This is a genomic window from Corallococcus macrosporus, assembly GCF_017302985.1.
Classification (GTDB): domain Bacteria; phylum Myxococcota; class Myxococcia; order Myxococcales; family Myxococcaceae; genus Corallococcus; species Corallococcus macrosporus_A.
The window spans coordinates 167,701-398,386 of the sequence record NZ_JAFIMU010000007.1; the positions used below are offsets into that span (position 1 = coordinate 167,701).

At 71.2% G+C, this 230,686-nt stretch carries 175 protein-coding genes (2 of these 175 running past the window's edge); 86 read left to right on the top strand and 89 right to left on the bottom strand.

Annotated features, from left to right (window positions below; all coding sequences use genetic code 11):
* Both JYK02_RS12985 and JYK02_RS12990 read left to right on the top strand, forming a co-directional pair.
* Nucleotides 1–362: the end of a M3 family metallopeptidase gene (locus JYK02_RS12985; protein WP_242588726.1), read on the top strand. Its footprint begins 1,753 nt before the window's first position; the window shows 362 of its 2,115 coding nt (coding positions 1,754–2,115); its start codon lies beyond the left edge, outside the window; the stop codon is at nucleotides 360–362.
* A gap of 5 nt (nucleotides 363–367) precedes the next feature.
* Nucleotides 368–760 carry a VOC family protein gene (locus JYK02_RS12990; RefSeq protein WP_207051247.1) on the top strand — a complete coding sequence of 131 codons (393 nt, stop codon included), beginning with the start codon at nucleotides 368–370 and terminating at the stop codon, nucleotides 758–760.
* A gap of 8 nt (nucleotides 761–768) precedes the next feature.
* Here JYK02_RS12990 and JYK02_RS12995 read toward each other — a convergent pair whose 3' ends face one another.
* On the bottom strand, nucleotides 769–1,611 hold the full coding sequence (locus tag JYK02_RS12995) for a helix-turn-helix domain-containing protein (RefSeq protein ID WP_207051248.1): 843 nt from the start codon (nucleotides 1,609–1,611) through the stop codon (nucleotides 769–771).
* 130 nt (nucleotides 1,612–1,741) lie between these two features.
* On the opposite strand from JYK02_RS12995, the gene JYK02_RS13000 reads away from it, so the two are divergent.
* Nucleotides 1,742–2,479 carry an SDR family oxidoreductase gene (locus JYK02_RS13000; protein ID WP_207051249.1) on the top strand — a complete coding sequence of 246 codons (738 nt, stop codon included), beginning with the start codon at nucleotides 1,742–1,744 and terminating at the stop codon, nucleotides 2,477–2,479.
* Nucleotides 2,480–2,495: 16 nt separating this feature from the next.
* Here the strand turns inward: JYK02_RS13000 and JYK02_RS13005 are convergent, their stop codons facing one another.
* From JYK02_RS13005 to gcvA, 3 genes are all read right to left on the bottom strand, one after another.
* Nucleotides 2,496–3,422: a serine/threonine protein kinase gene (locus tag JYK02_RS13005; protein WP_207051250.1), complete on the bottom strand. Its 927-nt coding sequence runs from the start codon at nucleotides 3,420–3,422 to the stop codon at nucleotides 2,496–2,498.
* Between the two features lie 33 nt (nucleotides 3,423–3,455).
* A complete protein-coding gene (locus JYK02_RS13010; protein ID WP_207051251.1) occupies nucleotides 3,456–4,364 on the bottom strand; it encodes an alpha/beta hydrolase-fold protein in 909 nt (302 codons plus the stop codon).
* Between the two features lie 104 nt (nucleotides 4,365–4,468).
* Nucleotides 4,469–5,338 (bottom strand): transcriptional regulator GcvA, encoded by an 870-nt coding sequence (gene gcvA, locus JYK02_RS13015; protein ID WP_207051252.1) that lies wholly within the window; start codon nucleotides 5,336–5,338, stop codon nucleotides 4,469–4,471.
* A gap of 121 nt (nucleotides 5,339–5,459) precedes the next feature.
* Between gcvA and JYK02_RS13020 the strand changes: the two genes are divergently transcribed.
* From JYK02_RS13020 to JYK02_RS13035, 4 genes are all read left to right on the top strand, one after another.
* Complete coding sequence (locus tag JYK02_RS13020) at nucleotides 5,460–6,065, top strand: LysE family translocator (RefSeq protein ID WP_207051253.1); 606 nt, start codon at nucleotides 5,460–5,462, stop codon at nucleotides 6,063–6,065.
* Between the two features lie 83 nt (nucleotides 6,066–6,148).
* Nucleotides 6,149–7,177, top strand: a complete 1,029-nt coding sequence (locus JYK02_RS13025) for an SDR family oxidoreductase (protein WP_207051254.1) — start codon at nucleotides 6,149–6,151, stop codon at nucleotides 7,175–7,177.
* A 180-nt stretch (nucleotides 7,178–7,357) separates the two neighbouring features.
* Nucleotides 7,358–8,293: a lytic transglycosylase domain-containing protein gene (locus tag JYK02_RS13030; RefSeq protein ID WP_207051255.1), complete on the top strand. Its 936-nt coding sequence runs from the start codon at nucleotides 7,358–7,360 to the stop codon at nucleotides 8,291–8,293.
* A gap of 83 nt (nucleotides 8,294–8,376) precedes the next feature.
* Nucleotides 8,377–8,901 carry a hypothetical protein gene (locus tag JYK02_RS13035; RefSeq protein ID WP_207051256.1) on the top strand — a complete coding sequence of 175 codons (525 nt, stop codon included), beginning with the start codon at nucleotides 8,377–8,379 and terminating at the stop codon, nucleotides 8,899–8,901.
* Between the two features lie 4 nt (nucleotides 8,902–8,905).
* Here JYK02_RS13035 and JYK02_RS13040 read toward each other — a convergent pair whose 3' ends face one another.
* From JYK02_RS13040 to JYK02_RS13065, 6 genes are all read right to left on the bottom strand, one after another.
* Nucleotides 8,906–10,018 carry a hybrid sensor histidine kinase/response regulator gene (locus tag JYK02_RS13040; RefSeq protein WP_347402479.1) on the bottom strand — a complete coding sequence of 371 codons (1,113 nt, stop codon included), beginning with the start codon at nucleotides 10,016–10,018 and terminating at the stop codon, nucleotides 8,906–8,908.
* Entirely contained in the window at nucleotides 10,015–10,716 is a 702-nt protein-coding gene (locus tag JYK02_RS13045; protein WP_207051257.1) for a response regulator, read from the bottom strand. The genes JYK02_RS13040 and JYK02_RS13045 overlap by 4 nt, the downstream gene beginning before the upstream one ends.
* Nucleotides 10,716–11,918 carry a sensor histidine kinase gene (locus tag JYK02_RS13050; RefSeq protein WP_207051258.1) on the bottom strand — a complete coding sequence of 401 codons (1,203 nt, stop codon included), beginning with the start codon at nucleotides 11,916–11,918 and terminating at the stop codon, nucleotides 10,716–10,718. The genes JYK02_RS13045 and JYK02_RS13050 overlap by 1 nt, the downstream gene beginning before the upstream one ends.
* Nucleotides 11,894–13,297, bottom strand: coding sequence for a sigma-54-dependent transcriptional regulator (locus JYK02_RS13055; RefSeq protein ID WP_207051259.1), 1,404 nt, complete (start codon nucleotides 13,295–13,297; stop codon nucleotides 11,894–11,896). The genes JYK02_RS13050 and JYK02_RS13055 overlap by 25 nt, the downstream gene beginning before the upstream one ends.
* 62 nt (nucleotides 13,298–13,359) lie before the next feature.
* Entirely contained in the window at nucleotides 13,360–13,674 is a 315-nt protein-coding gene (locus JYK02_RS13060; RefSeq protein WP_347402480.1) for a TraR/DksA family transcriptional regulator, read from the bottom strand.
* An 82-nt stretch (nucleotides 13,675–13,756) separates the two neighbouring features.
* A complete protein-coding gene (locus tag JYK02_RS13065) occupies nucleotides 13,757–14,833 on the bottom strand; it encodes a hypothetical protein (RefSeq protein WP_207051260.1) in 1,077 nt (358 codons plus the stop codon).
* Nucleotides 14,834–15,154: 321 nt separating this feature from the next.
* Here JYK02_RS13065 and JYK02_RS13070 point away from each other — a divergent pair, with 321 nt between their 5' ends.
* Nucleotides 15,155–16,171, top strand: coding sequence for a 2-hydroxyacid dehydrogenase (locus JYK02_RS13070; RefSeq protein WP_207051261.1), 1,017 nt, complete (start codon nucleotides 15,155–15,157; stop codon nucleotides 16,169–16,171).
* A gap of 12 nt (nucleotides 16,172–16,183) precedes the next feature.
* Here JYK02_RS13070 and JYK02_RS13075 read toward each other — a convergent pair whose 3' ends face one another.
* Both JYK02_RS13075 and JYK02_RS13080 read right to left on the bottom strand, forming a co-directional pair.
* Entirely contained in the window at nucleotides 16,184–17,608 is a 1,425-nt protein-coding gene (locus JYK02_RS13075; RefSeq protein WP_207051262.1) for an MBL fold metallo-hydrolase RNA specificity domain-containing protein, read from the bottom strand.
* A complete protein-coding gene (locus JYK02_RS13080; RefSeq protein WP_207051263.1) occupies nucleotides 17,605–20,067 on the bottom strand; it encodes an HAD-IC family P-type ATPase in 2,463 nt (820 codons plus the stop codon). Before JYK02_RS13080 ends, JYK02_RS13075 begins: the two co-directional genes overlap by 4 nt.
* Before the next feature lie 325 nt (nucleotides 20,068–20,392).
* Between JYK02_RS13080 and JYK02_RS13085 the strand changes: the two genes are divergently transcribed.
* Nucleotides 20,393–21,682 carry a universal stress protein gene (locus JYK02_RS13085; RefSeq protein ID WP_207051264.1) on the top strand — a complete coding sequence of 430 codons (1,290 nt, stop codon included), beginning with the start codon at nucleotides 20,393–20,395 and terminating at the stop codon, nucleotides 21,680–21,682.
* 32 nt (nucleotides 21,683–21,714) lie between these two features.
* Here the strand turns inward: JYK02_RS13085 and JYK02_RS13090 are convergent, their stop codons facing one another.
* Both JYK02_RS13090 and JYK02_RS13095 read right to left on the bottom strand, forming a co-directional pair.
* Nucleotides 21,715–22,473, bottom strand: coding sequence for a hypothetical protein (locus JYK02_RS13090; protein WP_207051265.1), 759 nt, complete (start codon nucleotides 22,471–22,473; stop codon nucleotides 21,715–21,717).
* Between the two features lie 35 nt (nucleotides 22,474–22,508).
* Nucleotides 22,509–22,775: a hypothetical protein gene (locus tag JYK02_RS13095; RefSeq protein WP_207051266.1), complete on the bottom strand. Its 267-nt coding sequence runs from the start codon at nucleotides 22,773–22,775 to the stop codon at nucleotides 22,509–22,511.
* A gap of 207 nt (nucleotides 22,776–22,982) precedes the next feature.
* Here JYK02_RS13095 and JYK02_RS13100 point away from each other — a divergent pair, with 207 nt between their 5' ends.
* The 4 genes from JYK02_RS13100 (at nucleotide 22,983) to JYK02_RS13115 (ending at nucleotide 29,239) form a co-directional block, all read left to right on the top strand.
* A complete protein-coding gene (locus tag JYK02_RS13100; protein WP_207051267.1) occupies nucleotides 22,983–23,843 on the top strand; it encodes a hypothetical protein in 861 nt (286 codons plus the stop codon).
* Between the two features lie 166 nt (nucleotides 23,844–24,009).
* On the top strand, nucleotides 24,010–27,663 hold the full coding sequence (locus tag JYK02_RS13105; RefSeq protein ID WP_207051268.1) for an annexin: 3,654 nt from the start codon (nucleotides 24,010–24,012) through the stop codon (nucleotides 27,661–27,663).
* Between the two features lie 13 nt (nucleotides 27,664–27,676).
* Nucleotides 27,677–28,306, top strand: a complete 630-nt coding sequence (locus JYK02_RS13110; RefSeq protein WP_207051269.1) for a hypothetical protein — start codon at nucleotides 27,677–27,679, stop codon at nucleotides 28,304–28,306.
* Nucleotides 28,307–28,318: 12 nt separating this feature from the next.
* On the top strand, nucleotides 28,319–29,239 hold the full coding sequence (locus JYK02_RS13115) for a hypothetical protein (RefSeq protein WP_207051270.1): 921 nt from the start codon (nucleotides 28,319–28,321) through the stop codon (nucleotides 29,237–29,239).
* Nucleotides 29,240–29,248: 9 nt separating this feature from the next.
* On the opposite strand, the gene JYK02_RS13120 is transcribed toward JYK02_RS13115, so the two are convergent.
* A complete protein-coding gene (locus tag JYK02_RS13120; protein WP_207051271.1) occupies nucleotides 29,249–30,121 on the bottom strand; it encodes an NAD-dependent epimerase/dehydratase family protein in 873 nt (290 codons plus the stop codon).
* Nucleotides 30,122–30,235: 114 nt separating this feature from the next.
* On the opposite strand from JYK02_RS13120, the gene JYK02_RS13125 reads away from it, so the two are divergent.
* On the top strand, nucleotides 30,236–30,721 hold the full coding sequence (locus JYK02_RS13125) for an Mpo1-like protein (RefSeq protein ID WP_207051272.1): 486 nt from the start codon (nucleotides 30,236–30,238) through the stop codon (nucleotides 30,719–30,721).
* A gap of 13 nt (nucleotides 30,722–30,734) precedes the next feature.
* On the opposite strand, the gene JYK02_RS13130 is transcribed toward JYK02_RS13125, so the two are convergent.
* The 7 genes from JYK02_RS13130 to JYK02_RS13160 form a co-directional block, all read right to left on the bottom strand.
* On the bottom strand, nucleotides 30,735–31,640 hold the full coding sequence (locus JYK02_RS13130) for a DMT family transporter (RefSeq protein WP_207051273.1): 906 nt from the start codon (nucleotides 31,638–31,640) through the stop codon (nucleotides 30,735–30,737).
* Nucleotides 31,641–31,653: 13 nt separating this feature from the next.
* Entirely contained in the window at nucleotides 31,654–32,487 is an 834-nt protein-coding gene (locus JYK02_RS13135; protein ID WP_207051274.1) for a hypothetical protein, read from the bottom strand.
* Nucleotides 32,488–32,526: 39 nt separating this feature from the next.
* Nucleotides 32,527–33,456 carry a hypothetical protein gene (locus JYK02_RS13140; protein WP_207051275.1) on the bottom strand — a complete coding sequence of 310 codons (930 nt, stop codon included), beginning with the start codon at nucleotides 33,454–33,456 and terminating at the stop codon, nucleotides 32,527–32,529.
* A 51-nt stretch (nucleotides 33,457–33,507) separates the two neighbouring features.
* The gene (locus tag JYK02_RS13145; RefSeq protein WP_207051276.1) at nucleotides 33,508–34,137 is read right to left on the bottom strand and encodes a YceI family protein; all 630 of its coding nucleotides are present in this window, start codon (nucleotides 34,135–34,137) and stop codon (nucleotides 33,508–33,510) included.
* Between the two features lie 39 nt (nucleotides 34,138–34,176).
* Nucleotides 34,177–35,367 (bottom strand): hydroxymethylglutaryl-CoA synthase, encoded by a 1,191-nt coding sequence (locus JYK02_RS13150; protein WP_242588727.1) that lies wholly within the window; start codon nucleotides 35,365–35,367, stop codon nucleotides 34,177–34,179.
* 142 nt (nucleotides 35,368–35,509) lie between these two features.
* Nucleotides 35,510–36,385, bottom strand: a complete 876-nt coding sequence (locus JYK02_RS13155) for an NAD-dependent epimerase/dehydratase family protein (protein ID WP_207051277.1) — start codon at nucleotides 36,383–36,385, stop codon at nucleotides 35,510–35,512.
* A gap of 29 nt (nucleotides 36,386–36,414) precedes the next feature.
* Nucleotides 36,415–37,038 carry a luciferase family protein gene (locus tag JYK02_RS13160; RefSeq protein ID WP_207051278.1) on the bottom strand — a complete coding sequence of 208 codons (624 nt, stop codon included), beginning with the start codon at nucleotides 37,036–37,038 and terminating at the stop codon, nucleotides 36,415–36,417.
* 68 nt (nucleotides 37,039–37,106) lie between these two features.
* Between JYK02_RS13160 and JYK02_RS13165 the strand changes: the two genes are divergently transcribed.
* Nucleotides 37,107–38,048 carry a LysR family transcriptional regulator gene (locus JYK02_RS13165; RefSeq protein WP_347402481.1) on the top strand — a complete coding sequence of 314 codons (942 nt, stop codon included), beginning with the start codon at nucleotides 37,107–37,109 and terminating at the stop codon, nucleotides 38,046–38,048.
* A gap of 2 nt (nucleotides 38,049–38,050) precedes the next feature.
* Here the strand turns inward: JYK02_RS13165 and JYK02_RS13170 are convergent, their stop codons facing one another.
* Genes JYK02_RS13170 through asnB form a run of 4 tightly spaced genes read right to left on the bottom strand, consistent with a single transcriptional unit; the run spans nucleotide 38,051 to nucleotide 42,680 of the window.
* A complete protein-coding gene (locus JYK02_RS13170) occupies nucleotides 38,051–38,524 on the bottom strand; it encodes a hotdog domain-containing protein (protein ID WP_207051279.1) in 474 nt (157 codons plus the stop codon).
* Nucleotides 38,521–39,606, bottom strand: coding sequence for an acyl-CoA dehydrogenase family protein (locus JYK02_RS13175; protein WP_207051280.1), 1,086 nt, complete (start codon nucleotides 39,604–39,606; stop codon nucleotides 38,521–38,523). The genes JYK02_RS13170 and JYK02_RS13175 overlap by 4 nt, the downstream gene beginning before the upstream one ends.
* The gene (locus tag JYK02_RS13180) at nucleotides 39,607–40,731 is read right to left on the bottom strand and encodes an FAD-dependent monooxygenase (RefSeq protein ID WP_207051281.1); all 1,125 of its coding nucleotides are present in this window, start codon (nucleotides 40,729–40,731) and stop codon (nucleotides 39,607–39,609) included.
* A complete protein-coding gene (gene asnB / locus JYK02_RS13185) occupies nucleotides 40,728–42,680 on the bottom strand; it encodes an asparagine synthase (glutamine-hydrolyzing) (RefSeq protein WP_207051282.1) in 1,953 nt (650 codons plus the stop codon). The genes JYK02_RS13180 and asnB overlap by 4 nt, the downstream gene beginning before the upstream one ends.
* 440 nt (nucleotides 42,681–43,120) lie before the next feature.
* On the opposite strand from asnB, the gene JYK02_RS13190 reads away from it, so the two are divergent.
* A complete protein-coding gene (locus tag JYK02_RS13190) occupies nucleotides 43,121–44,236 on the top strand; it encodes a hypothetical protein (RefSeq protein WP_207051283.1) in 1,116 nt (371 codons plus the stop codon).
* A 5-nt stretch (nucleotides 44,237–44,241) separates the two neighbouring features.
* On the opposite strand, the gene JYK02_RS13195 is transcribed toward JYK02_RS13190, so the two are convergent.
* Together JYK02_RS13195 and JYK02_RS13200 are read right to left on the bottom strand one after the other, a co-directional pair.
* Entirely contained in the window at nucleotides 44,242–46,323 is a 2,082-nt protein-coding gene (locus tag JYK02_RS13195; protein ID WP_207051284.1) for a WD40 repeat domain-containing protein, read from the bottom strand.
* An 82-nt stretch (nucleotides 46,324–46,405) separates the two neighbouring features.
* Complete coding sequence (locus tag JYK02_RS13200; protein ID WP_207051285.1) at nucleotides 46,406–47,749, bottom strand: erythromycin esterase family protein; 1,344 nt, start codon at nucleotides 47,747–47,749, stop codon at nucleotides 46,406–46,408.
* 168 nt (nucleotides 47,750–47,917) lie between these two features.
* On the opposite strand from JYK02_RS13200, the gene JYK02_RS13205 reads away from it, so the two are divergent.
* From JYK02_RS13205 to JYK02_RS13220, 4 genes are all read left to right on the top strand, one after another.
* A complete protein-coding gene (locus tag JYK02_RS13205; protein ID WP_207051286.1) occupies nucleotides 47,918–48,526 on the top strand; it encodes a hypothetical protein in 609 nt (202 codons plus the stop codon).
* Between the two features lie 28 nt (nucleotides 48,527–48,554).
* Nucleotides 48,555–49,493 carry an ATP-grasp domain-containing protein gene (locus tag JYK02_RS13210; RefSeq protein ID WP_207051287.1) on the top strand — a complete coding sequence of 313 codons (939 nt, stop codon included), beginning with the start codon at nucleotides 48,555–48,557 and terminating at the stop codon, nucleotides 49,491–49,493.
* Nucleotides 49,494–49,662: 169 nt separating this feature from the next.
* A complete protein-coding gene (locus tag JYK02_RS13215; protein ID WP_347402482.1) occupies nucleotides 49,663–50,196 on the top strand; it encodes a 2OG-Fe(II) oxygenase in 534 nt (177 codons plus the stop codon).
* Between the two features lie 24 nt (nucleotides 50,197–50,220).
* Nucleotides 50,221–51,435, top strand: a complete 1,215-nt coding sequence (locus tag JYK02_RS13220; protein WP_207051289.1) for a serine hydrolase domain-containing protein — start codon at nucleotides 50,221–50,223, stop codon at nucleotides 51,433–51,435.
* Between the two features lie 10 nt (nucleotides 51,436–51,445).
* On the opposite strand, the gene JYK02_RS13225 is transcribed toward JYK02_RS13220, so the two are convergent.
* A complete protein-coding gene (locus JYK02_RS13225; RefSeq protein WP_207051290.1) occupies nucleotides 51,446–52,030 on the bottom strand; it encodes an SRPBCC family protein in 585 nt (194 codons plus the stop codon).
* Between the two features lie 139 nt (nucleotides 52,031–52,169).
* Nucleotides 52,170–53,396 carry an acetamidase/formamidase family protein gene (locus JYK02_RS13230; protein WP_347402483.1) on the bottom strand — a complete coding sequence of 409 codons (1,227 nt, stop codon included), beginning with the start codon at nucleotides 53,394–53,396 and terminating at the stop codon, nucleotides 52,170–52,172.
* A 579-nt stretch (nucleotides 53,397–53,975) separates the two neighbouring features.
* Between JYK02_RS13230 and JYK02_RS13235 the strand changes: the two genes are divergently transcribed.
* A complete protein-coding gene (locus JYK02_RS13235) occupies nucleotides 53,976–55,049 on the top strand; it encodes a FadR/GntR family transcriptional regulator (RefSeq protein WP_207051292.1) in 1,074 nt (357 codons plus the stop codon).
* A 75-nt stretch (nucleotides 55,050–55,124) separates the two neighbouring features.
* On the opposite strand, the gene JYK02_RS13240 is transcribed toward JYK02_RS13235, so the two are convergent.
* The gene (locus JYK02_RS13240; protein WP_207051293.1) at nucleotides 55,125–58,196 is read right to left on the bottom strand and encodes an aminotransferase class I/II-fold pyridoxal phosphate-dependent enzyme; all 3,072 of its coding nucleotides are present in this window, start codon (nucleotides 58,194–58,196) and stop codon (nucleotides 55,125–55,127) included.
* A gap of 180 nt (nucleotides 58,197–58,376) precedes the next feature.
* Here JYK02_RS13240 and JYK02_RS13245 point away from each other — a divergent pair, with 180 nt between their 5' ends.
* The 4 genes from JYK02_RS13245 to JYK02_RS13260 all read left to right on the top strand — a co-directional run bounded on the left by JYK02_RS13245 (nucleotide 58,377) and on the right by JYK02_RS13260 (nucleotide 66,444).
* Nucleotides 58,377–62,732: a carbohydrate binding domain-containing protein gene (locus tag JYK02_RS13245; protein WP_207051294.1), complete on the top strand. Its 4,356-nt coding sequence runs from the start codon at nucleotides 58,377–58,379 to the stop codon at nucleotides 62,730–62,732.
* Between the two features lie 55 nt (nucleotides 62,733–62,787).
* Complete coding sequence (locus JYK02_RS13250) at nucleotides 62,788–63,573, top strand: hypothetical protein (protein WP_207051295.1); 786 nt, start codon at nucleotides 62,788–62,790, stop codon at nucleotides 63,571–63,573.
* Nucleotides 63,574–63,733: 160 nt separating this feature from the next.
* Nucleotides 63,734–64,780, top strand: a complete 1,047-nt coding sequence (locus JYK02_RS13255; RefSeq protein ID WP_347402484.1) for a hypothetical protein — start codon at nucleotides 63,734–63,736, stop codon at nucleotides 64,778–64,780.
* A gap of 152 nt (nucleotides 64,781–64,932) precedes the next feature.
* On the top strand, nucleotides 64,933–66,444 hold the full coding sequence (locus JYK02_RS13260) for an ABC transporter substrate-binding protein (RefSeq protein WP_207051296.1): 1,512 nt from the start codon (nucleotides 64,933–64,935) through the stop codon (nucleotides 66,442–66,444).
* A 132-nt stretch (nucleotides 66,445–66,576) separates the two neighbouring features.
* Here JYK02_RS13260 and JYK02_RS13265 read toward each other — a convergent pair whose 3' ends face one another.
* The 4 genes from JYK02_RS13265 to JYK02_RS13280 form a co-directional block, all read right to left on the bottom strand.
* On the bottom strand, nucleotides 66,577–67,029 hold the full coding sequence (locus JYK02_RS13265; RefSeq protein ID WP_207051297.1) for an RrF2 family transcriptional regulator: 453 nt from the start codon (nucleotides 67,027–67,029) through the stop codon (nucleotides 66,577–66,579).
* Between the two features lie 2 nt (nucleotides 67,030–67,031).
* Nucleotides 67,032–68,027, bottom strand: a complete 996-nt coding sequence (locus JYK02_RS13270; protein WP_207051298.1) for a 2Fe-2S iron-sulfur cluster-binding protein — start codon at nucleotides 68,025–68,027, stop codon at nucleotides 67,032–67,034.
* Nucleotides 68,028–68,047: 20 nt separating this feature from the next.
* The gene (locus JYK02_RS13275; protein ID WP_207051299.1) at nucleotides 68,048–68,413 is read right to left on the bottom strand and encodes a group I truncated hemoglobin; all 366 of its coding nucleotides are present in this window, start codon (nucleotides 68,411–68,413) and stop codon (nucleotides 68,048–68,050) included.
* 130 nt (nucleotides 68,414–68,543) lie between these two features.
* The gene (locus tag JYK02_RS13280; protein WP_207051300.1) at nucleotides 68,544–69,416 is read right to left on the bottom strand and encodes a JmjC domain-containing protein; all 873 of its coding nucleotides are present in this window, start codon (nucleotides 69,414–69,416) and stop codon (nucleotides 68,544–68,546) included.
* Nucleotides 69,417–69,645: 229 nt separating this feature from the next.
* On the opposite strand from JYK02_RS13280, the gene JYK02_RS13285 reads away from it, so the two are divergent.
* From JYK02_RS13285 to JYK02_RS13295, 3 genes are all read left to right on the top strand, one after another.
* Nucleotides 69,646–69,915: a GlsB/YeaQ/YmgE family stress response membrane protein gene (locus tag JYK02_RS13285; protein WP_207051301.1), complete on the top strand. Its 270-nt coding sequence runs from the start codon at nucleotides 69,646–69,648 to the stop codon at nucleotides 69,913–69,915.
* 272 nt (nucleotides 69,916–70,187) lie between these two features.
* Complete coding sequence (locus JYK02_RS13290; protein WP_207051302.1) at nucleotides 70,188–71,168, top strand: hypothetical protein; 981 nt, start codon at nucleotides 70,188–70,190, stop codon at nucleotides 71,166–71,168.
* A gap of 25 nt (nucleotides 71,169–71,193) precedes the next feature.
* Complete coding sequence (locus JYK02_RS13295; protein WP_207051303.1) at nucleotides 71,194–72,459, top strand: hypothetical protein; 1,266 nt, start codon at nucleotides 71,194–71,196, stop codon at nucleotides 72,457–72,459.
* A gap of 7 nt (nucleotides 72,460–72,466) precedes the next feature.
* On the opposite strand, the gene JYK02_RS13300 is transcribed toward JYK02_RS13295, so the two are convergent.
* From JYK02_RS13300 to JYK02_RS13310, 3 genes are all read right to left on the bottom strand, one after another.
* Complete coding sequence (locus tag JYK02_RS13300; protein ID WP_207051304.1) at nucleotides 72,467–73,399, bottom strand: hypothetical protein; 933 nt, start codon at nucleotides 73,397–73,399, stop codon at nucleotides 72,467–72,469.
* Nucleotides 73,400–73,456: 57 nt separating this feature from the next.
* The gene (locus JYK02_RS13305; RefSeq protein WP_242588936.1) at nucleotides 73,457–74,719 is read right to left on the bottom strand and encodes a sigma 54-interacting transcriptional regulator; all 1,263 of its coding nucleotides are present in this window, start codon (nucleotides 74,717–74,719) and stop codon (nucleotides 73,457–73,459) included.
* 135 nt (nucleotides 74,720–74,854) lie between these two features.
* Nucleotides 74,855–77,656, bottom strand: a complete 2,802-nt coding sequence (locus tag JYK02_RS13310) for a serine/threonine-protein kinase (RefSeq protein WP_207051305.1) — start codon at nucleotides 77,654–77,656, stop codon at nucleotides 74,855–74,857.
* Between the two features lie 258 nt (nucleotides 77,657–77,914).
* On the opposite strand from JYK02_RS13310, the gene JYK02_RS13315 reads away from it, so the two are divergent.
* The 5 genes from JYK02_RS13315 (at nucleotide 77,915) to JYK02_RS13335 (ending at nucleotide 85,261) form a co-directional block, all read left to right on the top strand.
* Entirely contained in the window at nucleotides 77,915–80,455 is a 2,541-nt protein-coding gene (locus JYK02_RS13315; protein ID WP_207051306.1) for a hypothetical protein, read from the top strand.
* Nucleotides 80,456–80,565: 110 nt separating this feature from the next.
* Complete coding sequence (locus JYK02_RS13320; protein WP_207051307.1) at nucleotides 80,566–80,895, top strand: hypothetical protein; 330 nt, start codon at nucleotides 80,566–80,568, stop codon at nucleotides 80,893–80,895.
* 3 nt (nucleotides 80,896–80,898) lie between these two features.
* Nucleotides 80,899–81,270 carry a hypothetical protein gene (locus JYK02_RS13325; RefSeq protein ID WP_207051308.1) on the top strand — a complete coding sequence of 124 codons (372 nt, stop codon included), beginning with the start codon at nucleotides 80,899–80,901 and terminating at the stop codon, nucleotides 81,268–81,270.
* Nucleotides 81,271–81,509: 239 nt separating this feature from the next.
* Nucleotides 81,510–83,801 (top strand): thioredoxin domain-containing protein, encoded by a 2,292-nt coding sequence (locus tag JYK02_RS13330; protein WP_347402486.1) that lies wholly within the window; start codon nucleotides 81,510–81,512, stop codon nucleotides 83,799–83,801.
* 2 nt (nucleotides 83,802–83,803) lie between these two features.
* Nucleotides 83,804–85,261 (top strand): FHA domain-containing protein, encoded by a 1,458-nt coding sequence (locus JYK02_RS13335; protein ID WP_207051310.1) that lies wholly within the window; start codon nucleotides 83,804–83,806, stop codon nucleotides 85,259–85,261.
* 5 nt (nucleotides 85,262–85,266) lie between these two features.
* Here the strand turns inward: JYK02_RS13335 and JYK02_RS13340 are convergent, their stop codons facing one another.
* From JYK02_RS13340 to JYK02_RS13350, 3 genes are all read right to left on the bottom strand, one after another.
* Nucleotides 85,267–86,616 (bottom strand): MFS transporter, encoded by a 1,350-nt coding sequence (locus tag JYK02_RS13340; RefSeq protein WP_347402487.1) that lies wholly within the window; start codon nucleotides 86,614–86,616, stop codon nucleotides 85,267–85,269.
* Nucleotides 86,617–86,767: 151 nt separating this feature from the next.
* Complete coding sequence (locus JYK02_RS13345; RefSeq protein ID WP_207051311.1) at nucleotides 86,768–86,914, bottom strand: hypothetical protein; 147 nt, start codon at nucleotides 86,912–86,914, stop codon at nucleotides 86,768–86,770.
* Between the two features lie 79 nt (nucleotides 86,915–86,993).
* A complete protein-coding gene (locus JYK02_RS13350; protein ID WP_207051312.1) occupies nucleotides 86,994–87,143 on the bottom strand; it encodes a hypothetical protein in 150 nt (49 codons plus the stop codon).
* A gap of 137 nt (nucleotides 87,144–87,280) precedes the next feature.
* Between JYK02_RS13350 and JYK02_RS13355 the strand changes: the two genes are divergently transcribed.
* The 4 genes from JYK02_RS13355 (at nucleotide 87,281) to JYK02_RS13370 (ending at nucleotide 93,654) form a co-directional block, all read left to right on the top strand.
* The gene (locus JYK02_RS13355) at nucleotides 87,281–88,558 is read left to right on the top strand and encodes a lanthionine synthetase C family protein (protein ID WP_207051313.1); all 1,278 of its coding nucleotides are present in this window, start codon (nucleotides 87,281–87,283) and stop codon (nucleotides 88,556–88,558) included.
* Nucleotides 88,555–91,773: a lantibiotic dehydratase gene (locus JYK02_RS13360; RefSeq protein WP_207051314.1), complete on the top strand. Its 3,219-nt coding sequence runs from the start codon at nucleotides 88,555–88,557 to the stop codon at nucleotides 91,771–91,773. The genes JYK02_RS13355 and JYK02_RS13360 overlap by 4 nt, the downstream gene beginning before the upstream one ends.
* 56 nt (nucleotides 91,774–91,829) lie before the next feature.
* Nucleotides 91,830–92,279 (top strand): OsmC family protein, encoded by a 450-nt coding sequence (locus tag JYK02_RS13365; protein WP_242588728.1) that lies wholly within the window; start codon nucleotides 91,830–91,832, stop codon nucleotides 92,277–92,279.
* Nucleotides 92,280–92,418: 139 nt separating this feature from the next.
* A complete protein-coding gene (locus JYK02_RS13370; protein ID WP_207051315.1) occupies nucleotides 92,419–93,654 on the top strand; it encodes an acetyl-CoA C-acetyltransferase in 1,236 nt (411 codons plus the stop codon).
* Nucleotides 93,655–93,716: 62 nt separating this feature from the next.
* On the opposite strand, the gene JYK02_RS13375 is transcribed toward JYK02_RS13370, so the two are convergent.
* Nucleotides 93,717–95,981, bottom strand: a complete 2,265-nt coding sequence (locus JYK02_RS13375; RefSeq protein ID WP_242588729.1) for an RCC1 domain-containing protein — start codon at nucleotides 95,979–95,981, stop codon at nucleotides 93,717–93,719.
* Between the two features lie 98 nt (nucleotides 95,982–96,079).
* On the bottom strand, nucleotides 96,080–98,653 hold the full coding sequence (locus JYK02_RS13380) for a LamG domain-containing protein (protein WP_207051316.1): 2,574 nt from the start codon (nucleotides 98,651–98,653) through the stop codon (nucleotides 96,080–96,082).
* A gap of 90 nt (nucleotides 98,654–98,743) precedes the next feature.
* On the opposite strand from JYK02_RS13380, the gene JYK02_RS13385 reads away from it, so the two are divergent.
* The 7 genes from JYK02_RS13385 (at nucleotide 98,744) to JYK02_RS13415 (ending at nucleotide 106,926) form a co-directional block, all read left to right on the top strand.
* Nucleotides 98,744–100,063, top strand: a complete 1,320-nt coding sequence (locus JYK02_RS13385; RefSeq protein WP_242588730.1) for a family 16 glycosylhydrolase — start codon at nucleotides 98,744–98,746, stop codon at nucleotides 100,061–100,063.
* Between the two features lie 10 nt (nucleotides 100,064–100,073).
* The gene (locus JYK02_RS13390) at nucleotides 100,074–100,820 is read left to right on the top strand and encodes a Type 1 glutamine amidotransferase-like domain-containing protein (protein WP_207051317.1); all 747 of its coding nucleotides are present in this window, start codon (nucleotides 100,074–100,076) and stop codon (nucleotides 100,818–100,820) included.
* A 25-nt stretch (nucleotides 100,821–100,845) separates the two neighbouring features.
* Nucleotides 100,846–101,697 (top strand): glycoside hydrolase family 16 protein, encoded by an 852-nt coding sequence (locus JYK02_RS13395; protein WP_207051318.1) that lies wholly within the window; start codon nucleotides 100,846–100,848, stop codon nucleotides 101,695–101,697.
* A 74-nt stretch (nucleotides 101,698–101,771) separates the two neighbouring features.
* Nucleotides 101,772–103,214 (top strand): AAA family ATPase, encoded by a 1,443-nt coding sequence (locus tag JYK02_RS13400; RefSeq protein WP_207051319.1) that lies wholly within the window; start codon nucleotides 101,772–101,774, stop codon nucleotides 103,212–103,214.
* A gap of 84 nt (nucleotides 103,215–103,298) precedes the next feature.
* Nucleotides 103,299–104,726: a hypothetical protein gene (locus JYK02_RS13405; RefSeq protein WP_207051320.1), complete on the top strand. Its 1,428-nt coding sequence runs from the start codon at nucleotides 103,299–103,301 to the stop codon at nucleotides 104,724–104,726.
* On the top strand, nucleotides 104,716–105,375 hold the full coding sequence (locus JYK02_RS13410; RefSeq protein ID WP_347402488.1) for a hypothetical protein: 660 nt from the start codon (nucleotides 104,716–104,718) through the stop codon (nucleotides 105,373–105,375). Before JYK02_RS13405 ends, JYK02_RS13410 begins: the two co-directional genes overlap by 11 nt.
* A gap of 12 nt (nucleotides 105,376–105,387) precedes the next feature.
* Nucleotides 105,388–106,926 carry a hypothetical protein gene (locus JYK02_RS13415; protein ID WP_207051321.1) on the top strand — a complete coding sequence of 513 codons (1,539 nt, stop codon included), beginning with the start codon at nucleotides 105,388–105,390 and terminating at the stop codon, nucleotides 106,924–106,926.
* Nucleotides 106,927–107,258: 332 nt separating this feature from the next.
* On the opposite strand, the gene JYK02_RS13420 is transcribed toward JYK02_RS13415, so the two are convergent.
* Together JYK02_RS13420 and JYK02_RS13425 are read right to left on the bottom strand one after the other, a co-directional pair.
* A complete protein-coding gene (locus tag JYK02_RS13420; RefSeq protein WP_207051322.1) occupies nucleotides 107,259–107,543 on the bottom strand; it encodes a hypothetical protein in 285 nt (94 codons plus the stop codon).
* A 41-nt stretch (nucleotides 107,544–107,584) separates the two neighbouring features.
* Complete coding sequence (locus tag JYK02_RS13425) at nucleotides 107,585–108,382, bottom strand: class I SAM-dependent methyltransferase (protein ID WP_347402489.1); 798 nt, start codon at nucleotides 108,380–108,382, stop codon at nucleotides 107,585–107,587.
* Between the two features lie 233 nt (nucleotides 108,383–108,615).
* On the opposite strand from JYK02_RS13425, the gene JYK02_RS13430 reads away from it, so the two are divergent.
* On the top strand, nucleotides 108,616–110,121 hold the full coding sequence (locus JYK02_RS13430) for an FG-GAP-like repeat-containing protein (protein ID WP_207051324.1): 1,506 nt from the start codon (nucleotides 108,616–108,618) through the stop codon (nucleotides 110,119–110,121).
* A 21-nt stretch (nucleotides 110,122–110,142) separates the two neighbouring features.
* On the opposite strand, the gene JYK02_RS13435 is transcribed toward JYK02_RS13430, so the two are convergent.
* Nucleotides 110,143–110,478: a hypothetical protein gene (locus JYK02_RS13435; RefSeq protein ID WP_207051325.1), complete on the bottom strand. Its 336-nt coding sequence runs from the start codon at nucleotides 110,476–110,478 to the stop codon at nucleotides 110,143–110,145.
* A gap of 191 nt (nucleotides 110,479–110,669) precedes the next feature.
* On the opposite strand from JYK02_RS13435, the gene JYK02_RS13440 reads away from it, so the two are divergent.
* A complete protein-coding gene (locus tag JYK02_RS13440; protein WP_207051326.1) occupies nucleotides 110,670–111,851 on the top strand; it encodes a bifunctional methionine sulfoxide reductase B/A protein in 1,182 nt (393 codons plus the stop codon).
* 7 nt (nucleotides 111,852–111,858) lie between these two features.
* On the opposite strand, the gene JYK02_RS13445 is transcribed toward JYK02_RS13440, so the two are convergent.
* The 13 genes from JYK02_RS13445 to JYK02_RS13505 all read right to left on the bottom strand — a co-directional run bounded on the left by JYK02_RS13445 (nucleotide 111,859) and on the right by JYK02_RS13505 (nucleotide 127,526).
* Nucleotides 111,859–113,121, bottom strand: coding sequence for a saccharopine dehydrogenase family protein (locus JYK02_RS13445; protein WP_207051327.1), 1,263 nt, complete (start codon nucleotides 113,119–113,121; stop codon nucleotides 111,859–111,861).
* 91 nt (nucleotides 113,122–113,212) lie between these two features.
* Entirely contained in the window at nucleotides 113,213–113,587 is a 375-nt protein-coding gene (locus JYK02_RS13450; RefSeq protein WP_207051328.1) for a DUF2256 and DUF3253 domain-containing protein, read from the bottom strand.
* 34 nt (nucleotides 113,588–113,621) lie between these two features.
* Nucleotides 113,622–114,920 (bottom strand): UDP-glucose dehydrogenase family protein, encoded by a 1,299-nt coding sequence (locus tag JYK02_RS13455; RefSeq protein ID WP_207051329.1) that lies wholly within the window; start codon nucleotides 114,918–114,920, stop codon nucleotides 113,622–113,624.
* Nucleotides 114,921–114,958: 38 nt separating this feature from the next.
* On the bottom strand, nucleotides 114,959–116,050 hold the full coding sequence (locus JYK02_RS13460; protein WP_347402490.1) for a CgeB family protein: 1,092 nt from the start codon (nucleotides 116,048–116,050) through the stop codon (nucleotides 114,959–114,961).
* A complete protein-coding gene (locus tag JYK02_RS13465; protein WP_207051330.1) occupies nucleotides 116,047–117,147 on the bottom strand; it encodes a CgeB family protein in 1,101 nt (366 codons plus the stop codon). The genes JYK02_RS13460 and JYK02_RS13465 overlap by 4 nt, the downstream gene beginning before the upstream one ends.
* Nucleotides 117,144–118,283 carry a CgeB family protein gene (locus JYK02_RS13470; protein ID WP_207051331.1) on the bottom strand — a complete coding sequence of 380 codons (1,140 nt, stop codon included), beginning with the start codon at nucleotides 118,281–118,283 and terminating at the stop codon, nucleotides 117,144–117,146. Before JYK02_RS13470 ends, JYK02_RS13465 begins: the two co-directional genes overlap by 4 nt.
* Before the next feature lie 23 nt (nucleotides 118,284–118,306).
* Entirely contained in the window at nucleotides 118,307–119,467 is a 1,161-nt protein-coding gene (locus JYK02_RS13475; RefSeq protein ID WP_347402491.1) for a glycosyltransferase family 4 protein, read from the bottom strand.
* Complete coding sequence (locus JYK02_RS13480; protein WP_207051332.1) at nucleotides 119,442–120,542, bottom strand: NAD-dependent epimerase/dehydratase family protein; 1,101 nt, start codon at nucleotides 120,540–120,542, stop codon at nucleotides 119,442–119,444. Before JYK02_RS13480 ends, JYK02_RS13475 begins: the two co-directional genes overlap by 26 nt.
* Entirely contained in the window at nucleotides 120,539–121,660 is a 1,122-nt protein-coding gene (locus JYK02_RS13485) for an NAD-dependent epimerase/dehydratase family protein (protein ID WP_207051333.1), read from the bottom strand. The genes JYK02_RS13480 and JYK02_RS13485 overlap by 4 nt, the downstream gene beginning before the upstream one ends.
* Before the next feature lie 168 nt (nucleotides 121,661–121,828).
* Entirely contained in the window at nucleotides 121,829–123,628 is a 1,800-nt protein-coding gene (locus JYK02_RS13490; RefSeq protein ID WP_242588731.1) for an ABC transporter ATP-binding protein, read from the bottom strand.
* Between the two features lie 52 nt (nucleotides 123,629–123,680).
* Nucleotides 123,681–124,682 (bottom strand): Gfo/Idh/MocA family protein, encoded by a 1,002-nt coding sequence (locus tag JYK02_RS13495; protein ID WP_207051334.1) that lies wholly within the window; start codon nucleotides 124,680–124,682, stop codon nucleotides 123,681–123,683.
* Nucleotides 124,679–125,653 (bottom strand): MDR/zinc-dependent alcohol dehydrogenase-like family protein, encoded by a 975-nt coding sequence (locus JYK02_RS13500; RefSeq protein WP_207051335.1) that lies wholly within the window; start codon nucleotides 125,651–125,653, stop codon nucleotides 124,679–124,681. The genes JYK02_RS13495 and JYK02_RS13500 overlap by 4 nt, the downstream gene beginning before the upstream one ends.
* A 190-nt stretch (nucleotides 125,654–125,843) precedes the next feature.
* On the bottom strand, nucleotides 125,844–127,526 hold the full coding sequence (locus JYK02_RS13505; RefSeq protein ID WP_207051336.1) for a DUF5060 domain-containing protein: 1,683 nt from the start codon (nucleotides 127,524–127,526) through the stop codon (nucleotides 125,844–125,846).
* Here JYK02_RS13505 and JYK02_RS13510 point away from each other — a divergent pair.
* The 3 genes from JYK02_RS13510 (at nucleotide 127,525) to JYK02_RS13520 (ending at nucleotide 131,462) form a co-directional block, all read left to right on the top strand.
* Nucleotides 127,525–128,208, top strand: coding sequence for a protein-tyrosine phosphatase family protein (locus JYK02_RS13510; RefSeq protein WP_242588732.1), 684 nt, complete (start codon nucleotides 127,525–127,527; stop codon nucleotides 128,206–128,208). The two genes, JYK02_RS13505 and JYK02_RS13510, sit on opposite strands and share 2 nt — an antisense overlap.
* A gap of 4 nt (nucleotides 128,209–128,212) precedes the next feature.
* Nucleotides 128,213–130,069, top strand: a complete 1,857-nt coding sequence (locus JYK02_RS13515; protein ID WP_207051337.1) for a hypothetical protein — start codon at nucleotides 128,213–128,215, stop codon at nucleotides 130,067–130,069.
* 340 nt (nucleotides 130,070–130,409) lie between these two features.
* Nucleotides 130,410–131,462 (top strand): FadR/GntR family transcriptional regulator, encoded by a 1,053-nt coding sequence (locus JYK02_RS13520; protein ID WP_242588733.1) that lies wholly within the window; start codon nucleotides 130,410–130,412, stop codon nucleotides 131,460–131,462.
* Nucleotides 131,463–131,485: 23 nt separating this feature from the next.
* On the opposite strand, the gene JYK02_RS13525 is transcribed toward JYK02_RS13520, so the two are convergent.
* The gene (locus JYK02_RS13525; RefSeq protein WP_207055110.1) at nucleotides 131,486–132,373 is read right to left on the bottom strand and encodes a beta-xylosidase; all 888 of its coding nucleotides are present in this window, start codon (nucleotides 132,371–132,373) and stop codon (nucleotides 131,486–131,488) included.
* A 193-nt stretch (nucleotides 132,374–132,566) separates the two neighbouring features.
* Here JYK02_RS13525 and JYK02_RS13530 point away from each other — a divergent pair, with 193 nt between their 5' ends.
* From JYK02_RS13530 to JYK02_RS13550, 5 genes are all read left to right on the top strand, one after another.
* Nucleotides 132,567–132,953, top strand: coding sequence for a BlaI/MecI/CopY family transcriptional regulator (locus tag JYK02_RS13530; protein ID WP_171437675.1), 387 nt, complete (start codon nucleotides 132,567–132,569; stop codon nucleotides 132,951–132,953).
* Nucleotides 132,950–134,983: a M56 family metallopeptidase gene (locus tag JYK02_RS13535; protein ID WP_207051338.1), complete on the top strand. Its 2,034-nt coding sequence runs from the start codon at nucleotides 132,950–132,952 to the stop codon at nucleotides 134,981–134,983. The genes JYK02_RS13530 and JYK02_RS13535 overlap by 4 nt, the downstream gene beginning before the upstream one ends.
* 92 nt (nucleotides 134,984–135,075) lie before the next feature.
* Nucleotides 135,076–135,951, top strand: a complete 876-nt coding sequence (locus JYK02_RS13540) for a 4-hydroxy-3-methylbut-2-enyl diphosphate reductase (RefSeq protein ID WP_207051339.1) — start codon at nucleotides 135,076–135,078, stop codon at nucleotides 135,949–135,951.
* Between the two features lie 90 nt (nucleotides 135,952–136,041).
* A complete protein-coding gene (locus JYK02_RS13545) occupies nucleotides 136,042–136,395 on the top strand; it encodes a hypothetical protein (protein ID WP_207051340.1) in 354 nt (117 codons plus the stop codon).
* Between the two features lie 119 nt (nucleotides 136,396–136,514).
* Nucleotides 136,515–138,230, top strand: a complete 1,716-nt coding sequence (locus JYK02_RS13550) for a PA14 domain-containing protein (protein WP_207051341.1) — start codon at nucleotides 136,515–136,517, stop codon at nucleotides 138,228–138,230.
* A gap of 25 nt (nucleotides 138,231–138,255) precedes the next feature.
* Here the strand turns inward: JYK02_RS13550 and JYK02_RS13555 are convergent, their stop codons facing one another.
* The 3 genes from JYK02_RS13555 to JYK02_RS13565 form a co-directional block, all read right to left on the bottom strand.
* Nucleotides 138,256–139,377 (bottom strand): catalase family protein, encoded by a 1,122-nt coding sequence (locus tag JYK02_RS13555; RefSeq protein ID WP_207051342.1) that lies wholly within the window; start codon nucleotides 139,375–139,377, stop codon nucleotides 138,256–138,258.
* A 272-nt stretch (nucleotides 139,378–139,649) separates the two neighbouring features.
* Nucleotides 139,650–141,113, bottom strand: a complete 1,464-nt coding sequence (locus tag JYK02_RS13560; protein WP_207051343.1) for an ATP-binding protein — start codon at nucleotides 141,111–141,113, stop codon at nucleotides 139,650–139,652.
* Nucleotides 141,113–141,841, bottom strand: coding sequence for a hypothetical protein (locus JYK02_RS13565; protein ID WP_207051344.1), 729 nt, complete (start codon nucleotides 141,839–141,841; stop codon nucleotides 141,113–141,115). Before JYK02_RS13565 ends, JYK02_RS13560 begins: the two co-directional genes overlap by 1 nt.
* 633 nt (nucleotides 141,842–142,474) lie before the next feature.
* Here JYK02_RS13565 and JYK02_RS13570 point away from each other — a divergent pair.
* The gene (locus JYK02_RS13570) at nucleotides 142,475–142,864 is read left to right on the top strand and encodes a VOC family protein (RefSeq protein ID WP_207051345.1); all 390 of its coding nucleotides are present in this window, start codon (nucleotides 142,475–142,477) and stop codon (nucleotides 142,862–142,864) included.
* A gap of 10 nt (nucleotides 142,865–142,874) precedes the next feature.
* Here the strand turns inward: JYK02_RS13570 and JYK02_RS13575 are convergent, their stop codons facing one another.
* A complete protein-coding gene (locus tag JYK02_RS13575) occupies nucleotides 142,875–143,498 on the bottom strand; it encodes a hypothetical protein (RefSeq protein WP_207051346.1) in 624 nt (207 codons plus the stop codon).
* Between the two features lie 103 nt (nucleotides 143,499–143,601).
* Between JYK02_RS13575 and JYK02_RS13580 the strand changes: the two genes are divergently transcribed.
* From JYK02_RS13580 to JYK02_RS13635, 12 genes are all read left to right on the top strand, one after another.
* The gene (locus JYK02_RS13580) at nucleotides 143,602–144,429 is read left to right on the top strand and encodes a lysophospholipid acyltransferase family protein (protein ID WP_431603478.1); all 828 of its coding nucleotides are present in this window, start codon (nucleotides 143,602–143,604) and stop codon (nucleotides 144,427–144,429) included.
* Nucleotides 144,426–145,367 carry an SDR family oxidoreductase gene (locus JYK02_RS13585; RefSeq protein WP_207051348.1) on the top strand — a complete coding sequence of 314 codons (942 nt, stop codon included), beginning with the start codon at nucleotides 144,426–144,428 and terminating at the stop codon, nucleotides 145,365–145,367. Before JYK02_RS13580 ends, JYK02_RS13585 begins: the two co-directional genes overlap by 4 nt.
* Nucleotides 145,357–146,586: an MFS transporter gene (locus JYK02_RS13590; protein WP_207051349.1), complete on the top strand. Its 1,230-nt coding sequence runs from the start codon at nucleotides 145,357–145,359 to the stop codon at nucleotides 146,584–146,586. Before JYK02_RS13585 ends, JYK02_RS13590 begins: the two co-directional genes overlap by 11 nt.
* A gap of 138 nt (nucleotides 146,587–146,724) precedes the next feature.
* Nucleotides 146,725–147,921: a DUF559 domain-containing protein gene (locus JYK02_RS13595; protein ID WP_207051350.1), complete on the top strand. Its 1,197-nt coding sequence runs from the start codon at nucleotides 146,725–146,727 to the stop codon at nucleotides 147,919–147,921.
* A gap of 1 nt (nucleotide 147,922) precedes the next feature.
* Complete coding sequence (locus JYK02_RS13600; protein ID WP_207051351.1) at nucleotides 147,923–148,939, top strand: hypothetical protein; 1,017 nt, start codon at nucleotides 147,923–147,925, stop codon at nucleotides 148,937–148,939.
* A 21-nt stretch (nucleotides 148,940–148,960) separates the two neighbouring features.
* Nucleotides 148,961–152,308 (top strand): ATP-binding protein, encoded by a 3,348-nt coding sequence (locus tag JYK02_RS13605; RefSeq protein ID WP_207051352.1) that lies wholly within the window; start codon nucleotides 148,961–148,963, stop codon nucleotides 152,306–152,308.
* 179 nt (nucleotides 152,309–152,487) lie between these two features.
* On the top strand, nucleotides 152,488–154,914 hold the full coding sequence (locus JYK02_RS13610; RefSeq protein WP_207051353.1) for a PAS domain-containing sensor histidine kinase: 2,427 nt from the start codon (nucleotides 152,488–152,490) through the stop codon (nucleotides 154,912–154,914).
* A gap of 42 nt (nucleotides 154,915–154,956) precedes the next feature.
* Nucleotides 154,957–155,799, top strand: a complete 843-nt coding sequence (locus tag JYK02_RS13615; RefSeq protein ID WP_207051354.1) for an aminotransferase class IV — start codon at nucleotides 154,957–154,959, stop codon at nucleotides 155,797–155,799.
* 34 nt (nucleotides 155,800–155,833) lie between these two features.
* Nucleotides 155,834–156,409, top strand: coding sequence for an RBBP9/YdeN family alpha/beta hydrolase (locus tag JYK02_RS13620; protein ID WP_207051355.1), 576 nt, complete (start codon nucleotides 155,834–155,836; stop codon nucleotides 156,407–156,409).
* Between the two features lie 98 nt (nucleotides 156,410–156,507).
* Nucleotides 156,508–156,681, top strand: a complete 174-nt coding sequence (locus JYK02_RS13625) for a hypothetical protein (protein ID WP_207051356.1) — start codon at nucleotides 156,508–156,510, stop codon at nucleotides 156,679–156,681.
* Between the two features lie 78 nt (nucleotides 156,682–156,759).
* Nucleotides 156,760–157,227, top strand: coding sequence for a carbonic anhydrase (locus JYK02_RS13630; protein WP_207051357.1), 468 nt, complete (start codon nucleotides 156,760–156,762; stop codon nucleotides 157,225–157,227).
* 43 nt (nucleotides 157,228–157,270) lie between these two features.
* Entirely contained in the window at nucleotides 157,271–158,455 is a 1,185-nt protein-coding gene (locus JYK02_RS13635) for an MFS transporter (protein ID WP_207051358.1), read from the top strand.
* Between the two features lie 163 nt (nucleotides 158,456–158,618).
* Here JYK02_RS13635 and JYK02_RS13640 read toward each other — a convergent pair whose 3' ends face one another.
* Nucleotides 158,619–159,356: a tetratricopeptide repeat protein gene (locus tag JYK02_RS13640; protein WP_207051359.1), complete on the bottom strand. Its 738-nt coding sequence runs from the start codon at nucleotides 159,354–159,356 to the stop codon at nucleotides 158,619–158,621.
* A gap of 95 nt (nucleotides 159,357–159,451) precedes the next feature.
* Here JYK02_RS13640 and JYK02_RS13645 point away from each other — a divergent pair, with 95 nt between their 5' ends.
* Complete coding sequence (locus JYK02_RS13645) at nucleotides 159,452–160,165, top strand: hypothetical protein (RefSeq protein ID WP_207051360.1); 714 nt, start codon at nucleotides 159,452–159,454, stop codon at nucleotides 160,163–160,165.
* 32 nt (nucleotides 160,166–160,197) lie between these two features.
* Nucleotides 160,198–161,025, top strand: coding sequence for an alpha/beta hydrolase (locus JYK02_RS13650; RefSeq protein ID WP_207051361.1), 828 nt, complete (start codon nucleotides 160,198–160,200; stop codon nucleotides 161,023–161,025).
* Between the two features lie 111 nt (nucleotides 161,026–161,136).
* Here JYK02_RS13650 and JYK02_RS13655 read toward each other — a convergent pair whose 3' ends face one another.
* Nucleotides 161,137–162,300: a FadR/GntR family transcriptional regulator gene (locus tag JYK02_RS13655; RefSeq protein ID WP_207055112.1), complete on the bottom strand. Its 1,164-nt coding sequence runs from the start codon at nucleotides 162,298–162,300 to the stop codon at nucleotides 161,137–161,139.
* Nucleotides 162,301–162,837: 537 nt separating this feature from the next.
* Entirely contained in the window at nucleotides 162,838–163,626 is a 789-nt protein-coding gene (locus JYK02_RS13660) for an SDR family NAD(P)-dependent oxidoreductase (protein ID WP_347402492.1), read from the bottom strand.
* Between the two features lie 166 nt (nucleotides 163,627–163,792).
* Here JYK02_RS13660 and JYK02_RS13665 point away from each other — a divergent pair, with 166 nt between their 5' ends.
* Nucleotides 163,793–164,464 (top strand): TetR/AcrR family transcriptional regulator, encoded by a 672-nt coding sequence (locus tag JYK02_RS13665; RefSeq protein ID WP_207051363.1) that lies wholly within the window; start codon nucleotides 163,793–163,795, stop codon nucleotides 164,462–164,464.
* A 97-nt stretch (nucleotides 164,465–164,561) separates the two neighbouring features.
* Here JYK02_RS13665 and JYK02_RS13670 read toward each other — a convergent pair whose 3' ends face one another.
* The 11 genes from JYK02_RS13670 to JYK02_RS13720 all read right to left on the bottom strand — a co-directional run bounded on the left by JYK02_RS13670 (nucleotide 164,562) and on the right by JYK02_RS13720 (nucleotide 175,486).
* Nucleotides 164,562–165,365, bottom strand: coding sequence for a heme ABC transporter ATP-binding protein (locus tag JYK02_RS13670; RefSeq protein WP_207051364.1), 804 nt, complete (start codon nucleotides 165,363–165,365; stop codon nucleotides 164,562–164,564).
* Nucleotides 165,362–166,447, bottom strand: coding sequence for a FecCD family ABC transporter permease (locus JYK02_RS13675; protein WP_207051365.1), 1,086 nt, complete (start codon nucleotides 166,445–166,447; stop codon nucleotides 165,362–165,364). Before JYK02_RS13675 ends, JYK02_RS13670 begins: the two co-directional genes overlap by 4 nt.
* Nucleotides 166,444–167,310 (bottom strand): heme/hemin ABC transporter substrate-binding protein, encoded by an 867-nt coding sequence (locus JYK02_RS13680; RefSeq protein WP_207051366.1) that lies wholly within the window; start codon nucleotides 167,308–167,310, stop codon nucleotides 166,444–166,446. Before JYK02_RS13680 ends, JYK02_RS13675 begins: the two co-directional genes overlap by 4 nt.
* Nucleotides 167,307–168,389, bottom strand: a complete 1,083-nt coding sequence (locus JYK02_RS13685) for a hemin-degrading factor (protein WP_207051367.1) — start codon at nucleotides 168,387–168,389, stop codon at nucleotides 167,307–167,309. Before JYK02_RS13685 ends, JYK02_RS13680 begins: the two co-directional genes overlap by 4 nt.
* Nucleotides 168,389–169,045, bottom strand: a complete 657-nt coding sequence (locus tag JYK02_RS13690) for an HmuY family protein (RefSeq protein ID WP_207051368.1) — start codon at nucleotides 169,043–169,045, stop codon at nucleotides 168,389–168,391. Before JYK02_RS13690 ends, JYK02_RS13685 begins: the two co-directional genes overlap by 1 nt.
* A gap of 29 nt (nucleotides 169,046–169,074) precedes the next feature.
* Nucleotides 169,075–171,006, bottom strand: a complete 1,932-nt coding sequence (locus JYK02_RS13695; RefSeq protein WP_207051369.1) for a TonB-dependent receptor plug domain-containing protein — start codon at nucleotides 171,004–171,006, stop codon at nucleotides 169,075–169,077.
* Between the two features lie 136 nt (nucleotides 171,007–171,142).
* Nucleotides 171,143–171,286, bottom strand: coding sequence for a hypothetical protein (locus JYK02_RS13700; RefSeq protein WP_242588734.1), 144 nt, complete (start codon nucleotides 171,284–171,286; stop codon nucleotides 171,143–171,145).
* Between the two features lie 151 nt (nucleotides 171,287–171,437).
* Complete coding sequence (locus tag JYK02_RS13705) at nucleotides 171,438–172,409, bottom strand: metallophosphoesterase (protein WP_207051371.1); 972 nt, start codon at nucleotides 172,407–172,409, stop codon at nucleotides 171,438–171,440.
* A 60-nt stretch (nucleotides 172,410–172,469) separates the two neighbouring features.
* Nucleotides 172,470–172,820, bottom strand: a complete 351-nt coding sequence (locus tag JYK02_RS13710; protein WP_207051372.1) for a hypothetical protein — start codon at nucleotides 172,818–172,820, stop codon at nucleotides 172,470–172,472.
* A gap of 125 nt (nucleotides 172,821–172,945) precedes the next feature.
* Nucleotides 172,946–174,325, bottom strand: coding sequence for a hypothetical protein (locus JYK02_RS13715; protein ID WP_207051373.1), 1,380 nt, complete (start codon nucleotides 174,323–174,325; stop codon nucleotides 172,946–172,948).
* 27 nt (nucleotides 174,326–174,352) lie between these two features.
* Nucleotides 174,353–175,486, bottom strand: coding sequence for a UTP--glucose-1-phosphate uridylyltransferase (locus JYK02_RS13720; RefSeq protein WP_207051374.1), 1,134 nt, complete (start codon nucleotides 175,484–175,486; stop codon nucleotides 174,353–174,355).
* A gap of 223 nt (nucleotides 175,487–175,709) precedes the next feature.
* Here JYK02_RS13720 and JYK02_RS13725 point away from each other — a divergent pair, with 223 nt between their 5' ends.
* Together JYK02_RS13725 and JYK02_RS13730 are read left to right on the top strand one after the other, a co-directional pair.
* A complete protein-coding gene (locus tag JYK02_RS13725; RefSeq protein WP_207051375.1) occupies nucleotides 175,710–176,624 on the top strand; it encodes a DUF6310 domain-containing protein in 915 nt (304 codons plus the stop codon).
* Complete coding sequence (locus JYK02_RS13730; RefSeq protein WP_207051376.1) at nucleotides 176,621–177,376, top strand: DUF5953 family protein; 756 nt, start codon at nucleotides 176,621–176,623, stop codon at nucleotides 177,374–177,376. The genes JYK02_RS13725 and JYK02_RS13730 overlap by 4 nt, the downstream gene beginning before the upstream one ends.
* A 163-nt stretch (nucleotides 177,377–177,539) precedes the next feature.
* On the opposite strand, the gene JYK02_RS13735 is transcribed toward JYK02_RS13730, so the two are convergent.
* Nucleotides 177,540–178,706, bottom strand: a complete 1,167-nt coding sequence (locus JYK02_RS13735; protein ID WP_207051377.1) for an FAD-dependent oxidoreductase — start codon at nucleotides 178,704–178,706, stop codon at nucleotides 177,540–177,542.
* A 282-nt stretch (nucleotides 178,707–178,988) separates the two neighbouring features.
* Between JYK02_RS13735 and JYK02_RS13740 the strand changes: the two genes are divergently transcribed.
* Nucleotides 178,989–179,447, top strand: coding sequence for a YaiI/YqxD family protein (locus JYK02_RS13740; protein WP_207051378.1), 459 nt, complete (start codon nucleotides 178,989–178,991; stop codon nucleotides 179,445–179,447).
* Nucleotides 179,448–179,452: 5 nt separating this feature from the next.
* Here the strand turns inward: JYK02_RS13740 and JYK02_RS13745 are convergent, their stop codons facing one another.
* Both JYK02_RS13745 and JYK02_RS13750 read right to left on the bottom strand, forming a co-directional pair.
* The gene (locus tag JYK02_RS13745; RefSeq protein WP_207051379.1) at nucleotides 179,453–179,938 is read right to left on the bottom strand and encodes a hypothetical protein; all 486 of its coding nucleotides are present in this window, start codon (nucleotides 179,936–179,938) and stop codon (nucleotides 179,453–179,455) included.
* 111 nt (nucleotides 179,939–180,049) lie between these two features.
* Nucleotides 180,050–181,384, bottom strand: a complete 1,335-nt coding sequence (locus JYK02_RS13750; RefSeq protein WP_207051380.1) for an amidohydrolase — start codon at nucleotides 181,382–181,384, stop codon at nucleotides 180,050–180,052.
* Nucleotides 181,385–181,630: 246 nt separating this feature from the next.
* Between JYK02_RS13750 and JYK02_RS13755 the strand changes: the two genes are divergently transcribed.
* From JYK02_RS13755 to JYK02_RS13765, 3 genes are all read left to right on the top strand, one after another.
* Complete coding sequence (locus JYK02_RS13755; RefSeq protein ID WP_207051381.1) at nucleotides 181,631–182,248, top strand: outer membrane beta-barrel protein; 618 nt, start codon at nucleotides 181,631–181,633, stop codon at nucleotides 182,246–182,248.
* 104 nt (nucleotides 182,249–182,352) lie between these two features.
* Nucleotides 182,353–211,575: a non-ribosomal peptide synthase/polyketide synthase gene (locus JYK02_RS13760; protein ID WP_207051382.1), complete on the top strand. Its 29,223-nt coding sequence runs from the start codon at nucleotides 182,353–182,355 to the stop codon at nucleotides 211,573–211,575.
* Between the two features lie 7 nt (nucleotides 211,576–211,582).
* On the top strand, nucleotides 211,583–212,365 hold the full coding sequence (locus JYK02_RS13765) for a hypothetical protein (RefSeq protein ID WP_207051383.1): 783 nt from the start codon (nucleotides 211,583–211,585) through the stop codon (nucleotides 212,363–212,365).
* A 19-nt stretch (nucleotides 212,366–212,384) separates the two neighbouring features.
* On the opposite strand, the gene JYK02_RS13770 is transcribed toward JYK02_RS13765, so the two are convergent.
* The gene (locus tag JYK02_RS13770) at nucleotides 212,385–212,975 is read right to left on the bottom strand and encodes a hypothetical protein (protein WP_207051384.1); all 591 of its coding nucleotides are present in this window, start codon (nucleotides 212,973–212,975) and stop codon (nucleotides 212,385–212,387) included.
* A gap of 291 nt (nucleotides 212,976–213,266) precedes the next feature.
* Here JYK02_RS13770 and JYK02_RS13775 point away from each other — a divergent pair, with 291 nt between their 5' ends.
* The 4 genes from JYK02_RS13775 to JYK02_RS13790 all read left to right on the top strand — a co-directional run bounded on the left by JYK02_RS13775 (nucleotide 213,267) and on the right by JYK02_RS13790 (nucleotide 216,709).
* On the top strand, nucleotides 213,267–214,376 hold the full coding sequence (locus tag JYK02_RS13775) for an acyltransferase family protein (RefSeq protein WP_207055115.1): 1,110 nt from the start codon (nucleotides 213,267–213,269) through the stop codon (nucleotides 214,374–214,376).
* A gap of 84 nt (nucleotides 214,377–214,460) precedes the next feature.
* Entirely contained in the window at nucleotides 214,461–215,201 is a 741-nt protein-coding gene (locus JYK02_RS13780) for a YqjF family protein (protein WP_207051385.1), read from the top strand.
* Between the two features lie 41 nt (nucleotides 215,202–215,242).
* Nucleotides 215,243–215,674: a DUF2089 domain-containing protein gene (locus JYK02_RS13785; protein ID WP_207051386.1), complete on the top strand. Its 432-nt coding sequence runs from the start codon at nucleotides 215,243–215,245 to the stop codon at nucleotides 215,672–215,674.
* Nucleotides 215,675–215,680: 6 nt separating this feature from the next.
* Complete coding sequence (locus JYK02_RS13790) at nucleotides 215,681–216,709, top strand: SHOCT-like domain-containing protein (RefSeq protein WP_207051387.1); 1,029 nt, start codon at nucleotides 215,681–215,683, stop codon at nucleotides 216,707–216,709.
* Between the two features lie 7 nt (nucleotides 216,710–216,716).
* Here the strand turns inward: JYK02_RS13790 and JYK02_RS13795 are convergent, their stop codons facing one another.
* Complete coding sequence (locus JYK02_RS13795; RefSeq protein WP_207051388.1) at nucleotides 216,717–217,367, bottom strand: hypothetical protein; 651 nt, start codon at nucleotides 217,365–217,367, stop codon at nucleotides 216,717–216,719.
* A gap of 10 nt (nucleotides 217,368–217,377) precedes the next feature.
* Nucleotides 217,378–218,199: an endonuclease I family protein gene (locus JYK02_RS13800; RefSeq protein ID WP_207051389.1), complete on the bottom strand. Its 822-nt coding sequence runs from the start codon at nucleotides 218,197–218,199 to the stop codon at nucleotides 217,378–217,380.
* A 236-nt stretch (nucleotides 218,200–218,435) separates the two neighbouring features.
* On the opposite strand from JYK02_RS13800, the gene JYK02_RS13805 reads away from it, so the two are divergent.
* Both JYK02_RS13805 and JYK02_RS13810 read left to right on the top strand, forming a co-directional pair.
* The gene (locus JYK02_RS13805; RefSeq protein ID WP_207051390.1) at nucleotides 218,436–219,398 is read left to right on the top strand and encodes a TIGR01777 family oxidoreductase; all 963 of its coding nucleotides are present in this window, start codon (nucleotides 218,436–218,438) and stop codon (nucleotides 219,396–219,398) included.
* Between the two features lie 2 nt (nucleotides 219,399–219,400).
* Nucleotides 219,401–220,282, top strand: coding sequence for an alpha/beta fold hydrolase (locus JYK02_RS13810; protein ID WP_207051391.1), 882 nt, complete (start codon nucleotides 219,401–219,403; stop codon nucleotides 220,280–220,282).
* Here the strand turns inward: JYK02_RS13810 and JYK02_RS13815 are convergent.
* Nucleotides 220,277–221,353 carry a helix-turn-helix transcriptional regulator gene (locus tag JYK02_RS13815; RefSeq protein ID WP_207051392.1) on the bottom strand — a complete coding sequence of 359 codons (1,077 nt, stop codon included), beginning with the start codon at nucleotides 221,351–221,353 and terminating at the stop codon, nucleotides 220,277–220,279. The two genes, JYK02_RS13810 and JYK02_RS13815, sit on opposite strands and share 6 nt — an antisense overlap.
* A gap of 157 nt (nucleotides 221,354–221,510) precedes the next feature.
* On the opposite strand from JYK02_RS13815, the gene JYK02_RS13820 reads away from it, so the two are divergent.
* Nucleotides 221,511–221,849, top strand: a complete 339-nt coding sequence (locus tag JYK02_RS13820; RefSeq protein WP_207051393.1) for a TerB family tellurite resistance protein — start codon at nucleotides 221,511–221,513, stop codon at nucleotides 221,847–221,849.
* A gap of 4 nt (nucleotides 221,850–221,853) precedes the next feature.
* On the opposite strand, the gene JYK02_RS13825 is transcribed toward JYK02_RS13820, so the two are convergent.
* From JYK02_RS13825 to JYK02_RS13840, 4 genes are read right to left on the bottom strand one after another with little or no spacing between them, the layout of a single operon-like run.
* Nucleotides 221,854–223,602, bottom strand: a complete 1,749-nt coding sequence (locus tag JYK02_RS13825) for an ABC transporter transmembrane domain-containing protein (protein WP_207051394.1) — start codon at nucleotides 223,600–223,602, stop codon at nucleotides 221,854–221,856.
* Nucleotides 223,599–225,194: an MBL fold metallo-hydrolase gene (locus JYK02_RS13830; RefSeq protein WP_207051395.1), complete on the bottom strand. Its 1,596-nt coding sequence runs from the start codon at nucleotides 225,192–225,194 to the stop codon at nucleotides 223,599–223,601. The genes JYK02_RS13825 and JYK02_RS13830 overlap by 4 nt, the downstream gene beginning before the upstream one ends.
* Nucleotides 225,195–225,215: 21 nt before the next feature.
* Nucleotides 225,216–226,232, bottom strand: a complete 1,017-nt coding sequence (locus JYK02_RS13835; RefSeq protein ID WP_207051396.1) for a nucleotidyltransferase domain-containing protein — start codon at nucleotides 226,230–226,232, stop codon at nucleotides 225,216–225,218.
* Nucleotides 226,229–227,599: a TAXI family TRAP transporter solute-binding subunit gene (locus tag JYK02_RS13840; protein WP_207051397.1), complete on the bottom strand. Its 1,371-nt coding sequence runs from the start codon at nucleotides 227,597–227,599 to the stop codon at nucleotides 226,229–226,231. Before JYK02_RS13840 ends, JYK02_RS13835 begins: the two co-directional genes overlap by 4 nt.
* Nucleotides 227,600–227,749: 150 nt before the next feature.
* Here JYK02_RS13840 and JYK02_RS13845 point away from each other — a divergent pair, with 150 nt between their 5' ends.
* From JYK02_RS13845 to JYK02_RS13855, 3 genes are all read left to right on the top strand, one after another.
* Entirely contained in the window at nucleotides 227,750–229,294 is a 1,545-nt protein-coding gene (locus JYK02_RS13845) for an ELWxxDGT repeat protein (protein WP_207051398.1), read from the top strand.
* A 112-nt stretch (nucleotides 229,295–229,406) separates the two neighbouring features.
* Entirely contained in the window at nucleotides 229,407–230,477 is a 1,071-nt protein-coding gene (locus JYK02_RS13850; protein ID WP_207051399.1) for an MBL fold metallo-hydrolase, read from the top strand.
* 24 nt (nucleotides 230,478–230,501) lie between these two features.
* Nucleotides 230,502–230,686, top strand: partial view of a glycoside hydrolase family protein gene (locus JYK02_RS13855; protein ID WP_207051400.1) — the beginning only. Its footprint extends 709 nt past the window's final position; the window shows 185 of its 894 coding nt (coding positions 1–185); the start codon lies at nucleotides 230,502–230,504; its stop codon lies off the right edge, out of view.

Consider the following 230,686-nt stretch of genomic DNA (forward strand, 5'->3'; position numbering starts at 1 on the left):
TGGCCGGAGCCCGGCGCATCGACCCCGACGCCTTCGAGCGCGACGTGCTCCGGCAGCTTGGAGCGCCCGCGGAGGTCGGCATGCGCTTCCGCATGCCGCACTTCGGACACGTCTTCAGCAGCAACGCGTACGCGGCCGGCTACTACCGCTACCTCTGGGCGGACATGCTGGCGGCGGATGCCTTCGCGGCCTTCCAGGAAGGCGGCGGCGCCTACGACGCGAAGGTGGCCGCGCGGCTGCGCGAGCACGTCCTGTCGGTGGGCAACACCGTGGATCCGTTCGAGGGCTACCGGAAGTTCCGGGGAAGGGACGCGAACCTCGACGCGCTGATGCGCGAGCGCGGCTTCATGCCCGTAGACTGAGGTCCATGCTCGACCACACAGGCATCGGAGTCGCCGACGTCGCCCGTTCGGCACGCTTCTACGACGCGGCACTGGGGGCGCTCGGCCTCCGCCGCGCCATGCAGCTCCCCGAGGACACCGGCGCGGATGGCATTGGCTACGGCCGGGAGTACCCCATCTTCTGGATCGACCGCTTCCATCCGCACAGCGTGAAGCAGCACACGGCCTTCGCGGCCACGAGCCGCGCCCAGGTCGACGCCTTCCACGTGGCGGCGGTGGCGGCGGGGGGAACGGACAACGGCGCTCCCGGACTGCGCCCCACTGGCGCGGGATACCCCCAGGGCTATTACGCGGCCTTCGTGCTCGACCCGGACGGCAACAACATCGAAGCGGTCTTCCGGCAGCCTTCCGGGACCTGAGCGCGGCCTCACTGCACGGCGCGCGCGAACTGTCCCGGGGTGATGCCGACGATGCGCTTGAAGTGCCGGTTGAGCAGGCTCTGATCATAGAGCCCGACCTGGAGCGCGACCTCCGAGGGCGCCAGCCCCTGGGACAGCAGCCGCTGGGCTCGCGCGACGCGCAGGTGCGTGAGGTACGCGTGGGGCGGCATGCCCAGCTCCTCGCGGAAGGCGCGGCACAGGTGGAAGCGGTTCCAGCCCACCTGACGGGCCAGCGCCTCCAGCGTGATGCCCTCTGGAATGGCTTCGTGCAGGGCCTCCACCACGCGCTGGAGGGGCCAGCGGTGGCGCCGCTCCCGTTCGCCTGAAGGCTCCAGGCATCCGACCAGTGAGGAGAGGGCTTCCGCCATGGCCGTCTGGAGCGCGAGGGCGCAGGAGCGTCCCTCCAGGCCCGCATCCAGCACGGCGTGGAGGCGCACGAAGGCGGCCGCCGCCGGCTGCGATGTTTCGAGTTGGAGCTGTCGAAGCCGGGCGGAGGCCGGCGCGTCCAGCGCCTCGCGGGCCTCGGAGACGAGCGACGCGTCGAAGGCGATGACCTGGAACCGGGCGGGTCCGTCGCGGCGCAGGTCCCGGTGCACCTCGCCGGGCTGCTTGAGGTCGACCGTTCGGGGCGAGGAGGCATGGACCCTGCCCCGCCCCCACCACTCCGAGTGCCCTCGCTGCGTCAGCATCACGCAGAAACGCTCCTTCACGGAGCGCAGCAGCCGCCCGTCGGTCCGGTAGCGCACGAGCCGCAAGCCCGGCAGTTCCGGGAACAGGGAGGTCCGGATGGACAGGGGGCCGTCCACGACAGCGTGATGGAGAGCGGGCACGGGTGGATTCTAGGAACGAGCGTCCTCCGTCGCTTGGACGTTGTTGACCTGCCCCGCATGGCAACAACGTCCAAGCCCGCCATGACTCCGACCGGGTACGCCTGCGGTTGGAAATCCCAAGGAGGACGTCATGTCAGGCATCCAGGACAAGGTCATTGCCATCACCGGAGCCAGCACCGGCATTGGCGAAGCGGCGGCGCTGCTGCTCGCCGGGCGAGGAGCGAAGGTCGTCCTCGGCGCGCGCCGTCTGGAACGGCTGGAGCCGGCGGTGGAGCGCATCGTGAAGGCAGGAGGAGCAGCCCTCGCCGCACGAACCGACGTGAGGCGGCGCGAGGACGTCGACGGGCTCGTCCGCCTGGCCCGCGAGCGGTTCGGCAGGCTGGACGTGCTCATCAACAATGCAGGCAGCCTGGCGACCTCTCCGCTGGACGACCTGCGCGTCGATGACTGGGAGGAGCTGATCGACACCAACATCAAGGGGGTGCTGTATGGCATCGCAGCCGCGCTGCCGCTCTTCCGCGAGCAGGGCTTCGGGCACTTCATCAACACCGCGTCGACCTCGGCGCACCGGATCGTCCCCGGCCAGGCGGTCTACGCCGGGACGAAGTTCGCCGTGCGAGCCATCTCCGAAGGCCTGCGCCAGGAGGCGGGCCCCAGCCTGCGGGTCACGGTCATCTCGCCGGGGATGACCCGGACGAACTTCCTCGAGCACGTGAAGAACCCCGAACTTCGGGCCCGGTTCGAGGAGGTCCGGGACAGGCTCGCCATCCCACCGGATGCGATTGCCCGGGCCATGGCCTTCGCCATCGAGCAGCCCGCCGAAGTGGACGTGGGCGAGGTGATTGTCCGGCCCACGGCGCAGGACTGACCGGGGTCTCCGCCCATCACCTGGATGTCGCGGCCGGGTGGAACGAGGACATCCACTGCTTCCGCTCCTCTGTGCTGAACGTGGGAGCGTGGGTCTTCAGCCAATCCGCCAGCGCCTGGCCCATCGCTTCGGCGGACGGGTAGCGGTCGTCCGCGGACCTCGCCAGCGCGCGGTCGAGGATCCGCACGAGGTCCGCGTCCAGTGAGGGATTGCGCTTCCAGGCAGGAACCAGCCGTCCCTCCAGGACCTCCTTGACGTCCTGCATCTCGGAGTCACCGCTCATGGGGAGCTCTCCGCACAGCAGCCAGTAGAGCAACATGCCCAGGACATAGATGTCTGAGCGGACATCCACGGGCTCGCGCAGCAACTGCTCGGGCGCGAAGTACCGGAGCTTGCTCCCCATCACGCCAGCCCTCGACCACGCCTCGGGCGACAGCATCCAGCGGTTGAAGCCGAACTCGTAGACCTTCACCGCTCCGTCGAAACCCACCAGCACGTTCGAGGGCGAGAGGTCTCCATGCAGCAGGCCCACGCGAGTGTGCGCGGGGTGCAACCCGTGGCAGATGTCGATGGCGATGCTCACCGCGAGAGGCGCGGACACCAGCGCCATGCCCCGTCTCCGTGACAGGGTCTGCACGGCGCCCAGGTCCCGCCCCTCCACCCACTCCCGGACCAGGAAGGGCTCTCCCTCGACCTCTCCGAAGTCCAGGACGCGCGCGACGTTGTCGTGCTGGACGCAGGCCGAAAGGGAGGCGAGGTCGAGGAACTTCTCGACGATCTTCCGGTCCTCCAGGAGCGATGGCAGCAGCCGCTTGAGGACCACGGGACCGCTGCCAGCGGGCGCCGCCGTGTCGAGCGCCCGATGCAGCAGGGTCAGGCCGCTGATCCATATCCGCTCCAGCAGCTCGAACCTGCCAAACCGTTCCGTCCGGGGAGGGCCCATGCGCAGGAACGCTATCAGCCCGGGCCGGAACGGCTAGCGGTGCTGGGCGAGGAGCCAATCCCAGAACGCGTCGTTGTCGTACTGCTGCGTCCAGCAGTCATGCGCGGAGCCGGGCAGCACGGTGAGGCGCGCGATGTCGCTCCCGGTGGCCACCACGCCGGGCTGTGACGTCCACGTGGGGCTGCTGGCTCCCGGGAACAGGTACGTCACCGTCTGGGCCGGCGCCGGCACCGCGACCAACTGGAACTGACCGTAGTTCTTCGTCACGCCCTGCAGCCAGGAACGCTCGGCCGAAAGGGAGGTGCCGTCCGCGAAGGAATGCACCGCCCATACCGGCACGTTCTTGAGCTGGGTGATGGTGGGCCCCGGCGCGCCGATGTTCGTGGCCATGGGCGCCAGCGCGGCCAGCCGGCCCCCGTACGTGTACGCGTACTGCCAGGCGCCATAGCCCCCGAAGCTGATCCCCGTCAGGTAGATGCGCGTCGTGTCCACCCGGTAGTTCGCCACGAGGAAGCTGACGAACGCGTCGATTGCAGCCGGCTCCCACTTCGTCGCCGCTTGCGGCGTGAAGACCATCACCTGGTGCTGCCCGAAGTACGCCTTGCCCTGGCTCGTGAAGCGGATCTTCTTCAGCGCCCCGTGGCGGGTCACCACCTCCAGCAGCCCCGCCTCCGTCGTCGACGTGCCGAACTCACCGCGCCCGTTCAGGTGGATGATGACCGGATAGGACCCGGTGGACGTCAGGTAGCCCGGAGGCAGGTACTCCCCGTACCCGTACCCCGCCCCCGTGCTCGCGGGCAGCCGGGCCACGACCTGGTCCTCGGTGGTGATGGTGAGCCCCGCCTCGTGCGTTCCCCACGCCTCGGGCGCCTCCTGCTCGAAGCTCCCGCCGCAGGCAACGGCCCCCACCGCGATGGCCAGTGCAATCCATTGCATCCGCATGGTGCTCTCCAGGTCCGGGTTCGAGACACCTGGAGTCTGCATTCCCAGACATAAATAGGAAAGACGCCACTTCCCGGAAAGATCCAATCACATGCGACGCGGTGTCAGCGCCGGGCCTCCTCCAGCACCCAGGCCTTGAAGGCCGCCACGTCCCTCCGGCCCGTCAGGGGACGCGGGTGCACGAGCCAATAACTGAAGTCATTGGGCAGGACGGCCTTGAACGGCTGCACCAACCGGCCTGCCTTCAGGTCGTCGGCCGCGAGCATCAGCCGCCCCAGCGCCACGCCATCCCCCAGCCGCGCGGCCTGGAGCGCGAGCCCGGCGTCGTTGAACACGGGGCCCCGGTCCGCGTCCACGCCCGTCACTCCCGCGGCATCCAGCCAGCGGCGCCAGGCGTCCTTGGGTGTGTCGTGGATCAACCGGACCCGGCCCAGGTCCTGGGGCGTCCGGAGCCGCTTCGCCAGCGCCGGAGTGCACACGGGCGCGAGCCGCTCCGTCGCTAGCTGCTCCGCCTTGAGCCCCGTCCACCGGCCCAGCCCGGAGCGGATGCCCACGTCGAAGCGGTCATCGAGGAAGTCCCAGAGCGACTCGGAGCTGTTCACGTGCAGCTCGATGTCCGGGTGCTGCTTCCGGAAGCGCTCCAGCCGAGGCAGCAGCCAGCACGCGGCGAAGGACGGCAGCACGGTGAGGCGCAGCGGGCCCTGCTCGTGCGCGTACAGCCGTGTGGTCGCTTCGGACATGCGCTCGAACACGGGCGTCAGCTCGCGCAGGTACGCGGCGCCGCGCGCCGTCAGCGTCAGCGCATGGCCCCGGCGGTCGAACAGCGAGACGCCCAGCCAGTCCTCCAGTTGCCGCACCTGATGGCTGATGGCCGCCTGGGTCACGCGCAGCTCCGTGGCGGCGCGGGTGAAGCTCAGGTGCCGCGCTCCCGCCTCGAAGGCTCGGAGGGCACCCAGCGGTGGAATGCGGCGCATGCTCGATGAGCCCCTTTTATCGAGCACGCGAGGATAGCTCGCTGGGTCCGCGCGCGGAATTGGAGTCTGTCCTGCGCTGCGAGAAGGCGCGATGGACGCGCCGCGCGCGAGGTGCCCCGTCATGATCTCCGCCGAGGTGTGGATGTTGTTCCTGGGCTACACGGTGCCCATGGTCGTGAGCCCCGGGCCGGGCAACACGGTGCTCGCCACCGCCGGAGGGCGCTTCGGCGTCCGGGGCACGCTGCCGTTCTGGATGGGCTTCGAGGTGGCCAACGTCGCGCTGTGCCTCCTCTACGGCATCGGCCTGGGACGCGTGCTCCAGGGGCTTCCAGCGCTGCACCAGGTCCTGCGCTGGGGCAGCGTCGTGTACCTGCTCTACCTCGCGTGGGGCTTCTTCCGCGCCTCGGCCGCTTCCGGTGAGGCGACCGACGCGCCCGCGCGCCTCGGGTTCGTGGAGGGGCTGCTCGCGGTGGCGCTCAACCCGAAGATCCACTCGATGGTGCTGGTGATGTTCTCCCAGTTCCTGGACCCTTCGCGCGGGATGCTCTCGCAGACGGCGCAGCTCACCGTGGCGTTCCTCGCCGTCTGCGTGGCGTGCCACTTCCCGTGGATCTACGGCGGCAAGCTCATCCTGGGACGCTTCCGCTCCGAGCGCGCCATGCGCATCCAGGGCTGGACCTTCGGCGCCTGCATGGTCGCCGTCGCGGCCTACGTGGCCTTCGCCTGACACCCAGCTTGCCGAATCCGGCCGTTCCTTCGCGCCCGGCTCGCGGACAAACTCCACCGCATGAACATGAAGACGAGGCGGCGATGAGCACGGTCCTGGTCACCGGCGGGTCTGGCTTCATTGGCAGTCATTGCATCGTGCAGCTGCTGGAGGCGGGCCATCAGGTGCGCACCACGGTGCGGAGCCTGAAGCGCGAGGGCGAGGTGCGCGCCATGCTCAAGGAGGGCGGCGTGGATCCGGGCTCCCGCCTGTCCTTCGCCGCGGCGGACCTGGAGCAGGACGCGGGCTGGGCGGAGGCGGTAGCGGGCTGCGACTTCGTGCTGCACGTGGCGTCCCCCTTCCCTCCCGGTGTCCCCAGGCACGAGGACGAGCTGATCATCCCCGCGCGGGATGGAGCGCTCCGCGTGCTGCGTGCCTCGCGCGACGCGGGCGTCAAGCGCGTGGTGCTCACGTCCTCGTTCGCGGCCATCGGCTACGGACATCCGCAAGACAAGACGCAGTTCACCGAGGCAGATTGGACGGATCCGCGAGGGCCCGGCGTCGCCGCGTATCAGAAGTCGAAGACGCTGGCGGAGCGCGCGGCCTGGGACTTCATCGCCCGTGAAGGCGGGGCGCTGGAGCTGTCCGCCATCAACCCGGTGGGCGTGTTCGGTCCCGTCCTCGGGCCGGACTACTCCAGCTCCATCATGCTGCTGAAGCGGCTGCTGGACGGCGCCATGCCCGCCGTTCCCCGGCTCTACTTCGGCGTCGTCGGCGTGCGCGACGTCGCGGACCTGCACCTGCGCGCGATGACGCACCCGGCGGCCCGGGGAGAGCGCTTCCTCGCCGTCGCGGGCGACTTCCTGGCGCTCATCGACATGGCGCGGATCCTCCGCGCTCAACTGGGGGACGTGGCCCGGAAGGTCCCGGCGCGGCAGCTTCCGGACTGGGTGGTGCGGCTCGCGGCGCTGTGGACGCCGGTGGCGCGGCAGACCCTTCCGGAGCTGGGCAAGGTGAAGAACGGCTCCAACGAGAAGGCGCGGCGCGTGCTCGGCTGGGCGCCTCGGTCCAACGCGGAGTGCCTGGTCGCCACCGTGGAGAGCCTTCAGCGGCTGGGCTTGCTGAAGGGCTGATGACGGCGGGCATCGGAGCGGTGACGGCAGTCACCAGGGCCGGCCGCCGTGGCCCCTGTCGTTGCCCGTGAAATCCGGGGGTTGCCCGCGTCCGCGCGGCCCGGAGGGGCTGGCACACGCGCTGCTATGGGGTCCCGTGTCGCTTCAACGGAAACCCAATCCCCTTCGAGGTCCCCCGCCATGGCCATCTCGCCCCTCCGCAGCGCCTCCACCCCCGTCTCCTACATGCCGGTGCAGGACGCCGGCAGCGCCCGCGTCCAGGGCAGTGGCATGGAGGGGCGCTCCAGCCAGGCCACGAGCCCGAACCGCTGCGGCTCGGGCGTCGGGATGTTCCAGCAGGACGGCTTCGACGCCGGCCCGCGCAAGAACGCGGAGCTGGGCAAGCTGCTCCAGGACACGCTGTCGGCGCTGACGTCCATCGTCCAGTTGGTGGCGCAGACCGTGCCGGGCGCCGCGCAGGCGCTCCAGGGCGCGCAGGGGGCCACGGGTGGCAACGCCGGCACGGGTTCGCCGCCGTTCTCCGACAGCGGCTTCACCCCGCGGGACGCCTCGCGTCCCCCCGTGGCGCTCAACGGCAACACCGGCGTCGTGGGCCCGGGGGCTTCGCAGCAGGTGTCGCCGTCCCAGTCCCAGGGCGGCTCGAAGCTGGGCGGCAACCTGCCCCCGGCGCTGGAGAAGTTCCGCGGCGCCATCGAGTCCGCGTCCGCCAAGACGGGCATGCCGGCGGAGATGCTGGCCGCGCAGATCTGGCAGGAGTCGCGCGGCAACCTGGAGGCCGTCTCAACCAACGGCGGCAACGGCCTGACGGACACCGGCCTGATGCAGGTCAACCCCAACACCTACGGGGAGCTGCAGGCGAAGCACCCGGAGCTCCAGGGCAAGAACCTCTCCGACCCGGAGACCAACATCCTCGCGGGCGCCTTCTACATGAAGGACATGAAGGAGCAGTTCGGCAGCGATGAGCTGGCCCTGCGCGCCTACAACTCCGGCCCCAACGGCGTGGACAGGAGCAACCCGGACGCCATCCCCGCCGGCACGGGCGACGCCACCTACGTGCAGAAGGTGAAGTCCTTCATGAACACGCTGGCCACCGGCCAGGGCTCGCTGCCCGCGTAGCGAGCAGCCCATGACACGCCCATGACGGAAGCATTGCGTCCCCCGGGGGACAGGGGCCGAAGCGGCGTCTAGCTTCGCGCCCCATGACCACCTCCCTCTTCCGTCCGTTCATGCAGGCCGCCGTCGCCTCCACGGGGTTGTTCCTGGTCGCGTGCGCGGGCACCTCCGCCGCGCCCCGCCCCGCGGAGTCCCTCTCCGTCCGGGAGCTGAACATCGTCGACGAGCACGGCCAGGCGCGCATCCGCATCGCCGCGCCCATGCCCAACCCCCAGGGCCTGAAGCGCGCCGTCACCGCCTACGGCATCCAGTTCCTCAGCCCCACGGGCCAGGAGATTGGAGGCCTGGGGATGCTGGACGCCATCGGCATCCGGGGGCTCTGCTTCGACAGCGAGGAGGGCTACGAGGCCATGTGCATGGGCCTGGAGCAGGGAAAGCCCACCGTCACCTTCCGGCATGACTGGAAGGAGCGCATCACCCTGGGCGTGGTGGACGGCGTCGCGAGCATCGTGCTCCACGACGCCCAGGGCACCCCTCGGCTCAAGCTGGAGGTGGACAAGGACGGCAAGGTCCAGACGGTCGGCGTGACGCCGGCGCCGTCCGTCCCCTGAGCCCTCAGCCGCGCGGAGGCGTCGCGGGCAGGTGCACGGTGAAGCGCGCGCCGCCCAGCGGACCGTCCTCCACCTGGAGGGTGCCGCCGTGCTGGGTGACGATGGCGTGCACGATGGAGAGCCCCAGCCCGCTGCCGCTCGCCTTCGTCGTGAAGAAGGGCTCGAAGAGCCTCCCGCGTGCGTCCTCCGGCACGCCGGGTCCACTGTCGTCCACGAGGAGGGCGACCTCACCTCCGCGTGCGCTCGCGCTGAAGCGCACCCGGCCTCCTGGCGGCGTCGCCTCCAGTGCGTTGAGCGCCAGGTTCAGCAGCACCTGCCGCAGCCGCTCCTCCTCGCCCCACACCTCCAGGGGCCCCGGGGGCTCCACGTCCAGCGCCACGCCGCGCTGCTCGGCCTGCCAGGCCAGCAGGCCCCCCACCCGCTCGAACAGCGGCGCCACCGCCACGGCGGCCGACCGGAACTCGCGCGGGCGGGCGAACTGGAGGAAGTCCTCGAGGATGTGGTCCAGGCGGCGGATCTCATCCCGCACCAGCAGGAGCGGCTCCAGCAGCGGGCCCTGGACGTCCTGCTCCAGCCTGCGCACGCGCCGCTCCAGGACGGTGAGCTGCAGGACGGCGGCGTTGAGGGGGTTGCGGATTTCATGGGTCAGGCCCGCGGTCAGCGTGCCCACCGCGGCCAGCTTCTCCGTCACCTGCGCCCGCCGAGCCAGCACCTGCTTCTCGCGGTGCAGCCGCACCTGGCGCAGCGCCTGCTCCAGGGTCACCAGCAGCTCCGGCGTGGCGCAGGGCTTGAGCAGGTACGCGCACGCGCCCGCGTGCACCGCGGCCACCGCCGCCTCCAGCATGCCCAGGCCGGTGAGCAGCACCACCTCTCCGTCCGGCACCAGCGCCTTGAGCTGGGGGGCGAGCTTCGTGCCCTCGCCGTCTGGCAGCCGGATGTCCACCAGCGCCACGTCGAAGCCCGACGGCGCGTGCGCGAGCGCCCCCGCGCAGCTCGTCGCGCTGGAGACCGCGTAGCCCTGGTCCTCCAGCAGCTCCTTCATGTTGTCCAGGAACGCCGCGTTGTCATCCACCACCAGCACCCGGGGCCGCTCCCCCGCGCCGCCCGGCGCCGTCACGCGCGGCCCCCGTGCACCTGCTCGAGCGCGGCGAGCAGCGCCCCGGTGTCGAAGGGCTTGCGGACACAGCGGCCCTCGAAGTCCTCGGGCAGCGCCTCCGGATAGGCCGTGACGACGAAGGGGGTGGCCGAGGGGAAGCGCTCCCGCACGCGGCACAGCGCCTCGCCGTCGCGGCCGCCCGGCACGCGCAGGTCCACGAGCGCGGCGAAGGGGCGCACCGACTGGAGCCCCGCCACCTCCGGCACCGAGTGCGCGACCACGGACGTGAAGCCGCGCTCGCGCAGCAGCTCCGTGAGGTTGTCCGTGAGCTGCGCGTCGTCCTCCACCAGCACGACGAGCCCGTCGCGGCGCGCCCGCGCGAGCAGCTCCACCAGCGCGGGCACCGGCACCGGCTTGGGCAGCACCGCGAGCACGCCCTCCGCGTGTGCGCGCGCCAGCTCGGCCTCCCCCGGATGCGCGGTGACGACGATGGCCGCGAGCCCCGGGTCCCGCTGGCGCAGGTGGTGCACCAGCGAGGCGCCGCTCATCCCGGCCATGCGCATGTCGGTGATGAGCACGTCGTAGCGCTCGGCGCGCGCGGCCTGGAGCGCGGCCTCGCCGCAGTCCACCACGGTGGTCGTATGGCCCGCGTCCTCGAGGATCTCCGCCAGGTTCTCGGCGAAGGCCCGGTTGTCATCCACCACCAGGAAGCGGCCCATCAGGAAGGCTCCGGCGTCAGGGGAAGCTCCACCACGAAGCGGGCCCCTCCCGGCCCACCCCGGGTGGGAGCGTAGCCAATCCCGCCGCCATGCCGCTCGAGGATGCGCCGCACGAGCGCCAGTCCCAGCCCCAGCCCCCGCGCCTTCGTGGTCATCAGCGGTTCGAAGACACGCGCGCGGATGGCCGGGTCCAGGCCCGGCCCGCTGTCCTCCAGCGCCAGGCGGATCCGCCGCGCGCCGTCCTCCGGAAGGTCCGCCGTCAGCCGCACCTCGCCTTCGCGCTCGCCCAGGGCCTGCACGGCGTTCTGCAGCAGGTTCACGAAGACCTGCCGCAACTGCACCGCGTCCCCCTCCACGGAGGGCAGGGCCTCCAGCCCTTGCGCGTGCACGCGCACGTGCCCCGGCGGCGCGACGGCCTCCAGCGCGGACGTCCACACCTCCGCGAGCCGCAGCGGCGCGCGCACGAGCGGGCGGGAGCGGATCATGTCCAGCAGGCTGGTGACGATGTGGTTGGCGACCGCCACCTGTTCGCCGATGCGGTCCAGGTGCTTGACCACGCGCGCGTCCTCCTGCGTGGCGGGGCGGCCCTTGAGGATGAAGAGCGAGGTTTCAATCACGCCCAGGGGGTTGCGCAGCTCGTGTCCGATGGAGCCCACGAGCTGCCCGAAGGTCGCCAGCCGCTCGGCCCGGGCCGCCTGGGCCAGCAGGTCCTCGCGGTACGTGTGCAGCATGATGGCGAGCTCCAGGTCGAGGATCTTCCCCAGCGCCCGGTTCAGGCTCGCGGCCCGCGCGGGCGCGTCATGCAGCGCCTCCTCCAGCACCGCCATGAACTCCTGGCGCAGCAGGTTCATGGCGCCGAACATGTAGTGCTGCGGCAGGTGGATGCGCACGTGCACCCGTCCGATGCGGCAGCGGCGCTCGAAGTACGCCGCGTCCCACGGCCCCAGCAGCAGCGACCCCATCCAGTCCTGGAGCGTCACCTTGAGGTGGCCCACCTGGCTCTCACCACCCTCCAGCGCCTTGCGCGCCTCCGGGTGTTCGAGGATGCGCCGGTAGAAGACGTCCGCGATGCGCTCGAAGTGCGCGCAGGCGATGGGGTGCAGTTCCCGCAGGGCCTCTCCGTCCTCGGGGGAGAAGCCCACGTAGCGCTGGAGCTCCGCCAGGACGTTGTCGTCCGTCACGCCTCCGGGTCTGGCTTCCATGCCGCCTCCTCCGGGCCGGCGCTGCCGCCGCCGCCGTACTCCTTGAGCTTGTACTGGATCTTCCGCACGCTGATGCCCAGCACCTCCGCGGCGCGCGTGGTGGAGCCCTGCACCATCTCCAGGGTGCGCAGGATGGCCTCGCGCTCGATGGTGGCGAGCGACGCGCCGGGGATGAGCCGGTCGCCGGCCCCGGCGCTGGGGCGGGGACCGCGCAGCACCGGCGGCAGGTCGTCCGCCGTCAGCTCCTCGCCCCGGGCGAGCACCACGGCGCGCTCCACCGCGTTCTCCAGCTCGCGGATGTTGCCCGGCCAGTCGTGGCTCATCAGCGCCTCCAGGGTGCCGGGCGCCAGCCCCTTCACGGCCTTGCCGTGGAGGGCGTTGCAGCGCTCGAGGAAGTGGCTCACCAGCGCGGGGATGTCCGCCTTGCGCCGGCGCAGGGGCGGCAGCGTCACCGACACCACGTTGAGCCGGTAGTAGAGGTCCTCGCGGAAGCGGCCCGCCTTCACCTCCGCCTCCAGGTCGCGGTGGGTGGCCGCCACGATGCGCACGTCCACCTTCACCGTCTGCGTGCCGCCCACGCGCTCGAACTCGCGGCCCTGCAGCACGCGCAGCAGCTTCACCTGCACGGCCGGAGAGATTTCGCCAATCTCGTCCAGGAACAGGGTGCCGCCGTCCGCCAGCTCGAAGCGGCCCTCCTTGCGCGCGACGGCGCCGGTGAAGGCCCCGCGCTCGTGGCCGAACAGCTCGCTCTCCAGCAGGCCCTCGCTGAGCGCCGCGCAGTGCACCTTCACGAAGGGGCGCGCCTTGCGCGGGCTGAGTTCGTGCAGCGCCTGGGCCACCAGCTCCTTGCCCGTGCCGCTCTCTCCCAGGATGAGCACGGTGGCCCGCGTGGGGGCCGCCTGGTGGATGAGGGCGTAGACGCCCTGGAGCTCGGGCGCGTCCCCGATGATGTTGCCCACGCGGAAGCGCTCCGCCACGCGCTCGCGCAGCTGGCGGGTCTCCTGCTTCAGCCGGCGCGTCTCCAGCGCCTTGCCCAGCACGACGAGCACGGCGTTCAGGTCCAGCGGCTTGGTGAGGTAGCTCTCCGCGCCCTGGCGCATGGCCTCCACCGCGGCCTCCACCGTGCCGAACGCCGTCATCATCACGAAGGCCGCGTCGTTGCCGGCCTCCTTCGCGCGGCGCAGCAGCGTGAGCCCGTCCATGCGCGGCATCCGCACGTCCGTGAGCACCAGCGCGGGAGCGAAGTCATCGAGCGCGGCGAGCGCCTCCGCGCCGTCCGCGGCCTCCCGCACCTCGTACCCCTCCTCGCCAAGGAGGGTGACCAGGGCGCGCCGCGCGTTCGCCTCGTCGTCCACGACCAGGATGCGTTCTGGGGCCATGCCTCCGATTACTACCAGACCTGGAGCGGCGGGAGAGGCTTGGAGGAGAGGGGCCAGGAGCGTCATCGGTCCGTGTCCCGGGCCCGCGCGTCCGCGCACGTCAGGCAGCAGCGCGCCTCGGGGACGGCCAGCAGCCGCTGCCGGCCGATGGCGCCCCCGCACTGCTCGCAGCCGCCGAAGCGGCCTTGCGCGATGCGCTCGAGCGCCGCCTCCACCTCCTCCAGCTCGCGCGGTGGGCAGAGCGCTCCCCGCACGGGCGGGCAGCCGTCCCCCGCGCCGCCGGCCGGAGCGGGCCCTTCCACGCACGACGCCCGCAGCGCGCTCTGGCGGGACAGCAGCATCTGCCGCGCCCGGTTCACCATGGGGTCGCCGCGCACGGCGTCCTCCGGCCCGGTCCGGCGATGCGGCCCACGGCTCCCAGCGGCTGTCGTGTCTTCACGTTCCAGGTCCATGAGAGCCTCAGGGGGCCGGGGGGAGTGACAGGGGAACAGGACGCTTGCGCCGCGCCGCGAGCACGCCCGGCACCGCGAGCACCGCGACGGCCACCGTCACCAGCGCGGCGCCCGCCAGCTCCCGCACGCTCACGCCGGGGAGCCCCAGCCACACGGAGAGCACGAACGTCGCGCCCACGCCCGCGAACACGCTGGAGGCGCGGTTGATGGGCACCGTGAAGGTGTTCTCCCGCGCATCCAGCAGCACCAGCCCGCCGAAGATGCCGCTGCCCTGGGACAGCAACCCCACGGCCAGCTCCACGGGCAGCGAGGGCCGCGTGAACATCCCGGTGAAGCCCTCGCGCAGCGCTTCCGCCGCGCCCCCCACGCCCACCAGGGCCCACAGCGACAGCAGGACGACGAGCGCGGGCGCGGCCACCATCTGCTCCTCCACGAAGTAGCGCTCGCGCGCGCCGGGCACGTGGTTCTTCGCCAGCCGGCTCATGAAGCGCAGCCGCACGAAGTAGCTGACGACGTACACGGCCCAGTCCAGCGCGGCCACCCAGGAGAGGCGCGGGTCCGCGCCCGGCCCCGTGGCGACGAGCAGCGCCGCGAGGCTCACGCCCAGCGCCACGCGCGAGGGCCACGCGACGTGCCGGCCACTCACCGCGTCCACCACGGGCGCCAGCACCAGCACGCCGCCGCGCATGAGCAGCATCATGAAGACGATGGAGGTGCCGTCGAAGGTGTACGCCAGCGTGGTGGTGGCGATGATGCCCGTGGTGCACAGGCCCGACAGGAACGTCCAGCGCCCCGGCCACGGCAGCTCCACCGGCCCGAAGCGCCGGCGCCCCGCGTGCCGGAAGGAGCCGCTCCACGCCAGGTAGGCGAACATCCCCACCAGCGTGGCCAGCGCCGTGGAGGGCAGCAGCACGAAGCCCGGCAGCCCCCCGCTCATGCCCGGCAGGGCCCCCAGGCTCAGCGCCTTCGTCAGCGCGCTGTAGGGCAGGTAGCAGGCGAAGTAGCCCAGCGCGAACCACCCGATGGAGACCGGGGCCTTCGGGGGCGCGCTCATCGTCCACGCGCCGCGCAGCGCGGGCAGCACCGCGCCTCGGGCGGTGCCAGGAGCCGCGCGGGCTCGATGCGCGCTCCGACTGCGTCCCGCATGGCATCCATGGCTCGACCTCCGGTGCGCGCCCGGAAGGGTCCGGGGTCGGGTCCATCCAGTTTCAGGATGCGTGCCATGGCCGCGCCAGGGAGGGCCGGGGGCGCCCCCGCAGGAATTGCGCGGCCCCGCGTGCGCTCCGCAACGCTTGCGCCCCGCGGCACTCCGGACCGATGTCACCGCCGCGCATGGCGGATGCAAGGTGCGGGGACGGAAAAGCTCGCGGCCGCGCCGTCCAGCGGTCCCCCAAGGAACACGTCCATGCGCATCGCCTTCTTCGACACCCACCGCTTCGACCGCACGGCCTTCGAGGCGGCCAACGCCACGTCCGGCCACGCCCTCACCTGGTTCGAGCCCCGCCTGACGTCCCAGACGGTGGGGCTGGCGGCGGGCTTCCCCGCGGTGTGCTCCTTCGTGAACGACCGGCTGGACGGCCCCTGCCTCCAGGCGCTGGCGGCGGGCGGCACGCGGCTGGTGGCGCTGCGCTCGGCGGGCTTCAACCACGTGGACCTGGAGGAGGCGGGCCGGCTGGGCATGGCCGTCGTGCGCGTCCCCGAGTACTCGCCGCAGGCCGTGGCGGAGCACACCGCCGCGCTGGTGCTCGCGCTCAACCGCAAGGTGCACCGCGCCTATGCCCGGGTGCGGGAGTGGAACTTCTCGCTGGACGGGCTGGTGGGGTTCGACCTGCACGGCAGGACGGTGGCCCTGGTGGGGCTGGGGCGCATCGGCCGGGCCACCGCGCGCATCTTCCACGGCTTCGGCTGCCGGCTGCTCGCGGTGGACCCCCGGCTGTCCGCGGACGACGCGAAGGCGCTGGGGCTGGAGCCCGTGACGCTGGAGGACGCGCTGGGCCGCGCGGACATCCTCTCGCTGCACGTGCCCCTCACGCCCGCCACGCGCCACCTCATCGACGCGAAGGCGCTCGCCCGCATGAAGCCCGGGGCCATGCTCATCAACACCGGGCGCGGGGCGCTCATCGACAGCCACGCCCTGCTGGGCGCGCTCAAGTCCGGCCACCTGGGCGCGGCCGGCCTGGACGTGTACGAGGAGGAGGAGGGCATCTTCTTCCAGGACCTCTCCGGCCAGGTGCTCCAGGACGACGTGCTCGCGCGCCTCCTGACGTTCCCCAACGTGCTCGTCACCGCGCACCAGGCCTTCCTCACCCGCGAGGCGCTGGACGCCATTGCCCGGACCACGCTGCAGAGCGTGACGCGCTTCGAGCGGGGCGAGCCCCTGGGGGTGACGGAGGTCCGGGCCGAGCAGGTGCTCCCGCGCTGAAGGCCCGGCCCCCTACTCCAGCGTCACGCGCTCGCCGTCGCGCGCCACGCGCACATGCCAGCCCATGCGTTCGCGGATGCTCTCCGCCAGCGCCTGGCTGGCGTCGGGCTCTCCGTGGACGAGCCAGGTCTCGCGCGGGGGGCGCGGGAACGTGCGCAGCCAGCCGAGCAGCTCCTCCCGGTCCGCGTGCGCCGACAGGCCGTCCACCGTCTCCACGCGCGCCCGCACGGGGACGTCCTCGCCGTGGATGCGCACCCGGGCCGCGCCGTCCTGGAGCGCGCGCCCCCGGGTGCCCACGGCCTGGTGGCCCACGAGCACCACCGTGTTGCGCACGTCCGGCAGCAGGTGCTTCAGGTGGTGCAGCACCCGGCCGCCCGTGGCCATGCCGCTGGCCGCGAGGATGACGCGGGGGCCCGTCCTCTCCGTCAGCGCCCGGGACTCCTCCGGGGTGCGCACCCAGTGGCGCTCCGAGGCGCACAGCGGACAGCGCGCCTGTCCGGTGAGCCGCAGCATGTCCACGTCATGGTCCTCCGGGTGGCGGCAGTAGAGCTCCGTCACGTCCTGCGCCATGGGGCTGTCCAGGAACACGGGCACGTGCGGCAGGCGCTGCTCGGCGCGCAGGCGGTGCAGCGTCCAGAGCAGCTCCTGCGCGCGCCCCACCGCGAAGACGGGGATGACCACCGCGCCGCCCTGGTGGGCCGTGCGCGTGATGATGCGCGCCAGGTGCCCCTCCGGCCAGGTCGCGTGCACGCGGTCGCCATAGGTGGACTCCAGCAGCAGCACGTCCGCCCCGGGCACGGCTTCCGGGTCGCGCAGGATGGGACGGCCCGGACGCCCCAGGTCCCCGGAGAAGACCAGGTGGCGCGCGGCGTCTCCCCTCCCCCAGGCCACGTCCACCGTGGCCGAGCCAAGGATGTGGCCCGCGCGCCGGAACGTCACCTCCAGCCCCGCCCCCACCGAGAAGGGCGTGCCGTAGGGGTGCGTGCGCAGGAGCGCGAGCGCACGCCGCGCGTCCTCCACCGTGTAGAGCGGCAGCGCGGGCTGGTGCTTCGTGTAGCCGTGGCGGTTGGCCCGCTCCGCGTCCTCCTCCTGGAGGTACGCGGAGTCGAGCAGCAGCGGGCCCAGCAGGTCCGCCGTGCCCGGCGTGCAGTGGACGGCCCCCTGGAACCCGCCGCGCACCAGCAGCGGCAGGGCCCCGGAGTGGTCCAGGTGGGCGTGGCTGAGGACCACGGCGTCCAGCGTCACCGGGTCGAACGGCGGCGGCGCCCAGTTGCGCTGGCGCAGGGCCTTGAGCCCCTGGAACAGGCCGCAGTCGAGCAGCACACGGCCCTTCTCGCGGCCCTCCCGCTCCAGCAGGAACCGGGAGCCGGTGACGGTGCCCGCCGCCCCCAGGAACCGCAGCGAGACCGTGGACGCCGCCTCATCCCTCACGTTCATGCCCTGCTCCTTCGCGTCATGCCGCGCGCCAGCAGCTTGCGCAGCTCCAGCACGCTCACCGGGATGAGCCCCAGGCCCAGCGCGAGCGCGAGGTGCGCGGCGTCCAGCGGGACGAGCGAGAAGAACGCGGCGAGCAGGGGCACCTCCGGCAGCGCGACCTGGAGCGCCAGCGTGCCGGCGACCACCCCGAGCAGCGGCCCGTTGCTGAACGACCCGACCTCCCAGTGGACCATTCCGGCGCTGCGCGCGGCGAAGGCCCGCAGCACCTGACAGAACACCAGCACGGTGAACGTCAGGGTGCGCGCCTCCTCCTGCGACATGCGTTCGAGCGCCCAGAGGAAGGTGCCCAGCGTGACACACGCATCCAGCAGGCCCGTGGCCAGCACCGACGCCCACTCCCGCCGGCCCAGCATGGGCTCCTCCGGCCTTCGGGGCGGACGCCGCATGACGTCCGGGGGCGCGGGGTCCATGACCAGCGCCAGGGCGGGCAGCCCGTCCGTGACGAGGTTCACCCAGAGCAGGTGCAGGGGCAGCAGCGGCAGGGGCAGTCCCAAGAGCGACGCGCAGAGCATCAGCACCAGCTCACCGCCGTTGCCGGCCAGCAGGTAGACGAGCGTCTTGCGGATGTTCTCGTAGATGCCGCGCCCCTCGCGCACGGCCGCGACGATGCTCGCGAAGTTGTCGTTCGTGAGGATGAGGTCGGACGCCTCGCGGGTGACCTCCGCGCCGGTGCGGCCCATGGCGATGCCGATGTGCGCCTCGCGCAGGGCCGGGGCGTCGTTCACGCCGTCGCCCGTCATGGCGACCACCTCTCCGCGCGCCTTCCACCCCCGGACGATTTGAAGCTTCTGTTCCGCCGTGGCCCGCGCGTGCACGATGCCCTCCGGGGATTCGCCCTCGCGCAGGAGGCCCAGCTCCTTCGCGATGGCCAGGGCCGTGGCGGGGTGGTCGCCGGTGATCATCACCGTGCGCACCCCGGCCTCGCGCGCCGCGCGCACGGCCTCCACGGCTTCGGGCCGGGGCGGATCCGCCAGGCCCACCAGCCCCACCAGCGTGAGGTCCCGCTCCTCGGGGCCCTTCCCCTCCGCCACCGCCAGCACGCGCAGGGCGCGCCCCGCCAGCGAGGCCAGGGCCTCCGTCACGCCCGGAGGCACCTGCTTGCACAGCGGCAGCAGCGCCTCCAGCGCGCCCTTCACGTAGAGCACGCCGTCCGAGCGCAGGATGCTCATGCGCCGCCGGTCCGAATCAAAGGGCTGCTCCGACACGCGGGGGCGCTCGCGCTCCACGTCCGCGCGCTCCACGCCCGTCGCCCGCGCGGCCACGAGCAGCGCCAGCTCCGTGGGGTCGCCCGCGCCGGGCCCCTCCTGGCCCCGCGCCGGCAGCTCCGCGTCACAGCACGCCGCGGCCACCTCCAGCACGCGGTGCGCGGACGCCGGGGGCCACACCTCGCGCACCTCCATGATGCCCAGGGTGAGCGTGCCCGTCTTGTCCGTGCAGATGACCGTGGCGGAGCCCAGCGTCTCCACCGCTTGCATCCGCCGCACCAGCACGTGGCCCTTCACCATGCGCTGCACACCCACCGCGAGCGCGAGCGTCACCACCGTGGGCAGCCCCTCCGGCACCGCCGCGACCGCGAGCGCCACCGCCGCGAGCAGCAGCGCCACGCCCGACTCGCCTCGCATCAGCCCCAGCCCCGCGACCAGGGCCCCCACCGCCACGCACAGCACCAGCAGCATGCGGGTGACGCCCTCCAGCCGCTGCTGCAGCGGGGTCTGCGACACCTGCGCCGTGCGCACCAGGTGCGCGATGCGGCCCAGCTCCGTCTCCATGCCGGTGGCCGTCACCTCCGCGACCGCCGTGCCCGCCGCCACGGACGTTCCCATGAAGACGCGGTCCCTGCGCTCCGCCAGCGGGGTGGAGTCCGGCAGCGCGCCCACCTGCTTGTCCACCGGCGTGCTCTCCCCGGTGAGCGCCGCCTCCAGGGTGAGCAGCGCGTGCGCGGTGAGCAGCCGCGCGTCCGCGGCCACCACGTCCCCGGCCTCCAGCACCAGCGCGTCCCCCGGCACCACCTGGGACGCCGGAATCACGGCGCTCACGCCGTCGCGCAGCACCCGTGCGCCAGGCGCGGTGAGCGCGCGCAGGGCCAGCACGGCGCGGTCCGCGCGGTACTCCTGGAGGAAACCCACCAGCGCGTTGAGCACCACGATGGTGGCGATGGCCACCGCGTCCGCGCCCTCCCCCAGCAGCGCCGCCACGCCGCACGCCCCCAGCAGCAGCCACACCATGCCGGAGCGGAACTGACGGGCCAGGAAGCGCCACGCGGAAGCGGGCTGCTCGCGCGTCAGCGTGTTGGGGCCATGCTGGCGGAGCCGCGCCTCCGCCTCCTGCTGGCCCAGCCCCATGCGCTGCTCCGGAGCCGCCGCCACCGCCACCGCCACCTCGCCATGTGCCGCGCTCACCGCGCCACCTTCCTTGGGGAGCGCCCGCCAGGGCATCGCGCGCGGAGGCCGCGCTCGGGGTCCAGCCAGCCAGGTAGGCTCATCTCGGGTCGCTCCGGCGCCAGGGGTTGTCCGGCCGGATTGCGAAGCCCGTGCCGCGAGGAGATGGCAGGCCCGGAGCAGCGGAGCGCGCAGCTTTTGCGCCCGCGCCCCCAGCCACCGCAAGCGTTGCGCGGGCGGGGGCCGGGCGCGCCGGGCCGGCGGACGGCACGCATCCTGAAAAGGCCTGGGGGCAGCAATGGGGCGTGCCCCCAGCGTTCGCCAACCCTCCATCCGGAGTCATTCCATGTCCATCGTCTGCGCAACCGACCTCTCCGAGGGTTCCCGTCAGGCCGCGGAGGTGGCCGCGCGCATCGCGGCCCGCCGGGGCCAGCCGCTCTGGCTCGTCCATCAAATCCATCCGGATCAGCTCCGGGTCGCGGCCGAGCCCGTGCGCGAGGGCCTGCGGGCGCTGCTGCGCGAGGAGACGCGGCGGCTGGAGCCCCTGGGCGCGCGGGTGGAGTCCACCCTGCTGGAGAGCGCCTCCGCGCGGGCCCTGGCCGTCTTCTGTGAAGCGCACGAGGCGCGGCTGCTGCTGGTGGGGACGCCGCGCGACGAGCCCGCCGCCCTGGGTTCGGGCGTCAGCCTGGAGCGCATCGCGCGCAACTGCGCGGTGCCGCTGCTGCGGGTGCGCGACGCCGCGCCCTTCGAGGCCTGGCTTGGAGGGACCCGGCCCCTGCGCGTGATGTTCGGCGTGGACCGCTCCCACGGCAGCGAGGCCGCCCGGCGCTGGCTGACGGAGCTGGCCGCGGATGGGCCCCTGGAGCTGCTGGCGGGGCACGTCTACTACGCCTTCGAGCAGTGCCGGCGCCTGGGGCTGCCCACGCCCATGAACCTGGATGAGGTGGCGCCCCGCATCGAGGAGGTGCTCCACCGGGAGATCTCGGCGCTGGCGGCCCCGGACACCGGCGCCGCGCCGCGCGTGCACCTGCGCATGGCGGTGGGGCGCGCCGCGGACCACCTGGTGGACCTGGCCCGCGAGGCGGAGGCGGACCTGCTGGTGGTGGGAACGCACCCGCACAACGTCCTGGGCAACCTGGCCTCGGTGGCGCACCACGCCCTGCGGCTCGCGCCCATGGCGGCGGCCGTGGTGCCGGTGACGCCCGCGGCCTCCCGTGGCGAGGCGCCGCTGCCCCAGGTGCGGCGGCTGCTGGTGGCCACGGACCTGTCGCCGCTCGCGGACGAGGCCATTCCGTTCGCCTTCGCGCTGGCCCCCACGGGCGCGGAGGTGCACCTGGTGACGGTGGTCCCCGAACGCGCCGGCGCGGACCTCCACCGCGACCTGAAGCAGCGCCTGATGGAGCGCGTGCCGCGGGGGCTGGACACCCGGAACGTCACCACGCGGCTGGAGGTCCTCCACGGCGAGGACGTCGCGCTCGCGCTCGTGCAGGCCGCGGAGCGGATGGACGCGGAGCTGGTCTGCCTGGGCTCGCGCGGCCACGGGGGCATGAAGGAGGCGCTGCTCGGGTCGGTGGCGCGCAAGGTGCTGGCCCAGAGCCGCCGGCCCGTGCTCGTGCTGCGTCCGCCCGTGCGCTGAGAAGCGCGGACATCCCCGGCGCTCGCGCTTCTTCAGCGGGCGCCGGTGACGACGACGGCCTCGGGGGTGCACGCCAGCAGCGCCGCCAGCTCCTGAACGCTCTGCTCGCGGCGCACCCGCAGGGCGAGCACCTCCAGCTCCAGCGCCTGGTTCGCGCGCAGGAGCGCGAGCACGTCCTCCAGCGGCACCCGGCCCTCCACCAGTCCCCCCCGGGCCCGGGCGAACGCCTCCGCCTGGACGGGCACGAGCGCCGCCAGCGTGGCGAGCCGCGCCTGGAGCCCCGCGTGCTCACGCACGTATGCGCGCACCAGCTCGCGCCTGGAGGCGTCGTGAACGCGCGCCAGGAGGGGGGCCGGGTCCAGGGTCACGTCCGCGAGCCACGGCTCGGGCGGGTCCCCCGGAAGCCGCCGGAGCGCGGGGTCCAGCTCCAGCCCCGCGGCCAGCAGCCACCGGGCACGCTGGTCGGCCCGGGCGGCCACCCGTGCATCGAGCGCCGCCAGCTCCCGCTCCAATCGCCGCCGGTCGCGCTCGGGCAGCGGCGCGACGTCCCGCTCTGTCTCCGGGCCCGGGTTCCGCGTGCCGCGCGACAGCAGCTCCGCGACGTCATCGCGCGCCGCCGCCTCGATGCGCGCCGCCTCCTCGTTCTCCCGCAGGCGCAGCCCGGCCTGGGCGGCCTGCCGGGCACGCTCCCCGGACGCCACGCCCATCCGCGCGAGCCCATCCTGCGCCAGCGCGCCAGGAGGCCCCAGACACAGACACAGGGAGAGCAGCAGCCGGTGCGGGAAGCGCATGAGGGAACCCGACCGCCGGGGCAGGCCGCGGGCGCTCACCGGCGGGGCGCGGCGCGCCCGTCCCGGTGCTCGTGGATCTCCTTGTTCAGCTCGCGCAGGTGCCGCAGCAGCTCATCCATCAGCCACTGCCCTTCCCGCGTCATCTCGTCGGCCCGCTGCTCGGCCTCCCGCACCTGCGGCTCCAGCATCTGCCAGCGCTCGCGGACCTCCATCCCCGCGAGGTGCATCTTCAACCGCAGTTCGTCGCGCAGCGTGCGAACCATCTCCAGCTTCGGCATCTGCTTCAGGGTGTTCTCAGCCATGGTGTGCCCCTTCCGGTCCGAAGACCGCGCCCCCTTCCATTGCATCAACGGCGCCAGCCCCACGGCGCCCTGGAGGGTTTCGCGTCCGCGCAATTCCTGCGGAGGCACGCGCAAGAAAGGCGCGCACCCCCTGGCAAACACAGACGCGCGTCGCCTCCCGCGGCGTCTGGATTCACAAGCGGCGCGGCGCGGATAGAGTCCTGGCCCATGCACGTCCTGCATCGCGGTCAGGCCCCTCAGCAGCCCCTCCTCCTGCGGCCCCTGTTCGGCGGGGTGCAGCGCATTGGCCTTCGCTCGGAGACCACCACCATGCTGCGCGACGCGGGCCGCAGCAGGCCCGGCGTCCCCATGCCGGGCGTGCAGATGGTGATGGCCGTGGAGGTGCTGCGCGTGCTCCCGGACGGCGCCGCGCGCTACCGCTTCACGCTGGAGGAGGTGGACCTGCTCGTCGCCGCGCGCACGCCCGTGCGCACCGTGGAGGCGGCGCGCGCGCAGCTGTCGCCCCTGCCCGGCCTGAAGGGCGAAGGCCAGGTGGATCCGCGCGGCCGCTCCAGCGGCTTCGAGTGGAAGCTGCCCGCGGACCTCGCCGCGCCCGTGCGCGGTCAGATGCAGCAGCTGGCGGGCCTTCTCAAGGACCTGGGCAGCTTCCTGCCCACCGAAGCCGTGGGCGTGGGGGCCCGCTGGGAACAGCAGGGCGCGGGGAGCGGAGCCCTCACCGGAGCCACCACGCGCGTGGAACTGCGCAGCCTGGAGGGCCTGTCCGTGGGGCTGCGCCTCCAGATGGAGACGCCGCGCACGCCCCAGCCCGTCCCCGCCTCGCTCCGCCCGCCCCCGGGTGAGAAGGGCGAGGCCACCATGCACACCGAGGCGAAGGGCCACGGCGGCTGCATGCTCTCCCTGGACCGGCTGTGGCCCGTCCGCCTGGAGCTGGACGTGGAGTCCCACGTCGCCGTCCGCGCCGGCACCGAGGACGCGCCCAAGCGCTTCGACGGGTTCACCACCTCCCGGCTCCAGGTCCGCGAGCTGTCCTTCACCCCGCCCCGTCTGCGTGCGGCTCGCACCGTGTAGGCGCATGCCCACCTGAAAATCCGGTCCGCCGGGTCATCCGGCAACCCGGGGCCGGGCTGGTGCGATAATAGGGAAAAGGATTGCACCCGGTGGCGGGGGACGCCGCGGTTCCAGGGCGCCAGCATTTTGGACCCACCGAGGGCAGAGCAGTCTTCGGAGACAGACGATGGCGATCGACGGACCTCGCAACAACGGCCTCCCGCGCACGCTCCCGCAGCAGCCGCCGGCGCCCAAGCCCGCTCCTCCCCCTCCACCCCCGCCGCCTCCGGCTCCCAAGCCCGCGCCCCGGGACAGCTCCAGCTTCGAGCCGCGCCCCCAGGCCCGGACCAGCGCGTCGCCGGGCGCGGCCGCCGCTGCCGCCGCCGCCGCCGCGAAGGCCGCCGCCGCAGCGAAGGCCGCCGCCGCAGCGACGACCGCGAACGCCGTCCCGCAGCGCAACACCGTCATCGGTCCGCCGGCCCCCGCTCAGCCTCAGGCGCCCGCCACCCCGCCGTACACCCAGGCCCAGGCGGACAAGGACGCCAGCGCCCTGCGTGAGGCCATGGACGGCGGCATGACCGGGTGGGGCACCGACGAGGACAAGATCTTCAAGACGCTGGAGGGCAAGACGCCGGATCAAATCGCGATGATCCGCCAGTCCTACCAGGACCACTACGGCAAGAACCTGGACGCCAAGATCCGCGACGAGCTGGGCGGCTCCGACCTGCAGCGCGCGGAAGGGCTGCTCCAGGGCAACGCGGCGAAGAGCGACGCGGTCAACCTCCAGTCGGAGATGGACAGCGTCTTCGGCTCCAACGAGGACATGCTCAAGGTGCTGGAGAAGCGCTCCCCCGCGGAGCGCCACGCCATCGCCCAGCAGTTCGCGGACCTGCACGGCGGCACGCCCGCGGGCCAGAAGCCCGAGGACGTGCTGCTCGCCCGCCTGAGCCGGGAGATGGACGGCGCGCAGCTGGCGCGCGCCCGGAGCATGCTCGGCGCGGGACAGGCCTCCACGCCCGCGGAGGCGAACGCGCTGGAGACGCAGGCGCTCAAGGCCGGCCTGGAAGAGGACATGGCCGGCTGGGGCACCGACGAGGGCCGCATCTTCGAGCGCCTGGAGCGGGCCACCCCGGAGCAGCGCGCCGTCCTCGCGCAGGACGCGGGGCTCAAGGCGAAGCTCAAGGACGAGCTGTCCACCGAGGAGTACGACCGCGCCATCGGCCTGATGCAGGGCAACCCGGCCCAGGCGGACGCGGCCCGGCTGCGCGAGGCCATGAACGGCTTCTTCGGCGCCGACGAGAGCGGCGTGCGCGACATCCTCCAGGGCAAGGAGAAGGACGAGCTCGCCGCCATCAAGGCCGAGTACCAGCGCCAGACGGGCAAGTCGCTGGAGAGCCAGATTCAAGGCTGGGACCGCGGCGACCGCGACGTCACGATGCGCCTGCTCAACCCGCCCGCCGCCAACGACAAGCAGGGCCAGGCGGAGGCCACCGCCGAGCGGCTGCACCTGGCCATGGACGGCCTGGGCACGGACGAGGACGCCATCCGCTCCGCGCTGGCCGGCAAGTCGAAGACGGACCTGGACGCCGTCGCCGCCGCCTACCAGCAGAAGTACGGCAAGGACCTGCGCGCGGAGCTGGACGGCGAGCTGGACGGCCGCGACGAGCTGGAGCTGCTCAAGCAGGACTACGACCTGGGCGCCATCGACCCCAACGACCCCAACGGCGCGCAGGAGCGCGTGCGGCGGCTGCGCGAGGTCCAGTCCAACGAGTCCGGCTTCGGCGTGAACCTGCTGGACGGCATCCAGCACCTCACCAAGGGCGAGTCCGACAACGACATCCTCAACCGCAACCTGGCCCGCGCCGACACGGCCATCCAGGCGGGTGACACCCAGCGCGCGAACACGCTGACGGGCTACGCCACGGACGACCTGACGGCGCTGCAGTCCGCCAAGGACTCGCTGGCGGAGACCACCGCCACCGTGGCCGTCGTCGCCGCCACCACCGTGGCCGTCGTCGCGACGGGCGGCGCGGCCACGCCCCTGGCCATCGCCGGGTACGCGACGGTGGGCGCCACCACGCGCGCGGCGACGTACGCCGCCATCCAGGGCGACGCGGCCGGGGCGCAGGACCTGAGCCGCCAGGCGCTCATCGGCGCCGTGGAGGGCGGCACGGCCGTGATTCCCATTGGCAAGGGCGCCAGCGCCGTCACGGGCGGCACGCGCGCCGCGGCCACCACCGCCACGGAGGCCGCGGCCCGCACGGCCGTGCGCGAGACGACGGAAGGCACGGTGCGCGCCGCCATCAAGCAGGGCGTGAAGGAGGGCGCCATCGGCGGCGCGGCGGGCGGCGCCACGGACGCGGCCACGCAGAGCGAGACGTGGAAGGACGGCGCCCTGACGGGCATGGGCCGCGTGGCCACCCGCGCGGTGACGGACGGCACCGTGGGCGCGGTGACGGGCGGCATCGTCAGCGGCGGCCTGGCCAAGGGCGGCGAGCTGCTCAAGCCGCGCGAAATCCCCGTGCTGCGCAACCCGGACCTGCCGGGCAACACCACCAAGGTGCGCTACGACAACGGCCAGGTGCGCATCGAGGCGGGGCCGCTCGCCACGCCCGCGGACATCGCCGCGCACCAGGACACGGCCCGCCTGCTCCAGAAGTACGAGGGGCCCACCGGGCAGATCCGCCAGCTCAAGGACCGCGTCCAGCAGGCCCTCACCAAGACGCCGGGCTACGGCACGCAGGGCTTCGAGTCCAAGCTGGAGGTGCAGAAGCTCAAGAACATCCTCGGCGGCCTGGAGGCGGCGCAGCAGCGCATCGACGACAGCATCGCCAGCATGAGCGGCAAGCCCTCCGCGGCCACCGTCGCCGAGCGCGCGGCGCTCCAGCGCGACATCGCCAACGTGGAGTTCCAGATTGAATTCCACGCGAAGCGGCTGGAGTCGCTGGCGCCGGGCACGGGCTCCGTGGCCATGCACGGCACGCCCACCGCGACGCCGGACTGGCCGGACGTGGGCAAGACGGTGAACACCGTGGGCCAGGTGCAGCCGCCCCCGACGGCCCCGATGAACGCGGCGGAGCAGGCCGCCATCAACGACCCGCGCCTGCCGACGGAGACGAAGCCCCAGTTCAAGGCCCGCCAGGCGGACGGGCACCGCGCGTACGCGGAGCGCACCTACGACCCGAAGACGCGCACCCAGGCGGAGCTCAACCGGGACATGGACCCGAGCCCCTTCACCCGGGTGGATCCGACGACCGGGCAGAAGGTGCCCGTGGAGACGCAGCAGTACGCCCGGGTCCGCGCGGAGAAGGCCCAGACGGAGATCCTGCGCCGCGGCGTCATCCGCGAGCAGCAGCTGGCGGACGCGTTCCCGAACGGCCCCACGCTCAACGTCAACGCCAACGACGCGGCCCACGGCGCCGCCCACAACGCGCACACCATCGACCGGCACGGCGCGGCGCTGCCCACGAACGTCGTGGACGCGCCTCCCGGAGCCCGCACCATCGAGAGCCGCGTCACCACGGGCGACGGCTGGGGGAGCATCGAGAACAACTCGTTCCAGTGGTCCAGCGACGCGACCATGGACGCGACCATCAACAAGTACGTCGCCGACAACTGGAGCACCATCAAGGACGAGCTCGCCCTGTACGGCTACAGCGACCGCCTGAACATCCCCGCGCCCCCTGGCGTGACGGTGGGCAAGGGCTTCACGGCCACGGTGGACACGGCGGGCAACCGGACGGTGTCCGCCGCCACCGCGGGCAGCTACAACATCCGGCTGCGCCTCATCGACGGCACCCCGCCGCAGGTGATGGTATTGACCGCCTTCCCTGGTCCCTGAGGCGAACCTCCCCATGAACGCCGATCCCAAGGCAAGCGCCCGCTTCGAAGAGCTCAAGGCACGCATGGAGGCCCTCCAGAAGGCGCCCGCGCTGGAGAAGGCGCGCACCTTCCTGGAGGCCTTCTGCGCCCCCAACGGGGCCCTGTCCGAAGTGGAGGACCAGATCCAGCACGCGCTGGGCTTCAACGCCATCCCGGTGCGGACGGGGCTCGAAGGGCTGGAGGCCGTGCTCGCGGACGCGAAGGTGCCGTCCGCGACGCTCGTGTCGCTGGCGCGTGAGGACGCGAAGCGCCAGGAGCTGCCCGCCACGCCCACCGCTGCCCGGGACTACCTGGGCCAGGTCGTGGCCGTGCTGCGCAAGCACCTGCCCAAGGAGCCCGAGGTCGAGGGCGTGGCCGGCTTCGGCATCGACGAGGTCTACAACCTGCGAGACCCAGCCGGGAAGCTGGAGCGGCTGCGCTGCATCGACGTGGTGGGCGTGGGCAAGGAGAGCTTCGCGGTGCTCGTGCCGGAGCACGCCAGCGAGGACAAGGGCCCCTTCACCGTCTACCGCTACCAGGCGGTGGTCGGGCAGCCCTTCAAGTACGACCGCGTGTCGGACGCGGCGCTCATCGCGAAGGTGCTCAAGGCGACCCAGGGCTGAGCCGAGGCCGCCGTGCCCCTGCCGCGCAACGACTACCTCCCGCAGCTCGCCGTCGTCGGAAACGCGCGGCTGCGGGGACACGACCTGCGGGCGCAGGTGATTGACGATCCCGGCGGCGCGGCGCTCGTGCGCGGGCCGGACGACTTCGGCGGCTTCGCCCTGCCGGACGGCGGCTTCGAGCCGTCGTTCTACGTCTGGCTGGACGTGATGAAGGCACGCGGGCTCGTCGCGCTCCGCGTGCTCACGGACAGCGACCCGGCGGACTGGATCCTCCAGGCGCCGCCCCCTCCCCTGCCCCGGTTGCCGGACTTCGTCCTCGTCTTCGGGGACCGGGAGACGGGCTACGCATTCCGCTTCGACGGCGACGCCACGGGCACGCGGGAGGTCTTCGTCCCGGTGGAGGTTCCCCGGAAGGTGGCGGTTCCAGCCGTGGACGCGGCGGAGCGCGAGCTGCTGGAGGCGACGCGCGACTCCGTGCGGTTCCTGGAGCTAAAGGTCCCGCGCGACGACCGCACCGCCGTCTTCCACGAGGCCATGGGGCGCGAGGCGCTGGAGCTGCTCACGGCCTCCGAGGCGCGCTTCGGGGAGCTGCTCGCGGCTCGGCGGCGGGCTCGGTTGAACCAGCTGCGCAAGGACTACAAGCCCCAGCCCGGCTACACGAAGGCGATGCGGCCGGCGGTGCTGGAGCAGGCGGACCGCGTCCAGCGGATGACCGACCTCGCGCGTGTCATGGAGGAGGCGGGGCTGTCCTGGCGCGCGCAGCGGCTGGCGCTGGTGACGTCAGGACTCCACCCGCTCAACATGCGCCACGAGCGCACGTCGGAGGACGTGCTCCCGGACTACGTGCGCCACCCCGGCTACATCGCGGTGGGCTCCAGGTTGGATCAGGCCGCGGCGGCCGCGCGCAACGCGGCGCTGAACGCCACGGCCTGACGCTCGCGTTCAGCGGCGCGCGTAGGAACCGGTGCGCAGCTCCTCGAGGAGGCTCGGTCCCTTGGGCGCCCAGCCAAGGAGCTTCTCCGCTTTCTGGGACGTGAACTGCTGATCCAGCGCCAGCGCGTCCGCGAAGGGGCCGAACTGCTTGCGCGCCTCCTCCAGCGGCCAGGCCTTCGTCTTGCCGGCCACGCCCGCTCCCTCGCTCGCCGCCTGGGCAATGTCCTTCACCTTCACGGGCTTGCCCTGCGTGGCCAGGAGCACCGTGCCCGAGGGGGCCTTCTCCACGGCGCGCACGTAGAGGTCCGCCAGGTCCTCCACGAACACCACCGGCCAGTGGTTCTCACCCGTGCCCACGTAGGTGACGGCGCCCGAGTCCTTCACGGACCCGGTGAGCATGGCGGGAATGCCGGTGCCCTGCCCGTAGACGACGCCCGGACGGATGACGATGCCGCGCACGCCCGGGGTGTTCAGCACGCGCTGCTCCACGCCGGGGCGCCACGCGACGAGCGGCGTGGCGTTCAGCGGCGAGTCCTCGTTGGCGACGCCCTGCGTGTGGCCGTGCACCCAGACACCGCTCGTGTAGAGGAACGTCTTGTTCGTGCCCTGGAGCGCGCCCAGCACCGCCGCCACGGCCGGCGTGTCCACGTCCTTGTCGTTGGCCGTCGCCGTCCAGAGGACCGCGTCCACGTCCTTCGCCACGGCCGCCAGCCCCGCCGGGTCCTTCAGGTCGCCCTGCGCCACCTGGACGCCCCTGGCGGCCAGCTTGCTCCGCGCGTCGTCCGACCGTGCCAGCCCCACCACCTGGTGGCCCGCGCGCTTGAGCGCGTCCACGACCGCCGCACCGATGTACCCCGTCGCGCCCGTCACAAGGATTCTCATGGTCCGCCCCTTCTTCCGATTCGGGTTCGCGCCCCCAGATGCGCTGCGGCCCTCCGGGTTTCACCCCGGCAGGAGGGAGGCATCCGGGGCGCGGATGGCCTACCCTGGGGCCCCATGAGCTTCGCCGACAAGCTGCGCGTCTGGATGCCCCTGCACGAGAACGGCGTCAGCCGCGCCGTGCACTTCGTGGGGGCCTACCTCTTCACCTTCGCCCTGCTGGTGCCCCTGTGCTGGGTGCGCGTGCCCGGCACGCCGCTGACCGCCGCGCACCTGCTGGTGGCCGCGGTGGCCCTGTACGCCGTGACGCTGGAGTGGACCGCCGGCCTGCTCATGGCCCTGCCGCTCATCCCCACGCTCCTCTCCGCCCAGGCCGTGGCCGGGCTGCCCACGGGGACGGCCGCGGGTATCGCCCTGGGCGTCATGGTCTTCCGTTTCGCGCTGGTGGTGGGCGCGCACGTCGTCTTCGAGAAGAAGACCCACGGCCTGTCCCTGGGCGGCCCGCTGCTCTTCTTCATCGAGCCCGTGTACCTGCTCACCCTGGTGCTCTTCTCCCTGGGCATGAAGCAGGACCTGCGCGCGCGCGTGGCCGCCAGCGCCTGAGGCGTCCAGGCCCTCAGGGCGCCCGGGCGTTCACCATGGCGATGCCCGCCAGGATGACGCCGATGGCCAGCAGCATGGGCAGCGTCAGGTGCTCGTTGAAGAAGAGCAGCCCGGACAGCACGCCCGTCGCGGAGACGACGTAGCCGAACTGGCTGAAGTACACCGGGTCCGCGACGCGCTGGAAGTGGAAGTACACGCGGTAGCCCAGGCTGGTGAAGACACACTGGGCCAGGATGACCGTCCAGCCCGCCATGCCCGGGCGGGTCAGCCCGCCGTTCGCCGCCAGCAGCGGCAGCAGCGCCAGCGCCCCGCCCAGCAGCATGCCGCCGGCCAGGAGGCTGGCGGACGCGCCCTTGGGCATGCGCAGCTTCCGGTACACGTTGCCGGCCGCGATGCTGATGGGCGTGCAGAGCGCCAGCGCCAGCCACCACGCGGAGCCCGAGCCGCCCGCCATGCCCCGCCCCAGCACCAGCAGGGCCGCGCCCCCCAGCCCCACCACGATGCCCGCCAGCCGCAGGGGCCGGTAGCGCTCGATGCCCAGGCCCCAGGCAAAGGCATACGTGAACAGCGGCGGCAGCGTGTACACCAGCGACGTCACGCTGGTGCCCACGCTCTGCATGACGATGAACGTGACGCTGTTGGGCACGGCGACGCTCAGCACCCCGGCGATGAGGCTGTAGGTCAGCACGGGCCGGGCCTCCGGCGCCGTGGCGGAGCCGCGCGCTCCCGCGAACGCCAGCGCGAGGCCGCTGCCCAGCGCCGGCCAGAAGGCGAAAGCCAGCGGCGACCAGCCCTCCGCGCGGGCCACGCGCGACATGGGGAGCATGCTGCCCAGCAGCACACCGGTGGCGACCAGCAGGAGCAGCGGCGCGTCTCCCAGCTGGCGCAGCCGGGTTCCGACAAGGGTGGGGCTGTTCATGGCAGGGCGTCCGTCAGAAGGTGGTGCCCAGCGCCAGCGCCGCGGCCCACAGGCCGTTGTCGGAGAAGGCGAAGCCCAGCGGCGCGTCCAGGTTCATCACCAGCCGCCCCTCCACGAAGCCCGCCGAGCCGTACACCCGGACATGCGGGATGAGCGCCAGGAAGGTGGGGTCCGCGCCCTCCGCCGCCGTGGAGACGAAGATGGCCTGGAAGGTGGAGCCCAGGAGGACGTGTGAGGTGAGGTCCACGCTCGCGGTGCCGGAGCCCTGGAAGACCGCGTCCACCCGCTGGCCGCGCTTCTCCGACAGCTGGGCGGACATGGGGACGCGCCCGTCCAGGCCGAAGCGCCACCGTCCCTGGCGCAGCGTCACGTCCGCCCAGGGCGTCAGGCCCAGCAGTCCCGGGGACACCAGGCTGAAGCCGCTGTTGCCGCGCAGCGTGGCCGCGCGCCGCAGCAGCGCCGTGCCGAAGTCGTCCGGGTCGGTGATGAGCGTGAAGGGCAGCACCAGGTTGCCACCCGCGCGGACCTTCAGCGCGCCGTCGTCGTGCAGCACGCCGCCCAGGCCCACGGACGGGTTGCCCGCCTGGAACGCGGTGGGGCCTCCCGCCCGCGACGGCGCGTAGGCGAACAGCCAGGCGGCGCTGAGGCTCAGGCGCTCCGACAGGGGAATGGAGCCGGAGATCGCGGGCGCGAACACCGTGGTGGGCTGCCCGTTGAGCGTCCCGGAGAAGGCATACGTCTCATAGAGCAGCGAGCTCGGAGGACGCGGCGCGGGCTCCACGGCCAGCGCCCGAGGGGCGGCGAAGAGCAGCGCGGCGGCGCTGAGACAGCGGATGAGAGGGTTCATGACGGAGGACTGCGTGAGAGAGGAAGGGAAAGACGAAGGTCACGGGACCGGGGACGCCCAGCTGGCGCCGAACTCGAGCAGCTCCCGGCCCAGGCCCAGGGCCATGCACAACGGAGCACTCAGCGTGCGCTCCGGAACCCCTGGTGCTTCTAAGGAAGCGGATGAACTCTCCGCGCCGGAGCGCGGCGCACAGTCAGGCTCCGGCTCGCTCGCGGCCCCGGCGGTGGACGGCGGACAGGCGGCATCGAACCGGCCATGCGGGGACCGAAGCTGGTGCGGCACGTCCGGCAGCGCCGCCGTCACCGCCCGGACGATGGGGTCTTGCCCATCGGAGACGACGCCGACGACGGGCACGTCCAGCGCGCGCACCAGCGTCTGGAGTTGCTCCACCAGGTCGCCGGCCCGCGCTTCCGGCAGGCTCCAGGCCGCCAGCACTTCTGAAGACAGACAGTCCCGCGCCACCCAGAGCACGGCGTTGCCCGCCTCCGGCACCAGGCCGCTCAGGGCCAGCACCACGCGGCCCAGCCTGCGCGTCACGGCCTGGAGGCGCGCGGGATCCAGTGAGCGTGGCGCCAGCAGGGCGTCATAGCGCTCCAGCAGGTTGGAGACGCTGCGCTCGGAGATGGGCACGTCCCGGGCGCGCAGGGCGGCGTGGATGGCGGGCACGCTGCGCTTCTCCTGGTGGCGCAGCGCCCCGATGAGGGCGATGACGTCCAGGCCGAACTCGTGCTCCGGCAGCACCCACAGCCCCTCCTCCTCCGCGCGGATGGCCTTCTGGCGCAGCGGACAGCCCTCGCGGTGACACACCCGCACCTGCACCTTGAGCGCGACGACGCCGTTGAGCGTCACCACGTTGCGGCGGGCCCGGTAGTCCGCGGGTGCTTGTCCGCCACAGGCGGCACACTGCCGCCGCCGATTGTCGAGCCCCACCCGCCGGCTGGCCGGGGGATGTCCGTTGGTCCGCGCCATGACGCCACTCCCTGGGAAGGCGGCACCGCCGCAGGCCGGTGCCAGACGTGGCTAGGGCGTGTTGCCCGCGGCCGACTTCACCGGCTGCGCCGGCTGCTTCTTCACGAGTTCGATCTCCAGCGTGATGGAGACCTCCTCCCCCACCGCCACGCCGCCCGTCTCCAGCGCCGCGTTCCACTTCAGGCCGAAGTCCTTGCGGGCAATCTTCGTGGTGGCCGTGCCGCCCCGCTTGACGTTGCCGTACGGGTCCTTCGACTCCACGTCGAAGCCGTCCAGCTGCAACACCACGGGCTTCTTCACGCCGCGGATGGTGAGGTCGCCCGTCAGCTTCAGGCCGTCGCCGGACTTCTCCACCTTCGTGGACTTGAACGTGAGCGTGGGGAACTTCTTCACGTCGAAGAAGTCCGGCCCGCGCAGGTGCTCGTCGCGCGAGGCGTCGTTGGTGGTGACGGTGGTCGCGTCGATGACCGCCTCCACCGACGACTTCGTCAGGTCCTTCTCGTCCAGTTGCACCGTGCCGGTCACCTTGGAGAAGGAGCCGCGCACGTTGGACACCATCATGTGCTTCACGGAGAAGAGCGCGGACGAGTTCGTCGGGTGGATGTCGTACGCGGTGGCGCCGGCCAGCGAGGGCACGGCGAGGGCGGCCACGAGGGCCAGGGACTTGAGGAACGACGTCATGGTGCGTGTCTCCAACGGGGGGGAAGAAGTGCGGTGGCTTCAGGTGGCGTAGATGCGCTTGTGGTCGCGCGTGCCCTGGTAGCGGAAGCCGGAGCCGGCGGCGTCCGCGGCGGGCCGCTCGTCCAGGTGCTCGCGCGCGCGCATCACGTCCTCGTACTCGGGGATGGACAGCGCGCGGCGGCGGGTGAGGCGGGCCTCCAGCCCCAGCGCCTTCACGCGCTCCTGCGCGCCGGCCTGCACCACGCCGCTGAAGAACTCCGCGCAGGACCCGCTGCCGTAGGAGAACAGGCCCACGCGCTGGCCGGTGAGGTCCTGGGACGCCGTGGACAGGAGGCTCGCCAGCGCCAGGTACATGGAGCCCGTGTAGATGTTGCCCACCTGCGACGGCAGCACCAGGCTGTTGCCCACCAGCCGGTCGAAGCTCGCGTCCGGCGCGGTGTCTCCGTCCAGCGTGCGCAGGTGCCGGTGCGCCTTGCGGGACATCTTCCCGTAGGGCACGTGGTAGACGAGCGCGGCGAAGCGGTCGCTGTACGCGCCCTCACCCGCGGGCTCCGCGGCGGACTCCTGGTAGGCCCGGTACGCGCCCTCCAGCGCGTCCAGGTAGCACTGCACGGAGTAGTGCCCGTCCACCAGCGCGTCCTTCGAGTACAGCGGACGCCAGAAATCCATCACGTCCTTGGAGTAGACGCCCGTCTTGCCCGCCTCCAGGGCCAGCAGCGCGGGCGTGTCCGAGACCAGCATCGCCACCGCGCCGGCGCCCTGCGTGGGCTCACCGGGCGTGCCCACGCCGTAGCGGGCGATGTCCGAGCACACGATGAGCGCCTTGCGGCCCTTCGCGCTGCCGGAGCGCACCCAGTCGAGCGCCATCTGGAGCGCCGCGGTGCCGCCGTAGCAGGCGTGCTTCGTCTCGAAGATGCGGCAGCGCGTGGGCAGCCCCAGGAGCCCCTGGACGTAGGAGGCCACCGGCTTGGAGTGGTCCACCGCCGTCTCCGTGCCCACCACCAGCAGGCCCACGTCCTCCGGCGAGCAGCCCGCGGACTCCAGCGCCATGCGCGCCGCGCGGGCCGCCAGCGTCACGGTGTCCTCGTTCACCAGGGGCACGCCCATGCGCGTCACCCCCAGGCCCTCCACGTACTTGCCGGGCGCCACGCCGCGCGCCATGGCCAGGTCCGCCAGCTCCACGTAGGTGTCCGGTACGGCGACCCCGATTGCTTCCAGTCCTGCCTGCATGATGTCCCCCTCGACTTGCTGCGAGATGTCTTCTTTTTCGCGCGCACGTCTCCCGTGCACCGCGGGCTGCGCGGTGTCCGGGGACGTGAGCGGAGGTGTCTGGGATTGCGGCCCGGCGCGAGACGGGCCCCTTCGCTTTGCGTCAGCCTCGCGCGTACGAGCCGCTGCGCAGCTCGTCGATGATGCCGGGGCCCTTGGGCGTCCAGCCCAGCAGCGACTGGGCCTTCTGGGCGGAGAAGCGCTGATCCAGCGCCAGCGCGTCCGCGAACGCGCCGAACTGCTTGCGCGCCTCCTCCAGCGGCCACGCCACCGTCTTGCCGCCCGCGCCCGCGCCCTCGCTGGCCGCCTGGGCAATGTCCTTGAGCTTCACGGCCGGGCCCTGCACGGCGACCAGCACGGTGCCCGCGGGGGCCTTCTCCACGGCGCGCACGTAGAGGTCCGCCAGGTCCTCCACGAACACCACCGGCCAGTGGTTCTCACCGGTGCCCACGAAGCGGGCCGCGCCGTCCTGCTTCGCGGAGGAGGTGAGCATGGAGGGGATGCCCACGGCGCGTCCGTAGACGATGCCCGGGCGGATGACGACGCCGCGCACGCCCGGCGTGTTCAGCGCGCGCTGCTCCACCGCCGGGCGCCAGGCCACCAGCGCCGCCGCGGCCAGCGGCGAGTCCTCCGTGACGACGGCGCCCTGCGTGTCGCCGTGCACCCAGACGCCGCTCGTGTAGACGAACGCCTTGTTCGTGCCCTTGAGCGCGTCCAGCACCGCCGCGACGGCGGGCGCGTCCACGGCCTCGCTGTTCGCCGTGGCCGTCCAGACGACCGCGTCCAGGTCCTTCACCAGCGCGGCCAGCCCCTTGGCGTCCGCCATGTCGCCCGCCACCGCCGGGATGCCGCGGGCGGTGAGCTTGTTGCGCGCGTCTTCGGAGCGCGCCAGCCCCAGGACCTGGTGGCCCGCCTGCTTGAGCGCGTCCACGACCGCCCCGCCGATGTAGCCCGTCGCGCCCGTCACAAGGATCTTCATGGTGTGCCTCTTCTCACGTTCAGGTTGCGTCATTCGACCGTCACACCCACGTCCTGGCCATCGTGGGCCCAGGCGTAGGAGCGCAGCAGCAGCTGCCACACGACTTCCAGCTCGGCCTCGTCGCGTGGACCAAAGAGCATGGGCGTCCCGGAGCGCGGATGCGGCATGCCCCAGCCCTGCTGGAACACCCGACGCGCCATCTCCGGAGGGAACGTCAGGTGCAGGCTGCCGTCCTCCGCCGGGTGGATGTGCGCGAACTCCGTCCCCACCTGGAACGCCGCGCGAGGCCCCCGCGACGCCTCCGGCCGCAGCCAGAAGGCACGCGCGCCCGGCACGGAGATGCCGCTCGGCGCCACGCGCACGTCCGGCAGCGCGGCGGCGCGGGTGAACAGGCGCTCCTGCAGGTCCGTGGGCGCAATCTGGCTCAGCTGCCGGTGCGCCAGCGGCGTCCCCGGCGGCGCGTCCGTCGTCTCCGGACGGGGCCCCTTGCGCACGGGCAGCCGGAAGGACGGCTCCGGCGTCGTGGACGCCAGCACCCTGGACGACAGGACCGCCGGCTCCGCGCGCTGCACGTCACCGGTCTGCGGCGTGCAGGACAGCGCGGTCAGCAGCAGCGCCGCCAGGCCCAGGAACACCGTGCGTGGGGAATCCATGACTTTCCTATAGAGCGCGTTGACGTCTGGACACTACGCGTCAATTGGAAAAGGATTGTTTCCTGGAGGTGACCAATCCCATGGAGCAGGTGGCGCCGTATTTCACGTTCGCGGAGGTGGTGCGCACCGGCAGCTTCACGGTGGCGGCGCGCTCGCTGGGGCTGTCCAAGGCGACCGTGAGCAAGCAGGTGATGGCGCTGGAGGAGGCGCTGGGCGTGCGGCTGTTGCAGCGCACCACGCGCAAGCTGTCGCCCACGGCGGAGGGCCGGGCGCTGGCGGCGCGGTGTCAGCGGATGACGCAGGAGCTGGAGGCGGCGAAGGCGGAGGTGCTGCTGTTGCGCCGCAAGCCTCGCGGCCCGCTGCGCGTGAGCATCCCCATGTCCTTCGGGCTGCTGCGGGTGCTGCCCGCCATGCCGGAGTTCCTGGAGCGCTACCCGGAGATTGAGTTGGACATCCAGCTGGATGACCGGGTGGTGGACCTGGTGGAGCAGGGCTTCGACGCGTGCATCCGCATCGCGCAGCTACCGGACTCGTCGCTGCTCGCGCGGAAGCTGGCGTCCAGCCGCCGCGTCATCTGCGCGACGCCCGCGTACCTGCACCGGCACGGCACGCCGCACCGGCCGGAGGACCTGCGCCAGCACCGCTGCCTCCAGTACACGTACCTGGCCTCCGGCGCCGCGTGGCGCCTGCGCGGCCCGGGCGACGTGGAGTCCCTGGTGGAGACCACCGGCACGCTGAAGGCCAACAGCAGCCTGGCCCTGAAGACGGCGGTGCTGGGCCACGCGGGCATCGCGCAGTTCCCGCTCTTCGCCGTGTGGGAGGAGCTGCGGGACGGACAGCTCGTGGAGGTGCTGGATGATTACACGCTCCCGGAGCTGTCCATCTGGGCCGTGCACGCGCAGGGGCGCACCGTCACGCCGAAGGTGGGCGCGTGGATGGACTTCCTGGCGCGGCGCTTCGCGGACGAGCCCGGGTGGAACCTGGGCGCCCAGGCGAAGCGCGGCGCCTGACTTCAGCCCTTGCGGGTGTTGCTCTGCCAGTCGTGGCGCATGCGCAGCTTGCTCAACTGCGCGGACGCCACCTGCGTGCGCGCGCCGTCCGGGGCCAGCTTCCAGGCGTGGCTCTGGGTGAAGATGACGTTGCGGCCGCCGCGCAGCACGGTGGCCTCGAACTCCACCACCGTGCCCAGCGGCGTGGCGGACAGCATCATCGCGTTGAAGTTGCTGGTGAGCGCGTACTCGTCCGGCCCCAGCATGGGCAGCGTGGCCAGCATGCTGACCACGTCCAGCATGGAGTAGATGACCCCGCCGTGCAGCGTGTGGCTGAGGTTGTCGATGGCCTCCGTGACGCGCAGGCGGCACTTGCAGAAGCCGGGGCGCTGCTCCAAGAGCTCCAGGCCGCAGTAGCGCTGGTAGGCGTGCTCCAGGAGGGCGCGGGAGTGCGCCAGGGCGTGCTCGCTCAGGTCCGTCGTCGTGTCGTTCGTCACAGGGTCCGTCCGATGATGTCCAGCATGACTTCCCGGGCGCCGCCGCCAATGCCCAGCAGGCGCGCGTCGCGGTAGATGCGCTCCACGCGCGAGGGTTCGACGCAGCCGTGCGCGCCGTGCAACTGCACCGCGTCGTGCGCGATGCGCTCCAGCACGTCCACGGCGGTGTTCTTCGCGATGGCGGCGCGTGCCGCCGTGAGCTGTCCTTCCGCCTGCCAGCGCACGGCCTGCTCCACGAAGACGCGCGCCACGGTCAATTCGGAGTGCCGCTCCGCCAGGCGCTGGCGCAGCACGGACTTGTCCAGGAGCGCTTCGGGCCCCACGCGCCGCTCGCGGCAGTGCTCCACGGTGTCGCGAAGGGCCAGCTCCGCGGAGGCGAGGGCCATCACCGCCAGGTTCAGCCGCTCCTGTTGCAGGCACTGCTGGAGGAGCCGTCCCGCCTCGCGGCCGTGGATGAGGAGGCGCGCGGGCGTGGACTCGAAGCGCAGGGCCGCGAGCGGCAGGCTGCGCCAGCCCAGGCACGCCAGCCGCGTGTGGCTCAGGCCCGGGGCGTTGCCCTCCACCAGGAACAGCGCCAGGGCCCCGTCCAGGAGCGCGCCCACCAGGAGCAGGTCCGCGCGGCCGCCGTTGCAGATGAAGCGCTTGTCGCCGGTGAGCCGGTGGCCGTCGCCGTGGGGTTCGGCGCGGCACTCGAAGGCGCGCAGGTCCGAGCCCGCCTGCGGCTCGGTCAGCGCGAGCACGATGCTCTTGTCGCCCCGGAGCACGGAGGGCACCACCCGGGCCGCCACCGCCGCGTCCGCGCCCTGCACCGCCTTGAGGCTGACGAAGTGGGAGCCGAGCCCCATGGTGATGCCCTGAGAGCCGCCCAGGGTCAGCTCCTCCACCAGCACCGCCAGCGCGCCCGGGTCGTCCGGGAGCCGCTCCGGGGAGTGCCCCAGCGACAGCAGGCCTGCCCTGCCCGCCTGCCGCCAGAGTGACAGCGGGTACGCGCCGTCGCGCTCCCACGCGTCCACGTGGGGCCGCACGTGGTCGTTGACGAAGGTGCGCACCCGTCCCCGGAAGTCTTCCGTCGTGGCGTCCATCTAGAACACCGTGCTCTGGGCCAGCTCCTGGAAGCGCTGGACGATGGGCGCGAGCCTCGCGGGGGACACCTCTCCCTCCGGCTCGAAGTAGTAGAGCCGGGTGAAGTCGTTCATCACCTGGAGCATCTCCCGCGAGCGCCGCGCGGCGCGGATTTCATAGCGCTGGAGCGCCGCCTCCAGGCTTTCGTCGCAGTGCCCCACCAGGGCCTGCGCCAGCATGAAGCCGTTCTCCAGGCCCAGCGTCAGCCCGTAGCCCAGGGTGGGCAGCATCGCGTGGATGCTGTCCCCCAGGAGCACCACCCGGCCCCGGAACCACTGCCCCTCGCCCGTCAGCGCCTTGAGCTTGTGGGTGAGGATGTCCTCCTCGGGCGTCTGGCCCATCATCCGCAACAGGTCCTGGGGCAGCGGCGCGAACAGCTCCAGCAGCCCCTGCCGGTCCAGCAGCGGCTGGTTGCGGTGCTGGTAGGCCGCGAACCAGTAGCGCAGCGACGTGGCCTTGTTCAGCGGGTACGTCACCACGCGCGAGTGCCGCGACGTGAAGATCTGACACCGGTCCGAATGCAGCAGCGGCGAGTCGAAGTTCACCACGCCCCGGCTGGCGACGAGGCCCGTGTCATGGGGCACGAGCCCCGGGTTGACGAAGGAGCGCGTCGTGGACGACACGCCGTCCGCGCCCACCGCGAGGTCGAAGTCGAAGCGGTGGCCGTTGGTGAAGGTGAGGCGCACCTGGTCGCCCACGTTTTCCAGCGACTCGCAGCCCATGCCGTAGTGGATGTCGTCCTCGTCCAGGCGGTCCGCGAGCAGGCGGAAGAGCTCCGTGCGCAGGAACATCATCGCGGGCGCGGGCAGCCCCAGCCCGGCCGGGCGCACCGGCTGGCTGTGGACCAGCCGCCCGTGCTTGTCGTGCGTGTCCAGGAACTCGATGGGCTGCCCCCGGGAGAGGAAGGCGCGGTCCTTGAGCACGAAGCGCAGCACCTGCATGGCCTGGGGCCAGACGTAGATGCCCGTCCCGGAGTCCCGGGGCCCCGTGCCGCGCTCGAAGACGACGCAGTCCACGCCCAGCCGCTTGAGCATGACGGCGCAGGCCAGCCCGTTGAGGCCCGCGCCGATGATGGCGACCCTCATGCCGCCTCCTCGCGGGCACTCCACAGGGGCTGGCTGGTGGACGCGCGCAGCGAGTACCGGTTCTGCAACAGGCACAGGCTGGTCAGCTCCATCAGCATGGGGTCCAGCAGGCCCTGCTCATGCGCGCTCAGCGTGGGCAGCTTCTCCAGCAGGCCGCGCACGCGCGCCGGGTCGAAGAAGGGCAGCGCGTCCAGCTCCGAGCCGTTCAGCACGTCGCGCACCAGCTGGTACAGCCGGCCCTTCTGCTGGAGCGTGGCGGGCGGTGCGCGGAAGTAGTGCTTCTTGCGCTTGTAGAGGGCGTCCGGCAGGTACGGCCGCATGGCCTCGCGGAAGACGTACTTCTCCGTGGAGCCGCGCACCTTCATCCAGACGGGCATCTGGCACGCCAGCTCCACCACGTGGTGGTCCAGCAGCGGCACGCGGCCCTCGATGCTGTGGGCCATCTCCATGCGGTCGCCCAGCGTGGTGAGCACGAAGTTGGGCAGGTACGACTTGGCCCACAGGTACATGGACTTGTGGACGGGGTCGCGCCCCTCCAGGTTGCGGTGATCCAACCGGTCGTAGAACTGGCGGTAGGGGTCGCTGCCCGCGAACTGCTCGCGGAAGTCCGGGCGGTAGAGCGCCTCCAGCGCCTTGAACCAGCCGGCCTGGTTGTCCAGCCAGGACACGCCGTGGGACAGCTGCTGGACCATCCAGTGGATGTCCTGGGGCATGTCCGGCTGGACATAGCCGTTCTCGCTCTCCTGGATGCGCTGGCGCAGCTTGGTGACGAGCGCCGGGTCCTGCCGCTCCGGGTTGTACAGCAGCATGTCGCGGCGGAAGTGCGGGTAGCCGGCGAACACCTCGTCGGCGCCCTCGCCGGTGAGGACGACCTTCATGCCCGCGTCGCGCACCGTCTCACTGAGGATGTACTTGGCCACGCCGTGCGCGTTGAAGAACGGCGTCTCGTTGTGCCAGAGCGCCTGCTCGAAGTGGTCCGCCAGGTCGTCCTGGGACACAGCCACGGTGTGGAAGCGCGCGCCGTTGTGCTCCGCGGCCAGCCGCGCGAACTTGTTCTCGTCGTAGTCATCCATGTCCGTGAAGGACAGGTTGAACGCGTCCAGCGGCTGGCCGGACAGCTGCGTGGCCACGCCCAGCATGGCGGAGGAGTCGATGCCGCCGCTCAGGTAGACGCCCATGGGCACGTCCGCGCGCAGGCGCAGGCGCACGGACTGCTCCACCGCGGCGCGGATGGCCTCCACCATGCCCTGCTCGTCCGCGGGGTCCGGCGCGTCCTGGCGGGCGAACTCCATGTCCCAGTAGCGGCCGTGGTGCAGGCCGCCGCTGTCCGCCATCACCCAGCACCCGGGCTGCACGCTCTTCACGCCCTTGAAGAGCGTGTGATCGCGCAGGTAGAAGGCGCGGCTCGCGTACGCGTGCTCGTCCCACTCCGCCGGGACGCCCGCGGCCAGGAGCGCCTTCACCTCCGAGGCGAAGTACCAGGCGCCCCGGTGCTGCGCGTAGAACATGGGCTTGATGCCCATGCGGTCGCGCACGGCGAGCATCAGGCGGCGCTGCCGGTCGAAGAGCAGGATGGCGAACTCGCCGCGCAGCTGCTTCAGGCCCGCCAGGCCCGAGCGGCGATACAGGTGCAGGGCAATCTCGCTGTCGGAGTCCGTCTTGAACTGGCACCCGAGCGCCTGGAGCTCGCGGCGGATCCGCTCGTGGTCGTACAGCTCGCCGTTGACCACCAGCGCGATGTCGCCCTCGTCCGCGACGATGGGCTGCCGGCCGTTGTCCAGACCGATGATGCTCAGCCGGACGTGGCCCAGCACCGCGCGGCCGGCCGGGTCATGCCACAGGCTGCGCTCGTCGGGGCCACGGTGGTGGAGGGTGGTCAGCGCGGTGAGGAGGCTCCGCTCGTCGAAGCCGGAGGGGGAACGCTGGTAGACGCCAATGAATCCGCACATAGCAGGGCCGCTTCCTTCAAATGGATATGTGTGTCCGTCAGCGCGCGAGACCCCGGGAAAGGCCTTCGACGGCTGGTCTGGCAATGGATTGCGAAACGGCTGGAGGAGCTGGCGCGTTCTCAGCCATGCCCCGGTCCAGCGAAGCTGTTCAGGCGGTCATCGAGTGCTTCCGGTACCGCGACAGTCTCTACCCATGATTCCCCCTCTGAAGCCCGGCCCACGGCGATCCATCGGCGGATGGTCTCACCGCGACCGACGGCCATTGGACATAACATCATCAAAAACAAATCGATAGCAGAAATCTCGTAACAACCCTCTTAACGAGGCAGCAGAAATCACCTGATGCAGATAACGCCTGTCTTGGTTCTACAGCTCATACACAGACATGCATTCACACGAGGATTGAGCCCGGGGCCCGGGCGGGGTTTGGTACGTCCTCCATGGAAGGCCCCGGCACCCTTGTCCGACATCCCGCTACGCGGTGGGCGCTGCTCGCCCTGCTGTCGCTGCTCCTGCTGTCCGCCGTTCCCCTGTCCGGGGTGACGTCGCGGGGGACGCTGAAGGAGGGCTACACCGATCACGTCCGCCACCCGTACGTGGTCTGGGTGGGGCTGCATCGCGGGCTCCAGGCCCTCTACACCGCGCCGCTGGGCGAGCTGCGCGAGGGCATCCCCTACCGGCAGGCCCTCGACGAATGGCTGGACGTGCCCTACGTGTATCCGCCCGGGGCGCTGGTGCTCTTCCTGCCCCTGGCGCTCGTGGGCGAGTGGGTGCCCATGTCGCCCCTGGCCTTCGGGCAGCTGTGCCTGCTGTACCTGCTCGTGTTCGCGCACGGGGCGCTCTACGCGGCGCTGCGGCTGCTGGACGGGCTCCCGGCGGGAGGCCGCTGGGCGGTGGGGTTCCTCTGCTGGCTGGAGCTGATGCGGCTGGCGCTCTACGGCCAGTATGACGGCGCGTGGCTCGTCTGCGGGGTGCTGGCGCTGGCGGCGCTCGCGAAGGACCGCCCGGTGGTGGCGCTCCGCTGGCTGGCGGTGGCGGCGCTGCTGCACTACCGGGCGCTCGTCCTCATCGCCGTGGGCGTGGTGGCGCTGTGGCGCGTGGTGCGCGGGCGGCCGGCGCGCCAGTGGCCGTGGGGCACGCTCTTCGGAGTCGCGGCGGCCGGGGTCCTCTGCGTGCGCACGTTCCTATGGATGGCGCCGCTGGCCGCCCGGACGGACGCGGCCACGCCCTCCATCCTGGGCGAGCCCGGCACGGTGGCCCTGGTGATGGGCCTGAGCGTGGCGGTGCTGGCGCTGTCCTGGCGCGGGGCGGATGGCCTGGTGACGGCATCGGTGGGGCTGGGCGTCGTGCTCGCGGTCATCGACACGCGCCACTGGTGGCATGCCTCCGCGCTGATGCTGGTGCCGCTGACCGTGGGCGTGCTGCGAGTGCCACGCTGGCCCACGGCGGTGCGCCTGGGGCTCGTCGTCTGGGCGGGGGTGCTGGAGATGGCCGTGTGGTACGGCAATCCCCTCTGGCTGTTCCGGGACCTCAACCGCTTCCTGCGGCTGGTGTGACGCCGTCAGCGGTGCTGGAGGAGGAAGCGGGCCTCGTCCCACACGAGCCCGTAGCGGCGCAGGAGGTCCTCGAGGCCCGCGCCCGCCGGGGGCGGATGGGCGATGGACTGGAAGCGGATCAACTGAAGCGTCCGGTCCGAGGCCGCGGAGACGAGGAGCGCTCCGTCCGGGGAGAACGCCAGGGCCGACAGGAAGCCCTGCTGCCCCGTGACGGTCCCCAGCGGCTCTCCGGAGGGCAGGCCCCAGACCTTCACCACCTCCTCCACGCCGGACGACGCCAGGAAGCGCCCGTCCGGTGACACGGCCAGGGCCAGCACGCCCACGGTGTGCGCATCCAGCGTCCGCAACAGCCGGCCCTCCTCCACGTCCCAGACGCGGATGGGCTGCCGCATGCCCGCCGTCACCAGGTGGGGCTCGGAGGGCGTGAAGGCCACGGCGCGCACGGGCTCGCCCATGTCGAGCCGCAGCAGGGCCTGACGGCGCTCCACGTCCCAGGTGCGCACCGTCTTGTCCGCGCCGCCGGACGCGAGCCTGCGCCCCGTGCTGTCGAAGGCCAGGGTCCAGACCTTGGCCGTATGTCCCTGGAGCAGCCCCACGGGCCGGCCGTCGGCCACGGACCAGAGCTGGATGTCCGGGTCCCCCGCCACCGCGACGAGCGTCCCATCCGGACTGAAGGCCACCGCGCGCACGGAGCCCTTCACCCCGGGCAGCTCCAGCAGCACGCGTCCCGAACGCGCCTCCAGCACCAACGCCTTGCCCTTCAGCGTGCCCACCACCAGGCGCTCGCGGTCCGGGCTCACCGCCAGGGACACCGCGGCCTCCGTGGCGCCAGACTCGGAGGCAGGCGTGCTCGTGTCCGCGAGGTGCCACCGCCGCCAGCCGTCCTCACCGCCTGAGATGAGCTCACGGTCCTGGGTGAACGCGACCGCCTCCACCCAGACGGAGTGCCCGCGCAGCAGCGCCTCCGCGGGGACCTCCGGCCGGCGCCACACGTCGAGGACTCCGTCCATCCCGCCCGAAGCGAACGTGCGTCCGTCCGGAGCCAGGGCCACGCTCATCACGGCGGCGGGGTGCGCATCCAGCCGCTCCAGCAGCGCGCCCCCGGGCCCCTCACTGAGCCGCACGCTCCCGTCCCACCCTCCCTGGACCAGGAGCTGGAACGCGCCGTCGATGGCGGCGACGGAGACGTTGCCGGAGTCGCGCAGCACGTCCACGAGCTGCCCCGACCGCGCATCCCAGAAGCGCACGGCGCGGTCGCCCGCCGCCGTCATGATGCGCTGTCCGTCCGAGGAGAACGCGCCCGCCTCCACCTTCTCCCCATGGCCCACGAGGCGGTGGACCTCCTTGCGCGACGTCAGGTCCCAGACCCGGGCGCTCCGGTCCGCGCTCGTCGACAGGAGCCGTCCGCCCTCCGGAGAGAAGGCGACGGCGATGACGTTGTCGTCATGTTCGAAGCGCAGCGTTTCAGCACCGGTCGCGACGTCCCAGACGCGGACCGCATTGTCCAGGCCACCGGAGGCCAGCCGCCCTCCGTCAGGAGAGAAGGCCAGCCCGAGCACCACGTCGGTGTGCCCCGGAATCACCGCGTGCTGCCGGCCCCGGCGCCAATCCCAGACACGGATCTCCCCGGGTCTGCCCGCGGAAGCCAGCCAGCGTCCGTCCGGGGAGAAGGCGACGGCGTGGACCTCGGCCGTGTGTCCCCGGAGCTCCGCCAGCAGCTCGCCGCGCTCCACGGCCCAGAGCCGCACGACGGAGTCGTAGTGCCCGGAGGCCAGCACCCGGCCATCCGGCGTGAACGCGAGGGCCAGCACCGAGCCCGTGATCCGCTGCGACCAGCGCAGCGTGGAGGCATGGTCCACCGCCCGGCCCAATCCCCACTGCGCCGCGAGCGAGTCCCGCGATGCGCGGGCCAGCGCGAACGACGCCGCCGCCACGCCCCACTGCCGTGACTCGGTGGCCGCCTTCCCCTGCGCCTCGTGGACGCGGGCGCGCAGGTCCCGCTCCGTCGCGGTGTCCGGCGCGTCGCCACCAGAGGGCCGGTGCGCCGAACAGGAAGCAAGCAACAGCGCGAGACACCACCACCGCATGGGGCTCCTCCCTCGGGCGTAGAGCCTCCGCGCCCTGGGCCCGGGACCGTACCCCGGAGCCGGGAGGAAGCCATGCCCGCGCCTACAGGCCCGTCGGATAGGTCTCCGGCGCTTCGCCGCGCTCCCAGCCGGCGGTGCGCTCCAGCGGTTCGAGCGCACGCGTCTCATCGATGTGCAACATCGCGTCGAACTGCTCGGGCAGCCGGGTGTGGAAGTAGTGGCTCATGCGCTCCGATTGGGGCCGGTAGATGACGCCGATGGCCCGCTGCAGGCGCCGCTCCCGGAGCGCTCCGGCGGCCTCGCCCAGCTCGCGGAGGTCCAGCAGGAAGCCCGGCATCCCGACCTGGTGGAAGAGGGACTCGTAGCTGCCCGGCAGCCCGTGGCGGACCTTCTTGCGCTCGGCGGATCCGCCCCAGTTGGAGGCCGCGGTGACGGTGCCCCGGTACGTGCTGAAGCCGATGAGCCGCGTCGCGCCCGGGTGCCGCTGGCGCGTCAGCTGTCCCAGGTTCACCTCGCCCGCGCCCCCCATCTCCGTCGCGCGGGCATCCCCGACATGGGAGTTGTGAGCCCAGACCACGACCCGCGCGTCGCCGGAGCGCCGCGACAGGAACGCCCGCAGCGTGTCCAGCGTGTCCGCCATGTGCGTGTCGCGCAGGTTCCAGGACGAGACGCGCCCATGGAACATGGACCGGTAGTACTCCTCCGCGTTCTGGACGACGCGCGCGTTCTGCTCCGCCTCGAACTGCGCGTCCTCCGCCGCGTGCCCGTCCCGGTGCAGCAGGGACTCGCGCTCCCGCTGAAGTTCTCGCAGTTGAGCAATGACCTGCCGCTCGCAGTCCGGTGACAGCCCCAGCGTGGTCGCGTGGCCGTAGTCCTGCGGATCCTCCCCGAAGTGCTCGAAGCACGCGTAGCGGTGCCGGGCGCGCCTGGCGGCCTCGGGATCCGCCCGGTCCAGGTACGTCAGCACCGCGCCCATGGAGGCATGGAGGCTGTAGAGGTCCAGCCCGTAGAACCCGACCTTCTCCCGCACCGGGAGCCGGTCGTTGTGCGTCCGCAGCCAGCCCGCGAAGTCCAGCACGTCCGCGTTGCGCCACATCCACGAGGGGAAGCGCTGGAAGTCGGCGAGCGACTCCACCGCGTCCACGTCCGTGCCCACCGCGCGCACGTAGCGGTTGATGCGGTACGCGTCCGGCCAGTCCGCCTCCACCGCGACGGCGCTGAAGCCCTTCTCCTCGATGAGCCGCCGCGTCAGCAGCGCGCGCAGCCGGTAGAACTCGTGCGTGCCGTGGGTCGCCTCCCCAATCAGCACGCACCGCGCGTCGCCCACCAGGTCCATCAGCGGATCCAGGTCTTCCCGCGTCCCCTGGAGCGGCCGCACGGTCTCCGCGATGGCTCGCACCAGCAGTGCGTCCTCTCGGGTCGCCATGGTGTCTCCTCCCCTTCTCTTCAAGGGTTGGGACGCGTCCGTGCGGATGGGAGTCAGCAGGCGGCCAGGCGGCGCGCAAGTCCCTGGGACTCCACGGGGACTCTCACCTTCAGAGAATCAAGCAACTCCGGGCCCCGAGGAGGCGATAACCCCTCACAAAGGACTCCCATGACCCAGATCAAATCCCCCACGGGCTTCGTGTCGTCGCTGAAGACCGCTCTGAAGACGGCCAGCACGGACGGCAAGGCAGTGGGCGCTCCGGCCCTGAAGAAGGCGCTCCAGGGTGCCGACGCCGGCAAGCTGAGCCCCCAGCAGAAGAACCAGGTGCGTGACGCCTTCGAGCAGGTGAAGTTGACCCCGAAGGCCCGCGAGATCGCGGACAGCTTCGTGAAGGCCAAGGACGCCAGCATCCTGAACCCGAACGACGACGTCATCGTGAAGATCATCGCGGACGACCCGGTCCGTGGCGGCGGCACCACGGAGGGCGGCCCCGGCCTCCAGTTCCCGGACGACGGCGTCATCGTGAAGATCGTCGCGGACGACCCCCTGCGTGGCGGCAACACGGAAGGCTCCAGCGTCAAGCCGCAGCACGGTGGCGGCATGGTGAAGGTCATGATGGATGACCCCACCCGTGGCTCGAAGCTGCCGGACTTCAAGCTGCCGGACGGGGGCCGCGTGAAGATCCGGATGGACGACCCCACCGGCGGGCTGAAGGTGCCGGACTTCAAGCCGCTGGATGGCGGCATCGTGAAGGTCAAGATGGACAGCCCGGTCTGAGCGACCGGCGGACGAAGTCACGGTCCCCATGACGTCCCGCAAGAAGGTCGTGGTCATCGGCTCGCGTTCGGATGACGCCACCCGCTTCGTCGCTGAAGCGGTGGAGCGTCGCCGCGCGCGAGCCGTCGTCCTGGAGACGGACCGGGTCCCGGACTCCGCCGCGTTGAGCTGGGAGGACGGCGACGTGCACTGGGACGGTGAATGTCTCAGCGACCTGCGCTCGTTCTACCTGAAGAACGTGCGGCTCTCGCTCCCGGTCCCCGAGGCCGAGGCCCTGTCCAGCCGCAACTTCCCGCGCTGGCAGGAGCAGTACCTGGCGGAGCGCGAGCGCCAGTCGTTCCTCCACTCCGTGCTGCGCTCGCTCCACCGGCGCGGCGGCTCGTTCGTCAACCCGCTGGAGGCGGTGGAGCTGCACTACCTGAAGCTGCAGCAGCTGGCCCTGCTGCGCCGTCACCGCATCCCCGTGCCCAGCAGCCTGGCCACCGCGTCGCCGGACGCGGTGCGCGAGTTCGTCGCGCGCCACGGCTCCGTCATCTACAAGCCGCTGGGCGGCGGCGCGATGGTGCGCAAGGTGGAGGAGTCGGACCTCACCGACGAACGGCTCCAACTGCTCGCCAACTGCCCCGTGCTGTTCCAGGAGCAGATCCCCGGCGACGAGTTCCGCGCCTACGTGCTCGACGGAGAGCCCGTGGCCGCCTTCCACATCCCCACGGACGGCGTGGTGGACGCGCGGCAGAACCTGCACCGGGTGAAGCCCGCCCGTCTGCCGAAGGAAGCCTGGGCGATGTGCCTCAAGGGAGCCAGGGCGCTGGGCATGGTCTTCACGGCGGTGGACCTGCGGCGCACGCCCGAGGGAGCCTTCGTGGCGCTTGAGTTCAACCCCACCCCCGCCATTTCCTTTTTCGATGATCCGCGCGACGGCAAAGTCATCACCCGGCTCGCCAGCTACCTCGTCTCCAAGGCCTGAGCGCCCGAGCGGGTTCTTCATCGCGGACTTCGCCGACAGCATCTTCGGCCCCGTCCGCCCTCCCAAACCGGAGGTGTTCCCGCCGTCCGCGGCCGCCTGGACGAGGCTCGCGTCCGCGTCAGAGTCCCTCCACGCCGCCATCCGCCACGAGTTCGCCGCAGGGGGCCGGGTGCTGCACGTCTGCCTCCGAGACGTCCTCTTCCCCGAGCGCGCCGAGGCAATGCACCAGGCCCTGCGCGACGCGAGCTTCGTGCGCCATCACCACGGCGCCTATGCCCTGCACATCGCGCCGTTGGATCAACAGGCGCCCTCCGCCCTGACGGACTTCTGCGCGTGGCTCAAGAGCGAGGACGGCGCGGCCTTCCACGCCGCGCTTGTGGGCTGGCCCGAGCCCCTGGAGACCCGCCAGGTGCAGGTGTCGCGCATGGAGGCAGGCGAGCACTTCCCGGAGCACCGGGACACGGACGAGGAAGGGCTCGCGGTCGTCTACAACTTCACGCGCCCCTGGGAGGACGGCTTCGGAGGCGTCCTGACCTTCCGGCATCCGGAAGCGGACGCGGACCTGATGCGCGTCCCCCCGCTCTTCAACTCGGTGTTCATCTTCCGAGCGAGGGGCGCCCCCCATCGGGTCACGGAGTGGACATCCGCGGCCCAGGGACACCAGCGCTACTCGGTCACGGCCTTCATCCTCGCGAAGCGTTGAGCGCGAGGGTCTACACTCGAGCGCATGTCCAACCATGACCTGGCGCTTCGCGGTCTTTCCCAGCCACGGCTCGCGGACCTGACGTCCGCCCTGAGAGGCCACGTCGAGCGAGGAGACCTGCCGGGCCTCGTCGCGCTGGTGGCGCGAGGGGACACCGTGCACGTGGACGCGCTGGGAACGCAGGGCCTCACCGAGGGTCCCCCCATGCGGCGGGACAGCCTCTTCCGCCTCGCGTCCATGGGCAAGCCCATCACGGCGGTGGCCACGCTGCTGCTCGTGGAGGAAGGAAAGCTGTCGCTCGATGCAGCCGTGGACCCATGGCTGCCGGAGCTGGCGAACCGCCGCGTCCTGCGCAGGCCCGACGGCCCGCTGGACGACACCGTTCCCGCGAAGCGAGCCATCACCGTGCGAGACCTGCTCACGCTGCGCTGGGGCCTGGGCGCGGTGATGGCGCCGCCCGGCACGCATCCCATCCAGCGGGCCATGGCCGAGGCCCGGGTGACGCCCGGCTTCAACGCCATCACGGATCCGCCCGACGAGTACCTGCGCCGGCTGGGCACGCTGCCGCTCCTGCATCAACCCGGAGAGCGGTGGGCCTATCACACGGGCTACGAGGTCCTGGGCGTGCTGGTCGCGCGAGCGTCGGGCATGCGCTTCGACGACTTCCTGCGCGAGCGGCTCTTCCTGCCGCTGGGCATGAGCGACACGGCGTTCGTCGTGCCCGAGGAGAAGCTCGACCGGCTCACGACGGCCTACGCGCGGGACCCGGCCACGGGCAGGCTGGAGGCCTGGGACACGCCCACGAACAGCCACTGGTCGCGGCCGCCCGCCTTCCTCTCGGGAGGGGGCCAGGGCGGGCTGGTGTCCACGGCGGATGACCTCCTGGCCTTCTGCCGGATGCTGCTGGGCGGCGGTCCCCGGGTGCTCTCCCGAGCAAGCCTCCAGCAAATGCTGACGGATCAGATTCCGGAGGCGCAGAAGGCCGCCTCCCCCTTCTACCCCGGCTTCTGGGATGCATCCGGGTGGGGCTTCGGAGGGTCGGTCACCACGAAGCCGGACGGCGTCTCCCCCACCGCCGGTCGCTACGGCTGGGCCGGCGGTTACGGCCCGATGTTCTTCATTGATCCCCAGCAGGGCCTGACAGCCCTTCTCCTGCTCCAGCGGAGGATGCAGGGCCCGGACGACGAGGCCCTGGCCATGGAGTTCTCCAGGGCAGCGTACCGGACGCTGGAGGACTGAGGCACGCGCCTCAGAGCGCCGGAGCGGGGGTCGCGCCGGGCTGGGCACTCGCGGTGGTGGACGGGGCACCGCTGCGCGCGGCGGCGTCCAGGTTCGCGAGTCCCCGCTCGAAGTCCTTGCCGATCATCGTGTCCATGTTCACGACGAGCGACATCACCTTGCCCATCAGGGTGTTCTCGCCCTCCATGCTCCAGCTCACGCGGGTGCCGCCGTTCTCGGGCGTGAGGGTGAAGACGGCCTGGTTGGTGGCTTCGAACGGCTTGAAGAACTCCAGCTTGAGGACGACGCGAGCATCGGGCTGGCTCTCCACGATGGTCATGCGGCCATCCCCGGACTTGCCGCCGCCGTAGGTGAAGCTGGCGCCGGGTCCTTCATCGGGCCCAGCGAAGGACTGGGTCACGCCGGGAGCGGGCTCGGAGCGGTACGGGTTCCACGTGTCGAACCGGCGCAGGTCGTTGATCAGCGCGAAGACAGTGGCCGGGGGCGCGGCCACGAGCGCGTTGCGCTCGATGCGGAAGCGGTCAGGCCGGGTGGCGACGAAGGCGCCCAGCGCGACGACGAGGATGAGGGCTGCGATAGCGAGCTTGATGGCCATGGAGGGCTCCCTGTTCGTGAGAAGGCAGCTCCCGGGGTGAGCGGGAGGGTTCATCTCCACGTCGAACGAGGCCCCCCGAAATCGACACGGCATTTCCGCCCCTATTTCCGGAGGCGGAGGTACCTCCCCGGAAAGGAGGTCACTTCCCTACGGGCCGGAGCACCTGGAGCCGGGCCTTGTCCAGCTTCGCGGCGACGCCCACGCTGCGCCCCGCGAGGTTCGCGACGACGTACTGCACGGAGCTGCCCAGCACCTGCGCGCTCTCCGAGAGCGTAAGCCCGTAATCCTGCTCCAGCCACTGCGTCAGTCCCTGCGTCGCGGAGCGCAGGGCGTCATCCAGCGAACCGCCCTGCCCCAGCGTCATGAGGTGCGTGGGTGACTCCACCCGGGGCGTCGAAGGTGGCGGCTTGCCGTGGAGAACATCCACGGAGAACTCGACGTCCATGGAGGTCTCCAGCGCGTACTGAGACGTCTCACCATCGCCCTGCGCGGCGTGTGCGTCCCCCAGGTACAGGAGTGCGCCGGGCTGCGCCACGGGCAGGTAGACGGTGTTGCCCTCCACGACCTCGTTGAAGTCCATGTTGCCGCCATAGCGGCCCGTGTCACCGGTGGACAGGGGCGCGGAGCCGAACCCAGGCGCCACCGCCAGGCCGCCGAGCATGGGCCGCAGCGGCACGGTGAAGGTCTTCAGCCGTTCCGTAGGAGTCTCCGGCGCCGCCACGCCTCGCTCCGGGTCGAGCTTCCACCGAACGGGCTTGCCCAGCTCCGTCGCCTTCGCGGCGAGGCCCGTCGTGAGCGCGCGGCCCACGATGCTGTCCAGGCTGTCCGCGAACGAGCGGTTCAGATTGAGGCGGCGGATGCGAACGGCCAGTGTGTCGCCCGGGTTCGCGGTGGCGATGAAGAACGGACCGGTCTGCGGGTTGCCGAAGAGAGCGCGGGTCACGCCCTTCGAGTCCATGCCACCAGAATCAAGCGTGGAGGTCCGCACCGTATCGCCCGGCCAGACCGTGAGCACCGGCGCGCGGTGCGCGGTGAACTCGTTGGACCACGAGGTGGGCGTGAAGTCGTGCACGCGAGGAGCCCCAGCGGGACGCAAAGGAAGCAAGCGAGCCGAGAAGGCATGCGGCACCCGCGCCTTTGGGTTGTTGCTGTCTGGGTAGTCCGCAGTGCCGCGAAGCGACTCGCCGTTCACCTTGCCATCGAAGACGTAGGTCTGTTGCCGCGAGTCCGTGACAACGAAGTGGACAGCGTTGCCCGTGCGCTCCCCTTTCAGGGCATCTCCATCCAGTTCCCCAGAAAGCCGCTTCCCGTCGCGCTCCAGTGTGAGCAGTTGATACGCGGGGTTGCCCCACAGGTCAGTCGTCACGAGCCACGACTCAGAGGCCGCAAGCGCACTGACCGGAAGACAGCAGCAGAGGAGAACGGAGAGGGAACGGAGCATGGGCCGAAGCAGTGTAGAGGAAGGCCCCCGTCACGCGAGGACCCGAAGCACCAGGCGCTGCCACATGAAGCACCAAAGATTCAAAGACGTAGACCCCTCAAGCTCAGGAGCAAGTCGCCAGTCCCCCCTCAATAGTCTCCGCGACCCAAGAATCTCCCCGAGAACACGCGCCGCATGGAGTCGGGAACGCGCCGGAACGGGAGCCGGAGAGGACGGTGAGTCCGCGGGCTCCTCAACCCTACCGGACTGTTGAACAGGTCTTGCCGCGCGGCCCCCGAGCCGAACTGTCTCAGTAGATGACGAGGGCAGTGGGCCCGCGCGTCCATGTCAGGCCCGCGTGGCCGGGAGCGCTTTGCGCAAACCTGTCCGACTGTCGGACAGGTTTTGGCCGCATGGTCCCCGGGGCCCAGTCGGCCTGGAAGGTGACGAGGACCGCAGGCCCGCGAGTCCATGTCAGACCCCGGTGGTTGGATGCGCGTGGCGTGGGTGAGGAGGAGGACGGTGATGGAACGGGTGGGACGCGTGGCGTACGTGGAGGAGCAGCTCGAGCGCTACATTTCGCTGGGGATGCTGCCGCGGGGGCAGTTCGCCTCGGAAGAGAAGCTGGCGGGTGAATTCAACTGCTGCCGGGGCACCGTGCGCGAGGCGTTCCGGCGACTGGCGGCGCGAGGCCTGGTGGTGCAGCACCCCGGGCGCAAGACGCGCGCGGTGGCGCTGGATGAATCGCTGACGCTGGAGAACCTGGGCCTTGCGCTGCATCACCGGCACACCGAGGAGGGCCGGCGGCTTTTTGAGGGCTTCTTCAGCCTCAAGCGGCAGGTGCTGGTGGAGCTGCTGGCCGACTGCTGCACGAAGGCCTCCGCGTCGCAGGTGGACCAGTTGGAGTCCGTCTGTTACGCGCTCTCGGACGCGGCGCGCTGGCACCCCGGAGAGCGCTGCGCGGAGCTGGAATTCGAATTGCTGCGGCTGGCGGCCCATGCGGCTGCGCGTCCCGGGCATCTGCTCCTCATCCAGTCACTGCAACGGGCCCTGCGAGGCAACGCGGCCCGGCTGCTGTCCTTCATGGGCGGAGAGTCGCTGCGCGAGTGGGCCCGCTGCGCGATGCACGCCCTCGGCGAGCGCGATGTGCGAACGCTCCAGCACCAGTTGCCGGCGCTGCTGAAGGCTTGCGATGAGGGCGTGCTGGACGCTTTTGCTCCTGCACCTCGGGAGGCTGCTCTGCCTGAGGAGCCCGATGCATCTTCGTCAGTCCCCTCTCAGGATGAAGCTTTGGAGGTGCTTGGCATCAATGCCTCCGTTTCAGTGACTGAGCAGGACAATGCATTGGATGTACGACGGGGTGTTGCGGCCTGTGACCTCGATGTCTCCGCGTCAGCCCCTCAGCAGGACAAAGCACTGGCGGAGCGTGGCGTCAGCCTTTGCCGCTGCGTGGGGGACGACGGCCTCGACCACCTCGCGGCAGTTGCTGAGGTCGCCAAGGAACTCAGGGTGGAGATTGACAACGAGGTGCTGCTCTCCTGCGAGGAGGACGTGACGGGAGAGATCTTGGGCAACCTCTCCGCGGACGAACCTGATTGACGGAGTGAATGCAGGGCGGACCGGTTTGGGCCCGGTGGGCTCCTCATTCCTACGATTGAAGCTGTGGCTTCTCCTTTAGCGCAGCCGCTGGCCGAAGGCCTTCAGGCGGTCTCGGGCCTTCAACAGCTTCTCTCGGGGAATGGAGAACACTGCGCGTACGCGCTCCGGGTCTCCGCACCATGCGCCTCCGTTGAGCACGACGTGGGTGTGCTCGTAGACGACGCGCGGCAGGTTCTCCGGCGTGAGCTTCACGCCATCCATTGAGCGTCCCAGCCACGCCGTCATCGGCGGCGCGAGGAAGAGGCCTCCCGCTTCGGTGGCCTCCGCTCGGCCGTCGTCGGGCAGCGCCTCCGCCAGCAGTGCTCGCTTCTCCGCGAGGTCGCGCCGCATCCGGGCCAGGTAGTTCCTCAGTGCCTTGTGCCTCGCGGCGTAGAGCAGCTGTCCATCCGGTCCCCGTGCGTGCGCTGCGTACAGGTATGCCGCCGCTCGCGCGGTGGGCGTGTGCAGCACGCCTGGAGCGCTGTCGCGCAGCGCCGCCACCAGCGCCCGGTCTTTCGTGGCCACCCAGCCCACTCGCAGGCCTCCGGCCGCGAACTCCTTGGACAGTCCTCCCAGGAGCACCGTCCTCGCGCCGATGCCTGGCACCGCGCCCTCCAACGTCACCGGGCTGTGCACCGTCTCCGCCGTGGGATTGGTGAGGTTCACCAGACCGAAAATTTCATCCGAGATCCAGAGGCAGCGCTGCTCCACCACGAACGTCGCCAGCGCCATCAACTCCTCATGCGACAGGTAGTGGCCCGTGGGGTTCGCTGGCTGGGACAGCACCACCGCGTCAGGCGTGCCGCCTCGCGCCCGGCGGGACAGCAGCGTGCCCAGCGGTCCGGACTCCACCTCGCACCCCGCGGCGAGGAACGTAGGCGCGAGCACTCCGTAGCAGGGCGTCACCAGGAACACTCTCGGTCCCCGGCCCAGCCGATGGCGCAGCGCCACTCCCAGGTGGTGCATCAGTGGCCAGACTCCCGGGGCCACGACGACGTCCTCGGGGGCATAACGGGCCCCTCGCGTCTCCAGAAGGAAGGCCGCCACGGCCTCCGCCAGCCCCGTCTGCGTTCCGTCCGCTCGCGGCGCGACTCCCGCCGCGATGAGCCCTTCCACCAGCGGCAGTGGCAGCGGACCCTCGTTCTCGCCGTAGTCCAGGCGCACGAGCTGAGGGTCGTCATCGCGGAAGAACTTCGGCGCGAACGCGGGCAGCTCCCCCAACTGCTTGATGCGCCTGGAGCGGGGCAGCGGTACTTCCGGCACCCGGTGCGGCGAGGGCGGCTCCGGCTCCGCGAAGGCCATGCGGAAGGCGAGCAGCTCCGAGAAGGTGCGCTCGTAGAACCACTCCGCCAGGACGCTGATGCGCGAGTACGTCACCTCCGCGGCCACCTCCAGGTCCGCTCGCAGCGGCTCCGGCACGGGGAGCAGCAGCGTCAGCTCCAGGTCCGGCCATACCGCGTTCTTGATGAGGCCGTACAGGATGACCAGGTTGGGCGCGTGCTGCGTGCGCGCGAGGAACTCGAAGAGGGTGCGCGGCTCCACCTCGCCGGTGATGTTGAAGAAGGCGCTCTCGTCCAGCACCACCCAGATGCCCCGCCGCGCGGCTTCGGCAACGATGTCTCTCAGCACCGCCAGGTTGGTGCGCTCGCCCGGCTCCACCGTCAGGAGCACCGCCTTCACGTCGAAGGCGGTGAGCAGGCGGCGGATCTCCCCCAGTGTGTTGTGCGTCACGGTGGCGCGCACGCCTGCCTTGTCCAGCGCTCGCGCATAGAGCGGGTGCAGGCTGCGCGACACCAGCACCGTGTCCCCGGGGTCACACGTGGCGAGCAGCAGCGAATAGACGGCCTGCTCCCGCTCCGGCGCGACGAACAGCGAGTCCTCCGACAACCTCAGGCCGAAGTGCCGGTCCAGGTAGCGGGCCACCAGCCGCCGGAAGGACGCGTCCCCGGCCTCGTGCGCGTAGGGCAGGAAGGGCGCCTGTGACAGGCGCTCCGCGAGCGCCGTGACGAAGCCCAGCTGCTCCGCGGACGCCGCCCCCAGGTCCAGCTCCTCCTGGAGCGGCGCGATGCCCAGGGAGCGCAGCGCGGCGCGCAGGGCCAGCGTCTCCCGGGGCAGCGACAGGTGGGCCTCCCACACCGCCACCTCGTGCCAGATGGGATGGCCCGCCTGGAGCCAGCCCAGCGCCGTCGCCGCGCGCAGGGGCTCCGGGCTGTGGGCCTCCATGAAGAACTCGAACTCCCGCCCGGTGCGCTGCTCCAGCGACACCAGGGGCCGGATGTCCGTGTCCGCCGCCTGCATCACCCGCCGCGCCACGCGCACCCGGGTGGTGAAGCCGCGCCGGGTGAACATGCGCGCGATGATGGCCCGCCCCGGACGGCCCGCCAGGTTCAGGAGCAGCCGGCCTCCGGCCAGGAGCCGCTCGGGGGCCTCGTCCAGCAGCCTCGCGATGAGCCCCAGGCCGAAGTGGTCCTCGTAGACGTTCTGCAGCGAGGTGTAGTTGGACAGGTCCAGCAACGCCTGCTCATCCGCCTGCGCCAGCTCCGCGGGCAGCTCGTCACCGCGCAGCACCTGGGGGATGCACCCCACGATGAAGTCCCACGCGGGCGCCTGCGGCAGGCCTCGCAGCAGGTCGCTCTCCCCGAAGGACAGCCGCGACACCAGCTGTTCATCTCCGTTGAGCCACGCGTTGCACAGCCCCACCGCCGGAGCCTGTGGGTTCAGGTCCAGCCCCTGGATGCGCTTGAGCCCCGTGAACTTCGCCAGCGCGATGCAGATCCACCCGGAGCCGGAGCCCACCTCCACCAGCTGCTTGCCGGCGTACTCGTCCAGCGGAACCTTCAGCAGGCCCTCCAGGAACGTGAACGCCCACGCCTCCGGCGCGAAGATGGATGGCGGAATCAGCAGCTCCAGCCGCTCCTGGGACGCGCCCACCGCCACCACCACCGACGCCAGCCTCAGCGGCGCGCCCTCCGGCTTGTCCCTCGCCAGCTCCGCCAGCTCGCGCAGCTCCGCCAGCGCCCGAGGACGCTCGTCCGGCCGGGCCAGCGCCTCGGAAAGCGTACGCAACTGGACAAAGGCTTCACGGGGAGACGCGGGGTAGGTGGCCATGGCGCGCCCGACTGTCCGGGCCCGCCCCTCCCCTGTCAACGACAGCCTTTCACCTCAGCCTGACGCATCGCAGTACGGATTTACAGATTGTCATTCCCAGTTTACATGGGAAATCTTGAGTCAAACGTCAGTATGCAGCGTGCCCACCGGGCGTCCCCTCTCGTCCGGTGAGGACGCCCCATGAAAAGACAGTCGCAGCTGGCCTTGTTCGCGGTGTTCGCTGTCATCCTGATACACACGCGTCCGGCCCAGGCGCAGATTGCCGCCGCGCACGTGTATCACAATCACATGCCCAACTTCTGGGCGTACTACGACCTGACCCAATACAACGCGACGCCGGTGGGCGGCCCGATCCGCTACGCGTATGACGGGCAGGTCATCCAGATAAAGCAGTCACCGCCGGCCAATTACACCTACTTCCTGCCGTCGGGCGCGCCCATGCCGCACGACGACCTGGTGACGTACTACTCGCACCACGCGAAGGTGGGCGCGTATCAGTTCTGGCCGCCGGACGTCGCCGCGGACATGAAGGCCAATGCCTCCACGGGACAGATTCACGTCACCATGTCCGGCGCGGTGGTGAACAACGTCAACGACCTGGTCACCCGCAAGAACGTGTCCGGCTACGACAATGCCAACTGGGGCGCGACCTGGAGGGACCGCTACGCCAACCTGCGCACGCCCGCGGGCAACCGCTCGCTGGACCTCATCCACTTCACGGGCCACCACTCCATGGGCCCGCTGGTGGGGCCGGACTACTTCCTCAAGGACCTCATCTACCAGAGCGCCACGCTGTCCCAGTCGTACTTCCTGGGCAGCGGCTTCACGGCCTCCAAGGGCTTCTTCCCCACGGAGCTGGGCTTCTCCGAGCGGCTCATCCCCACGCTGGCGAAGCTGGGCGTGAAGTGGGCCGTCATCGGTGACAACCACTTCTCCCGCACGCTGAAGGACTACCCGTTCCTCAACGACCCGGGCTCCGACACGCTGGTGTCCCCGCCCAACCGCGCGGACCTCCAGAACACCAGCACCGTGGGCGCCTGGGTGAGCGAGTCCATGGCGCACGAGCAGCAGGTCATCCGCAACAAGTACCCCTTCGCCTCCACGCCGCACTGGGTGCGCTACGTGGACCCCGCCACGGGCGCCGAGTCGCGCGTCGTGGGCATCCCCGTCAACCAGAACGGCTCCTGGCTGGAGGGCTGGGAGGGCCAGGCCACGGTGGACGTGGTGGGCCTGCGCAACTTCGAGGGGCTGACGCCCCAGAAGCAGTTCTTCGTGCTCGCGCATGACGGCGACAACTCGGGCGGACGGGCGGGTTCGCTCGACACGTGGCTCAACGGCCGCTCCGTCACCTGCACCGGCGGCGTGCAGTGCCTGGGCATCGACGAGTACCTGGTCAACAACACGCCGGCCGCCTCGGACGTGGTGCACGTGCAGGACGGCTCGTGGGTGGACACGCGCGACTCCTCGTCGGACCCGCAGTGGCACCACTGGCGGCTGCCCTTCGGCATCTGGAAGGGACAGTTCCCGGCGTTCAACTCCGCCACCGGCCTCAACCTGGCGCCCAAGACGAACCTGAGCGGCATCCAGGAAGGCATGACGGTGTCGCTGGAGCACGGCTGGCACTACCTGGAGCGCAACTTCGCGCTGCTCCAGGCCGCGATGAACTACGCGAAGACGGCCGAGCAGGTCTGGCTGGATGCGCACCCCAACTACTGGAAGCCCACCACGGCGCTGGATTCGCAGGTCACGCACGCGGGCAACCAGCTCAACCCGTGGATGCTGTCCTTCCCGGTGAAGGGCGACGCGGCGAACGACTGGGCGGGCGGCGCGAACCCCGCGGAGCTGGCCTGGTACTTCCTCCTGCCCGCCATGGACTCCGGCTTCGGCTACTACGACGAGAACGTGGACGACAACGTGAAGCCCACGCTGTCCTTCAACCAGTCGCTCTACTTCTCCAAGCCGTACGTGCAGGACCGGCTGGCGCAGGACCGCACGGGCCCGTCCGTCTGGTGGCCGCAGCGCTGGCCGTACAACCCGGGCAGCGCCAACACGGACAAGTCCGAGGGGTGGACGCTGCACCACTTCGACAACAACTTCGCGCTGTATACCTACGCCTTCGACGTCAGCGGCATCACCAGCATCAAGGCGCGCGTGCGCGTGCACGCCTCGAAGAGCATCGACCCGCTGGACAACACGCCTCGCGTCCATGACCCGGCGGCGCTGAAGGCGGCGGGCGTGCCCAACATCGACCCGGCCCGCGTGGGCGCGTGGGTGGACTACCCGCTCCAGCGGCGCGAGCTGCGGCCCGTGATGAACGGCGTGGCCTGGCAGCCGGCGCACCTGCCGGTGATGCAGAAGGTGGCCGCGCAGGAGATTGGCGACCTGTACTACGCCTACCTGAGCGCGTACCGCGACCAGGTGCTCGACTACTACATCGAGGCCACCGACTCGCGCGGCAACGTGACCCGCAGCGAGATCCAGTCCGTCTACGTGGGCGCGGGCCGGTACCGGCTGGAGGGCGGCAAGTACATCGAGGACCTCAACGGCACCGTGACGGGCACCTACCCGTTCCTCCGCGTGGACACCACCGCGCCGTCCGTCCCCACGGGGCTCGCGGCGACGCGCACGGACCGCTCGGTGACGCTTGGCTGGACGGCCTCCACGGACAACGTGGGCGTGACGGGCTACCTCGTGTTCCGCAATGGCACGCAGGTCGGCACGCCTGCGACGACGAGCTACACCGACAGCGGGCTCACGGCGGGGACCGCATACAGCTACACGGTGAGGGCGCGCGACGCGGCGGGCAACACGTCCGCGGCGAGCAGCGCGCTGTCCGTCACCACCCTGCCCCCGGACACCACGGCGCCGTCGGCGCCCTCGGGGTTGAGTGCTTCGGGCGTCACCAGCTCGTCGGTGGTGCTCGGCTGGACGGCCGCCACGGACAACTACGGCGTAAGCGATTACCTCGTGTTCCGCAATGGCACCCAGGTGGCCGCGCCCACGGCGACGACGTACACGGACACGGGGCTGTCCTCGAGCACGGCGTACAGCTACACCGTGAAGGCTCGCGACGCGGCGGGGAACACCTCGGTCGCCAGCGCGGCGCTCTCCGTCACCACCGGCCTGGGGTACACGACGACGGTCTATTACAAGAAGGGCTTCACGACGCCGTACCTCCACTACCGCCCCGCGGGCGGCACGTGGACCACCGCTCCCGGCGTGCTCATGCCGGACGCGGAGGTGGCGGGCTACGCGAAGTACACGGTGAACCTGGGCTCCGTGCAGCAGTTGGAGGCTGTCTTCAACAACGGCAGCGGGACGTGGGACAACAACAACGGGAGCAACTACCTGTTCCCTGCGGGCACCTCCACGTTCAACGCCGGAGTCATCACGGCGGGCGGCCCGGTGAATGACACGACCGCGCCCACGGTGCCTTCAGGGCTCACGTCCCCGTCGAAGTCCGCGACGACGGTGTCGCTGAGCTGGACCGTGTCCACGGACAACGTGGGCGTGACGGGCTACCTCGTGTTCCGCAATGGCACACAGGTCGGTACGCCCACGGCGACGACGTACACGGACAGCGGGCTGTCCTCGAACACGGCCTACAGCTACACGGTGAAGGCTCGCGACGCGGCGGGCAACACGTCCGCGGCGAGCACCGCGCTCTCCGTCACGACGAGCACGGGCAATACCGCGACCGTCTATTACAAGAAGGGCTACGCCACGCCGTACCTCCACTATCGCCCCGCGGGCGGCACGTGGACGACGTCGCCGGGCGTGGCCATGGCCACGGCGGAGGTCGCGGGCTACGCGAAGTACACGGTGAGCCTGGGCTCGGCCACGCAGCTGGAGGCGGTCTTCAACAACGGCAGCGGGACGTGGGACAACAACGGCGGGCTCAACTACTTCTTCCCCGCCGGCACCTCCACGTTCAACGCGGGGAGCATCACCTCGGGGGCTCCGTCGCTGGACACCACCGCGCCGTCGGTGCCTACGGGCCTGGCGGCACCTTCGAAGACGGCGACCACCGTGTCGCTGACGTGGACGGCGTCCACCGACGCCAGCGGCATCGCGGGCTATGACGTGTATCGCAATGGTTCGCTGGTGGGCTCGCCCACGACGGCGGGCTACACGGACACGGGGCTGACGGTGGGCACGGCGTACAGCTACACCGTGCGGGCCCGGGACACGGCGGGCAACGCGTCCGCGCTGTCCTCGGCGCTCTCCGTCACCACGTCCACCAGCGGCGCCACGGTGACGTTCAACGTCACGGCGAGCACCGTGATGGGACAGAGCGTGTACGTGGTGGGCAGCGTCGCCGCGCTGGGGAGCTGGAGCCCCGCGAGCGCCATCCTGCTGTCCGCGGACAACTACCCCACGTGGGGCGCGGCCGTCGGGCTGCCGGGCTCCACGGCCATTGAGTACAAGTTCATCAAGAAGGACGCCGCCAACAACGTCACCTGGGAGAGCGGCGCCAACCGCACCCTGACGACGCCGGCCACGGGCAGCACGACCGTGAACGACACCTGGCGCTGAGCGGCTGACACCTTGCGGCGGGCCTGTCGCATGGGGCCCGCCGTAAAATGAGCGGATGGAACGACTGCCGGAGCAGGTCATGCAGGCCCTGCGGGAGCTGCTGGCGGAGGCGCCGGAGTACCGCGTGGGGCAGGCGCTCGCCATCGCCACGGCCCGGACGACGGGCTTCTTCGATCCCTTCTCCGTGGAGGACGCGGCGCTGCTCAAGGCGCTCCAGCAGCTGACCGCGGAGGCTCGCGCGCGCAAGGGTCTCCTCTTCCCCAAGGAGGGCAGCCTGGAGGCCTACGTCGCCGAGCCGCACGATGGCCTCCTGTTCGGGTGGATTTTCAACCTGGCGCAGTGGGGCCACCGTCCCCTGGCCCTCGCCGCCTTCGCCGTGGCCGAGCCCTGCCTGGGCATCTGGCAGTACGGCGTGCCCGAGGATGCACCCTGGCAGCACCACTTCGCCAACGCCGCCGAACCTGCCGCCGCGATGAAGGCGCTGCGGCAATGGCTTGCGGATCCGGCGACGCCCCTCGAACCGCACCTGAAACCCTTGAACCGGCTCATCGTGAAATCGAACCTCATCGCGAGCGATCCCGCTCAAAGCGACGAGCGCATCGGGAAGCGCCAGCGGTGCGTCGCCGCCGGCCAGGTGCTGCTGCATGCACTCAATGCAGCGGCATGGACGCCGGAGCAGCCCACCCAAGGTGCTCCGGGCGAAGCCGAGCGGCAGGAGGAGGCGGCGACGAGGCCGCACTGGGAAGCCTGGGAAGCCGTGCGCTCCTTCCTGGCCGCTCATCCAGAGGCCAGCGAGCAGAGCGTGAGGGAGCATGTGCGGCGCGTGGTGCTGGCGCCGTGAACCCGGCGTCCGCTGAAGCGCTTGCGATTGACCGTTGAAGACGCGTGCCCGTGACGTGGACGGACTCCACCGACACTGCCTGCATCGCTGGCCATGACGTGTGTTCCCGTGGCGGCCTGGACCGCCGCGAGGTGTAGTGTCAGGCCGTGGAGGGCATTGGGTGAAACCACGGATCGCCGTGACGGCGGATGACACGGATTGGCGGATGCCGGTGGGGGGCCCCGGGCTGCTCTTGAACGTCCCGTCCCAGGGCGCGTGGCTCACGCGGCCCCTGCTTCATGTCGAAGCCACGCGGCCGTACCTGCTGCGGGTCATCCTCGGCGGGCAGCCGCTGTTGTGGATGCGCGTGGATGACTGGTGGAACGGGTGTGCCTGGTTGCGTGGCCCGGCGCAGCTCGCGGACGCGTTTCCTCGCATCCTGGCGGAGGAGGCCCGGCGTCCCCCCGACCCGGGCTCACCGGGATGGTGGGCCGCGTGGACCCGCTGGTGGATCCACCACTTCGAGACGTCCGAGCCGTCCCTGCTCCACGCGGGACGCTGGTGTCTGCGGCCCCTCCAGACGGTTCCCCTCCCGCAGGCGCAGGGCTACCCCACCGTGCCCATGGCCGGGCCGGGCGCGTTCCCCGCGGCGCCCTGCGGGCTCGACGCGGCGCTGCGCTTCCTGCCCTTCCGTTCGGAGGACTGGTCCTGGGCGGAAGACGGCCAGCTTCCAGAGCGCCGCGGCGGAGTGATGCCATTGCGCGCACCGTCAGCGCAGGACGATGGGCGCATCAAGGCGTGGCGCAAGCACGCCCGGGACGGAACGCTGCCGCCGGTACTGCTGATGTACTTCGCCCTGGTGGAGCGCTGGCTCGTGGTGGATGGCCACGACCGGCTGCACGCGGCGCTGCTGGAGGGACGCGAGCCACCGCTGCTCGGCCTCTGGTCGTTCCAGGAAGTGCCGGTGGTCGAGGACCTGTCCACGCTGTTCCGCCAGGAGGGGTCCATGAAGGCGGCGGAGCTGCGGCTGCGCGCGAAACCCGGCGACGTCGACGCGGTCAATCGCAGCCTCCTGCGCGACCACGCCCCGGTTCAACGGCTCGCGGTCACGCGTGCGTTCCCCCTGCGCGGAGGCGCCGCGACGTGGAATGCGGAAGCGACGGCCTGGCGGAAGTGGGCAGACCTCACGGTGCAGCCGGATGACTGGGCGGGATTTCTCACCGGATGAGCGGCGGCGGCGCGCACCGCCGACACGCGCGTCTGTCTTCACTGCCCGAGGAAAAACAGGGCTCGGAAGCGCTCAAAAAATGTCAGACCGACCCGGTATGAATCTCCCTGCGCGACGCCATTCCGGGCGTCGCCGAAAGGGTCGCTTCCACAATGAACAGGTCATTGATTTCCCTCGGGCTTCTGGTCGGCATGACGGGGGTCGGCTGCGCGGGTCTCGACGAGGCCGAGGCCGTGGAGTCCTCCGTGTCGACGGACGCGACCTCCGAGGTTGCCCAGGGGGTGACCACCCAGGTCACCGGCACCAGCGTGGTCACCTTCGTCGCCACGTCGGGCAACGAGACAAAGCCATACGACCAGTCCTTCACGTCGGTGGTGGCCTACACGCGGGATTCGACGACCGGGGCGTTCACGGCCTATCCGGGCACGGGCGCCGCGGACGGCAGCATCTCCGTGCCGAACGTCCCCTCCGGCCGCATCTACCTGAAGCTGGGCTCGCGCTACCTGGTGAGCACCAGCCGCACGTTCGACCTGGGCTCCACGGAGTGGGGCCGCGATGGCACCTTCGTCTCGTCGTTCACCCCCGTGACGGTGTCCGCCACCGGCCTGTCTCCCTGGCAGCCGGGGGACTACCTGGAAGTGTATTCGTTGAACCCGGGCGCGTTCGGCTACGTCAACACCGGCGTCACGGGGTTCCCCCAGGCGGGCGCCACGTCGCTCTCCGGGCTGACCTTCAATTACGCCAACATGGCGAACCCGGTGCGGATCGACAGCAGCCTCGGGGACGTGTTCTCGCTGGCGCAGATGCGGTTGCAGACGAGCGCGAATGGCGTGTCCTACCGCGCGATGCACAAGGTGCTCGACACGAGCTTGACGCTGGTGGAGGGACAGCCCGCCACCTTCAGCGGGACCTTCACCCAGCCCACCGCGACCGGCACGTTCTCGGTGGACTGGAGACGGTCGGCCTTCGAAGCCCTTCGCACCCAGGTGAACCCGGACGCGGTCAGCACGTACAGCGAGATCTGGATGTCCGCCCGGCCGGCCGCGCTGAGCTCGGCGGGCGCGTCCATCAGCGGTCAGCCCCTGCTGGTGAAGCTCAATCCTGACACGCAGCGGACCGACCTCGTCACGGGGAGCATGACGTACAACAACCCGCTCCCGGCGACGTGGCAGAAGGTGGCGCTCGCCGCCGCGGGCTTCACGAAGAGCTACGCGCTGGGAAGCGCGACGCCCTACACCATGAGCGTGGACATCCGCGTGGACCAGGAGGCGAGCGCGTTCACCGCCGCGCCCGTGCAGCCGCTCATCGGGCCGGTGCAGGCGCCCCTGGTGAACACGCGCGGCGCGTTCCAGAACCTCACGGGCGTGGGGACTGACGCCTCGCTGCGCTGGTCGAAGCCGCTGGTGGGCACGGCCACGAACTACGTGGTGAACATCTACCGGCTGGGCACGAGCAACGGCTCCACCACCGTGACGCGCGTGACGTCACTGCACACGGACCTCCAGAGCGTGTACCTGCCCCCGGGCGTGCTGCAGGCGGGCCAGACGTACTTCGCGGAAATCCAGAGCTGGTACCAGCCCGGCTCGGACCTCGCCACGAGCCCGTTCAAGCGCGCGCTGCCCCGGGCCCGCGCCAGCGTGCTCACCGGCACGTTCAGCCCGTAGCCACTGAAGTCCCGGGGAAGGGAGGGAGTCCGCTCCCTCTCTTCCCCACGCCGGGGGAACGTCGGCGCGGAGGTCGACAGCATGCAGGCTCCGGGGGACGCGAGGACGAAGCCGCGTCCCCCCCGGAAGCGGCTACCCCCGCGGCGCGGCGGGCGTCAGCAGCAGGTCGGACAGGCCGGGCCTGGAGCGGCGCAGCAGGTCCTCCAGCGAGTACTTGTCCAGCGTGGCGAGGAACGCGTCGCGCGCCTCCGCGAGGACGCCCTTGAGGCCGCACGCGGGCGCGATGGGACAGGTGTTGCGCTCGCGGTCGAAGCACTCCACCAGGTGGAAGTCCGGCTCGGCCGCGCGCACCACCCGGCCCAGCCGGATGTCCCCCGGGGCCTTCGCCAGCAGCACGCCGCCCGCGCGCCCCGGCCTCACCTCCACGTCGCCCTGCTGCGCCAGGGTCTGCACCACGCGCACCAGGTGGTGCTTGGAGATGCCGTAGGCGTCCGCCATCTCCTGCGTGGACGACGGCCGGCCCGGTCGCGCCGCCAGGTACATGAGGACGCGCAGCGAGTAGTCGGCGTGAAGGGTCAGGTGCAAGGTCAGGCGGCTCCGGCGACGGGCCCTGCTCGCGGGGTGCTGGGCAGGAAGGCATCCGCGTGGATGTCCTTCAGGGAGAACCCCGTGAGGAAGAGCTTCTTGCGCAGGGATAGCACCGCTTCGGGATTGCCGCAGAGGAACGCCCGCCAGCCCACCGGACGCTTGGGGAGGCTGGCCAGGATGCGCGCCTCCAGGGGCCCCTCCTCCACGTCCCCACCGCCTCCGGACAGCACGAGGGGCCGGTAGTGGAGGTTCGGGTGGCGCGAGGCCAGCGCCCGGAGCGCATCCACGAGGTACAGCCCGCGCGGCTCCAGGGCCCCGTGGAACAGGTGGATGGGCCCGGTGTGCCCCGCCTCCAGCGCGTCCCGCACGATTCCGTACAGCGGCGCGAGCCCCGTGCCCGTCCCCGCGAGCAAGAGCGGCGCCTCCGGCTGCCCGGGCACGTAGAAGCAGTCCCCGGCCGGGCCCTGCAGGTGCATGCGCTCCCCGGGCCGCACGTCCCGCGCGAACCAGCCGCTCATGGCGCCCCCGGGCACGAGCCGCACGTGGAGCTCCAGCCGGCCCTCGCGAGGCAGGCTCGCCAGCGAGTAGCTGCGCGCGAGCCCGTCCGCGCGCACCACCGTGACGTACTGCCCGGCGCGGTAGTCGAGCGGCGCCTCCACCTCCAGCCGCACCGCGAGCACGTCGCCGCTGAGCGACTCCAGGTCCACCACGCGCGCGGGGACGCGCAGCTCCGCGGCCCCCGCGACCTCCAGCGCCGTGCCCTCCCGCGGGCGGCAGGCGCACGCGAGGAAGTAGCCGCGCGCCTTGAGCGTGTCCTTGAGCCCCACCTGCGCCGCTTCAGGCACCGCGCCCGAAGTGGCCCGCATCAGGCAGGACTGGCAGGCCCCCGCCCTGCACGCGTGCGGCACCTGCACGCCCTGGCGCAGCAGGCCGTCCAGCACCGTCTCTCCGGGCTCCAGCGGGTACCACGCGGACTCATGCCGTACCTTCGCCATGACGTGCCTCCTGTCCTGCTTCAGCGGTTCAACACGTCCGCGCGCGCCCCTTCCGCGACCGCCATCACCTGGCCCACCAGCTCCGCCGGCACGCCCAGCTCCTCCAGCGTCTCCTTCAGGTGCCCCACCACCGCGTCGAAGTGCATCGCGTTCAGCCCGCGCGCCACCAGGTGCTTGTGACCCGCGCGCATGTCCTTGCCCGAGTAGTTCGACGGCCCCCCGCACACCATCGTCAGGAACGCCTTCTGCTTCGCGGCCTGGCGCTCCATGTCCACGTCCTCGAAGAAGTGGTTGATGCGGTCGTCGCCCAGCACCTTCCGGTAGAAGACCTCCACCGCCGCCGCCATCGCCGGCTCCCCGCCAATCCGCTCGTACACGCTCGCCATGACTTCGCTCCCTTCCGGGCCCCGGGCCCTCAAAGATGCATACTGAATGCATCTTTTAGGGCACGGCCGTCAAATCACGCGCATCGGGCTGGCTTCACCCACCTGCGCGTTCGCCTTATGTCCACGGTTCTCAGGCGGGCAGCAGGCCCCGCGCCCGGCGCACCACGCGCTCCATGCCGCTCTTCACGTGGTCCAGCGGCAGGAAGCGGTTCACCGGCACGGGCTGGTAGCCCAGCGGCCCCAGGCGCCTGCGCAGCGCATGGTTGGCGCGCAGCGCGCGCAGGTGCCGCGCCGTCTCGCGGGTGTTGAAGATGATGGACAGCGACACGGAGACGTCGTCCGGGCCGTTCTTCACGTAGTGCGGCGCCACGAAGGGGATGTGCAGCGCGTCCCCCGGGCCGAACGTGTAGCGCGTGGCTGTCTGATCAAACGTCTCCCGGTAGCTCACCTTGGAGCCGGAGCGCGCGACGAAGGCCTCCAGGTCCGCGGCGGGGACCACCGCCTCGTCCCACGCCTTCGAGATGTGCACCGCCTTGGTGCCCCGGAACTGCATCAGCAGCGTGGAGTAGCGGTCCAGGTGGAAGGGCGTGACGCTGTTGGGGGACGCGATGAAGAGATACAGCATCGGATCCACGGCGCGCGTGCCCACGCCCTGCGCGCGCATCAGGTCCTCCACCTCCGACAGGAGCGCGCGGTACAGCTCGTGGAAGCTGGGGTCCTGCTCCGGCGCGCGGAGCATGATGTACGAGTTGCTCGTCATCATGTTCTCCACCGTGTCCTTCAGCGACAGGCCGGTGCGGTAGTCCACGTGCGCGCGGTCGAAGTCCGCGTCCTTGGGCAACAGCCCCGAGCTGAAGAACACGTTGTCCGAAGGCAGCCGCTGCACCACGCCCGCCAGGTTCTCCAGCTCCAGCGCGGGGTGCCCCAGGAGCGAGTGACGGCACCGGAAGGACTCACGGTCGAACTGCAACGGCGACCCGACGGCTTCGAAGATGCGCTTCACGGAAGTGGGCTCCTCGCCGCTGTCAGCGGCAGGTGTTCACTCGATGCCACCAGAGCGCGGGCACGGATTCAAATTGGGGCGTTTTGCCCCATCCCTCCCTGGGCTTCCGCCCCGCGCGCCCCTGCGGCCAGGCTGCCTGCCCGCCCTGCCGCCGCCCTGGGGGGAGGGGCGAGCGCATCCGGGAATCATGCCCATGTTTCCTTCATCACCTCTACTGGGAGGAAATGACATGGCGCTGGAGGCAATCCTGTTGTGGGCGGTGATCGGCCTCATCGCTGGTTGGCTCGCGTCCGCGGTGGTTGGCGGTGGCTACGGCCTCATCGGAGACATCGTCGTGGGCGTGGTGGGCGCGTTCCTGGGAGGCTTCATCCTTCGGGCGCTCGGCACGGGGGCTCCGTTCGGCGGCCTCGCGGGCACCATCTTCGTGGCGTTCATCGGAGCGGTGGTCTTGCTCCTCATCCTCCGGGTCATCCATTCGAGCACGGTCCGAAGGGTCTGACCCGAAGGTCCAAGCCAGCAGTGACTTCTCGCGCGGGCGCGCAGGCGCTTCCGCGCGAGAGGTGTTTTTGGGGGCTGATGACTGGGGACACCAGGGCCTGACGGCAGTCATCAGGCCCATGGCCCTCCGGCCCCGCGGCCTGTGAGCAATTCCAGGAGCTTGTCTCTTCGAGATGCGTGTGGGGCGCGTGGCATGCGCCGTGCTCTAGCCCCCCACATCGCTGAACCGGCCGGCGCCGCACGCTGGCCCCTTCAATCTCGAGGAACCCCGCCATGGCGCTCTCTCCCCTGTCGAAGCCGTCCGTTGCCAGCTCCTCCTTCTCGCCCCGCACGTCCGCCCCGGAGCTCTCCAGCCCGATGATGCGCCCCGCGCCGGTGACGGCGGATGCGGTGAAGGGCCAGGGCGGCGCGGGTTCGCTCCAGCGGATGTTCCAGGCGGATGGGTTCGACGGGCCGGTGGGCGTGGGCAAGAAGGGCGGAGACCCGCTGTCCCAGCTGCGCGAGCTGGTCCAGATGGTGACCCAGCTGGCGCAGATGCTCGGCGCGCAGGGTGCCGCCGGTGCGGCGCAGGGTGGCGCGCAGGCCGGCGGCGTGCCGGACCTGGGCGGCGAGGGCGTCACGCCTCCCGCCGCGGAGGGTGCCCGGACCGCGGTGGCCCCCCAGCAGGAGGCGCCCGTCTCCAAGCCCCAGTCCGTGGGCGGCCCGGGCGCGCCGAAGGGCAAGAACACCCTCACCCTCAACAACGACGGCGACAAGCCGATGACGGTGAACTTCACCCCCAACGCGGGCGAGAAGGCCATCGACTCCGTGACGCTCAAGCCCGGTGAGAGCAGGACGGTGCAGTTCCCGGACAACTGGTCCGGCAACTTCCGCAGCGACAACGGCGACGGCAAGAACGCGACGCTCGGTGAAGTGAAGTTCGACGGCGGGTTCGGTCAGACGTACTACGACGTCAGCTACATCGAGGGCCACAACGCGGCCATGACGATGCAGCCGGAGGGCGGCGGCCGCCTGTCGGGCACGATGGAGAACCTGCTCGCCTCCGCGCCTGACTCCGTGAAGGCCAAGGGAGCGGACGGCGCGGCGTACGGCATCAAGAAGAGCACCACGTCCAACGTGCAGGATCCGGAGGTGGTAGACTTCTTCCGCAAGCACGTCGGCGCGGATCAGGGCTACGTCATCCCCACGGATGACGCGAGCACGCTGGGCAGCAACAACAGCAACCTCGTCGTCCACATGAAGAACCTGGCCTGATTCCCCCCTCGCGAGGCCCCCGTCCATGAGCGTCCGCCTTCCGTCTGGTCTCCCCCGCCCGGGCCTCCCCCTTCAGGGCCCCGCGCAGGAGAAGGGTGAGAAGGCGCAGTCCGGCGAGGGCAAGACGCCGGGCAAGGCCACCGGCAAGGGCGTCCCGGCCAAGGGCGGCCTCTCCGTCAAGGGTGGCGCCGCGCAGGGCGCCTCCGGCAAGGCCAGCGCGGAGCAGGCCGGCGCCCAGGACGGCATGGACTCCGCCGTCCGCTCGGGCGAGGCGGAGCGCAACGAAGGCGGCGGCGCCCGGGCCGCGCCGCAGCAGGACGGGATGGCGGCCGGCACGTCGCGCGGCGCCGCCGGGCTGGCCGCCCTGGAACAGCCCCCTCCTCCCGCCCAGACGCTCCAGGCGCCCGCGCAGCCCCAGCCTCCGCCGGTGGTCCCGCAGGTGGAGGTGGCGCCCCTCCTCGCGCGCCAGGCCGGCACCTCCGAGTCCGCCAATGAGCGCACCGCCTCCGACGGCCGTTCCCAGGACGCCGCGCGGCAGGCGCTGGAGGGACGCGCGAAGCTGCGCGTGGCCATCCTCAACCGCCTCCACCGGGGCCTCACGGAGGTGGAGAAGAAGCTGGGCGCGTTCCTCGCCAACCCCGGGCGCCAGGGCGTCGTCACGCTGCCCGTGGTGCTGAGCGAGAGCTCCGTCACCCACGAGTGGTGGAAGTCCGCGAACGCGGTCCCCGAGGACCGGGCCTACCTGGCCCAGGCCCTGGGCGAGCCCGGCTCGGTGGATGACGCCACGCTCTTGGGCACGCTGCGCGAGGAGGTGCGTCAGGCCTTCGCGGAGTTCCCCCGCACGCCCGCGGGCGTGGAGGCGCGCAAGCTGTACGACGCCGTCCTCCAGAAGTACGAAGCCGCCCGCATCCAGCCCGTCATCTCCGGCCACGACACCGGCCCGCTGGTGGAGGAGTGCGCGCGGCTGGGCCTGACGTACGGCAAGGACTTCACCCGCTCCCTGCTCCTGTCCCCGTGGATGCTGGCCATCAGCCAGAGCCCGGACGAGGGCTCGAAGACGCAGGTGATGGTGGCGGGCCTCACGCTGCCCCAACTGGGCGCGCTGGTGGGCCACCTGCGCCAGTTGAACCCCCTGCTCAGCAACGCGCAGCTGCGCGCGCTGCTCGTGCGCGCCTCCACGGACATGAAGCTGTCCCTGCGCAAGGTGCTGGGCCAGCAGGAGGTGGAGCAGGTGCAGGCCCTGGCGAGGCAGCTGCTCCGGCTCCAGGCCGTGCAGCGCCTCACCGTCTGACAGCGCCTTATGAGGACTCGCGGCCGAAGTTGGCCATGGCGCGCGAGCCGCCGCCGTCGGTGTTGCCGAGCGCGACGGCCTTGAGCCCGCCCTCCGCCGCGGCCTGGGCCTCGGAGGTGCCATTGGCGCCCTCCACGAGCATCATCCCGCCGCCCTGGTGCTGGTTCCAGCTGATCTCCATGGAGTCCGCCAGCCGCTGCGCGTCCGCCGGAATCTTGGTGCCGGTGCTGGGGTCCTTGAGCAGGTAGCGGCCCTGGTCGTCCTTGCCCTCCACGGAGACCCAGTGCGCGCGGCCCGTCTCACCGGGCTTCGTCGTGGGGTCCACGAGGCAGGAGTCCACCTGCACCGCGGCCTTGCCGCCGCGGGCCAGGGCCTCGTCCAGGGCCTTCGTGTCCAGCTTGGACGACGTCTGCGTCACCTTCACGCCCTGGTTGGCCAGCATGTTGGACAGCTCGTGCGGCGAGGTGCCCTGGCCCTGCGTGAAGCGCGACTCCAGCGCGTCCATCTTCTGCGCGTCCGTGCCGGGCTGCGTCTTGCTGGTGCCCAGGTCGTTGCCCAGCATCACCGCCACGGCGGCGCCGCAGTTGTTCTGCTTCGTCTGCTTGAGGACGGCGGGGTCCGTGCCCACCGCGTCCCAGCCCCCCAGCTCCGGGGCCTGGGGCGCGGCCGCGAGCGTCCCCGGGATGCCCAGCTCCTGCGCGGTGGCGCCCGCGTTCACCTGGAAACGGTTGGCCCACGCCGGGTCGGCGGCCAGCGCCGCGGCGAAGGCGTCCGTGGCCTGCTCCAGTTGCACGGGGGTGGGCGCTCCCTCCACCTGGGAGACGACCTTCTCCTCCGGCAAACCGACCTGCTGCGCGGTCTGCTGGGGCTGGGCGGACGGCTTGACCTCCGCCAGCTGCTGGAAGGTACGGAGGAGGTTGGTAGAGAGGTTCACGCTCACGGTGGGGGCTCCGGAGGGGGATGGGGGATGCCATCCTACCCGGGATGCCGCCCCGTGTTAAGGGTCCCCGGACGGATCCAACCCGTGCTTGCGCAGGAGTTTCCGAAGGTAGACACGGTCGATGTCCGCCTCGCGGGAGGCCCGGGAGATGTTGCCCTCGCAGCGCTCGATGAGGTTCTTGAGGTAGTCGCGCTCGAAAACTTCGATGAGGTGCTCCTTGGCCTCCTTGAAGGGCAGGTCCAGGTCCGGGCCCTTGCGGCCGTCCGCGCCAGAGGAGGCTTCCAGGTCCGGCAGGGCCTCCTCGCCCAGGTTGACCACCTGCTCCACCACGTTGCGCAGCTCGCGCACGTTGCCGGGCCAGGGGTACTGCATGAGCAGGGCGCGCGTCTGGTCCGACAGCGCGCCGGGCGGCCGGCCCATCTGCTTGAGCATGTGGTCGATGAGGAACGGGATGTCCTCCGGGCGCTCGCGCAGCGCGGGCAGCGTGACGCGCAGCACGGCGAGCCGGTGGAAGAGGTCTCGGCGGAACTTCCCCTGGTTGACGGCCTGCTCCAGGTTCACGTGCGAGGCGGCCACCACGCGCACGTTCACCGTGAAGTAGTCGTTGCCGCCCACGCGCTTGACCTGCCGGCGCTCCAGCACGCGAAGCAGGCGCGGCTGCAGGTCCAGGGGCAGCTCGCCAATCTCGTCCAGGAAGACGGTGCCGTTCTGCGCGCGCTCGAAGGCGCCCGCGCGGTCGGCCTGGGCGCCGGTGAAGGAGCCCTTCACGTGGCCGAAGAGCTCGGACTCGATGAGGGTGGAGGGCACGCCCGCCAGGTCCACGATGACGAAGGGGCCCTTGGCGCGCGGGCTCTGCTGGTGGATGGCCTCCGCGCACAGGTCCTTGCCGGTGCCCGTCTCGCCGTGGATGAGCACGTCCGCGCCGCCGGGCGCCAGGCGCTCCAGCACGGTGAAGGCCTCGCGCATCTTGCGGCTGTGGCCCACGAGCGCGCCGAAGCTCTCGCGCGAGGACAGGGGCAGCGAGCGCTCGCGCGTGTCCTCCGGCACCAGCTTCAGCTCGGTGGTGCCCAGGGTGATGACGCTGCCGGGGCGCAGCTCCATGGCGGTGAAGCGCAGGCCCTCCACGAACGAGCCGTTGTGCGAGCCCAGGTCCGTGGCGAGGACGTGCTCGTCGTGCACCTCCAGCTTCAGGTGCTGGCGGGAGACGGCCTTGTCGGAGAGGACGATGTCACACGTGGGGGCCTTGCCCACCATGTACGTCCCCTGCTTGAGCGGGTGGGCCTTGCCGGCCTCCGCCCCGGAAAGCACCCGGAGCACCATCCGCACCTGTCCGGCACGGCCCCGGTTCAGGGTGGCCGTGGCATCCAGGAGCGCCTCGTCCTCGTCTGGCGGCAGCGACACGGCGCGGGACGCTAGCACGCCGCGCCACGGCCGCCAGCAGCCGCGCGTGACTGTCTACCGGCGCCGGCCCCGGGGCGGCTTGCGGGCAGGCGGACGCGGGGACTCCGGGGGCAGGGTCTGGAGCCACGAGTCCACCTCCCCCACCCGCGCGTCCAACCCGGACTCGGTGAAGCGCTCCCGGGCGCGGGTGGCCTCGCCGCGGGCCTCCGCCCGGACCTCGGGAGTCTGGCCCGTCTGGTACAGCGCCCGCGCCAGCGCGAAGCCGGACTCCGCCAGCGCGTCCGGGGGAGCGGAGGCGAAGGACACCGCCTGCCGCAGCGGCGCCACCGAGTCACGCGCCCGCCCCAGTCCCAGCAGCGCCTGGCCCACGCCGTCGTAGGAGGGCTGGAGCCCCTCGTCGTCCGCGGGCAGCACCTCGCGCTTGAGGGCCACGGCCTGCTCGTAGGTCTTCAGCGCGTCCTCGTAGCGCTTCATCCCGAGCTGGCACATGCCCAGCTCGTCCAGCGCCTCGCCCATCTGCGGGCTCTTGTCTCCGTGGAAGGCCCTGTAGAGGTCCACCACCGCCTGGGCGTGCGGCAGGGCGCGCGCGGGTTCGCCGGCCTCGCGCAGGGCCAGGGACAAGAGGCCGTGCCTGCGGGCCATGTCCGGGTGCACCGGCCCCACCGCCGCCTCTGTCCGGGCGAGCGAGGCCTCCAGCAGCGGCACCGCGCCCTTCGCGTCGCCGGTGCCCAGCACCAGCCGCCCCAGGAGGAACAGGGCCCGTGCGCGCTTGGGGTGCTCGGGCGGCAGCGCCTTGTCGTAGAGGGCGCTCGCCTCCTCCAGGCGCTTGCGGCCCTCCTCCATGTGGCCCTGGGACATGGCGAGGTTGGCCTGGTTCACCTTCACGTCGGCCTCCAGCACGGGCTCGCCGCCCAGCCGCTGGAGGGTGGCCTCCGCCAGGGCGCCCCAGTTCGCCGCCGGGTCGAAGTGCCGCTGGCCGTCCTCCACGTAGAGCAGCTTGTTGAGGATGGCGACCTTCAGCCGGTCCGCCCGCCCCGCCTCCGCGTCGAAGACGGCGCGCGACAGCAGGCGGGACGCCTCCGGGGACTGGCCCGTCTGTTCCTGGAGCCAGCCCAGATGGAAGCGCATCTCCGCCTGGAGCGGCAGGTAGCCCGTCTTCTCCACGGGCGCCTCCAGCGCCTTCACCGCCGCGAGCGCCGCCGGGTAGCGCCCCGCGTCCACCTGCGCGCGCACCTCCGCCAGCCGGTCCTCCAGCGCCTCAATCGCGTCGCGCAGGGCGGGGTCGGAGGGGCGGCGCTGCTGGTCGGCCAGGGACTCCACGTCCTCGCACTCGTGCAGCGCAGGCAGCGCGTGCACCATGTCCACGGACTTCTCCACCAGGGCGGCGTCCGCGTTGGCGAGCAGGTCCACCGTCGCGCGCAGGTCCTTGCGCCGGCGCTCCAGGCACACCACCTGCCGGTCCAGCTGCTCCTCCGGCTTCACGCCGCTCACGCGCGTGTCCTCGCAGGCCTGGACGCGCTGGTGCTTCCACGCGTCCGCGTAGTGCGTCAGCACCTGCGTGGCGCGCGCGGCCATGCCTTCCGCGAAGGGCTTGCCGGTGGCGCGGAAGGAGGCCTCCAGCCGCGCCCGTGCGTCGCCGGTCCAGACGGTGTCCATCAGCGCGCCCGCGTCCGCGCACACCTGGGACTGCTGCCACGCCACGCCGCCCGCCACCGCCAGCGCGGTGGTCATCGCGCCCGCCGCCCCCGCCCAGCGCCGGCGCCGCCCCAGGCGCTGCTCCTGGGAGAGCGCGTCCAGCAGCGCCTGCATCGAGGGGAAGCGCGCATCCGCGTCCAGCGCCAGTCCGCGCAGCACCGCCTGCCGCACCCAGCCGGGCACCTTCGCGTCGCGCGGAGGCTCGCGGATCAGCGCGGGCGGCGGCGCGACGGCGGCCTTCGCCGGGGCCGCGTTCAGCGACTGCGTGCCGCCCAGCGACTGCGTGCCGTCGGCTTCCAGCTCCGCGCTGCGGCTGGCGGACACGTAGGCCTTGATGCTGCCCGGGTCGAAGGGGCGCGTGCCGTAGAGCGCGCCGTAGAGCGCCGCGCAGAAGCTGAACTGGTCCGTGCGCGCGTCCAGCCGCGAGCCCCGGAACTGCTCCGGGGACATGTAGTTGGGCGTGCCCACCAGCAGGCCCGCCTCCGTGAGCGTGGTGTCCAGCATCCGCCGGTCGGACGACTCCAGCAGCCGGGCCTCCTCCGGCGAGGAGGCGACCTCCGGCCCGTCGCCCACCTGCCGCGCCAGCCCGAAGTCCGTCACGTACGCGCGGCCCGCGCGGCTCACCAGCACGTTGGCGGGCTTGAAGTCGCGGTGCACCAGCCCCGCTTCGTGCGCGGCCTGGAGCCCCCGGCCCGCCTGGAGGTAGCGCTCCAGCACCTCGCGCCAGGACGGCTTCGCCTCCTTCAGCCACGAGCCCAGCGTGCCGCCGTCCACCAGCTCCATGGCGACGAAGACCTGGTCGCCCCACATGCCCACGTCGAAGACGGGGATGACGTTGGGATGGGAGACGCGCGCCATGGCCTGCGCCTCGCGCAGCAGCCGGGACCGCGCCTCCTCGTTGTCGTGGTTGGCGTTGGGGTGCAGGAGCTTCAGCGCGACCTTGCGGTCCAGGTCCGGATCATAGGCGGCGTACACCACGCCCATGCCGCCCTGTCCCAGCTTGCGCAGGAGCAGGTAGCGGCCCACCTGGGGAACGGGCGGGACGTCCTCCGCACGGCGGGGCCCGGAGCCGCCGGTGCCGCGACCCGTGCCGGCACCCGAGCGCGCCGAGTCCAACGGGCCCGTCCCTGCGCTTCCCCTGCCGGTGTCTCGTCTGGTCATGGTCGGTGCACCTGATCCGCGACTCTACCGCCGGCCCTCGTCCGCTCCGAACATCCTTCCGCGATGCGTCAACCACGGCCGCCTGCCTGGTGACGGGGGTCACCAGCGCCCGACGGCAGTCATCAGCACCTGCACGCGGGGTGGAGGACAAACGCCTGGAAACAGGAATGGGACGAGCCCTTCCGGGCTGGCACGCCAGCCGCAATGAGGGCCCGCATCGCCGTCCTCGCAGCCCGCCCCCTCCTGGAGTCCTCCCCCATGGCGCTCGCCCCCATCGCCCGGAAGCCGCTGGCTCCCGTCATTCAGCCCGCCGTCACCGAGAAGCCGCGCGCGGCCGTTCCCCAGGCCGCGCCCGTGCAGGTGAGGAAGCCCGCGGTCGTCGCGGATGGCTTCGACGTGAAGAAGCCCACGACGGGCCCGGAGCTCAGCGGCATGGGCCAGGCCGTGAAGCCCGCCGTCCCCCAACTGCGCGTGGGCCTGGGCGCGACGGGCGCGGCGCCGGTGGAGCGCCAGACGGTGTCCGGCGAGGACAAGGCAAAGCAGGCGGTGGACATGAAGACGGTGGGCGAGCGCCGCGCCGAGACGGTGGATGCGCAGAAGGCCCTGCGGGAGAAGACCACGCAGGAGGCCGACAGGCTCTTCGCCATGGCGGACGGCAAGGCGCCCGTGCCCGAGGGCGCCAGCGTCAAGCGCCTGTCCGACACCCAGGTGGAGCTCACCCGCGTCAACGGCCAGAAGGAGGTCGTGGAGCGCTCCGTCGCGACGAAGCAGGACGGCGCGGTGGTGATGGACACGGCCGCCTACGCGGATGGCGTCAACACGCGCGACCGGCTGGAGCTGAAGGACGACGGCAGCTCGCTGGTGGAGCGCGCCGAGTGGAAGGGCGACCGGAACGAGACCGCGGACCTCAAGTCCTTCGGGGACATCTCCACGGCGAAGGACCCGGGGCTCACGTACACGCGCAACGCGGTCCACATCGAGCCGGACAAGGACGGCGACCGGCTCATCACCGACGCGTACTCGCAGGCGGACGGCGGCGCGCAGACGAGCCGCACGGCCTACTACCAGCAGAAGGGAGGGGGCTCCATCGACAACAAGCTCAAGGGCCCGTTCGACTTCGGCAAGCCGGTGGATCGCGCGGACACGTACACCTATACGATTCCGCCGCGCGGCGAGGACGGCAAGCAGGGCGACGTGCAGTACAGCCGCGTGCAGGACTTCTCCCAGGAGAACGTGAAGGCGACGTCCTACGTGGACCGCACGCTGGACGGCCACACGCACCTGGCGGGTGAAGGGCCCCACACGATGGAGGGCCTGCACAAGGTCCGCGACGCGTACGGCAAGGAAGGCGGCGAGAACTACGACGCGGACAAGACCGGCGACGGCCGCCCGCCGAAGCGCTGGACGGTGGACATTCAAAAGGGCGCGGACCGGCTGGACTCGCAGACCTTCATCGAGGGCTACCCGGACGCGACCATCAAGACGCAGCGGACACGCGAGGGCAGCACGGTGAAGGAGACGTTCGAGGGCAAGACCTTCGAGAAGGCGGACTCCTCCAAGCGCGTGCCCGTGAGCGGCGAGTCCTCCACCACGTACGGCCAGGACGGCTCCATCGAGAAGCTGGACGCGAAGAGCCGCGAGCCGGACGGCTCCGACCTGGAGCAGCACTACACCAGCAGCCGCAAGGCCACCGGCCAGGGCCTGGAGCTCCAGGAGTCACTGGAGACGAAGCGCACGAAGGACGACAAGACGGAGAGCGCGCTCAAGGAGGACACGTCGCTGCTCTCCGGCCGGGGCGCGCAGTTGGTGAGCTCACGCACCACGGTGACGGACGCGGACGGCCGCAAGGGCCTCCACGAGGTGGGCCCGGACGGCGAGCGGCTACAACTGTCCGGCAAGGGTGGCGCCGACATGCGCGACGTCACCGACGCGGAGGCCTTCAAGGACGACGCCTTCGGCAAGGTGCTGCTGGAGCAGGCGTCCATCTACACCGCGAACACGGTGAACCAGTACGCCAACAGCGGCGGCGCGCAGGCGCTGAACATCCTCAAGGGCCTGAGCCAGGACGCGGGCCGGCTGCCGGCGAGGGCGACGGAGGTCCTGGGCCGGGACAGCCTCTCCAAGGGCCTGAACGCGGCACAGGGTGGCGCGAGCGCGCTGGGCGGCGTGGCGGGCGTGGTGGCCGGCGGCATGTCGCTGGCGCGGGGCATCCGCGAGAACAACATGCCGGACATCGTGAAGGGTGTGTCGGACACGGCCAACGGCGCGCTGAACATGTACTCGGGCGGCAAGGCGTTCACGGAGGCCATCAAGGACTTCAAGAACGCGGGCGCGCTCACTGCCACCACGCCCCCCACCGCGGCGAAGAGCATGCCCTGGGCGAAGTCGCTGGCGAACCCGAAGGTGGGCAACGCCCTCACGAGCACGGTGCTGGACTCGGTGAAGGGCATGGGCGGCATCGGCAAGGTGGCCGGGGTGACGGCGAGCGCCGGCAGCAAGGCGCTCTCCGCGCTCAAGGCGGCGGGCGGCGCGGCCAACGTGCTGGGCGCGGTGGGCGGCGCGGCCGGCGGCGTGATGGACATCGTCAACGGCGCGAAGGTGAACGACGGCGCGCAGATCGCCAAGGGCGCCGTCGGCATCGCGGGCAGCCTGGGCGGCGCGGTGGCGGTGGGCGCGATTGGCGGACCGCTGGGCATGGCGGTGGGCGCCGGCATCGGCCTGCTGGCCTTCGGCTTCGGGAAGCTGATGGACCTCATCAGCGACAAGCCGCACAAGATCTCCGAGCTGCAGATCGACTGAAGGCGCGGCTCGGATGGAGGCGGCGGTGGACGGAGCCACCGCCGCCTTCTGGCGCCTGATGCGGCCGCTCGCCAGCGGCCTGACACCGGGTACGCTCCGGTGTCATGGGAATGTACGGAGAGGTCCTGGGCATCGGCCCGTTCCGCCGCGAGCTGGTGCCGTTCCTCCAGCAGCCGGAGACGTGGCATCAGGGCACCCGCGACGGGGCCATCATCGTCGTCCCCGTGTTCCTGGCGACGGAGGGCAGCTCCCGCAGCCGCGAACTGGCCCGTTGCATGGGCGCGGAAGCCTGGGACTTCAACACCCATGCGCTCGACCCATGGCGTGCGGACGTGGACGCGCTCCGGCGGTTCCTGTCCCCCGGGGAGGAGCACAAGTTGGAGTGCTTCCTGAAGCTGCGGGACGCGAGCTTTGACTTCTTCTTCCAGCCGAACGGATAGGCCATGACACCGCCGGCTCTCCCTTCCGTGGTCGCGGGGGTCGTCGCCACGGGCCCCTTCCGACGGACCCTGGTGCCGTTCCTCGATTACGGCGCGAGCTTCTACGAGCACACGCGCGAGGGCACGCGGATCCTCGTGACGTTGATGTTCGACCTCCACGACCCGGTGCAACTGCGCGACGCGGGCCAGTGCCTGGGGGTGGATCCCTGGGACTTCAACACGCACGTCATCGACCCCGCGCGGGTCGACCTGGAAGGCCTGGGCATCGTCTGGGAGGACGACGGCCTGCCGGACAGGTTCACCGCGCTGAAGGACGCGGGGTTCCAGTTCCTCTTCCGGATGGAACCCTCGCGCCTCGCGCCCACTTCACCGTGAGGACGCCCATGCGGAGCACCTCCCGCCCGGCGCGGCCCAACTGGTCCGACTGTCGGACCAGTTCGGAGGGTGCGCCGCGGCCGGGAGGCCCCACGGGGTTCTCACCTTCTCAGCCGCAGCGACAGGCAGGCGTCACGCGTGGACGGAAGCGGAAATCCCCGTGACGTGCGGGTTGACGCGCGTCCCTGGCGCCCCTCTTATCTGTCCCTCCCCTTGATCAGGAGTCCCCGTTGGCAGGTGTGCCGGTTGAATTGACCCCGGAGGATTACGAGGCAGTCACCCAGCGGCCCGGTATGTGCATCGTGGACTTCTGGGCCCCGTGGTGTGACCCCTGCCACGCCTTCGCCCCCATCTTCACGGAGGCGGCCGCGCGGTTCCCGGACATCACCTTCGCCCGGCTGGACGCGGAGGCCCATGAGGCGGTGGCCGAGCCGCTGGGCATCGACTCCTTCCCCACCCTCGTCGCGTTCAAGGACGGCCTGGAGGTCCACCGCGTCTCCGAGGCGCTGTCCCCCGAGTCGCTGGACCGGCTGCTCGGCGCGCTGCGGGCCGTGGACGTCGCGGAGGAGCAGCGCCGCACCGCGAACCGAGAGCGGACCGAAGCCGGCGAGCGCCCCTCCGGCGTCCCTGACGGCGCCACCTGGGACGAGGGCGACAAGGAGTGGTCCTTCGGCCCCAAGGACGTCACCGGCCGGCCCCACGGCACGTGGCGGTACTGGCGCGCGGACGGCACGCTCTGCAACGAATGCATCCTGAAGCACGGCGCGCCGCACGGCCCCTTCAAGCGCTTCCACGAGGACGGCTCGGTGTCCCAGGAGGGCGCCTTCGAGAAGGGCCAGCTCCACGGCCCTCGCACCTGGTTCGCGTCCGAGCACTTCACCACCGAGCGCATGCACGAAGGCGGCGTGAACCCACGCGTGCGCAAGACGGTGATGCACTACGAGCACGGCACCGTGCGGCAGGTGCAGCACTTCGACGGCAAGGGCCAGCGCGTGGTGCCCTCCACCGGCGAGCCCTACCCCACCCGCCCCGCCCACCTGCCGGAGGACGCGGAGCTGCGCGAGGACCTGAAGCAGTGGGCCCGGGTGACGCTCAACGCGGACGCCGAGCGCCACGGCCTCACCCGCTTCTGGGACCTGCAGGGCCAGCTCCTCTGGGAGGCCGAGTACCAGAACGACCTGCGCCACGGCCGCTACTGGTCGCGCGCGGAGAACACCTACGCGGACTTCCGCGTCCACTTCGAGGAGGGCCGGGCGGAAGGCAACCTCGCGTGTGACACGTGGTCCCTGCTGGACGCGCAGCGGGCGGTGGTGCTCACGCGCGACCTGGGCCGGGCGATGGATGAGCGGACGCTGGCGCGCTCGCCGGTGTTCTCCAACCTGGCCCGGAGCGCGGAGGGCTGGCGCGAGCTGGCGAAGGAAGCCCGCGCGGACCGGCGCTACCGGGAGGCCCTGCTGGCCACCGCGCGCGCGTGCGCCACGTCGCTGGACGTCCAGCCGCTGAAGCAGGGCCTGGAGGAGCTGACGCTGCCGCGCACGAAGGACTCCGCGAGCGGGATCGCGGACGGCGTGGTGGAGGAAGCGGGCCAGCAGTGGGCCCCCTTGGCGGACGCGCTCATGCGCGGGGGTGACGCCGCCACGCTGCTGCGGGCCTACGCCGTGCTGCTGGACCAGACGGACCGGCCTCGCGCGGCGCTGGACTTCCTGCACGCGGCGATGCTGCTGGCGCCGGACCGCAAGGAGTACCTGTTCACGCGCGGCCTCATCCTGCTGAACCTGGGCGTGGCGGAGCAGGTGCGCAAGGACGCGCAGGGGCTCGCGGCGGTGGAGCCGGACACGGCCGCGTTCCTGGACACGTACGCGCGGGTCTTGTTCCCCCGCTTCGACTTCTGGGCGGGACAGGAGCCTCCACGCTGCACCTACGACGGCCTGCCGGAGAAGCCCCGTCAGTCCCTGGAGGCCATCCAGCAACTGGTGCGCAAGTACGCCACGCGGCTCCAGGCGATGCGCGGCGCGCTGCTCCAGCGGTTCAAGCCCGGCGCCGCGGTGTCGTGGCTGCCGCCGGACCTGTCGAGCCTGCTGGGCGCGGGACCGGTGGAGTTGAAGCAGTACGAAGTCGAGCAGGAAGACGAACAGGTGGAGGTCGACGAGACGCTCCACCTGGAGATGGGGCTCGCGGACCTGGCGCTGATGATGCGGGGGGACTGGAGCGCGCTGTCGTGGCTGTTGTGGTCATGCGGGGAGACGACGTTCCGGATGCCCACGCGCATCGCGCCGCCGGCGGACTTCGGTCAGGCGGCGGGGCAGGCCTCGCAGCGGCTGTGGCAGAGCCGGGACCGCAAGTTCCGGGGGGATGCCAGCACGACGAAGCCCGGCCAGGGTTTCCTGTTCGAGGGCGTGGCGCTGGGCGACCTGCATCCGAACCTGGTGTCCATCGCGGAGCGGCAGTACGCGGAGACGCAAGCGATGTTCTATTGGCTCAATGACCCGGATCACGTCTCTCCGTGGCAGAGCAACCTGAGGGGGAGCTAGGCATGAAGCGGATTCGTGAAACCATCGAGGTCGCGGAGCCCCTGTGGCGCGCGCTGGAGCAGATGAGCCACGACCTGGGCGTGGACCGCGATGCCCTGGTGGCCCAGGCGCTGTTCCTGCTCGCGAAGCAGAACGGCTACGTGTCGCCCACCCCCGTGGCGCTGGGTACACCGGTCGAGGCAGAGCCCGTGAGACCACCGGCGGCCTGGCCCCCCGAGCCCGTGGTGCGTCCTGCGGAGACTCCCACCGCTGCGCCCCCCGTGAAGGCAACAGCGCCAGTCGCGGCGCCCGTGGACGACGCCGCCCAGGCACGCGCCCGCATGCAGGAGGTCCTCGCCGCCGTGGACGCGGTCGTTCAGCCCCACGACGTGCCGGTGGCGTCCGATGACGATGAGTCGGAGGAAGACTCCGACGCCAATGCGGACGAAGAGGAGGACGCGTCCTCGGACGAAGACGAAGCCGAGGCCGACGCTGACGAGGCATCGGACGATGAAGAGGCCGACGCGGACGAGTCGTCGGACGAAGACGAAGCCGAGGCCGACGCTGACGAGGCATCGGACGAGGAGGCAGACGCTGAAGAGTCGTCGGACGAAGCCGAGGCCGACGCTCACGAAGCGGCCTCTGCGTCGTCGGACGACGAGGCATCGGACGACGAGTCCAGCGCCGACGAAGAGTCCACGGACGAGACATCGGACGAAGAGACGTCCGGTACGGACGAAGCGGCGGCTGCGTCGTCGGACGAAGGCGATGCATCCGACGAAGACGAAGCGGCCGACGAGAGTGCATCCGAGGCTGCCGTAGGCACGGAGGCGAAGGCCGAGGAGGAGGAGGACGAGGACGCCGCCGACATCGCAGCGGCGATTGGATCCGAAGAATCCCCGGGCGCCAGCCAGTCCGCTGACTCGGAGCCCGAAGAGTCCAAGACGGGTGAGGAGGCCACGGGCTCCGACGAAGACGACGCGCCAGATGCTCGGGCGGCAGCACCGGACGAGGAGGAGTCCCCGCCGGAACCCGAGGAGCAGAACCTTCCCTTCGTGGCACCTCCGGCCCCGAAGGGCCCCGTGCTCCGGAAGCAGGGCCGCGTGCTCCGTCAGTCCACTCCCGAGGACGAAGCGCCTCCAGAGGCCAACAAGGCCCGGAAGCCCGCTCCCAAGGCGTCCGCTCGCAAGGACCTGTTCGTCCGCCTGCGCCCGGACGGCCCCGCCACCCGCGTGGACGTGGAGCGCTTCACGCTGGGCCGTGGCCCGCAGTGCAGCCTCGTCGTGGCGTCCGGCAGGGTCTCCCGTGAACACGCCGCCGTCGTGCGCGAGGGCAACGACTACTTCATCGAGGACCTGGGCTCGTCCAACGGCACCTGGATCAACCACCAGCGCATCAAGCGCCAGAAGATCGCGGACGGCGACACCTTCAACCTGGGAACCGAAGCCGTGTACTTCTCCCTGGTCCCCAGCGACGACTGACGCGCTCAGGCCTTCCGCGGCGGATCGCGGATGCCCAGGGCGGAGATGACTCCGCCCAGCACGAGCAGCACCGTGGCCACGAGCATCACCCGGTGGAAGCCCGCGACGTCCAGTCGCGGGCCCACGATGAGCCCCGTGAACGCGATGGCGATGAGCCCCGCCACCCGCGCGATGGCGTTGTTGATGGCCGAGCCGATCCCCGCCTGCTCCTTGCTGACGGACCCGAGCACCGCCGACGTCAACGGCGCCACCGTCGTCGTCAGCCCCAACCCGAACACCCCCACGCCCGGCAGCATCTGCGTCCAGAAGTCCAGCGGCGTGCCGGCGCGCAGCATGAGCAGGAACCCGGCGCCCGCGATGCACGGCCCCACCGCCATGAACAGGCGCGGCCCGAACCGTCCGGCCAGCCCACCGGACACCGACGACAGCAGCAGCATGATGACCGTCGTCGGCATCAGCGCCAGCCCCGCCGTCGTCGCGCGAAAGCCCGCCACCTGCTGGAGGAACAGCGTGATGACGAACTCGCCCAGCGCCAGGGCCCCGTAGATGGACGTGGTGGCCAGGTTGCCCACCCAGAAGTTCCGCTCCCGGAAGAGCCCCAGCGGCATCATCGGGTGCGCCGAGCGCCGCTCCTGGAACACGAACGCGATGAACGCCGGCACGCCCACGCCCAGCGACACCCGCACCGTGGGATGCGTCCAGCCCACCGTCCCCTGTTCAATCAGCGCGTAGACCGGACCGCCCAGGCCCACGCACGCCAGCACGGCCCCCAGCACGTCGATGCGCACGCCCTCCGGCCGCGCGGGCTCCTCCATGCGCGCGAGCAGCGCCAGCGTCAGCGCGATGGGCAGCACGTTGATGGCGAAGATCCACCGCCAGCCCACCGTGTCCACCAGCAGCCCGCCCACCAGCGGCCCCGCGATGAACGCCGCGCCCGTCCAGCCGGTCCACGTGCCAATGGCCTTTGCCTGCTCGGGGCCGGAGAAGAAGGACAGGATGAGCGCCAGCGAGCCCGGCACCAGGAGCGCGCCCGTGGCTCCCTGAAGCCCTCGCGCGAGGATGAGCACCGCGCCCGTCGGCGCAAGCGCGCACAAGAGCGACGTGGCCCCGAAGCCCAGCAGCCCCAGCCGCAGGATGCGCTTGCGCCCGAACGCGTCCGACAGCGAGCCCGCCACCAGCATCAGCGAGCCCAGCGTGATGAGGTACGCGTCCACCACCCACTGCTGGAGCTTGAGTCCACCGCCCAGGTCCTGGACCATCGCGGGCAACGCGACGTTGATGATCGCCCCGTCCAGGAACGTGACGAGCGAGGCGAGCACGGCGATTCGCAGGACCAGCCGTTGTGGAGGAGTCACGGTGACGTGACTTTCCCGGAGGTGGCCTCCACTCGCATCCCGGGGAACGCACGGGACGTCAGGCAGCCAACTGCGCCGGGGAACAACCGGCGAGGAGCAGCGCGCTCCCCGCCGGAAGAAGACTCACGGACCCGGAGGGCCGTGAGGTCCGTCAGAGCTCACACCGCGGACCCTCGGTGCAGAACGGACTGGTCAGGTCCTTGCGACCGGGCATCTCCGCGTCCGAGTTGGACAGGAGGCGGACGGTCTCACGCTTCAGACTCAGCTTCTTGGGCTTCTGCATGTCCTGTTTGTCCATGGCATCGTCCTTTCGTTGCAGTCTTTGCGTATGTTGACAACCCCGCTGCATTCACGGGCAGGGATGCCCGTGACGCGGCTCAGAGGTCACACTTCGTGCCGTAATCCGTGCAGATGGGCGAGGTGAGCTCCTTGCGGGCCTGCTGCTCCGCTCCCGCTCCGGAGAGCAGGCGAACGGTCTCGCGCTTCAGACTCAACTTCTTGGGCTTCTGGGTCTCCTGCTTGTCCATGATGTTGCCCTTTCGTTGTTGTCGTCGACGGCGTTTACTGCAACAGCAAGTCAAACACCTGTTTCCCGAGCAAACAAGCGCTCCCCGCCAGAACCGCCATGCGTTGAATTTCATTTCCAGACTGGATGGAGCCCGACATGCGACCCAACCTCCCATGGAAACCGTTGCTGCAAGGCGTCGAGCGCGACACGGCGCTGCAAGTGCTCGCAATGCTTGTCGATGCGCTGTCGCATCCTCCCGGGCAGGTTTCATCCCTTCCATCGCTCGCGCGAGGTGACGCAGGGCGCGCGATTTTTTTTGACGCGCTCGCGCGGGCTCACGGTGACGCGAAGCATCGCGAGTCTTCGGAGGCGTGGCTGGAGCTCGCCACGGGTGCGCTCGGCGCGCAGACGCTGGGGCCGGACCTCTATGACGGCTTCACGGGCATCGCGTGGGCCGTGCAGCACGTGCAGCGCCCTTCTGAAGCCCCGGAGGAGGATCCGCTCACGGACATCGACGCCGCGCTCGAGGACTTCCTCCAGACGCGCCCGTGGACGCACCGCTACGACCTGGTGAGCGGGCTGGTGGGCATGGGCGCGTACGCGCTGGAGCGCCTTCCACGGGAGGGCGCGCGGCGCTGCCTGGAGGCCGTGGTCGCGCGGCTCGGAGAGCTGGCGGAGCGCACGCCGGAGGGGTTGCGCTGGAGGACACAGGCCGGCCATGTCGAAGCACGGATGCGCGACGAACATCCCGAGGGCAGCTTCAACCTGGGCGTCGCGCACGGCATTGCGGGGCTGCTCATCGTGCTGGGCGGCGCGGTGGCCGCGGGGGTCGAGTCCGCGCGCGAGCTGCTCCAGGGAGGGTGGACGTGGTTCATGGCCCGGCGCGCGGCGGACGCCGACCCTGCCCGCTTCCCCACGCGCGTGGGGATGCGGAATGAACCCCTCACGTGGCCGCGCCGTCCGGCGTGGTGCTACGGCGATCCCGGCGTGGCGCTGGGACTGCACACACTGGCGCGCGCGGTGCGCAATCCGGAGTGGGAGGCCCAGGCGCTCGCGCTCTGCCTGGAGGCCGCGGGGCGCTGGAAGGACGTCGCTTCCGTGAGGGACGGAGGGCTCTGCCATGGCTCCGCGGGGCTCGCGCACCTCTACAACCGCCTGTACCAGACCACGGGCGAGCCAGCATTCGAGGCAGCCTCCCGCTTCTGGTTCCAGCAGCTGTTCTCCGTGCACCGGCAGCCGGGCCTGGGCGTGGCCGGCTTCCGCACGCGGGAGTACTCCGACGACGGCTCGGGTGACTGGACCGACGACACGGGCCTGCTCGGAGGAGCCACCGGCATCGCGCTGGCGCTCCTCGCTGCGACCTCCTCCGCGGAGCCCTCCTGGGACCGGATGCTGCTCATGTCCCTGCCCCGCTCTCCCTTGGACTCTCCATGACGCCGCCGGGCTTCGCTCCTTCGGGATTCTTCGTCCTCCGTACCCCGCTGCTACCCTTCGATGAGCTGCTCGCCTGGGGCCGGGGGCTCTCCGCATCCGCCGCGCTGACGTCATCCACCGTGGACCTGGAAGCGGCCATCGAGCGGGACCAGGCGCTGTTGCGTGACCGGCTCTCCGCGGTGATTGCCCGGCCGGAGGTGCGGGAGGCGCTGTTCCTCGCGTCGCCGTCGCTGGAGGAGCACCTGCCCACGTGGACTTCCGCGCCCGGCGGTCCGCACGGCGAGAAGCTGGAGCGGACGCTGGTGCGCTACTGGCAGCGCATGGCGGCGCGGTCGACGCCCTTCGGCCTCTTCGCGGGCAACAGCCTGGGCCTGCTCACCGACACCACCCGGCTACGGCTGCCCGCGCGGGAGACGTACCGGCGCCACACGCGGCTGGACACGGACTACGTCGACGCGCTGATGGAGAAGCTCGCAGGACTGCCCGCGCTGCGTGAGGCCCTGCGCTACCACCCCAACTCCAGCCTGTACCGCGTCGCGGGCCGGCTGCGCTACGCCGAGTCCCGGCGCGATGGCGGCTCACGCACCTACCGGCTCGTGGGCGTGGAGCCCACGCCGTACCTGGAGGCGACGCTGGAGCGGGCCCGCGCGGGCGCGTCGCTCGCCACGCTCGCGCAGGCGCTGGTGGACGCCGACCCCGACGTGTCCCGCGAAGAGGCCGCGGAGTACGTGGACATGCTCGTCGAGAACCAGCTCCTGGTGCCGGACCTGGCGCCGCCCGTCACGGGTGCGGAGCCACTGCGCGAGCTGCTCACGCGCCTGGAGCCCGTGCCCGTGATGGCCGAGCCCCACCGCGTCCTCCAGGACGTGCAGCACGCGTTGACGACGCTGGATGGCTCGCCGCCGGGCGCGGAGCCTTCACGCTACCGTGCGCTGGCTCGGGGACTGGAGGCCCTGCCCGCTCCCGTCGACGTGAGCCGCCTGTTCCAGGTGGACCTGCGCAAGCCCGCGGAAGCGCTGACGCTGGGCAAGGCCGTGGTGGACGCGATGCTCCAGGGCGTCACCCTGCTGCACCGGATCAATCCGTCCTCCGAGTCCGCGACGCTGCGGCGCTTCCGCGAGTCCTTCGTGCAGCGCTACGAGACGCGCGAAGTGCCCCTGCTGGAGGCGCTGGACGAGGACGTGGGCATCGGCTTCGAGCTCACCAGCGCGGAGGCCGCGGAGGACGCGCCGCTCCTGCGCGACCTGTTCCTTCCCCCTCCGCGCGCCGAGGAGCGCGTCGCATGGGGCAAGGCACAGGCGCACCTGCACCACCGGCTGTCGGAGGCGCTGCTCCAGGGAACCTCGCTGGAGCTGACCACGCACGACGTGGAGGCGCTCGCCCATCCACGTCCGGGCCCCTTGCCGGATGCCTTCTCCGTCATGGGCACGGTGCTCGCGGCCTCCCAGGAGGACGTGAACTCGGGAGACTTCCAGTTCGTCTTCGAGTCGATGATCGGCCCATCCGGCGCGGCGCTCCTGGGCCGCTTCTGCCACGGAGACCCGGAGCTCTTGCGCCACGTGACGGAACACCTGCGCGCGGAGGAGGCCCTGCGCCCGGAGGCCACCTTCGCGGAGGTCGTGCACCTTCCCGAGGGCCGCAACGGGAACATCCTCTGCCGACCCGTGCTGCGCGCGCACGAGCTGGTGTACCTGGGACGCTCGGGCGTGCCGCCGGAGCAGCAGCTTCCGCTCACGGACCTGTTCCTCTCCGTGCAGGGCTCCCGCATCGTCCTGCGCTCCGCGAGCCTGGGACGTGAGGTGCTTCCGCGCGTCACCCACGTCCACAACTTCGGCCGCGCGCACCTGCGGCCGTACACCTTCCTGGGCACGCTCCAGCAGCAGGGCGTCACCCCCGGCCTGCGCTGGCAATGGGGACCGCTCTCCAGCAGCGCGCACCTCCCGCGCGTGACGATGGGCCGGCTCATCCTCCACCGCGCCCGCTGGCGGCTCCGGGCGTCCATGCTCCGCTCGCTCGGGCTCCATGAAGGCGCGGAGCGCTTCCGTGAAGCCCAGCGGCTGCGCGAGCGGTTCCAGCTCCCGCGCTTCGTGGGCCTGGAGGACCGCGACAACGTGCTGCCAGTGGACCTGGAGAACGTGCTCAGCGTGGACACGTTCGTCCACCTGGTGCGCCAGCGCGCGGACGACGTGGTGCTGGTGGAGCTGCTGGACAACGAGCGCCTGTGCGTCCAGGGCCCCGAAGGCCGCTTCACCCACGAGGTGGTGGTGCCCTTCGTGCGCACCGCGCCAGTGGCACCCGCGCCCGCCGTGCACCTGCCGAAGCCCTCGCGCATCGAGCGCTCCTTCCCACCGGGCTCCGAGTGGCTGTACGTCAAGCTCTACACCGGCACGGCGCTCGCGGAGCGCGTGCTGGCGGAGGCCGTATCGCCGTGGGTCCATCAGGCGCTGGCCTCCGGAGCCGCGAGCCAGTGGTTCTTCCTGCGCTACGGCGACCCGGACTGGCACCTGCGCGTGCGCCTGCGCGGCGATCCGCGACGGCTGCACGGCGAGGTGCTGGAGCACCTGCACACGCTGCTGGGTCCCCTCCGGAAGGACGGGCTCGTCCACCGCGTGCAGGTGGACACGTACGAGCGCGAGGTCGAACGCTACGGCGGAGACGCGGGCATTCCACTCGCGGAGGCGTGGTTCCACGCGGACAGCGACGCGGCGCTGGAGCTGCTCGGTACCGTCGCGGAAGAAGGCGGTGAGGACGCGCGCTGGCGGCTGGTGCTGTGCGGCGTCGACACGGTGCTGACGGACCTGGGCCTGGACCTGGAGGGCCGCTGCCGGCTGCTCGAGGGACTGCGCCAGGGCTACGGCCAGGAGTTCTCCGTGGACGGCGCCGTCGAGCGCAGGCTGGGCGAGCGCTTCCGGAAGCACCGCCAGGAGCTGGAGTCCCTGCTGTGGCGGCCGTGGCCCTCCGAAGGACTGCTCGCGCCGGGACTCGCGGCGCTGCGCCGCCGAAGTGAACGGCAGGCGCCGGTGCTGGCACGGCTGCGCGCGTGCGCGGACACAGGGCAGCTCACCCAGCCCCTGGACCGCGTGGCCGGGAGCCTCGTCCACATGCACACCAACCGGATGCTGCGCACCGCCGCCCGCGCACAGGAGCTGGTGCTCTACGACCTCCTCCACCGCCTCTACGCGTCCCGCCTGGCCCGGGAGCGGAAGCAGACCTGAGGGGCACGACCCGTCCGGCGCCCTGCCTTCGTATCCAAAGGCAGGAGACACACGACATGGCACAGCCGATGTACACCGGACAGGTCCGCACCGTGGGTGAGAGCATGGCCCGCAGCACCACGGAGGCGCAGGCGTTCAAGATCTTCATGGACGAGCCCGTGGAGCTGGGCGGCCAGAACGGCGCGCCCAGCCCGCTCGACTTCATCCTCGCCGCGCACGCGGGCTGCCTGAACTACATGACGTTCTTCATCGCCCGCGAACTGGGCATCCCCGTCACCGGCACCGAAATCACCGTGAAGGGCTCGCTGGACCCCGCGAAGTTCGCCGGCACCAACCGGGAAGTCCGCGCCGGCTACCAGTCCCTCACCGCCACCATCCACGTGAAGGGCGACGTCACCCAGGAACAGCTCGCCCACCTGCTGCGCGAGGTGGAGACGCGCTGCCCTGTCAGCGACAACCTGGCCCACGCCACCCCCGTCCACCTCTCCATGGTGCCCGCCCGGTAGGTCCGCTTTCCCACGCTCCATCCCCACGACGGGCCCGGCGCCAGCACAGGCACCGGGCCCGTCGCGCGTTCCCACCCCAGGTCACCTTGACTTCGAAATTACGCGGGTAATATTACGGTCGAAATCAAAGGAGCCGCACATGACCGCCAGCTACATCGTCGACGCCGTCCGCACCCCGCGCGGACGCGGGAAGATGGGCAAGGGAGCCCTCACGGGGCTGCACCCGCAGGAGCTGCTCGCGCAGACGCTCAACGCGCTCCAGCGGCGCGGCGGCTGGGACGCGCGTGAGGTGGGCGACGTCATCGCGGGGTGCGTGTCACAGGTGAACGAGCAGGGCGCGAACATCGCGCGCAACGCGGTGCTGGCGGCGGGGTGGCCGCAGGACGTGTCCGCCGTGTCGCTCAACCGCTTCTGCGGCTCCGGGCTCCAGGCGGTGAACTTCGGCGCCATGGGCGTGGCCTCCGGCGCCATGGACTTCGTGGTGACGGGCGGCGTGGAGAGCATGTCGCATCTGTCGCTGGGCGCGGACGGCGGCGGCCAGGACGGCGGCAACGTGCGGCTGCGCGAGCGCGTCTACCAGGTGCCCCAGGGCATCAGCGCGGACCTCATCGCGACGCTGGAGGGCATCACCCGCGAGGACGTGGACGCGTGGGCCCTGCGCTCTCAGCGGCAGGCGGCGCGCGCCATCGAGGAGAACCGGTTCGCCAAATCCCTCTTCGCGGTGAAGGACCCGGCCACCGGCGCCATGCTGCTGGAGCGCGACGAGTACCCGCGTCCGGACACCACCGCGCAGGGCCTGGCCGCCCTCAAGCCCGCGTTCGTCGCCATGGGTGAGACCGCCGTGGGCCCGAACGGCGAGACGCTGGACGGCATCGCGCTGGCCGCCTACCCGCAAGCGAAGCGCATCCAGCACGTGCACACGGCGGGCAACTCCAGCGGCATCGTGGACGGGGCGGCCGTGGTGGCGCTGGCGTCCGAGCGCTACGTGAAGACCCAGGGGCTCAAGCCCCGCGCCCGCATCCGCGCCATGGCGACGGTGGGCACCGAGCCGCTCATCATGCTCACCGCCCCCGCGCCCGCGAGCGAGAAGGCCCTGCGCATGGCCGGCATGAAGGCCCGCGACATCGACCTGTGGGAGATCAACGAGGCGTTCGCCGCCGTGGTCCTCCAGACGACGCGCGCGCTGGACATCGACCCGGAGCGGGTGAACGTCAACGGCGGCTCCATCGCGCTGGGCCACCCGCTGGGCGCCACCGGCGCGATGCTGCTGGGCACCGCCCTGGACGAGCTGGAGCGCACGGGCAAGGGGACGGCGCTCATCACCATGTGCATAGGCGGCGGCCAGGGCATCGCCACCATCATCGAGCGCGTGTAGCGCCGCGCCCCGGAGGACACCGCCGGCTCCACTTCAGCGGTGTCCTCCCGTGATGCCGAGGCTCAGGGCGTGGGCGTGACCTGGTAGGGCACCACGCGGTAGCCGGCGTTGCCGGTGCCCAGCTGCCCCAGGCCGTTGTCGCCCCAGGCCCACACCGCGCCAGAGCCACGGCGCGCGAGCGAGTGGTAGCCGCCCGCCGCCAGGGCCGTGGCGTCGATGATGTTGGGGACCTGCACGGGCGCGAGCTGATCACCGGTGAAGCCATCCCCCAGTTGGCCGTTGCCGTTGTAGCCCCACGCCCACACGGTGCCATCCGACTGGAGCGCCAGCGTGTGTGAGTTCCCCGCCGCGATGGCCGTGCCGCCCGTGAAGCCCAGGGCCTGCACCGGCGAGCGGCCGGTGGAGCCGCTGCCGTCCCCCAGCTGCCCCCGGTAGTTGTCGCCCCAGGCCCACACGGTGCCATCCGTCTTCAGCACCACCGCGTGGGAGTCACCGGCGGCCACGGAAGAGCCGTCCGCGAGCCCGGGAACCACGCCCGGCGTGGTCCGGGGCGGCCAGTTCGAGGTCGAGCCGTCACCCAGCTGCCCATAGCTATTGCTGCCCCAGGTCCATCCGGTGCCATCCGTCTTGAGCGCCACCGCGAAGGTGCTCCCCGCCGCCACGGCCTTCACGTCCGTGAGGCCGGGAACGGCCTGGGCCGTCGCGCGGCTCGTGGTGGTGCCGTCCCCCAGCGTCCCCGAGCTGTTGCTCCCCCACGCCCACACCGTGCCGTCCGACTTGAGCGCCAGCACGAAGCCATTGCCCGCGGCCAGCGCGGTCACGTCCGTCAGTCCCGGCACCACGGCGGGCGAAGCGCGGGACACCGTCGTTCCGTCACCCAGTTGGCCGCTCGCGTTGTCACCCCAGGCCCACACCGTGCCGTCCGTCTTCAAGGCCAGCGCGTACGAGTCCCGCGCGGCGACGGCCGCCACGGAAGTGAGCCCCGGCACCTGCGCGGGCGCCCAGTGGTCCTGCGTCGTGCCGTCGCCCAGCTGGCCCTGCTCGTTCCGGCCCCAGGCCCACACCGTGCCGTCCAGCTTCAGGCCCACGGAGAAGAAGTCCCCCGCCGCCACGCTCTTCGCTCCGGTGAAGAGCGACGCGGTCCGGCTCACGTACTGCTCCGGGAAGCCATCTCCCAGCTGCCCCGTGAGGTTGCCGCCCCACGCCCACAGCGAGCCGTTCCCCTTCACCGCGAGCGCATGCTCCTGCCCGCTGGACAGGGACACGGCCCCGGTGAGCGCCAGCACCGGCGCGGGCGTCATGTGGGACGTCTGGGTGCCGTCACCCAGCTCGCCGCGGCTGTTGCCGCCCCAGCTCCAGACCGTGCCGTCCGCGGTGGCCACCAGCCTGGCGCCCACGCCCGTCCCCAGCGCGACGGCGCTCGTGAAGGCGGGCAACTGCACGGGGGTCAGCCGGTGGAGGGTGGTGCCATCTCCCAGCTCTCCTCCGAAGTTCAACCCCCACGCCCAGACCGTGCCGTCCGACTTGAGCGCGTAGGAGTTGACGCTGCGCGCGGACAGCGCCACCACGCCCGTGAGGCCCGACGTCTGGACCGGCGTGAGCCGTTCATAGGTGTTCGTCCCGTCGCCCAGCTGGCCACTGCTGTTGTAGCCCCAACCCCAGACGGTGCCGTCCGTCTTGAAGGCCAGCGAGTGGCTGTACCCGGCGGCCAGCCCCGCCACGTTCGTCAGGCCCGCCACCTGCACCGGCTTGAGCTTGCGCACGCGGGTGCCGTCCCCCAGCTTGCCGTTGGCGTTCTCACCCCAGGCCCACACCGTGCCGTCGTTCTTCAGCGCCAGCGAATACAGTTGGCCGGCGGCCACCGCCTTCACGTCCGTCAGCCCCATCACCTTCACCGGCTTGAGGCGCTGGGTGGTGGTGTTGTCCCCCAGTTGCCCCTGGTCGTTGAGCCCCCAGGCCCACACCGTGCCGTCCGCCTTCACCGCGAGCGAGTGCTCATTGCCCGCGGCGATGTCCACCACCACGCCGGTGAGCCCCGTCACCTTCACGGGCACCAGGCGGTTCGTGGTCGTGTTGTTCCCCAGCTGGCCATACTTGTTGTACCCCCAGGCCCACACCGTGCCGTCCGCCTGGAGCCCCAGCGAGTGGAGCCGCCCGGCCCGCACCACCGTCCACGTGGGCGCCGTCACGGCGGCCTGAGCCACGCCCGGGTCCGACGCCTCTTCCGCCGGAGCTTCTGGCGGAGCCGCGCAGCCCGACAGCCAACCCAGACACAACACCAGACCCAAGATGAGACGGCTTCGACTGCCACCGCGCACGGTCGACATGTCACTCCCCCTGCAAGGGATTGGAACGGGACAGGCTCGCCATAACAGGGAAGTCTGTCCCATTCCAAACACAAGGGTTTGCAGCGTCCCCCAATGCCTTACGGCAGGTACTTCCACGCCGCCGTCACCGCCGGCTGGAAGCAGTGCACATGGGCCTTGGTGGCGGCGGGAATCTCCTGCACCACGCCGGCCCCGTAGCCCTGCTTGCGGCACCACTGGCTCACCTCCAGGCGGGAGCCCGGGGCGGTGTAGTCGCCCGTGCTGGACACTGGCCCCAGCACGGACCGCTCCACGTCCGTCTGGAGCCCGGAGTTGAAGCAGCCCACCCAGGGCCGGGACGTCACCTCGAACACCTGCCCCGTCGTCCATCCCTGGCGGTTGCAGAAGCGGTGCGCCGCGGCGGTGCAGTGGGTGCTCGTCACGCCGCGCTCGTCGGTGCAGCCCGCGTGGATGCGGGAGAGCTCCTCGAACGTCACCGCCACGCTCTCATGCTGGATGGGCGCGCAGGCCACCGTCAGGTCCGTGGCCGTGGAAGACACCGGCACGCCCGCCAGCGAGATGGGCGGACGGTTGCTGACCAGTTGCTGAATCGTGTCCCAGGTGTTGGTGGCGCTCGCCAGCGCGTCGCTCGCGCCCCGCTGCGCGCAGACCCGGTGCATCGCGGACAGGCACGCGGCCGAGTTCAGGGCGCTGGTGCCAGTGCACGCGGGGGCCTGGGCGCTCATCGCGAACTGGCCCGCGGAGGGCGTGTGCTGGATGGCCTCCTCGCGGCAGTTGGCGCCGTGCGCGGTCATGCAGATGCTCCGGTTGGAGCGCGCGTGCGTGAAGATGCGCACCTCGTCGATGGCGCCCCGGAACGAGCCCTCGCCGTTGACCGGGCAGCGCTGCGTGTCCAGGTTCGAACCCGCGCCGATGTAGAGCGTCCCCGTGCCCAGCCGGGCCGTCCCCGGCGCGACGGGCAGCGCGCGGTTGGTGGGCACGCCGTTGAGGTACTCGTTGAAGACGCCGGTGGTGCCGTCCCACGTATAGGCCAGGTGGCTCCACTGCCCCACCGGCAGCACCGGGCCGCCGCCCAGGCGCACGCGCTGGCCGTTGACGACCAGGGAGAACTGCACCTGATTGCTGGCTTCGTAGATGATGTCCAGCCCGCCCGCCTTCTGCATCAGGTAGCGATAGGGATTGCCGGTGGTGCACCCCTGCTGGATGTCCGCGTCCGGCCGCACCGCGAACTCCACGGACAGCGCGCGCACGGCCGCGCCCACGCCGGGCACCGTGCCGGAAGGGTCCGTCAGGCTCACCGCGAGCGCGCCGCCGCCAGGCACCACCAGCGCCTTGCCCTTGCCGTGCGGCTGCCACAGCGAGTCCGGCGAGGAGCGCGTCAGCGCGTTGCCCGGGGAGATGGAGGCGGTCCCCACCAGCGTGCCGGTGAAGAAGCGGCCGGACAGGTCCGGAGTGCGCGTCAGGTCATACGCACCCGCGCGGGTGACGAGCTCGTTCATGGGCAGGAAGAGCAGGTGGAAGGGGTCCATCAGCTCGCCCAGGTCCACCTCGTTGTAGTCGGCCGTGTTGCTGCCGAAGAGGGCCAGCACGTCGTGCGTCTTGGTGACGGGCAGGTAGTGCGCCGCGTTGCTCTGGCCGGGCGGGAAGTTCTGCGCCGGCAGGCGCTCCTGCTCGAAGTTCCACATGGGCCCCGAGTAGAAGAGGTGCGCGATGTCCATGCGGTCCGTGTTGAGGGCTCCGTCGATGTGGTACGCGGTCCAGTTCGTGTCCGCGCCCACCAGGCTCACCGCCTTGCGCCGCGCGCCGTCCGTGTACGTGACGGCGATGTAGAGGAGGTTGCGGCCCTCGTGGTCCACCCACGCGTAGGCGCCGCGAACCAGCGCGCCGGAGGCCGTGTCGCCAAAGTCCTCGCCCGTCGCGGCCTTCAGCCGCTTCCAGGAGAGCGGGTAGCGCTTCACGCCGGGGTCCGGGTCGTTGAACATCATCGACAGCGGGCGCGGGTTGCTCCAGCCCGTGGCCGCGCACGGCGTGGGGTTGTACGCGTACATCATGTGGTCGATGCCGCCCGTGTTCGCGGGCGCGCCTTGATAGATGATCAGCCGCCCGTCGGACGTCATCGTCGGCTCGATGCCGCGCAGCGTGGCACCGGTGACGGTGCGCAGCGTCTCCAGCGCGCCGGTGCTGAAGGACGCGATGTCCGCCGCCGTCGTGAACGGCTGGGACACCCGCAGGTCCGACGTGCGCCTCCGGAAGACGTTGTCCCCGTTGAACATCATCGAGTCGAAGATGTACGGCTGGTACACCGCGACGCCGCCCGACAGCACGTAGGGCTGCGCGGGGTTGGTGAAGCAGAACGCCAGCGCGTTCTCGCCGTTGCGCACGGTCACCGTCTTGCCTGGAGAGAAGGCCCCCGCGAACGACGGCTTGCCCGCGGCGTCGTACGTCACCGCCTCCGGACGGAACACCCGGGCAATCCACGTCGTGGTCGTCGTCGCGTGGTCCTCACCGATGTTGCCCACGAAGATGCGCCCGTCCACCGTCGACGAGTGCCCGTTCGACCCGAAGGGCGTCGGGATGCGCGTGTTCACCAGCGACGGGCGCCCTTGCGCGAACACCGCACCGGGCATGCCCGCGAGCAGCACGGCCAGACTCCAGATAAGTGAGTTTTTCATGGAAATTATCTTAAACTCATTTCCATGCCCGGCCCAACCCGGCCGGGTTCCCGCTCCCTGTCGGAGCCGGACATACCTTCGAGGTTGTTGATGATGGCGTTGAACGCCGGGAAGACGCTGTGGGCGCTGGCGGCGGTACTGGGACTGACGGCGTGTGGAGAATCCCCTGCTCCGGCTTCGGACGCGGCGCTGACCACGCCGGTGGTGGCGGAGCTTGAGCAGTCCGCGACGGCGGCGCCGCTGGGCCAGACGGTGTGGCTGAAGGCGTGCACGACGCAGAAGTTCGTGTCGGCGGACAAGAACCTGGGCGCCACGGCGCCGCTCGTGGCCAACCGCGACAGCGCGCAGGGGTGGGAGCAGTTCCAGGTGGGCGACGCGGGCAATGACTTCATCTCGCTGCGCGTGGTGGAGACGGGCCTGTACGTGTCCGCGGATCCGAACGCGGGCGGACAGGTGACGGGCTTCCGCACGGCGGTGGGTGACTGGGAGCGCTTCACCTGGGTGCCCTTCCCCGACGGCACGGTGGGCCTCAGGGCGAAGAGCACGGGCCAGTACGTGTCCGCGGACTCGAACCTGGGCGCCAGCGCGCCGCTGTACGCCAACCGCGCCACGGCCGGCTGCTGGGAGTCCTTCTCCTTCGGCGTCGTGGGCGGCGGCGAGGACCGCTGGGTGCAGATCTGGAGCGACGAGTTCGACGGCACCAGCGTCAACAGCGCCAACTGGACGCCCAACACGTCCGTGCACGTGAACAACGAGCAGCAGCAGTACACGACGTCCGGCGACAACATCTCCGTGAGCAACGGCACGCTGAAGCTCACCGCGCGCCTGCAGTGGAACAACGGCTACCCGTTCACCTCCGGCCGGCTGGAGAGCGCGGGCAAGCGCGAGTTCAGCCACGGCCGCGTCGAGGCGCGCATCAAGATGCCGGTGGGCGCGGGCCTGTGGCCGGCGTTCTGGATGCTGGGCAATGACATCAACTCGGTGGGCTGGCCGGCGTGCGGTGAGCTCGACATCATGGAGAACGTCGGCTACGGCGACTGGACGTCCGGGGCGCTGCACGGCCCGGGCTACTCCGGCAACACGCCCATCAACGGCCGCTTCTATCCGTCGTCCAGCGTGAGCAACTGGCACGTGTACCGCACGGAGTACTCGTCGGCGGACATCAAGTGGTACATCGACGGGGCGCTGGTGAAGACCACGACGCGCACCGAGGTGCTGCGCTACGGCGCGTGGGCCTACGACAAGCCGATGTACATCATCCTCAACCTCGCGGTGGGTGGCGGCTATCCCTTCGGCGTGAACGGCGCCTCGACGCCGTACTACGGCGTGCCTCAGTCCACGGTGGACCTGGTGCGCAACGCGCCGCAGACGATGGAAGTGGACTGGGTGCGCGCCTACCAGTGGCGGTAGGCTTTCCGGCATGACGCTCCCGCCCCTCCTCCTCCTGGCTGACAGCGCCCCGCTGTTCTGGCGCGTGGAGGGGCGCCCCTTCCTGGACTACGTGCGCGTCCTCACCGGCGCGGAGCTGCGCGTGCCGCCGGTGAAGGCCGCCTACCTGGGCGCGTCCAACGGCGGCCAGCCGGAGTTCTACGACCTCTTCGTCGCGGCCATGGAGGGCATCGGCCTCACGCGCTGCCGGAGCATCCCGGCGGCGCCCTCCCGCGAGGACCTGGCGTGGCTGAAGGAGGCCGACGTCATCCTCCTCGCGGGTGGCGATCCGCGCGTGGGCTGGGACGCGTTCCTGGCGCACGGCGTGGATGAAATCCTCCGCGAGCGGCACCAGGCGGGCGCCGTGCTGATGGGCGTCTCCGCCGGGGCCATGCACCTGGGGCTGGGCGCGTGGTGCGACGACCTGCCCGGCGAGGGCGAGCCCTTCCCGACGCTGGGCCTGGTGCCCTACCTCATCGGCGTGCACGAGCCGGCCGAGTGGCCGGGCCTCAAGCTCGCCGTCCGGCGGATGGGGTTGCCTACGCGCGGGCTGGGCATTCCTCGGGGCGGCGGCGTGCTGCTGCACGCGGACGGCAGCGTGGAGCCCGTGCGGCAGCCGGTGGTGGACGTGACGCTGGACGTGGAGGACCGGCTGCACGAATCACTGCTGCTGCCTCCCGCCACGCCGTACCGGGGCGAGCCCCCCGAAGCGCCGGTGGACCGGCGGACGCTCCAGTAGAGGACTCCCTTCGCGAGGAACGACGATGGCGACGAGAACCGGCAGGACGGCGGTGTGGGCGCTGGTGGCGGGGCTGACGGCGTGCGTGGGGGCACCGAAGCGCGAGGAAGGCGTGGCCCGCCAGGACGACGGCTGGGTCCAGGTTTGGGCGGACGAGTTCAACGGCACGCAGGTGGATCCGGACAACTGGATCCTCAAGACCGACGTGCACGTGAACAACGAGCAGCAGCAGTACACGACGTCACCGGACAACGTGTCGGTGAGCGGTGGCACGTTGAAGCTCACGGCGCGGATGCAGACGGCCAATGGCTATCCGTTCACGTCGGGCCGGGTGGAGAGCGCGGGCAAGCGCGAGTTCACGCACGGACGCGTCGAGGCGCGCATCAAGCTGCCGGTCGGCGTGGGGCTCTGGCCGGCGTTCTGGATGCTGGGCAATGACATCCACACGGCGGGGTGGCCCGCGTGCGGTGAGCTCGACATCATGGAGAACGTTGGCTACGGCGACTGGGTGTCGGTCGCGTTGCATGGGCCGGGCTACAGCGGCAACACGCCCATCAACGGCCGCTTCTATCCGCGCACGCCGGTGAGCGAGTGGCACGAGTACCGCGTGGAGACGTCGCCCCAGGCCATCCACTGGTACATCGACGGCGAGCGCGTGAAGACGACGACGCGCGAGGAGGTGGAGCGCCACGGCGCGTGGGCCTACGACAAGCCCCTGTTCATCATCCTCAACTTCGCGGTGGGCGGCGGCTACCCGGAGGGCGTCAACAAGGCGAAGGAGCCGTACTTCGGCGTGCCGCAAGCCACCGCGGACCTGCTCCGCCAGGGTCCCCAGACGATGGAAGTGGACTGGGTGCGCGTCTCCGAAAAACGCTGACGCCTCCCTCCAATGGGGGATGGTCCACCCCGCACCGGGGTTCCTAGGGTGTTCCTCTTCGGGAGGAGCAAGGAATGGCGGTCACGGTGCTGGTGGTGTCGGGGCCCATGGGCGCGGGGAAGACGACCCTCGCGCAGGGGCTCGCGCGGCGGTTCGGCGCCCTGCATCTCCCCTCGGAGGGCCTCCTGCGGAAGCATGGCGGTGACGGTTCCCGGCGCTCGCGCCAGGAGCTGGTCGTCACGCTGGACCGGGAGACGGGGGGACGCTGGCTGGCGAAGGAAGTGCTCGCGGCCCTGCATGGGCAGGGCCTGGATGCGTCCCACCCCGTGGGCAGAGTCCCCAGGCTGATCATCGTGGACGCCGCGAGCAGCGAGGCACAACTGGACAGCCTGCGCGCAAGCCCGGGGCTCCGCGTGGTGCATGTCCACCTGGATGCGCCCGAGCCGGAGCAGGCCCTGCGCTTCGCGCGGCAGCGTTCGCGCGTCAGGCACAAGGCCACGGCGCTGGCCACCGTCGAAGAGGCAGCACCTCACGCCGAGCAGCCTCCGCGCGCTCCGCACGCGGGCCCGGCGCTGGCCCTTGTCGAAGCGGCAGGGCCTCGCGCCGACCAGCCTCCGCGACACAGGCATGAGGGCATGGCGACAGCCCCCGTCGAAGCGGCCAGAGCACCTCACGCTGAGCAGCCTCCGCGACACAGGCATGAGGGCATGGCGACAGCCCCCGTCGAAGCGGCCAGAGCACCTCGCGCTGAGCAGCCTCCGCGCGACAGGCATGAGGGCACGGCGGCAGCCGCCATCGAAGCTGCCTTGGCACATCGCGTGGAGCAGCCTTCATGCGCTGCGCCTCGAATTGCGGAGCAGGACCGCTTCGAGGCGGCCTGGGCGCATCCCGCCGAGCGTGCGGTGCACGCACTCGCATCCCTGGCGGAGCTCGTGGTCGACACGGCGCGGACTCCGCCCGATGCGGTGCTCGTGCGGGTGGCCAGCCGGCTTGGGCTCTACGGCCGGCCCGGTGAACGGCTCGTGGACCTCATCGTCCCGGGCCCCCATGGCGACGTGGACACGCGCCCGCTCACGGCGCAGCTCGTGCCCCACTACGATGTGCTGCTCCGGCTGGGGATGGCACCGGTGCCCTCGCGCGAGGAACTGGAGGACGCCTTCGCCCAGGGACACCGCGTGCTCATCGAGAGTGCCGGGCCAGCGGCGAGCGTGTGCCTCGCGGCGGCGGGCATCGCGCCAGGCCGGGTGCGGCGGACCGTCATGGTGTGCCTCTCCGAGGGCAGCGCGTTCGACTGGGTGCGGCTGCGAGAAGCCGCATCCCTCAACGGCCCCACGGACCTGGCGCTCGTGCTCATGGGCGACCTGGCCGCGACCAACTGGGCCGCCCGGCGCTTCGACCAGCTCACCGACGCGGCCCGGCATCACCTGGAGGAACTGGAGCGCGTCGCGGGTGCGCCCGTGTCGTTCCTCGCCCCGTCGCCCCAGGCCCGCCACCTCATTGAACGACGGCCCTGGTGAGCCCGCGCTCGGAAATCGCCCGAGGCCCTTTTCTGATTTTCCGGGCAGGTGTGTCCGTACAGAGCACCCGTTCCCGGAGCCCGCGTGCCCCTGCCTCCCCCATCCCCGAGCCGATGGCTGCTGCCCGGGCTGCTGCTGCTCGGATTCGCGACCCCGGCCGTGGCCATGCCCACCGGCCCCGGCGCCTTCTGCGCTGAGTACCCCACCGCGCCCGCGTGCCAGGGCACCCAGCCCGCCTGCACCTACTGTCACGTGGCCCCGCCCCAGCGGAACGGCTACGGCGCCGCGCTGGAGCCGCACCTGGCTCCCGGCAAGCCGCGCCCCCTCACCGACGCGGACTTCGCCGCCGCCCTGCCCGCCGCGCTGCGCGCCATCGCCACCGTGGACACCGACGGCGACGGCGCACCGAACCAGTTCGAGGTCGAGCAGGGCTCGCTCCCCGGTGACGCCTCCAGCGTCCCGCCCAGCGGCGTCTGCGGTGGCGGAGAGAACCCCCAGTTCAAGGTCTGCCAGTACGACCCGCGCTTCGTGTACCGCCGCATGCTCAGTGACTTCTGCGGCAGGTCCCCCACCTACGTCCAGGTGGCCACCTTCCTGGAGCTGGGCAGCGAGGAGAAGCAGCGCGCCTTCATCGACCAGGAGCTGGACCGCTGCCTCCAGTCCGACTTCTGGCGCGGCAAGAACGGGCAGCTCTGGAAGGTCGCCCACCCGAAGATCCGGCCCATCGGCTCGCTCAAGTCCGGCGAGGACGCGGGCCAGATTCCCCTCGCGGACTACTACGACGACTACGCCCTCTTCACCTGGTCCCAGACGGATGACCACGACGCGCGCGACGTGCTCACCGCCCGCTTCTTCGTGAAGCGCTCGGGTGCGAGCCCCACCACGTACGCCTCCGCCAACAGCCTCTCCACCCAGGCCGTGGAGGCCACGCGCCGCGCCGGCAACATGACGACCGCGTGGACGCTCACCTCCTTCGTCATGTTCACCGCGCTGCCGCGCAACGCCGCCTCGCAGATGTACCGCGCGTACCTGGGCCTGGACATCGCGAAGCAGGAGGGCCTGCACAGCGTCCCCAATGAGCCGCGCGACTACGACGCCAAGGGCGTCCAGGCGCCCCAGTGCGCCGCGTGCCACGCGACGTTGGATCCGCTGGCGTATCCGTACCGCAACTACAACGGCCTGGGCGGGCTGCCCAACCGCTACATCCCCAACCGCCTGGAGCTGCTGTTCCCCAACGAAGCCGCCACGCTGAAGAACACGCCCGAGCAGGGCGTCATCCTGGGCCAGCCCGTGAACAACCTCACGGAGTGGGCCCAGGTGGCCGCCAACAGCGACGCCTTCGCCATCTCCACCGTCACGGACTACTGGAAGCTGCTCGTCGGCCACGCGCCGCGGCCGGAGGAGAACGAGGAGTTCGTCCGCACCTGGCAGGCCTTCCGCACCACACACGCATACCGCGTGCAGAAGATGCTGCACGACCTCATCCGCACGGAGGCCTACGGTGCGCCCTGAACGCCTGCTGCTGACCTGTCTGCTGTTCACCGGCTGCTCCGACAAGCCCCCCACCGCCGTGGACCTGGGGCCGGGCGCGAACCCCGGCGTGACGCCGGAATGGGATGGCGGCGTCGCGAAGTCCCAGAAGGGCAACCTGCGCTTCAAGGGCCCCGAGCGCCTTTCGTTGGACCTGGCCCAGGCGCTGGAGCTGCCCTCCACGTCCGTGTGCAACGAGCTGGGCCAGTATCCCTGCCAGGGCGTGCACGGCGTGGCGCTGGGCGGCGTGGACCCCTACGAGCACAGCGTCTACGAGACGCCCACCGTCACGGGCGCCACCACGCCCATCGCCGTGGAGCGCATCGTGCTCTCCGCCTGCAACGCGCGCATCACGCTGGACGTGACGACGCCCGCGTCCGCGGTGGTGTTCAAGGACGTGGCCCTGACGTCGGACGGCAAGCTGGTGGACGCCGCGAGCCCCGCCGTCGCCACGGCGGTGACGTCCCTGGTGCGCCGAGCGTGGCTGCGCGACCCGACCCAAGCCGAGCGCGACACGCTGGTGCGCCTGTCCGCCGACGTGCAGGCCACCGGCACGGCCAGCCCGGGCGTCGCGTGGATGCAGGCCGCGTGTCTCTCTGTCTTCTCCTCCGCCGAAGCCGTCTTCTACTGAGGAACCCCTCCCATGACCCTCAAGACCACCGGCCGGCTGTCACGACGGGAGATGCTGCGGGCGCTGTCGCTCTGCGCCGCGGGCACCACCCTGGCCCCCTTGCTCTCCGGCTGCCGCGAATCCCTCCAGACGCCCGAGTCCCTGGAGAAGCTGGGCCGGAAGCGCGACGCGCTCGACGGCAAGCCGAAGTTCCTCATCGTCATCGGGGCGGCGGGGGGCGCGTCCATCGTGGACAGCTTCCTCGCGGTGCGCCAGTCCGAGTCCGCCAACGCCGCCGGGATCAACACCTTCCCGGACGCGCAGGTGCAGGCCGTGGCGGGCAGCCCCTTCCGCGCGGTGAAGTACAGCAACACGCGCCTGGGCAGCATCAACATCCCGGTCAACACCGACCAACTGGCGTTCGTGAAGAAGCACGCGAACGAGATGCTGGTGGCCACGTCCGTGGGCACGTCCGTGAACCACGGCATCGCGCAGAAGCGCTCGCTCACCGGCAACGGCGCGTGGCGGGGGCGCACGCTCCAGGAGGCCGTCGCGCTCCAGTGGGGGAGCGGCATGCCGCTGCCCAACGTCAACATGGGCACCGGTGGCTACTCCGAGCGTGGCACCGACGACAGCCTGCCCCTGTCCTGCTTCGGCGAGGCCGTGGTCAACCCGTCGCTGTGGCCCCTGGGGCTGGACGGCTCGCGAGGCATCGCCGGGGCGCCGTCGAAGGACGTCATCGCGCTGGCGCGGAGCACGCGGGACGCGTTGGATCAGAAGTCCATCTTCGGCCGCACCTTCCAGGACAGCGCCGCCCTGAAGCGCTGGAGCGAACAGCGCGGCGTGCAGCAGCCGAGGCTGGAGGCGCTGGACCTCATCACGAAGCTCAACGTCCTGCCGGACCTGCCGCAGATTCCGTTGTCGAAGTACGGCCTGGAGACCTCACCGGACGGAGTGCGGCTGCGCGAGGTGTTCCCCGGCTTCTTCACCGACCCGGTGCAGGGTCAGGCGGCGCTTGCGTTCCTGCTGCTGAAGTACCGGGTGTCCGTGTCGGTGACGCTGGGGCCGGACTTCAACGTGGCGGTGGGCGGGCCCAACGGCATCGCGAATCCGCCACTCGCGTTCGACATCAGCCACAACGACCACCGGGGCGGCCAGGCCTTCATGTGGGCGCGCATCCTGAACACGGTGGACTCGCTGTTCACGTTGCTCAAGGCGGAGCCGTTCGACGCGACCTCCGGCGAGTCCATGTGGGACCGCACGCTCATCTACGTGGCCACGGAGTTCGGCCGCACGCGCCCGCGTCCCTCCGGCGCCACGGAGTTCGGGTCCGGGCACGACCTCAACAACGGCTTCCTGCTCGTGTCCCCCATGGTGAAGGGCAACACCGTCCTGGGAGGCGTGGATCCGAACACCACCCTCACCTACGGCTTCGACGCGCGCACCGGAGCACCGCAGCCGGGAAAGCTCACGTCCAACGAACCGGACATCTACTCCGGAGTCCTCACCGCCATGGGAGCGGACCTGGGCGGCAGCGGCCTCCCGGACGCGAGCGCCTTCAAGCGGGCCTGAGGCCTTGCCATGCCAGCGCCATGCCACGAAGCCAGGCGCTTCGCGGCACGGACCGAGACCACCCGCCGGGAGCGCGCTTCAGAAACCTGTCCGACTGTCGGACAGGTTTGCGCCGCCTGGGGCTCAGGCCAGCGAACTGGTCCGACTGTCGGACAGGTTGGGCCGACTGCCGTGCCAGGCTGTGCTGGTTCCGAACGTGCCACGGAGGACGGCACGCGCATCCATGTCAGCCCCCTGTGGTTGAAGAAGGGCACAGCGGATAGGGGGCCTGGAGCAACGGAGGGGACTCGCCCCTGCACTCGTCATGGGCTCCCGTCATCCAAGAAACCGCCTCAGCCGCCGTAGCAGTTCAGCGTCGAGCCGCCGCAGTAGCTGGAGCCGGAGTTGCTCCAGGAGCCCGAGGAGTTGGTGCAGATCTGGTTCTGCCGGCGCTCCAGCGTGGGCGTGCAGCAGCCCACCTTGATGGTGCGCGTCTGGCCGGGGATGCAGCCGGCCTGCGCGGACACCTCCTGCGTGTCCTCCGTCACGGGCGCGCCCTCCTCCGGGGCCTCCACGCCACAGCCCACGGTCCCCAGCAGACAGGTCACCAGCAACAAGCCCCGCTTCAACGTCTTCATGTGTCGCTCCCGGTGGTGAGTCACAGCCGTCCGGGACGGTATCAACCGTTTCCGGTTCCACCAGGATTCCCAGGGTTGCCTGAACCGGGGAGTCGAGCCCACAACACCGTGGCGTTGGGCCGGGCCGGCTCCGGGGTGATGCCCAGCTTCTTGAAGTCCTGCGAGTAGCGCGACCCCTTCAGCACCACCACCCTGCGGGCCACGCGCCGGGCCTCCGCCACCGTCTCGCGCGTCAGCGGCGAATGGTCCGCGTGGCGGCGCAGCGCCTCGAACGCGGCGGAGGACTTGCGCTCGCGCTCGAACATCGGGTCGAAGAGCACCACGTCGAACGCGCCGTCCGGCAGCGTGCGCAGGTACTCCGCCGCGTCCGCGTGCAGCACGTCCACCGCCGAAGCCGCCGGGTGGCGCGGCAGCCCCGCGAGCCCGTGATGCACCAGCAGGTAGAGCGCCGGGCTCTTCTCCAGCGCGGTGACGTGCCCCGTGGGCCCCACCAGCCGCGCCGCCACCTGCGCGTCCGCGCCCAACCCCAGGGTGCAGTCCAGCACGCGCTCCCCTTCGCGCAGCCCCGCGACGCGCAGGAGCTGGTCCTCCGTCACGCCCGCGTCCAGCTGCTTCACGCGCAGGTGCGCGAGCCCCGGTGAGAAGCGCAGCGTGCCCTCCGCGTCCACCAGCGACACCGCCGCGGATTCGAAGACGACCAGCGCGTCCGCCGTGTCGGTGAGCAGCTTCTTCAGGGGCAGCTTGTGGTGGCGCTCCACATACGGCACGCCCACCGCCTCCGCCGCGCTCCGCGCACGCTGTGCGAGCAGTGCGTCCACCCGGTCCGATGTGGTGACCACCAGCGGCTTTCGGGAGGAAGGAGGAGGCTCGGACATGGGGACGGTGCAGCCTACCCCGCGCGCAAGCCGTCCCTCCGGGGTCATTCCCCTGTCCACCGCCCGGCACCCACCCTCCCCCGGGACGCATGGCCCCGCGCGTCACGGCTTCTTACTCATTCGCCATCACGCGGGGATGTCATGGAAACCGCGTTACCACGGCCTTGCCGGTTCAGGGCCTGGAGAGGGGGAAGGACATGCGACACCCACGAATGGCCCATGCGGGCGTGCTGCTGTTCAGCGTGGCGGGGCTGATGGCCATGGCCCTGCCGCGGATGGCGAGCACCGAGTCCAGGCCACTGCTGGACGCGCCCCGCGCATCACCCACGGGGCTGGAGCCGCGCGCCGTGGCGCTGGGGGACTTCGACGCGGACGGGCTTCAGGACGTGGTCACCGCCAACCACGCCGCGGGCACGGTGTCCGTGCTGTGGAGCCGGGGGGACGGGACGCTCGTGCCCGGCGGGGATCAGCCCACCGGCTCGCGGCCCACGGCCGTCGCGGTGGGGGACTTCGACGGGGACGGGCACCTGGACGTCGTGACGAGCCACTTCGCGGGCACGGTGTCCGTGCTGCTCGGCCGGGGAGATGGGACGTTCGAGTCGCGGACCGAGCACCCCGTGGGCGCGGAGCCCACGTCCGTGGACGTCGGTGACTTCGACGGCGACGGCCGCCTGGACGTGGTGACGTCGAACGAGATGGACGACTCCGTGTCGGTGCTGCTGAACCGGGGCGCCGGGAAGTTCGCGCACCACCGGGACGTGCACACCGGCACCAACCCGTTCGCGGTGGCGGTGGGGGACGTCAACCACGACGGCAAGGCGGACCTCGTCACCGCGAACTTCGTGGACACGGTGTCGGTGATGCTGGGCAACGGCGACGGGACGTTCCGGCCGCGCACGGACTTCGCGACGGGCAACGCGCCCTACTCGGTCGCGGTGGTGGACGTGGACGGCGACGGGAAGCAGGACCTGGTCACCGCGAACTTCCGGGGCCGCAGCGTGTCCGTGCTGCACGGCGACGGCACCGGCACGTTCCCCTCGCGCGCGGACTTCCCCGTGCGGGGCGGGCCGTACTTCGTCGCGCCCGGTGACTTCAACGGCGACGGGACGCTGGACCTGGTCACCTCGAACTACAGCGAGAACACCGTGTCGCTGCTGCCCGGCCAGGGCCACGGCGCCTTCGGCACGGACACGCTGCTGCCCACCGGCGAGGGGCCCGCGGCGGTCGCGGTGGGGCTGCTCGACGGCGACCTGAAGCCAGACGTCGTGACGGCCAACGCCCGGGGCAACGACGTGTCCGTGCTGCGCGCCTCGGCCTCCGCGGACCTGGGCGTGGCCCTCACCGCCGTCCCCCGGCGAGGCATGTCCGCGCCGCGCCTGGACTACACGCTCACCGTCACCCAGCACGGACCGGATCCGCTGACCCGCGCCGTCATCACCGTGGCCCTGCCGCCGGGCCTCCAGGCCACCACCCGGGACTGCCACGTGGCCGCCGGCGCGCTCCTGTGCGAGGTGGGTCCGCTGGCCGTGGGCGACAGCGCCCGCCTGCGCTTCAGTGCGCCCCTGCCGCGCTCCAGCCTGGGCCTGTCCTACCGCATCACCGCCACGCGGACCGACAGCGTCCCGGCGGACCTCCACCCCGCCAACGACGTCGCCAGCCAGGACTACGTGTCCCTGGGCGGGCTCACGGCGACGTGGTGGTGAGCGCCTGACGCCAGGGGGCGCTCAGCGCGAGCGCTTCAGCTTGGACCACATGAGCCCGACGAAGGTGTCGGGGGCGGGCTCGGCGGTCATCAGCTCCTCGTCCTCGCGGCCGCGCACGGGCGGCGGCAGGGGCTTGGGGGCCACGGGGAACGGCAGGGGCTCGGCGGAGTTGAGCCCCTGCGCGTGGCGCTCCATCACCTCCGCGAAGGAGCGTCGGGGCGTGTTCCGGTCCGTCACCGGCGCGGCGCCCTCCACGCTCTGGAGGGCCCGGATGCGAAGGATGACGCTGGCGCCCTCGGCGCGCGAGATGCCCGTCACCCGTCCGATTGGACCCTTCGGCGCGCGTCCCCGGCTCATCGGCAACCCTCCCGGCTGTCCGGGAACGTAACGCCTCCACCCCCTCGCCGGCCACTGCCCGGCCCCCGGAAGGCCACGGGATGGCCTGCCTGGCCGGCCGGTGTTCACTGTCCGGTGTAACCGTCCCCCGGGCTCCCGCGTAAGAGGAGAGAGCGCCCTTTCCACGAAGGTGCCCGGAGGCTTCGCGTCCCATGCCGTTCCCCCGTGAAGTGTCTTCCCCCACCCGGCTGCCGGTGGCCCGCCGGCTGTGGCCCGCCGTGCTGGTGCTGGCCGCCACGCTGAGCGCGTGCACCGAGGCACGCGGCGCCCCGCCCGGGACGAAGGCCGCGGTCACCGCGTCCGCCCCGGTGCAGGACGGCCGCACCTACACGAAGCCATCCGACGCGGAGCTGAAGCGGACCCTGTCCCCGCTGGCCTACCAGGTGACGCAGCACGAGGGCACCGAGCCGCCCTTCCGCAACGCGTACTGGAACAACCACGAGGAGGGGCTCTACGTCGACGTGGTCAGCGGCGAGCCGCTGTTCTCCTCGCGCGACAAGTTCGAGTCCGGCACCGGATGGCCCAGCTTCACCCGGCCCCTGGACAAGGCCCACGTGGTGGAGAAGCGCGACGGCAGCCTGGGCATGGAGCGCGTGGAGGTGCGCTCGAAGGACGGTGACTCGCACCTGGGCCACGTCTTCGAGGACGGGCCGGAGCCCACGGGCCTGCGCTACTGCATCAACTCCGCGTCGCTGCGCTTCATCCCCGTGAACGAGCTGGCCGCGAAGGGCTATGGCGCGTGGCTGCCGTCCTTCGGCCGCGCGGCCCCCGGTGAGCCCCAGGGCGCGATGGCCCCCGCCGCGGGCGCCGTGGTGCTGGCGAAGGCCGCGGCCCCCACGGAGGCCGCTCGCGAGACGGCGTACCTGGCCGGCGGGTGCTTCTGGGGCATGGAGGACATCCTCCGCAAGATTCCGGGCGTCATCGAGACGGAGGTTGGCTACACGGGCGGCTCGAAGAAGGGCGCCACCTACGAGGACGTGCACACCGGGGAGACGGGGCACGCGGAGGCCGTGCGCGTCGTCTTCAACCCGAAGCTGCTGACGTACGAGGCGCTGCTGGAGAAGTGGTTCTTCCGCATGCACGACCCGACGACGCTCAACCGCCAGGGCAACGACGTGGGCACGCAGTACCGCTCCGCCATCTTCTACCTGTCGGACGCGCAGAAGCAGACGGCGGAGGCGGTGAAGGCGCGCGTGGACAAGTCCGGCAAGTGGTCCCGCCCCGTCGTCACGCAAGTCACCGCCGCCGGCGAGTGGGTGCCCGCCGAGGGCTACCACCAGGACTACCTGGTGAAGAACCCCGGCGGCTACACCTGCCACTACCTGCGGGACTGACGCGCGCTCAGGCGGCGCGGTCGCGGGCCTCGAAGGTCATGCCCGCCTTGCGCAGGCGCTCCACCAGCACCATGCCCATGGCGGACGCGGGGGTGAGGACACCACCCCGCTTGGGGATGGTGTCGAAGGCGAGGCACAGCGCGGACTCCGCGAGCATGCGCGCCGTCGCCGCGTAGCCCGGGTCTCCGCTGGACGCGACCTTGCCCTCCACCTTCACGCGCTGGCCGCTCTTGGGGGACTGGCCCTCGCCCAGGAGCTTCACCTCGAAGAGGCCCCGCTCACGCACGGCGGCGGACGGGCCCTGGCCCGGCGCGGGCAGCACGTGCTTCTCCAGCAGCTCGCGCACGGGGTCCACGTTGGACACGGCCATGAAGCCGCCCAGCCCCGCGGTGGTGGCGGCGGCGAGCGCGAACCCCTTGGGCCCGGGGCCGAAGTCGGACACCTCCGAGTAGAAGAAGTCGCGGCCCCACGGGTAGCCCAGGAGCGCGTTGGAGCGCCGCACGACGCGCGTGTTGACGGACGCCATCACGAAGGGCGCGGTCCACGTGCCCGTGTCCGGGCTCTTCTTCACGGTGGCCAGGTCGCGCTCCTCCTTCGTGCCGCGCGAGGGCTCCGGGTCCAGCGCGTGGGCGCTGGTGAGCACCTTCTTGAGGGAGGGGTCCGCCTTCACCGCCGCCAGCGTGTCCATCATGCTGGCGATGGTGCCGCCGCTGAAGCCGCCGCGCATGCGCGTCAGGTGGAAGCGCACCTGGTCGCAGTGGCCGCCGTGCTTCTCCCGCATGTAGTCCTGGAGCATGAGCGTGCCCAGGTCGGAGGGGATGGAGTCGAAGCCGCACGTGTGCACGATGCGCGCGCCCGTCTCACGCGCCCGCGCGTCGTGCGCGTCGATGGTCTTGCGCATCCACTGCACCTCGCCCGTCAGGTCGCAGTAGTCGGTGCCGGCGCGGACGCACGCGGCCACCAGCTCGTTGCCATAGCGGGCGTAGGGGCCCACGGTGGAGATGATGACGCGCGTTTTCGCCACCATCGCGTCCAGCGAGGCGGCGTCCTTCGCGTCCGCGAGCACCACCGGCAGGTCCGCGAACTCCGGCCGCACCTTCACCAGCTCCGAGCGGATCTGTTCCAGCTTCGCCGCGTCGCGCCCGGCGATGGCCCACTTCGCGCGGTGGGTGTCCTGCGTGCGCGCCAGGTACTCCGCCACCAGGCGGCCGGTGAATCCCGTGGCGCCCCACAGGATGATGTCGAAAGCGGGCTTCGTGTCGTGGGCCATGGGGCGGCGCGTAGCCGGAGCCTCCATGTGCGCGCAAGCGCGATTCCACCGCCCGTGAGCGCGCTGTGCAGGGCGCCACACCCTGAAGGCGTCAGGCGCGCAGCCGCAGCCGGATGGGCCCGCGCGCGGTGGACGGGTCCACCACCCTGCCCCCCTGGACGATGTCCAGCACGCCCCGCGCGACGAGCCTGCGCGCCGCCTCGCGCACGGGCTCCATGCACGCGCGCCAGTCGTCTTCCCCCGAGGCCCGGGCCACCTCCGAGGGGCACACGGTGGCGCCGCCTGCCCGCTGGGAGAGCAGCTCCAGGATGCGCGCCTCCCACGGGGAATCCCGCGCGGCGGTCCGCTTCCCCCGGCACGCGTCCGAGCAGTACCGCACCTGTTCCCAGTCGCGTGCCCACTTCTTGCGCCAGGTGATGGCGCGGCCGCAGACGGCGCAGGGCTTGGGAGGCGGTGGGGAGGCCATGCGCCTTCATCGATGCGCCCGGCCGCGCCGGGTTTCAACCCCGGCCGACGCCGAAGTAGGTGAAGCCCGCGTCGCGCGCCTGCGCCGGGTCGAAGGCGTTGCGGCCGTCGAAGATGACCGGGCGGCGCATCAGCGACCTCAGGCGTCGCAGGTCCGGGTGGCGGAACTCGCTCCACTCGGTGACGAGGAAGAGGCCGTCGGCGCCCTCCGCCGCGTCGTAGCAGGTGGACGCGTACGACACGCGGTCCGAGAAGCAGCGGCGCGCGGCCTCGCCCGCCACCGGGTCATGGCACTGCACGCGCGCGCCCGCGTCGAGCAGCCCCTCGATGAGCTCCACGGACGGGGCCTCGCGCATGTCGTCCGTCCTCGGCTTGAAGGCCAGGCCCCACACCGCGAAGGTGTGGCGGGACAAATCTCCGTAGTGGCGAAGCGCCTTGGTGAGCAGGCTCTTCTTCTGCCGGGCGTTGGTGGCCTCCACCGCGCGCAGCAGGTCCAGTTCCAGCCCCACGTCCCGCGCGGTGGCCATCAGCGCGCGCACGTCCTTGGGGAAGCAGCTGCCGCCGTAGCCGATGCCCGGGTGCAGGAACGCGTAGCCGATGCGCCGGTCCGCACCCACGCCCCGGCGCACGTGGTCCGCGTCCGCGCCCACCCGCTCGCAGAGCGCGGCCACGTCGTTCATGAAGGAGATGCGCGTGGCGAGCATCGCGTTGGCCGCGTACTTCGTCAGCTCCGCGGAGCGCGTGTCCATGAACAGGATGGGGCTCTCCGTGCGCACGAAGGGCGCGTACAGCTCGCCCATGATGCGGCGGGCGCGCTCGGAGCCCGTGCCAATGACGACGCGGTCCGGCTTGAGGAAGTCCTCCAGCGCGGCGCCCTCTTTCAAGAACTCCGGGTTGGAGACGACGTCGAACGCGTGCACGGTGCTGCGGGCGATGACGGCGTGGACCCGGTCCGCCGTGCCCACCGGCACGGTGCTCTTGTCCACCACCACCGTGTAGTGCCGCAGCGCCCGGCCCACTGCTTCCGCGGCGGCGAGCACGTACTGGAGATCGGCGCTCCCGGACTCGCCCATGGGCGTGCCCACCGCGATGAACACCACCGTCGCGGCGCCCACCGCGGAAGCCAGGTCGGTGGTGAAGCGCAGCCGCCCCGCGTCGCGGTTGCGGCGCACCAGCTCCTCCAGGCCCGGCTCGTAGAGGGGCAGCTCCCCGCGCTGGAGCGCCGCCACCTTCGCCTCCTCCACGTCCACGCACGTGACGTCGTGTCCGGACTCGGAGAAGCACGTGCCCGCGACCAGCCCCACGTAGCCCGTCCCGATGACGGCGATCCTCATGGCTCCCCTTCCCCCCGCGCGTCCTCGCGCCCCACAGCTCATGGCGCGCGGCCGGACGCGGCCTCTCGCGCATACCCCTCCAGCGTCCGCGCGCGGTGCTCCGCCGTGTGCTCGGCCAGCACTCGCGCCCGGGCCCGCAGAGCCACCGCCTGACGCTCCGCCTCCGGCAGCTCACGCAGGTAGCCGAGCGTCTCCCGCGCGTCGTGCGACACCAGGATTTCGACGCCCGGCGTGAAGAAGGCGTCCAGCCCCTCCCACGCGTCGCTGATGATGGGCACACCGCACGCGGCCGCCTCGAACAGCCGCACGCTCGGCGAGTACCCGGCGCGCACCATGTCCCTGCGGGTGACGTTCAGCGTGAAGCGCTGCGCGGTGTAGAACGCAGCGTGCTCCGGCGGCGCCAGGTGCTGCACGCGCTCCACGTTGGACGGCCACACCACGCCCTCGGGGTACTGGGGGCCAGCGACGACGAAGCGGCCCTCGGGCCAGCTTCGCGCCGCGTCCAGCATCAGCCGCTCCAGCACCGGCTGCCGGTCGTCGCTGTACGTGCCCAGGTAGCCCAGGTCCCAGCGGGGCTTCCCCGCGCATGGGCCGTACAGCTCCGGGTCGCAGCTGCAGTACAGCGGCCGGGCCGCGGGCGAGCCCAGCTCCCGTTCGATGCGCTGGAGCGTGGGTCCGCCGGTGAAGGACAGGTAGAGCTGGTAGCCGGGCACCAGGTGGGGCGCGAGGTACTCGAAGTCCCCGCGCTCCAGCTTCGCCAGCGTCACCGGCGTGTCGATGTCGTAGAAGGCCGTGACGCCCTTCGCGGTGCCCTGCACCCACGCGCCCACGTCCACGCCCTGCGGCACGTAGGAGCCCACCACCACGAGGTCGGCCCTGCGGACCTCGGAGGCGAAGCGCTCGCGCAGGTCGTCCAGGCTCGCGTACAGCTCCGTGCGCCCGGCCCAGGTGCCGCTGGGGTCGCGGTGCGCGGCGTACCAGGGCACGTCCCGCTCCAGGAAGAGCACGTCGTGCCCGCGCCGCACCAGCTCGCGCACCAGCGCCCGGTAGGTGGTGGCGTGGCCGTTGCCCCAACTGGAGGTGATGGACAGCCCCAGGATGACGATGTGCATGTGCTGGGGGGCCTTCACGCCGGGCCTCCCTGCGTGGGGGCGCGGTAGCCCAGCTCCGCCTCCACCTCCACCGCGCGGTGCGTGTACGTGTGCTCGGCGAGCACGCGCTGGAGCGCGGCCTGTCCGATGCGCCGCGCGTCCTCCGGGGTGAGGCGCCGCACGTGCTCGGCGACCTCCTCTCCGGAGTGGGCCACCAGCACCTCGCGGCCGGGCTCCAGGAACTGCTCCACGCCCTCGAAGGCGTCGGTGATGAGACAGGCGCCCGCGCCCGCGGCCTCGAACACGCGCGTGGCCGGAGAGAAGCCGAAGCGGGCCATGCTGTCGCGGTGGATGTTGAGCACCGCGCGCGCCGAGCAGTTCAGCGCGTTGTGGTCCTGCGTGTAGACGTGGCCCAGGCGCACGACGTTGGCGGGCAGGACGCGGGCCTCCCAGCCACTGCCGCCCAGGAGCATGCGCATCCGGGGCAGCGCCTCCGCGGCCTTGAGGAAGAAGGCCTCCACGCGCGCCTCGCGGTCCGGCAGCCGGTTGCCCAGGAAGGCCAGGTCTCCGGCGAAGCGCGGCTCGGGGGCCACGGGGTGGTGCGTGTCCGGGTCCAGCGCGTTGTAGATGGGCACGCAGCGCTTCGCGCCCAGCTCGCGGTACGCGTTCACCACCGGCGCGCCGCCGCCGTACGTGAGGATGTGGTCGTAGCGCGGGATGAGCGGGCGGAAGAGGTCGTTCGCGTCCTTCGCCACGCGCTCCAGCGTCGCGGGCGCGTCCACGTCCCAGAACACGACCTGCGTGCCGGAGCGGCGCAGCTCCAGCACCCGGGCCTCCAGGTAGGAGTCGAAGGTGCCCACGCCGCTGGCCTTCACCACCACGTCCGCGCCGAACGCGTCGTCCAGGCACGCGTCGAGCGAGCCCCGGTCGTTCGCGTAGACGACGACGCGGGCCCAGTCCGGGTCCTGGAGGTCGCGGTGCTCCTGACGTCCGTAGGCATCCGGCTCGTAGAAGGTGATGTGGTGGCCGCGCGCGTGCAGGGCGCGGATGAGCCCCCGGTAGTAGGTGGCCGCGCCGTTCCAGTAGGCGGACACCAGGCTGGAGCCAAAGAAGGCGATGCGCAGGCCGCGGCTCATGCGAAGACCCTTTCGGAGGACTGCGGGTGGAGGACGTCGTTGGACATCCCCAGCGACTGACAGATGCCCAGCAGCGCCTCCACGCGGTGTGAGCAGGTGTGCCGGGACAGCACCGTGCGCAGGCCGGCCTCCGCGAAAGCGTGCCGCATCTCCGCGTCCGAGACGAGCGCGGACAGGTGGCGCCGCATCTCCGCGCCGTCCCGGGCGACGAGGAAGTCCTTGCCTGGCGTGAAGAGGCCGTCCGCGTCCTCCCAGGGGGCGGACACCAGCGGGATGCCGCACGCCAGCGCCTCGAAGGGGCGGATGGTGGGGATGCCCGGCAGCGCGGTGGTGTAGGGGCGCCGGGGCACGTGCACGGTGACGCGCGCCTGGGAGAAGGCCAGGGGGACGCGGTGGTTGGGCAGCCAGCCGGCGTACTCGATGCCAGCGTCGAAGAGGGCGCGCAGGGCGGGGGCCGGGTAGCGCACGCCGTGCACCCGCGCCGTCAGCCCCAGCGTGTGCACGGGCTCCAGGAGGAACTCGTGCAGCTCCTTGGTGCGCTCGTCGTCGCCCCAGTTGCCAATCCAGACCAGGTCGCGCACCTCGCGGTTGCGTGGGTGCGGGTGGAAGACGCGCACGTCGGCGGCCTCGTGCCAGGTCCATGCGCGCTTCGCCCAGCCCTGCTCCACATAGAGGTCCCGCAGCACGTCGCCGAAGGCGAGCACGCCGTCGTAGTGGGACAGGTCGTAGCGGGCCATCTGCTCGGGGGCGCTCACGCCGCGGTGGTGGGTGTCGTGGAAGAGGAGGCGGAAGCGGCCGCCGTCGCGGCGGTGCTCGCCGATGCGGCGCACCAGCTCCGGTGGGTTCCATTCGTGCACGAGCACCAGGTCCGCGCCGTCCAGCACGGCCTCCAGGTCCAGCGTGTCGGGCGCGTACCGCACCGGGCGCACGCGCGGATAGAAGGTGCGGACCTCGTTGAGCGCGGCCATGCCGTGAGGTTCCTCCAGGAGGTTCTGGAGGCTCCACGCGTTTTCGGGCTCGAGCACGCTCACGGAGTGGCCGCGCGTGGCCAGCTCCGTCACCACGCCTCGCAGGAAGTGGGCATTGCCGTGGTTCCAGTCCGACAGCAGGGAATGGCAGAAGAGGATGACACGCATGGGTTGGGCAGGCTCCTCGGTGGTCAGGACACTCGGCGCTCCCGCCGGGCGAGGCTTGCGTAGAGGTCCAGGTAGGCCTCCACCATCCGGTCGGGAGTGAAGGTGAGCGCGCGCTCGCGGCCCCGCGCCGCCAGGGCCGTGCGTTCGCGCGGATGGTTCATGAGGAAGCGCAGGGCCCGCGCCAGCTCACGGGAATCATTCGGAGGCACGAAGTGCGCGGCGTCGCCCCACACCTCGCGCAGGCTGGGGATGTCTCCCAGCACCAGCGCGCAGCCTGCGAGCGCGGCCTCCAGCGCGGACAGGCCGAAGGGCTCGTAGCGAGCGGGCAGCGCGTACACGGACGCGCGAGCCATCCACCGCGCGAGTACGGGGGGCGCGAGGTGGCCCAGGGGCCGGGTGCTCCGCGTCGTCGCCACGGCATTGCCTTCCGGGTGCAGGGCGTCACCCGCGACATGGATGGGAAAGGGCAACCCGGGCGCGACGGCCTCCAGCGCGGCCAGGTTCTTGGCCTCGTCCCACAGCCGCCCCGCCGCGAGCACGAAGCGCTCCTTGCGCGACGGGGGGAAGCGCGTCGCGCACCGCGCGTTCGGGATGACCCGCGCGGCAGGGAACGCGCGGGCATCCCTTGTGTGAACGGTGCCGTAGTGCCGCTCGATGGCATCGAGCATGGCCTGCGTGGGCGCCACCACGACGGACGCCGCGTGGAGCCCCTTCGCCACCTCCTCGCGGTAACGGCGGCAGTGGGCCGGCGCGGCTTCGCCCTTCACCGCCTCCCACCAGGAGAGGACACATGAGTGCGCCACCACCAGCACCGGCGCTCGGAAGGGCCATGCGCCGTGGCAGTAGCCGTTGAGGTGCACCACGTCCGGTGACAGCCGGGCCTCCAATGCCAGCAGCCACTCACCGGCGGCGCGCACGTCCTCCCAGGGCGCGTCCATCCACTCCAGCTTCCAGGTGCTCTCATGCACCGTGAGCCCGGGCAGCGCGCGGGCCTCCAGCCACTGCGCGGGCGACAGCGGCGCGCCCATCGTGGCCAGCTCCACGCACACGCCCCTCAGGCAGAGCGCGCGGCACAACTCCAGCGCGTAGGACCAGACGCCGCCCACCGTGTCGGCGGTCATCAGCACCCGGCGCACCGGCGGCACGAGCCGTGGCGCCTCAGGGCTGGCTGTCGACGGCTTCAAGCGTCTCCCCCCGCCCCATCACCGGCCGCGTCCGCCCGCCCCGCAGTTCCTCCAGCCAGCCCCCCAGCCGCGCCATGCCCTCCTCCACCCCCACCCGGGGCATCCACCCGGTGGCCCGCATGAAGGCGCGCGTGTCGGAGACGTAGTAGCGCTGATCGCCCGAGCGCCAGTCCTCGAAGCCGACGCGCGGCGCGCGGCCCGTGCGCCGCTGGATGAGCGCCAGGAGTTCCAGCAGGCTCACCGTCTGCCCCGGTCCCCCGCCGATGTTGAAGGCCCGTCCCTGGATGCGCGGCATGGCCTGGTGGGCCAGCCGGAAGGCGCGCACCAGGTCCTCCACGAAGAGGATGTCGCGCACCTGCATGCCGTCGCCGTAGAGCGTGAGCGGCTCGCCGCCCAGCGCCCGCAGGAGGAAGTGCGCCACCCAGCCCTGGTCCTCCGTGCCGAACTGCCGGGGCCCGTAGATGCAGCTCATCCGGAACACCACCGTGGGCAGCCCGAAGGTGCGCGCGTAGTCCAGCACGTACTGGTCCGCAGCCCCCTTCGAACAGCCATACGGGCTCTCGAAGTCGAGCGGGCACGTCTCGCTGATGCCGTGCGCCAGCGTGCGCTCATCCATGGGCGCGTAGCGCTGCCCCCGGACCGCGAGCTCCAGCCCCGGCAGCCCGCCATACACCTTGTTGGTGGAGGTGAAGACGAGCTGCGCGGGCGTCTCCATCTCCCGCAGCGCCTCCAGGACGTGGAGCGTGCCGCGCGCGTTGACGTCGAAGTCGTGGAGCGGGGACTGGAGGCTGTGCGTCACCGCCACCTGCGCGGCGAAGTGGAACACCTCGCTCGCCTCGCGCACGGCCCGGCGCACCGCGAACAGGTCGCGCGTGTCCGCGATGTCGATGCGCAGCCGCTCGCCGTGGCGCTCGCGCAGCCAGCGCAGGTTCTTCTCCACGCCGTGGCGCGACACGTTGTCGAACACGCGGACCGTGCGCCCTTCTTGAAGGTAGTGGTCCGCCACGTTCGAGCCGATGAAGCCCGCGCCCCCGAAGATGACGACCGTCCCCTCCCCGCTGGATGCGGCCCTCATACGGTGAGCCCCCGGGCATCCAGCTCCGCGCGAGCTTCCGCCGCCCGGTCCTGGGCCACCTGCCCCACCAGCCACCGCGACAGCTCCAGCAGTCCCTCCTGGAACCCCACGCGCGGCGAGTACCCCAGCACCTGCCGCGCGCGGGTGATGTCCGCGAAGCAGTGGCGGATGTCGCCCATGCGGTACTTCCCCGTCACGGCCGGCCGCATCCGGGACAGGCCCATCACCTCGCCCACCGCGCGCGCCACGTCGCGCACGGTGACGGCCTTGCCGCTGCCCACGTTGAGCACCTGGCCCGCCGCGCCCTCCACCTGGAGCGCCAGCCGGCAGGCCTGCGCCACGTCGTGCACGTTCACGAAGTCGCGCTGCTGCAGGCCGTCCTCGAAGAGCAGCGGCGCGTTCCCGTTGAGCAGCCGCGACGCGAAGATGGCCAGCACGCCGGTGTACGGGTTGGAGAGCGCCTGGCGCGGGCCGTAGACGTTGAAGAAGCGCAAGCCCACGGTGGGGATGCGGTACGCGCGGCCCACCATCAGGCACAGCCGCTCCTGGTCGAACTTCGACAGCGCGTACACGCTCGACAGCGTGGGCGTCTTGTCCTCTGGCGTGGGCACGGGGGTGAGCCGCGTGCCGTGCGCGTCGCGCAGCTCCCAGTCCCCCGCCTGCAGCTGCTCCAGCGAACGCTCCGGGCCCGGGACGGTGCGGCCGTCCGGCGTGAGGCACAGCCCCTCGCCGTAGACGCTCATGCTGGAGGCCACCACCAGCCGCTCCACGGGGCGCTCGATGAGGGCCTGGAGCAGCACGGCGGTGCCCTGGTTGTTCACCGACGTGTAGTGGGCCACCTCGTACATGCTCTGGCCCACGCCCACCGCCGCGGCCAGGTGCACGACGGAGTCCACACCCTCCAGCGCCCGGTGCACGGCCTCCGCGTCGCGCACGTCCCCGACGTGGAGCTCCACCTCCGGGGACAGGTAGTCCGGGCGCTCACGTCCGGGGCCGTGCACCTGCGGCACCAGGGAGTCCAGCGCCCGCACCCGGTGCCCGTGCGCGAGCAGTTCGTCCGCCAGGTGCGAGCCGATGAAGCCCGCGCCCCCGGTGATGAGGATGTGTTTGCGGCCCATGCGCCCCCGCCCCCTGGCCGCGTCCACCCACGCGGCCCGCTGCCGGTCCGAGGCAACGGTAAACACCCCACCGTCCAGGTCATCCCTCCCTGATGGTCTGCCTGCGTGTGCACGCCCCCACGTGCGTCTGGGAGCGGCGTCACGCAACGGCCGCGAGGACGGGCCGGCTCAGGCGGACAGCGGCGACGCAGGCTCCGCGGGGCGGTCGGGCAAGAGGCCCCGCGTCTGGCGGCGCACGAGCGACGCGTAGTAGCCGTCGTGGCGCATGAGCTCCGCGTGCCGTCCCTGCTCGACGATTCGGCCCTCCTGGAGCACCAGGATGCGGTCCGCGTCCACCACCGTGGACAGCCGGTGCGCGATGGCGAACGTGGTGCGTCCCTTCATCAGGCGGCCCAGCGCCTCCTGCACCAGCGCCTCGCTCTCCGCGTCCAGCGCGCTGGTGGGCTCGTCCAGCACCAGGATGGGCGGGTCCTTGAGCAGCGACCGCGCGATGGCGATGCGCTGGCGCTCGCCGGCGGACAGGCGGCTGCCCTTCTCTCCCACCACGGTGTCGTAGCCCTGCGGCAGCCGGTGGATGAAGACATCCGCGTGCGCGGCGCGGGCGGCGGCTTCAATCTCCTCCTGCGAGGCCTCCGGCCGCCCATAGGCGATGTTCGCGCGCACGCTCTCGTTGAAGAGCAGGCTGTCCTGGAGCACCACGCCGATGTGGCGGCGCAGCGACATCTGCTTGAGCGAGCGCACGTCCTGCCCGTCGATGCGCACCGTGCCCTGCACGGGGTCATAGAAGCGGTACAGCAGGCTCATCAGGGTCGTCTTGCCCGCGCCACTGGGCCCCACGAGGGCAATGGTCTCTCCCGGCCGCACCTTCAGGTCCACGCCGCGCAGGAGCGGCCGGCTGGGACCCGCGGCGGAGGGGTAGGCGAAGTGGATGTCGGAGAACTCCACCTCGCCCTTCACGGCCGTCACCTCGCGCGCGTCCGGCGCGTCGCCCAGGTGGTCCTGCGCGTCCAGGATGGAGAAGACCTGGCGCATGGCCACGGACGCGGTCCGCAGCGTGCGGTACACGCCGCTCAGGCCCTGCACCGGACCGAACAGCCCGCCGATGTAGCCCAGGAACGCCACCAGCGTGCCGGTGGTGATTTCGCCCTTGAGCACCAGCAGGGCGCCCATGCCAATGGATGCCACGCGCGCCACCAGCACGGCGACGTTCTGGCCGCCGCTGACCACGGCGTCGTAGCCCACGCCCCGGACGACGACGGCGTTGGCCTCGCGCACGCCGTGCAGGAAGCGCTGCTTCTCGCGCTCCTCCATGGCACAGCTCTTCACCGTGACGATGCCGGAGAGCACTTCGTTGAAGCGGGCGTAGATGCTGGCCCAGCGGTCCATCAGCGACTGCTCGCGCCGCGTCTGCACGGGCGCGGCCCTGCGGGCGATGAGCACGGGGATGGGCGCGAACGCGAGCGCCACCAGCGCCAGCCGCCAGTCCAGCCGGAGCATGATGATGACGGAGAGCAGCAGGTACGCCGCCGCGGGCACGACGTTGAAGGCCAGCTCCGTGATGGCGCCCACGAAGCCCTGCATGCCGCGGTCGAGCCGGGTCATGATGGCGCCCACGCCCTCCTCGCGGTGGAAGCTCAGGGGCAGCGAGTGCAGGCGCGTGACGGTGGCCTCGTTGAGCGAGTAGTGCACGTGGATGCGCGTGCGCCAGGTGAGCCAGCTCGCCGTGGAGGCGAGCGCCTCGCGCGTCAGGCCCATGAGCACCAGGCCCCCGACGCCGAGGAGCACCGCCCGGGCGGCCCCCTGCGCGCCCAGCTGGTCGAAGATGTGCTTGAGCACCAGCGGCTCCAGCGCGCTCAGCGCGGAGCCCGTCAGCACCAGCAGGAGGATGAGGACGACGGCGCGCCGGTGGGGCTTGAGCCAGGCCATCGCGCGCGACAGCGATGCGGGAGGGACGGGAGGGTTCTGCATGAGCGCCAGGAACGCACTGGCCTCTCCTCCCCTTCCCTTCCTGCCCGGACGCTCAGGCGTAGAGGCGGTCCAGCGTGGTGGCCACGTCCACGAGCCGCTCGGCCTCCACGTCGAAGCGCTCGCCCTTCGCCAGCCGGGTGGCCCACGCCACGGCGGCCCGTCCGCCCCAGGCATCAGGCGGAGTGCACAGCCGCTCGCGCCGGGTGCCCTGGAACACGTCCGCGGTGAAGTCGTAGAACGAGCCGTCCACGTTGCGGAACGCGGCGCCGCCCTTCGTGCCGTAGAAGGCCGCCTCGATGACCGCGTCGCACCCGGCGGGCAGCTTCCAGGAGCAGGCGAGCTGCACGGAAGCGCCCGTGCCCAGCAAGAGCTGCGCGGAGGCGAAGTCCTCCACGCCCTCCTCGCGTGAGCCGAGCGGCCGCCCTTGAGCGAAGCGCCGGGTGGACACCGCCTCCACGGCGGGAAACCCGAGCGTCCACAGCGCCAGGTCCACCAGGTGGATGCCCAGGTCCATCACGCAGCCGCCGCCCGCCTGCCGGGGGTCGTAGAACCACGCCTTGTCCGGACCGTACGCGTTGTGGAACACGAGGTTCACCGCGTAGACGTGCCCCAGTTCTCCCGCCTGGATGCGCTCGTGGAGTTGCCGCATGCCGGTGGTGAAGCGGTAGCTCAAGTCCACGCCCAGGAGCCGGTCCTTCGCGCGGGCGGCGTCCACCACGCGGCGCACCTCCGAGGCCGTGCGGCCCAGGGGCTTCTGGCAGAACACGGACACGCCGCGCTCCAGCGCGAGCAGGGACTGCTCCGCGTGCACCGCGCTGGGCGTGGCGATGACCAGCCCGTCGAGCCCCAGGTCGAGCAGCGCGTCCAGTGACCCGACGCACTTCGCGCCGGGGGCCAGGGTCAGGGCCTCGCGAGTGGCATCAGCGGAGGGGTCGCAGAGGCCCACCACCTGGACCTGCTCGGAGCGCACGATGGCCTCCATGCGGTTGCGGCCGATCCAGCCCACGCCCAGGAAGCCGACCCGGGGCTTCAGCTCCTGCCGGAGGGCGTTCATAGGGTGACGACCCCCTTGAGGAAGCCGTCCGGGCGCGTGCGCATGGCGTCGAAGGCGCGGTCCATCTCCTCCAGCGGATAGGAGGTGAAGAGGGGGAACGGATCCAACCGGCCGGAGGCGACGGCGTCCACGGCCAGGCGCATGCCCTCGACGTAGACCTTCGGGTCGCGCTCGTGGGCGTTGACGACGTCGAGCCCGCGCCAGTTCCACAATTGCAGGTTCACCTGCCGGGGTCCGTCCTGGTGGTAGCCCGCGATGACGAGCTTCCCGCGTTCGCGAGTCAGCTCCGCCGCGAGGTCCAGCGGCCACTGCTCACCGACGGCCTCGATGACGCGGTCGCAGAGGGCGTCCCCGGTGAGGGCCTTCACGCGGGCGATGATGCGGTGGTGGTCATCCATGGGGATGCACTCGGTGGCGCCATATCCGCGAGCCAGCTCCAGCGCCCAGGGCCTGCGGGTGATGGCGATGACGCGAGCCCCCGCGTTGGCCGCGAGCCGGGTCACCACCGCGCCCAGGAAGCCGATGCCGATGATGGCGACGGTCTGGCCCGGCTGGATGTCCGAGCGCCGGAAGATGTTCATCGCGCAGCCCAGCGGTTCGCCGGGGAACGGCTTGCCCGCGAGCGACGGAGGAAGCACCACCGTTGAGGCCGCGTCCGCCAGGTCGTACTCGGCGAAGGCCGAGGACGACAGCATGGCCACGCGGTCGCCGGGCTTCAGGCCGGAGACGTCAGGGCCCAGGGCATCCACGACGCCCCAGCCCTCGTGTCCGGGAGCACCGGGGGCCAGGGGGTAGCGGAACCACTCACGCCCTTCCCAGACAGGAAGGTTGGAGCCACAGACGCCACATCCCTCCATCCGGACCCGCACCTGACCGGGCCCGGGTTCAGGCCGGGCCACGCGCTCCACGCGAGTCCCCCGAGGTCCCCCCACCACCGCCGCCCGCATCGTGACGACCGCCGCGCCATCCATGTGCCGCCCTCCCCGGTGAATCGCCTCAAGCTAGAACCGGCCCACGCACACGGGACCCGGCGCGAAGGGGCGGTGCGGCTGTGCACTCGTCGCCAAGAGAGGACTGCCCGGCAGACCGTATTCACCACGCCTCCCAGCTGGCACCCAGGTAGGTGCAGCCCGGCCTTGAGCTCGGCACCAGGTGCCGGATTCAGGGCACCGCTTCCACCACGCCAGCCGCGTGACGCATGAACCGGGGCACGGAGAGCACCAACTCCGGCTCCATCACGAGGCGCTGCTCGCGGCCCAGCACTTCGCCAGTCACGTCGTTCCACCAGGTGATGCGGTACTGCCCGGGCGTCAACCGCAGGCGGACCTGTGCACCGGACACGGACTGGCCATAGCCCTCCTTCGCGCCCATCACCCACAGCGCCTGCAATCCCGGGCGGCCCATGGCCCACGCCCGCGTGCCCGTGGGCGACACGGTGGGTGACGCCATCGGCAGGAGCGGCGGGCCTGAAGGCAGGCGAGCGAGGAAGTCCGCCAGCACGCGGAAGTGCCGGCCCCGCTCCGGCGTCATCGGCACGTCGGAATCCTCGGTGAAGGGAGGCGCGCTGTGCGCGAGCACGCCCGCGCCGCAGAAGGTCGTGACCCAGATGCCCACGTGCGTGTGGTCGTACGTCTGGCGGTCATCGCCGCCATAGCCGAACTCGCCCAGGAGGATGGGCTTGTCGTAGCCCCACGTCTCCGCCACCTTCCGCGTCAACTCCGCCGCGAGCGCATGCACCTCATAGAACTCCTTGCCGTAGAGGTGCCATTGCAGGAGGTCATCCTGCCGGCTCGCATACCAGGGGCGCTCGTCGCCATCGACGTTCCAGTGCAGCCCCACCGAGCCCACCGTGACGAGATGCCCGTACGGATCCTCCGCATGCCACGTCGCCGCGAGCCGCTCCGCCCAGGGCATCCACGTCGCCTCACCGACGTTGCCGTCCCACTCCGGTTCGTTGAGCAGGTCCACGGCCAGGAACGCAGGCGACGCGCCGAAGCGCGCGAGCACATAGCGCAGCCGGCGCTCCGCCAACTCCGGCCGGTCGAAGAAGTCATCCGGCGCGGCCGCCGGGCCGCCGCGCGCGGTGCTGTAGGGATTGTCCTCCCAGCTCTTCCACGTCTCGCCCGGCGTGAAGCCCACCGCGAAGAGGGCGATGATCACCTGGAGGCCGTGCCGTTCAGCGGCGTCGAAGATGGCGTCGTAATGGGCAGCGACCTCCGGATTAAAGACACCCGGGCGCGGCTCCAGGCAGCCGGGCTGCGGACCGGGCACCGGCTCCTCCCGCTCGCAGTCGGTGAAGATGAAGATGCGCAGGGTGTTCATCCCACGCGCCGCCATGCCCGCGATGTACTCCGTCGAGGACTCCTGGCCGTGATTCCACGTGGGGTCGTAGACGTTGAAGCGATTCTCTCCCAAGGGAAGGAAGGGCGTGCCGTCCTCCCATGCCAGGTGATGCGCGGAGACACGGCTGCGGCGCACGAAGCCCCGGCGCGAGGACGGCCGGGACATGAACCGGCCTGACGCGACCTCCACCGTCCCCGCCCGGACGCGGTAGCGGTACTCGCCCACCTCCTGGGGCGTGAAGCGCACGCGGAAGCCACCACCCGTCACGGGAAAACCGCCCACCTCGACTTCCCGCCCGGAGGGCGCCACGAAACGAGCACGCACGGGGACGTCATCCGGGGCACCCGTAACGCCGGGGACCGTGAAGCCGACCTCGAACCGCGCGAAGCGCTCCACCTCCTGAAGCGGAGCCGGAGCTTCGGGCGGTGGGCGTGAAGCCGCGCACCCCGCGAGCAGCACGACCCACAGCCACACCCGGAAGCCCTGCGTGAATGGCGCCATGTCCCCACCCCTCCCCAACACCAGTCAGCAGGCCGAGCGCCCGGAGCCCACCCAAGGCCGCCCGGCCCTCCATCACCGCGGCCCCCTATCTTCCCTCCACGGCCTCGATGCGCTGGAGCGGGAGGAAGTGCACATGCGCGTGAAGGAGCGGGAGCTCAATCTCGACTGGGTGACGCCGCTGTTGGCGGTGGGCGGAAGCTATCCCATGGATGCCGCCGCGCATCTGGCCCAGAAGCTGGGCGTGCGTCATGTGGTGGATGTCCGGGTGGAGTGCCAGGACGACGAGCACGTGCTGCGAGAACACGGCATCACGTTCCTGCACCTGCCCACGGTGGACATGCGCGCCATCCAGTTGAAGATGATCCACGACGGAGTGGCGTGGATCCGTGCCCGGCTGGCGAGCGAACAGAAGGTCCTCATCCACTGCGAGCACGGCATCGGAAGGAGCGCGCTGCTGGCGTTGTGCGTGCTGGTGGATCAGGGGATGGAACCGCTCGCCGCGCTGGAGCTGGCCAAGACCCGGCGGCCCCGAGTGTCGCCCAGCCCGGAGCAACTGGGGGCCTTCATCGAGTACACGCGGGACGTGCACGCAAGGGGAGCCGTCCCGTGGTCGGTGCCCACGCTCGAAGCGCTGGGCACCATCGCCTACCGGCATCTGCGTACGGGCATGGAAACAAGCTGAGGAAATGCTCGTCTACGGAGATCACCCGAGAACGCTGGCCCCCATCGGGGTTCTCCGTCTGCTGAGAGCCCGTCTGCGGCGACTGGACACGTTTCGACCGGGACTGGAGCAGCACGCGGAGCTGGTGACGCTGTTCATCGAAGCCAGCGTGCTGGCCCAGGGACTGCTCGACGCGGACGAGGAGGCCACGGGCAAGGACACCGCAGGCGCCAGGAGCCAGACCTGGCTCACCCTACCCCAGGTGCTCGCGAGGCTCGTGGGTGAGACATGGGACGGAGGCACCGCATCGGTCACGGCGGCGCTAGCGCTGCTCGAATCCATTGAGCAGCGCGAGCTGCCCACCCACGTGACGCTCAAGGAGCCCGAGGGCTACGCGCACTTCGCGCTCTACCCCGAGCTGTACCTGGAAGCCGCACGAGCCGCACGGCTCCCGGGTTCGACCCGGGTGGTGGGCGTGCGAAGCATCGGCACCGGACTCGCCTGCATCGTTGCCGAGGGGCTCGGTTCGGACACGCCGCCCCTCACCGTCCGCCCCGTAGGTCCACCGTTCGAGCGCCAGTTGCATCCCAGCCCCCACCTAAAGCGCGAGCTGGAAGCCACGGCCCAAGCCGACGCGGTAGCCATTGTGGATGAGGGACCCGGCCTGTCCGGCAGCTCCTTCGGCGCGGTGGCGGACTTCCTGGAGGCGAGGGGCATGCCCCGCGAGCGGCTCCACTTCTTCCCCAGCCACGCGGGCGCCACAGGTCCCATGGCCAGCGAGCCTCACCGCGTACGCTGGACACAGGTCCACCGCCACACCATGGACTTCGACGTCTGTGCCGCGCGACTCCCGGCCTGGGTGGAAGACCTCACCGGCCCGGCCATCGCTCCATTGGCGGACATCAGCGCGGGCGCATGGCGCCACCACGCGTTCCCGGAGCGGCAAGACTGGCCGGCGGTCCACGTCCAGCAGGAGCGCCGCAAGTACCTGCTGACCACGGAGCGAGGCACGTTCCTGCTCCGCTTCGCGGGCCTCGGAGTCCCCGCGGAACACCGGGCCCTCCGAGCACGTCAGCTCGCGGAAGCTGGCTTCACACCTCCCGTCACAGGGTTGCGGCACGGCTTCCTAGTGCAGCCCTGGCTCAAGCAGGACGCCCCCTCATCTGGAGGACACGGCCCAGCAGAGTTCGTCAGCCACCGGTCAGGCCACACAGGCAGCGAGCTCGCGCCGACCCGTGCGACTCCGCACGCATGCCCTCTTCCCCTCGCGCGAGGCCTGGACCGTGCCGCACTGCTGGAGCACGTGGGCCGCTACCTCGGCTTCCGCGCACGAACCTTCCCCGCCCCGGAGCCCGGACGCGGCGCCCCCATGAGCCGCCTGCTCGAGATGGCTCGGTACAACACAGACCGGGCCCTGGGCGAAGAGTTCGCACGAATCCTGGACGCATGGGTGCCGCACCTGGATGCACTCGCGCGCACCGTGCGGCCCGTGGAAACGGATCACAAGCTCCATGCATGGGAATGGCTCGTCCTCCCCGGAGGCCAGATCCTCAAGACAGATGCCATGGACCACCACGCAGGGCTCGACCTCGTGGGCTGTCAGGACGTGGCCTGGGACATCGTGGGCGCCGCCGTGGAGCTGAACCTGAGCGAACCCACGCTCGCCACGCACGTCGAGCGCACCAGCGGCCACCCCGTGTCCCCGCTGCTGCTGCGCTTCTACCGGCCCTGTTACCTGGCATTTCAATGTGGCCATCACACGCTGGCCGCGACCGCGCTGGAAAACGTGGCCCCCGACGAAGCCCTCCGGCTGCGCACCGCGGCGGCCCGCTACGCCGCTCGTCTGCGCGAAGACCTCCGAGGGCAGACAACGGTTCATTGACGAAGCCCACGCCCCCAAAGATGTCCGCGAGGACTCGTGCCTACCTGGCGCGCAGTGTGTCGCGACACGACCCGCGAGCGAAAACCAGGAAGGCTCCAGGAACAGGGCCCGTGCCCGGTGGACTTCGAAAACCTGCCCGCCTGTCGAACAGATGGGGTCCACCTGCGCTGCGGCCCGGGGCGCACAGGCCTGACAGGCGCGCAGGAAGGGCCCGTGGACCAAGGCGCCTGCCGGGGCCGATGTCGCCCAACTGGTCCGACAGTCGGACCAGTTCGCATCGCCCGGCGCCGGAGGGCGGGTCCCCCAGTCCGTCCCGTCCATGTCAGACCCGTCTGGTTGGATGCGCGAAGCATCGGCGAGAAGGGCGGCGGAGATGGTGAGGGTGGGGCTGGTGGCGTATGTGGAGCAGCAGATTGAGCAGGACATCGCGCTGGGGCGCCTGCCGAGGAACGGGCGGCTGGCCTCGGAGCGGGTGATGGCTGGCTGGTATGGCGTGTGCCGGGGCACGGTGCGCGAGGCCTTGAGGCGTCTGGCGGCACGGGGCCTCGTGGTGCAGCACCCCGGGCGCCAGGCGCGAGCGGTGGCGCTGGATGAATCGCTGACGCTGGAGAACCTGGGCCTGGCGCTGCATGCCGCGCGCTCCGAGGAGGGCCGGCGGCTGCTGGAGGGCTTCTTCAGCCTCAAGCGGCAGGTGCTGGTGGAGCTCCTGGCCGACTGCTGCGCGAACGCCTCCGAGTCGGAGATTGGCCGGTTGGAGTCCGTCTGCTACGCGCTCTGGGACGCGGCGCGCTGGCACCCCGGAGAGCGCTGCGCGCAGTTGGAGTTCGAGTTGCTGCGGCTGGCGGCCCAGGTGGCTGCGCGTCCCGGGCACCTGCTCCTCATCCAATCGCTGCAACGGGCCTTCAGGGGCATTGAGGCACGGCTGCTGCCCTTCATGGGCGGCGAAGTCCTGGGCCAGTGGGCCAGATTCGCGATGCATGCCCTGAACGAGCGTGACATGCAGGCGCTTCAGCACCAACTGCCGGTGTTGCTGAAGGCGTGTGATGCGCGGTTGCTCGACCAGGTCGCCCCACGTCCTCAGGCGCAGGTCACTCCCGAAGTGCCTCATCTTCAGGAGGATCCCCTCGCCGCTCTTGCATCAAACACCGCTCAAGACGATGGGCCTGCGGTACTCCCCTGCGTTGAGACGCGTGCGGTCGGCGACCTCGTGTCCGATCCCTCGGCCTGTCCTCCTGTGCAGCCCTCTCTTGTGGAACCCCACGGCGATGCGCCGCGTTTTCGCGCCGTCCCGGGACCCGAACCCACCGAACCCCAAGCTGAGCGCGTTGGCGGGGACGTCCCGGACGGTTCATCCGCAGAGGGAGTTCCACCCGAGCCCTGCATCCGCTCCTGACGCGGTGACGAACCTCGGGTGGCCTACCTGGCGTAGCGCCGCGTCATCCGCGCGCAGAAGTCCGCGTACTCCTCCACGTGGTTTGGCGGACTGGTGTGGTGCGCGGCCATGCCGCATGACTCCGGCGTGAAGCAGTAGGTGAGCGTCACGTCGAAGTCCTCGAGCGCGCGCATCTGCCGGTCGAACCACACCTCGGCGCCTGGCCGCAGGCTGTCCGCCCAGCTGAGCCCCGTGCGCACGTGGCGCACCCCGAGCTTCTTCAACCACGCCACCGCTTCGTCCAGCCGGGGATCCTCGAAGTGGAACCACTGGCAGATGCCCAGCTCCGGCGTGTAGTCCGCGAAGTGGCGCAGCGCGCGCTTGGGCGTGCCGTCCTCGCGCAGCAACCCCATGTGGAAGTGCCGGTAGTACGACGAGCCCTCCGCCTCGCGGTGGCGCGTGGTCGCGGGCCACGCCTTGGGCAGGTCATAGAGGCTGTACCAGTGGATCCGATCCACCCGGCCCAGCAGCAGCTCCGCGGTGCGCCGCAGGCCGAACTCCTGCACCTCCTCCGCTCCGAAGGAGGACACACCCACCTCCGTGACCCATACCGGATGGCGGGACACCGCGCGGACCTCCGCGATGCGCCGGGGCCACTCGTCGATGGGCCAGTGGTTCCAGTCCAGCGGGAAGCCATGCACCGCCACCACGTCCACCTCGTCCAGCGCTCCCTGCCGATCCAGGCGCTCCAGGAAGCCCGGGTCGATGGGTGACATGCCTCCCAGCACGCGGGGCAGCGTCGGGTGCTCGGCGCGGACCGCCGCCCCCGCCAGCCGCACCATCCGCGAATAGATGAGCCAGTCCTTGTCGAGCTCGATGTCCCAGTGGGACTTGTTGTTCGGCTCGTTCCAGAGCTTCACCGCTTCAATCATCGCGCGCCCCCTGCCATCCAGGGTGTGCAGCACCCGTGGCCTTTCAAGGCAACCGCCCCCCGGGGGCACCCCCGCGCCCGACGGCCATCCCTCCCCACGGGGCACCTTGCCCGGGAACTACGAAAGGCTTCGTTGACACCTACGAAATCGTTCGTATAACTATGCGTAGGAAGCGGTGAGGAGAGAGGAAGCCATGAGCCGAGGAAAGCTGCCGCGACCCACGGATGCCGAGCTGGCCATCCTGCGGGTGCTGTGGGACCGGGGCGCACGCACCGTGCGCGAGGTCCATGAGACGCTCCAGGACGGGAGCGGCTACACCACCGTCCTGAAGACGATGCAGATCATGACGGAGAAGGGGCTGGTGACACGCGACGAGTCGCAGCGTGCGCACGTCTACAGCGCCCGGCTCCCCCGGGAGAGCACCCAGCAGCAGTTGGTCACCGACCTGGTGGACCGCGTGTTCGGCGGCTCCCCAGCGCGGCTCGCCCTGCAGGCCCTGTCCACCAAGAAGACGTCTCCCGAGGAGTTGGCGGAGCTGCGCCAGTTGCTGGATTCGCTCGAGAAGGAGTCGGAGTCATGAACGGTCTCATCCTGGAAGCGGTGGGTTGGGCGCTCGTGCATCTGCTGTGGCAGGGCGCGCTCGTGGCGGCGGCCCTGGCGCTTGCGCTCCGGTGGGTGGGCCGGCGCTCGGCGAACCTGCGTTACGCGCTGGCATGCGGGGCGTTGGGCATCATGCTCGCGCTGCCGGTGGCTACCGCGTGGCGGCATGCCTCTCGCGCTGTGGAGGTGGACTCTCGCGCGGTGCGCTCGGCGTCCGTCCAGCGCGCCGCGGCGCCGCTCCCGGAGCCGGTGTTGCGCTCTCGCTTGGAGCTGCCCGCGCGGCCGTCCGTTCCCATGAAGGAGCCCCCGTCGCTGCCCCTGCTGGAGGGCCTCTTCCAGCAGGTGGGCGAGCACCTGCCCTGGCTGGTGCTTGCGTGGGGAATGGGCGTGGCGGCGTCCTCGCTGCGCCTGCTCAAGGGCTGGCTGGGGCTGCGCCGCCAGGTGGACGAGGCGGTGCACGCGTCGTGGGAATGGCAGCAGCGGCTGGAGGTGCTGGCGCGGCGGCTGAATCTCACTCGGCCGGTGCGCCTGCTGGTGTCGTCGAAGCTGGACGTGCCGTCCACGCTGGGCTGGCTGAAGCCCGTGGTGCTGGTCCCCACCGCCACGCTCACCGGGCTGGCCGTGCGCGAGCTGGAGCTGGTGCTGGCCCATGAGCTGGCCCACATCCGCCGTCATGACTTCGCGGTGAACATGGTGCAGACGCTGGTGGAGACGCTCCTCTTCTACCATCCGGCCGTGTGGTGGATGTCGCAGGTCATCCGCGTGGAGCGGGAGAACTGCTGTGACGACCTCGCCGTGCGCCAGGGGCCTGGCGCCCTGCCCTACGCTCGCGCGCTCACCGCCCTGGAGGCGCTGCGGTTGCAGGGAATGGACGCCAGCGGTCCCGCGCTGTCCGCGCTGGGCGGTTCACTGAAGGACCGCGTGCGGCGGCTGGTGGTGGCGCCCGCGTCGCGGTGCTCGTCGCGCTGGGCGGCGGGGGTGTCCATCGTCACGCTCGCGAGCAGCCTGGCACTGGCGGTCCCGCTGACCGCGCTCGCCGTGCACCCCGTGAAGGCGCTGGAGGCAGCGGCCCTGGCCGCCCCGGCCCGGAGCGCCTCCGCGCTCCGCCCTGGCATCGCCGCAGCCTCTGTCGCGATGGGCACTCCCCAGGCGCCCGCGCCGCGCGACGCATCCGTGCCCGCGCCGCAGGGTGTTGCTACCACGGCGACCGCGCCGCTCGCCGCCTCAGTGCCAGCGCCGCAGGGTGTTGCCAACACGGCGACCGCACGGATTGCGGCTGCGACGTCAACGCCTCTCGTGGGCCTGGCCTCCGCGCCGCTCGTTGTTCCGGCGCCCTTGCCGCTTGTCATTGCCGTGGCTCCTGCTCCGGCTGCCGGACCCGCGCCGGTGGTCGCTCCCGCCCCGAAGCCCGACCCCGCTGACAGGGCCAAGGCTCGCGCGGAGCGGAAGGCGGCCCAGGACGCCGATGAGACCACTCGCGTGGGCGTGGATCCGCTGAGCGTGGACCAGTTGGTCGCGCTGAAGATCGCGGGCGTCACCCCGGAGGTCGTCGACCGCATCTCCGCCATGGGCTACGCGCCGACGGTGGAGACCCTGGTGGGCTTCCAGCACGCGGGCATCACGCCGGAGTACGTGAAGTCCATGACGGACCGCTTCGGCAAGACCATTCCCGCCGAACAGCTGGTGGCCATGAAGCACCTGGGCGTCACTCCGGAGTGGCTGGGACAGATGGCCGCCCTGGGCTTCGCGAAGGACGACTTCGAGGACCTGCTGGGCGCGAAGGCGCTCAACATCGACGCCGCGTGGCTCAATGACCTGAAGGCCGCGGGCTTCGGCAACCTGACGCTCGATGAGGCCATGCAGCTGCGCGCGCTGGGCGTCGACTCCGCCTGGCTCCGCGAGCTGGAAGCCGCGGGCGTGAAGCCCGCCTCCGTGGATGAGCTGGTGCGCCTGCGCACCGGCGGCGTGGACGCGGACTTCATCCGCCGCATGCAGAAGCCCCGGAAGTAACCCCTCCCCTCCTCTCCCATGCGGTCCCACCGCGCACTCCCCCAAGGAGCGCGCGGGCCGGCCGCGCCTTGCCCGAAAAAGGAGTCGCCGTCATGACGTCTCGCCTGTCTCCGTGGCTCACCGTGTTCGTGATGCTCCTGGCCCTCCCCGTCCTCGCCGCCGATGCGCAGCGCACCGGCACGTGGGGCGCGGTGGTGCGGGAGCAGCAGTTGCAGTTGTCGTTGCAGCCCAAGGACCGTCCGGACTCGCACCATGGCTTCTCCGCGCCGCTCGCGGACTTCCAGGGGCTGTCCACCACGGACGGCAGCAGCGCTCCCTTCAAGCTGGTGCGCGAGGCAGGCACGTTCGCCTTCGAGGGCCAGTTCAAGGACGGACAGGGCGTGGGCACCTGGCGCTTCAGCCCGGACGCGGGCTACTCGAAGAAGCTGGCGGAGCTGGGCATTCCCAAGCCGGACGCGGACGAGCAGTTCCTCCTGGCCAGCGTCAACGTGGGCCCCCAGCGCGTCCAGGCGCTGGCGGCCACCGGCCAGAAGGTGGCCACCGTGGAGGAGCTGGTCCACGTGGGCATCTTCAACGTCACCCCGGAGTACGTCCGGGCCATGGCGGCCGAGGGCTACCCGAAGCTGACCGTCCAGGAGCTGGTGGACTGCCGCATCCACCACGTCACGCCCGAGCGCATCCAGGGCCTGGCCGCGCTGGGCTTCAAGGGCCTGCCGCTGGACTCGCTCCTGTCCATGAGCATCCACAACGTCACGCCGGACTTCGTGAAGGAGATGCGCGGCCTGGGCTTCCCGGACCTGAGCGCGGATGACCTGGTGTCCATGCGCATCCATGGCGTCACGCCCGCCTTCGTGAAGGAGATGCGCGGCATGGGCTACACGAACGCCACAGCGGACGACTTCATCTCCATGCGCATCCACGGCGTCGACTCCGTCTTCGTCCGCTCGATGTCGAAGCAGCGCAAGTAGCGGGCCACCCCGGCTTGTCATGGGAACGCAGACATGCCGCAATCCGTCGGTGCAAGGCATTGCCGCCTTGCACCGACCGGAGCGTTGCGCATGCGAAGCATGGTTCGAGCGTGGTTCCTGATGAGCCTCACCCTGGGCGTCCTCACCGCCTGTGGCCCCTCCACCGGAACGGATGAAGCCGCGACTCCCAGCGGCGAGGCCCAGGTGGAGCAGGAGATCGGCACCGACCCCAACTGTCCCATCTCGCAGATGCAGTCGATGGTCACCTGGCAGGCCGCGTGCGGTACGCCCTGCTCGAACACCGCGGGATATGGAGACCCGGGCACCACCAACAGCGGCTATGGCTTGCCCGGCACCAAGTACAAGCGCTGCTGTCCCCCGGGCGGCAGCTGTACCGCCTGGAAGCTCATCGGGCCGGTCTGCCAGTTCTGCGAACTCCAGTGACCCCAACCTCGCCTGAACGGGAACAAACAGACTAAACTAATTTCCAAGAAAACGAGATTGACAGTCTGTGCAGCAAGGACATCTCGTCGCCGCCCCACCCTGCTGGAGGCGGAAACAAGATGGCCCCATCCCCCCGTTCCCGCGCGCTCGTCCGGGCGTGCCTGGTGCTACCGCTGTGCTCGCTGGCGTCCTGTGGTGACGTCCGCGAGCCCACGCCCGATACACGCGTCACCGTGGCTCGCGGCGCCGTCACCGCCGAATTGGCCGCGACGCGCATCGAGGACAGCGGCTTCGACTATCCCTGGCAGGTGAACGACGGCAACGAGGGCCTGGGGGCCTGGGGCGCGGGCGACAATGCCTTTGTCGGCTACGACCTGGGGACGTTGAAACAGGTGCGGGAGGTCTGGAGCCTGGGCGACCAGGCCTACCGCTTCCACGTCCAGCTCTTCGACGCGAGCTGGAGCCAGACGGGCTGGTACGACTGCGACCTCGACGGCAGCGTCATCCAGTGGAAGGCCTGCGACATCCCGGACACGAACGCGCGCTTCGTCTACGTGCGCTACCGCACGAACACGAGCGGCTCCTGGGTGCAGGAGGTGAACATCCTGGGAGACGCCGCGGGCCCCAGCGAGCTACCCATCCCCACGGGCGCCTTCCGGGGCACCTACTTCAGCGACCCGAACCTGACGACCCGGGCCTTCCAGCGCCAGGACGCCGCCATCCAGTTCTCCTGGGGGACCGGGAGCCCCGGTACGGGCGTGGGCGTGGACAGCTTCAGCGTGCGCTGGGAGGGCGACTGGAACTTCGCCAGCGCGGGCACGTACCGCTTCTCCACCACGTCCGACGACGGCAGCCGCATCTCCGTCGACGGGGCCCTGGTCGTGGACCACTGGAGCGACCACTCCGCGACGACGCGGACCGGCGACGTCACCCTCACCGCCGGCACGCACCGCGTGAAGGTGGAGTACTACGAGGCCACCGGCGACGCGTCCGCCCAGGTGGGCTGGACGTTGCAGTCCGGGAGCACGCCCGGCGTGGGCGGCGTCCCCAATCCGCCCACGGGCTGGGTGCTGGACCTCCAGGACGACTTCAACTCGCTGGACTGGAACAAGTGGAAGCAATGGCAGACGAACGTGCCGCTCAACCACACGGTCATGGTGATGAACACGCAGAGCCAGTGCGTGACGGTCAATGGCCAGCTGGAGATGCGCGCCCGCAAGCGCAATGACGGCTCGGGCATCTGGGACGGCTGCTACCTGGACCAGGGCACGTGGTGGGACGAGCAGAACTGGCGGCCCGCGCATCCCGGCTACGCGGACTACCAGGTGTCGTTCAAGGCGGACCTGCCTCCGGGCATTGGCACGGGCATGTACTTCCTCATGTGGCCCATCGCGGAGAGCTGGGGCGGGACGCCCTGGCCGCCGGAGCTGGACATCGTCGAGCTGCCCAACAACGACGGCACCAACGTCATGACCACCTGGCACTGGGACCCGGACAACAAGCAGTCAGAAATCCGCCCCACCGTGGACCGACGCAATGGCAAACAGTGGGTCTACACCGCTCGCCGCGTGGGCAATGACATCCGGATGTGGATTGGCGACCCGGCGACCAACGCCATCCGCGAGATTCCCCTGCCGGCCGCGTTCTCCAACAACCCGGACTACAAGCGGATGCTGGTGGGCATGGCGAACTTCGTGGCCTCCACCTGGGCCCTCACCGGCAGCGGGTCCGCGTTCTGGTACGGCGACGCGAACACCACGGGCTCCACGGCATGGACCGCGCGCATCGACTACGTGAAGGTCTGGAAGCCGGGCCCGGGCATGAGCGGGCAGTAGCGCCTCGCATCCCGGCGCGGACGACTCAGGGCAGGTCGTCCGCGCCGCGCGGCTCCTTCACGGGCTGGCCGTTCTGCTCCCGCCGGGCGCGGCCCACGGCCTCGTACACCGCCATGCGGGCCCGCATGATGCCGCCCAGGGGCCGGTGCGCGGCCAGGCTGTGCGACGGGCTGAACAGCATCGCCTCGTCCACCGCGTCCTGGAGCGCCGGGTCATACGCATCCTGCGCGGGCAGCACCAGCCGGGCCACGGGCTGATAGGGGCTCTCCGACTCGGGCCACTCCGCGTTGGCGTTCTCCACCGGCATCCGCGTGAGGTCCGTGCACAGTTGCACGCCCATCACGAACTCCGCCGGGTGCTCGCGGAAGAACGCCACCACCGCCTGGCGCAGTCCATCGAAGTCGCGCACGTCCAGCTTCGCGTCCTTCAGCGCCTGGAGCCCGGGCGAGTCGGGCACCACGTTGAGCTTCGCGATGAAGTCCCCGTACCGGAGCGGCGCCTGGCTGTAGTACGGCTCGCCCAGCGGGTGCAGGAAGGGGTGGCCGAAGAAGTCCAGCACCGCGCTGTGCGCTCCCACCGTGCCCAGCCCCGTGTTCGTGGCCAGCGACACCGCGGACACCACGCCCTTCACGGCCTGCGGCGTCCGGGGCGCGAGGTGCTCCACCGGGGCAATCTGCGCGAGGAACGCCTTGGGGCCCACGGCGTTGAACACCTTGCCGGTGTCCAGGAGCAGGTCCTGCGTCGTCTCTCCCGCGTGGCCGGGCAGCATGGGCCCCAGGCCGTCCACGCCCAGGACCTTGAGGGCCATGCCGCGCGGACCGGAGACGCGCCGGTCGTCGTCCAGGTCTCCGGGCACGTGCGACAGCCGCGCCACCACGGGATACGTGCGGGCCTGCGCGAACAGGCCCTGGCGCAGGTGCGCGGGCAGCCCTTCCAGCACGCGCAGCTCCCCCTTCACCAGCCCGTGGGCCTTGGCGTGCGCGGCGCGCACGGTGCGGCCGTGCTTGGGGCGCGTCAGGGCCATGCCCTCGAGCATCGCGGCGATGAGCTTCTCGATGACCTCCGCTTCGTCGAGCTCCACCGCCTCGACGTCGTCGCGGTAGCGGACGTAGCCGCTCGGTGCCTGCTGTGACTCGGACTCGCTCATGGCCGGACCGTCCTGGACCTCCGGCGCTGGAAGTAGGCGCCGGGCCCCCTCGCGTCAGGTTTCCTGGCGCCTTCGGGGCCCGGAAGGTCCGCTGCTGGATGCTCCGAAGGCGCGGAGTGGTGACCATCGCACACTTAAGACTGGCTACATTCCGCTCAACGTAGCCCGTCCTGATTCTCCAGAACGCTCTGGACTTCGCCATTGCAAGCATCGCCCTGCCTTGGCGATCCGCATCCACAATCTACACAACACCAGAAACGAGTAGCACAAGGCTACATCCAAATAGCCTGCGCTACAACATTGCGGAACCGCTGCAGCGTAGCGTCACCCACAGAATCAAGCTGTTTGAGTTGATACTCAGAGGCATTCGCCAACTGACCAACGGTGACAATGCCCGCCTCACGCAGCACAGCTATCTTCTGAGAAGTCAGCCCATACGGGTAAGCCCTTGACTTCGCCAACTTCTCAACCGGCTCATTAAATATCAAAAGATCCGCATCCTCGGCAAGCAACGGAAGCTCGATTGAAGAAAGCTTCGAGCCACGCACATGATAACCAATAGGTTCCTCACGCTCATGCCATCGCTCAAATATTTCCGACGTAAGCCTCGAACCAGGAACCTGCTCAAGCAGATTGCAAAGGTTCAGCACAAATCGCGTCCCACGCCCCCCAGACTTCATCGCCCGCGAAGCTTCGCGACGAGACACAAATCCAACATACTCGAGAATCTCAAAAGGCTTTGACAACCGCGAAATAATATCCCGATGCACCAAAACACTACGGCGCCCCTTTGCCCCGCTCTCCTGAAAAATTGCCTCAGCAATCTCCCTAGACGGATCCACCATGGGCACATATTTCCCAAGTTTCGGCGCAACCTCCTCAAACAACGGCCAGTAATAATTCGTCGCCAGTCGCAACATCGTATCGCCAAGTGCCTTAAGGCCGACACTTTCACCGCTCAAATTATCAATCACATCATTACACGCAAAAACAAACCCCCTCATGTTCCCAACAACACTCTGAGCAAGAAACCCTGCAACCCTATCCAAACTGAGAGGCGGAGCGAATTCACACCGAGCCAAATTAGGCCATCTCGCACGAATAATTTCGGCAAAAAGCTGACCAAACTCAGGCTGCTCCTCATTTCGAATAACATCAACAACCGTGGCATCATTATACACATCGAACCGATTGCCGAACTGAGTAACTCCCGGATAAATTGTCGCCTTACAAGAAACCGTACTGCTCGCAAGCGTGCGAAAAATATCAAAGAAATCCGCGAGCGACGCCTCACGCCCAATATGGGCGGCATCATCAAAGAAAAGAACGATTCGCCTGCCCAACTGGCTCGAAAGATTCGCAACAGCCTGCTGAACAGCAGCAATCGTCACACTGGGCGAAAAATCGATGCCCCCGCCAACAAGACTCTCTTGAATCTTCCGAACAAGCAGTTCACAAAACAATCGCTCATAGTCCGCCCCGGACGTGCGCAACAGCGGAAGATGACGCAGACTCAAATAGACACCAAACGCCGGCGAGTCCGGCATCGACAATCTATGCGCAGCCGCAAGCATTAAAGCGCTTTTACCACTCCCTCGACCACCTTGAAGCAACACTGGCCCGTGCGAAATCAGCTTCGAGATCACCCGCTCATCGTTTCTTGAAAAACGATGCACCTCAAAGAAGGAGTCGGGTTCGCATTCTTCCGCCGCCAAAATGAGTTCGCTGCTGTCCATTATTGCCCTCCCACCCCATCAAGGTTGGCCCCTTGCTGCATTTGCTCCAACGCCGCGAGGACCTCGTCGGTTCCCACACAAAACGCGACGTGATCGCACATATTAAAAACAGACGAAATCACTGCGGTTATTTCAAGCACGCGCTGAAGCAGCTCAAACACTGTTTCGCGCGTAAAGAAGTTCTGCGAGGGAATCACAAGTTCGTGATGAACCCCCTTTGAGCACTCACTAAACGCGTTACCAAAACGAGTCCTCATACTAGCAACAAAGTTTTCTGGCTGTACGCGCCGCAGTGTGCGCACCCACTCTCCGCCCCTCTCCTCCGGCACACTATCGAGAAATCGTTCGAATGCAGGCTGCCAAAACACATGATCTTGATAGTCGCCCAAGAGCGCCCGAGTCATTCCAGCAAAATCGCGCTCACCGGTCCATAGTTTGTCAATTTTCTCCTCCGCCATTACGTCGCCAGTCCACTGGATGGCAGCACGCGTTCGGCGGTGTTTTGAGTAACTAGACTGCAATTGAATCTTGCGCAGCGTAAGAACCCGAAAAGGGTCTAGTCGAGCGATAAGCGCAGTTAACGCTACTTCCATGATACTGCGGCCAAGAAATGGACCGTACAGCACAGCACGCCGAGTTGCACTAGCATCAGTCTCAGCACCAAGCGCATCAACTTCATCAACGAGGTTTTCAAGAGAACTGCCTAAGTGACCAACAATCTCTGCCAAAGGGGATTCTCTCGCGGGTAGGCCACATGCCAGTCCGCGCAGCTTGCGAAGAGTAGGTTTTTCTGACGAGGGCATACGACCAGTATGCGATGCGCCTCAACCAAGAACCAGTACTTTGCATCAATGACCTACGGACTCAGGTCCTTAAGACTTTGCGGTGCCCCGTATCACATCTGCACGCGTGACTTTCGCCTATGCACAAAGAACTGTTCTCCTTGCTAGTTGGCATAGTGCTGGCAACCCCGCCTAGACCCGGCATGCCCCCATTCTCTCAAAGGTGCCTCAGTGCGCCGGGCTTCCTCGCGGCAAACATCGCCCCTCCAAGTCCTCAGGACTATTTCCAGATTCACCTGGGTGAAGTCGGTGGCAGGCGCGACAACACCATGACTAGCTAAACGTTCGCGTCCGCTAAAATCTGGCTAACCATCACCGTCCTTACGCGGCATGAGGGTCCTGTCATCAGGACTTTTTTGACAGGGTCCATCGCCGGACCGTCCCCGCTATAGCAGCCCTGTGCTCTCGTACACTAGAGAGGCCCCCCTTCACTCCGGCATACACACCCCCCACTTTTCGGTGTATCCCTGGCTCCCCCCAACGGGCTTCCCCCCGGCCCGGCCCTCCAGGAGCGCAGCCATGCACCACAGCCGACTCAGCACGTTCGTCCTCGACTGCAAGGTCGAGGACATCGACGCCGCCGCGCGGTTCTGGAGCGCGGCGCTGGGGCGGGCGGTGAAGCCGGCGGATCCGGACTCGCCCTCGTACCGCGAGCTGGAGGCGTCGGACGCGGAGCCCTCGCTGCTCCTCCAGCAGGTGAGCCACGAGAGCAGAATCCACCTGGACATCGAGTCGGACGACCTGGACGCGGAGCTGGAGCGGCTGGAGGCGCTGGGCGCGAAGCGCATCGCCTACGTGAAGCGCTGGTGGGTGATGGAGGCCCCCACCGGGCAGCGCTTCTGCATCGTCCGTCCGCAGCGCGGGCCTCTGGAAGGCCGCGCCAACGTGTGGGACGGCGAGGGCCGCTGAGAGAAGCGCCCTACCCCTGCGCCGGGCCCAGCGCGGCCTGGAGCAGGTCCAGAAGCCCCGGCCACGCCTCCGCGGACAGCCACAGCCCCTCCGGAGCGTGCGCCGCGGTCATCTTGAGCGAAGAGGACTCGAAGAGGCGGGCCGCCAGCGCGCCTTCCTTCGGCAGCTTTCCCTCCACCCGGAGCACCTGTCCGTCCCAGGCCAGCTCCGGCGGCAGCAGCCTGCGCGCCAGGGCCTGGAGCGCGGCCTTCCCGGCGCCCGTGCGCAGCGCGCCCATGAGCAGCGACGACGCGCCGGGGGACTCCTCCAGCTCCACCCGGCCCGGCGTGGAGAGCCACAGCGTGTAGCGCCCCTGCGCCAGCTCCACGCGCTGGGGGGTCGTCTCCACCCGCAGCTTCCAGCCCCGCACGTCCAGCCGCAGGTCGTACACGGCGGGGCCGCTGTCCCAGGAGCGCAGCGTCAAGCCCTTCACGTTGCGCAGCACGCCGCGCGACAGCGCCTCCACCCGCGCGTGGGACAGGCGCACCCGCCGGCCGGCGACGTCCACCGCCACCTCCCGGGCCAGCCCCTCCGGCAGGGCCGTGGCCCACGCGAGCGCCCCGTCCAGCATTCCCATCCACGACTGCCCCGCCATCGCGCGTCACTCCCGTGGGGCCCCTCCCGCCGCGGGGGGGCGCCCGTCGGGTGCACAATGGGGGACGCGGGCTCCCCGTGCAAAGCCTCCGCGCGGTGCTACGGTGCGCCCCGTGCCCCAGAGCGAGTCCCTGTCAGAGCGGGTGGAGCGGTTGGAGCTGCCCTTCAACGAATACGGTGTCGACCCGTACGGCATCTCGAAGAAGCACCTGAAGCTGGCGCTGGAGTTCTTCGCCTTCCTCTACCGGAACTACTTCCGGGTGCGCTGCACCGGCGTGCAACACATCCCCAAGACGGGCCGGGGCATGCTGGTGGGCAACCACTCCGGCGGCGTCGCGGTGGACGGGATGATGGTGCTCACCTCCACGATGCTGGAGATGGATCCGCCCCGGCTCGCCCAGGGCATGGTGGAGCGCTTCATCCACAAGTTCCCCGTGGCCTCGCTGTGGGCCAGCCGCACCGGCCAGTTCACCGGCCTGCCCGAGCACGCGGTGCGCCTCCTGGAGGACGACCGGCTCCTCATGATTTTTCCGGAAGGGGCCCGCGGCACCGCGAAGCTCTACCCGGACCGCTACTCGCTGGTGGACTTCGGCACGGGCTTCATCCGGCTGGCGCTCCAGACGCGCTCGCCCATCATCCCCTTCGCCTTCCTGGGCGGCGGCGCGGCCATCCCCACCATCACCAACGCGTACGCGTTAGGGAAGCTGATGGGCATGCCGTACATCCCGCTGACGCCGTACCTGCTGCCCATCCCGCTGCCGGTGGGTCTTGAGATCCACTACGGCGAGCCGCTCGTCTTCGAGGGCACGGGCGACGAGGAGGACCACGTCATCCAGGGCTACGTGGATCAGGTGAAGGCCCGCATCCAGCGGCTCATCGAAGACAACCGCGCCGAGCGCAACCTGCGCCGGACCCGGAGGCTGTTGCCATGAGGGTGTTGATTCCAGGCATCGCCGGCGGCATCGCACGCAGGCTGGCGCTGCGGCTGCGCGAGGGCGGCCACGAGGTCGCGGGCATCGACATCCGTCCGTGGCGGGACGCGCCCAAGGACATCCAGGTGCACCCGGTGGATGTCCGCAAGCGCGCCGCCGAGGACGTCTTCCGCCGCTGGAAGCCGGAGGCGGTGGTGCACATGGCCACGGTGACGGCGTTCACCGTGCCCGGCGGCGAGCGCGGCCGCATCAACCTGGATGGCACCAAGGCGCTGTTCGACCACTGCGCGACGCACGGCGTGAAGCAGGTGCTCTTCGTGGGCCGGCACACGTTCTACGGCGCGGCGCCGGACTCGCCCCTGTACCACTCCGAGGACGAACCCCCGCGCGCGCTGGAGGCCATCCCGGAATTGGCGGACCTGGTGGCCGCGGACCTGTACGCGGCGACGGCGCTGTGGCGCATGCCGGACGTCACCACCGCGGTGCTGCGGCTCGTGTACACGCTGGGCACGCCGGGCACGGGCACGCTCGCGAACCTGCTGCGCGGCAAGCGCGTGCCCATGGTGCTGGGCTACGACCCGCTCTTCCACGTGCTCCAGGAGGAAGACGTGGTGACGGCGCTGCAACTGGCGCTGGAGAAGAAGGTGCGCGGCATCTTCAACGTCGCGGGGCCCGCGCCGGTGCCGCTGTCGGTCATCATCCGGGGCACGGGCCGCACGCCGGTGCCGCTGCCCTCGCCGGTGCTGTCCATGCTGCTGGGCCGCGCGGGCTTCCCCCGGCTGTCGGTGGGGGCCACGGACCACCTGAGGTACCCCATCGTGGTGGACAACAAGCGCTTCCTGGAGGCCACGGGCTTCCAGTACGCCTACGACGAGGGCCGCATCCTGCGCGCCTACGCGGACGCGCTGCCGGTGGACCGGACGGGCCATGGTGGCTGAGAGCGTGGGCGCGTCTCCCGCCGCCTCGCCGGGCCTGCTGCGCCGGGTGGAGGCGGTGGTGTTCCTCACCGTGTTCCTGGACCTGGTGGGCTTCGGCATCGTCATCCCGATGCTGCCCTTCTACGTGCAGTCCATGGGCGGCTCGGCGCGCACGGTGGGCATCCTGCTGGGGTGTTTCAGCTTCACGCAGCTCCTGGCCACGCCGCTGCTCGGGCGGTACTCGGACCGGCACGGGCGCAGGTCCGTCATCCTGCTGAGCCTGCTGGCGAACGCGGTGGCGATGGCGCTGTTCGCGCTGGCCAGCTACCGGCTGATGCTGCCGCTCCTGTTCGCCTCGCGCATCCTCGCCGGGGCGACGTCCGGCAACATCGCCGCGTGTCAGGCGGCGCTCGCGGACGTGACGACGAAAGAGACGCGCGCGAGGGCCATGGGCCGCATCGGCGCGGGCATCGGCCTGGGCATGGTGCTGGGGCCCACGCTGGGCGGATTGTTTTCAGGCCTGGGCCCCTGGGTGCCACCGCTGCTCGCGGGAGGGCTGGCGCTGGTGGGCTTCGTGGGCGCGCTCGTCGCGATGCCGGAGACGCACCCGGTGGAGAAGCGCGTGGCGGCGAAATCCCAGTCGCGCTGGTCCGCGATGCAGGACCCGTCCCGGCGCAAGGCATTGGGGATGGTGCTGGGGTTGTTCTTCGCCGTCTTCCTGTCCATGACCACACTGCAGGTGGCGTTCGCGCTGCTGGTGCAGGCGCGGCTGGGCTGGGGCTCCAAGGAAGTGGGCTACACGTTCGCGGTGGTGGGCGGGCTGGGCATGGTCATCCAGGGCGGGCTCATTGGTCCGCTGTCGCGCGCGGCGGGTGAGTTCCGGCTGCTCATCACCGGCGCGCTGCTCATGGCGTCCGGCATGGCGCTGCTCGCGGTGGCGTATCAGGCGGTGCCGATGATGGCCGCCGTGGTGCTGGTGGGCGTGGGCACGGGCTTCTTGCAGCCGTTGATTTCCAGCCAGGCCTCGCAGGTCGCCCCGCCGTCGCAGCAGGGCGCCGTGCTGGGTCTGGCGCAGTCGTGCGGCGGACTGGCCCGCACGGTGGGTCCGGTGGCGAGCGGCTGGATGTATGCGTCCTGGAGCACCCAGGCCCCGTTCCTGACGGGCATGGTCTCCGCGCTCGCGGCGGCGGGGTTGAGCGTGTTGCTCCGTCGGGAAACCCGCGACGACGCGGGACGCTAAAGCCTTTCAGACCCACCCGGGTCCCTTCCTTCCCGGAATGCCATACCTCCTTTGGGGGGCTTGTCTTCACCCGACCCGGGGGAGCAGGCTTTTCTTCACGAGGGGCGGTGAAGGCATCCCCCTCGCGGGGGGTTGTGCTTGCCATTGGCGGGAGAGGTCGCGCTGCTGGATGCGTTGGACCGCCAGGCCCGGCGCCGGGCGGAGGGCATCGCGACCCTGAGCGTGCTGGAGGGACCGGAGACCCTGGGGGGGAGCCTCTGGAACCAGTGGGCCGCGAGGCACGGTCAGGGGGTGGTGGAGGTCTCCGGGGAGGACCCGCATGCGGCGGCGCTCGGCTGGGCTCGGGCGCTGGCGGCGACCCGGGACCTGGGGGCGGACGCGGAGGCGCTGGCGACGTTCAGCCTGACGGCGGCGAATCCCAGACACACGCCGGTGTTCCGGGGAAAGACAGCGCATGAGCGGCGCGTGTTGTTGGACGCGGTGCCGCCGCCCGCGATGTTGCCGGAAGCCACCTGGGCGCTGTGCCGGGAGCTGGTGATTCACCGGGAGGCGGCGGAGCCCGGGGCATTGCCAGACGCGGTGCGCACGGCGCTCCAGAAGAACCCGGGCACGGGGCTGCGCGCGCTGCATGCGCTGGTGCCGCCCGGGAAGGCGCCGGTGGCGCGGGTGGCCGCGGGGCCCGCGCCCTCGTGCCCGGGGCTCACGCTGGCGGCGAAGTTGAGCAGCGCGGTGCCGTCGCTCGCGGTGGCGTGCGTGGTGTCCAGCGAGGCGCTGGAGGCGTTCCTGGCGGGCGGGGAGACGCGGCTGAAGGCGCTGGTGCGCGAGGGCGTGCTGACGGTGCCGGAGCCGGCGTCGGCGGCAGTGGGGGCGGTGGCGAAACTCGAGGAACTGGAGCGGCAGGGAGCCTCCGAGACGCGACGAGCGCAGGCAGCCGAGGTGGCGCTGGCGGCGCATACCGGCGCGAGCAACCTGTCCGAGGACAGGGTCCGGAGCACCTACGAGGCCTATCTCCGCGACCGGCTCGCGGAGCACCCGACCACGGCAGGCGTCTTCAAGCTCAATGCCCCTGTCGACACAGGAGGACCTCGCCCGTGGGTGGTGGACTTCCTGAGCCGGGAGCTGCGGCTCGCGGTGGAGCTCGACGGCTACTACCACTTCAGTGACCGGGACCGGTTCCGGCGCGACCGGCGCAAGGACCTGGATCTGCAACGCGCTGGCTACTGGGTCTACCGCATCCACGGAGACGACCTGGTGCCCCGGCTCGAAGAAATCCTCCAGACCCTCAACACCCTGATCGATGCCCGCAGGCGTGAGCTTGCAGAGCGGGAGCGCTGACATGAATACCGACACCTCCGATAGCCGGCTTCAAGGCCTTGCCCTCGCATGGCTGGCGACACGCACTGAGAAGAAGCCGGGAACACGCAACGACCTGGCGAAGACGCTGCATGGCTTCGTGGAGCACCGCTGGAGCCGGGGAGAGTGGAACGAGCGGTTCGACTCCCTGATGGAGCAACTCCTGGGCGCGGGGCTCGTGCAGAAGCGGTCCCGCACCGCGCTGGTGCTGACCGCGCAGGGACGCCAGCAGGCCTTGACGTTCCTGCGGGTGGATTCCCCCAAGGGCCTCACCTGGAAGCGGGTGCGGCAGCAATACCTGCTCGCGAAGGACCTGGGCCTACCGACCTCCAAGGCGGCGCTGGGACGGCTATCGAACGCGGATGGCATGCGGGCCCTGCTGCTCAAGCGCACGCATCAGGTCGAGGGCCCTGAGTTCCCGACGCTGGCCCAGGTCCGGGACCGGCTGATGTGGCGGAAGCTGGGCGTGGAAACGAATGAGAAATTCACCCTGCGAGCCATCCAGGCCCACCTGCTGGGCAAGCTGCTGGAGCAGGAGGTCAGCGATCCGAAGCGCGGCGTGGAGCAACTGGCGGCACGCGCGGTGGGGGCCTCCCGGGTGGACGCGGAGGCCTTGCGACTGGCGACCCTGCGGAAGTGGGTGCTGCAGGAGCAGGCGCCGGAGACCGCGAAGAAGTCCGTCCAGACGGTTCCCGTCGAAGTCCCACGGGAGACACCGCCGTCGGACCCCGCATCCTTCGCGAAGAACGTCCTGCGCGTCGCGAGGGCCCTGCCCACCGGACGCTTCGGGGACGACAAGGTCTTCATCTCGCACGTCTGGAAGGCGATGCAGCCTGGATGGACCCGCCGGGAGGACTTCGACTCGGCGCTGCTCGAGGCCAATCGCAAGCGCCATCTGACGCTGACCCGCGCGGACCTCGTGTCGGTGATGAACCCGGCCGACGTGGCGGAGTCCGAGGTCCGCTTCTACGGCGCCACCTTCCACTTCGTCGTCGTCTAGTCCGCCTCCGAAAGAGCCTCCATGCCCACCGACGCGCGTCTTCAAGCATTCCTGGCTGATGGCCCCGAGGTCTTCGCCAGCGTCCAGCAGGCCCAGTCGTTCTGGAAGCCAGACCCCTTCGACGTCGAGTCCATCAACGTTCCCGCACGCCAGGCCTTCGAGCGGCTCGTGAAGCGCGCCACGCGGAACCCCGACTCCGGCAAGCTGTTCCTCCTCAAAGGCGAATCCGGCAGCGGAAAAACCCACCTGGTCCGCGCCTTCCGCCACGGCGTGCACTCCCGGAAGCGGGGATACGTCGGCTACCTCCCCATGACGGTGGATGCCGCCAACTACGACCGGTACATCCTGTCGAACCTCATCGACACGCTGGACCGCACGTACGACGTGACCGTGGACGAGGACGACACGGGGCTGACCCGCCTGTCCAACGCGCTCATGAAGTACTGCAAGAGCGCGTTCGAGCCGCTCATCCACGACGAAGGCATCCTGGAGGAGCACGAGCTTCACGACATGATCCGCTCACTGGCGGATGAGCTTCATGAGAACCCGCTCTTCCGCCACGTTGACGTCCAGCTCCTGCGCGCCCTCATCTACCTGCAACGCCGGGAGGCCAAGTACCACCACCGGGTCCTGCAGTGGCTGCGCTGCGAGGACATGGTTCCCGCCGACCGACAGGTCCTCGGCGACATCGTGCCGCGCACCGCGGACAACGACCCCATGCGCATGCTTACCCATCTGGGAAGGCTCATGGGGGCGATGGAGCAGGCGCTGGTCCTCTGCGTGGACCAGGTCGAGGACATCAGCGATTTCGAGAAGAACCCCGGCATGGAGACGTCGTTCCGGCGTGCCATCAACAGCCTGGCCGCTTTCGCGGGCAACGTTCCCTCGGCGGTCATCGTCGTCTGCTGCCTGTCTGACTTCTGGACGGAAATGAGCAAGCAACTCACGCGGGCGATGCTCGACCGCATCGAGAACGACCCCGCGCCCGTCACCCTGGACCATCTGCTCACGGAGCAGACCGCGCAGGACATGGTCGCCCAGCGGATGCGCGTGCTCCTCAGCCATCACGGGCTTGAAGTGGACCCCGGGGATCCGACCTATCCGATTCCTCGCCCCGACCTCGAGCGGTTCAGCGGCCTGCGAGTGCGGGATGCGCTCAATGCCTGTCGTCGCTTCCAGGAGCAGGCCTGCCAGGACGGAAAGCTGCCTCGACATCTCCTCCTTCCCGGAGAGGACAAGAAGAAGAAGGACGGCGAGGAGCTCAAGCTGGTCCAGCAGGCCACCATGGACCAGAAGTGGACCGACTTCCGGGCGAAGTTCAACGGCGCCATCCCTGAAGAGGATGCGGAGATCGTCTCCCTGCTGGCCTGGGCCATCGAGGCAGGAGGTGACGAACTGGGGGCAACGGATCAATTCAAGGTCAAGCCGCGCACGGAGGCGTCCATCGACGTCGTCCTCCCGACCCATGCCCAGGGACTGTTCGTGGCGCTCTGCAATCGCTCGCCCCGAGGTGGCGGGCTCGGCCGTCAGATGGCCGAAGCTCTCCGGTCCGCGGCTCGCAAGCTGCCGGTCATCCTCCGCACCGCGGAGTTCCCCGGCAATCCCAACGGGCTCGTCGCGGAGCAGGTGGGCGCACTCTTGCGAAGGGGCGGCAGGCGAGCCGTGGTGAGCAACAGCGACCTGCGAGAAGTCGTGGCCCTGCAGTCCTTCCGGAAGGAGCATCCGGAGGCAGCGTTCCGCGAATGGAGCCGGTCGGCGCGCCCCCTCACCCGTCTGAAAGTGATCTCGGACGTGCTCGCGCTCGAGAAGCTCCCTCCCTCCCCCCCGCCTGCCCGTGAGCCCCCTCACGCCGCTGACTCCCCCGGGAAGGCGGCTGCCCCGGCCATCCTGAAACCAGCCCAGGGCGAGCGCCGCACCGCGCAGCTTGAGAGTGCGCGACGCACGGACGCCCCCGTGGAGACGGGGTCGGCCGGGGTGCGTGATTCGCAGGACGAGGTCGAACTGGAAGGACGGCGCATCCAGTCCATCAGCGAGCCGCTGGTGAGCAAGGGCCCGGGAAGGACCCGGACGCCCACGGAAGTGCAGCAGCAGAAGACCTCCAGCGACACGAAGCCGGGCGCGCTGCGGATCGGCGAGTCCGAAGGGGTCTTCACCAATCCGGTCTTCCTGCAGACGGAGGAACTGACGAAGCACAGCGCGTTCCTCGGCGGCTCCGGCAGTGGCAAGACGACGCTCGCGTTGAACCTCATCGAGCAACTGCTCCTGCAGGGCATCCCCGCGCTGCTGGTGGACCGCAAGGGCGACCTTGCCGCGTACGCGCGTGACGAGGCCTGGGAGGAGGAGCTGAAGGACCCCGCGATGGAGCAGCGCCGGCGTCTGCTGCGAGAGCGCGTGGACGTGGCCCTCTACACGCCGGGACGCACCGACGGCCGGGCGCTCGCGATTCCGGTGGTTCCTCAAGGGCTGGAAGCACTGCCGCCCGAGGAGCGCGAGCAGAGCGTGCAGCAGGCCGCGGACGCCATCTCTAGCATGCTCGAGTACCGCAACAGCGCCAGGGACAAGGCCGCGAAGGCGTTGCTTGCGCAGGCCCTGCGGCTGCTCGTGGAACGGCCCATCGGGCAGGAGCTGAGCCTCGACCTGGTGCAGAAGTTCATCGCGTCCGAGGACATCACCCTCGTCCAGGAGACCAGCGGCATCGACCTCAAGGTGTTCCCGAAGCTCGCCCAGGATCTGGCGACGCTGCGGCTCAACGCGCGGAACCTCCTGGCCGCCCAGGGCGAGAAGCTGAACATGGAGGAGCTGCTCGGGTTGGGGAGCGCGAAGGTGCCGGGCAAGACGCGGCTGAGCATCATCAGCACCAAGTTCCTGGGTGGAACGCAGGGCGCGCTCTTCTGGGTGTCGCAGCTGCTCGTGGAGGCCAATCGCTGGGCCAGCCAGCACCCCTCCTCCAAGCTGCAGGCGGTCCTGATGTTCGACGAGGCGGACATGTACCTGCCGGCCGTGGGCATCCCCGCGACCAAGCAGCCCATGGAGAACCTGCTCAAGCGCGCGCGCTCGGCGGGCATCGGCGTGATGCTCGCGACCCAGAGCCCCGGCGACTTCGACTACAAGTGCCGGGAGAACGTGCGCAGCTGGTTCATTGGCCGCGTGCGGGAGGACCGGGCGCTCGGAAAGCTCCGGCCCATGTTCTCGGATGCGCGCGTGGATCCGGCCACGCGTCTTCCGGCGCAGAAGATGGGCCAGTTCCACGTCCTGCGCGACGGCCAGGTGGAGCAGCTCAAGGCGGACCGGAACATCATCAAGACGGACCAGCTCTCCGAGGACGAAATCCTCCAGCTCGCGCGCCGCTCCCGCGAACAGGGCTCCTGACGTCCGCTCCACGGCCGCCCCCTTCCCCGCTGGCTTCAGGGCCCGCGGGCAGGGCGGCGGTCGCTTCGCGTGGACCGGACTGGCCCTCGGGCGGGGAGTCGTCCCGGGTGCCCTCGCGCGGCCTCCGTGGACCGCGAACCCCATACTTCCCCCAGGTGTCTTCCGTGGGGGGAGGCAGCATGGTGGTGCGACAGGGCCAGGAGCGGACCACGCACGGGCGCGCAATACCCGGGGAGTGCTCGTCCCTCCAGGCCCTCGAAACCCTGGAGCGCATCTCCGATGCGGTCGTCTCGCTCGACCGCTCCTGGCGCTTCACCTACCTCAACGCGCGCAGCGAGTGGCTGCTGCGCCGCCCGCGCTCGGCGCTCATCGGGCGTGTCCTGTGGGAGGAGTTCCCGGAGGCGCGTGGCTCCATCTTCGAGCGGGAGTACCGGCGGGCGCTCGAGGAGCAGGTCGACGTCGCGTTCGAGACCTACTTCGCGCCCCTGGAGGCCTGGGTTGACGTGCAGGCGTACCCGTCCTCGGAGGGCCTCACCGTCTGTTTCCGGGACGTCAGCGCCCGCAAGCGCGCCGCACGCGCGCTGCATGAGTCGGAGCAGTTCCTGCGCTCCACGCTCGACTCGCTGTCCACGCACATCGCCATCCTCGATGGCCGGGGCACCATCCTCGCCGTCAATGCCGCGTGGCGCCGCTTCGCGCACGACAACGGCTGCGCGGAGGTGGACGGGCACAGTCCGTGCGGCGTGGGCGCGAACTACCTGGGCGTGACGGAAGCCTCCAAGGGCGAGTTCTCCGAGGAGGCGCCGTCCGTGGCGTCGGGCATCCACGACATCATCGCCGGCCGCACCGAGCCGTTCCTCCTGGAGTACCCCTGTCATGACCCATTCAAGGGCCAGCAGCGCTGGTTCCTGCTGCGCGCCACGCGCTTCGCCGGGCCGGGGCCCCTGCGCGTGGTGGTGGCCCACGAGGACATCACCGGCCGCCACGAAGCCGACGAGGCCCGGCGCCAGCTGATCCGCGAAGAGGCCGCCCGCGAGGAAGCGGAGGCGGCGCGCGAGCGCATGAACGCGGTGCTCGAGCGCATCACCGACGGCTTCGCCGCGTTCGACCTGGATGGCCGCTTCACCTACGTGAACCGGCCCGCGGAGGCGCACTTCGGCCGCAAGCGCGAGGCGCTCCTGGGACGGCGCCTGGAGGAGGTCTTCTCCGGCACCCAGGGCGCGGCCATGGCCTCGCTGCTGCACCGGGCGACGGAGGCGCAGGTCCCCGTGGAGGAGGAGCAGCCCTCGGTCGTGGACAACCGCTGGCTGCGCGTCGTGGCGTACCCGTCCCAGGAAGGACTCTCCGTCTACTTCCGCGACATCACCGAGCAGCGGCGCGTCGAGCTCTGGAGCCACTTCCTCTCCGACATGGGCGCCGCCAGCACGCGCTCGCTGGACTGCGGGGACGTGATCCGCGGCGTGGTGACGCACGCGGTGCCCACGCTCGCGGACGGCTGCGCCATCACCACGCGGGACGCCTGCTCCGAGGAGGAGCCCTCCACCGAGGCCGTCGCCATGACGCCCGGGCTGGGAGACGCGCTGCGCGCGGCGTGCGCACCGGGAGCCCAGGGCGCGCTGGGCCAGCTCGTGACGCAGGCGGTGGGCACGGAGTCCGGGGTGTTGATGCAGGAGCCCTCTCCGGGCGCTCCTGGCGTGGAGTCCGCGGTGGCCGTACCGCTGGCCCTCCAGGACCGCTCCCTGGGAGTGCTGCTGCTGGTGTCCACGCGCCCGGGCGTGCGCTACGGCGCGGAGAGCCTCCCCCTCGTGAGCGAGCTGGCGCGGAGGACCGCGCTGGCGCTGGAGAACGCGCGGCTGTACCGCACCGCCCGCCAGGCCGTCGGCGCGCGCGACGAGACGCTGGGCATCGTGTCCCATGACCTGCGCGCGCCGCTGAACACCATCTCCCTGCTGTCCCGCAGCGCGGAGAAGCGCCTGGTCCAGCGGGCCGAAGGGGCGGAGGCCGCGGAGGCGCTGCGGAAGATCCGCCTCGTGGTGGGCAACATGGAGCGGCTCATCGACGACCTGCTGGAGGTGGCGCGGGTGGAGTCGGGGCGCGCGCAGCTGGACGTGGAGCCGCTGGAGGTGCCCCGGCTGCTCGCCCAGGTGCAGGCCTTGAACGAGCTGCTCGCGGCGGACAAGGCGCTGCGCCTGGAAGTGGACTTCGAGCAGGGCCTGCCGCGGGTGCGCGCGGACCGGGCGCGCGTGGCGCGCATCTTCCAGAACCTGCTGGGCAACGCCATCCACTTCACCCCGCCTGGAGGCCACATCTTCCTGAAGGCGGAGCGCCGCGGTGAGCAGGTCTGCTTCCGCGTGAAGGACTCGGGCCCCGGCATCGACGCGGCGGCGCTGCCCCACGTGTTCGACCGCTTCTGGCAGGCCATCCACGCGCGAAAGGCGGGCGCCGGGCTGGGGCTCGCCATCGTCAAGGGGCTGGTGGAGGCGCACGGCGGCCGTGTCTGGGTGGAGAGCCAGCCGGGCCAGGGCGCCGCGTTCTCCTTCACGCTGCCAGCCCTCCCGGAGCCCCCCGCGAGCGTCCGGCAGGAGGGCGGAGAGGCCAGTCCCTGACGGCCTTCCACGGGACCCCTCGCGCGGCTCTACACTGGCGCCATGCCCGCGCAGCCCTCCTCCTTCTCCACCGTCACCGTCGATGGCGTCGTGCAGCGCTGGGAGGACCTGCGCCTCCAGGACTTCGCCCAGGGCTTCTTCTTCGGCGCGGGCTTCTTCACCACCTTCCGCATCGACGCGGGCCAGCCCCGCTTCCTCGCGCGGCACCTGGCCCGGCTGCGCGCGAGCCTCGACGCGTTCCCCACCGCCGTGCGCGCTCCGGCCCCGGAGTTCCTGTATGAGGACGCCGTGCGCGAGTCGCTGCGCCGCTGCCTGACGGCGGATGCGGCCCTGGGGCCCCGGTTCTCCGGCGTGGGCAAGCTCGCGGTCAGCGACGGCCACGTGCTGTGCACCTTCCGGCCCTTCGCCCCGGACCTGGAAGCGCTTCACCGCGAAGGCCGCGAGCTGGACGGCGTGGAGGCCGGGGCCTACCGGCGCGCGGAGCGCACCGTGAACCACAAGGGGCTCGCGTACTTCCGCCAGCACGCGCTCCTGCCGCGCCTGCCCGTGCTGACCAACGAGGCGGCGGAGGTCTGCGAGCTGCCCACCGCCAACCTCTTCGTGCAGCTCGACGGGGCGCTCGTCACCCCGCCGCCCTCCGCGCCGTGCCTGCCGGGCATCGCGCGCGCGGTGCTCCTGGCCATGGCCGCCGTGGACGGGCTCCCGGTGGTGGAGCGCGTGCTGCCGCTCGCGGACCTGGCCCGGGCGCAGGCGTGTTTCTACTGCAACGCGGTGGCGCTGGCCGTGGGCGTGCCCCGGCTGCTGGGGCGGGAGCTCCCCGACAGCCTGCGGCTCGCGGAACGGGCTCGCGCCGCGCTGGAGGCCCGGGCCGTGCGCGAGGGTTGAGCACGTCCCCGGCGAGTGCGGCACACTCGGGGCCATGACCCGCTCCCTCGTCATGGTCCCCCGCTGGGCAGGAAGCCCCGACACGGACTTCTACCCGTGGCTCACCGCGAAGCTGCGCACGCCCCCTCCCCTCTTCGACGACGTGCGCACGCTGGCCATGCCCACGCCGGGCGCGCCCACCATCGACGGCTGGGTGTCCACGCTCGCCTCCGCGGTGAAGCCGGTGCCCGCGCCCTCCACGGTGTTCCTGGGCCACAGCGTCGGCTGTCAGGCGGTGATGCGCTACCTGGCCACGCTGCCCCCGGGCCACACCGTGGAAGGGGCCGTGTTCGTCGCGGGCTGGTTCGAGGTCGACACGCCCTGGGACACGCTGCGCCCGTGGCTCGACACGCCCATGGACCTTGAGCGGATCCGCGCCGCGCTCCGCCGCTGCGTGGTGGTGCTGTCCGACGCGGACCCCTTCACCTCCGACTTCCGCCGCAACACGCGCCTCTTCGAGGAGCGCCTGGGCGCCGAGGTCCGCCTCGTCCCCGGCAGGCGCCACTTCAACAACCCCCAGGAGCCCGCCGTGCTGGCCGTGCTCCAGGAGCGCTTCGACGCCTCCCGCTGAGCAGCCGGGCAGCCAGGCGGCGGGCGTGGCAATTTTCGCCACCACCCCCATCTTTGGAGGACTTCGAAGGACTTCCTTCCAACGACAGGGGGCTCGAGATGGAGACGAAGAAGCCAGACGAGAAGCAGGTCCAGCGCCAGGGCATGAGCGAGGACGAGAACCTGCGCCACAAGGGCCCGGACCGCGAGTCCGAGGCGGACCGCCACGCCGGCCCGAAGCCCGAGGGCAACGGCGGCACGGGGCAGCCCGCGGCGTTCCCGGAACACAACTGACACCGGGCGCGTCACGGATTTCCACCGGACGGCTCGAAGGCGCTTTCGCGGCAGCGGGGAGCCATTAACCTGGGGCGCATGGCCCCTCCCGCTCCCTACGTCTCCCGCGTCCCCTTCGAGTCCGTCCACCCGAAGACCCTGGCCGTGTACTGCTCGGACGGGCGCTTCACCGAGGCGGTGGAGGACCTGGCCCACCACCTGGGCCACTCGCGCATCGACACGATGACCCTTCCTGGAGGCCCCGCGCTGCTCAACCGCTGGGCCTCGGACTACCTGGAGAGCGCTGGCTTCACCAAGGCCGCGAACTTCCTCATCGAAGGCCACCACATCGAGGACGTGCTGCTGCTGGCGCACGCGGGGTGCGGCTACTACCACGCGAAGCACAGCGCGCTCGGGCCGGAGTTCGCCGTGGAGCAGCAGCTGAAGGACCTGCACTTCGGCGCGAAGGAGCTGCAGACGGCCTACCCCCACCTGCGCATCCACCTCTTCTACGTGCGCCCCAAGGGCAACACGGTGGAGTTCGAGCCCATCCCCCGCGAGGCCTGAAGCTCGCGGCGACAGGCGTGCTCCGGTCTGCTACTGGAGCCCTGTGAAGACGCAAGACGTAGGCCGGGCGCTCCTGGCGCTGTCCCTGGGTGGCTTCGGCATCGGGACGACCGAGTTCGCCACCATGGGCATCCTCCCGCAGATCGCGAGCGGGCTCGGAACGACGATTCCCCGGAGCGGGCACGTCATCGCCGCCTATGCGATGGGCGTGGTCGTGGGGGCGCCGCTGGTCGCCATCGTGACGGCGCGGATGTCGCGGCGGGCGCTGCTGCTCGTGTTGATGGCGGCGTTCACCGTGGGCAACACGGCCTCGGCGCTGGCGCCCACCATCGACACGCTCATCGCGGCGCGGTTCATCGCGGGGCTGCCGCACGGCGCCTACTTCGGGGTGGGCTCCGTGGTGGGCGCGGAGCTGCTGGGGCCCGGGCGCAAGGGGCGCGCGGTGGCGCTGCTGATGGCGGGGCTCACCATCGCCAACATCATCGGTGTCCCGGCGGCGACGTTCCTCGGGCAGCAGCTGGGCTGGCGGAGCACGTTCCTGCTGGTGGGGGCCATTGGACTGGTGACGCTCACGGCCCTCTGGCTGTGGGTGCCTCACGTGGCCTCGCTGGGAGGCAGCAGCATCCGCCAGGAGCTGTCCGCGCTGCGCCAGCCGCAGGTGTGGTGGACGTCGCTGGTGGGCGCGGTGGGCTTCGGGGGGCTGTTCGCGGTCTACAGCTACGTCGCGCCGACGCTGACGTTCGCGTCGGGCCTGCCGGAGTCGGCGCTGCCATGGGTGCTCGCCCTCTTCGGCGTGGGCATGACGGTGGGGGCGATGCTGGGCGGCCGGCTCACGGACCACTCGGTGACGCTCGCGATGTGGGTGGGGTTTGGCGCGACGACGCTCGTGATGGGCCTGTTCGCGCTCACGGCCACGTCGCCCTGGGCGGCGGTCCCGCTCGTGTTCCTCATCGGAGTCTCGGCGCAGTTCCTGGCGCCCGCGGTGCAGGTGCGGCTCATGGAGGCCTCGCCCGGAGCGCCCTCGCTGGCCGCGTCGATGTCCCACTCCGCGCTGAACATCGCCAACGCGGCGGGGGCGTGGCTGGGAGGCCTGGTCATCGCGGCCGGCTGGGGTTACCTCGCGCCGGCCTGGGCCGCCGTCGTGCTCACCCTCATCGGAGCGGCACTCTTCGCGGTCGCGAACCGTGGCAACGGGCGTCCCGAACAGGAACGCGCCGGGCGCGCCTGAGCCAAAGGAAACCGGTCCCCATCGCCGCCGAAACAGGGCCTGCGGCACGGCTCCATGCACCGAGCGCCCCGTCAGGGGCACCCATCGCCGAAGTCGGGGATCGGGCCTTGGCGCGGCTCAATGAACGGAGCAAGGCGGCTCGCAACTGCCGTCCCGAAGCAAGTCAGCGCGACCAACCGTCACGGACCGCCGCGTCCTGGAGCCCGCGCCGGAGGGCGTCCAGCAGCGACGGAGGGTCGCCCACGCGGAAGGCCTGGAGCCCCGCGTCGAAGTCCGCGCGAGCGCCGGTGACATCCCCTCTCTGAAACCGGAGCCCTCCCCGCTCGTACAGCAGCTCGGGGTCCACCGCCTCCCCCTGCTGGGACGCAAGGGCTTCAGTGAGGTCCGCTTCCGCCGCGTCCACCCGTCCCGCGCGGACACGACAACGGGCCCGCTGCTGGAGCAGCCACGGGTTGCCCCGGTCCTCCGCCAATGCGGCCGTCCAGTCAGCCTCCGCCTCGGCCAGCCGCCCCAGCGCTTCGAGCGACTCCGCGCGCTTCATGTGCAGCACCAGCGCCTTGCGGAAGCCGGCGACCTCCACCTGCGTGAAGCCCTCCACCGCCTCCGCGTGCCGCCCCAGCCGAGCAAGCGCAAGGGCCCGGTGATACCGCGTGGCCACGTGGCCCGGCGCCAGCTCCAGCACGCGGTCGAACCAGGGCAGCGCCTCCGCCGGCTGGCCGCCCCACACGCCCAGCGTCAGCCCCACCTCCACCAGCACCCGCACCTGCGACGGGTGCGCCTCCGCCAGGGACCGGGCCAGCGCGAGCGCCGACGTGTAGCGGCCTCCCCGGCGCAGGCGGTCCACCTCGCGCAGCGGTTCGGACAGCTCCGGGGGCCAGGCCTGTCGTCCGTTGCGTTCCATGGGGCGGGGGCGGTCATCCGGCATTTCGCAGGCACGCCCGAGGGTGTCAAGGCAGCGACTTGACCCGGAAGCCCGGTCGCGAGAAGAGCGCTGACATGAAGCCCTGGGAAACAGTGGAGCGAGCGCAGGTACCGGACGTGGGCGAGGTCGTGCTCGCCCGGCGGGATGAGGAGTTCGTGCTGCGCGTGCGCGGCCAGACGTTGATGTCCAGCCGTCAGCATGGCTCGGAGATGGCCATGGCCGAGGCCGGCTGCGCCAACCTGACGGCGGACGCGCCCGCCCGGGTGCTGGTGGGCGGGCTGGGCTTCGGCTTCACGGTGCGCGCGGTGCTCGACCGGCTGGGGCCGGGGGCGCGCGTCGTGGTCGCTGAGCTGATGTCGCCGGTGGTGGAGTGGAACCGGGGAGTGCTCGCACCGCTGGCGAAGGCGCCGCTGGAGGACCCTCGCGTCACCGTGGTGGAGGGGGACGTGGGCAAGGTGATGCGCAGGCAGCAGGGTGCCTTCGACGTCATCCTGCTCGACGTGGACAACGGCCCGAAGGCCATGACCCACCCCGACAACGACAGCCTCTACGACCTCACCGGCGTGTCGCACGCCTTCAACTCCCTGCGCTCCAACGGAACGTTGGTGGTGTGGAGCGCCGGGCCCTCGGTCGCGTACGTGAAGCTGCTGGAAGAGGTGGGCTTCTCCGTCCAGCTCCTCCACCCCACGGCGCACGGCACCAAGGGGACACGTCACACCCTCTTCGTCGCCCGGCGAGTGCCCAAGGCCAAGAGCACATCGTCGTCCCGGCCGCCGTCCCGCCGCTGAAACCCACCACTCCCTTCAGGAGGTCACAGCCCATGCGGTGCATCCGTCTGTTGTTGCTCGCCGTCGTCCTCGTCAGCGGCGTGGGACACGCCACGGAGCCGGAGCCGATGCCTCCGCATGTGACGTTCCTGCTCTCGTCGAAGGCGCTCCGGGAGCAGCGCCGCATCAACGTCTACACGCCGCCCGGCTACGCCACGACGAAGGGCGTGCGCTACCCGGTCCTCTACATGCCCGACGGCGGCGAGCAGGAGGATTTCCCGCACGTCGCCACCGCCGTGGACACCGCCATCCGAGCCGGAGAGATGCGGCCCGTCATCGTGGTCGGCATCGAGAACACCGAGCGGCGCCGGGACATGACCGGCCCCACGCAGGTCGAGAAGGACAAGGAGATCGCCCCCAGGGTCGGCGGCTCCGCCGCTTTCCGGACCTTCCTCCGCGACGAGCTCATGCCCCATGTGCGCCGCAAGTACCGGGTCACCGACGAGACGGCCATCCTCGGCGAATCGCTCGCGGGGCTGTTCATCGTGGAGACGTTCTTCCTCCAGCCCGGGATGTTCGGAACCTCCATCGCGCTGAGCCCCAGCCTCTGGTGGAACAACGACGAATGGGTGCGTAAGGCCGGAGAGCGGCTCAAGGCGAAGCCGGACCTGAAGGGCACGCTCTACTTCGCGTCGGCCGGTGACGACATCGAGGAGCAGGCCACACGCCTGGCCGAAGCGTTCCGAGCGAACGCGCCCACAGGACTGAAGTGGAAGTACGAGCCCCGGCCCGACCTGCGCCACGCCAACATCTATCGCTCGCTGGAAGCGAAGGTGTTGAGGGAGGCCTTCGCCCCCGCCTCCACGAAGGCCGTCCCCTGAGCAGGTCGCCAGAAGCGCCATGACGCATCCGAAGTGGCCCCACCGGATGCCCTCCAGGCCGTTCATGCAAACGCCCCGCAGCGGAGAGCGGACACGAAGTGCGGTCGCTGCTCACGACGAAGGGCGTCCCAGGAACCGGGCAATGAAGCGCCAGATGCGCGCAGCCCACCGGCCCGGGGAGCCCTGGGGGACGTGAAGCGGCCCATCCGCCACGCGGGCCGTGTCGCCAAAGGCCGCGCCCGTTACCTCCCCATCCGCGCACTCCGCACCGGGCTCACCAGAGACGAGCCCCACGACAGCAGGCACTCGCAGCGCCCCACTGTCGGGCTCCTGGGGAACGTCCTGCACCTGTGAACCGGTGGCAACCCCGGACGCCTCGGAGTCCGCGGCAGTCGACGCGGAGACTTCGAGGCCATGCGCCTCAACGCAAGGGCACGACTCCAACGCATCGTCCCGCCCAGGCGGTGCCACCGCCGCGCCGAAGTCACGGGCCTCCAAACAAGGAGGTGTCTCCAAGGTATCGGAATCGCAGAGGGAGTCCTGAGCAAAGTGGGCCTCGGTGGCCGGGGGTTCCCGAGGAGGAGCGAAGGCGCCCAGCAAGCCCTCATCGCACGCCTTCAGCAACGCCGGCAGCTGGAGCTGGAGCGTCCGCACATCCCGCTCGTTCAGGGCGTGCATCGCGCACGTGGCCCACTGGCCCAGGGCCTCGCCGCCCATGAAGGACAGCAGCCGTACCGCGTTGCCTCGCAGAGCCCGTTGCAGTGACTGGATGAGGAGAAGGTGTCCGGGACGCGCTGCCGCATGGGCCGCCAGCCGCAGCAATTCGAATTCCAACTGCGCGCAGCGCGCCCCGGGCTCCCAGCGCGCCGCGTCCCGGAGCGCGTAACAGACGGACTCCAACTGGCCTATCTGCGACGCGGAGGCCTTCGCGCAGCAGTCAACCAGGAGTTCCACCAGCACCTGCCGCTTGAGGCAGAAGAAGCCCTCCAGCAGTCGCTGACCCTCCTCGGAGCGCGGGTCATGCAACGCCAGGCCCAGGTTCTCCAGTGTCAGTGACTCGTCCAGCGCCACCGCGCGCGTCTTGCGCCCGGGACGCTGCACCACCAGGCCCCGCGCCGCCAGCCGCCGGAACGCCTCACGGACGGTGCCTCGACAGCACCCGAATTCACGCGCCAGCTTCTCTTCCGAGGCGAACTGCCCTCGCGGCAGCATCCCCAGCGAAATGTAGCGCTCCAACTGCTCCTCTACGTACGCAACGAGCCCCACCCGCACCATCACCGTCCTCCTCCTCGCCCAAGCCACGCGCATCCAACCAGATGGGTCTGACATGGACATGAGGGCCCACCGTCCTCGCCAACCGCCGACCCGGTCCGCCCCCCGGACCCATGCGGCGCGAACCTGTCCGACAGTCGGACAGGTTTGTCGGAACCGGGCTCCCGGCGGGCGCGGCTTCCCGCAGGCCCTTCTTCGCGTCCGCGTCAGCACGACGTCGCGGCGCACCGTGAGAAGGACTGCTCCCGTCTGACCGTGGCGGTGTTCGGAAGGCCTTCCCGATGATGTTCAGCCTCTGGAGGTCGCGACGCGCGACAGGCGCGGTTCACGTTCTTCAACCAGGGTGTGCAGCCGATGGACCTCCAGGCGCCCGCGGGGCGGCTGCTGGAGTTTGTGACGAGGGAGGGTGCCATCGACATGGCACACGAAGCGCCCCGGCCGTCTTGGCCTTTCGTGGCATCAACCCTCTTGAGTTGGGGGCCCAAGGCAGCCCCTCAGTCCACGCGGCCAGGGCAGCGTCCGGCATCCTGACGCCCGCTGCTACGGCGCGAGCCGCGCGGCTCCCGTGCCCGTCGCCGCTCGCGGTCGCATCATTCCTGCCGCGACACGCAGGCCCAGCCAGCGGGGCGTGAAGCGCGTCAGGTTGGCCTGGAACCAGTTACGCCATCCCGGCACCACCGACGCCCGGCCCTGGTCCAGGGCCTTGAGGCCGCGCAGCACCACCTCCTCCGCCGTCGCCATGGGGCCCACGGCAGCCTGCTGGGTGCCCACCACTTCGAAGAATGCCGTCCGCACGGGCCCCGGGCACAGGGCGAGCACTCGCACGCCTCGCTCGCGCGTTTCCTCCGACAGCGCCTCCGTGAAGGACAGCACGAACGCCTTGCTGGCCCCGTAGATGGCCATGTACGGCACCGGCTGGAAGCCCGCGATGGAGGCCACGTTGAGGATGCCTCCCACGCCGCGCGCGAGCATGTCCGGCAGGAACAGGTGGCTGGTGTCCACCAGCGACGTGACGTTGAGCATCACCTGTTCATGCTGCCGCGCGAACGGCGCCGCGTCGAAGGACCCGTGCGTGCCAAAGCCCGCGTTGTTGATCAACAGGTCCACTCGCAGCCCCTTCTCCTGGCAGCGCGCGTGCAGCTCACGGCCCGCGCCCTCGCGGCCCAGGTCCAGCGCGATGACCTCCGCCTGGATGTCGTGGGTCTTCGTCAACTCCGCCGCCAGTGCGCGCATCCGGTCCTCGGAGCGGGCCACCAGGATGAGGTCCATGCCGCGCGCCGCCAGCTCTCGGGCGAAGACCTCGCCCAGGCCGGATGACGCGCCCGTCACGAGCGCTCGATGGCCTGCGTAGGGGAAGGCCTTGCCCCGGGGGGCGGGCGGGGCAACCACGGGACGAACAGGAGAGGAGGACGAAGTCGTTTGCATGGGGTTAGAATGTGAGCCAGCGCTCACGTTCTCAACTCGCGTGGTGCTCACATTTCCTTTCGGAGGCCTCATGCCCCGCCGTCCCCCGCCTTCCCGTCGCAGGGCGCCTCGCCAGGAGCGGGCGCAGGCCACGGTTGACGCCATCCTGACCGCGACTGCTCGCGTTCTGCTCAGGGATGGCTACGAGGCCGCGAGCACCAACCGCATCGCCCAGGAGGCAGGGGTGAGCGTGGGTTCGCTCTACCAGTACTTTCCCAGCAAGGAGGGGCTGGTGACGGCGCTGATGGAGCAGCATCGCGCTCGGGGACTGGCGGACTTCGAGGCGGGCCTGGTGCCGCTGGCCGGGCAGCCGCTTCCGGTGGCGATGCGCGCGCTCATCCGGCAGGTGCTCGCGGTGAAGCGGGAGAACCCGCGCCTGCACCAGATGCTGCATGAGCTGATGCCGCGGATGCGCCAGTGGGGCTTGTCGGATGTGTATTCGCAGCGGCTGCACCGGCTGGTGCGAGCGTTCCTCGCGCCCCGCTTCGAGGACCTGCGTCCCCGGAACCTGGACATGGCGGTCTTCATCCTGGTGAACGCGGTGGAGGCGCTGTGCCACACGGCGCTGACGGACCGGCCGGACTACGTGGAGGACGACGCGTTCGTGGATGAAATCGCCGCGCTGGCGATTGGCTATCTGCGTCCGGAGCCGGCCCTGGCGCGGCCCCGGCGTGCAACCCGGGAGCGGGTGGCTCGGATGTGAAGGGCACCACGTCCTTCCGCGAGGAGGGTCCGACGCGCGGCCTTGGAGGGGCGTTCGCGCGCGTGGACCCCCTCCTCGCCGGAAGGAAACCGGTGCGTCAGGGCGGCGCGGGTGCGCGGCCCAGCGGAATCACCAGCGGCCCGGGCAGGTCCGGTCGCGCCAGCACCTCCACCTGCAACCCGAAGGTGCTCGCGATGAGGCCGGGCGTGAGCACATGGGAAGGCGTGCCCGTCTCCACGCACCGGCCCTGGTCCAGCACGGCGAGGCGGTCCGCGTACCGCGCGGCCAGGTTCAGGTCGTGCAGCACCGCGAGCACCGCGCCTCCTTCCCGAGCGAAGGCCCGGGCGCGCTCCAGCACCAGGTGCTGGTGGGACAGGTCCAGGCTCGCCGTCGGCTCATCCAGGAGCAGGTAGCGGTGGCCCTGCGCGGGCGGCGTCCAGAGCTGGGCCAGCACTCGAGCCAGTTGCACGCGCTGGCGTTCTCCGCCGGAGAGCGTGGTGTACGCGCGTGAGGCCAGGTGCTGCGTGTCGGTGGCGTCCAGCGCGGCCCGGGCAATCTCCAGGTCGGACTGTTCGCCGCGCCTGCGGGCGTGCGGGCTGCGCCCCAGGACCGCGACTTCCAACGCGGTGAAGCCGAAGCCCAGGGAGGACTCCTGCGGCAGCACCCCCAGCCGTTGTGCGCGCTCCACGTAGGGCCACTGGCGCAGCGGGCGGCCCTCCAGGAGCACGTCGCCGGACTTGCAGCGCAGCTCGCCCGACAGCGCCGCGAGCATGGATGACTTGCCCGCGCCATTGGGCCCCACCACGGCGAGCACCTCGCCGGGGTGCACCTCCAGCGACAGGGGACCGGCCACCCGGCCCCGTCCCCGCCATACCTCGATGCCGCGCGCCTCCAGGCTCATGCCGCGCTCTTGCGCGCGAGCAGCGCGATGAAGGCGGGCACTCCCAGCACCGACGTGAGCGCTCCTACGGGCAGCTCGGATGGAGCGGCCAGGGTGCGGGCTAGCAGGTCCGATGCGAGGAGTAGCGAGGCTCCTGACAGCGCGGAGGCGGTCAGCAGCCTCCGATGATCAGGACCCAGCGCGATTCTCAGCAGCGCCGGCACCAGCAGGCCCACGAAGCCGATGATGCCGCAGAAGGCTACCGCTGCCCCCACTCCCAGCGCGGCGGCGAGGATGAGCTTGCGCTTGAGCCGCTCCACGTCCACGCCCAGGTGCCATGCCTCACGCTCGCCCAGGAGCATCAGGTTGAGTGCTCGTGCTTCGCTCAGGAGCAATCCCAGCGTCACGCTCAGCGGCAACGCCGCGGCGCCTGCCGCTTCCCACGACGCACCGCCCAGGCTGCCCAGGCTCCAGAACGTGATGGAGCGCAGCTGCGCGTCCGTCGCGCTGTGCGTGAGCAGGCCCATTCCCGCGAACGCTCCCGCGCTCACCGCCACACCCGCCAGCAGCACTCGCGGCGTGTCCGTGCGCCCTCCTCCCGTGCCCAGCCGCAGCGCCAGCAGGGTCGCTCCCAGCGCGCCCACGAACGCCGCTCCCGGCACCACCAGCATCCGGAGCGGTCCCACGCTCGCGGCCAGCGTCACGTCCAGCACGATGGCCAGCACCGCTCCCAGCGCCGCCCCGCTGGAGGTGCCCAGCAGGCCGGGCTCCACCAGCGGATTGCGGAACAGGGCCTGGAGCGCGGCGCCCGTGGTCGCCAGCACCGCGCCCACCATCACGCCCATCAGCACCCTGGGCAGGCGGAGGGTGAGCAGCACCGCGCGCTGCGTGGAGTCCAGCCGGTGGGAGGCCTCGCCCAAGCCCAACGCCTCCCAGAGGCTCCCCAGGATGGCGGACGGTGGCACCGTCATCGAGCCCACCGCCAGCGACACCAGGACCATCAACCCCAACAGCAATCCCAGCGTCACCCAGGGCCCCGCGCCCGGCAGCCTCGCGGGCACCGGACGCGACGCGGGGACGGGCATGGCCTCCGACGCGCTCATTTGCCGCCGCCCTTCCCGGCCGGCGCCGGCGCCACCGCGTCCTGCACCCGGGCGACCGCCAGGCCCAGGGCGGGCCCCAGCCCCATGAAGTCCACGTCCTCCACCGTGACGAGCTTCCAGCCCTTCACCTGCGACAGGCCGGGCAGCTTCGCCAACCCCTCCGCGCCGCCCACCGTCGCCACCGAGCCCGCGGGCAGCAGCACGAACTCCGGCGCCGCCGCCACCACGGCCTCCGCGCCCAGTGGCTTGTAGCCCTGCAGGGACTCCGCCGCGTTCACCCCGCCCGTCAGGCGGATGAGCGTGTCCGCCACGGTGCCGGCGCCCGCCACCATCATCGCGCCCGCGCCCCTCGCGTAGATGGCGAGGATGCGCGGCGGCTTCGTGCCCTTCACTCGCGCCGCGCGGGTGGTTGCCTTCGCCAGGTCCGCGTCCAGCTTCGCCACCAGCGCCCGGCCCTGCTCCGGCATGCCCAGCCGCTCCGCGATGCCCTGGATGCGCGAGCGCGCGGACTCCACCGTGGGCTCGTTGGCGTACGTCTCCACCGTCATGCCCGCCTGCTTCAACTGCGCCAGCACGGCCGGAGGCCCCGCCTCCGCGGAACCCAGCAGCACACCCGCGCCCAGCGACAGCACTCCTTCCGCGGACAGCGCGCGCTGGTAGCCCACCGTGCGCACCTTCGACGCCTCCGGCAGCGCCCCGCTGGAGTCGTCCACGCCCACCACCCGGTCGCCCGCGCCCAGCGCGAACACCGTCTGCGTGATGGCCGGACCAATGGTGATGAGCTTCGGCGCCGGAGGCGCCGCTTGCGCCGCCAGCGCGAACAGCGCCGTGAGCAGGCCCCACCTCGAAGCCGTGTGCTTCATGACGCCACCTCCACCGCGGGCAGCGTCCGGGCCAGTTCCTCCATCAACGCCCGCCACGCGGGGGACTCCAGCTCGCCCGGCTTCCGCTTGCCGAACAGCAGCGCGATGTTCTCCCCCGCCCGGTCGAACAGCTCCAGCGAGGTGACGTCGCCGTCGCGCGTGGGCTTGCGCACCACCCACGCCGTGTGGACGTGGTCCGCTCGGACGTGGAGGTTGAAGCCCGGGTCCATCACGTTCACCCACGGCCCCATGGGCCGCACCGTGCGCACCGGGCCGGTGTGGATCTGGATGGCCCCCGGGTTGCCCACGAACACCATGAGGGGCAGCTCCGTCGCCGCGGCTCGCTCCAGCGTCCAGCCCAGCGCGTCCGGCGCCACCGGCTTCGCGAACTCCGTCCCCGCGAGCCTCAGCGCCTGCGTGCGCGCCGCCTTGAACCGGCCCAGCAGCGCGAAGAACTCGTGCGTGTCCTGGAGCGCTCGCCAGCCGGCCTTGAGCCCCTGCACGTCGATCTCCGCGTCCGGCCGGGGGCTGGCGGGGGGCGACACCGGCATCACGCCCAGCACGTGGCCCTGGTCCTCGTGCTGGAGCTCGCGCACCAAGCCCTCGAAGGCGGCGACGTTCGCGTCGTCCTGGAGGTAGATCTTGTGCACCGCCGTGCCCGCCGCGTCGAAGACCTGGAAGCTGCGGCGCACCTGGCCGGCGAGGTCCTCGCGCAGCGCGAACACGAAGCACCAGCGCGACAGGAACAGGCGCAGGTCGATGTCCTCGTCCAGCACCAGCGCCCGCGCGCCGTGCAACTCCACCTTGCCGTAGACGCCCTTCTTCTCGTGCACGGCGGACGCGTTGCGCGTGAGCGCCATCACCCGGCCCAGCGACTCCAGCCGGGGCAACAGCACGTCGAAGCGCGGCTCCAGCCGCACCAGCTCGCCGTTCAGGCCGGTGGCGAGCAGCTCCGCCTCGCTCACGCCCAATTGCTCCGCTGCGTCGCGGATGCGCATGCGCGGCTGGGCTTCGCGCAGGGCCACCCAGCGCTCCCTCAGCACGGCGTGCGGGCTCGCCACCTCCTCCGAGCGGTTCATCACGGCTGCCCCCCGGCCGGCGCGGCCACCTTCGCCCAGAGCAGCTTCACCATCGCGGGCGTGCCCGCGGTGTCGTAATAGGATTGCATCTGTACCTTGAAGTACGTCCCCGCATCCGAGCGCACGACGTAGAGCTGCGCGCGCGGCATGAGCGTGTGGGACTGGAGGTCGTAGCTGTACCAGCCGTCCCCCGCGTTGAAGACCGTGTCCGGGCTGTCGCCGGTGTCGGGGCCGTCCGCCGCGTCCGTCAGGTAGCCGGACGCCGGGGCCTGGGTGAGCGCCGCGAAGGACGTGCCCGGCACGATGGCCACCTGCACGCCGCCCGTGCCGCTGACACCTCCGCGCGTCTTCACCGTGTAGCGCTGGAAGGACAGGTCCCAGAGCGCGTCGTCCGCCGCGCTCACCTGCTTGCCGGAGTCCAGATCCACGGCCACCCACAGCGCGCCGTCGGTCGCGTCCACGACGGAGGTGAAGGAGCCGTCGCCGTTGTCCTGGTGCTTCAGGTTCGCGCCGTCCTGCGGCGTGACGAGGGGGTCGTCGTCCTCGGGCCCCGGCGTGGGCTGGAGGTCGTCACCGCACGCGGTGCCCAGGCCGGCGAGGAGCAGCGCCGCGCAGGCGCGGCCCAGGAAACCGGGACGGAAGGGAATGGGGAACATGCGGACTCCTTCAGGGTGCGGGGTGGAAATCAGAACCGGGTGGAGACACCGGCCTGGAGGGTGCGGGGCGGAATGGGCAGATCCTTCGGATTGCCCGCACCGGTGAGGTTGCTGCCCACAACGAAAAGCTGGAGCCCGCCCGCTGGCATGAGCCAGGCGACACGGGCGTCCAGGGAGACGGTGGGGCTGGCACGGTAGGAATCCGCCACACCGTCTCCGTTGGTATCCGGGTAGAAGGGGCGCTCGCCCGTGAGCGCGCCGCGCACGTTGGCCTCCAGGCCCCACGCGCGGTGGCGCCACGTGGCCTGCGCGGTGAGCCGGTGCCGCGCCTGACCTTCCAGCGCGCGGTCCAGCTCCTGGTCGGTGCCGTCGGTGAGCGCGTAGCCCAGCTCCACGTGCACGCGTCCGGGCAGGGACTGGCGCAGGCCCAGCTCGCCGCCGCGCACGCGGGCCCGCGCGATGTTGATGTACGAGTAGCGCAGGAAGTCGCCCTCGGACTGGAGCGACGCGGCAATCATGTCGCGCAGCGCGTGCTGGAACGCGCCGGCCCACAGCACGGTGTCCCCCGTGGGCCGGGCCTCCACGTTGACGCTGAAGCTGCGCGAGCGCTCGGGCTTCAGGTCCGGGTTGCCTCGCACGGTGTAGCCGACGGACGGGTTCTCGAAGTCGATGAGCAGGTCCTGGAAGCTCGGCGCGCGGTAGCCCCAGCCGTAGCTGCCTCGCACGGTGAGCCACGACACGGGGTCCACCTTCAGCGCCACGCGCGGCGTGGCCGCGAGCCCGAACTGCGAGTCCACGTCCAGCCGTCCGCCCGGCACCAGCACCAGCCCGGGCCCTTCCGCCAGCGTCCAGCTGTCCTGCGCGTACACGGAACCTCGCCCGCGCCGGCCGCCGCCACCGTCCAGACGGTCCGAGCGCAGCCACTCGCCCAGGTACTCGGTGCCCGCCACCAGCGCGTGTCCGGCGCCGGGCCGCGCGTCCACCTGCGCGCCCACGCGGGCCTGCTGGTCGCGCGTGTCCTCCACGGTGTCCAGCGCGGAGGCGTTGCGCTGGTCTCGCAGGTAGCGCCGGTCGAAGTGCGCGTAGGAGGCGTCCGCGCGCAGCGTCGCCGTGTCGCCCAGGCGCCAGGACGGAGACAGGCGCGAGGAGAAGCTGTGGTCCCGGCTGGCGCGGTCGAACACCGCGCCCGCGCCGCCCAGGTCCACGCCGCGTTGGACGCGGTGTGAATAGGACGCGGCGCCCTCCAGCGACATCGCGCCCGTGCCCCGCCAGTCACCGCGCGCGGACAGGTCGTAGCCGTTCAGCGTGCTGCCCGTGGTGCCGATGTCCGAGACGTCCAGGTCGTAGGCGGAGCGCCGCTGGAGCCCGGCGCTCATGCGCAGCCCCCAGGCGTCGCCGCGCGTCTCCCCCGTGGCGTCCAGGTCCAGACGGTGGAGCGTGCCGTAGGCGGCGCGCAGGTCCGCGCCCAGGGTGCGCTGTGCCCGGCGGGTGATGAAGTTCACCACGCCCGCCATCGCGTCGCTGCCGTAGAGCACGGACGCGGGGCCCTTCACGATTTCGACCTGCTCGATGTCCTCCAGCGACAGGCGCGACACGTCGATGTTGCCGTCCACCTTGCCGGTGACGCGCTCGCCGTCCACGAGCACCAGCACGTACTCCGGGGCCAGCCCCTGCATCGACAGCCCGGCGCCCGCGAAGCCCTGCTGCACCACGAGGCCAGGACGCGTGGAGAGCAGCTCCGAGGCGTCGCGCGCTCCGCTGGCGACAATCTCCGAACGGGTGATGACCTCCGTGGCCACCGGCGTCTCGCGCAGACGCTCCTGCGTGCGCGAGCCCGTCACCACCGTCTGGAGCGCGGCGGGTTCGTCCACGCCTCCGTCCATGGACGGCACGTCCTCCGCCCGGGCCTGGCCGGACAGGGCACTCCACAGCAGCGCGCACAGCCACCAACGCCCGGACATCCCAGGTCCTCCCGGCACGCAAGCCGGGGGGCTTCCGCTCACGGGAAGCCTGTCGGGCGCTGGGCTCGGGGGCCTCGGGCCTCAGGAAACGCACTGCACCGGTCCCACGCGGGGGACCCGTTCCTTCAAAGCACTCTCAGCCGCGCTCACCCCGGGGCACACCGCCCCGCCGTGGCTCCGCCAACGCGGACTCCAGCGGCACCACCTGCGTCCGGTGACACCGGCGGCACTTCAGCTCCACCCCGCCCGGCACCAGCCGCGCCAGCAGGCTGCCGCACATGCAGCGCAGCTCCCCGGCACTTCCCTGCGGTCCGCATCCCTCGTGCATCGCGGCTCCCTGCGTTCGATGGGGCCAGACGATATTGATACTGAGTATCAAAGTCAAAAGACTTCCGGTGAACACCCCGAGGGAGTGTCCAGGGGCGGACCGTCTACTTCGTGCCCGTCTTCGCTTCGGGGCGCGGGGCGGGCGCGGCCTTGGGCACGGGGAGCAGCGGCACGCGGCCTTCGGGATAGAGCGCGGTGGCGCGGTCGCCGCGCAGCTCCAGCGCGGCCAGGTGGCGGCCGTAGTGGGTGCTGAGGCCCGTGTCGATGACGATGACGCGGCCCCCGAAGCGGACGGAGAGCCGGCCGTCCTGCGACGGCGTGTGGCCCATCACCATGCGGCGGGCGCCGAAGCGCTCCAGCACCTGCGTGAGGCCCGCGTCCCACTTCGCCTCGTCATCGATGGCATAGCCGCGGAACCACACCGGGCCCTGCGGATCCACGCCGCCGCCCGGCGGCTGCCCGGGCGTCAGGTCCTGCCACACCCAACGGTTCACCTCGTCCAGCGTGGTGCCCGGGACGGTGGGGGCCAGGCCGCCGTGGAGGAAGAGCGTGTCGTTGATGCGGATGACGGCGGGGTGCGTGCGCAGCCACTTCCCGTAGCGCCCGTCCGCGGCGTAGGCGGCGGCGTGGCCGTGCCGCCCCTTCGGCTCACCCGGACCGTCCGCTGTAGGGGATTGATCCGCGAAGGAGGCAAGCTCGCCGGGCGTGACGTAGCGCAGGTCGCCGCGCATGTTCATCAGCTCGTGGTTGCCCAGCAGCGGGTGCACGCGGCCGCCCGCCTTGCGCGCCTCGGTCTCCAGGCGCATGAGCAGCTCGAAGGCGTCGCGGGTGCGGTCGCCCCGGTCCGGCAGGTCACCGGTCTGCACCAGGTGCGCCTTGCCACCAATCCAGCGGTCCTTCGCGTCGATGAGGCCCGCGAGCCGCAGCACCTCCTTCAGCGCGTCCACGTCGCCATGCACGTCCGCGACGGCGACGATGCGCTCCACGCCCTGGAAGACGAAGGGCTCCTCCGGCTTCGGAGCGGCGGCACCCGCGAGCGCGGGCAGGAGCAGCAGGGACAGGAGAACGGGACGCACGGGGCTTCCTTCCTTCGCGGTTCGACGAAGGCGGAAAGCCTAGCGCACGTCCCGTCCGGGCTACGCCCTGGCGGCGGCGTAGATGTCCAGCAGCGTGATGCCGGCGACGGCGCCCGTGGCGGCGAGGAGACGGCCCTTGCGCACGCCGGGCTCCTTCAGGCCCTTGCCCATCGTCGCCAGGTCCAGCGCGTCACCGGCCACGCGCGCCCACAGCCACGGGCGCTTCTTCGCCGGGCTCAGCAGGGCCACGCCCGCGGCCAGCTCCCGCGCGCCGTAGCCGCGCACCAGCTTGTCCCCGCGCGAGATTCCGAAGAACCGGAGCAGGTTCCACGCTCCCAGCAGCTCCGTGATGCCCAGGCCCACGCTGAACCAGCCCAGCGCGCGCGGCAGCTTGCTCTTTGCCTTCGCCATGCACCGCCTCCTTGAAGCAGAAAGGTCCGGAGGAAAGTTGGAGGCGCCCCAGGCGCGCGCCAAGACCCTCGGCGGGCCGGAGGCTGACGCGTCCTGGGAGGCAGGCAGGCGATGGAGCCCCTGCCCTACTGGGCGTTGCCCCGGAAGCGGGCCGGGATGGCGCGCAGGAACTGCGGATCCTTCCAGTCCCAGACGCGCTCCGGCGCGCTGTCCACGTCCACCGGGACGGAGTTCCAGAAGTGCACGTCGTAGGAGGTGGAGGCGCGCCAGTGGAAGAAGAGGCTGAACGCGGCCGTCACCGCGAGCACGCCTGAGAGCACGCGGTGCTGGCGGGGCGCGTCCAGCGCGAGCTGCACGGGGAACGCGAGGAAGAAGACCAGGTACGGCAGCACGTCCGTGAAGAAGCGCGGCCCCACGGAGTGCCCCGCCCACCAGATGGGGAACGCGGAGATGGCCACCCAATGCAGGAGCACGATGACGGCGAAGGCCTTCTCGTACGGTTCAAGCTCCCGGCGGCGCCATCGCTGGACGAAGCCCACCCCGGCCAGCCCCAGGAACGGCGAGTAGAGGATCAACCCGCGCGACGGGCTCACCAGGTTCGCCGCGAGCGCCATCAGGAAGCGCGGCCCCGCGACGTCCAGCGGGTGCACGTAGTACGGCGACAACAGCGAGCCGTAGAGGTGCAGGTTGTAGCCGCAGAACGGCAGCGCCACGAGCGCCGCGCCCGCGAAGTACGCGGGCAGCAGCCGCCGGAAGCGCAGGAGGAAGTACGCGGTGACGACCACCACCGTGAGCGAGTGCGTGGGCCGGCACACGTACGCGAGCGCGACCGCGAGCCCCGCGACGAACGCCGTGCGCGACGTCTGCGCGGGCCGCGCCAGCATCAGGACGACACAGGCGATGGCCAGCAGCCCGGGACCGTGCTGCCAGAGGACGCGGCTGGCGGTGGAGTACGCGGTCGTCCCCAGCCCGAAGAGCAGCACGGTGACGAGCGCCGCGCGGGCGGACACGCGCCGTCGCAGCGCGACGAACAGCACGCCCGCGGCGGCGCACACGTAGAACGAAGCGATGAGCTGCTCGGTGCGGTGGAAGGAGCCCAGGTCCACCTTGCCCGTGCTCCGGAACAACTCCAGCCACTCCAGCGCCCGAGCCCCGGGCGTGCCCAGGTGCGCGAGCAGTGGCCGGCCCAGCGAGAACAGCGCCTCCGCGCCCGCCAGGAACGGGAGCGCGGAGACCATCACCCCGGGCGGGTACTCGTAATAGACGTGGCCGCCGTAGACGCCTCGCGCGTACGCGGTCGCCTGCGTGAACGACGGCGCGTACTCGTCCAGGTCCGCGTTGCCCTCGTGCAGGATGCTGGCCGCGGACGGGATGGACCACAGCGAGTCCGTCTGCATCTGCACCTGGCTCGCGGTGTAGACGCAGAACAATCCCAGGCACAGCAGCCAGGGCGCGAGGGACGAGGCCGCGAGGTCGCGCCGGGAAGAAGGAGTCGCCGGAAGCACGACCGCGCTTCTAGCGAATCTTCCCGCCTAATGCAGGGCGCCCAGGCGCTGCTGGAGCCGCCTCGCCACGCGGGGCAGGTCGTCGGGGGCCTTCACCGGCTCGAAGCGGCTGGTCATGGGGTCCATGCGGCCCACCTCCACGAAGGCCACCGACAGGAGCGGCTTCCCGTCCGGCCCCGTGAGGCTGCTGGCCTCCGCCGTCACCTGCTCGAACTGGAGCACCGGTTGCCCGTCCACCTTCTTGGACACCACCCGGTACGGGATGGGCAACTCCCGGCCCAGCATCGCCTCCAGCGAGAAGGTGATGTTGTTCGTGGAGATGAAGGGGTGCGCCGAGGGGTCCACCTTCTCCACCAGTTGAAGCTGTCCCCCCAGGCGCACCGGCGCGGCGCCCGCGTCCAGCGCTCCGCTGGGATTGGCCCTGGGCGTCACCTCCACCGTCATGTCGCAACCCAGTGTCAGGTGCATCCCGATGACGGCGGGGTCCAGCGAGGCCGCCAGGTTGTCCACGTTGGAGAAGTACACAAAGCGCACGCCGCGCTGCTGGAGCCGCGCGCCCACGCCGCTCTCGCGCAGGGCGCGAAAGACGTCGCCGTGACCGGAGGGTGCGAAGGACAGCCGGCCGTCCGATTCACGGAACAGGTCGCCCTTCGGGGTGAGCCTCGGCAGCATCGCCTGACGGAAGAGCAGCACGTCGTCCATCTGCCCGCGCGAGCCCAGGTGCGCGGCGATGGCGTCGTGCGTGAGGAAGGACGTCATCACCGCCATGGGCACCGGCCGGCCCATCTGCCTGCCCCAGCGCCGCGCCTCCTCCAGCTTGAAGTCCAGGAAGGTGAGCCCCGCCATGACGGAGACCAGCCCCTTCACGCTGCCGCCGAAGCGCGTCCCCGCGCCTCCCGCGACCACGAGCGCCGCCACCTGGCCCTGGCGGAAGGCCTCCTCGCCCCGGGCCCGGTACGCGTCGTATTCCGGCGTGCCCTCGGCCGGGAGCGGACGGATGTCACCCGAGCGCAGCGGATGGAGTACGCCTTCGATCGGCCGTGACTCGCTCAGCTCGCCGCGCTGATAGCGGGCGAGCAGCATCCGGAAGCGGGCCGCGTCGAAGCCGTCGTGCTGGAGCCTCGGGTCATCCAGCTCTTCGTCCAGGGTCTGGGTATTCACACAGGCCAAGATGGAGTGCCTTTCGGCCGGAGCCATCGTCCCCGGGGACGGGGGCTGCTGGCGGCGCCTCCGCTCCTGTCGGGCAACCTCACGGCCGGGCGGTGGCCGCTCCCTCCGAGCGTGGCTGGATGCCCCTCGCCCGGGTCAGCTGGAAGTGCGTCCACTCCGATATGCTCCGGAGCCGAGGGACCGAAGCACCCACCTTCGCTGCGGGGCTGTCGCCATGCGTTTCCGGACCTGCAGCACCCTCCTGCTCCTGTGTGTCCTCTCGGCCTGCGCGACGTCGGCGCCGCATTCCGGCACGCGGAGCCCGAGACTCGCCAACCTCCAGCGGGCCGCGAAGCTGCCCTGGACGGACGAGGGACGGTGCGTTGTCCGCGAAGCGTCCCAGCCGTGGCCCGTGCTGATGGAGCAGTGCTATCCGAGCCTCGACCATGACCGGCTCGAGTTCCACGACACGGAGGGAAGATGCGCGGTCGCCTCCGCGGGCGCGGGGGCCCTGGGAGTCGGGCTCTGTGTGCTGGCGGCTCCTGAGATTGCCGTGGGAGCTGTCATCGTCCTGGGCGTGGTGGTGGTCGCCGTCGCCATCAAGGAAGAGCTGGACGCGTATGAGCTTCGACATGCATACCCCGAGGAGGCAGGGACCTCACGAGGAACAAAGGTGTCGTCCCGAGAAGTGGAAGCGCAACACGAGCCTGGCCTGAAGCCGGAGCCAGCGGGGCAGAACAGGAAGCCCCCGTTGCCGCCCGTACCCGTGGGCCGGACGGGACGCGCCAGTTGCGAGCCCGTTCCAGTCCCCCATGCGGGCGAGGACGACGCGCATAACAAGTGCGCCGACAAGGCTCCGCCCAACCGTTACCCAGGCATGGACGTGCTCGTGGGCGGCGTGCGCTTCGATGCGCTACAGGTCGGCGCGCATGTGCTGTGGGAGATCAAGACCCACCGCTTCGACACGTACTCTGCCTTCATCCAGAGGCGGGAAATCAAGAAGGAAATGGAGCAGATCAAAAAGGAGCAAGACGCGGCGATGGCCTGCGGATATGGCTACGTGATTGGTGTGAGCACCCAGGCGCATAAGGTCGCGCTGCTCGAAGCGGATCCCTCCCTGGAGATTGTCGTAACGGGGTGCAAACGATGACCACGCCTGAGGCACTCACCCTTATCGTCCACGCGCCTGCACTCGTGGAGGAAGACGCCCGCGCGCTCGACGTCATCCATGGGATGGAAAAGGCACTCCCCGGTTTGCGCCTGGCGTGGCGAGTCTCCGAAGGCGGGCACCCCATCGCATTGCCGAATCGCGACGCGTGGCTCGCGAAAATGACGCGGGACGGGAAGTTCCCTCTTCTGTGCAACGGGGACGAGAGCTACCCCGTGACGGTTTTTGGGATGGGGGTGTCGGGACGCCTCAGCCCGGGCGGTCAGGCACGGCTTGAAGTGCATGCGGAAACGCCATCGGACGCCCCCGTGATCGCGGCAGCGGCGGCGATGCTTGAAGCCGTGGCCGAGGGCGCGCGTGCGTACTGGGGACACGCGTCACCGTACGGTTACGGCTCGGAGGTCGCGCAGCAGTTTCGCCGTTCGCCTCATGGACCAGAGCGTTCACCCCGTGGGCTTCCCATGCTCATCCGTCCAGAGAAGCTCTCCGCGCCTGCGACCCCCTGGTTCCTTGCGTGGCTGAACTATTGGTCCGCCGCCGCAGCGCAGGTCATCGGATTCCCGGATCCTGCTCGCGACGCCGAGTTGCTTACAAGGGCACGGCGTACGCCGTCAGGTGGGTGGATCGTGCAGCTCACGGATGCGCCGCTCGATTACGACAACCCCGCCCACCTGGACGCGCTCCTGCGCGCCTATGAGCGCTTCCCGGAGATCGGCGGACGCGCGGCGCCTTGACCTCCCGCGCAGCGTCCGCGCACCGCGTCCGCGGCCTGGGCCTCCTCTGACAGGCCCGGAGCGCGCTCACACGCGGAGCACGCGCCCATCGCGAAGCCTCCGGCGAGCGCGGCGACGCCCGCGGCGATGAGCAGGTATCGGGACGGACGATGGCGTCCGGACGTCATGCGTTCTTCCCCAGGGATGGCGGGTTCGGGGCCGCGGAGAAAGGAAGCGGCGCGGGGGACTGCTGGCGGTTGCGCCAGAAGGGCGCTCCAGCCCAGCGGCGCTCCAGGCGGTAGTAGCCCTCGCGGATGCGCAGGTGCTCCTGGAACTGGTGCCGCACCCGCACCTCGTGCAGGCGCAGCGCGGTGGAGTCACCTCGCAGGGACCGGCTCACCGCGTCCGCCGTCTGCTGCGCGGAGCGCAGGGCCTGCGACGTGCCCTGCAAGGACAGCGGATCAAACGTGCACGCCGCGTCCCCCACCGCGAGCCAGTCCTCACCGTGCAGCCGGTCCAGGCAGGCGACGTTCCCGGGCACCGCGCGCAGGGACGCGCCGGTGAAGTCACACGCCTCCAGCCGGCGACGCGTCTCGGGCGCTCGCTCCATCCGCGTCCGCCACGCCTGGGGGTCCTTCGCCGTCAGCCCCTGGAGCGAGTCCCGGTCCCCCATCAACCCGAAGACGACCCGGTCGCCAGGCATCCGCGCGGAGTACCACCAGCCGTCCACGCTCGCCTCCACCAGCGCGAGCGCATCCACGGTGCGGCCGGGCTGGAGCGCGAACGTGCCGCACAGGCCGAAGGTCCGATCCACCGTGTGGCGCTGGGCCCCCTGCGACGTGGCGAAGGCGGCGCTCCGGCCCGTGGCATCCACCACGAAGCGCGCATCCACGAAGGCGCCGGACGCATCCCCCTCCACCGGAAGGCGGAGCCGGTGGCCGCCTCCCTCCAGGGGCTTCCAGACCGTCACCGCCGTGCCGGTGCGCACGTCCACGCCGTGACGCGCGGCCTCGTCCGCGAGCATCCGATCGAACCGCGCGCGGTCCAGGTGCCAGCCCGTGCCCCACGGCGAGCGCAGGTGGTCGTTGTAGCCCAGCGAGGAGTTGCCCCAGCGCGAACAGGAGCCCATGGAGCGCACGTGCCCCTGGCGCGCGAAGGCCTCCCAGACGCCCAACTGCGACAGCAGGCGCCGGCTGTCCGGGGGCAGCGTCTCCCCCAGGTGCGCGTGCGCGTAGGTGGAGCGCTCGAACAGGGCGACGCTCAGGCCCGCGCTCCGGCGCAGCGCCAACGCCAGCGCCGTGCCCGCGGGACCGCCGCCCAGCACGGCGACGTCATACCGGATGCCGTCCACGCCTCAGCCCGCCTGCCACGGCGGAGCCATGGCCCGGGGGGCGTCCCCGGGCTCGTGGCCCGTGGGCAGCAGGGATTCGCGGGGGGAGCGCGTGCACATGACCCGGCCGCATTGCACCCGGCGGACCAGGAGCACCGTGTCCCCAGGCTCCATGCGTGTCGGGGGTTACGCGAAGGGGCCCCGGACGCCGGACACGTCAGGGCCTGTCCCCTGACGTGTCAGCCCGGGCGATGACGTGTCAGCACGCCTGACCTGGACGGAGGAATCAGCGAGGATGCCCGCATGAAAATCTGGGTCGATGCCGATGCGTGTCCGGGGCCCGTGCGGGACATCCTCCTGCGCGCCGTGCAGCGCGTGAAGGTGCCCATCGTCTTCGTGGCGAACAAACCCCTGGCGCTGCCCCGGCTGGCGTACGTGTCCACCGTCCAGGTGGGCGCGGGGCTGGACGTGGCGGACCGGCACATCGCCACCTCCGCGGAGAAGGGCGACCTGGCCGTCACGCAGGACATCCCGCTGGCCGCGCTGCTCGTGCCCAAGGGCGTCGTCGTGATGGATCCGCGCGGGGAGCTCTTCACGCCGGAGAACATCGACGAGCGGCTGTCGGTGCGGAACTTCATGCAGGAGCTGCGCGACAGCGGCGTCACCACCGGCGGTCCCAGCGGCTTCTCGCAGCAGGACCGCCAGCAGTTCGCCGCCACGCTGGACCGGGAGCTGACCCGGCTGGTGAAGCAGCAGGGCTGAGGCGCCTACTGTCCGGCGCCGCCGCTGCCCTCCTCCGGTGGCGTCCCCGTGGTCGGTGACACGGGACTCGTCCCGATGCCCTTGTTGCGGTGCCAGGCCTCCGGGGTGATGTCCAACCGGGCCCCCTCGCTCTGGGAGCGGGCGTGAGCTGGGGCCAGCGGATCCACGGTGCGCTGATCAATGCTCCCCGAGCCACCCGTCCCCAGCATGTCCACGTCCACGCATTCGAAGTCCTCCGGGTTCGAGGACTTCTCGATGCCCGAGCCGCCAGTGGCCTCGGCGGAGGCCTGGGCCTCGGCGCCTGCGTCTCCGTAGAAGTTCATGCCGTGCTCGCGGAGCATCTCCTGCGTGCGCGGGGACTCCTGCGCGTCCCAGGACATCTCATCGCTGGCGAACGCCTCGGACGGGGGTTCCTGCTGGACCGCGGCCGTCTGCGTGGCGCAGCCTCCCAGGAGGAGCGCGGTCAGCGAGGCCATGAGCGGAAGCTTCATCGGGGTGTCCTCCAGAAGTGTCGTCCGCCACTCAAGTTGGAGGCACTTGCGTCGGGGGCAAGCGACGGGGGACCCACCGGGCAAGCGACTCCGTTCCAGCCCGGAGCCTCTTCAATGGTCCATGGGAGCACTGCCTCCCTGCAGGCAGGCCAGCGCCGCCACGGTGAGTGACTCGCATCCGGTGCGCAGGGAGCCCGCGCGGTCCGGCGCGTAGTGGCCGGAGTGCGGCCCCGGCACGTTGGCCACCTTCTCCAGCAGCGTCGCCCCCCGCGCGGCCTCCCACGCCTTCGGCGGAGTCACCCCCATGAACCAGTACGCAATGGGCACCGGGTGCTCCGGCCCCTGGGCGAAGAGGGCGAAGTCCTCGCTCGCGGTGCCCAGCACGCCGGGCACCAGCGCGGCGTGCCCGAACCACTCCGCGTGCGCGTCCCTCACCCGGCCGACGAGCGCCGGGTCGTTCCGGGTGACCGGCCCGCGATTGAGCACCTCCACCTGGGGAGGCTTCGGCGCGCCCGCCGCCGCCGCCTCGCCCTTCGCGATGCGCTCGATGGCGGCGAGCACGCGGGCCTGCACCGCGTCGTCCTCCGTGCGGACCGTCAGCTCCAGCACGGCTTCGTCCGGAATCACGTTGGCGCGGGTGCCCGCCTGGAACTGGCCCACCGTCACCACCGCGGGCTCCAGCGGCGACAGCGCGCGCGACACGATGGTCTGCAGGCGCATCACCACGCTGGCCCCCAGCACCACGGGGTCCACGGACAACTGTGGCTGCGCGCCGTGCGCGCCCCGGCCGAAGAGGCGCAGGCGCACGTGCGCGGAGCCCATCATCGCCACGCCCTCGCGGTGCATGAACATGCCCACCGGCAGCGGCGAGGTGTGCTGGCCCAGCACGGCGTCCGGCGTGCCGAAGCGCGCGTAGAGCCCGGCGTCCAGCATCGCCTTCGCGCCCGTCAGCGTCTCCTCCGACGGCTGTCCCACCACCATCAGCGTGCCGCGCCACGCGTCGCGCGAGCGCGCCAGCACCGCCGCCGTGCCCACGAGGCACGCGGTGTGGACGTCGTGCCCGCACGCGTGCATCACCGGCTCGCCTTCCTTCGTCCGCACGCGGCTCGCGTACGGCAGCCCCGTCTTCTCCTCCACGGGCAGCGCATCCATGTCCCCGCGCAGGAGCACCGTGGGCCCGTCCCCGTTGCGCAACAGGCCCACCACGCCGTGGCCGCCCACGTTCCTGCTCACCTCGTAGCCCTCCGCCTCCAGCCGCCAGGCCACCTCCGCGGCCGTGCGCGCTTCGTGGCCGGACAGCTCCGGGTGTTCGTGCAGGTCTGCGTAGAGCGCGTCCACGTTGGGCAGCACCGCGTCCAGGTGCTGGAGGACGTGCCGGGCGCGGGCCTTGAAACCGGAAGGGGCGGACGTGCCCGGGACGGACTGGGGATCGACGGCGTCGTTCATGGCGGTGTGCTCCACGTCCGGACGCGAGGGGGTCGTGGGCGTCCGGTCCGCCTCAAGGTGGAAGCCGCGTGCCGGACTCCACAAGGGAGGTGGGGAGGGAGGCGGACAGGGGCCTGGTTCCGGGCACCGCGCGCCCCACCCTCCGGGGCGCCGTGGGCCTCCGGGGTACCGCCTGTCCGTTCGTTGTCCGCCCCTCCCCCGGGGACCACGTTCTGGCTGCGGACACGACACATGAAGGGAGCGGTCATGAAGCGAGGCATCGCACTGGGTCTCTGCCTGGTGGGACTGACGGGTGGCGCCGCGAGGGCCCAGGACACGCCCCTTGATGAACCCATGCGGATGGGACGGGGGGAGTGGAAGGGGCCCTACTTCCTGCTGGGACTGGGCGTGGAGGGCTACACGGGCAAGCTCGCGCCCAACCTGGATCCAGGACCGTCCTATGGCGTCGTCGTGGGCTACCGCCCCAATGACTACCTGGGCGTGGAGCTGGGCTACAGCGGCGGCACCAGCAACCTGTCCCTCAGCGACGCGGCGTCCTTCGGCAACCCGGACATCGTCCGCAACGGAGGGCAGGCGGCCCTCACGCTGGGCTTCACCTCCACGCGGGTCCAGCCCTATGTGCTGGGGGGCATCGGGGTCGAGCAGTACTCGGTGCGCTCGGGGATGTTCTTCGAGTTCATCGACGATACAGGGGGCTACGCACCCGTTGGCGCGGGCGTGCGCTTCAAGATCAACCCCCACCTCACGGCCGAGGTGCGCGGCAGCTACAGCTTCCTCTTCGGTCAGGACTTCTCGCCCACGCAGGATGTGGGCGCGGGAGAGGGCCGCTACGCGGGGCTGCTGATGATTGGTGGCAGCTACTGAGGCTCACCAGGCAGGGGGACGGATCCAAGGAGGTCCCGGAGTCCTGAGGTATCCTCCGGCCAGGCGCGGGGGCCTCCCCCGGCACCCCCGCGCCCCCCGCTCCCATGACCGTCACCCTGATTGATCTCCTCGACGAGCGCAGCAGCCGTCATCCGGATCCGCGCCTCTACACCTTCCTGGAGGACGACGCGGAGGTGACGCTCACCCGGGCGGAGCTGGCGTCGCGGGCGCACCGCATCGCCGCGGCGCTCCAGTCGCTGGCGGCACAGGGCGAGCGCGCGGTGCTGCTCTATCCGCCCGGCGTGGACTACCTCTCCGGGTTCTTCGGCTGCGTGTGCTCCGGGCTGGTGGCGGTGCCGGCGTACCCGCCGGATCCGTCGCGGCTGGAGCGCACCCTGCCCCGCCTGCGGGCGCTCATCGCGGACTCGGGCGCCACGGTGGTGCTGACCACGTCCGTCATCCTGTCGATGGCGGAGTTCCTCTTCACGGACGCGCCGGAGCTGCGCGCCTTGAAGTGGGTGGCGACGGACGCGCTGGACGCGAGCGACGCGGCGGCGTGGAAGCGGCCGGACGTGACGGCGGACACGCTGGCCTTCCTCCAGTACACGTCCGGCAGCACGGGGACGCCCCGGGGCGTGATGCTCAGCCACGGCAACCTGCTGCACAACCTCACGGCCATCCGCCGCGCCTTCCAGACGCGCGACGACAGCGTGGGAGTCATCTGGCTGCCGCCGTACCACGACATGGGGCTGATTGGCGGCGTGCTGGTGCCGCTGGCGCAGGGCTTCCACACGGCGCTGATGTCTCCGCTGTCGTTCCTCAAGCGGCCCCGCGCGTGGCTGGAGGCGCTGGCCCGCTTCGGCGGCACCATCAGCGGCGGGCCCAACTTCGCGTTCGACTTGTGCGTGCGGCGCATCCCGCCGGCGGAGCGGGTGGGGCTGGACCTGAGCCGCTGGGAGGTGGCGTTCTGCGGCGCGGAGCCCATCCGTCCGGACACGCTGGCGCGCTTCACGGAGGCGTTCGGGCCGTACGGCTTCCGGCGCGAGGCGTTCTATCCCTGCTACGGCCTGGCGGAAGGGACGCTCATCGTCTCCGGAGGCGCGAAGGAGGCCGCGCCCGTCCTGCGCGACGTGGACGCGCCGTCGTTGGAGGCGGGCCGGGCCCGGGCGCCGGAGGGCACGGCGCGGACGCTGGTGGGCTGCGGCGCGACGCTGCCGGATCAGTCCCTGTGCATCGTGCAGCCGGACACGGGCCGCGTGCTCGCGCCCGGCGAGGTGGGCGAGGTCTGGGTCAAGGGGCCCAGCGTGGCGCGGGGCTACTGGAGGCGCGAGGAGGAGTCCGCGCGGGTGTTCCAGGCGAGGACGGAGCAGGGAGACGGACCGTACCTGCGGACCGGGGACCTGGGCTTCCTGGACGCGGGAGAGCTGTACGTCACGGGGCGCGCGAAGGACCTGATCATCCTGCGCGGACGGAACCTGTATCCGCAGGACCTGGAGGCGGTGGTGGAGGAGAGCCACCCGGCGCTCAGGCCCGGATGCGGCGTGGCCTTCGGCGTGGAGGTAGACGGCGAGGAGCACCTCGTCGTGGTGCAGGAGGTGGACTCGCGCAAGTGGGACGGCGACGCGGCCCCGGTGCTGGGCGCCATCCGGGGAGCGCTGGCGTCACGGCATGAGGTGAGGCCCCACGCGGTGGTGCTCATCGAGCCCGGCAGCCTGCCGAAGACGTCGAGCGGCAAGGTGCAGCGGAGGACCACGCGGGAGGCGTTCCTCGCCGGAGCGCTGCGAGAGCTGCACGCGTGGCGGGCGGCGGACCTGGCGGAGTCGGACGCGCACGGCGCGCCTTCGGAGCTGGAGGCCCGTGTGCTTGCGCGGGTGGCGGCTCGGTTGGGTGCTCGGGTGGAGGAGCTGGATGTCCGTACGCCCCTCACCCACTACGGCCTGGATTCGTTGGCGGCCGTGGAGCTGGCGCATGCGCTGGAGCAGGCGCTGGGCATGCCTGTTCCGATGGAGTCATTGCTGCGTGGCGCGAGTGTGGCGGAGCTGGTTCGTGACGCGACGGCCGTGCGCGCGGTGCCGCGTCCGGAGGTGGTCCGCGTGCCTCGCGCGGAGGCCATGCCCCTGTCCTTCGCGCAGGAACGCCTCTGGTTCCTCGACCGTCTGGAGCCGGGCAGCGCCTTCTACAACATCCCCGTCGTGTCGCGGCTGGATGGAACGCTGGACGTCTCCGCGCTGGAGCGGAGCCTCCAGTTCCTCGTGCGCCGCCATGAATCCCTTCGCACCGTGTTCGTGGAGACGCGCGGCGAGCCGGGCCAGCGCATCCTCGCGGACCTGACGCTGCCCCTGTCCGTCGTGGACCTCACGTCCACGCCCGGCGATACGCGCGAGGCCTCGGCCCGGGAGCTGGCTCGCGAAGAGGCGCGGCGGCCCTTCGACCTCGCCCAGGGCCCGCTGCTCCGTGTGACGCTGCTCAAGCTCGAGCCCGCGCGGCACTGGCTGCTGCTCACCGTGCACCACCTGGTCGCGGATGGCTGGTCCATGCGCGTCCTCGTGCGGGAGCTGTCGGAGGCCTATGCGGCGTTCTCCTCGGGCCGTGCCCCTGCCCTGCCCGAGCTGACCTTGCAGTACGCCGACCACGCGGCGTGGCAGCGCGACTGGCTGCGCGGTGAACGGCACGAGGACCTCCTCGGCTGGTGGCGCCAGCGGATGGCCGGTGCGCCTCCCGTGCTCGACGTCCCCGGCGACCGCCGCCGGCCCCGCGTGCAGTCGTACCGGGGCGCCCAGTGCGTCCACCGGCTCACGCCGGCCGCCTGGGAGCGGGTGAAGGCCCTGGCTTCGCGCGAAGGCACCACGCCCTTCGTCGCGCTGCTCGCGGGCTTCCAGGTGCTGCTGCACCGCTACACCGGCCAGGAGGACCTGGTGGTGGGCGTGGACACCGCGCACCGCTCGCGGCCGGAGACGGCCGGCATCGTGGGCCTGTTCGTCAACCAGCTCCCGCTGCGCGGCGACCTCTCCGGTGAGCCGTCCTTCCGCGAGCTGCTGCGCCGCGACCACCGCGCGGCGCTGGACGCGTGGGCGCACCAGGACCTGCCCTTCGACGCGATGGTGCGAGGCCTCAACCCGGAGCGCAGCCTCGCGCACGCGCCCCTCTTCCAGGTGAAGCTGGTCCTCCAGGACGCCGCGTCCGGACCCGTGCGCCTGCCCGGCCTCACGCTGAACAGCACGCTCGGCGACACGGGCGCCACCAAGCTCGACCTCACGCTCTCCGTCACCGACTCCGGCGAAGGCCTGGAGCTGCTGTGCGAGTACGCCACCGACCTCTTCGACGCGGACACCGTCGCGCGGATGCTCGGGCACCTGGAGGCGCTGCTGGACGGCGCGGCGGCGCATCCGGAGCGGTCCATCAGCGCGCTGCCCCTGTGGACGCAGGAGGCCCGGGGTCAGGTGCTGGAGGCGTGGCGCCCCACCGGTCCCGCCGTGGCTCCGGATCTCGCGCACCGGCTCTTCGAAGCGCAGGCCCGCGCCACGCCGGACGCCGTCGCCGTCGCGCTGGGAAGCACGACGCTGACGTACGCGCGGCTGGAGGCCCGTGCGAACCAGCTTGCGCGGCACCTCGTCGCCTCGGGCGTCCGCCCTGAAGCGGTGGTGGGCGTGCACCTGGAGCGCACGCTCGACTTCGTGGTGGCGCTGCTCGGCGTGCTCAAGGCGGGCGGTGCCTTCCTGCCGCTGGATCCGGCCCAGCCCCCCGCGCGGCTGGAGGCCATGCTGCGCGAGGCCCGGGCGTCCGTCCTGCTGAGCGACGAATCGCTGGCGGACCGGCTGGCTTCACAGGGCGAGCTGCTCGTCCTCCTGGACGCGGACCGCGCGGCGCTGGAGGCACGGCCGGAGCTGCCGCTGTCCCCCGCGCCGGCCGTCACACCCGCGAACCTCGCCTACGTCATCTTCACCTCCGGCTCCACCGGCACGCCCAAGGGAGCGCTGCTCGCGCACCACGGCCTGTGCAACACGGCGCTCGCCACGCGCGACGCGCTGGGCCTGCGTCCCGGAAGCCGTCTGTTGCAGCTGGCGTCCATCGGCTTCGACGCGTCGGTGAGCGAGGTCTTCTCCACGCTCCTGTCCGGCGCGACGCTGGTGCTCGCGCCCGCGGAGTCCCTGTTGCCGGGGCCGCCGTTGCAGTCGGTGCTCGCCTCCGAGCGCATCACCGCCCTTACCGCCACGCCCACGTCGCTGGCGCCGTTGGATCCGTCCGCGCTGCCCCTCCTGGAGGCCGTGGCCTCCGTGGGCGAGGCCTGCACGCCGGAGCTCGCGTCGCGCTGGAAGCCGGGCCGGCGCTTCCTCAACGCCTATGGCCCCACCGAGGCCACCGTCTGCGCCACCATCGACCTGGACGTGATGCCCGCGCGTCCGTCCATCGGCCGTGCCATCCCGGGCGCACGCGTGGCGGTGCTCGACGCGCGCGGAGAGCCCGTGCCCGTGGGCGTCCCCGGAGAGCTGTACGTGGGAGGCCCCGGCGTGGCGCGTGGCTACCTGGAGCGGCCCGCGCTCACCGCCGAGCGCTTCGTGCCGGATCCATTCTCCAGCGAGCCCGGCGCCCGCCTGTACCGCACGGGTGACCGCGTGCGCACGCTGTCCGACGGACGGATGGAGTACCTGGGCCGCCGTGATGCCCAGGTGAAGGTGAACGGCATCCGCATCGAACTCGGCGAGGTGGAAGCCACGCTCGCGCAGGTGCCCGGCGTGCGACAGGCGGTGGTGCTCCCTCGCGAGCACGCGGGCGAGACGCGGCTGGCCGCGTGGCTCGTCGCGGACGAATCCCTGGACGTCACCGCCGTGCGCCGCTTCCTCAAGGAGCGGCTGCCGGACGCCTTCGTGCCGTCCACCTACGTGCGGCTGGATGCGCTGCCGCTCACCCCGGGCGGCAAGCTGGACCGCAACGCCCTGCCCGCGCCCAGCGCCCCGAAGCCGGCGCCGGATGCCCCCTTCGCCGCGCCTGTCTCCGAGTTGGAGCAGCGCATCGCCGAGGTCTGGGCGCGCGTGCTCGACGTGCCGCGCGTGGGCCTGCACGCGCACTTCTTCGAGGACCTGGGCGGAGGCTCGCTCCTGGTCGTGAAGGCCAGCACGCAACTGCGTGAGGCTTTGGGACGCGACGTCCCCGTCACCCACCTCTTCGAGCACCCCACCGTCGCGAAGCTCGCCGCGAGGCTGGAGCGCGACGTGCCGCCGCCTCCCGGCCCCACGTCCCCACCGCGGGCCCCGCGTGAGGGGTCTGGTGGAAGCTCCGGCGACATCGCCATCATCGGCATGGCGGGACGCTTCCCGGGCGCTCCGGACGTGCACGCCTTCTGGCGCAACCTGCGCGACGGCGTGGAGTCCATCACCCGCTTCTCGCACGAGGAACTGGAGCCGTCGCCGCTGTTCCCGGACGCGCTGAGGAGCCACCCCGACTTCGTCCCCGCGGGCGGCGTGCTGGAGGACGCGGACACGTTCGACGCGGCCTTCTTCGGCCTGTCCCCGCGCGAGGCGCAGTGGATGGATCCGCAGCAGCGCCTGTTCCTCCAGTGCGCGTGGAACGCCCTGGAGGACGCGGGCTACGACGCGGAGCGCATCGCCGCGCCCGTCTCGCTGTACGCGGGCGCGGGCAGCTCCAGCGTGCACCTGCTGTCGCTGCTGGGGCAGACGCGCAAGGACCCGGCCTCGCTGTTCGAGGCGCTGGGGACGACCAGCGGCGAGAACGTGGCCACGAAGACGGCCTACAAGCTGAAGCTCGGCGGAGAGAGCCTCAACGTCTACACGGCCTGCTCCACCGGACTCGTCACGGTGCACCTGGCCTGCCAGTCGCTGCGCACCGGGCAGTCGGACCTGGCGCTGGCGGGCGCGGTGAAGGTGTCGCTGCCGCAGCGCACGGGCTACCTCTTCCAGGAGGGGATGATCCTCTCCCCGGACGGCCACTGCCGCGCGTTCGACGCGAAGGCACGAGGCACCGTGCTGGGCAGCGGCCTGGGCGTCGTCGTGCTCAAGCGGCTGTCCGACGCCGTGCGCGACGGGGACCGGGTGTACGCGGTCATCAAGGGCTCCGCGCTCAACAACGACGCGGCGTCGAAGGTCAGCTACACCGCGCCCAGCATCCAGGGGCAGAGCGAGGTCATCGCGCGGGCGCTCGCGGCGGCGGGCGTGGACGCGGACAGCGTGGAGTACGTGGAGGCGCACGGCACGGGGACCGCGCTGGGGGACCCCATCGAAGTGGCCGCCCTCACGCGCGCCTACCGCGCGCACACGCAGCGCACGGGGTACTGCGCGCTGGGGTCGGTGAAGACGAACATCGGGCACCTGGACACGGCGGCGGGCATCGCGGGCCTCATCAAGGCCGTGCTCGCGCTGCATCACGGGGAGCTGCCGCCCAGCCTCCACTTCCAGCAGCCCAACCCGGAGATCGACTTCGCGCGCAGCCCCTTCTTCGTGAACACCGCCCTGCGGCCGTGGGAGAGCAACGGCCAGCCCCGCCGCGCGGCCGTCAGCTCGTTCGGCATCGGGGGCACCAACGCGCACGTCGTGCTGGAGGAGGCGCCTTCACGGCAGCCCGAGCCCGGCACCCGCCGCTCGCGACAGCTCGTCACGCTGTCCGCCCGCACGCCGACCGCATTGGAGGCAGTGGCGCGGGAGCTTGCCGACCACCTGGAGGTCCGCGCGGACGTGGACCTGGCGGACGTGGCCTTCACGCGCAACGCGGGCCGCAAGGGCTTCGAGGTGCGCCGCACGGTCGTGGCGGAGGACGTCACCGGGCTCGTGGAGGCCGTGCGCAAGCCGGGCACGACGTCCACCGTGCGCGACGTGGACGCCCCGCCCGCGCACCGCGTGGCCCTCCTCTTCCCGGGACAGGGCGCCCAGGCCGTGGGCATGGCTCGCGAGCTGTACGACGCCGAGCCGCGCTTCCGCGAGGTGCTGGAGTCCTGCCTCGCGCTGCTCCCGGCAGCGGGACTGACGCAGGACCTGCGCCCCGTGCTGTTCCCCGCCGCCGGTGAGGAGTCCCGCGCGGAGGCGGCGCTCTCCGAGCCTCGCTACGCCCTGCCCGCGCTGTTGTCCGTGGAGGTGGCGCTGGCGCGGTGGTGGATGGCGCTGGGGTTCAAGCCCGGCGCGCTCTTGGGACACAGCTTCGGCGAGTACGCGGCGGCGCATCTGGCCGGCGTGATGTCGCTGGAGGACGCGCTGCGGCTCGCGGTGGTTCGCGGCGAGCTGATGACGCGGCTGCCGCCGGGCGGGATGCTCGCGGTGGGGCTGTCTCCGGAGGACGTGACGCCGCTGCTGCCCTCCACGCTGGAGGTGGCCGCGCACAACGGCGTGGACCGGTGCACGGTGTCCGGGCCCCTGGAGCCGCTGGCGGCGCTGGAGCGGACGCTCGCGGGCCGGAAGGTCGGCGTGGTGCGGCTTGGCGCGTCGCATGCGTTCCACTCGCGCGCGGTGGAGCCGCTGATGCCCGAGTTGGAGCGGGCCGTGTCGGCCATCGCGCTGAAGGCCCCTGCCCTGCCCTACGTGTCCAGCCTCTCCGGGACGTGGATCCGCCCGGAGGAGGCCACGTCGCCGCGCTACTGGGCACGCCAGATGCGCGAGCCGGTGCGCTTCTCCGCGGGCCTGGACACGCTGCTGCAATCGGGACACGGGCTGCTCATCGAGGCCGGGCCTGATCAGGGCCTCACGGCGCTCGCGAAGCTGAGGCTGCGCGCGGTGCAGGACACCGTGGCGGTGCCGTCGCTGCGCCGCTCGGGCACGTCCACGTCCGACCTCCAGACGCTGCTGGAGTCCGTGGGCACGCTGTGGCGGATGGGCGCGAAGGTGGACTGGGAGGTGCTGCACGCCCACGGCCCGCGCCGCCGCGTGTCGCTGCCGGCCTACCCTTTCGAGGCCGAGCGGGTCCACCTGGACGTCCGGGCCGCGCTGCCCCTGCCGGAAGTGCCGGCCGTGGAGGCCGTGCCCGTGGTGGCACCGGCGCCCGTGGCGCCTCCCGTGCCCGTGGCGGTGTCCGCGCCGTCCAACCTCAGTGACATCGAGCTGAAGCTGACGGAGCTGTGGCGCGAGCGGCTGGGCCTCACGGACATCGGCCTGGACGACAACTTCCTCGACCTGGGCGGCAACTCGCTGATGGCGGCGCAGCTGCTCACGCGGCTGCGCGAGACGTTCCGCACGCAGGTGCCGCTGAGCGACCTGTTCGAGGCCCCCACCATCGCGGGCCTCGCCGAGCGCATCGAGGCCCGGCTCCTGGCGGAGGGACGCTCCCTCACGCAGGAGGAGGAAGCGCGAGGCCCGGCGACGGCCATCCAGCCCTGGCCCCGCACGGGCGAGCTGCCCCTGTCGTACGTGCAGGAGCGCGTCTGGGAGATGGAGGCGCGGGAGCCGGGCAGCTCGCTGTTCAACGAGCCGCTCGCGGTCCGCATCTCCGGAGCGCTGCGGCCGGAGCTGCTGGAGCGCGGCGTCAACGAGGTCATCCGCCGTCACGAGTCGCTGCGCACGGTCTTCGTCCAGGAGGGCGGCCGGGGCGTGCCGCGCCTCCTGCCGGAGGTGCGCATCTCGCTGCCGGTGGTGGACCTGCGCGGCTTCGCCGGGGACCGCGACGCGGAGGCCCTGCGGCTCGCGCGCATCGAACCCGCGGCGCCGTTCGCGCTGGACCGGGGTCCGCTCGTGCGCGTGCGCCTGCTGCGGCTGGCGGACACGGAGCACGTGCTGCTCGTGACCATCCACCACATCGTCGCGGACACGCTGTCGCTGGTGAACCTCATCCGCGAGTCCGTGGCGCTCTACACCGGCTTCGTGCACGGCGTGTCCGTGCCGCTGCCGGAGCTGTCCATCCAGTACCTCGACTTCGCGCTGTGGCAGCGGCAGGCGCTGGCCGACGGCACGCTCGCGGATCAGCAGGCGTACTGGCGGATGAAGCTGGCCGGACGTCCGGGGCCGCTGTCCCTGCCGCTGGACCGGCCTCGCATCCCGGGCGCGAAGCGGCGGGGCGCGCGGCACTCGTTCGCCTTCCCGCCGGAGCTGGGCGTCGCGCTGAACGCGTTCAGCCAGCGTGAAGGGCTCACCGCGTACATGACGCTGCTCGCCGGCTTCACGGCGCTCCTGGCCCGGTGCTCGGGTCAGGAGGACATCGTCGTGGGCACGTCCATCGGCAACCGGACCCGCCCGGAGCTGGAGCCGCAGATCGGCTATGTGGCGCACGCGCTGGCGCTGCGCACGAACGTGGATGGCGACCCGGACTTCCGCACGCTGGCCCTGCGCGTGCGGGACACGACGCTCGCGGCGTTCGCGAACCCGGACGTGCCCTATGAGCAGCTGCTCGAAGAGCTGGAGCCCGGCGACGAGGCATCGCTGGGCCGGCTCTTCGACGCCATCTTCCTCCTGCACGCGCAGGAGGTGTCGGCGCCCATCGAGGAGTTCCCCGGCCTGCGGCTGGGCTACTTCGACGTCACCGGGCTGCCCGCGCAGTACGGCACGTCGCTGGCGGACCTCACGCTGCTGATGCGCGAGGACGCGCAGGGCTTCTCCGGGACGCTGGAGTACGCCGTCGACCTGTTCGACGCGGACACCATCGTGCGCCTGTTGTCGCAGCTGGAGGCGCTGCTCTCCGACGCCGTCGCGTCGCCGCAGAAGCCCCTGTCCCGGCTGTCGCTGGACGTGATGCCCGCGCGAGCCCGGGCTCCTGAGCCTCGCGCGGCGGACGCCACGTCGGTGCCCGCGATGCTGGAGGTCCGCGCGCGGCAGACGCCGGACGCGGTGGCCGTGCGCCAGGACGGAACGGTCCTGACCTGGCGGGCGCTGCGGGAGAAGGCCCTGTCCCTCGCGGCACGGTTGAAGGCCCACGGCGTGGGACCGGGTGTCCCGGTCGCCGTGTGCGTGGATGCGTCCCCCGAGCGTGCGGTCGCGCTGTGGGGTGTGCTCGCGGCGGGAGGCGCGTATGCGCTGGTGTCGCGCGATGGGCTCGGGGAGGTGGCGTCGCTGGGGAACGATGGAGCACCGCCCGTGCTCGTCACCTCCGATGCGCTTCCTTCCGGAGTCACGGGCCCCGTCGTTCGGCTCGATGGCACGGACGCGGTTCGGACTCCGGCTTCGGGTGGACCGACCCGCGTGGAGGTGGAGGGCCTTGCGTGCCTGGCGCGTGAAGGGACGGAGGGCTCACGCCCCCGCGTGATGTTGAGCCACCGCAACCTCGTCCATCGTCTGGCCGCGCTGGATGCGCGTGTGGATGCCCGGCCCGGAGAGTCGTGGCTGAGCACGTCGGACGGCATCGGCGACCCGGCGGACCTGGGGCTGCTCTGGGCCCTGTCCCGCGGGCTTCCGGTGGTGCTGCCACCCCGGTCCATGCCGCGGCCCTCCGTGCGGCGGGAGGGTGCCGCAGCGAAGCGGTCGCTGGACTTCAGCCTCTTCTACTTCGCCAACGACGCGGAGGCGTCCGGGCGGAAGAAGTACCAACTGCTCATCGACGGCGCGAAGTTCGCGGACACGCACGGCTTCAGCGCCATCTGGACGCCCGAGCGCCACTTCCACGACTTCGGCGGTCCCTACCCCAGCCCCACGGCGACCAGCGCCGCGCTCGCCATGGTCACCGACCGGGTGTCGCTGCGCGCGGGCAGCGTCGTCCTGCCGCTCCATGATCCGCTGCGCGTCGCGGAGGAGTGGTCCGTCATCGACAACCTCTCCAACGGCCGCGCGGGCGTGTCCTTCGCCACCGGCTGGAACGCGAACGACTTCGTCTTCGCCCCCCACAACTTCCACCAGCGCCCGGAGGCCGTGCGGCGCGGCGTGGAGGAGGTGCGCACGCTGTGGAAGGGCGGCACCGTGCGCCGCACCAACGGCGCGGGCGTGGAGGTGGACATCGCCATCCGGCCCCGCCCCGTGCAGGCGGAGCTGCCGTTGTGGATCACCGCCGCGTTCAACCCGGAGACGTTCCGGATGGCGGGCGAGCTGGGCGCGGGCCTGCTCACCAACGTGCTGGGCCTGGGCCAGGACTTCGTGGAGCTGGAACGCAAGGTCGCCATCTACCGCGAGGCCCGGCGCAAGGCGGGCCACCCCGGCCGCGGCCACGTCGTGCTCATGCTCCACACCTTCGTGTCCTCCAGCCACGAGGACGTGAAGCACCAGGCGCGTGAACCGCTGACGCGCTACTTCCGCAGCTCCGTGGAGCTGATCAACGGTCTGGTCGCCAGTCAGGGCCCGGGCTTCGACGTGCGCTCGCTCACGCCGCAGGACATGGAAGCCCTGCTGCAACAGGGCGTGTCGCGCTACCTCGACGCGGGCGGCCTCTTCGGCACCCCGGATTCGCTCCGCGCGCGCATCGACCAACTGCGCCAGGCCGACGTGGACGAGGTGGCCTGCCTCATCGACTTCGGCATCGCCCCCGACATCACGTTGGAAGGCCTGCGGCACCTGGACGTGCTGCGCCAGCAAAGCCAGGAGCACACCGCACCGCGTCCGTCCTCCACGACCGTTGAAGTCGACAGCGCTGGGATGCTCGCGAACCTCCTGCGCACGAGCCCGCCGCCACACCTGCGCGCCTCCGTCGCGGTCGCAAGGACGCTCGCGGAGCTGCCGGACGCAGCCGCCGTGCTGGGGCCAGTCCGGACGCTGGTGCTGGACGACTCGGAGGGCCTGCCGGCGGACCTCGCCCGCACGCTCCAGCGCGCGACCTCCGCGCGGATCGTCTCCCCCGCGCCGTTGCTACCAGAGCCGCAAGAGGCAGCCGCGCCCGGAACGCGCTTCGTGCTGGATGCCTCCGGCCGCCGCGCGCCCGTGGGCGTGGTGGGTGAGCTGTTCCTGGGCGGTGACGCCGTGCCGCTCGGCTTCTGGAAGGCACCGGAGCTGACCCAGTCGCGCCTGCGCGTCGCCCCCGAGGGAATAGGCGCACACGTCTACGGTACGGGTGCCCGCGCCCGCTACCGCGCCGACGGCGAAGTGGAGCTCATCACGCCCCCACGGCGTGCCCCCGCGCAGCCGTCAGGCCCGAGCACCCGGACCGTGCCCCATCCGGACACCACTGCCTCGAACCTCACAGTTCGTCCGGATGCCCTCGCCCGTCCGGGCGCTGTGCTCCAGCCGGGCACCTCAGCCTCGAACCTCTCGGAACAGCAGAATGCCGCCGCGCGCGCGGGCGCCGTGCTCCAGTCGGGCACCGCAACCTCGGACCTCGCGGCGCGTCCGAATGCCGCCGCGCGGGCAAGCGTTGTGCCTCCGCATGGATCCGCGACAGCCGCGCCGCCGACGGGAGCGCCCACGCGCACGCCGCCTCGCGCGGCGCCGCCTGCCATGCCGGACGTCCAGGTCATCCAGCGCGTGCCCCGCACGGGGAATCTGCCGCTGTCGTTCGCGCAGCAGCGGCTGTGGTTCCTGGACCAGTACGAGCCGGGCAGCGCGCTCTACAACATCCCCTCCGCCATGCGACTGGTGGGCACGCTGGACGTGTCCGCGCTGGGCCGGGCCTTCGCGGAGGTGATGCAGCGCCACGAAGCCCTGCACACCGTCTTCCGCATCCAGGACGGCGACGCCGTCCAGGTCATTGCCCCGTCCGCGAACGCCACGCTGGAGGTCGAGGACCTGCGCGACTGGCCCGCCGCCGAGCGCGAAGCCGAAGCCCTGCTCCGAGCCCGCGAAGAGGCTCGCACCGCGTTCGACCTGTCTCGCGGCCCGCTCCTGCGCACGCGCCTGCTGCGCCTCGCCGACACCGAACACCTGCTGCTCGTGACGATGCACCACATCGTCTCCGACGGCTGGTCCATCGGCGTGCTCATCCGTGAAGTCGTCACGCTCTATGAGGCCTTCACCGCCGGCCGGTCCGCGACGCTGCCGGAGCTGCCCATCCAGTACGCCGACTACGCCGTGTGGCAGCGCGACTGGCTCCAGGGCGCGGTGCTGGACAAGCAGCTCGAGTACTGGCGCAAGCAACTGGAAGGCGCGCCTCCCGCGCTGGAGCTGCTCACCGACCATCCGCGCACCGCGGACACGTCCAACCCCGGCGCCACGCACCGGGTGGTGTTCCCGCACGCGCTGATGCAGGGCCTGCGCGCCCTGTGCCGCCGCGAGAAGGGAACCCTCTTCATGGGCCTGCTCGCGGGCCTCCAGGCGCTGCTGTCCCGCTACACCGGCCAGGACGACCTCAGCGTCGGCGCGCCCATCGCCGGCCGCAACCAGCCGCAGACCGAGGGGCTCATCGGCTTCTTCGTCAACACGCTGGTGCTGCGCACGCAGCTCGACGGCGACCCGACCTTCGTGGAGCTGCTGCGCCGCGTGAAGGCCGTCACGCTGGGCGCCTACGCGCACCAGGACGTGCCCTTCGAGAAGCTGGTGGAGGTGCTCCAGCCGTCCCGGCAGGGCGGCCAGACGCCCTTCTTCCAGGTGACGCTGGTGCTGCTCAACACGCCGATGCCGGAGCTCACCGGCCCGGGCCTCACCTTCCGCCCGGTGGACGTGGACAGCGGCACGTCCAAGTTCGACTTCACCCTCGTGTTCACGGAGACGCCGCGCGGCCTCCAGACCGCCTTCGAGTACCGCAGCGACCTCTTCGAGCCCGCCACCGCGCAGCGGATGATGGAGCACCTCCAGGTCCTCTTGGAGGACGCGGTCGCGAACCCCGAGCGCCGCCTGTCCCAGCTGGAGCTGCTCCCCGCCGCCGAGCGGAAGCAGATCCTCGTGGACTGGAGCACCACGCCGTTCGACGGTCCGCCCGAGCCGCTGGTCCACGACTCCTTCGAGGCCCAGGCCCGCCGCACGCCCGACGCCGTGGCGGCACTCTTCGAGGGGGAAGCCCTCACGTACGCGGAGCTGGACCGCCGCTCCAACCAGCTCGCGTGGCACCTGCGCGAGCGCGGCGTGCGTCCGGGAGACCGGCTCGCCCTGTGCCTGGAGCGTTCGCTGGAGATGGTGGTGAGCGTGCTGGCCGTGCTCAAGACGGGCGCGGCCTTCGTCCCCATGGATCCGGCGTACCCGGCGGAACGGCTCGCCTTCATGCTGGAGGATGCGGGCGCGAACCTCGTCGTCACGCAGGGGCGGCTCGTGTCGCTCCTCCCCGCGACCGGCGCACAGGTGGTGTGCGTGGACACGGAGCAGGCCACCTTCGACCGGTTGCCGCCGCACGCTCCGCCGCGCTCGGTGTGGCCGGACTCGCTCGCGTACATCATCTACACGTCCGGCAGCACGGGGCGCCCCAAGGGCATCGCGGTGGCGCACCGCACGCTGTCGTGGGTGGTGGCGTGGACGCGTCAGCGCTCGCCCAAGGTGGACGCCATCACGTTGCAGTTCGCGTCGCTCAACTTCGACATCTCGTACCAGGAGATGTTCACGTCCTGGTCCGTGGGCAGCTCCGTCGTGATTCCCACGTCGGAGACGCGGCAGGACATGCCCGCGCTGCTCGCGTTCATGGCCCGCCACGGCGTGGAGCGGCTGTTCCTACCGTTCATCGCGCTGCAGAGCATGGCGGATGCCGTAGCCCACGGCGCGCCCGTGCCGGAGCGGTTGGTGGAGGTCGTCACGGCCGGCGAGCAGTTGCAGGTGACGCCCGCGCTCGTGGCCCTCTTCGAGCGGCTGCCCCAGAGCATCCTGGAGAACCAGTACGGCCCTTCCGAGGCGCACGTCGTCAGCGCCTACCGCCTGCGCGGCCCGCCGCGCGCGTGGGAGCGGCTGCCCCCGGTGGGCATGCCCGTGCCCGCGACACGGCTCTACATCGTGGACCCCACCGGCCGCCCCTGCCCCATCGGCGTGCCCGGCGAGGTGATGGTCGGCGGCGGACAGGTGGCGCTCGGCTACCACGCGCGTCCGGAGCTCACCGCGGAGAAGTTCGTCCCGGATCACCTCTCCGGTGAGGCGGGCACGCGGCTGTACCGCACGGGAGACCGCGCCCGCTGGCGCGCGGACGGCGCCATCGAGTTCTTCGGCCGGCTCGACGGTCAGGTGAAGGTGCGCGGCTTCCGCATCGAGCTGGGTGAAGTCGAAGCGGCCCTGCGCGACGCCCCGGGCGTGCGCGCGGCGGCGGCGATGGTGCGCGAGGACGTGCCCGGCGACAAGCGACTGGTGGGCTACGTGGTGCTCCAGCCGGACACGGCCTGGGAGCCGGAGGCGCTGCGCCGCAACCTCGCGAGCCGCCTGCCGGAGTACATGCTGCCCACCGCGCTGATGCGGCTGGACGCGCTGCCGGTGATGCCCACGGGCAAGCTGGTGCGGCGCCTGTTGCCCGCGCCGGACGTGGACAGCCTGCGGGGCGTGGCGCCGCTCGTCACGCCGCGCAACGCGCTGGAGGAACTGCTCGCGGACATCTTCGCGCAGGTGCTGGGCCTGGCCCACGTCGGCATCACCGACAGCTTCTTCGACCTGGGAGGCCACTCGCTGCTGGCCACGCAGGTGACGTCGCGCCTGCGCACGCAACTGGGCGTGGAGGTGCGGCTGCGCGAGGTGTTCGACGCGCCCACGGTGGAGTCGCTCGCCCGCCGCATCGAGGGCCGCGTGCCCGAGGCGGAGCGCAGGCCCCGTCCGCCCGCCATCACCGCGCGGCCCGGCGTCACGTCCGCGGAGCTGTCCTTCGCGCAGCAGCGGCTGTGGTTCCTGGACCAGTACCAGCCCGGCAGCGCGCTCTACAACATGCCCGCCGCGCTGAGCCTGGAGGGCACGCTGGACGTCGCCGCGCTCACCGACGCCTTCACGGAATTGGTGCGCCGGCACCAGGTGCTGCGCACGACGTTCCAGGTCATCGACGGCACCGCCGCGCAGGTCTTCGCGCCCCCCGCACCCTGGACGCTGCCCGTCGAGTCGCTGGAGCACCTGCCGGCGGAGGAGCGCGATGAGGCCGCCGGCGAGCTCGCGAAGGACGAAGCGCGCGAGCCCTTCGACCTGTCGCGAGGACCGCTGCTGCGCACGCGCCTCTTGCGGCTGGCGGAGCAGGAACACCTGCTGCTCGTGACGATGCACCACATCATCTCCGACGGCTGGTCCATCGCCGTGCTCATCCACGAGATGGTCGCGCTGTACGAGGCGCGGCTCGCGGGCCGGGCCTCGCCGCTGCCGGAGCTGCCCATCCAGTACGCGGACTACTCCGCCTGGCAGCGTGAGTGGCTGCGCGGCGAGGTGCTGGACGCCCAGGTCGACTACTGGCGCAAGCAGTTGGAGGACGCGCCACCCGCGCTGGAGCTGCCCACGGACCACCCGCGCACGGCGGACTCCCACAACCCGGGCACGTGGCTGGAGGTGGAGCTGTCCTCCGAGCGCGTGCAGGCCCTGAAGACGCTCTGCCAGAAGGAAGGCGCCACGCTGTTCATGGGCCTGCTCGCGGGGCTCCAGGCGCTCTTGTCCCGCTACTCGGGCCAGGACGACATCTGCGTGGGCGCGCCCGTCGCGGGCCGCACGCAGGCGGAGACGGAGGGCCTGGTGGGCTTCTTCGTCAACACGCTGGTGATGCGCACGCGGCTGGACGGCGACCCGTCGTTCCGTGAGCTGCTGGGCCGCGTGAAGGACGTCACGCTGGGCGCGTTCGCGCACCAGGACGTGCCGTTCGAGAAGCTGGTGGAGGTGCTCCAGCCGCCGCGCATGCCGGAGCGCACGCCGTTCTTCCAGGTGGCGCTGGTGATGCTGAACACGCCCTCGGCGGAGCTCACCGTGCCCGGCATCCAGATGAAGCTGCTGGAGCTGGACAGCGGCACCGCGAAGTTCGACTTCACCTTCACGCTCAGCGAGTCGCCCCAGGGCATCCGCGGCGCGCTGGAGTACCGCACCGACCTGTACGAAGCGGCCACGGCCGAGCGGCTGGTGGGCCACCTGCAAGCGCTGCTCGACGGCGCGGTGGCCCGTCCCGACGCGCGCCTGTCCACGCTGTCGCTGCTGTCCCAGGCGGAGCGGCGGCAGGTGCTGGTGGACTGGAACACCCGTCCGGGCATCTCCGTGGACGCGACGGTCCACGGCCGAGTGGAGGCCCAGGCCGCGCGCACGCCGGATGCCGTGGCGGTGGTGTTCGAAGGGCAGCGGCTCACGTACGCGCAGTTGGAGCGCCGGGCCAACCAGGTCGCCCACCGGCTGCTGGCGCTGGGCGTGCGCACCGGAGACCACGTGGGGCTGTGCGTGGAGCGCTCGCTGGAGATGGCGGTGGGCGTGCTCGCCATCCTCAAGACGGGCGCGGCCTACGTGCCGCTGGACCCCACCTACCCCGCGGAGCGGCTGGCGCTGATGCGCGAGGACGCGGGCATCCGCGCGGTGCTGACGCAGGCGCACCTGGACACGCAGGCGCCCGGTGTCGCGGCGGTGCGGCTGGACACGGAGTCCTCGCTGCTCGCGAGCCTGCCGGAGTCGTCCCCGGCCGTGGCCGTGCCGATGGAGTCGCCCTGCTACCTCATCTACACGTCGGGCAGCACCGGCAAGCCCAAGGGTGTGGCGATGTCGCACGGCGCGCTGGCGCACCTGCTGGAGTGGCAGTGCCAGCGCGCGGTGAAGCCGGACGCGACGACGTTGCAGTTCGCGGCGCTGAGCTTCGACGTGTCGTTCCAGGAGATGCTGTCCACCTGGAGCGCGGGCGGCACGCTGGTGGTGCCCACGGCGGCGGTGCGCCGGGACATGCCCGCGCTCCTGCGCCTCATGGCGGACGCGGGCGTGGAGCGGCTGTTCCTGCCCTTCGTCGCGCTCCAGTCGCTCGCGGACGCCGTCGAGCACGGCGCCCCGCTGCCGGAGCGCCTGCGCGAGGTCATCACCGCGGGTGAGCAGTTGCAGGTGACGCCCACGCTGGTGTCCTTCTTCGAGCGGCTGCCGGGCTGCGTGCTGGAGAACCAGTACGGCCCCACGGAGAGCCACGCCGTCAGCGCGCTGCGGCTGCAAGGCGCTCCGTCGTCGTGGGAGCGGCTGCCGTCCATCGGCGCGCCGCTGCCGGACACGCAGCTCTACGTCGTGGACGCGAGCGGCCAGCCCTGCCCCGTGGGCGTGCAGGGCGAGCTGCTCATCGGCGGCCTGCAGGTGACGCCCGGCTACCACGGGCGTCCGGAGCTGACGGCGGAGAAGCTGGTGCCCGACGCGTTCTCCTCCGTGCCCGGCGCGCGGCTGTACCGCACGGGCGACCGCGCGCGCTGGCGTGCGGACGGGACGCTCGACTTCCTGGGCCGCGTCGACCATCAGGCCAAGGTGCGCGGCTTCCGCGTGGAGCCGGGAGAGGTGGAGGCCGTCCTGCGAAGCCTGCCCGGCGTGCGCGACGCGGCGGCCGTGGTGCGCGAGGACGTGGCCGGGGACAAGCGTCTCGTGGGCTACGTCGTCCTCCCGCCCGACGCGACGTGGGAGCCCGATGCCCTGCGCCGGCAGCTCGCGAGCCGCCTGCCGGAGTACCTGGTGCCCTCCGCGCTGCTGCGACTGGAGGCCCTGCCGCTCACGCCCAGCGGCAAGCTCGCCCGCCGGATGCTGCCCGCGCCGGACGCGGACAGCCTGCGCGGGGAGGCGCCCTTCATCGCGCCGCGCACGCCGCTGGAGCAGACGCTGGCGGATGTGTTCGCGCAGGTGCTGGGCGTGCCCCGGCTGAGCGTGACGGATCACTTCTTCAGCCTGGGCGGCCACTCGCTGCTGGCCACGCAGGTGACGTCGCGCCTGCGCACCGCCCTGCGGCTGGAGGTGCCTCTGCGCGAGCTGTTCGAGTTCCCCACCGTGGAGGGCCTGGCCCAGCGGCTCCAGGGACGGCTGTCCGCCGGGACGCGCAAGGGGCCGGCGTCCACCATCGCGCCGCGCGCCATCGAAGCGCCGGTGTCCTTCGCGCAGCAGCGGCTGTGGTTCCTGGACCAGCTCCAGCCGGGCCTGCCCGTCTACAACATGCCCGCCGCGCTGCGCGTGGAAGGGGCGCTGAACGCCGAAGCGCTCCAGCGCGCCTTCACGGAGCTGGTGCGCCGGCATCAATCGCTGCGCACCACCTTCCGCGCGCGTGACGGCCGGCCCGTGCAGATCATCGGCCCCGCCGCGGTGTTCCCGCTGACGGTGGACGACCTGCGCGGACTGTCGCCGGAAGCGCGCGAAGAGGAGGCGCGGAAGCGCGCTCGCGACGAGGCCCGCACGCCGTTCGACCTGTCGCGCGGACCGCTGCTGCGCGCCGGGCTGCTGCGGCTCGCGGAGAAGGAGCACCTGCTGCTCGTGACGATGCACCACATCGTCTCCGACGGCTGGTCCATGGCCGTGCTGATCCGCGAGCTGGGCGCGCTCTACGAAGCCTTCTCCGCCGGGCGGCCCTCGCCCCTGCCGGACCTGCCGCTCCAGTACGCGGACTTCGCCACGTGGCAGCGCGACGGGCTCCAGGGGGAGCCTCTGGAGGAGCTGCTCACGTACTGGCGCAAGCAGTTGGAAGACGCCCCGCCGACGTCGGAGCTCCCCACGGACCGGCCGAGGACCGCGGACGCGGGTCAGCCCGGCGCGCTCCGGCGGGTGTCGCTGCCGCTGAAGCTGACGAAGGACCTCGCGGCGCTGTGCCAGCGGGAAGGCGCCACGCTGTTCATGGGCCTGCTCGCGGGGCTCCAGGCGGTGCTCGCGCGGCACACCGGCCAGGACGACGTCAGCGTGGGCGCCCCCATCGCGGGCCGCACGCAGGCGGAGACCGAGGGCATCATCGGCTTCTTCATCAACACGCTCGTGATGCGCACGCGGATGGACGGGGACCCGACCTTCCGTGAGCTGCTGGGCCGCGTGAAGGACGTCACGCTGGGCGCCTACGCGCACCAGGAGCTGCCCTTCGAGAAGCTGGTGGAGGCGCTGCAGCCGCCCCGGCGTCCGGGCCTGGCGCCGTTCTTCCAGGTGGCGCTCACGCTCCAGAACACGCCGGCCGTGGCGCTGGAGCTGCCCGGCGTCACGTTCAAGCCGCTGGACACGGTCCTCGGCACGTCCCGCTTCGACGTGTCGCTCACGTTCTCCGAAGGGCCCGCTGGCCTGACGGGGCTCCTGGAGTACCGCACCGACCTCTACGACGAGGCGACCGTCACGCGGATGATGGAGCACCTGCGGCTCCTGCTGGAAGCCGCGGTGGCGCAGCCCGCGAGACGGCTGTCCACGCTGTCCCTGCTCTCCGACACCGAGCGGCACCGCGTGCTCGTGGAGTGGAACGCGACGGGCGTGCCGTATCCGCGCGACACGGCCGTGCACGCCCTGTTCGAAGCCCAGGCCGCGCGCACGCCGGATGCCGTCGCGGTGGAGTTCCAGGGCCGCACGCTCACGTACGCGCAACTGGACCGCCGGACCAACCAGCTCGCACGGCACCTGCGTGGGAGTGGCGTGAAGCCGGGAGCGCGCGTGGCGCTGTTCCTGGAGCGCTCCGTGGAGCAGGTCGTCGCCGTGCTGGGCATCCTCAAGGCGGGCGCGGCCTACGTTCCGCTCGACACCGAGTGGCCCCTGGAGCGGCTGTCCTTCCTGTTGGAAGACACCGGTGCGGCGCGGGTCCTCACCACGGAGGCGCTGGCGGAGCAACTGCCCGCCACGGCTCCCGCGATGTCGTGGATGGACGCGCAATCCGGGCTGCTCGACGCGGAAGCAGGGACTGCGCTCCCGCCGTCCCTGGGAGGCGATTCGCTCGCGTACGTCCTCTACACGTCCGGCACCACCGGCCGGCCCAAGGGCGTCTGCGTCCCGCACCGGGCCATCGTCCGGCTGGTGATGGGCACGACGTTCGTCCGGTTCGGACCGGACGAGGTCTTCCTGCAACTGGCCCCGCTGGCCTTCGACGCGTCCACCTTCGAGCTGTGGGGCTGCCTGCTGCACGGCGGACGGCTGGTGCTCGCGGATCCGAAGGCGGCCTCGATGGAGGAGCTGGGCCGCACGCTGGACGCGCACCACGTCACCACGCTGTGGCTCACGTCCGCGCTCTTCGAACAACTTGCCGCCGCGCAGCCGGAGGCCCTGGCCCGCGTGCGCCAGGTGCTCGCCGGGGGCGACGTCCTGAACCCGGAGCGCGTGCGCGAGCACGTGGCCCGGGCGGGTCTGCTGGTGAACGGCTACGGCCCCACCGAGGGCACCACCTTCACCACCTGCCACGTGATGACCGACGTGAACCAGGTGGAAGCGCCGGTGTCCATCGGGCGGCCCATCGCGAACACGCGCGTGTACGTGCTGGATGCGCTCCTGCGGCCCGTGCCGGTGGGCGTGCCCGGAGAGCTGTACCTGTCTGGAGACGGCGTGGCCTGGGGCTACCTCCAGCAGCCCGCGCTCACGGCGGAGCGGTTCCTGCCGGATCCGTTCGGCGAGGTGCCGGGAGCGCGGATGTACCGCTCCGGGGACCGGGTCCGCTGGAAGGCGGACGGGACGCTGCACTTCCTGGGACGCCGCGACGCGCAGGTGAAGGTGCGCGGCTTCCGGGTGGAGCCCGGTGAAATCGAAGCCGTGCTCTTGAGCCATGCCCTGGTGCGCGAGGCGGTGGTCCAGGCGCGCGACGACATGCCGGGAGGCCGCGCGCTGGTGGCCTACATCGTGCCGCGCGCCATGCCGGCGGGCGGGGGCGCCCAGTTGGACGTCGCCGGCCTCAAGACGTGGCTGCGGGAGCGGCTGCCGGCGTACCTGATGCCCTCGGCCCTCGTGGTCATGGCGGCGCTGCCCCTCACGCGCAACGGCAAGGTGGACCGCCGCGCCCTGCCCGCGCCCGCGACGTCGGGTGCACAGGAGGGCGTCGTCCAGCCGCGCACGGACACGGAGGTCCGGCTCGCGGCGCTGTGGAACGAGCTGCTGGGGACGCAGGGCACGGGCGCGCACGACGACTTCTTCGAGCGTGGCGGCCACTCGCTGCTGGCGACGCAGTTGCTGTCGCGCATCCGCGCCACGTTCGGGGTGGAGCTGCGGCTGCAGGACCTCTTCGAGGCCCGCACGCTGGAGGCGCAGGCGGCGCGGGTGGATGGCACCCTCGCGCGCTCGGTGCGGCTCCAGGCGCCGCCGCTGCGGCCGGTGCCGCGTGAAGGCAACCTGCCGCTGTCGTTCGCGCAGCAGCGGCTGTGGTTCCTGGACCAGCTCCAGCCGGGCCTGCCCGTCTACAACATGCCGGTCGCGCTGCGGCTGCACGGCGTGCTGGACATGGCGGCCCTGGAGCGCGCCTTCACGGAGCTGGTGCACAGGCACGAATCCCTGCGCACCACGTTCGCCTCGCACGGGGGCACGCCGGTCCAGGTCATCTCTCCGCGGGCGGCCTTCCCGCTGCCGGTGGAGGACCTGCGCGGGTACTCCGGACCGGAGCAGGAGGCACTGGCGCGGCGGCTGGCCGAGGAGGAGGCGCGTCAGCCCTTCGACCTCGCGAAGGGTCCGCTGCTGCGGGCGCGCGTGCTCCGGCTGTCGGAGCGGGAGAACGTGCTGCTGGTGACGATGCACCACATCGTCTCCGACGGCTGGTCCATCGCGGTGCTCATCCGCGAGTCGGTGGCGCGCTACGCCGCCACGGTCGCGGGCCAGCCGCTGACGCTGCCGCCGCTGCCCGTGCAGTACGCGGACTACGCGGTCTGGCAGCGCGAGTGGCTCCAGGGTGACGTGTTGCAGGCGCAGCTCGACTACTGGCGCAACCAGTTGGCGGGAGCGCCGGACGCGCTGGAGCTGCCCACGGACCGGCCGCGCGCGCCGGGCTCGCGTCAACCGGGCGCGAGCTTCCACCTGTCCCTGCCCCGGAAGCTGGCGCAGGACGTGACGGCGCTGTGCCAGAAGGAAGGCGCCACGCTGTTCATGGGCCTGCTCGCGGGCTTCCAGGCCGTGCTCTCCCGCTGGGCGTCCCAGGACGACGTCAGCGTGGGCGCGCCCATCGCGGGCCGCACGCGTGAGGAGACGGAAGGACTCATCGGCTTCTTCGTCAACACGCTGGTGCTGCGCACGCGGCTGGACGGCAACCCCACCTTCCGCGAGCTGCTGGGCCGGGTGAAGCGCGTCACGCTGGACGCGTATGACCACCAGGATGTGCCGTTCGAGAAGCTGGTGGAGGTGCTCCAGCCCAAGCGGCAGTCGGAGCACACGCCGTTCTTCCAGGTGGCGCTGGTGATGCTCAACACGCCGACGGCGGAGCTGTCGCTGCCGGGGCTGCGCATCGAGCCGCACGCGGTGGACGCGGGCACCGCCATGTTCGACCTTTCCGTGACGCTCACGGAGAAGCCGGACGCGCTGGAGGGTTCGGTGGAGTACCGCACCGACCTCTACGACCGGAGCACGGTCGAGCGCCTCATCGGGAACCTGCGGGTCCTGCTGGAGGAAGCCTGCCGCCATCCGGAGCGGCGCCTGTCGGACCTGCCCCTGCTCACGGAGGAGGAGCGTCGCCAGGTCCTGGTTGAGTGGTCCCGGTCGCAAGCCGCTGCCCCGCGAGACACGTCCGTGCACGCGCTGTTCGAGGCCCAGGCGAAGGCCACGCCGGACGCGGTGGCCGTGGAGCACGAAGGCCAGACCGTCACGTACGGGGAACTGGATGCCCGCGCGGATGCGCTCGCCCGAAGCCTGAGGGCCCAGGGAGTGCGCACCGGAGCCAGGGTGGCCCTGTTCCTGGAGCGCACACACGCGCTGCCCGTCGCGGTGCTGGGCGCGTTGAAGGCAGGCACGACCTACGTGCCGCTGGATCCGTCCGCTCCGCGGGAACGGCTCACGTTCCAGTTGGAGGACGCAGGCGCCACGGTGCTCCTCACCGAAGCCCGGCTGCGCAACAAGCTCCCGCCGTTCCAGGGCCGCATTGTTGAAGTCGAGTCCACGCTGAAGGCTTCGGTCGCGAGCCCGGCGGTCACGGGATTCAATGCCGCGTCCGCGCTGAAGCCGTTCTCGTCAGAAGCGCCGCATCCGGCTTCGGGCGTAAGCCCGGCGGTCACGAGACTCGATGCCGGATCCACGCCGACGTCCTCGTCGAAGGGAGCACCGAGCCCGGCGAGCGTCATGAGGCTTGAGGCCGCGTCGACAGTGAAGCCGTCCTCGACGGAAGCGGCGCTTTCTGCCTCGGCCTCGAGCCTTGCTGCTGCGGTCCAGGCACTGGCCGAAACCACCGAGCAGCCCTCGGTGAACGCCGTGCTCCCGGACGTGCCCGCGGACCTGCCCGCTTACGTCCTCTACACGTCGGGCAGTACGGGCCAGCCCAAGGGTGTGCTGGTGTCCCATCGCTCGCTCGTGAACCACGCGACGTGGATGGGTTCCACGTTCGCGCTGAAGGCGGGCGACCGGCAGCTCCAGCTCGCCGCGCTGGGCTTCGACGCCTCGGCGGCGGAACTCTTCTCCACGCTGCTGTCCGGTGCGACGCTCGTGCTCGCGCCTCCGGATGTGCCTCGTGACACCGCGCTCCTGGCGGACGTGCTGTCGCGCCAGCGCATCACCGTCCTCCAGGCCGTGCCCTCCGTGCTGCGCTTCCTCGCGGCGGAGCCCGCCCTGAAACAGGCCATGCACCTGCGCTGGCTGTTCTGCGGCGGTGAAGCGCTGACGCCGGACCTGGCCACGCGCCTGCGCTCCGTGCTGCCGTCGGTCCAGCTCGTCAACGCCTACGGCCCCACGGAATCGACCATCGATGCCACGTGGTCCCCCGTCACCGACGACGCGTCCGGTGCCACGGTGCCCATCGGCCGGCCGGTGGCCAATGCCGAAGCCTACGTGCTCGACGCCTCGCTTCGCCCTGTCCCCATCGGCGTCCCGGGCGAGCTGCTCCTGGGCGGTGTGCCCCTGGCGCACGGCTACCTGGGCCGCCCCGCCCTCACCGCCGAGCGCTTCATTCCCCACCCCTTCGCCACCGAGCCCGGCGCCCGCCTGTACCGCTCCGGTGACCGGGTCCGCTGGCTCGCCGATGGGCGCCTCCAGTTCCTCGGCCGGCTCGACCAGCAGGTGAAGCTGCGCGGCCTGCGCGTCGAACCGGGCGAGGTGGAAGCCGCGCTCACCCTCCACCCCAACGTCCGCGAAGCCGCGGTCCTCGTGCGCGAGGCCGGAACCCACGGCCCCACGCTGGTGGCCTATGTCGCGCCCCACACCGCGCGCCCCGTGGACGCCGAAGCCCTGCGCACCTTCCTCCAGCGCTCCCTGCCGGAGGCCCTGGTGCCGTCGGACTTCGTGCTGCTGGAGGCCCTGCCCCTCACGGCCAGCGGCAAGGTGGACCGCCGCGCGCTCATGGCGATCCAGCCCCAGCGCGCAGTCACCGCTCGCATCGCTCCGCGCACGGAGACGGAAGTCCAGCTCGCCGCCCTCTGGAACGAAGTCCTCAAGCAGGACGCGGTGAGCGCGACGGACGACTTCTTCGCCCGGGGCGGCCACTCGCTGCTGGTGGCGCAGCTGGCGTCGCGCATCCGCACGGCCTTCCAGGTGGAGCTGCCACTCCAGCTCCTCTTCGAGGCCCGCACGCTGGAGGAACAGGCGCAGCACCTGGACGTCCTCATGAAGGGCGGCGCTTCGCTCCAGGCGCCGCCACTGCGCCCCGTGCCGCGTGAAGCGCGCATGCCGCTGTCGTTCGCGCAGCAGCGCCTGTGGTTCCTGGACCAACTGGAGCCGGGCACCTCCACGTTCAACGTCCCCGTCGCCCTGCGCGTGGAGGGCACCCTGGACGTGGGCGCGCTGGAGCACTGCTTCCAGGAAGTGGTGCGCCGCCATGAGTCCCTGCGCACCGTCTTCCAGGACGGCCCGGAGGGACCGTCGCAGGTCATCCTGCCCGCGCTCACGCTGCCGCTCGAACAGGTGGACCTGAGCGCCCTGCCGCAAGACGCCCGCGAGGCGGAGGCCCACCGCCTGGAGGTGGAGGAGGCCCTGAGGCCCTTCGACCTGGCGAAGGGTCCCATGCTGCGCGCCCGGCTCCTGCGCCTGAGCGACACTTCCCACCGCGTGCTGATGACCATGCACCACATCGCGTCCGACGGCTGGTCCATGGACGTGCTGGTGCGCGAGGTCAGCGCGCTCTACGTCGCCCACCAGCAGGGCCGTCCCTCGCCGCTGCCGCCCCTGGCCATCCAGTACGCGGACTACGCGGTCTGGCAGCGCCAGTGGCTGCAGGGCGACCTGCTGGAGAAGCAACTCGATTACTGGCGCCACCAGCTTGCGGGAGCCCCCGCGGTGCTGGAGCTGCCGCTGGACCGCCCCCGTCCCGCCGTGCGCGCCCACCGGGGCGGCATCGTGGCGAGGACGACGGAGCCCGCCCTGATGAAGGGCCTGGAGCAGCTGGCCGTGGACCGCAAGGCCACGCTGTTCATGGCGCTGATGGCGGCCTTCCAGGGCCTCCTGCACCGCTACAGCGGCCAGACGGACGTGGTCGTGGGGACCGACGTGGCCAACCGCGACACCGCGGAGACCGAAGGCCTCATCGGCTTCTTCATCAACCAGCTCGTCGTGCGGCTGCGCATGGACGGCAACCCCACCTTCGTGGAGCTGCTGGAGCAGGCGCGGCGCGTGTCCCTGGACGCCTACGAACACCAGGCTCTCCCCTTCGAGGAGGTGGTGCGTGCCGTCAACCCGGAGCGCAGCCGCGCGCACGCGCCGCTGTTCCAGGTGAAGCTCATCCTCCAGAACACGCCGCACACCGCGCTGGAGCTGCCTGGCCTGACGCTGAGCGTGGACGCCACGAACACCGCCGCCGCGAAGCTGGACCTGACCGTGTCCATGACGCCCACGCCGGAAGGACTGGTGTGCGCCTGGATGTACGACCGAGACCTCTTCGACGAGGCCACGGTCGAACACATGGCGGACCGCTTCCACGCGGTGCTCGCGAGCATCGTCTCCCACGCGGGAGCCCTGCGCCTGTCGGACTTCCCCCTGCTGCCGGTGGCGGAGCGGCAGCGGCTGCTGGGCACGTTCAACGACACCGCGCTCGCTTACGCGGAGCGGTGCATCCACGCGCTCATCGCGGAGCAGGCGGCGAGGACGCCGGATGCGCTGGCGGTGGTCGCGCCGGATGGGACGCTCACGTACGCGGCGCTGGAGCGGCGGGCGAACCAACTGGCGCACCTGCTCCAGCAATACGGCGTCGCGCCGGAGACGCGCGTGGGCCTGTTCGTGGAGCGGCGGACCCATGCGCTCGTGGGCCTGCTGGGCATCCTCAAGGCGGGCGGCGCCTACGTGCCGCTCGACCCCGGAGCCGCCAGTGCGCCGGAGCGGATGCGCCAGGTGCTCAAGGGCGCGGGCGTGCAGGTCATCGTCACCGACGAGGCCCTGGCGGACGAGCTGCCCTCGCAGGGCGAGCTGCTGGTGAGCCTGGACGCGGACGACGGACTGCTGGACGCGCAGCCGGTGGAAGCGCCCGTCACTGGCGTCCTGCCGGGGCACGCGGCCTACGTCATCTACACGTCGGGCAGCACCGGCCAGCCCAAGGGCGTCGTCATCGAGCACCGCCAGCTCGCGGGCTACGTGGCGGGCGTCAGCGACCGGCTGGCGCTGCCGGAGGGCCTGTCCTTCGCGACGGTGTCCACGCTGGCCGCGGACCTGGGCCACACGGCGGTGTTCCCCACGCTGTGCAGGGGCGGCGCGGTGCACCTGGTGGACCGGGACACGGCGTCGGACGCGGGGAAGCTCGCGGCGTACGGCCGGACGCATGAGGTGCAGGGTTTGAAGATCGTCCCCACGCACCTGGAGGCGCTGCTCGCGGGCCAGGACGCGGCGGACCTCCTGCCGGGCCACCGGCTGGTGCTGGGCGGAGACACGGTGTCGTGGGCGCTGGTGGAGCGCGTCCACGCGCTGTCACCGGACTGCGAGGTGTTCAACCACTACGGCCCCACGGAGACGACGGTGGGCGTGCTCGCGCAGCGGGTGGAGCGCGGCGCGAGGACGCAGGGCACGCGGTCGGTGCCGCTGGGCCGGCCGCTGGGCAACGTGCGCGTGTACGTGCTGGATGCGTACGGGCAGCCGGTGCCCACGGGCGTCCCCGGTGAGCTGTTCATCGGCGGCGCGACGGTGGGCCGCGGCTATCAGGGCCGGCCGGACCTGACGGCGGAGCGCTTCGTGCCGGACAGCTTCGGCGCGGAAGCCGGCGCCCGGCTGTACCGCACGGGCGACCGCGTGCGGTGGCTGCACGACGGCCGCATCGAGTTCCTGGGCCGCGTGGACCACCAGCTCAAGATTCGCGGCTACCGCGTGGAGCTGGGTGAAATCGAAGCCGTGCTCGCGCGGCATCCCGCCGTGAGCGAGTGCGTGGTGGTGGCCCGCGACGATGCTGGCCAGGGCCGCCAGCTCATCGCCTACGCGGTGGGCCGGTCCGGGTCCGAGCAGGCCCTGGACGAAGCGGTGCTGCGCGGACACCTGACGAAGCTGCTGCCGGACTACATGGTGCCCTCGGCGTTCGTGGTGCTGGACGCCCTGCCGCGCACGTCCAACGGCAAGGTGGACCGCAAGGCCCTGCCGGAGCCATCGCGCTCCGGTGAGGACACGGGCCACGTCGCGCCGCGCACGCCCACCGAGGAGCGGCTGGCGGCGCTCTGGCAGGAACTGCTGGGCGTGCCCCGCGTGGGCGTGCACGACAGCTTCTTCGACCTGGGCGGCCACTCGCTGCTCGCCACGCAGGTGGTGGCGCGGGCGGGCGCGCTGTTCAACGCGAGGCTCGCGGTCATCGACCTCTTCGAGGCACCGACCCTGGAGGGGCTGGCCGCGCGCATCGACGCGGGCACGAGCTCGGACTCGCCGCTGGTGGTGCTGCGCAAGGGAGGCGCACGGACGCCCTTCTTCTGCGTGCACCCGGTGGGCGGCAGCGTGCTGGGCTACCTGGAGCTGGCGCGGCGCATGGGCGAAGACCAGCCCTTCTACGGCCTCCAGGTGCCGAGGGACGGCGCGGGCCCGACGGTGGAGGCCATGGCCACGCGCTACCTGCAGGCCGTGCGCGGCGTGCAGCCCACGGGTCCCTACCGCCTGGGCGGCTGGTCCATGGGCGGACGCGTGGCGTACGAGATGGCGCGGCAGCTCCGCCTGGAAGGCGAGACGGTGGAGCTGCTCGTCGTCATCGACGCGCTGGGCGAGGAGCCCGCGCCCACGCAGGCCCTCACGCAGGACGAGGCCGTGGGCCAGCGCGTGCTGGAGTTCGCGGATCACCTCACGCGGCTCGCGGACGTGCATCCCCGCGCCGCGGAGGTGCTGGGCCTCGTGGATCCGGTAGAGCTGCGCTGGGTGCTGGAGGAGATGCCCGGTTTGGACCTGGGCCTGGAGGAGGCCGCGTGCGAGGAGCTGCGCGAGCTGTGGCACCGCTTCGGCGGGAACCAGGCGGCATCGCGGGCCTACGTCCCCGGGCCGTATGACGGAAGCCTGGTGCTGCTGCGCGTGGCGGAAGGGCCGGAGGCACCGGAGGACCTGGGCTGGCGCGCGCTCGTGCACGGAGGCCTGACGGTGCACACCGTGCCGGGCGACCACTTCACCCTCATCCGTCCGCCCCACGTGGACACGCTGGCCGAGCGCCTGCGCGCGCTGCTCACCGGAAGGAATGGCTAGCCGCCCCATGGCCCGACACTTCACGCAGGCCCAGCACGCGTCCCTGCGCGCGTTGCTGGGCGCGGCTCCGGGAGATGGCGCGGAGGCCCTGGCGCACCGGGCGCCGGTGCCGTTCCGCGACGTCCAGCGCATCCTCGCGCTGCCGGAGCTGCCCTATGTCCACCTGCTGGGCGAGGACACGTGGCTCCTGGGAGGCCGCATCCTGCGCTGGCTCACCCACGACACGCGCCCCGGCGGCGACTACGACCTGTTCTGCGCTTCGTTCCAGGCGCTGGAGCGGACCGCGAGGCACATGCTGGCCACGGGCTACACGCCCTGCCGGAGGCACGTGGCCACGGCCTGGGGTCCCTGGCTGAGGGACCGCATCCAGCGCCGTGACGACCACGCGCCCTGCAAGGAGGCCGTCCCCACCGCAGAGGCCGCGCTCCAGGAACGGCTGCGGCTGCGGCGCTTCCCGGACGGCCGGGAGATGTACGCGCTGGAGCTGCACTCCCCGGAAGGAGACCTGCTCCAGCTCGTGCACATCCCGGCCCTCTTCACCGGGAGCGGCGACGCCAGGAGCCAGCAGCTGGCCTTCACGGACCTGAGCATCTGCCAGTTCCTCCTGGACGGCCGCCTGCTGCACGCGGGACCCTACGCCTGGGCGGATCTCCTTCGACAGCGGGTGCGGGTGGTGCACATGGTCCGCCCGCGCATCACCGCCGAGCGCCTGGTCAAGTACGCCGGCCGGGGCTTCTGGCCCGATGCTCAATCCGTGCGCACGGTGTTCCAGGCCGTGCGCAGGGGCTGAGCGGCGCGCTCCTGTCCGCTCAAGGCCAGGTCGGTTCCGGCTCCAGGCAAAGCCGGCCGGTGCAGCAGTCGACGCGGCACGTCTGCGCGTTCTCGTTCGGACCGCAGATGCCGTCACCGCAGTTCGAGATGATGAGGCCGCAGTCCAGCCGGCAGTTGCTGGAGGTCTCCAGGCCGTTGCAGGTGCCGTCGCCACAGAAGGAGCCGCAATCATCGAAGCAGGTGGCGGTCGTCTCCGAACCATTGCAGGTCCCGTCGCCGCACCACGTCGTCTGGAGGGTGCAGTCCTGGGGGCAGGTGCTGGTGTTCTCGTTGCTGTTGCACACGCCGTCACCGCAGTAGTCGAGGACGAGGCCACAGTCCTGCGGGCAGTTGAGGCTCGTCTCGCGCCCGCTGCACACCCCGTCACCGCAGAACGTGAGCGTTCTGCAATCCCAGGGACAGTTGGTGCTGTTCTCTCCGTTGAGGTGATCACAGTCGCCATCACCGCACAGGTAGCGGCCCATCCCGGCCTCGACCTGCGCCAACTCCGACTCCGACTCCACGGGCCCGCACGCAGCGAACAGACCGAGCGACAACCCAGCAATCATCACAGCGAAACGCGACTTCATCTGTACCTCCAGGGGAAGGGGACACGCGTGCCAATACACAGACAATGCCAACCACCCCACCCCTCCCAGGACCTGGACTTTGTGGCGCAATCCGCCACATGAAACGGATTGAACCCACGTTCTGTGGCTCGATCCGTTACACCTGGCCGGAGGACGCGGGCCTTGCCGCATGGAGGTCCATGATCGCCCTGCTGACTTCATCCGATCAGGGGGCTAGCATCGGGTGCATCCCCCCGCTGAAAGCCGACTCCGCTGAACGCCACCGAACCGCGTCACCTCGCCGGCCTGGACCTGCTCCGGTGCCTGGCCATCCTCATCGTCGTCGTCTTCCACTACCCGCGTCCCGAAGGTCACGAGCTCTACCAGGCGTTCGCCAACTTCGGCTGGACGGGCGTGGAGCTGTTCTTCGTGCTCAGCGGCTTCCTCATCGGCTCGCAGCTGCTGGAGCCGGTGTCGCGCGGTGAGACGCCGTCGCTCAAGCGCTTCTACCTGCGGCGCTCCCTGCGCATCCTTCCGTCCTTCCTCGTCGTGCTGGCGCTGTACCTCTTCGTGCCCGCCTGGCCCGAGATGCCCGTGGTGACACCCGCGTGGCAGTTCCTCACGTTCACGCAGAACTTCGGCCTGCGCCGCAACGGCTTCTCCCACGCGTGGTCGCTGTGCGTGGAGGAGCACTTCTACCTGGTGCTGCCACTCACCGTGCTCGCGCTGCGCAAGCACCTCCGCGCGCCGTCCCTCATCGCCCTCGCGGCGGCCGTGATGCTCGGAGGCATGCTCCTGCGCGGCGGGCTGTGGATGCAGCACTTCTCCACGCTCGGGCCGGGAGAGCCCGGGTGGCGCGAATACGACAAGCTGCTCTATTACCCGACGTACGCGCGGCTCGACGGGCTGACGTGCGGCGTGCTGCTCGCGGCCCTGCGCGTGTTCCGGCCCGCGGCCTGGGAGCGCTGGACGCGCGGTGCCCGCGCTGGAGGGATGGCCGTCGTGGGACTCGCGTGCCTGGGCGGCGTGCTCTTCATCAACGAGGAGCACTACCGCTACCTCCCCTATGTCCTGCTGTCCTTCCCCCTGGCCTCGCTGGGCTTCGCGGCGCTGCTGATGGCGCTGTCGGGCCCCTCGGCCTCGCGCGTCTGCGCGCGCATCCCGGGCGTGAAGACCTTCGCGGTCCTGAGCTTCACCGTCTACCTCACGCACAAGGCCGTGCAGCACGGGGTGCGTGACGCGCTCGCGCCGCATGGCATGGACGCGTTCCACGTCGTCACGGTGCTGGGCGGCGCCGTGGCGGTGCTGCTCGCCTCGCTCGCGCTGCACCATGGCGTCGAGCGGCCCATGCTGAAGCTGCGCGAGCGGCTGGAGCGCAGGCTCCTCTCCCGGAAGCCGCTGCCCCAGCCCGCCGTCTCCTGAAGGCCGCCCGCGCTTCTGCGCGACAGAAGCCGCGCACGGGGCACGCCCTGGGCCCGGACGCCGCGTGCGCGTTAAACGTCGCGCATGCGCCCCTTCCTGACGGCGACGTGGCAGTACCTGCTGATGCTCAACTACGAGGTGGATCCGGCGGTGCTGCGGCCCCTCGTCCCCCGTGGCACGGAGCTCGACGCGTGGCAGGGCCGCACGTTCGCGAGCATGGTCGGCTTCCGCTTCCTCGACACGCGCGTGCGGGGACTCGCGGTGCCGTTCCACCGCGACTTCGATGAGGTGAACCTGCGCTTCTACGTGCGCCGCCTGGGGCCCGAGGGCTGGCGGCGCGGCGTGGTGTTCGTGCGTGAAGTCGTCCCCCGGCTCGCCATCGCCACCGTGGCGCGCGTCCTCTACAACGAGCCCTACGTCGCGTGCCCCATGCGCCACGCCGTCGCCATGGACGGCGCGGACACCGGCGCGCCCGGCCACGTCGAGTACGCCTGGAAGTCCCACGGCCGCTGGCACCAGCTGTCGGCCCGGACGCTCGGCGCACCGCTGGAGAGCACGCCCGGCTCCCAGGAGGAATTCATCACCGAGCACTACTGGGGCTACACCGCCCAGCGCGACGGCGGCTGCGCCGAGTACCGCGTGGAGCACCCACGCTGGACCGTGTGGCGCGCCCGGGAAACCGCCTTCGACTGCGACGTCGCCCGCTTCTATGGCCCCGCCTTCGCCGGGTGCCTCCAGGGCACGCCCCACTCCGCCTTCGTGGCCACCGGCTCGGAAGTGGCCGTATTTCCTGGAAATGAACTCCTGCCCTTGCCAAGCCCGTAGAAATCAATATTCTCAAACTCGAAATTGATTTTCTAAACCCCATGACGACTCCCAAGCCCACCTGGCCCGTGCCCACCCGCTGCCCCGTCTGTGGAGGCGGCACCGTCATCGAGCGGGTCCGCTGCGACGGGTGCCACTCCGCGGTGGAGGGGCGCTTCACGACGGGCTGGGTGCAGCAGTTGTCGCCGGAGCAGCTCGCGTTCGTGCGCGTGTTCATCGCGTGCCGGGGGAAGATCAAGGACGTGGAGCAGGCCCTGGGCCTCTCCTATCCGACGGTGGTGTCGCGGCTGGACGACGTGGTGGAGGCCCTGGGCCAGGCGCCCGGAGTGGCCCCGCCTCCGCCGGCGCCGCCTCCTCCGCCTTCGCCCCGTGAGCGCGGCTCACCGCGCCGGGCGCAGATTCTCGATGACCTCGCGGCCGGGCTCATCGACGCGGACGAGGCCGCTCAACGTCTCAAGAAGGCACGGGAGTAACCACCCATGATGGACCCTGAAGCCACGCCGTCCTCCGACGCCTCGTCGTCTTCGCGCGACGGCGCCCAGCGCCACGCGATTCCGTGGGGTCAGCACGCGGAGCTGGAGCTGCACGCGCTCGCCGCCACGCTCGTCGTGACGCCGCTGCCGGAGGGCGAGAAGCCCTACCTGGTGACGCACGGCCGGGTGGAGGCGCGCATCCAGGAGCACGGCCGGGTGACGAAGGTGGAGCTGGTGCCGCGCGAGGCGGGCTTCCTGTCGCTGTTCTGGCGCCAGGGCGGACAGGCGGAGCTGTTCGTGCCGCCGGACGTGAAGGCGAAGCTCCAACTGGACGCGGGCGCCGTGCGCATCGCGGGGCTGAAGGACTGCGAGCTGGACCTGTCCACCGACGCGGGCACGGCGAGCCTGCGCGACGTGCACGGCAAGCTGACCCTGCGCACGGGCGCGGGCCGCATCATCGGCGAGCGCGTGGGCGGCACGTTCCACGTCCACGCCGCGGCGGGCGCGGTGAAGCTGGACGTGGACGCGCTGGACGTGGGCGAGCACCGCATCGGGACGCAGGTGGGCGCGGTGGAGCTGCGCCTGGTGTCCGGGCTGGACCTGAACATCTCCGCCCATACGTCGCTGGGCTCCACGCAGACGCGCTACCCGTCCAACCCGCAGGCGGCCACGACGCTCCTGCTGGAGACGGAGCTGGGCTCGGTGCGCGTGCGCGAGTCGGGCCGCTCGCGCAATGAGGACGCGGAGGGCTGGGAGGAGGACTCGCTGCGCTGGCAGCGTCAGGCGGAGCGCTGGCAGCGCCGCGCGGAGCGCCACGCGAACCAGTGGGCCCACGCGTGGGCGAACTCCTGGGGCGCGCCGTCCTGGGCCAATCCAGGCTCGCCGCACCACCGGCCGCAGCCCCCCGCGCCGCCCCCGCCGCCGCAGTCCCGAGGCATCCCCGACCAGGAGATGCGCCGCGTGCTGGACCTGGTGGAAGCCGGCAAGCTCAGCGCGGAGGACGCCCAGAAGCTGCTCAAGGCGATGCAGCGGTGAGGCCGCTTCAGGCGCCCTGGGTGAGGAAGCGGAAGGGACGCACGCAGTCCTCGCGGGTGCACCGGAAGAGGTAGCCCCGGCCGTTGTCACCGAAGTCCAGGCCGAAGGGCATCGCGGCCAGCTGCGCGACGAAGCGCATGGGCGCGTCACAGCACTCCGGCGTCGCCTCGCCGTTGAGCCACCCGGGCACGCCGCCCACCTTGCTCTCCGGCGCCTCCGCCTGCGCGCGGTCCAGCGCAGCGAGCTGCTCGTCGGTGGCCTCGTTGACGTCCACCGACAGGGCCTCGGTGTCCTCGGTGGCGGGCTCGAAGCCGAGCGTCCATTCCGCGTACGGCTTCACCGGCTTCGACGGCGCGCTCACCGACGGCGTGCCCGCCTTCACCGGCACCGCCGCGTTGGCGCCCTCCTCCGGGTCCCAGCGGAAGCAGGCCGTGTCGGGGTTCTCGCACTGGAAGACGTGGACCGACGCGTGAGGCGCCAGGTCCAGCCGTCCCTCGACGTGCGGCAACTGGAAGAGGAAGCGCTGCGGCCCGCCGCACATGGCGCAGGCGGGCCACTCCAGGGGTCCCGGCGCCTCGGGCGTGCCCCCCACCTTCAAGAGGGGGACACCGGTGCGGCCTGGGACGAGCGCCCAGAGGGGCGCGAGCGGACGGGACATGCCGCGGACTCTAGAAGTCCGCGATGCGGTCGGCCAGCGACGCGTCGTCCACGAAGGGGTTGCGGTTCTGCTGGTAGGTCTCGATGACGTCGTTGCGCTTCACTTCCGCGGCGTCCACCTTGTCCAGCGTGTTCCACTGCTTGAGCACGGCCTCGTCGTCCGCGGGGATGTGCTTGTTGTAGACGGTGGAGAAGTAGAACAGCGCGCGCGCCACGTTGCCCTTGTGCGCATCGGGCGGCTCGAAGACGGTGCGGCCCTTCTCGTCGGTGCCGAACTTGGCGCCGTTCTCCTCCCACTTCACGTTCTTCACCGTGCCGAAGGGCCAGTTGCCGCGGATGGAGTTGGCCTTGCTGTCGGTGGGGAACAGGTGGTGCAGGTCCGCCTTCGCCGCGCCCGTGGCGCCCTTGGACTGGGGCCAGGTGTGCTCGGTGTTCATCACGTTGCTGCTGGGAATCTTGTTCGTCTTCACTTCCTTGCCCGTGTAGACGCACGTCACGACGCCGTCGTGGTTGTCCAGGGTGGTGAAGATGACCTTGCGCGCGCCGTTGTAGCCCAGGTCCTTGTGCTTGCTGACCGCGTCGTGGATGGCGTTGATCAGCGCCTGGTCCTTCAGCCCGTCGTAGCGGGGATCCGCCTTGGACGGCGGAACGTCCTCCACCGGAACCTGCGGCGGGGGCACCGGCGTCGTCGGGGCCTTCTTGGCCGAAGGGCCGGCCTCGAACGTGGACACCGAGGAGAACGCCTTCGGGGTGACACGGGCCGTGTTGGCCGGGGCCGACGCGGAGTTCGTCGAGGGGCGGGTCGCGGAGAGCGGGCGGGACGGGATGATCATGACGAGCCCTCGGGATTCGAGGTGGGGGATGACCCATTTTCGTCCAGACACGGGCCGGGTTGCGTGACGCGCCGCATTTTCCCACCGCGCCGGTTGGTTTTTCCGTCCGGCGCGGGAAAAGCGGGGCTCATCGCCGGTACCAGGGCGGCCCGGGGGCCCGGATTCCGGGGCCGGGCGGCGAGGACGGGGGGCGCGCTATGCCTCGGGGCGACGCACGGACCGAGGGGGCTTCTTCCATGAAGGTCGTGATTCCGGGTGGCACGGGACAGGTGGGCGCACTGCTGGCGAGGGCGTTCCTCGCGCGGGGGGATGACGTCGTCCTCCTCAGCCGGGGAGGCCAGGGCGAGGCACGCACGGTGTCCTGGGACGGGCGCACGCTGGGTGACTGGGCGCGGGAGGTGGACGGCGCGGACGCGGTCATCAACCTGGCGGGGCGCAGCGTGAACTGCCGCTACACGGAGGAGAACCTGCGCCAGATGATGGACTCGCGGGTGGACTCCACGCGGGTGGTGGGACAGGCCATCCAGCAGGCCGCGAAGCCGCCGCGCGTGTGGCTGCAGATGAGCACCGCGACGGTGTACGCGCACCGGCTGGACGCGCCCAACGACGAGTCCACGGGGATCATCGGCGGCAGCGAGCCGGGCGTGCCGGCGTACTGGAAGCGCAGCATCGACATCGCGCTGGCCTGGGAGCGCACGCTGGCGGAAGCGGACACGCCCCACACGCGCAAGGTGGCCATGCGCACGGCGATGGTGATGAGCCCGGACCGCGAAGGCATCTTCGACGTGCTCCTGGGCCTGACGCGCAGGGGGCTGGGCGGCCCGGCCGGGAGCGGCCGGCAGTACGTGTCGTGGATCCACGACCGGGACTTCGTGCGCGCGGTGCGGTTGCTGCTGGAGCGCGACGACCTGGCCGGGCCGGTGAACCTGGCCGCGCCGAATCCCCTCCCCCAGAAGGAGTTCATGGCGAAGCTGCGCGAGGCGGCGCACGTGGGCGTGGGACTGCCGGCGGCGAAGTGGATGCTGGAGGTGGGCGCGTTCTTCATGCGCACGGACACGGAGCTGTTGCTCAAGAGCCGCCGCGTGGTGCCCGGGAGGCTGCTGGACGCGGGCTTCACCTTCGAGTACCCCGACTGGGGAACCGCCGTGACGAACCTCGTCGAGCGCTGGCGCGCGGGTGGCGGGCCCGTCCGGAGCTGACCGTGTCCACGAAGAAGTACCGCGTCCATTGGGTCCGGCTGTTCGTGCTGGCGCTCGTCCTGGGCGCGCTGGGCACGGGCGCCTTCACGGCGGTGCGGGGCCTGCGCACGGCGCGAGGGCTGGTGCACCCGGCGCGAGTCCCGGTGACGCGGCCTTCGGGTGAGGACGCGCTGCCGGGCCTGGAGGACGTGTCCTTCCAGGCGGCGGGACGGGTCCTCCGCGGGTGGTACGTGCCATCGCGCGACGGGACGGCGGTGGTGCTGGTGCACGGCTTCGCGGACAACCGCACGCGGATGCTCTTCGAGGCGCGCACGCTGGCGGCCGGAGGCCACGGGGTGCTGCTGTTCGACCTGCACGGCCAGGGCGAGAGCGAGGGCGACGGCGTCGGCTGGGGCGACAGCGAGCGCGAGGACGTGCGCGCGGCCCTGGCGTTCGTGCGGGCCCGGCCCGACGTGACAGCGGGCCGGGTGGGGCTGTTCGGCTTCTCCATGGGAGGCACGACGGCGCTGCTGGTGGCGCAGGAGGACCCGCGCGTGAAGGCGGTGGCGGTGGCGGGTGCGTTCCCGGACCTGGCGGTCGACATGGGCTCGCACTACGGCCTGAGCACCTGGGCGGTGCTGTGGGGGCTTCGCCGCGAAGGCATCGACGTGGACGCGGTGCGGCCGGTGGACGGCATGTGCCGGCTGGAGGGACGGCCGGTGCTGCTCATCAACGGAGGCAGCGACCCGGACGGGCCCCAGAAGCTGGGGGGCCGGCTCTTCCAGGCGGCCTGCGAACCCAAGGAACAATGGGTGGTGCCCCAGGCGGCCCACGGCGAGTACGCCCAGAAGGACCCCGAGGGCTACGCCCGCAAGCTGCGCGAGTTCTTCGACCGCGCGCTATGAGCGGCGGCCCTTGGCCACGAACTCCGCGCGGCTATGGGTGCCGGTCTTGTCGAAGAGGGACTTGATGTGGACCTTCACGGTCTCCACCGAGCACTTCTTGAGCCGCTCGGCGATCTCCTTGTTGGCCAGGCCTTCGTGGAGGCAGTCCGCCACGCGTGACTCCTGGACGGTCAGCTTCGCCTTCCAGTCCGGACGCATCCAGTGGGTGCGCTCGTGCATGCGCACCTGCCACAGCTTGCGGCCGCCCCAGATGACGGAGGACTGGGTGAACGTCACGTCCATCCGGTCCGCGCCCCGCTCCAGCGTGAGCGACTCCAGCCGGGGGTCCACCGCGACGTCGAAGCGGGACAGCGCCATCACCCGCTCCATCCACGAACGGGGCACCCCATCGCTGAGCTCGTGGGGCGCGAAATACCGCTCCAGCAGAGGGATGGCCGGGCCCGTGTCCGCGACCTTCCGTCCCAGGCTGTTCAACACCAGCACCGGGTTGGACCCCATCGCGATGGCCTTCAGGAGATCCCGCTCGAAGCGCAGGGCGTAGAACTCCTGGAGCCGGACCACCGTCCGGGTGAGGTAGGGGAGGATCTGCTGGAGGAACCACTGCGCCCGGAGCGTGAAGGGATGGGGGGACTCCCGATACATCGCGATGCCGCCCTTCAGCTCCTGCTCCTCCGTGAACAGGAGCGACGCCAGCACGCGCTTCAGCTTCAGCCCCGCGCCCTGGCTGCGCCGGAAGGACTCCGTCTCCGACAGGGGCTTGCCCCGGAGCATCTCGACGTCACTGAGCACCTGGTTGGGATGCACCAACGTGGACTGGAAGACGAAGTCATCCTGCACCCATTCCGCGTAATCCTTGAGGAGGGGTTGGACGGTGTCCGTCTTCCATTGCAGCCCCGCCGTCCCGTCCGGATTCGCGCCGCCCACCGCCAGGTGGTCCGCCTCGCACAGCGTGAGCAGCGTCCGGGAGAGGGCCTCGTAGACGTCCTCGAGGGTCCGCGCCTCCCCCAGCGCTTCCTTCAACTCCGCGATCAACGCCTGCTCACGTGACAGGAACTTCAGTGCCTTGCCCATGGGTGCGCTCCCGTTGCCAATACTCAACAAGTATTACGGGGGCTGAAACAGGGCCCATCCCTCCAAAGAGGTATGACAGGGCTGACAGGCAGGTCACGCTGGACGGATCCCCCCCAGGCAGGTCAGCCTGGACCGCCCCCGGAGGATCCGACCCCACATGGTTGCCCCGCTGCCCCCTGAGTCCCAGTTCCACATCGAAGTCATCAAGCTCCTGCTCCAGGTGGCCACCAGCGACGGCCGCGTCACCCGCGAGGAGATCGACGCCATCATCGACACCGCGCGCGGCTTCAGCGTGCCCCTGACGGAGCTCAGCGTCCTCACCCGCTGCCTCCAGGAGGGCAAGCCGCTCCCGCCGCCGAACCTGAGCGTCCTGCGCGAGGACCCCAAGGCCGTCCTCGACGCCGTGCACACCCTCATCGCGGGCGACGGCCACGTGCACGAAGCGGAGATTGAAATGGCGCGGCAGATCCGCGAGCTGCTCGGCATCGCGCCCTGAGGGCTCAGGCCGCCACGAACTGCCGCTCCACCAGGCGCCGGTAGAGCCCCTCCTGGGCCATCAGCGCGGAGTGGCTGCCGCTCTGCACCACGCGGCCGCCCTCCAGCACCAGCACGCGGTGCGCGTTGGCCACCGTGGACAGGCGGTGCGCGATGACCAGCGTGGTGCGGCCCTGCATCAGCCGCTCCAGCGCCTCCTGCACCAGGTGCTCGCTCTCCGCGTCCAGCGCGGACGTCGCCTCGTCCAGCACCAGGATGCGCGGATCCTTCAGCACCGCCCGGGCAATGGCCACGCGCTGCTTCTGACCGCCAGACAGCTGCACGCCGCGCTCGCCCACCTCCGTGCGGTAGCCCTCCGGGAAGCGCTGGATGAAGTCGTGCGCGTTCGCGGCCTTCGCGGCGGACTCCACCTCCGCGTCCGTGGCGTCCGGCCGGCCATAGCGGATGTTGTCCGCGATGGAGCACGAGAACAGCAGCGGCTCCTGCGCCACCGCGCCCAGGTTCCTGCGCAGCCAGCCCGGGTCCAGCGCGCGCAGGTCATGCCCGTCCACCCAGATGCTCCCCGACAGCGGGTCGTACATGCGCGCGAGCAGCGCGGCGATGGTGGACTTGCCTCCGCCCGACGGCCCCACCAGCGCCACCACCTCCCCTGGCGCCAATTCCAGGTCCAGCCCCTGGAGCACCGGCACGTCCAGGCGCGAGGGGTAGGCGAAGCGCACGTCCCGGAACGACACGCGGCCCTCCAGCGACGAGGGCCGCTCCCCGCCCTCCAGCGGGATGGCGGGCACGCGGTCGATCATCTCGAACACGCGCTCCGCGGAGCCGGACGCGCGCATGAAGTCGCCCCACAGGTCCGTCAGCCCGCTCAGCGCGGTGGACACCAGCAGCGTGTACGCGAGGAACGACGTGAGGCTGCCCACGGACAGGTCCCCGCGGATCATCAGCCGGCTGCCGTACCAGAGCACCAGCGCCGCCGCGAAGAGGCCGCCAAAGCCGCTGCCCGCCATGAAGGCCGCGGACAGCCGCGAGCGCTGATACATCAGCGACAGCACCTGGGACAGGCGCCCCCGGTAGCGCGCCACCTCGTGCCGCTCCGCCGCGAAGGCGCGCACGGTGCGGATGCCGGTGAAGACCTCGTCCGCCACACCCGTGGCGTCCGCCAGCGCCGCCTGCACCTGGCGCGAGGCCTGGCGGATGCGACGGCCCACCACGACACCCGCGATGGCCACCGGCGGCACCACCGCCACCATCAGGAGCGCCAGCGACGGCGACGTGTAGAAGAGCATCGTCAGGCCGCCCACCGCCTGCGCGCCGCTGCGCAGCGCCGTGGCGATGTTGTTGCTGACCGCGTGCTGCAGCACGGTGGTGTCCGCGGTGAGCCGGCTGGTCAGCTCGCCCGTGCGGCGCGTGTCGAAGAAGGCCACCTCCTGGTCCACCAGCCGGGCGAACAGGTCCTCGCGCAGCTTCGCGACGGCGCGCTCCCCCGCGGTGTTGAAGAAGTAGAAGCGCAGCGCATCCGACACCGCGCGCACCGCGAACACGACGGTGAGCCCCAGCGCCATGCGGTCGATGACGGTCTGGTCCTTGCCGCCCAGCGCCTCGTCGACGATGACGCGCAGCGCCTGCGGCAGCACCAGCGACAGCGCCGTGGCCACCACCAGGAAGAAGAGCCCCACGCCCAGCGCGCGGCGCTCCTCCCAGGCCAGCCGCAGCAGGCGGCTCACGGTGACGGTCCCTCGGGTGGGAGCCGTCACCGGAGGAAGGACTCCGCCTGGCCGTAGGGCATGTCCCCGTCCACGCCGTGCTCCCGGCAGTGCTCCAGCAGCTTGCGAGACTCCACCAGCTGCGGGGACTGCTCGTGGTAGCCCATCACCATCACGTGGCCCAGCCACGGCTCGCGGCCCATGGCGTAGATGCGCACCTGCCGGGGCTTGAGCCGCTGGACGATGTCGATGGCGCGCGCCGCATTGGAGCCGTTGAGCCGCCGCGACTGGTCCATCTTGCGCGACAGCGGCGCGGGCAACAGCGGCCCGTACATCCAGCTGAGCGGCCCGCCCTCCGACTCCATGCCCAGCCACATCATGTCGATGGGGCCCACGTGCGGCTGCACGTGCTCGTACAGCCGGGGCTCCAGCGCGTTGGAGTCCGCCGCCATCAAGAGCGCCTTGCCCTCCAGCCGCACCAGGTGCGCCAGCTTGCCGCGCACGTCCAGGTCGCCGTGCTCACCCAGGAACGGCAGGCCCACCAGCTCGCCACCGGGCACCGGCAGCGCCTCCAGCTCTGACAGCGTCACCACGTTGCGGAAGCCCGCCTGCTGGAGCATCAGCTTCAGCGACGGGTCCACCAGCGCACCGCCGCCGCCCGCGGGCACCACCACCGTGCCGATGCGGTGGCGCAGCTGGAGCAGCGGCTCGAACATCAGGTGGTCCGCGTGGCCGTGCGTGAGCAGCACGTAGTCAATGCGCTCCGGCAGGTCCGCGAAGGTGAAGCGCGGCAGGTCGGTGGGGAAGTCGTAGCTCACCACCGGGTCGGTGAGCACGCTCACGTGGCGTGACTCGATCAGCACGCACGCGTGGCCGAAGTAGCGCACGCGCACCCCGTCGCCGTCGTAGCGCGGGGCGGGCCGGGGCGGCTCGGGCGTGAAGAAGGTGGCGAAGGTGTCCCCGTCCTGGGGGGCAATCCCCAGCGCGTCGCGCACCGTCTCCAGCGGGGCCGGCGTGCGCCGCATGGCGAACAGCGTGTCCCAGGCCTCGTGCTTGAACGGCAGCCGCACCTGGAGATCGCCTTCCCGCGAGTCGTCCAGCCGGGGCGTGCTGAAGACATACGGACGCGCGTCCCCGTGCACCAGCCGCAGGGACATGCTCTGCGAGGACTCGCGGTGGAAGGGGCTGCGGTAGAGCAGCGGCTCGAAGAAGCGCGCGGACGCGCGGTTCCGCAGGTCATACGTGAGCTCCACGTAGCCGCGCAGCAGGTCCGGCACGCGCGGGTACAGTTCCTCCAGCGAGTAGCCCTCCGCCGACGCGAGCAGCGCGTCCAGCTCGCGCATCGCGGCCGCGTACCGCATGGCCAGCGACTCCTCCTGGAGCGTGCGCTCCAGCAGCGCCTTCACCTCCCCCACCCGCTCCACGCCGCAGTTGAGGTAGGGACCGCCGCGCAGCGCCGGGCTCTTCAGCGCCGCGACGTGGATGGCGGGGTTCGCGACGAAGGACTCCATGATCTTCACATGGAGGTTCGCGACGAACAGCGGCGCCGTCATGGGCGACGCCAGGAACCACCATGCGTACCATTGGTTGTGGAGCGGCTCGGCGACGACGTTCTGCTTCAGGTACACCGGGGGGCGCGACATCAACACTCCTTCAAGGGTTTCTCAGGCGGCCTTCGCCAGCCGGACCAGCGACTCACGCGCGGCCTCGCGCAGCGAGGGCTCCGGCGAGTCCAGCAGCCGCTCCAGCGCCTGGCGCACGTCCGCGTCCGGATAGGCGATGTCGCCCAGCCGCCGGGCCGCCATCACCCGGTCGCGCACCGCCCCGCGCGTCAGCTCCAGCAGGAGGAAGTCGCGGTAGCGCGCGAGGAAGGTGTTCTCCGCGTCCAGCATCCGCGCGCACGCGTCCTTCAGCGCGGCCTTCGCCTCCGCGTCCTCCGGCACGCGGTAGCCCCACTTCTGGCGCAGCGCGAAGATGGACTCGTACAGCGGCGTCCAGGTGTCGTTCAGGTGCTCGCGGTGCGCCTGGATGGCGTCGCGCTTGGAGAAGGTGTGGCGGCCCGCGTCCAGCGCCACCACCGCCGTCGCCATCCGGCACGCCAGGGTGACCAGCTCCTTGAAGCCCCGGTGCAGGTTGCCCTGCGCGTCCGTCACCTCGCGGTAGTCGTAGCCGTACAGCTCGCCGCCCGGGTCCGGGTACGCCAGCGGGAAGCGCAGGGGCGCGTCCTCCGGGCGGGCCCGCGCGCGTTCGATGAACCGGTAGGGCTGGTGCATGCTGTGGCGCGTCCACGCCTCCAGCGGCATCAGCGGCACGCGGTCGCGGAGGTCCTCGCCCGCGATGAGCAGCGCGTTCTGCTTGAGGTTCACCTCGCCCTCGGCGACGAGCCGCGACTCCTCCACCGCGTTCAGGTCCAGCGGGTAGCGGGCCAGCGGACCCACCGCCATGCGGAAGCGCTCGAAGCGGTCCTCCTCGCCGGGCAGGAACGCGTCCTTGAAGACGAGCGTGAGGTCCAGGTCGCTCTCGCCCACCGCCTCGCTGGTGGCGTGGCTGCCCACCAGGTAGCAGGCCCGCACGCGCCCCGGGAACGTGAGCGCGTACAGCCCCACGAAGCCGAACAGCAGCGCGTTGACGCCCATGTCCTCCGTCAGCCCGACCAGCGACACCTCTTCCACGTCCGTCACGCGGTCACCTGCAGGGGGTGGGCTTCCTTGTGCTCCGGCGCGCCCGCGAGCCTGCGGGTGAGCCGGCGGCGCACGACGTCCACGTGCTCGCGGAAGAAGTAGAGGTTCTCCGCGTAGGCGATGGGCACCGCGATGCGGTTCACCTCGCGCTCCGCCTCCTCCAGCCGCTTGAGCATGTCCTGGAGCATCTCCTGGTCCGGGTCCTCCTCCAGCTGGATTTCAATCTCCTTCAGCCGCGCGTACCACCGGTGGATGCGCGAGCGCACCCGCCACAGGAACACCGCGGGCACCGCGCGCCCCAGCGGCACCACCACCGCGATGATGGGCACCAGCATCACCCACAGCCGGTCCACCAGGTTCGCCGCCCAGAACGGCAGGTAGCGCTGGAGCAGCGGAACGCCCGTCGCGTAGTAGCGCTTCGCCTCGCTGCTCAGCGGGAAGCCCGCCGCGAGCGGCGCGGGGAACTCGCCCGTCTTGTCCAGGATGCCCGCCGTGCCGGAAATCTCACTGGCCGCGCGCATCAGGAGGTACGCGAGCGCCGGGTGCAGCGTGTCGCGCGCCAGCAGGAGCGCGTTGGGCGCGAGCAGCACCACGTCCTGGTCCGGCACGTTCTTCGCGAAGTCGAACACGCCCTGCGGCAGCACGTGGCGCGACAGGTACGGGTAGCGGCGCGTGTACGCCTCCGCGCGATTGAAGCTGAGCAGCCGCACGTCCTTCACCGCGGCCAGCTTGTGGATGCGCGGAGACTCCGCCGGCGACACCAGGAACACCGCGTCCACCTTGCCCTGCGTCAGCGCGTCGATGGCCGCGTCCCGGTCCAGGGGCAGCAGCTCCGTGGGCGCGGTGTCCACCTTGTTCGCCTGCAGCAGCGTCATCGCCAGCGCGCGCGTGCCGCTCTCCTCGGGCCCCACCGCGATGCGCTTGCCGGCGAGGCCGCGCACGTCGTCCACGGGCTCGCCCCGGTAGAAGACCCACAGCGGCACGTAGGAGAGGCTGCCCAGCGACGCCACGTGCTCCGGCACCTCCTGCCCCTTGCCGCCGGTGGTGCCGCTCTGCGCGAAGGCGATGTCCACCCCGCTGTCCTCCGCGTCCAGCAGCGCCACGCTGCCCACGGAGCCCTTCGTGTTGCGCAGCTCCAGCGTCACCCCGTGCTGCGCGAGGAACTTCTGGTAGCGCTTCGCCATGTAGTTGAAGCCGCCCTCGTCCGGCGCCAGCGCCATCACCAGCGTCTTGGGCGGCGCGGGCTTGACGAAATAGAACGTCACCGCGAACGCGACCGCGATGAGCAGCGTCGCGGGGGCGACGGCGATCCACAGGTCGCGCCGCAACGTGCGCTTGAGCTGCGCCTTCAACGTGTCCGTCTTCATGAGGATGGGCAGTATACCGACCGCGCCGTGCGGGGCCCCGCCGTACACCGCGTTCGTCCAAGCAGGCGAGCACGTCCCGACCCAGGGGCACTTGGCGCAACCCCTTGCGCGACACACCCTCCCTCCCAGGCCTTTTTGAAGGGGTGTGGCATGGGTTGGCGCGGCGGGTGGGTGATGTCTTTGCTGGTGGTGGGGGTGGGCTGCGGCGGGGCGCTTCCCGAGGAGCAGACGGAAGCGGGCCTCGCACAGGAGCCTACCTCGGCCCCGGACGTGACGGCGGAGGCCCTCTGCCTTCCCACCGACGCGGGCACCCAGCGGGTGAAGACCATCCTCCCCCCTTCGGAGCTGGGCATCCCGCGCTTCGCGATGGGCCCGGGGGACTTCGAGTCCTTCCAGGGGACGCTGCACTTCGCGGTGAACTTCGAGGACGGCCGCCGCGGCCTGTGGCGGAGCACCGGCACGGACGCGGGCACCACGCCGGTGCGAAGCTTTTCGGCGACGGACGGCACCTCGACGCCGCGCCTGTCACAACTCACCGCCACCCCGACGCAGCTCTTCTTCCAAGCGCCGGACTCGGTGCACGGCAACGAGCTGTGGGTGAGTGACGGGACGACGGCCGGCACCCACGTGGTGCGGGACCTCACGCCGGGCTCGGAGGACTCGTACCTGACGCACCTGACGGCGGCGGGCTCCACGCTCGTGTTCTTCCGGGAGGTGTTCGACACCACCGTCTTCACCACGCGCTACGAGCTGTGGAAGTCCGACGGCACCGCCGCGGGCACGGTGCGCCTGCGCGACTTCGGCACCCGCGTGGAGGTGAGCTACCTGGACGCGAAGCCAGGCAACGCGCTGCTGTTCTTCGTGCGCGAGCTGGAGGGTGGCATCTCGCTGTGGCGCACGGACGGCACCGCCACGGGCACCGTCCAGTTGAAGCGGCTGGATGCGGGCCCCAACACCTTCCCGAACGACGTGCGCACCTCCGGCGCGCTCACCCTCTTCAAGCTGGACGAGAGCACCGGCCTGTCGGAGCTGTGGAAGTCGGACGGCACGGCGGCCGGCACGCTGCGGCTGGCGTCGTTCGGCTCCACGCGGTCCATGCGCGTGCTGGGCGCGCTGGGTGCGCACGCGTACGTCACGACGACCAGCTACAGCACCCAGTACATGGTGCTCTACCGCGTGCCGCTCGCGGGCGGGAACCCGGAGCCCGTCTTCACGCTGCCCAATGACTACGCGTCGCAGGGCCCGGCGTTCCCGTACATCGACGCCGTGAGCCAGGTGCCGGGCGGCTCCCGGCTGTACTTCTCCGTGGCCATCGGCAGTGACGGTCCGGCGCCGCGCGACACGCAGCTCTGGGTGACGAACGGCACCGCCGGGGGCACCACCCTGCTGCGCCGGCCGCTGAGCCTGTCGGACGAGTACAGCTCGCCGGTGTACGCGGTGGCGGACAACCTGGTCTTCTTCAGCGCCTACGACCCCGCGACGGGCATCGAGCCCTGGGTGAGCAACGGCACGACGGGCGGGACGCGCCGCCTCAAGAACATCGCCGCGCCGGCCCAGGGGGACTCCTCCTACCCGCGCGAGTTCTTCCGTCAGGGCAACCGCGTCTACTTCAGCGCCTATGACGAAACGCTGAACGCGCAGCTGTGGTCCAGCGCGCTCAGCAACACCTGCGTGGCGCCGGACGACGCCCTGTAGGTCTTTTCCCGCCTCCCCGCCCCGGCCGGTACCGGACGCGGGGACGCTGGCCCGCCCGGTCTCCAGGCGGGTGACCGTGCCAGGGCGGAGCGTGGGTGTTACACACCCGCGCATGCCCACCGTCAGTGACAGCGCGCGCCGCTCGGGACTCCGCCTTGAACGCAGCCGGGCCTCCCGTCAGTTCGAGGGCCAGGGCTTCCGCAACACCGCCCCCGTGGGGCCCGGCCTCCAGGGCAACCCGCTGCCGCTCCTGGGCGAGTACTTCTTCGGCGGCACGCAGCGCACCCCGCCCGCGCCGCTGCCGGTGGAGGATCCGCGCGGCACCTGGGCCCGCGCGCCGGACACGGGCCTGCGCGTCACGTGGCTGGGCCACAGCACGATGCTGCTGGAGGTGGACGGGGCGCGCGTGCTCACCGACCCCGTCTTCGGCGACCGGGCCTCGCCCGTGTCCTTCGCGGGCCCCAAGCGCTTCCACGCCACGCCCGTGCCGGTGGACGCGCTGCCGGACCTGGACGCGGTGCTGGTGTCACACGACCACTACGACCACCTGTGCCGGAGCACCATCCAGGCGCTGGCGAAGCGGCGCGTGCCCTTCGTCACCGCGCTGGGCGTGGGCCGCCACCTGGAGGCCTTCGGCGTGGCGCCGGAGCTGATCACGGAGCTGGACTGGTGGGAGGAGCACCGCGTGGGCCCGGTGTCCTTCCGCGCGGCGCCCTCGCAGCACTTCTCCGGACGGGGCCTGGGCGACCGCAACTCCACGCTGTGGGCGTCGTGGGTGCTCACCACCGACAAGCACCGGCTGTTCTTCAGCGGCGACACCGGCCTCACCCCGGAGTTCGAGGAGATTGGCCGCAGGTGTGGCCCCTTCGACCTGGTGATGCTGGAGGTGGGCGCGTTCCACCCGAGCTGGGGCGGCATCCACCTGGGCCCGGAGAACGCGCTCAAGGCGCACGCGATGCTGGGCGGCGGCACGCTGATGCCGGTGCACTGGGGCACCTTCAACCTGGCGCTGCACGCCTGGGATGAGCCCGTGGAGACGCTGGTGCGGCTGGCCACGGAGCAGCAGGTGCGCCTGTTCACGCCGGGCCTGGGCCGCGGCCTGGAGCCCTCGCGCGTGGAGGGCGTGACGCCGTGGTGGCGAGAGGTCGGCGAGCCCCGGCTCGTGCCCCGGCTGGCGCCGTGAGGCATTGGGCGTAGAGTCGCGCCCATGACCCGCGCCCCCCTCGCGCTGTCCCTCGCTGTCCTGCTGTCACCGCTGCTGGCGTGTGACCCCGCGGCCGGGTCCCAATCGCAGACAGACGACCCGGCCCCCGTCGTGACGAAGAGCGCGAAGCGGGGCCTCGGGTATGGCTATCACTCGGCGGAGGACCTGAAGGCGCTCTCCCCCGGGAT

Bases quoted from the DNA above. Each gene is read 5' to 3' on its own strand.
- JYK02_RS12990 (WP_207051247.1), top strand. From the start codon at position 368: ATGCTCGACCACACAGGCATCGGAGTCGCCGACGTCGCCCGTTCGGCA.
- JYK02_RS13000 (WP_207051249.1), top strand. From the start codon at position 1,742: ATGTCAGGCATCCAGGACAAGGTCATTGCCATCACCGGAGCCAGCACC.
- JYK02_RS13005 (WP_207051250.1), bottom strand. From the start codon at position 3,422: ATGGGCCCTCCCCGGACGGAACGGTTTGGCAGGTTCGAGCTGCTGGAG.
- JYK02_RS13010 (WP_207051251.1), bottom strand. From the start codon at position 4,364: ATGCGGATGCAATGGATTGCACTGGCCATCGCGGTGGGGGCCGTTGCC.
- gcvA (WP_207051252.1), bottom strand. From the start codon at position 5,338: ATGCGCCGCATTCCACCGCTGGGTGCCCTCCGAGCCTTCGAGGCGGGA.
- JYK02_RS13020 (WP_207051253.1), top strand. From the start codon at position 5,460: ATGATCTCCGCCGAGGTGTGGATGTTGTTCCTGGGCTACACGGTGCCC.
- JYK02_RS13025 (WP_207051254.1), top strand. From the start codon at position 6,149: ATGAGCACGGTCCTGGTCACCGGCGGGTCTGGCTTCATTGGCAGTCAT.
- JYK02_RS13030 (WP_207051255.1), top strand. From the start codon at position 7,358: ATGGCCATCTCGCCCCTCCGCAGCGCCTCCACCCCCGTCTCCTACATG.
- JYK02_RS13035 (WP_207051256.1), top strand. From the start codon at position 8,377: ATGACCACCTCCCTCTTCCGTCCGTTCATGCAGGCCGCCGTCGCCTCC.
- JYK02_RS13045 (WP_207051257.1), bottom strand. From the start codon at position 10,716: ATGGGCCGCTTCCTGGTGGTGGATGACAACCGGGCCTTCGCCGAGAAC.
- JYK02_RS13050 (WP_207051258.1), bottom strand. From the start codon at position 11,918: ATGGAAGCCAGACCCGGAGGCGTGACGGACGACAACGTCCTGGCGGAG.
- JYK02_RS13055 (WP_207051259.1), bottom strand. From the start codon at position 13,297: ATGGCCCCAGAACGCATCCTGGTCGTGGACGACGAGGCGAACGCGCGG.
- JYK02_RS13070 (WP_207051261.1), top strand. From the start codon at position 15,155: ATGCGCATCGCCTTCTTCGACACCCACCGCTTCGACCGCACGGCCTTC.
- JYK02_RS13075 (WP_207051262.1), bottom strand. From the start codon at position 17,608: ATGAACGTGAGGGATGAGGCGGCGTCCACGGTCTCGCTGCGGTTCCTG.
- JYK02_RS13085 (WP_207051264.1), top strand. From the start codon at position 20,393: ATGTCCATCGTCTGCGCAACCGACCTCTCCGAGGGTTCCCGTCAGGCC.
- JYK02_RS13090 (WP_207051265.1), bottom strand. From the start codon at position 22,473: ATGCGCTTCCCGCACCGGCTGCTGCTCTCCCTGTGTCTGTGTCTGGGG.
- JYK02_RS13095 (WP_207051266.1), bottom strand. From the start codon at position 22,775: ATGGCTGAGAACACCCTGAAGCAGATGCCGAAGCTGGAGATGGTTCGC.
- JYK02_RS13100 (WP_207051267.1), top strand. From the start codon at position 22,983: ATGCACGTCCTGCATCGCGGTCAGGCCCCTCAGCAGCCCCTCCTCCTG.
- JYK02_RS13105 (WP_207051268.1), top strand. From the start codon at position 24,010: ATGGCGATCGACGGACCTCGCAACAACGGCCTCCCGCGCACGCTCCCG.
- JYK02_RS13110 (WP_207051269.1), top strand. From the start codon at position 27,677: ATGAACGCCGATCCCAAGGCAAGCGCCCGCTTCGAAGAGCTCAAGGCA.
- JYK02_RS13120 (WP_207051271.1), bottom strand. From the start codon at position 30,121: ATGAGAATCCTTGTGACGGGCGCGACGGGGTACATCGGTGCGGCGGTC.
- JYK02_RS13125 (WP_207051272.1), top strand. From the start codon at position 30,236: ATGAGCTTCGCCGACAAGCTGCGCGTCTGGATGCCCCTGCACGAGAAC.
- JYK02_RS13130 (WP_207051273.1), bottom strand. From the start codon at position 31,640: ATGAACAGCCCCACCCTTGTCGGAACCCGGCTGCGCCAGCTGGGAGAC.
- JYK02_RS13135 (WP_207051274.1), bottom strand. From the start codon at position 32,487: ATGAACCCTCTCATCCGCTGTCTCAGCGCCGCCGCGCTGCTCTTCGCC.
- JYK02_RS13140 (WP_207051275.1), bottom strand. From the start codon at position 33,456: ATGGCGCGGACCAACGGACATCCCCCGGCCAGCCGGCGGGTGGGGCTC.
- JYK02_RS13145 (WP_207051276.1), bottom strand. From the start codon at position 34,137: ATGACGTCGTTCCTCAAGTCCCTGGCCCTCGTGGCCGCCCTCGCCGTG.
- JYK02_RS13150 (WP_242588727.1), bottom strand. From the start codon at position 35,367: ATGCAGGCAGGACTGGAAGCAATCGGGGTCGCCGTACCGGACACCTAC.
- JYK02_RS13155 (WP_207051277.1), bottom strand. From the start codon at position 36,385: ATGAAGATCCTTGTGACGGGCGCGACGGGCTACATCGGCGGGGCGGTC.
- JYK02_RS13160 (WP_207051278.1), bottom strand. From the start codon at position 37,038: ATGGATTCCCCACGCACGGTGTTCCTGGGCCTGGCGGCGCTGCTGCTG.
- JYK02_RS13175 (WP_207051280.1), bottom strand. From the start codon at position 39,606: ATGGACGCCACGACGGAAGACTTCCGGGGACGGGTGCGCACCTTCGTC.
- JYK02_RS13180 (WP_207051281.1), bottom strand. From the start codon at position 40,731: ATGAGGGTCGCCATCATCGGCGCGGGCCTCAACGGGCTGGCCTGCGCC.
- asnB (WP_207051282.1), bottom strand. From the start codon at position 42,680: ATGTGCGGATTCATTGGCGTCTACCAGCGTTCCCCCTCCGGCTTCGAC.
- JYK02_RS13190 (WP_207051283.1), top strand. From the start codon at position 43,121: ATGGAAGGCCCCGGCACCCTTGTCCGACATCCCGCTACGCGGTGGGCG.
- JYK02_RS13195 (WP_207051284.1), bottom strand. From the start codon at position 46,323: ATGCGGTGGTGGTGTCTCGCGCTGTTGCTTGCTTCCTGTTCGGCGCAC.
- JYK02_RS13200 (WP_207051285.1), bottom strand. From the start codon at position 47,749: ATGGCGACCCGAGAGGACGCACTGCTGGTGCGAGCCATCGCGGAGACC.
- JYK02_RS13205 (WP_207051286.1), top strand. From the start codon at position 47,918: ATGACCCAGATCAAATCCCCCACGGGCTTCGTGTCGTCGCTGAAGACC.
- JYK02_RS13210 (WP_207051287.1), top strand. From the start codon at position 48,555: ATGACGTCCCGCAAGAAGGTCGTGGTCATCGGCTCGCGTTCGGATGAC.
- JYK02_RS13220 (WP_207051289.1), top strand. From the start codon at position 50,221: ATGTCCAACCATGACCTGGCGCTTCGCGGTCTTTCCCAGCCACGGCTC.
- JYK02_RS13225 (WP_207051290.1), bottom strand. From the start codon at position 52,030: ATGGCCATCAAGCTCGCTATCGCAGCCCTCATCCTCGTCGTCGCGCTG.
- JYK02_RS13235 (WP_207051292.1), top strand. From the start codon at position 53,976: ATGGAACGGGTGGGACGCGTGGCGTACGTGGAGGAGCAGCTCGAGCGC.
- JYK02_RS13240 (WP_207051293.1), bottom strand. From the start codon at position 58,196: ATGGCCACCTACCCCGCGTCTCCCCGTGAAGCCTTTGTCCAGTTGCGT.
- JYK02_RS13245 (WP_207051294.1), top strand. From the start codon at position 58,377: ATGAAAAGACAGTCGCAGCTGGCCTTGTTCGCGGTGTTCGCTGTCATC.
- JYK02_RS13250 (WP_207051295.1), top strand. From the start codon at position 62,788: ATGGAACGACTGCCGGAGCAGGTCATGCAGGCCCTGCGGGAGCTGCTG.
- JYK02_RS13260 (WP_207051296.1), top strand. From the start codon at position 64,933: ATGAACAGGTCATTGATTTCCCTCGGGCTTCTGGTCGGCATGACGGGG.
- JYK02_RS13270 (WP_207051298.1), bottom strand. From the start codon at position 68,027: ATGGCGAAGGTACGGCATGAGTCCGCGTGGTACCCGCTGGAGCCCGGA.
- JYK02_RS13275 (WP_207051299.1), bottom strand. From the start codon at position 68,413: ATGGCGAGCGTGTACGAGCGGATTGGCGGGGAGCCGGCGATGGCGGCG.
- JYK02_RS13285 (WP_207051301.1), top strand. From the start codon at position 69,646: ATGGCGCTGGAGGCAATCCTGTTGTGGGCGGTGATCGGCCTCATCGCT.
- JYK02_RS13290 (WP_207051302.1), top strand. From the start codon at position 70,188: ATGGCGCTCTCTCCCCTGTCGAAGCCGTCCGTTGCCAGCTCCTCCTTC.
- JYK02_RS13295 (WP_207051303.1), top strand. From the start codon at position 71,194: ATGAGCGTCCGCCTTCCGTCTGGTCTCCCCCGCCCGGGCCTCCCCCTT.
- JYK02_RS13305 (WP_242588936.1), bottom strand. From the start codon at position 74,719: ATGGTGCTCCGGGTGCTTTCCGGGGCGGAGGCCGGCAAGGCCCACCCG.
- JYK02_RS13310 (WP_207051305.1), bottom strand. From the start codon at position 77,656: ATGACCAGACGAGACACCGGCAGGGGAAGCGCAGGGACGGGCCCGTTG.
- JYK02_RS13315 (WP_207051306.1), top strand. From the start codon at position 77,915: ATGGCGCTCGCCCCCATCGCCCGGAAGCCGCTGGCTCCCGTCATTCAG.
- JYK02_RS13320 (WP_207051307.1), top strand. From the start codon at position 80,566: ATGTACGGAGAGGTCCTGGGCATCGGCCCGTTCCGCCGCGAGCTGGTG.
- JYK02_RS13325 (WP_207051308.1), top strand. From the start codon at position 80,899: ATGACACCGCCGGCTCTCCCTTCCGTGGTCGCGGGGGTCGTCGCCACG.
- JYK02_RS13335 (WP_207051310.1), top strand. From the start codon at position 83,804: ATGAAGCGGATTCGTGAAACCATCGAGGTCGCGGAGCCCCTGTGGCGC.
- JYK02_RS13345 (WP_207051311.1), bottom strand. From the start codon at position 86,914: ATGGACAAACAGGACATGCAGAAGCCCAAGAAGCTGAGTCTGAAGCGT.
- JYK02_RS13350 (WP_207051312.1), bottom strand. From the start codon at position 87,143: ATGGACAAGCAGGAGACCCAGAAGCCCAAGAAGTTGAGTCTGAAGCGC.
- JYK02_RS13355 (WP_207051313.1), top strand. From the start codon at position 87,281: ATGCGACCCAACCTCCCATGGAAACCGTTGCTGCAAGGCGTCGAGCGC.
- JYK02_RS13360 (WP_207051314.1), top strand. From the start codon at position 88,555: ATGACGCCGCCGGGCTTCGCTCCTTCGGGATTCTTCGTCCTCCGTACC.
- JYK02_RS13365 (WP_242588728.1), top strand. From the start codon at position 91,830: ATGGCACAGCCGATGTACACCGGACAGGTCCGCACCGTGGGTGAGAGC.
- JYK02_RS13370 (WP_207051315.1), top strand. From the start codon at position 92,419: ATGACCGCCAGCTACATCGTCGACGCCGTCCGCACCCCGCGCGGACGC.
- JYK02_RS13375 (WP_242588729.1), bottom strand. From the start codon at position 95,981: ATGTCGACCGTGCGCGGTGGCAGTCGAAGCCGTCTCATCTTGGGTCTG.
- JYK02_RS13380 (WP_207051316.1), bottom strand. From the start codon at position 98,653: ATGAAAAACTCACTTATCTGGAGTCTGGCCGTGCTGCTCGCGGGCATG.
- JYK02_RS13385 (WP_242588730.1), top strand. From the start codon at position 98,744: ATGATGGCGTTGAACGCCGGGAAGACGCTGTGGGCGCTGGCGGCGGTA.
- JYK02_RS13390 (WP_207051317.1), top strand. From the start codon at position 100,074: ATGACGCTCCCGCCCCTCCTCCTCCTGGCTGACAGCGCCCCGCTGTTC.
- JYK02_RS13395 (WP_207051318.1), top strand. From the start codon at position 100,846: ATGGCGACGAGAACCGGCAGGACGGCGGTGTGGGCGCTGGTGGCGGGG.
- JYK02_RS13400 (WP_207051319.1), top strand. From the start codon at position 101,772: ATGGCGGTCACGGTGCTGGTGGTGTCGGGGCCCATGGGCGCGGGGAAG.
- JYK02_RS13415 (WP_207051321.1), top strand. From the start codon at position 105,388: ATGACCCTCAAGACCACCGGCCGGCTGTCACGACGGGAGATGCTGCGG.
- JYK02_RS13420 (WP_207051322.1), bottom strand. From the start codon at position 107,543: ATGAAGACGTTGAAGCGGGGCTTGTTGCTGGTGACCTGTCTGCTGGGG.
- JYK02_RS13430 (WP_207051324.1), top strand. From the start codon at position 108,616: ATGCGACACCCACGAATGGCCCATGCGGGCGTGCTGCTGTTCAGCGTG.
- JYK02_RS13435 (WP_207051325.1), bottom strand. From the start codon at position 110,478: ATGAGCCGGGGACGCGCGCCGAAGGGTCCAATCGGACGGGTGACGGGC.
- JYK02_RS13440 (WP_207051326.1), top strand. From the start codon at position 110,670: ATGCCGTTCCCCCGTGAAGTGTCTTCCCCCACCCGGCTGCCGGTGGCC.
- JYK02_RS13445 (WP_207051327.1), bottom strand. From the start codon at position 113,121: ATGGCCCACGACACGAAGCCCGCTTTCGACATCATCCTGTGGGGCGCC.
- JYK02_RS13450 (WP_207051328.1), bottom strand. From the start codon at position 113,587: ATGGCCTCCCCACCGCCTCCCAAGCCCTGCGCCGTCTGCGGCCGCGCC.
- JYK02_RS13455 (WP_207051329.1), bottom strand. From the start codon at position 114,920: ATGAGGATCGCCGTCATCGGGACGGGCTACGTGGGGCTGGTCGCGGGC.
- JYK02_RS13465 (WP_207051330.1), bottom strand. From the start codon at position 117,147: ATGAGCCGCGGCCTGCGCATCGCCTTCTTTGGCTCCAGCCTGGTGTCC.
- JYK02_RS13470 (WP_207051331.1), bottom strand. From the start codon at position 118,283: ATGCGTGTCATCCTCTTCTGCCATTCCCTGCTGTCGGACTGGAACCAC.
- JYK02_RS13480 (WP_207051332.1), bottom strand. From the start codon at position 120,542: ATGAGGGCCGCATCCAGCGGGGAGGGGACGGTCGTCATCTTCGGGGGC.
- JYK02_RS13485 (WP_207051333.1), bottom strand. From the start codon at position 121,660: ATGGGCCGCAAACACATCCTCATCACCGGGGGCGCGGGCTTCATCGGC.
- JYK02_RS13490 (WP_242588731.1), bottom strand. From the start codon at position 123,628: ATGCAGAACCCTCCCGTCCCTCCCGCATCGCTGTCGCGCGCGATGGCC.
- JYK02_RS13495 (WP_207051334.1), bottom strand. From the start codon at position 124,682: ATGAACGCCCTCCGGCAGGAGCTGAAGCCCCGGGTCGGCTTCCTGGGC.
- JYK02_RS13500 (WP_207051335.1), bottom strand. From the start codon at position 125,653: ATGGATGGCGCGGCGGTCGTCACGATGCGGGCGGCGGTGGTGGGGGGA.
- JYK02_RS13510 (WP_242588732.1), top strand. From the start codon at position 127,525: ATGTCCCCACCCCTCCCCAACACCAGTCAGCAGGCCGAGCGCCCGGAG.
- JYK02_RS13505 (WP_207051336.1), bottom strand. From the start codon at position 127,526: ATGGCGCCATTCACGCAGGGCTTCCGGGTGTGGCTGTGGGTCGTGCTG.
- JYK02_RS13515 (WP_207051337.1), top strand. From the start codon at position 128,213: ATGCTCGTCTACGGAGATCACCCGAGAACGCTGGCCCCCATCGGGGTT.
- JYK02_RS13520 (WP_242588733.1), top strand. From the start codon at position 130,410: ATGCGCGAAGCATCGGCGAGAAGGGCGGCGGAGATGGTGAGGGTGGGG.
- JYK02_RS13525 (WP_207055110.1), bottom strand. From the start codon at position 132,373: ATGATTGAAGCGGTGAAGCTCTGGAACGAGCCGAACAACAAGTCCCAC.
- JYK02_RS13530 (WP_171437675.1), top strand. From the start codon at position 132,567: ATGAGCCGAGGAAAGCTGCCGCGACCCACGGATGCCGAGCTGGCCATC.
- JYK02_RS13535 (WP_207051338.1), top strand. From the start codon at position 132,950: ATGAACGGTCTCATCCTGGAAGCGGTGGGTTGGGCGCTCGTGCATCTG.
- JYK02_RS13540 (WP_207051339.1), top strand. From the start codon at position 135,076: ATGACGTCTCGCCTGTCTCCGTGGCTCACCGTGTTCGTGATGCTCCTG.
- JYK02_RS13545 (WP_207051340.1), top strand. From the start codon at position 136,042: ATGCGAAGCATGGTTCGAGCGTGGTTCCTGATGAGCCTCACCCTGGGC.
- JYK02_RS13550 (WP_207051341.1), top strand. From the start codon at position 136,515: ATGGCCCCATCCCCCCGTTCCCGCGCGCTCGTCCGGGCGTGCCTGGTG.
- JYK02_RS13555 (WP_207051342.1), bottom strand. From the start codon at position 139,377: ATGAGCGAGTCCGAGTCACAGCAGGCACCGAGCGGCTACGTCCGCTAC.
- JYK02_RS13560 (WP_207051343.1), bottom strand. From the start codon at position 141,113: ATGGACAGCAGCGAACTCATTTTGGCGGCGGAAGAATGCGAACCCGAC.
- JYK02_RS13570 (WP_207051345.1), top strand. From the start codon at position 142,475: ATGCACCACAGCCGACTCAGCACGTTCGTCCTCGACTGCAAGGTCGAG.
- JYK02_RS13575 (WP_207051346.1), bottom strand. From the start codon at position 143,498: ATGGCGGGGCAGTCGTGGATGGGAATGCTGGACGGGGCGCTCGCGTGG.
- JYK02_RS13585 (WP_207051348.1), top strand. From the start codon at position 144,426: ATGAGGGTGTTGATTCCAGGCATCGCCGGCGGCATCGCACGCAGGCTG.
- JYK02_RS13590 (WP_207051349.1), top strand. From the start codon at position 145,357: ATGGTGGCTGAGAGCGTGGGCGCGTCTCCCGCCGCCTCGCCGGGCCTG.
- JYK02_RS13600 (WP_207051351.1), top strand. From the start codon at position 147,923: ATGAATACCGACACCTCCGATAGCCGGCTTCAAGGCCTTGCCCTCGCA.
- JYK02_RS13605 (WP_207051352.1), top strand. From the start codon at position 148,961: ATGCCCACCGACGCGCGTCTTCAAGCATTCCTGGCTGATGGCCCCGAG.
- JYK02_RS13610 (WP_207051353.1), top strand. From the start codon at position 152,488: ATGGTGGTGCGACAGGGCCAGGAGCGGACCACGCACGGGCGCGCAATA.
- JYK02_RS13615 (WP_207051354.1), top strand. From the start codon at position 154,957: ATGCCCGCGCAGCCCTCCTCCTTCTCCACCGTCACCGTCGATGGCGTC.
- JYK02_RS13620 (WP_207051355.1), top strand. From the start codon at position 155,834: ATGACCCGCTCCCTCGTCATGGTCCCCCGCTGGGCAGGAAGCCCCGAC.
- JYK02_RS13625 (WP_207051356.1), top strand. From the start codon at position 156,508: ATGGAGACGAAGAAGCCAGACGAGAAGCAGGTCCAGCGCCAGGGCATG.
- JYK02_RS13630 (WP_207051357.1), top strand. From the start codon at position 156,760: ATGGCCCCTCCCGCTCCCTACGTCTCCCGCGTCCCCTTCGAGTCCGTC.
- JYK02_RS13640 (WP_207051359.1), bottom strand. From the start codon at position 159,356: ATGGAACGCAACGGACGACAGGCCTGGCCCCCGGAGCTGTCCGAACCG.
- JYK02_RS13645 (WP_207051360.1), top strand. From the start codon at position 159,452: ATGAAGCCCTGGGAAACAGTGGAGCGAGCGCAGGTACCGGACGTGGGC.
- JYK02_RS13650 (WP_207051361.1), top strand. From the start codon at position 160,198: ATGCGGTGCATCCGTCTGTTGTTGCTCGCCGTCGTCCTCGTCAGCGGC.
- JYK02_RS13655 (WP_207055112.1), bottom strand. From the start codon at position 162,300: ATGGTGCGGGTGGGGCTCGTTGCGTACGTAGAGGAGCAGTTGGAGCGC.
- JYK02_RS13665 (WP_207051363.1), top strand. From the start codon at position 163,793: ATGCCCCGCCGTCCCCCGCCTTCCCGTCGCAGGGCGCCTCGCCAGGAG.
- JYK02_RS13670 (WP_207051364.1), bottom strand. From the start codon at position 165,365: ATGAGCCTGGAGGCGCGCGGCATCGAGGTATGGCGGGGACGGGGCCGG.
- JYK02_RS13675 (WP_207051365.1), bottom strand. From the start codon at position 166,447: ATGAGCGCGTCGGAGGCCATGCCCGTCCCCGCGTCGCGTCCGGTGCCC.
- JYK02_RS13680 (WP_207051366.1), bottom strand. From the start codon at position 167,310: ATGAAGCACACGGCTTCGAGGTGGGGCCTGCTCACGGCGCTGTTCGCG.
- JYK02_RS13685 (WP_207051367.1), bottom strand. From the start codon at position 168,389: ATGAACCGCTCGGAGGAGGTGGCGAGCCCGCACGCCGTGCTGAGGGAG.
- JYK02_RS13690 (WP_207051368.1), bottom strand. From the start codon at position 169,045: ATGTTCCCCATTCCCTTCCGTCCCGGTTTCCTGGGCCGCGCCTGCGCG.
- JYK02_RS13695 (WP_207051369.1), bottom strand. From the start codon at position 171,006: ATGTCCGGGCGTTGGTGGCTGTGCGCGCTGCTGTGGAGTGCCCTGTCC.
- JYK02_RS13700 (WP_242588734.1), bottom strand. From the start codon at position 171,286: ATGTGCGGCAGCCTGCTGGCGCGGCTGGTGCCGGGCGGGGTGGAGCTG.
- JYK02_RS13710 (WP_207051372.1), bottom strand. From the start codon at position 172,820: ATGGCGAAGGCAAAGAGCAAGCTGCCGCGCGCGCTGGGCTGGTTCAGC.
- JYK02_RS13725 (WP_207051375.1), top strand. From the start codon at position 175,710: ATGCGTTTCCGGACCTGCAGCACCCTCCTGCTCCTGTGTGTCCTCTCG.
- JYK02_RS13730 (WP_207051376.1), top strand. From the start codon at position 176,621: ATGACCACGCCTGAGGCACTCACCCTTATCGTCCACGCGCCTGCACTC.
- JYK02_RS13740 (WP_207051378.1), top strand. From the start codon at position 178,989: ATGAAAATCTGGGTCGATGCCGATGCGTGTCCGGGGCCCGTGCGGGAC.
- JYK02_RS13745 (WP_207051379.1), bottom strand. From the start codon at position 179,938: ATGAAGCTTCCGCTCATGGCCTCGCTGACCGCGCTCCTCCTGGGAGGC.
- JYK02_RS13750 (WP_207051380.1), bottom strand. From the start codon at position 181,384: ATGAACGACGCCGTCGATCCCCAGTCCGTCCCGGGCACGTCCGCCCCT.
- JYK02_RS13755 (WP_207051381.1), top strand. From the start codon at position 181,631: ATGAAGCGAGGCATCGCACTGGGTCTCTGCCTGGTGGGACTGACGGGT.
- JYK02_RS13760 (WP_207051382.1), top strand. From the start codon at position 182,353: ATGACCGTCACCCTGATTGATCTCCTCGACGAGCGCAGCAGCCGTCAT.
- JYK02_RS13765 (WP_207051383.1), top strand. From the start codon at position 211,583: ATGGCCCGACACTTCACGCAGGCCCAGCACGCGTCCCTGCGCGCGTTG.
- JYK02_RS13770 (WP_207051384.1), bottom strand. From the start codon at position 212,975: ATGAAGTCGCGTTTCGCTGTGATGATTGCTGGGTTGTCGCTCGGTCTG.
- JYK02_RS13780 (WP_207051385.1), top strand. From the start codon at position 214,461: ATGCGCCCCTTCCTGACGGCGACGTGGCAGTACCTGCTGATGCTCAAC.
- JYK02_RS13785 (WP_207051386.1), top strand. From the start codon at position 215,243: ATGACGACTCCCAAGCCCACCTGGCCCGTGCCCACCCGCTGCCCCGTC.
- JYK02_RS13790 (WP_207051387.1), top strand. From the start codon at position 215,681: ATGATGGACCCTGAAGCCACGCCGTCCTCCGACGCCTCGTCGTCTTCG.
- JYK02_RS13795 (WP_207051388.1), bottom strand. From the start codon at position 217,367: ATGTCCCGTCCGCTCGCGCCCCTCTGGGCGCTCGTCCCAGGCCGCACC.
- JYK02_RS13800 (WP_207051389.1), bottom strand. From the start codon at position 218,199: ATGATCATCCCGTCCCGCCCGCTCTCCGCGACCCGCCCCTCGACGAAC.
- JYK02_RS13805 (WP_207051390.1), top strand. From the start codon at position 218,436: ATGAAGGTCGTGATTCCGGGTGGCACGGGACAGGTGGGCGCACTGCTG.
- JYK02_RS13815 (WP_207051392.1), bottom strand. From the start codon at position 221,353: ATGGGCAAGGCACTGAAGTTCCTGTCACGTGAGCAGGCGTTGATCGCG.
- JYK02_RS13820 (WP_207051393.1), top strand. From the start codon at position 221,511: ATGGTTGCCCCGCTGCCCCCTGAGTCCCAGTTCCACATCGAAGTCATC.
- JYK02_RS13830 (WP_207051395.1), bottom strand. From the start codon at position 225,194: ATGTCGCGCCCCCCGGTGTACCTGAAGCAGAACGTCGTCGCCGAGCCG.
- JYK02_RS13840 (WP_207051397.1), bottom strand. From the start codon at position 227,599: ATGAAGACGGACACGTTGAAGGCGCAGCTCAAGCGCACGTTGCGGCGC.
- JYK02_RS13845 (WP_207051398.1), top strand. From the start codon at position 227,750: ATGGGTTGGCGCGGCGGGTGGGTGATGTCTTTGCTGGTGGTGGGGGTG.
- JYK02_RS13850 (WP_207051399.1), top strand. From the start codon at position 229,407: ATGCCCACCGTCAGTGACAGCGCGCGCCGCTCGGGACTCCGCCTTGAA.